The organism is Paenibacillus prosopidis (assembly GCF_003337375.1).
GTDB classification, from domain to species: Bacteria; Bacillota; Bacilli; order Paenibacillales; family Paenibacillaceae; genus Pristimantibacillus; species Pristimantibacillus prosopidis.
On the sequence record NZ_QPJD01000009.1, the window covers coordinates 115,343 to 308,002 of the forward strand.

The following is a 192,660-nucleotide window of genomic DNA, read 5'->3' on the forward strand; positions in this document are numbered from 1 at the left end:
GTTCATTCGCGGATCCGGCTAATATGCGGTGAGGGTTACGGTATCCGCATCCGCAGCAAGGAAGGCAAAGGAACCTGCGTTATCTTCCGATTGCCCTGGAGGGAGGAGACCTTAGAAGCATGAAAGTAATTATTGTTGACGACGAATTGGCCATACATGAACAACTAAACAATCTAATTCCATGGACGGAGCTCGGCTGGGAAATCGTCGGACATGCGTACAATGGGGAAGAGGCGTGTCGGTTGGCGGAGAGTTTTAGGCCGCATTTGGTCCTGACCGATATCCGTATGCCGCTCATGGACGGACTTGGGTTCATGGAATGGCTGAAGGGCTCGGGACATGCCCCCAAAGTGATCGTGCTAAGCGGCTATGGAGATTTTGAATATTCGCGTACCGCGTTTAAGCTGGATGCTTTCGACTATTTGCTCAAGCCCGTCAAGGAAGCGGAGCTGCTGACCGTGCTTGACAAAGCGATGGAGCAGATTCATCAAGAATCGAAGAATCAATCTGATCGAATTAACGAAAAAGCGATCCTGAACCAGGGGCTAATTCTCATGCAGGACGAGTTTTTTACGCAGGCGGCCGGTTCGCCGCAGATTGAGGAAAATGAGCTTTACGTTCGCGCAGAGCAGCTCATGATCGCTCTTCCGGAGGGCAGTTATTCGGCTGTCGCCGTCAAGTTCGTCGATGCGGAGGACAATGTCCACCTCCGCTATGAAGGGGACCGGTCAGTCTTTTTTTTCGCAGCGAGAAATATCATTCAGGAGACAGTGGGCAAGACGGTCCCGGTATTTAGGAAACTGCAGAAAACAGCCGAGTTCGTATTTCTATTTCCGCTTTCTTCCAGGCATGACGGAGCTCTCCTGACTCTGCTCTCCCGGCTTCACCGCTCGCTGGAGCTCTGCTTGCGCACGCAGGCGAGAATCGGGGCGAGCGCACCCAAGCAGCGGATCGGAAAACTGTTCGCGGCTTACACCGAAGCGGTTCATGCGCTGGAGTCGCTTCGGCTCGGCGATGAGGAGGCGATTGCGCTTTACGGGCAGCCGACAGGCGGAGGACGGAAGGACGGCGTACGGGCTACTCCGGCTGGCGGCGGCTGGAAAGAAATCGGGCTGCTGCTTGACATGCTGCTCGAGACGGGCGCTATCCGGGACGGAGAGGTTCTTCTCACCAAGCTGGAGGACGCGTTCCGTGAAGAATCCGTAGCTGCGATGAGCGGCACGGAATGGAAAAAGGCAGCGGCGGACTTGCTCGTCAAACTGGAGAGCCATATCAAGGACGAAGATTCTATTATGCTCATGAATGAAGCGAAGGCCGGAATTTTGGAGCTTCGTACGGGGCAGGTGAAGGAGTCGCTGCGCAGGCTTATCGAGAGCCGCCTTCAATCGGCTGCAGGCGAAACCAAAACCAAGAGCGGCAGGCAGCTGATCGAAGTCGTGAAAAAATATATCGATGTTCACTATAAGACGGTATCGCTCGAAGAAATTTCCCAGCGGTTTTACTTGAACAAAAATTATTTTTGCTCGCTGTTCAAGAGCGTCACGAGCGAAAGCTTTGTTGAATATTTGACGGTGCTCCGCATGGAGCATGCGAAGCGGCTGCTCGCTACGAGCGATTTGAAAACCTATGAGATCGCGGACATGGTCGGTTATTCCGACCAGCGTTATTTTAGCCAGGTGTTCCGCAAGTATACCGGCATGAAGCCGACGGAATACCGGCAATCGAGCGGCCAATCTTAATATTTTAAACATGTTGGTGAATTTGGCGGCATACCGACGGGATGGAACGCGCCTTAGAATAAAGACGTAAACAAATTCTGTCAAATGGAGAGGGGTACACCATGAAAGCAAAAAAGAGACTTTTCGGATTGGCCGCGGTTCTGGTTCTGTCAACGGCTCTAGCAGCATGCGGCGGCAAAAACAACGAGCCGGCCGCATCACCAACCGGTAATGCCGAACCGGCGCAAGAGGCCGTTACGCTCGATTTTTGGGCGGCGCTTGACCCGAGCACGGACGAAGGCAAAACGATTCAGGCGAAAGTAAAAGAATTCGATGACAGCCATGCGGAGATCAACGTCAATCTCCAGGTCATCACGTACGACGTCATGCACGACAAGCTGGTGGCGGCTATCAACGCTGGAGACGCTCCCGATCTGAGCTGGGGTCTGAGCGAATGGTTCGGCGAATTCAACAAGATGGATGCGCTTCAAGACTTGACGCCTTATTTGGATAAATGGGCGGACAAATCGAACATCTATCCGAATGTGCTGGAGGCTTTGACGGTGGAAGGCAAAACAAAAGCGCTCCCGAACTATCTCGGCATCCGCGCCCTGTTGTACCATGAAGATATTCTGAAAGCGGCAGGCATAACCGCCCCTCCAAAAACGTGGGACGAACTTCTTGCAATGGCTCCGGTGATTAAGGAGAAAACGGGTAAGGAAGCGTTCGGCATCGCCGGGGCCGGTGTCCGTTCTCCGCAGGAGCTGATCATGTACCTGGCGCAAAACGATGTGACACTAGCGGATAAGCAAGCAGACGGCAAATATAAAAACACTTGGCAGGACAACCCGGACCAGCTGGCCAAAGCGGCCGAGGTATTCAAGTTTTACCAGGATCTGCTCGCGGCTAAGGCAATCCAAGCGGACGCCAAAACATGGGGCTGGGAAGAAGAGGACCAGAACTTCGTTCTCGCCCAATACGCGATGGTCGTCAACGGTCCGTGGATCGAAGGGCGCAGCAGCGAAAACCCGGATGGCATGAAAGACGTTAAAGTCGCGGCACCGGTATACAAAAATAAACCGGCCACCTTCATGGAAATCGCACCTCTGTACGTGTACAAATCGGAGAATCCGGACCAGGCATGGGAGTTCGCTTCCTATCTGCTCGGCGCCGAATACCAAAAAGCAGTTAACCCCGGCAAAAACCCGCGCAGCGACCTAGTCAACGATAGCGGATGGGGCAAGGATTTCATGGCGTTGGCCTCACAAGGCGTTGTGTTCCCGGCTGTTTCCCTCGGCGGCATCACGAAAGCGATGGAGGATTCTCTTGCCCGTGCCATGCTGAAAAACGATAAGCCGGAAGATGTGGCGAAATGGCTCTCGCAAGCAATTAACGACAGTCTGAGCAAAACCGGCGAACTGAGCGGAAGCTGATTACAAGCTGATTTGAACGGGCAAGCATAGGACGGATACCGTAGCAGGAGTAATAGCGCTCCCAAGCCTATGCTTGCTTTTTTATTTCTATAAAATTCTTGATAAATGTGGTGAATGAGATGAAACCGATCGAACTGGAACGTCCAGCGAAGCGTGCGGGGAAATGGCGCGCTGTTGCGATGACGCTTAGAGAGAAGAGAACAAAACGGCTTGCCTATTTGTTTGTGCTGCCGGCCTTGCTTTTTTTTGTACTCCTCAACGCCTATCCGCTCGTTACCGTCCTATTGGACAGCTTTCAGTTCAAGAACCTGATGAACAAAGCATTAAGCGGATTCGCGGGACTCACGAACTACAAAGAAGTCGTTCAAAACGAATACTTCCGAACGGCGCTCAAGAATACGGCCGTATGGACGATCCTGTCCGTGGCCGGGGAATACGCACTGGGACTTTTATCTGCCCTTGCATTGAACCAGCAGATTAAAGGAAGAACGCTGTTCCGCGCCATTATCATCATTCCTTGGGTCGTCCCGATCGTTATAGCGGGTATGACATGGACGTGGATGCTGACGCCGGATTACGGCATCATCAACTTATGGCTCGTCAAGCTTGGACTGCTCAAGGAGCCTTACTACTGGCTGGGCGAACTGAATACGGCTCTTCTGACCGTCGTGTTCGTCAACGTCTGGCGAAGCTTTCCGTTCTATACGATCAGCTTATTGGCCGGCTTGCAATCGGTATCGCGGGATATCGTAGAAGCGGCCGCTATCGACGGTGCGGGTGTACGCCGCCGCTTCTGGTACATTGTGCTGCCGCAGCTCAAAACCGTATCGCTGACCATCGTGTTCATTCATATCATTTGGACGGCGATCAACTTCGATTTCATTTGGGTTATGACCGAAGGCGGTCCATTGTATTCATCAGAGACACTGCCTATCATGATTTACCGCTATGCTATGCAGGATTATAACTTCGGCAACGCTTCCGCGCTTGCTTCCATGATGCTCGGCTTTATGATCAGCGGATTCATTTTATATTATTTCTTCAGTGTCAGAAAAAACAGGAGGTGATCAAATGCTGATTAGCAGAAGCAAACAAAGGTTTTTAACCTTACTGACCTATGCGGTGCTGATTGGGTTTTCCGTATACTGCCTGTTCCCGTTTCTGTGGATGCTGGCTACGTCGATTAAGCCGGATGCGGAAATCCGGACGGTTAATCCGACATTCTGGATCAGCGCGCCGACTTGGAAGCATTTTGAAAACGTACTTCACGGATCGGCATTTCTGACCTTTTTCAAAAACAGCGTGTTCATCTCGGCAGTGACGACTGGCGCGTCGCTGATCATCTCGATCTTTGCGGGCTATGCGTTAAGCCGGTTCGTCCGGTTCCGCGGGGTGAAGCTGTTCGGCATCGCCATGCTGCTGTCGCAGATGATACCAGGCGTGCTGCTGCTGATCCCGCTTTACTTGGTCATGAAGAACCTGTCTCTAATCAACACGTACTCGTCGTTGATATTGGCTTACACAACGTTCACGGTACCGCTTTGTACGTTTATGATGAAAGGATTTTTCGATTCGGTCCCGTTTGAAATGGAAGAGTCGGCGGAAATCGACGGCTGCTCCCGTGTGGGGATCATCTTCCGTATTTTAATGCCGGTTTCACTTCCAAGTCTCGTTGCCACTTCGCTGTTCGCTTTCCTGAACGCCTGGAACGAATTCATGTTCGGTTTCGTGTTCATTAACGACGAGGAGCATCGGACGCTTACGCCCGGTATCAGCCTGTTCAAAGGGCTGTATCAGACGGACTGGGGCAGCATGATGGCGGCATCCGTCATGAGCGTGCTGCCGGTTGTGATCATTTTCGTATTCTTGCAGAAATTTCTTGTTGAAGGTATGACGGCCGGGGCCGTAAAGGGGTAAACATAGATGAGCGAGTGGATTCGGATTGAGGAAAACGGACTGCATTTGCTGTTTTTAAGTTGATGACAGAGTGCTGCAGTGTTATATTTGATCAATGAATATGCTAATTTTATCCACTAAAATATATATCCCTCCGCTTCGGACTAAAGTGGTATTACGCCCTCGTTTGATTGAGAGGTTGAACGAGGGACTGCACCGCAAACTGACCCTCATCTCAGCCCCAGCCGGCTTTGGTAAAACCACACTGGTCAGCGAATGGATCGCCGGTTGCAGGCGACCGGTCGCCTGGCTGTCACTGGATGAAAGGGATAACGATCCTGCACGCCTTCTTAAATACCTCGTTGCTGCTTTACAGACGATTGCGGCGAATATAGGAGAAGGCGTGCTTACCATGCTCCAATCGCCTCAGCCACTGCCAACCGAATCGATTCTGACGATCCTGCTCAATGAGATTACTACCATCCAAGACAATTTCGTCCTTGTCTTTGATGACTTCCACGTTATCGATGCTAAACCGACTAATCATGCACTCACCTTTCTGCTCGAGCACCTGCCGCCACAGATACACATTGTTATCATAACTCGCGAAGAGCCGAATCTACCCCTGGGTAGGTTACGCGTCCGGGGCCAATTGACCGAACTGCGCGGGACAGACTTGCGGTTTAACTCCTTCGAAGCCGCCGGATTTCTCAACCAGGTGATGGGCCTAAACCTTTCATCGGAAGACATCGCCGCCTTGGAAACCCGCACCGAAGGATGGATTGCCGGCCTACAATTAGCCGCGATATCCATGCATGGACATAAAGACGCCGCCAGCTTTATCCAATCTTTCACCGGCAGCCACCATTTCGTACTGGACTATCTGGTTGAAGAAGTTTTGCAAAATCAGTCCGAAAGCGTTCAGACATTTTTGTTGCGCACGTCTATCCTCGACCGCCTGTGCGGTCCGCTTTGTGATGCCGTTCTGATCGACCCTTCATCTTCCGGGCAAGAAACCCTTAAATATCTCGAACGGACCAATCTGTTCATCGTCCCCTTGGATAACGAGCGGCGTTGGTACCGCTATCACCATCTCTTTGCTGATTTGCTGCGGCAGCGTCTGCACCAGAGTACTGTCTCTTCTACAGAGGGTGTCGAGAGAAGCGTGGCCGAATTACACCAACGAGCCAGCGTGTGGTATGAAGACAATGGTCTGGAGATTGAAGCTTTTCACCATGCTGTTGTTTCCAATGATATTGAACGCGCCGCGCGACTGGTTGAAGGAGAGGGGATGCCCCTGCACCTTCGCGGCGCGGTTGCCCCTGTACTCAATTGGCTGGAGTCGCTGCCGGCTGAGGTAATGGATGCTAGGCCTTCGTTGTGGGTGATGTATGCTTCGGTGTTAGTGGTTGCCGGCAAACCAACCGGCATCGAACAAAAATTGCAGGCTGCTGAAGCTGCCATGCAAGGTGCCGAGCCAGACGATAAGACCAGAGACCGTGTTGGACTTATTGCCGCCACACGAGCCGCATTGGCTGCGTTAATCATTGCCGGCCAACCGACAGCCATCGAACAGAAATTACAAGCTGCTGAGGCAGCCCTGCAAGGCACCGAGCCAGACGACAAGACCAATGACCTTATAGGATATATTGCCCCCATACGGGTTGCGTTAGATTTCCACCAGCACCAGGTAGAAGCCATCATTGCGGAGTCGCGACGCGCCCTGGAGTTTCTGCACCCCGAAAACCTGTCTGTTCGCACTGCCGCTGCCTGGATGCTGGGGGTTGCCTGCCAGCTCCAGGGGGATCGTGCCGCTGCCAGCCAGGCTTATAACGAAGCTTTATTTTACAGCCAGGCGATTGGGGATAACAACATCACCATAATGGCTACAATCGGCTTGGGCAACTTAGCGGAAGCAGAAAACCGGCTCTATATGGCGGATCAGAGCTACCGGCGCGTCCTGCACTTGGCAGGAGATCTGCCTCTGCCGGCTACCTGCGAAGCGCATCTTGGCCTAGCCCGTTTATGCTACGAATGGAACGATCTGGATGACGCTCTACAGCATGTGCAACAGAGCATCCAACTGGCGCGGCAGATAGAGAACACAGAAGGATTCATTGCCTGTGAGGTGTTTCTAGCCCGTCTGAAGCTTGCCCATGGAGATGTGACCGGTGCGGCCGCTACTTTGGCTAAGGCTGCTCAATCCGTGCGCAAGCATAACATCTTGAATCGGATGACTGAGATCGATGCCGCACAAGTGCTTACGCTGCTTCACCAGGGAAATCTGACGGCAGCGGCGCATCTGGCTCAGGCGCATGAACTCCCCATAAGCCAGGCACGGGTCCACTTGGCCCAGGGAGACACGTCCTCAGCACTGGTGGTGCTGGAGCCATTGCGCCAACAGATGTACGCAAAGGGTTGGGTGGATGAACGGTTCAAGGTGATGGTTCTTCAGGCGGTTGCTCTACATTTGCATGGCGCCAAGGACAAGGCTGTGGAGCATATAAATGATGCGCTGACGCTGGCAGAGCCGGGCGGCTTTATACGTATCTTCGTCGATGAAGGTTTGCCGATGGTTAGGCTCTTGTCCGATGCAGCTGCGCATGGGATTAAACCGGACTATGTAGGTAAGCTGATGGCTGTGTTTGAAGAGGAGCAGAAGAGAGACGACAAATTGCCCCCTGTCATACCGCTTATCGAGCCATTGAGCGAGCGTGAGTTACAAGTGCTGAAACTCATTGCCCAAGGACTCTCGAATCATGAGATTAGCGGGCGGCTTTTCCTCGCCTTGAGTTCTGTTAAAGGGCACAATCGGAATATTTTTGGCAAACTTCAGGTCCAAAGGCGCACCGAAGCAGTAGCGCGTGCCCGCGAGTTGGGTCTGTTGTAGCACAACAATACTTTAGTATCTATACGTTAATACCAAATTGTAGATATAATCCTTGTAAATGGAGCAGGTGGCATGGAAAGTTATAACCGGCCCCGTCCAACACAAAGGAGAGAGAAAATGAATTCAAACAAAAAGACTGCAAGAATTGTAGGCGTATTATTTCTAGTTGCCACGGCTGCTTTCATGATAGGTGATGGGGTTTTACAATCGGTTCTAAACCATCCTGAATTTCTTTCCAATCTCTATCCGGACAGAACTAAAGTTATAGCAGGAATATTCTTTGAGCTAATTAACTCCGCAGCAGTTGTGGGCATAGCATTGTTAATGTTTCCAATTTTAAAACAACATAATGAAGCTATAGCACTTGGGTACTTTGGGTCCAGGATAATTGAGTCTGCACTTCTCATAGTGAGTATACTCAGCCCGCTAGTACTAATAACATTAAGTGAAGAATATATAACCGCAGGAGCTGCGGGTGATTCCTATTTTCAAACTATAGGGCGTGCAGCTATTAAAGGACATTATATGGCCTTTGAAATGGCTATGTTGGTTCTTAGCTTGGGTAGTCTGATCTTTTGTTATTTATTATATAAATCGAAACTAATACCACGATTTATATCAGTCATTGGACTTATTGGATATGCAGCTTTGCTAGCAAGCGGCTGTTCAGCGATTTTCGGTTATGATATAGGAATGATCCTGTATATTCCAGGGGCAGTATTTGAAATCATTTTTCCAATATGGTTGATTGTAAAAGGTTTTAATCAGACAATGAAGTCTTGATAAAGGTTCATGCGGTATCCGCAATTGGGGCTGCAGATTCCAATCAAATAAACACCTAGAAAGGTGGTTCTGAGCGATGTCGCATGAACTCCAACGTATAAAAGAAATTCATTTACGAGATTACGATTCCCCGAATATGCAAAGACGATTGTATAAACGTACATTGATTATCGTAGTCATCTCACAAATATTTGGTGGTGCAGGACTTGCTGCAGGAGTTACTGTTGGAGCACTCCTTGCCCAGGATATGTTAGGATCGGAAAGTTTTGCAGGTGTTCCTGCTGCGTTATTAACCCTTGGTTCTGCTGTGGCCGCGCTGCTTGTTGGGCGTATATCTCAACGTTATGGACGTCGTGCGGGGCTCGCAACAGGATTCTTAACAGGAGGTATTGGTGCAATCGGAGTTGTGTTTGCGGCTGTAAGCCATAGTATTGTACTTCTTTTTGCTTCGCTGCTTATCTATGGTGCAGGCACGGCTACAAACTTACAAGCTCGTTATGCAGGTACAGATTTAGCAGCGCCTACACAGCGAGCAACAGCAGTTAGTATTGCAATGGTTTCGACTACATTCGGTGCCGTTGCCGGTCCAAACTTGGTAGATGTTATGGGGCGATTCGCTTTATCGCTTGGTATCCCAGCCCTGGCAGGACCTTTTATATTAGCAGCCGCAGCCTTCATCCTTGCTGGGTTAGTATTTTTAGCTTTCCTCCGCCCGGACCCATTTGTTGTAGCGAAAGCTATTGCCAAAGCCAAGACAAATCAGAGCAGCCCCTCAGACAAGACTACGAAAACAATTACAAGTAACAACCGTGGAATCTTAGTCGGGGCTACCGTTATGATCTTAACCCAGATCGTAATGATCGCAATCATGACAATGACGCCAATACATATGAAGCATCATGGACATGGTTTGGGTGAGATAGGCTTAGTTATAGGAATCCATATTGGCGCGATGTACCTCCCATCCCTCGTGACTGGTATACTTGTTGACAAGGTCGGCCGCACAGCAATGTCGTATGCCTCAGGCGGTGTTCTGCTTGCTGCTGGTATTGTCGCAGCTGTTGCGCCCGCCGACTCTATTTTGGTACTCATCATCGCACTCTCGTTGCTGGGACTTGGTTGGAACTTTGGCTTAATTAGTGGGACGGCTATTATCGTGGATGCGACTAATCCAGCGACCCGCGCCAAAACTCAAGGAACGATTGATGTCATGATTGCTTTAGCTGGGGCGTCGGGTGGAGCGCTTTCTGGTATGGTTGTCGCTCATTCCAGTTACGCAACTCTGTCCCTTGCCGGAGGTTTCCTCTCGCTTTTACTGATACCAGTCGTTATATGGTCCCGAAACAGGCGAAAAGTAGAAGTATCAAGAAATTAGCACTTTCACTTACCCCTGCGTGTCATTTCAGCTAAAGCATCCCATTGCTCAGAGGTAACCTCTGACAGACTATTGAATTGGCCGGCGCCCTGCAGCCATTCTCCTCCGTCAATGGTAACGACTTCACCGTTAATGTAGCCTGCATAGTCGGAGATTAGATAAGCCGCCAGATTAGCGAGTTCTTCTTTATCACCGATCCGCCGCAGAGGAACGCGGCTTATCATTTTCTCTTCTAGTTCCGGCGTTGGCGAGAGGCGTGACCAAGCGCCTGCCGTAGGAAATGGACCCGGTGCAATGGCAACCTGGCGGATGCCATATGGGGCCCACTCTACCGCCACAGACCGGGTTAAGGCTAATACCCCTGCTTTGGCTGCCGCTGATGGTACGACGTATCCCGAGCCATTGGATGCATAAGTCGTAACGATATTGAGCATGGTTCCGCTTCTTCCTTGCTTAATCCATCTTTTCCCGACCTCCAAAGTGGTGTAGAAGGTGCCGTGCAGAACGATATTCAAGACTGCATCTACCGCTCGGGGTGAGAGGCGTTCGGTAGGACTTATGAAATTTCCAGCCGCATTGTTAACCAGCACATCGATATGACCAAAACGGCTTTCCACCGCCTCCATCAGGTCATGAACCTGCGCAGGATCCCGAACGTCGCAGCTTTTGTAGAACACTTGGCTTCCATCTTGGATTAGGCTCATTTCCTCACTGGCTTTTTTCAACGTATCCTCACGGCGGCTTGCAATCGCAAGCTTAGCACCAAGCTCCAGAAACTTTTCCCCCATAGCGCGGCCGAGGCCGGTGGCTCCACCTGTGATGAGAACAACCTTGTCTTTTAATAGGTCTTTCGCAAAAGGTCCCATTTATTCATTCTCCTTTGGATCGAATGTTTGCGCTGAATGACTTTGTTATCTTATTCATATCAAGCAGAGCAAAAGCTTATGTTTCTGAATTAGAAAGATCGACCGGTATCAATCTGGAAAGTATGTACAACTGGGAGAGCTCATAGTCCATCACTAGTGCCATATGTAAGATCATATAAAAAAATGGACCTGCAAGCCTTTGCATGCTTCGGCATACACTGTAAATTATCATTCAACCCCGCAGGGAAGTGACCCCGATTATGCTTGTATTTATCCTAAATACGGATCATCAAGAATTAGCCCTGAGGCTTACGGAACATAGTGTCCGCAAAACGTTCGCGGATGCCCGGATGATTTCCGTACATGCCGATTATGCAGATGTCATAAACAGGGAAATACGGGAAGACTCCAGCTCATTTTTTATAACTCTTTTTGCGGGTGAACGCATCACCGATTTATTTTTTGAAGAATTGAAGGGCTGGCTCCGGAATCTTCCGGGCGATTCAGCAGGAATTATCTTGCCACCAATGAAACAAACACAATCTATTCCAAGAGGGCCTGTCATTTGGCGAAAAGAAGCCATCCTGACAGGAGATAATCCAGGCTTCTTAACAGCACGACACCTGCCGTTCGAGCACTATATACTGCTTGAAATGCAATTTCGCCTTTCCCCAACCTGGCATTGGAACGAAATACGGACGGATTCTTGGAAATGCCGGCAGAACCAAAGCGCCAAATGGAAGAACACCCGGGAGGAATGGGATTGTTTACACCCCGTTTTGGCGGCGAAGCCTTCAGCCGGCAGTTCCAGCGATCATCCATTGATCAGCGTAGTGATTTGCACGTACAACAATGCCGGATATTTAGAATGGGCTATCCGCAGCGTACTTGTTCAAACTTTCCCGGAGTGGGAGCTCCTGATTGTTGATGACGGGTCACAGGATGATACGGCGCGCATATTGGGTGATGTGACCGATAATCCCCGTATCTCCATCTTTCGCAATGAGGTGAACCGCGGGAAAAGCTTTTGTTTAAACCAGGCGCTTTCAAAGGCTGAGGGAAGTTGGCTGGTTGAACTGGATGCGGATGATTGGTTGACACCCGACTGCCTGGCTGTCTTTGCGGATAAAGTGAATAACATGACGAAGCAAGGAGCTTATTACGCCGATCATTACGAATGGTTTGAAAGAGACAATAAACAGCTGATTTTTCGCAAGAGAAAGTCCGCCCTATCCACGTTTTCGCCAGAAATACTGCTCGATCAAGCATATCCGCTTGCTCCGAGGTGTTATCATGTTCAATCGTTGAAGGAATTGGGAGGTTGGTGGGAGTCAGACCCCTTTGGAGGCCGATTATACGAAGATTTTCAAATGCTGATTCGATTATCCTTGAAACAACCTGTTCAGCATATAGACAAAGCATTGTATCATCGGAGACTCCGAAAGGGTAGCATGACAAGCTCTAATCACACCTGCTATGAATCTTGGAAAAGATGGTTTCATTCCATTATAGAACTCGGACAGAGTTTGAAAAAAAGTGAATCCAAAGGCTCCGATTAAAAAAAGTTAGACCGGAAGAATGCGTACGAATTCCGTATTAACTTCCAATACGGTGACTTGCCCCCCAGCCGAATATGCATCTGGAGCTGTCTGTACCGTAAAAAAACCATCGCTAACCCCGGACAATGTTCCTACAATAAATTGTGTGGTCTGAAAAACCTCGACGGAACGACCGATAAATCGTGCCAACGCTTGAGTAAAATCCATGCCAACTTACACCTCGATTCATAAATTTAGACAAATGTATTAATATCAGTAAGCGGGACGAGTACGATCGCGCCGGTAGGTTCGAGAATTGCCACGTAGTCCGTTCCTACTTCAATTAATGTACCTGAAATCGCACCGGCATCGGTCTCGACGACGATAGAGGTATTTAAGCGAGCTAGCAGAACATCTCGGATGCCCGGTGCTGTAGCTAGAGCACTGACCTGAGCCTGTAAAATGTTTACATCGTTGCGAATTTGATTGGTGAAGTCAGTGAGCCGCGAAATTTCTGCGGAAAGTCTGTTAATCCTACTCTGGTACACTCTTGTAATTCTTGCAATTTGCTGTCTCAGTCGCCTTAACTGTTTCAAAAAAGAATTCCCGGTCTTCTTTTTCTTTTTCCGACGACGGCAGAGTTTTAACTTTTTATGCGGAGGACAAGGTAATTTTTTAATTACTTTACATACACTCACTTCTTATTCTCAGCTCCCTTTGGTATGAGTTCCTTGTAATTTATGCAGGACGAATAGGGGGGGAAGCTAGTCTATACGAAGATGATGAAATCACCTAGACAAGCAAAGAACACTTACTTAGAACCTATGCTAAGAACAAACGCCGTGCCCGTCGGATCGCTGCTGACATATTAGTAACAATCGAATTTATCTAATATCAGATCCGGAGAAGGAGGGCCTATCTTTGCGAGTTAAAGCTGTCATTATGGCTGGAGGGAAAGGCACCCGGTTCTGGCCATATAGCCGGTCTCATTTTCCGAAACAATTTTTATCTATCCTTAATGAAGGAACCTTATTGCAAAATACCGTAAAAAGATTGAGATCATTTCTGCCCGTTGAGGATATTTATGTAACTTCCCTTCATAGCTATATTTCGCAAATAAGAAAACAGCTTCCCATGATTCCTGAAAAAAATCTAATAGCTGAACCGGTAGCGAAGGATACTGCCGCCTGTATCGGGTTTTCAGCTCTCAGGCTGACGGAGAAGGAAGATTCGGTTTTAATTACGTTACCTTCTGATCATTATATATCCGATCCGGAAATATACTGTCAGGCTCTGCAAACAGCAGTCCAAAGGGCGGAGCATGAAACCTGCGTCGTTACGATAGGCGTCAAACCGACCCGTCCCGAGACAGAGTATGGTTATATTAGAGTCTCTCAGAAGACGGCCTGCGACGATAATGAATTGGTACCGGTTCAACAATTTATTGAAAAACCGCGAGTTTCCGTAGCGCAAAACATATTTGCAGACGGGCAGCATTATTGGAATACGGGTGCTTTTGTATGGAAAACGTCTACCATATTCCAATTAATGGAGTCCCATTTGCCGGACTTGTATGAAAAACTATTGCAGATCAAGAAATTGATAGGACAAAAAATGGATTACAATCAGTTTTACACTATTTATAGTGAGATCGAAAAACAATCCATAGATTTCGGTATTATTGAAAAATGCCGCTCTATCTATATGGTCCCCGTTCAATGCGGATGGGACGATCTAGGTAAAGGGATGCACTTGAACAAACGGCCGAAAAGGATCATCAACAAAATATCGTATACGGACTCCTGAAGGAATCGACACCAAAAACAATGTGATTTACGGGAAATCCGATCAATTGGTCGCTACCATCGGAATAGAGAATTTGTTAATTGTTTCGACAAAGGACGCACTGCTCGTTTGCCGTAAAGACCGTACGAAGGATATAAAAGAATTATATGAATTATTGGATCAAAAGGGTTACAAAAAATATCTTTAATAGCCTGGAAACATTGTTTGGATATATAATAGATTGGTTAAACATAAGCGCCAAGATAGTCCAAATAAAAGCTCGGGCTTATAGCAAAACCGGCTTTATCTGAGCGGAAGGCCGGATATTCGTCCCGAAGGCGCTCATTTTAGCCGGATAGTGAGCTTTGGGACAAGCTCGGTTGCAATCGTCCGCTGACTTCCGGTAGCGGATTGATCTTCAGTGCGAAATTGTTGCAGAAGAAACTCGTCATCCAGATTGAATTGTCATCAGCAAGCGTTGGTGGTAAGTAGCCCTCGATCGAGATGGTAAATCACCATGAGGGAAGCCGCCTTTCATTTACGAAAAAAGGAAACCTGCCAGATCCAGTTTGGGTAAGTAAAAGGAAAGTCTCATTTTGGGACTTTCCTTTCATCGTCTCTAAATGACGTCAGACCTTTGACAGCGTACACCTTTAATTACCGGATATTATGGGTTAGCAGCAACATAGGCTTATTATTTCATCTCTTCGTCGAAATGAATAAATCCTTGCTGCCGCAAATAAGCGAGCACCTTTAGCGCACTTTTTTCAGAAGTTTCAAATTCAGTATCAATCATTAAGTCCGGATGCTCAGGTTCCTCATATGGATCGGAGATACCTGTAAACTGTACAACTTCCCCGTCAAGAGCGCGCCGGTACAAACCTTTTACATCCCTGTGAATACATTCCTTTAGAGAGCATTTTACGTATACTTCCACAAATGGATCGAGTTCATGTTTCAAATAGTCTCTCATCGCTTTGTAAGGGGTAATAAATGAGGCCAACACAATGATATGATTACGGGAAAGGAGCTTTGCAATAAATGCCGCGCGTTCGATATTTTTAAACCGGTCTTCTTGGGAAAATCCTAACTCTGCACAGAGATGTTTTCTAACTTCATCACCATCTAATATTTCGACCGAAAACCTGACCGCCGACAGCTTATCTTTAACCAATTGACAGATGGTACTTTTCCCTGCACCGGATAAACCGGTAAACCATACCGTAATTCCTTGAAATATTGATAAGTGTGTATTGAATTCTTTTTGCAATCTGTACATATGACGGAAAGTGATACGACTTAGGGAAGCCATGGATGACATAAACGTTGTTTACGGCCTGGAATCAACAGTCTTATCAGGCAGATGAACCGGCATTCGATAAGTTTGATGGACTTTCTCCTCCATTCGGGAGGCCATTGGGAGGTAATAAATTTCTTCAATATCCTGAACAAGATAAAACGGGATGCCTCGACCGCCCCGACTGGGGTCGCAGCTATTTAAAACGATGGACAAGGTCTTCCACCAGTCGCTATTTTTATAGCAACTAAGGCGAAAAGATGAGTATGAAATCCCAGATCAACCAAACTATCTAGATGTTCAACGACATTCTTGAAATCAATCGTACAGAGAACCTGTTTATGTTCAACTTAAGAACGTACTCGATTCTACCCATTACAATCAGGGTATACACCTTTACTATTACTATTATTATCCTTTAAAAAGGAATTCAGCTTTACTTTATCCTCTGTGTTTAATTCTTCAATTTGATTCATTAACTTTTCTTTTACAAAATTGTAGAATTTAATGTCGATTTCATTATTATCTTCAATAAGTTTAATAATCCCACTAGATAATTCATGTATTCTAGGTCTAATCTTTGTAACATTTGTCTTTCTATAATCAATATTTCTCCAACCTAGTTTCTCTTTCATTAAAAAAAAGGATTCAGCAAACATTTCGGTAATACCAGCTACTACAAAATACTTTTGAATATTTTGTTTAGCATTTTCTAACAATTTCATTTTTTCAGAATGGGAATTTCCAGAAATTAGACGGGTTTGTTTGTTCCTATTAGCAGGGTATTTGATATACTCCTCTAAACTAAAATTTAAAAGTTGATGATGCATTGAGTTATTTTTATCCAACCATGGTGGCCATGAAAAACTGTGTATAAAATAATACTCAGAGATTAATCTGTCAATTGGGTTTCTTAATAAGGTAACATACATAAATGGTTGGTTAAAATATTCGTGAATACCAAAAGGAAAATGACCTTGAACACACTGTGGTTGTGGCTTTGTTAATGAAATCTCTTTCAGTTTGTCATTTATTATCCTATCTTCTGTAAGGTAAACATTATATGTTAATTCTTTCGAGTAATTGTTATTAATAACGTGATTAAGAGATTCACCTCCAGTTTTTGCTATATGAAGATGTATTAACATTTTGTTGTTAACCAATTAATAATCACCTCTTAAATGTATTTTATGAACATACTGAGCTAGCTGCCTGTGCTTATAAGGAGGTTCCTAGAGCCTTGTTAAGGAGATGAACCGGAGAAACAATTACGGATGTAACATAAGAGATACAGTTTATCGACCTATTTCAAATCGTATCCCATATATTCAAAAAATGAGCAGCTCCCACTTTAGGTATAACAATATCATCTGGAAAACATCCCCTCATAAGACTATAAATCCATGCGAACCAGCTTATATTGCGTAACATGAAATACTGTCGGTATCGTTGTTTTTTAAGTTCTCCTCTGCCATGCTCATCACTCCCGTAATTATTCGTTTCCCTCTTCTCCCGTCTTAAATCTTCCACCTATTGCTTCCTTTTTTCAGTTCAGAACATCGTATGCTAATGTGAAAAATCCGTAATAAACGAATTCATCAAATTCTCTAATTTAGCCGGATTCTCCCCTATTAAAGGCAATCGCCGTGACGATATGTGTTCAGCTGACATATTGATATTACAGTTAGCCTAATTCGCCAGTATTTAATGGTGGGATTCGTAACATGAAAGCTTTATTACGGGAATCACCTACTTTGCCGGCAGCCATCTGGCCGAGTATTTATTGTCTCGCGGAAACGTTAAAGTGTATGGAACGTATCGGCTAAGAAGCCGAATGGAGCACATCCAGCATCTATGTAGAGCTTGTGGAGTGTGAATTGAAGGATCCCTATTCCGTGAATCGAATGAAATGAAATTCGTCTTGATTTAATTTTTCACCTTGCCGCTCAAAGCTTCGTCCCCACGGATACGCCTAATTAACAATAGTGTCAGCCGGATCAATATCTTTGAGGCTGTCCTAAAATACGACTCTGATTGCAAAATCCAAATCTCTTGCTCTAGCGAGGAATACAGGATGGTCTATCCGGAAAAAATGGCCATCATGGAAACGAATCCGCTGGGTCCGCTGAGTTCTTATGCAGTAAGCAAGGCTCAGGATTTTCTCGGCTATCAATATTATCAAAGCTATGGGATGAAATTCTTCCGTACCCGTACCTTCAATCATACCGGCCCGAGACGGGGGTAACATTTTGTTACTTCTAATTTCGCCAAACAAATTTCCAAAATTGAATTTGGTTTGCAGCAGCAGAAATTGTTAGTTGGCAATCTTCAAGCGAAAAGGGATTATACCGATGTAAGAGACGTTGTGAGGGGTTATTGGTTGTCTCTTGAGAAAGGCGAACCGGGTGAAGTTTATAATATCGTAGCCGGAACGGCAGTTACCATCGAAGAAATGCTTCAAACATTACTTTCGTTTACGGATGCGGAAATTGAGATAGAAGTAGATCCAATTCGTCTTCGTCCATCCAACGCGGAGATCCTATAGGGGGATTCCTCCGTGTTCTCGAGAAGAACCGGTTGGGTGCCGGAGATTCCGTTCGAGAAAAAGATGGAGGATTTGTTGAATTATTGGAGGCACATTCAGCACGAAAGAAAATAGGTACAGGATTATCCCAACCTTGAACATATTGATGGGGGATCCACGGACTCCGGGATCCCGGTTATTACAGCTATTTATTGAAGTGGAACATCTCGCATCTGTCCGAGATTTGGGATCCCCAACGACGCCGTCTACAACGGTTGGGCTTGGGGTCAAATGAAGGAAAAACGGAACTCGAAGGGGTAGTCGTAAGAAGATTCTCTGTAAGAACGAGAAACGAAAATTTATATATAGAGTAATTTTTAAAGTTCCTCAACAACCAACTATTAAATCTGAAGGATCAAATGCTGCTTTTCCAAGATACCATTAAAAGTGATTCAATCTATGGGGTCATAAAGGATCAAGGTTCCGATTATGTATTCATTTTTATGCTATACCAATAGGGAACAGCGATTTTCGAGACGAAGAGCAGACCTGAGCAAAGGTTTTTAATTCTTTGTCTGCATGATGAAAAGTTTGCTTTTGGATAATTTGAATTTGCTGATTGTTATCACGGACGATGTAGTACTGTTTTGTCATAAATCGCGGATGCAGGACATTCGACAGCTCTATTGTTGGATCACAAAGGATTTAAGTAGTTTATTTGACCTGGTGGAAACTTATCTATGAGGTTAACGATTATTGGAGGTATGCCGTATGGAGCGCAGCGATTTAATCGATTCCCTTAACTTTTTTCTAAAACAGAAAACGAACCTTTTTTTAAACAATCCATCTAGTTGTTTGGAACTGCCCGTATTCGAACAATCCATAATATCCATCATTTTGGTTGTATATAACAAAGCTGAATATACTTTTCAATGTTTAGAGACGATCATGGCCTACGCGGACGTACCGTATGAAATCATTCTGATCGACAACGCTTCGACGGACGAAACATCCGTATTGTTAAACAAGATCAAACATGCGGTTGTGATCAAAAATAACGAGAACGTCTGGTTTATAAGGGGCTGCAACCAGGGAGCATTGGCGGCGTCCGGCAAATGGCTGCTTTTTTTGAACAACGACACCCAGATTACTCCGTCCTTGCTATCGAACCTTCTGGAAACCGCTCAATCCACCGATCGCTGCGGTGCTGTAGGGGGCAAACTCGTCTTTCCGAACGGAAAGCTCCAGGAAGCCGGAAGCGTGATCTGGAACGATGGTTCCTGCAGCGGATACGGCAGAGGGGACGATCCGTTGAAACCGGAATACTCCTATACCCGGGAGGTGGATTACTGTTCTGGCGCTTGTTTGTTGGTGAACAAAGAGCTGTTCATGCAGGCGGGAATGTTTGATGAACAGTACATGCCCGCCTATTATGAGGAGACCGATTTATGCATGAAGCTTCGAAGTATGGGATATAAGGTCATGTATGACCCTTCGGCCATCATCATTCATTACGAGTTCGGCAGTTCCGAGTCCGATTCGGAACCGATAAAAATGCAAATTCGAAACCGGGAAAAATTTGTCGGTAAGTGGAAAGAGCATCTGTCTGCTTACTACTCGCATCTGACCGGGAACAGTCTGCTGACGAGGGAGCACGGCAGCGCCAAGAAGCTGCGCTTGCTGTTCGTCGAGGACCGTATACCGAATCCCGAACTCGGATCGGGTTTCCCCCGAAGCTATAAACTTTTGGAGCTTCTCTCCGAATACTGCCAGGTGACGTTGTTTCCCTTACAAATCCCGCAGAAAAGGGAGCAACCCTACACACGGCTCCTTCAGCGTAAAGGAATCGAAGTGTTATTTAATACGAAGGAGGAGAAGCTGGATTTCCGGCAGTTTTTCATCAGCCGCAAACATTATTACCATGCCGTTTGGATCAGCCGCCCGCACAATATGATGGAAATCATCTTTGCGATCCGGATGATCGACCGCAATATAAAAGTTATTTATGATGCGGAAGCCTTGTTTTCGTTCAGAGAAATTCTGAAGCTTGAGCTGCAGGGGAACACCTTGACTAAGGAGGACAAAAATGAGTTAATCCAAAAAGAACTCGATATGATCGGCAGAGCGGATGAAATTGTGACCGTATCCGAAAACGAGAAAGCATTACTTAACCAGTACGGAATCGATCGCGTAAACGTGCTGGGCCATTGCATGGAGAAAATACCGACTTTCAACAGCTTCGAGCAGCGTCAAGATATTTTGTTTGTCGGCGGATTTCTTGAATCCCCATCCCCGAATGAAGACGCGATGTTGTATTTTGTCCGCGAGATATACCCGATGATTCACCAGTTGACGGGAGCCCGGCTTTGGATCGTGGGAACGAACAGGTTACCATCGATCCAGCAATTGTCATCGGATTCCATCACGGTAACCGGCCAGGTGGATCGGTTGTGGGATTATTTTAATCAATGCAGGGTAGCTATCGTTCCCACACGATACGCCGGAGGGATCCCGATCAAACTGCTGGAATGCCTGGCTCACGGACTGCCGCCCGTGGTTACGCCGCTAATCGCGAAGCAATTAAGTCTGGATGAGCAGGTAGTGCTTGTAGGAAACGATCCGGAGCAGTTTGCCCAACAAGTCGTCAGATGCTATACAGATAAACAATTGTGGGAAAATCTTCGAAATAATGGGTTGAACTGGGTCGAACAAAAATACGGGCCGGAACAGTTCAAGGACGTCATAAGGGGAATCGTTGAATCATTCGTTCCATCCGGGAGGGATATAAACGCATGAAACCTTGAAAGCCTTGAAAGCCTTGATCCCATTATCACCGGATTCGCAGGCAGTCATCTCGCCGAATACCTTCTGTCTCGAGGAAGATGTGGATGTTTATGGAACTTAAAGGTTAAGAAGCCGGATGGATTATATGAGCAACCTCACGGGTGAAGTTGGCCTCGTCGAATGCGAATTGCTGCCCAAAGCTTCGTCATGACCTCCTGGAATTCACCACGGACACCCTAATCGGTCGGTCAGATGAACATCTTTTAGAAGACGTACGTAAGCTAGAGATCGAGAACAAAATTCAGATTGCCTGACCAGCGAGAAGTAAGGGGTCGTATACCTGGAAGAATCGCCGATCAAGGAACGAACCCGCTGCGACCGTTAAGCCCGTATGCGGTGAGCAAGCTATCCCAGGACTTCCTAGACTACCAGTATCATCAAACGGGCTAAAGGCCGTTCTGACCCGAACGTTCAATCATACGGGCTAGACAACTCCCGAACTTTCGTACCATTTAATCGGGTTCGATCCGAACCGATGAAGGAAGTGCCCGCAACGGTTTTCACTGCTGAACTTGGATTTCTTGTAGAAGAGAAATATGTATCAATGGATTCCAAATCAACTGCAAAAAAAAGAGAATATGCAGCCAAGGGAGGTTCTGGGAAAGTAACTTTCGCCAAGCGAGACAGCGCTGTTCGATCCCAATGACCCAGAGGAAATCGCTTTGAAGATCCTGGAGGTTCTGAATGATACTCCCCGTTCGGAATTAAGAAGCAAAGCTGTGAAACAAGCTGAGAAGTTTTCTTGGGAGAAATGCGCAAGGTTGACGTTACAGGTTTTTTCCGAAATTGCGGTCCGATGAAGGACTTTCCCCGGTATTCCTCGGAGAGAGTCCTTTCGTTTTTTAAAACCGGTATTTCCTTAATTTTCTTGCAAGCTGCTCAATATGCTCTTCATGAAATACGGCCACATCCTTGATTTCAGGCAATTGTCCCTGATTTTTGTGGGAATAACAAACCCCGTCGACGACAACGAAGCGAGAATGAAGATGACTTCGTATGATGGTTTCGCCGCAATAAAGGATCAAATCAAAATGAGTTTGCGCAAACAGGTCGAGACGGTTTGTGATATAAAATGAGGGTCCGACCTTGCGAATGCCATTTATAAGTCTGCCGTTAAACTTATAAATATGTGCTATAACCAAATAGTCATCTTGAGCAGCCAACGTACTCGTTAGATACTGCCAGCGTTGTTTGATGACGGGCCAATCTTTTTCACCTAATACGAGAATACTCGTTTTATCTGCTGCTTGGACGACCTTTTGGGCTATTGCCTGAGGTTCGAACGTATCGAAAATTGTCGCCGGTGTTTTCAGGTGCCACGTTTTTCCCCATTTTCGCTCAAAGTAAGATTTATTTTTATTCCATAATGAACGGTACTCGTCGTCTTTTAGCTGCTTGATGGTGACACTCCCGTGGTGATAAACGAAAGCATCTTCAATGATGGCCATACCGTATCCGGCTTGTTTAACTCTTTCGCAGTAATCGTTATCCTCAAACATACCGGCCCCATAATTGGCATCAAGGTCTCCCACCTTCTCATACACTTCCCGTTTAATGGCCACGCAGAAAAAGACTAAGAAATCGGTGTAGCGCCAGCGTCCTTTATAAAATTGATCAAAGTCGGCTAACCAATCGGGATCCGCACCTCGTGCAGAATCGCCGATAAAATGGTCGAGCCTCTGGTCGTTTCCGGCATAATTCGTCATGGGGCCAGCCATTCCGAGATCGGGATTATCCATAAGCGGCCCGATTAATCGGGAGATCCATCCTGGCGTAACGATCGTATCGTTATTCAATAGAATTAGGATGTCACCTGTTGCGGCCTTGCATCCAATCGTATTCCCGCGGGAAAAACCTGTATTTACCGGAGAAAAAATAACTTTGATGTTCGAGCTGCTGATTTCAGACAGTCTTTGTTTCGTTTCATCGGATGAGGCGTTATCAACAATAATAATTTCAACATGAGGATAATCGTTATCGTTTAATAAGCTATCTAAGCATTGCTTGGTATACCTCCAACGATTATGCGTAATTACGATAATACTGACTTTTGGAAACAGACCGCTTTCTTCCAAAAAGAACCATCCCCTTCATTTACATGGTATGAGTGAATACAAAGCCGGTTCTATTTATTGAATAGAACCTTTTTACACGAACTACATATTGGGCTGACATTGGGTTTACACTCATCGAATATGCTTGTCCTCGAAGGCAACTTAAAATCGGGGAGTGGACACTTTGAATAAGAACATGGATCGTAAAACGTTTCTTTCTTTTCTAGGAACCGGGGCAGCCGCTTTAGCTGCAGCATCCGCAGGGTTAGGCACTTTGGATGGAAAAGCTTCCGCAATGTCATCAACGGCCGACCACCTGTTTGGTTTCAAAACAAACAAAGTCAGCGGATACTTTAATCCGATTCAACCTTCTAAAGAAGACAAGCTGGTTCTTCCGAAAAACTTCAAATATGATGTTGTCGCGGCTTTTGATGATGTTATAAACAAAGCTGGTGAAAAATTCGGTCAAGGAGCCGACTATAACGCTTACTTTCCTATCAATGGATCAAACACGCGCGGATTGCTTGTAACGAATCATGAATACACAAATATCTTCTCTTTGGGTCCAATTGTTGACGGTAAAATGACAGCAGACCAGATTCAAAAAGATCTCTACTATCAGGGAATGTCCGTAATTGAGGTATACCGTGACGAGAACGGGACTTGGAAAATGGACACATCTTCTAAATATGCCCGCCGAATTAATGGAATGACAAAATTTGATATTACAGGTCCAGCAAAAGGAACTGCTGCGCTTGGTAACGCGACGACTGCTACTGGTACATTTGCAAATTGTTCCGGGGGCGTGACGTTGTGGAACACGGTACTTTCATGCGAAGAGAACTTTGCTGAAACTGCAGCAAACGCTAAATTGCCTGAAACGCATTACGGCTGGGTAGTTGAAGTTGATCCTTTTGACAAGTCTTTCCTTAAAAAGCATACTGCTCTTGGCCGCTTTAATCACGAGAATACCGCAATGGGTATTGCAGCAGATGGCCGCGTTGTCGTGTATATGGGCGACGACAAGAAAGACGCTTGCGTCTATAAATTCGTAAGCAAAGGCAAATATGATAAATTAAAAGGCCGTTCCAACTCCGCTTTGCTTGAAGAAGGAACGCTGTATGTTGCGAACCTGAAATCGGGTAAATGGCTGCCGGTTACTTTAGAAGAAGTGACTAAGGTGCTAAATAACGAGAAATTTAAAAACCCATACGGGGTTTCAGCTAAAAAAGAAGATCTTATTAAGAAGTTCAAGTCACAAGCTGACGTTGTAACTAACTGCCATGAAGCAGCACTGCTCGTGGGAGGAACACCGACTGACCGTCCGGAGGATGTTGAAATCTCTCCATTTGATAATACAGTCTTCATCTGTCATACGAATAACGATATCCATGGCAACATCCATGGTCATATCACTCGCATCTTCGAAGCCGGCAATGATTTGGGCTCGGTTGAGTTTGACTTTGAGATCTTTGCAGCCGGGGGCAGACAGTCCGGATTCAGTTCCCCTGATAACTTGGCGTTCGATTCGAACGGCCATCTGTGGGTAGTGACAGATATTTCTAGCAGCAGCCAGAATAAAGGCGTTCACAAATCTTTCATGAATAATGGCCTGTTCGTTATTCCGACGAGTGGAGCTGACCAAGCGAAGGCACTGCAATTTGCTTCCGGCCCTAACGATAGCGAATTGACCGGCCCGTTCTTTACACCTGATGAGCAGACACTATTCCTGTCCGTTCAGCATCCGGGTGAGAACACAACGGATCTGAACAATCCGACAAGCACTTGGCCACATCGTCCTGGCGATAAAAAAGCACGCTGCGGCGTCGTAGCGATTAGCGGATTTAAACTGGGTAACTAAAACTTATTCTTATTATCAGCCACGGATTATCTCCGTGGCTGAATACTATCCTCTAGGAGATGATGATTATGCCTTTCGGTAACATTGGAATTGGTGGTTTGGTGTTGATTCTTATCATTGCCCTAATTATTTTTGGACCATCTAAGCTGCCGGAACTCGGTAGAGCTTTTGGACGTACGTTAAGTGAATTTAAAGGCGCTACACGCGGTCTTGTAAATGGCGAGGACGAGGAGAAGAAGAAAGAAGCTGAGACGGGACAGGAAAGCGTCCTTCCAAATAAGTAATATGAAAAATCAAAACGAACAAAATTTACTTGGACATTTGGAGGAAATGAGGGCTCGTATCATACGTACCCTCATCGCTTTCTTGGTAGCCATGGTAGCGGCATTCATTTACGTACGTGATATTTATCAGTGGCTGGTAAGAGATATCGATCAAAAACTGGTCGTACTTGGTCCATCGGATGTAATGTGGGTGTATGTTATGATAGCAGGTGTGGTCGCTATCGCGGTAACACTGCCGGTTGCCGCTTATCAAACATGGAAATTTGTTCAGCCCGCAGTGCCGGAACAGGCTCAACGAGCTACTTTGCTTTTTATACCAAGCATCACTTTTTTATTTTTGATTGGCATATTTTTTGGTTACTTTGTTTTATTTCCGATGGTTCTTCATTTTATGAATGAGATGGCTGCGAATGATTTTGCCACCATGTATACAGCCGAAAAATATTTTACCTTTATGATCCATATGACTGTCCCGTTTGGCCTATTGTTTGAAATGCCGGCGGTTGTTATGTTCCTTACGAAACTCGGGATTTTGAACCCGCACCGTTTAGCAAAGGCACGTAAACTGGCTTACTTTCTTCTTGTTATTGTAGCGGTCACAATCACCCCGCCGGATATCCTGTCCGATGTAATTGTAATCATACCGCTTTTCTTGCTATATGAAATTAGCATTACGATTTCGAAAATCGTATACCGCAATCAACTTAAAATGCAAAATGAGCTTAATGCGAATGCTTAATCAGAATGAACTTAAATGAGAAGTAAGGGGGTCACGGAGGTGACCCTCTTTTCTGTTTGGATAGGGGATTAATTTTTTTAGCTATTCATGAATGACCTTCTAAAAAAAAAATCAATAGCGTAACAAATCCTCATTGATTACGTCTAAATAACATTACAAGAACAAATTAAGGAAAAGGAGTTAATACATGAAAAAAATCCTTGTATCAACGTTGTTTTTGAGTTTGTTTTTAATACTGGGCTGTCAGAAAGAGAACAATGAAGTCTTATACACAACATTACCTGAGGAAGCCGAGAATAACATAGAGCAAATACAAGAAGACAATAACGTCGAGCAAACTCAAGTCGACGAATTTACAATAAATTTTAAAGGCAAACTTATTTCACTCCACGATTGGGATAACGAAGTTGATTTAGATCAAGTTTTTGGCAAACCTCTTTCTCAAGATATTGTAGAACTAGCAGATAGTTTTACAGGTTCACTATTAAAAAAAATTAAGTACGATGGACTTGAAATGGAGTTATTCTCCCCCCTGGGTAACGGTAAAAATTTTTGGATAATGACAATGAATATTTCTAAAACAGGCTATACAACCTCAAAGGGAATAGAGTTGGGTAGTACAGATCAAGAGGTTAAAGACGCTTATCCAGATATAAAAATTGCTAAAGATGGAAGAACAGTACCCAATAATTTTGCATACGAAATTAACGACGATCAATATAACTACTTACAATTTGAGATAAAAGATGGCTTAGTAACGCAAATTAAGATTTTTCATTTAATCCCTTAGTTGAACTTCTACTAATGGAGAATTGAAACTTAGATATTATGAATTTACCTGAGGTGAGTGGCAATTATTAAATCATGGTTCTTCATTTTAATATTAATTATTTTGTTTGGTGGACTCCTCGGCTGCAATGCGGTGAAAGAAAAAGAGATATTGAATATTAGATTGGAATGTGCTGATTTGTGCAAACAGATGGAGAAGCCTCCTTTTACAGAAAAAACTTTTGAAGATACTGATGAAATAAAAACCTTTGTTAAGGCGATAAACAAGGCAAAGAAGATGAACGGTGAACTTGATTATGGTGTGTTGTTTCTAATGCATATCTCATTTAAAGACGGCTCGCAAAAGAAATATGTCTTAAACATCACGAAAGAAGAAGGGGGAACTGGTTTACTTGTAGATACAGCAGATAGCGGACAAGGCTACGAGATACCTGAAGGTCTTCATAATGAGTTAAGTAAAATCATTTATACTTCGTAGTTGCTTTTGCGTAAAACAGAAGGCAAGGATTCGCTCGGCAGCCTTTGAACTAACTAGCAGTAATGTTGAATAAAGTGTACTGCCCATTGGATTGAAAGTACTGACAAACATTTCACATTAAGGATATTGTTTAAATAAATAATAAAGAAGCGTTAATAGAATTTAGAGATAAATTGGAGAATTATGTTTCGAGACAGAAGAAGTAAACACTGCCCAACTCAACCAAAGGCTCATATATATCTAAAGTAAATAAATCAAAATAAAAATGCCCACTGATCGTATTCATTACGTTAGCAAGATTCATTACGTAAGCAAGATAATGAACTCGATCAGCGGGCATTAAATGTATGAATTCGTCATTTCTTCAGAAAAATTTCTGAAGTATACGTAGATATACTTGTATTAATTTCTGTAAGTAAGTATTCGCGTGAGAATGTTAGACGCTCCTCATAACCGTGATAATTAATCTGATATGTTACGTAATTGTGGACGCTATTAATCTCATTTACTACGATATTCTGATTGAGCATTTTCCGTCTGGATATCGTGAGATCAGTGTCTATTTTTGCAATAATAAGGTCAGCGGCTCTGACGAAAACGCTGCGTAAAGAACGGGCTTTTTTATCCAATTCACGCTGATTATGTTTGACTACTTTGAGCACCAATGGAAGGATGATATAGTCGTATATCAACCGCAACTCTTCGCGTGATGGGGCAGCGGTCCGATCAAATATTTCCGATAATTTCATAGCCATACGTTAGTCACCTCACGCTTATTATATGCGAACATTTGTTCCCGAGTCAATAACCCCAAATTTGAAGACAGTATGAAAAGGGCAACTTAATTACAGCTCCAAACGTCTGTGAATACGGGGGGTTGTAATGAGAAGAATGGTGATTATTATTTTAGCAATTTGTTTCATTATTACAGGGTGCATGAACAAAGGGAAAACAATTACTTTAACACAAATAAAAGATTCATTTGAAAAGAATGGAGTGTCGATGTCAGAAGTACCAGACTTACATCCAGAGAGTGTATTTTCAAAAGCTTATAATGATGTCACACCTAGACGCTTTGTAATTGATGAAAATCAGAAAATCAGCATTTATGTCTACACCTCCAGCAAAGAGGTTAGAAAGGGTATAAAGGACTTCGAGAATAAGACGGCAGCAGCGGATCTGACACCACACACCATATATCAAATAGCGAATGTATTAATTTTTTATGTGACAGATGAATCCTTTAAAGATGTGAGAGTTGATTTGGCTATCGAGGAGCTGCTGTCTCTCACGAAATAATATTAAAGAAGTTGGAAACGGTCGCCATTTCGATGAGGGGTGATAAAAATGTGGAAGAGCAGAACAATGATTTTACTGAGTTTTTTGTTCATGTTAATTGCGTTGTTCATTGTCGAGCCTGTAACTGTCCATGCATGTTCTTGTGCTGAACCACCAAGCATAGAAGATCAGATGAATCGAAAAACCGCAATTTTTACAGGGAAAGTATTGAGTTTGACAAAACCTGATAAAGGAAAGTTTTGGTCTTCTGCAGATCCAGTCAAAGCCCAATTCGAAGTGAAAACGGTATGGAAAGGAAAATTGGGTTCTCAAACGGCTGTTTACACGGCGTTGAGTTCGGCAAGTTGCGGATATGAGGGATTCGAAGTGAATAAAGAATATATCGTTTTTGCCTACGGCGATCCTGATCGGCTTGAAACAGGTCTTTGTGAAGGGACTAAGACTCTTGCATCCGCGAAAGAAGATCTTAAAGCATTAGGAGCAGGATATGAGCCATCTAAGGAACCTATCTCTGGAGAGGCTTCGTACGAAATGTCTACTTCTAAAGAAGAAACCGATAACCGATTAATAATAATCGGATTATGTGCTGTAATTCTTATAGCTTTTTTATTGTTGGTTTTAGCCTTAAGAAGGCGGCGCTCATGATTCTTTTTTCGTCAAACTTGGTTATGCTGGCATTGGCGTATCAGTAGGGTCTGCATAGCCTTCTTTATAAGTATCATCAATGAAATTCCGGATTTCTTTATCCGACTTACCTTCAGATTTCATTTTGGCAGCAGTAGCCGCGATCTCCAGACATACACCACACCTTGTTCCGTGGTCATCCCATACGATGGAACCGTCCTGGTTGACTTCTTTAATAAAGCAGTTCAAATTGCTCTTATGTCCCGCACTTTCACCGCAACCGCAATAACAGGGTATCCATTGCAGCAAGTCCGCAGCCTGTCCTGCGATTTGGTATACTAAACGGATCCTTTCCATTTGACCGTCCAAGAAGGTCGGCATAATATCTGCGGAAGCTGTTTTCTCCTGTAAGTCTCCATGTGAATGTGACTGATGAGACTCTTCTTTGTGAGTGCCACAAGCGGAAAGAATCAATGCCATAACAATGAATAGGAATAGGCTTTTTGTTCTACGGTTTCACCTCGTTGAAATAGTTGTGATTAATATAACATATTAACTGAACAGTAATAGACCAGCTATGAAATGTTCAATAAATCATTGAAATGAACGATTCTTTTTAAAATATTGTGCAAATAAAAAAGGAAAATTTACAAGCAAAATACGTGTAAACGTTCCTTATTTTTTTATGATATATAGCTTCCAATGCTTTTCGTTACGCGGACTTAATAATCAGTACTGAGCGAATACTTTGACAGCTTCTATCGCTTTTTGAAGCAGCTGTTTGCGGTTCATTGGCTTCGTCTCCGAGAGGCACCATATAAATTTTGTTGATTTTTAAAAACCTTCAGCATTAGCCAACACAACTTATGTTCGGATCGCATCTTCTAAATAAACAACTTTTACAAATACAGATTATAGCATATGCCAAAACCTTGACCTTAGGCAGTTCCAGTACCACCCGCAGTCCAAACATCGGTAAGAAATAGCGTCGATAGATTTGAACATCCGAGGAGGGGTCAAATGGAAATATTCAGGCTTCAACGGGCTGAAGAACTCCAAGCGGCGGAGAAAAAGTATCTGCCTTCACAGGATCGTATTCGGGGTGACCGCTCTTGATCGATATGGGGGCTTTTGGAAGAGAACTTCAAAAGTTAGGGTTTACGTTCTATACCGGGGTTCCGTGCTCCATTTTAAAAGATCTGATTAATTATGCGATCAACGAATATGACTATGTTGCGGCGGCAAACGAGGGAGATGCGGTCGCCATTGCATCGGGAGCAGTACTAGGGGGGAGAAAACCGGTTGTTCTCATGCAAAACTCAGGATTGACTAACGCCGTTTCCCCCTTGGTATCGCTTAATTATCCGTTTCGGATTCCAGTTCTGGGGTTTGTTAGCTTGCGAGGGGAAGAAGGCGTGCCGGATGAACCGCAGCATGAACTGATGGGGCGAATTACTACGCAACTGCTAGATTTGATGCAAGTAAAATGGATGTACCTATCTTATGATTTGGATGAAGCAACCCGTCAACTGTCTCAGGCCAATCAGTTTATTGAGAACAACCGGCCTTTTTTCTTCGTAGTTAAAAAAGGAACGTTTGGAATAGAAACCCTGAAAAAACAACAGCTCTCCTTACGCTTGAATAAGATTAAAATCATGAAAAGCAAAGCGGATCAGCTGCCTCTCCGAAATGAAGCATTGAAGGTCATTAATGCATTGAAGGACAGCAAAACCGTACAACTGGCTACGACAGGAAAAACAGGCCGGGAATTGTATGAAATCGAAGATGCCTGCAACCATTTTTACATGGTCGGCTCCATGGGATGCATAAGTTCTCTAGGGCTCGGTTTGGCGCTAAGTCAAAAAGATACGGAGACCATCGTCATCGACGGAGACGGTTCTGTCTTGATGCGGATGGGGAGCTTGGCTACCAACGGATACTATGGTCCGCAGAACATGCTTCATATTCTTCTGGATAATCAAGCTCATGATTCAACCGGGGGACAGAGTACGGTTTCCCATAATGTAAATTTTGTCGAGATTGCAGCGGCTTGCGGTTACATGAAATCCATTTATATTCACAGCCTGGGGGAGCTTGCTGCCTGCATAAAAGAATGGAAGAAAACGAGGGGATTGACCTTTCTCTATCTCAGAATTTCCAGAAGTCCTGAGAAGAGACAGCTTGCCCGTCCCCTACTAAAACCGTATGAAATGAAAGAACGGCTTCAGAGATTTTTAAGAAGCGGCTCGCGCGGGATTAAAGGAGATGAACCGGATTGCGAAACGTAAAAAGAAATATTTTGCTTACCCCCGGTCCTGCGACAACTACGAACAGTGTTAAATTCTCTCAGGTGGTGCCGGATATTTGCCCCCGCGAAAAGGATTTTGGCAAGCTGATGCAAACCATTTCAGTAGAACTGACCCGATTCGTTGCCGATACGGAATATTATACGACCGTTCTGTTCGGCGGTTCAGGCACCGCAGCGGTTGAGTCTGTTTTAAGTTCCGTTATCGGCGATGAGTCTATCGTTATCATTAATAACGGCGCATATGGAAAACGCATGTGCGAGATCGCGGATGCCTACGGAATGAATTTCCTGGAGTTCAAAAGCTCACCTCATGAGGCCATCGATTTGACTGACTTAGAATCGTTCGTTCACAACTGCAACCGAAAAATAGCTTATCTCGCAGTAGTACATCATGAGACGACAACCGGCCTTTTGAATGATATTAAGTCGATTGGAAAGCTGTGCAGGAAACGTCAGATCGATATGATTGTAGATGCGATGAGCTCCTATGCGACGATACCGATCCGGATGATGGAAATGAATATCAGCTATTTGGCCGCGAGCTCTAATAAAAACCTTCAAGGCATGGCAGGGGTTTCGTTTGTTATCGCCAATAGGAACAAAATGGAAGGATTGCGTCTTAAAAAACCGAGGAATTATTACCTGAATTTGTTTGCTCAATACAAGTACTTTTCAGAAACCGGTCAAATGCGGTTCACCCCGCCGGTACAGACCCTTTATGCGCTAAACCGTGCAATTATGGAAGTAAAACAGGAAGGGATTAAAGAAAGATATGCAAGATACGCCAAGTCCTGGGAAACCTTAATCGATGGTATTGCCACACTCGGATTGAAACATATCGTGGATACAAAACATCATTCCAAAATCGTCACATCCATTATCGAACCCGATTGTGACGGATACGATTTCGATAAAATGCATGATTATTTATATAGCAGAGGGTTCACGATTTATCCCGGCAAACTTGAAGAATTAAAAACGTTCCGAATCGCGAAAATCGGGGATATTTCCTATAAGGACATTAGAGCGTTTTTAATATTGCTTGAAGATTATCTAAAGAGTATTGACTTTTTACGGAAGGCTGATGACCGATGAACACGCCCAATCGACGCAGCAAATGGGTAAAATACAGGGTGATGAAACGATTTGGAGTCTTGAAACATCACATTCCGATAACGCGAAGGCTAACGCCAAAAACGTTTTGGGGTTTTGTTGAAAAGTATAGCGATGTTATCCTTAAACCGGCCTATGGAAGCCGCGGGAAGGGAGTTATACGGGTAACCTCGAGAGGGAACTATCGTTACACTATACACATGGAGAACGAAAGGATAACGAAACAAGGAAAAGAATGGACATATGCTTATATAAGAAAGATCATCGGATCCTATAGTTATATTGTTCAACGTAGAATTCCCCTTAGTACTGTGAATAACCGACCTTTCGATATGCGGGTCATTGTACAGCGCAGAAGAAACACCCATGATTGGGAAATAACCGGAAGAGTTGCTAAAGTAGCAGGCGAAGGTTACATTGTTACTAACATTACCAGAAGCAAAGGAACGATCATGAAGCTGGAAAGCGCCCTTCAAAAATCTTCGCTTAAAGATTATTCTCACCGAATCTTAATGCCCAATATCGATAGAATTGCAATACTTATAGCCAGGAAACTGAGCAGAAACAAATTATATTTAAACCAACACATTTTTGGGTTGGATATGGGGCTTGATACGAATGGGCGAGTATGGGTCATTGAAGTGAATCTCAAACCCGTGCTGTCGCATTTCCGTAAACTGAAGGACCAGACCATGTATCAACGAATTATGGAATATAAGAAAAAAAATATCTGATCGAACGGCTTCCGCCTCGAGACAATTTTAAATATGAAGGGAAGCCTTCCGTGAACAATCCGAAAGGCTCGTCGTATCTTTGGAAATCGCCTCGATGTAGGAGGAACACTGTCCTCCGCATCAGAAGACGGCGGATAATATGAAATAACCGATCGCACCCAATATACCTGCTCCGGGCAAAGTGAGTACCCATGATAAAACAATATCCTTGACCACCGACCAGTTCACGGTTTTTAAACCTTTCGAACCGTTCGACCCGGAGGCAAACCCGGATCCGATGATGCTGGAAGTGGAAACGTGAGTGGTTGATACGGGGAGCCCCATTTTGCTTGCAAACAAAATCAGCGAAGCTGAAGTGACGGCCGCCGCCAAACCGGTGGCCGGTTTCATGTCGGTTACCTTATAGGCCAATGTATGAGTCACCTTTGAACCTTTGATGTAGCTCCCCAAAGCCATCGCAAGGGTAATCAGGATAAAAAACGGGACGGCTTGAGAGAGCGTCAGGCCGTTTAAAGCCGCAAATCCGATTAAAACCGCCATTCCAACAATTTTCGGCGTGTCATTGACCGCTCTGACGAAACAGACCGCTCCGCTGAACAACCAAATCGAATGTTTTTCCAAAGGCTTAAAAAATGTAAACCTGTTGATGATAACGGCCAAAACCCAGGCAACGACGAATCCGACGACAGGGCTTAACAGCAAAGGGATTACAACCAAAGCCAGCAAGTTGGTCCATAATACCCCTTGAATCCCGAAAGAAAGGATGCCCACCAGGATCATGGAGCCCACCAGGGAATGCGTCGTGGATACGGGTAATGAAAATTTGGTCGCAACCGCAACCCACAACGATGCTCCGAATATAATGGCGAGCACCATGATTTGAGTCACATCAAAATCCGTATTCAAGATCCCTTTAGTGAACAGTTTAAATAATTTTACGGAAAAGTATATCGAAAAAACGGATCCCAGCACCGTCATAACAGTTCCAAACAAAAGCCCTGTCCGGATGCTTATATTTTTGGAGGCCACCAAGGGAGCGATTCCCCTCGAGACATCGTTTCCGCCGTTTTCGAAAGCAAGCCAGGTGACCAGGGCCAATCCCAAGAAGACAAGAACGGACTTTTCGCCGGAAGGAAGAAACAGAAAAAACGGCAAAGGCAGCAGCGTGGAAATGATAACCCCGATCCAAGAGGTTTGTATTAATTTCAGCACGTTCGAACCCCTCTCCTATCATTTTTCTAACAAACTTGTTCCCGTCATTTCCTTCGGAATTTCAATGTTCAGCAGCTTCAGAAGGGTTGGAGCCACATCGGCCAGCGACCCGTTTGCACGAAGCGGTAAATGTCCGTGCGGATGAACCAGAATGAGCGGGACCGGATTCGTCGTATGTCCGACGTGCGGACGATTCGAAGAAACATCCCACATAAGTTCCGCGTTGCCGTGGTCCCCGCACACAACCGCCCAATAATGGCTGCTTTGAGCCGCTTCAATGATGATCCCCAGAGCTTGATCCACCGCTTCAACGGCTTTGATCACGGCTTCCATATCGCCGGTATGGCCCAAAATATCGGCATTCACGAGATTGATGATAATGAGTTGAAATTCGTTGCGGCGGATCGCGTCAACCACGGCAAGAGCGATTTCTTCGGCGCTCATGTTCGGGACTGACCGATAATCTTTGACATCGGGACCGGGAATGTGGATGTTTTTTTGATACCGGTAGCCATGCTCCTCTCTTCCATTGATGAAAAAGGTCACATGCGAAAATTTTTCGGTTTCGGATATGCGTAAATTCCAGACATGATGGTGTTCTAGCGTTTCAGCCAACCCGTTCGGCATGGAAACATGTTCCAGGATCGAGGGGACCGGGGGGTTCATATGGTAATCCGTCAGCGTCAAAACCTGCACATTAGGCAGCGATGGGCGGGGAAATTTTTCGAAGCGGCCGGGTGCAAAAGCTTTGACGATTTGCCGCATGCGGTCACCGCGGAAATTGACCGAAAGAATAAGATCGTGATCACGTACTGGCCCGATCGGAGCACCTGCAACGTCCACAAGGATGGAAGGTGGAACGAAGTCGTCCGCTAGCCCGGAATTGTACGCGAACGCGACGGCTTCGGCCGCGCTCCGGAAAGGACGTCCTGTACCGGCGGTTAACAGATCATATACCGCTTTTGTTTTTTCCCACCGGTGATTCCGGTCCATCCCATAATCACGGCCTACGACGGAGGCGATGGTGCCGATTCCTGACGCTTTCAGCATGGTTTCAAGTTCCGATAGGAAATGGAGCGCCGTACCGCTGGGCGCATCTCTGCCGTCGGTAAACAAATGAAGATAAACGTCTGATATGCCCGCTTTTTTGGCCGCTTCGGCCAACGGCACAAAATGATGATAGTGGGCATGGACGTTTCCGTCAGTCAGCAGCCCGATCAAATGGACACAGCCGCCCTTTGTTTTCACTTGTTCCAAGTGCGGCACAAGGACGGGATGCTTCTGCAATTCACCCGACTTTATCGCATTTTGCACACGGGTGCTCTCATAATCCACGACGCGCCCTGCCCCCAGGGTTAGATGCCCCACCTCGGAATTGCCGGGCGTGCCCCTTTCCAAACCTACATGTTCGCCAGATGCCTCTATCAAGGTCCACGGGTATCTGTCAAATAACCGGTCGAACACCGGAGTTCCGGCATTCGCAATGGCGTTATGCTGTTTATTTTTTGAATATCCCCATCCGTCGGCAATGATTAATAACCCTCGACTTCCCATAGCCCTCAACTCAGACCATTCAATATTTCCCAAAAAGTCGGGAATGATTTGGCTGTGCAAGAAGGATTGTTAATCACGACACCCGGCGTTTTCAAGCCGGCAATCGCAAAGGCCATCGCGATTCTATGATCGTCGTAGGTGTCAATGACCGCGCCCGTTGGTTTCCCGCCGTAAACCGTTAATGTGTCCTCCGTCGACTCCGTGTCGATCCCCATTTTGCGAAGTTCGTTCTCGACCGCAGCGATTCGATCGCATTCCTTAATCCGGAGATTGCCGATATTGTAAATATGGGTACGGCCTTCGGCAAAAGCGGCCATGACCGCCAAAGTGGGAACAATGTCCGGCATCCTGTTCATGTCGGCGTCGATTCCCCTCATTTGTTTTCCGCTTACGGCTATATAATCCGTTTCTTTCTCCACACAGCAGCCCATTTGCTCCAACAGGTCGATAAATTTGACATCCCCTTGCAAAGAGGATGTATTGATGCCCGGTATGCAGACCCGCCCTCTGGTAATGGCCGCAGCAGCAAGAAAATAGGACATGTTTGAGGCGTCCGGCTCCACCCGGTAGGTTCCGGACCGATATCTCTGACCGGCACGCACTTTGAACCGGCGATACCCGTCTCTTTCCACCTCGACCCCGAAATCCTTCATGATGCCGACCGTCATATCCACATAAGGTTTGGACGTCAAATCGTCCGTAATTTCCAACTCCACATCCCGTTCCGCATAGGGCGCCGAGATCAGGATGCTCGACGTATATTGACTGCTGACGCTGCCTCGAATTTTCGCCTTACCCCCGCGCAGGCTCGGGCCTTCCACTTGAATGGGAGGACAACCTGTGCCGCGTATGACATGCGCTTTTACACCAAGCTGCACCAAAGCATCGATCAAATCCTGGCAGGGCCGGTGCTGCATCCGTTCGTTCCCGGTGAGTTCGCTTACCCCATTCGCCAGACTGGCCATTGTTATCGCAAATCGAATCGGAGTCCCCGCATTTCCGAAAAAGATCGGCTGCTTGGGAGCAATGGGCGCGGCCGGTTTGCGGTTGACGAGCATCCGTTCCTTTTCAGCGTCTATGTCGATATGGACGTTACCGAAACTTTCCATGCCTTTGGCGATGAACTCGGTGTCTTCCGAAACCAGTGCATGCTCAATGACCGTTTGGCCTTCAGCCAAGGCCGCAATGGCAATTGCGCGGTTGGTGTAACTTTTGGATCCGGGAATCAGAACATCGCCGTTCACAAAGTCACGGGGTTGTATATCGATGCTGTTCGCTTTTGACAATTCCGTTCACCCTTTCCTTCGCAGAATATATTATTATATGAAAGTCAGATAGTTTTGCTTGAGTATTTGTCCACCAAAATGAAAATGGAGCTTATGCAAATAAAAAAGGAACATTTACAGGTAAAATACCATGCAAACGTTCCTTATTTTTTTATGAATATATAGCTTCCAATGCTTTTCGTTGGGCCGGCTTAATATTCAATACTGAGCGAATACTTTGGGCTTGCTGCTCAGCATCTTCAATGGTATCGGCTAAGCCCAGCTCGAGGAGTGTTCCGTAAGCAACCGTTCCTGTACGCCCTTTGCCGCCGCCACAGTGAAACGCGACCTTTTTGCCTTCTTTATAGGCATCTACGACAGCTTCAATCGCATTTTGAAGCAGCTGTTCTTGAGGCTCATTGGCTTCATCTCCCAGTGGTACCTTGATCCACTTCAAGCCTTCACCAGCAGCAGCGCATTGTTCCGATTCTTCTCGCAGATCGACAATAACTTCCACACCTTCGTTATCAACTATAGATTGAACGTCATTTGCACCGCCCATAAATATTTGACCCGGTATTAGTGCGTGATAATTTTTGCTCATAAGATGATTCTCCTTCGGGTTATTTGATTACTTTTTCTTTTTGAACGATGTAAACTCCACTTGAACAGGTGCGGATGGAGGAGCGCAGCACAATGAAAGATCTCGCCCTTCGCCAGCCGATTCAAACTCCGAATCTTCTTTGGTATAGAAAATCTCCCATGCGTTGCCGTCCGGATCGTACACCCATACTTTATCTTGTACAGCATAGCAGCAAGTTGTATTCATTTCATCGATAAGCAGAAGATCCGCCTGTCTTAAACGCTCACCCATAGCCAGAACATCTTCCGTATTATCCACTTGGAAACCAAGGTGATTAAGCACGCCGTTTTTTTCAAAGGGGCGTATATTTAATGAAAAGTGAAGTGCCGGATTATCTAATTCAAACTTAGCATAATTGTCCTTCACTTTCGTTGGTTCTGTTCCGAAAAATTGGCGATAGAAGGTCAGTGACTTTTCCAAGTCAGAACAGTTTACGGCAACATGCATTCTTTTGATGTTAGACATGTACTTGTCTTTCTTTCACAAACTTCTCGATTTGAGCCTTAATGGAATCGCGAACGTTTCGGAATTGACCCATAATTTCATCTTCGGTGCCTGTTGCTTTAGCCGGATCATCAAAACCCCAATGCCATCTCACAGCATTCGGATTGGAGATGGCAGGGCAGTGATCATCAGCATGACCGCAAAGCGTGATCACATAATGAGCGCGATTCAAAATCTCAGGATCAATGACATTTGAAGAGTTTTCACTAATGTCAACGCCTGCTTCCTTCATGACTTGAACCGCTCTTGGATTCAAACCGTGGGCTTCCAGCCCGGCGCTTTTCACTTCATATTGTTCACTGCCAAGAGCGTTTAGAAAGCCATCCGCCATTTGACTCCGGCATGAATTACCCGTACATAAGAAATAAACCAGTTTCTTTTCCATTTTGTTAGTCTCCTTTAAATTCATCTAGTATATGATGCTTAACCACAAGTAAAGTCCAACTAGCGTAATGAACAGAACTGGCAGCGTAAGTATAATGCCAACTTTAAAATAGTAGCCCCATGTAATTTTCACGCCTTTCTTGGACAGCACATGCAGCCAAAGTAGAGTGGCAAGTGATCCGATCGGCGTGATTTTAGGACCTAAATCGGAACCGATGACATTTGCGTAAATAAGCGCCTCTCGAAGTACACCTTCTGTGCTCGTGCCTTGAATGGCCAAGGCGTCAATCATAACGGTAGGCATATTATTCATAAGAGAAGAGAGGATGGCGGCAATGAAACCAGTACCGATCGTTGCTACAAACAATCCTTGATCCGCTGTCCATTGAAACACTGTGCCAAGCTGATCCGTAAGGCCAACGTTACGAAGACCGTACACGACGACATACATCCCGATGGAAAATACGACAACGGACCAAGGGGCACCTTTAACGACATCACCCGTATGGATGGCTGCACTTCTGCGTGCCGCGAAAATAAAGACGATAGCAGCGATACCTGCAACAATGGACACTGGAATATTCACAAACTCGCTTAACAGATAAGCTATCAAGAGTACAGCTAGAACAACCCATGATAGCTTGAACATGCGCATATCTTTGATGGCATCCCGAGGCTGCTTTAGCTGGTTAAGATCATATTGCTTCGGAATACTCCTCCTGAAAAACAGGAACAGTACCAGAAGACTTGCTCCAACTGCGAAGAAGTTCGGTATGATCATCCGGCTTGCATACTCGGCAAAACCGATACCAAAGAAATCGGATGAAACAATATTAACCAAATTGCTCACCACAAGCGGTAAGGAAGCCGTATCCGAGATGAATCCGCTTGCCATAATAAAAGGCAATATCATCCGTTCATCAAATTTTAAGGCTCTTACCATGGCAAGGACAATCGGCGTAAGAATGAGCGCAGCACCATCATTAGCAAAGAAAAATGCGACTGCTGCGCCAAGCAATACGACATAGGAAAACATCAGGTAGCCGTTTCCTTTGGCAAAGCGCGCCATATGGAGCGCAGACCATTCGAAGAAGCCGATTTCGTCCAATATTAACGAAATCAGAATAACAGCGACGAAAGCTAATGTAGCGTTCCAGACAATACCGGTTACATCCCAAACGTCATTAAAATCTACGACGCCAAAGATAAGAGCCAGTATGGCACCGCCGACAGCCGAATAACCAATATTCAAGCCTTTAGGCTGCCAAATAACGAAAATTAAGGTGATAAGAAAAATAATCGATGCGATGACTAACATATTTCCTCCTCAAAGGTTTGTGAAGCAAACCTACTTCGTAAGCATGAGCATTAATTACAGCATTCAAGATTTAATTTGTTTAACTGTTCCTTCATCGAAGGTAGTTGTTCGAGTATTCCGTTCAGATAAGTCTTATCCTCTAGATTTAAAGAATAATAAATCCATTGAGCCCTCCTAGTTTCATTTACCAAGCCGCCAATTTTTAATTTTCTCAAATGCTGGCTCACATTAGGCTGTGTCATTTCGAGAACGGTTACGATGTCGCATACGCACATTTCTTTTTCCTTAAGAAGAGCAAGAATGGTTAGGCGGGTCTTGTCGGACAAAAGCTTCAATGTCTCGGCAAGAGCTTCTATCGGCTGACTCATGCAATCACCCTTTCAAAGTGTTTGGCTGCAACTAGGTTCACACCTTCCATTGTTATTATACACAGCTGATTATATAAGTGAAGTGTTATATGAGTATTAACTTATATAAAAGAAATAGAAAATTATAACTTGTGAAGCATTTAATTCGGAAAAATAAAAGAAGCGGTCTTGGTTAGACCGCCACTCATAACTTTGCTTACCCGCAGCATGTGCTCTTTTCTACAACATGAAAATCCGATATATGTCCTAACCGGTCTGTATCGACATGACAGCAAGCAAGTAATAGTTCCTTGAGCTTTAATCTGCCTCTTTGAACTCTGGATTTTGCACCCGAGAGAGAAATGCCTAATTGCAAGCTTAACTGAGCTTGAGTATAGCCTTGCAGCTCGGTTATCGTAAGAGCTTCTCGGTATTTGACCGGCAATTGATCAATCATCGGTTTCATGCAGGATGCTAGCTCGGAGCTGATTTCGATTTCTTCATCTTCATTTGAAGGAAGGTTAAAGGGAAGTTCTTCGAAAGATCGTTCACGCCTGTAATAATCGATTATAGCATTTCGTGTTATTTGATAAACCCATGGTTTTATCTTTTCGTTATCCTTAAGGGTTTTAATATTTAAATGAATTTTGATAAACGCATCCTGCACGATATCATCAGCAGCAATTGGATCTCCAGTACGATTGATTACAAATTGCTTCAACGGTTGATGAAAAAGCTGCCATAAACGATCTATTTCCATGCTGTGCACCTCTTTATGTTCTTTCTATTACAGACGGTATCTTTTTGTGAAAGGACGCAGAGTATTACAAAAAACATAAATGCGTCTATTCGGTCAAATCGACCGTCACTAAGAGTGTAAACCAAATCGAGGAGGATTAAAATGAAAAATCATTTACCAGTAGCTATTATTGGGGGAGGACCCGTAGCTTTGGCTGCCGCCGCACAGTTAACGAAAAGAGAGATTCCGTTTGTGTTGTTGGAGCAAGGAACATCAGTTGGAGCGTCTGTGCTTGAATGGGGACATATCCAAATGTTTTCGCCATGGGAGTTTAATATGGATTCTGCAGCAATGGAACTTCTTGCTGAAAGTGGATGGATAGCGCCTCCTAAAGAGGAACTGCCCACTGGCAAACAATTATTTGATCAATATTTGCACCCTTTAGCAGAGTTGGATCGTTTAAAAAAACACATTAAGACGGAATCCCGTGTAATAGCGATTCACCGCAAGGGCTTTGATAAAATGAAAACCGCCGGCAGGGAGCAGGCTCCTTTTGAAATTGTCTATGAGCGAAATCATGTGATCCAACGTTTAGAAGCCTCGGCCGTGATTGATGCTACAGGGACATGGAAAACACCAAATCCCATTGGAGCTAGTGGTAATTATGCGGCTCAAGAGTCCGTTTACCAATCCTATATTCATTATGGTATTCCAGATCTCAAAGGAGCCCTCGCAAAACGTTACGCCGGCAAAACAGTAGCTGTCGTCGGAAGTGGACACTCAGCTATCCATGCCATTTTATTGCTGCATGAGTTGAAGCTCCAAAATCCTGAAACAACGATTCATTGGGTTTTAAGAAAACAGACGGTTGAGGATGTTTTCGGAGGCGGCGAGCGCGATGGTCTGCCTGCCAGAGGAGAGCTCGGTACACGAGCTGCTTCTCTTGTGAAAGAAGGTACAGTGAACATCCACACGCCATTTCATATCCATGGCCTCGAACAAGAGGGTGAGCAGTTAAATCTGATTGGAGCAAGCTCAACGATCAAAGGTGTGGATGAGATAATTGCAGCTGCGGGAGCAAGACCGAATTTCTCATTTATAAGAGAACTTCGATATGCGGCGGATTCATCAATTGAGTGCGTGCCGAAGCTGGCAGAGCTCATTGATCCTAACATTCACAGCTGCGGGACAGTTCGGCCGCATGGCGAAGCTGAACTAAGACAGCCCGAGCACCATTTTTACATTGTCGGATCTAAGAGCTACGGACGTGCGCCAACCTTTTTGTTAGCAACAGGCTATGAACAAGTCAGAAGTGTTGCAGCAGCTATAGCCGGCGACTGGAGCTCGGCAAAGGAAGTGAAGCTCCATCTGCCAGAAACCGGAGTCTGCAGCAGCAGCTCGCGGCCTAAAATGGCACTGAAAGCAGCTGGTTCTTGCTGCGGACCATCAGATACGAATTAAACAGCTTGAATAAACGCCCGTTTGACGGACAAACTACCGCCTGAAGGGAGTGTGGAAGATGGATCGTGCGAAAGAGACCGAAAGCGAACGTCCGCTATCGGATAAATCAGAAATTGAGCAAGCAAACATTCGAATGGATCGCGAATTTTACGGGGATACGGACATAGAACATCCGGAAGAAACAACAGCTCCGTTCATTAACCGCAATCAAAGCTGAAATTAGCACGAGAATAAGAATCAAGATAAAAGGAGTGTAAACGTTAGCCGTTTACACTCCTTTTTTATGAGTTAACAGATCGATTATTGCTCTTCATCCTGTAAGAACATGTAGATTTTCCAATTGTTGTCGGGCATTTTCTTCAAATAGTAAATGCCGTCGGATGCAACTGTTTCCTCAATTATTTCGGTGCCTTTAGTCAAGGTTACTTTGTAGCTTCCTCCAGTTGAGTCAATCACGGCGAATCGATCTGTTTTATTCAAGACTGTAAGCGTTTGTGCACTAATGCTCTCCATTGCAATATCATACCCCTGGTCTACAATTGCAGTTAGTTCTTCAGTAGCTGAATGGCTAAGCGCTAAATAATAACCCGTATAAAATTGCGCATGTATAGCACCAAATTGATCGTATTTTTTATCTTTAAATACTTGATTTTCCTGCTCTTCCGATTCTAAAACGGCAGTTGTGAGTATGGAGTCTTCAGGTAAAGCACTATTTTGCAAATCTAACGCACGCTGCAGCATGACGACAGCTTCAGCTCGTTTTGCATTGGCGAAAGGCTTGAATTCCGTTTCACTGACTCCCCGTACAATGCCGGCTTGACTTGCCATTAAAATGGAAGGTGTAGCGTAGTATTCAGGAACATCCGCAAATTGCTTGATTTCGCCTTCAAATTGTACGGATGAAGAAAAAGCTCTCACAACCAATGTGGCGATCTCGCCGCGTTTTATAAGCTGATTCGGACCGAATTTTGTTTCACTAATCCCGTTTACGATCCCTAAGGAGCTGGCAATGCGAATCGGATCGGCATACCATTTTTCTTGTTCGACGTCAGTAAAAGCTGTTCCAGACGCATCGCTTGTCAGACCCAATGCGCGGACCAAAATCGAAACAAATTCCGCACGGCTAATGGAAAGGTTTGGCTTAACCGTTACATTTCCTTCTTGATCCCTATAGCCCCGTAACAGATCCGCATTTAAGAAATTGTCCAGTTCGCCATAAGCCCAGTGTTCTTCTATGTCTGTCGGAAAGTACATATCTAGTGGAGTGGCCTCTTCCGCGTACACTTGTGTGGAATGAATAGGCAAAGCTAGAACCATAGCCAAAAGTAAACAGATAGAACCTCGAATAAATGCTGTTTTCATTAAATGTTAATCCTCTCGTTGCAGAATATTCTTCGACTACGAGAATAGCAAATAAATATGGCTTTTCCTATCACCAAATAATGGAGCGGTTAGCTTGAAATAGACTGAATACAATCCTTCACGGCCTTTATTACAATTTCGGGATCCGTAATTTGAGGAAAGTGGCCGCTGCTTGGGGCAAATACTTGTTTTCCTTGATTGCTTAAGCCGACTAAATCCTTTTGATTTTCCATGCGAATATTATATACTTCTGTTGGCATCAGCCATTTATGCACTTTTTTACCGCCGGTGACGACATACAAAGGAATATCCGGGAAAGGAATTGCCCGATTTATTTGCTCGACCGTTTCTTTGACGTAATTTACCTCTCCTAATTTGTTGTTTTTTGAAAAAGAATCGAACAAGCCCAGCATTTTGTTCATCGTTTGAATGATCTTCCCTTGGTATTGATTGAGCGCCAGGTCATTCGGATGGCTTGCTTCCAACAATACAACGCCGCTAACTTCCTTTACATAATGTCTCGCGAATAAATTGGCATATAAGCCGCCTAATGAATGACCAACCAACAGGTAAGGCGGCTGTATTTGCAGTTCTCTCAACATTTCTCTTAGAGATTCGACGATAGCCATCCCATGCTGAGGCTCCAAAGGCTTATCGCTGCCACCGATTCCGAAACGGTTATAAGCCACAACCGAGCTGCTTTCAGCAAGTTTAGGGATGATTTTATACCAGCCTTCCAGCGGCCCTCCGCTGCCATTGATCAAAATAACGGTAGGTCCGCCATTGCCTGCCGTAAAATACTCTAGATGTCCTTTTTGCACACGAATTTTATTTTTACGCGGTAGTTGTATCATTTTCAATCCTCCTAAAGTTTTGCGAAGCAAAAATATCTTCGTAAGGATTAGCTTTTTTTGCAGGTGGCATTTCTTTACATACGCATTTTAATGGCTTTCGGTTTCTCCAGAACATATTCTCCCAGCGGTGGACGTAGAGATAAGAAAAGCAACTAAGACTCATAATGAAGGTGGAATGCGCCCTTGGAAACGCAGGCTTACCGACCGACATGTCATGTGCGTTTTGTTACGGCTGCTGCCTTATACGATGGTCATGATGCTTCCATTAATATTATGAGACGGATTCTCCAGGCATCCGGTGCGGAAGTCATTCACCTGGGACATAACCGGTCTGTAGAAGAAGTGGTGAATGCGGCGATTCAAGAGGATGTACAGGGAATAGCCATTAGCACTTACCAGGGCGGCCATGTAGAGTATTTGAAATACATGTATGACTTGCTCCAAAAGGAGGGAGCGGGCCATATTCATATCTTTGCCGGCGGCGGAGGTGTAATTGTCCCTGCCGAGATCAAGGAATTGAGCGCATACGGCATCGCCAAGATCTTTTCACCGGACGATGGACGTGCGCTGGGATTGCAGGGCATGATCAACTATATGCTTCGAAAATCTGATTTTCCGACACCTAAGCGGCTTGAGAAAGAGTTGGCCGGTTTACAGGTAAACAACTGGGGCTCTATAGCAAAATTGATTACGCTTGCGGAGGAGGCTGCAAAGAAAGACGGAGCTAATGGATCCGTTAGTGCTGCCTTGAAGCCATTGAAAGCGGACGCGCCGGCAATTCCCGTTTTGGGGGTAACAGGAACGGGCGGAGCGGGCAAAAGCTCGTTGACCGACGAGTTGGTACGCCGTTTTCTCGAACAATTCCCGGACCGTTCTGTTGCTATCATTTCCGTCGATCCTTCCAAGATGAAGACAAGAGGCGCATTGCTCGGTGACCGCATCCGGATGAATGCGATAAATAGTTCCCGCGTTTATCTGCGCAGCATGGCGACCCGGAGCTCCAAATCAGAGCTAAGCGATGCCACCTATGAAGCTGTAGCTATTGTGAAAGCTGCCGGATTTGATTTTGTTATTGTTGAAACAAGCGGGATCGGACAGGGCGACTCCAGAATCGTCGAGCTGTGTGATGTAGCAATGTACGTCATGACAAGCGAATTCGGGGCAGCGACCCAGCTGGAAAAAATCGATATGATCGACTTTGCGGATGTGATCGTCATTAATAAGTTTGAACGCAGGGGATCCGAAGATGCGCTGCGGGACGTACGCAAGCAATTCAAGCGCAGCCGCCAGTTGTTCGAGGTTCCGGACGATGAGCTGCCCGTATTCGGGACGATTGCCAGTCAATTCAATGATCCGGGAATCAACGTTTTGTTTGCCAGCCTTATGAAGATCGTGGAAAAGAAAACCGGCGGCATTTGGCCAACAACGTACAATGACAAAATTCAAAAAGGGACGAAGAAAAACAACATTATTTCACAGGATAGAACCGGATACTTGGGAGAAATCATCCAAACCGTTCGTGAGTACAAGAAATTTCTGGAGGAACAAGTTGCGGTTACTCGAAAGCTGTCCCAGTTAAGGGGAACCAAACAACTGGTGGAAGCCGACCATGGACGAGTCATGACGGAGGTTGAGGCTCAACGTTTTTTAGCAAAGCTGGACGAAATGCTAGTCAATTACGAATCCAAGCTCCATCCGGAATGCAAAAAAATGTTGGAGGAGTGGCCGAAGACCAGAGAAGCGTATAAGCAGGATGAATTGGTCACCAAGGTTCGCAGCAAGGAAATACGCACGGATTTATATACGGAATCGTTGTCTGGCAATAAGATTCCGAGAGTCAGCTTGCCAAAATGGGAGGATGACGGGGAAATACTGCGCTGGCTGCTTTCAGAAAACCTGCCTGGTTATTTTCCGTATACAGCGGGCGTATTCCCGTTCAAACGGACGAATGAAGATCCGAAGCGCCAATTTGCCGGAGAGGGCACGCCGGAGCGCACGAACCGCCGTTTCCATTATTTATGCCAAAATGAAGAGGCCAAGCGATTGTCGACCGCCTTTGACAGCGTCACCCTGTACGGGCAAGACCCTGATTACCGTCCTGACATTTACGGGAAAATCGGGAACAGCGGCGTGAATGTATGCACGTTGGACGATATGAAGAAATTGTTTGACGGCTTTGATTTATGCCATCCTTCCGCCAGCGTTTCGATGACCATCAATGGACCGGCACCGATTATTTTGGCGATGTATATGAACACCGCCATCCATCAGCAGGTTGAAAGGTTTGTGGAAAAGTACCACAGGCAGCCTAGTCAAGAGGAGTATGCAAGTATTAAATCGTTCACCCTGCAAACGGTGCGAGGTACCGTTCAAGCGGATATTTTAAAAGAAGACCAAGGGCAAAACACGTGCATCTTCTCTACCGAGTTTGCATTGAAAATGATGGGCGATATCCAGAAGTACTTTATCGATCATAAAGTGCGCAATTACTATTCCGTGAGCATCAGCGGCTATCATATTGCCGAAGCGGGTGCCAATCCTATTTCCCAATTGGCGTTTACGCTGGCGAATGGTTTTACTTATGTGGAGTACTACTTAAGCCGGGGGATGCATATCGATGATTTTGCGCCAAATCTCTCCTATTTTTTCAGTAATGGTTTAGATGCAGAATATACAGTTATGGGCCGCGTGGCGCGCCGGATTTGGTCTACAGTCATTAAATATAAATACAAAGGAAACGACCGCAGTCAAAAACTGAAGTACCATATCCAAACCTCCGGCCGCTCCCTGCACGCCCAAGAAATGGATTTCAATGATATCCGCACAACTCTGCAAGCGTTGATTGCGATTCATGACAACTGTAACTCGCTGCATACAAACGCCTACGATGAAGCGATTACTACGCCGACTGAGAACTCCGTAAGGCGGGCTATGGCGATCCAAATGATTATTAATAAAGAACTCGGCCTCGCGAAAAACGAAAATCCGCTGCAAGGCTCCTTTATAATAGATGAGCTAACCGAGCTCGTTGAAGAAGCGGTACTGGCTGAATTTCAGCGTATTCACGATCGCGGGGGAGTGCTCGGAGCGATGGAGACCCAATATCAGCGCGGCAAAATTCAAGAGGAATCCCTTCATTATGAGCATATGAAGCATTCGGGACAATTGCCTATTATCGGCGTGAACACATTCATTAATCCGAATGCTGACGAAACTGCCTATGAAATTGAATTAGCCCGTTCGACGGAAGCAGAAAAACAAACCCAGATCGCTAATCTGGCGGCTTTCCGGCTGCGGAACCAAAGCGAGTGTCCTGCGGCTCTTGAACGGCTGAAACAGGTTGCCCTGGAAAACGGGAATATTTTCGAAGAGTTAATGGAAACAGTTAAGGTAGCATCCCTTGGACAGATCACAAACGCTTTATTTGAGGTAGGTGGACAATACCGCAGAAATATGTAGTTGGTTACCTTGAAGAGTATTGGATAATTTAGAAGATACAAGGGACATGGCAAAACAGGCTTCTGCTATTTACATGCGGAAGCCTGTTGAACCTATGCCAGTCTGATTTTGCAATAGGGGGTCAGCTGCACATGGTTGTTGGTTTTACAGCGGCATTGAAAGCGGCGCGATTATCCCATAAAAACGAGATGACACTGTTACGGTCCTCAAAAAACAATTCACTATCGTCTACGTAGTCTTGACCAAGTCCGTGTACGCTGAAACGATTTTCGGGATAGTGCATTAAAGTCCATTGTCCCCCGCGCTTGCGATCTTCAAACACAAGATAAAATTTTTCGCCTGCAGCATCCCATTGCGACAAAGAGGCAAAGTTGTCCAAAATAAACTCAATGTCAATTTTCTTTTTAATTAGCATGGTCCATCACCCTTTTTCTTTTAGATAGAAGTTGGTATATTTCAGCGGTTATTTGCATACGGACAAGAAAAGATTAAATGAAAATGCCGAAAAAGTATGTCAAACGATAGGAAGGGTTTATGGGATTGTTTGTCGAAAATTGCGAATCCGCTTTCTGGAGGTTGAAAAAGCAAAGAAGGAGCAAGCCTCAGCGGCTTGCTCCTTTTGTTACTTCTCTGTGCGAATGGTTTAGGTACCCGTTTTCAGCAAGTTTCGTTCTGCCGTCTTCCGGCGGGAGCGGGATCGGGATATTCCGAAGGATGCGGCGGCTGTACCCGCTGCGATGATTACGCTAAGCGCTCCGATCCAGCTGATGGACGTCAGCGACGTTTTCTCTACGACGACGCCCCCAATTCCCGCACCTGCAGCCATTGCAAGCTGCAGAACCGAAGTGTTCAGGCTTAGCATGATACCGGAAGCTTCCGGAGCAAGAGTAATTAAATGATACTGCTGAGTCGGACCCGACGACCAGGCAGAGAACGCCCATAACATGAGCAGCGGGAACACGACGGCCGGGGATTGGCCTGCAAGTGAAAGCAGGACAAGAGCAATTGCATGGAACAGCATTCCGCTGACCAACGTACGGGGAACTCCCCATTTATCTGTGCTAAAACCTCCTAATTTGGATCCGATCAAGCTGGCGATGCCGAATGCGAACAGCCCTGCACTCACTCCTTGTTCGGTTAATCGCGTTACCGTAAGAAGAAAAGGCGAAATGTAAGTGTAGACGATGGAATATCCGGCGATCCAGAAGAAGGTTACCAACAAGGCTGCGACGATTCTCGGTTTCTTCAGAAGCGCAAGCTGTTTGCTCAGCGGTACCGGTTCCTCGCCCTCCGTTCGAGGAATCGAGAAGAGAATAACGAGCATGGCCGCTAGTCCCAATATGCCGATTCCCGCGAAAATTAGCTTCCAGTCATAAACGGATGCGATAAGTCTTCCAAGAGGCACACCAACGATAAGGGAGGTACTAAAGCCCATTACCAGCGTCGCGATAGCGCTCCCCTGCTTTTCGGGCGGAGCCAGTTTGGAAGCTACGGTCAATGCCGTAACGACGAATACCCCGGTGCTTAGAGCCAAGATGATTCTGGATATGACCAGGAATTCAAATCCTGGCAATGCAACGGCAATTCCATTTCCTATTGCGAATAATCCAAGCGAGTAGAGCAGCAGCTTCCGTCGCTCCATACGTGCCGTTACGGCCATAAGGAATGGGGTACCGAAAGCATAAGCGAGCGAAAAAACGGTAATAAGCTGACCGGCCGCAGAAACCGACACCTCCGTGTCCGCGGCAACTTTATCCAAAATGCCTGCGATAATAAATTCGGACGTTCCAACCAAAAAACTGATGACGGCCAACATGTAGATTTTCCAAGCGTTCGACATGATTGTTGCGCACCTCTCTCTACTCCATTATTTTTATATTTCTAAATATATAGAAGTAAAATCAAAAAAATTACTCCAACAAAAAGGGGGCGTACTTTTGCGCCATATCACGGTTCACACTGTAGAAGATGTACGTTCCATCCTTGCGGAGATTCAACAAACCGCAATCGGTCAATTGCTTCAGGTGATGAGAGAGCGTCGAGCCGGCGACGGATTCCAGCTTGCTTCCGATATCGGAGCAGCACAGATTCCGCTCTTCGGTAAGCAGCAGAGCGATTTTGAGCCGGGTCGGTTCCCCGAGTGCTTTGTATATTTTGACGGCTTGCCGTACTTCCGCGTTATCTTCCACCATCGGAACCTCACCTTTTCCAGTTGTTGTTATTTCTATATCTGTCGAAATTAAAATACCATATCTTATCACGAAAGTAAACAGGCAAGAAAAAAGTTTCAATATTCAGGTTGACGTCGCAGAAGCTTGGTGTTTAATGTAAAAGGATATTATCCTTTGGAGCATCAATTTGTAGGAAGGGAGGAGCATCAGATGTCTGATATGCTCGTAAAGCTCTATCAGCTTCCGGAGCTGGAACCTGTTATTAAACAGCTTGCCGATAATGGCATTGAAATCCGCCGCGCGATAGCACCTGAAAAGCATGTTGTCGTCGACTGGGTCAGACAGCATTTTAACGAAGGCTGGGCTAGCGAATGCGAGGTTGCGTTTGCAAACCAACCGGTATCCTGTTATATAGCCGTTAAGCAAGGCGCTTTGATTGGATTTGGCTGCTACGAGGCGACGTGCAAAAACTTTTTTGGACCGACAGGCGTGTCTGTGAACGAACGTAAGCTTGGTGCAGGAAAAGGGCTGCTGTTAGCTTGCTTGCATGCCATGAGAGCGCTCGGCTACGGCTATGCCGTTATCGGGAGCGCGGGACCAAAGGAATATTACAGCAGAATCGTTGGCGCTACGGTTATTGAAGACTCCACACCTGGTATATATAAAGGCATGCTTAAGCTTTAAACGTAAATGGCAGTTCTTGAGAAAAAGCAGCTCTTCCCAGGAAGAACTGCTTTTTTATTGAATGCTTTAGAATGACGCTTCTACTGTCCGGCTTCGTCTTTTTTTTCTTCTACGAAACCATTAATGCTCGCTCTGCGCCGTTCATTTTTCGCTTCAAGAATTTGCTTTTCATCAGCGGAAATTTCATTTGCGTGTTCATCCAGGTAATCTTCAGTATCCTGCAGATTAGCTATGGTGTGGTCGATATGCTGCTGCAGGTGCACCTCATTATCTGCACGATTGTCGGGCTTAGCCAAAGTATTTCCTCCTTTCCCATTACATAAATACCTCGTTAAGATGACCCAAATTGAGCGATGCTATGCCAAAAAAACGCATGATACGGTTGTAAAAAAACAGGCACGATTTTACTCATAGGATGAATATGGTACACTACCTGTGAAATTGGAAAAAGGAGGTATAGCCGAATGTCCAATTTGTTCAAGGGGGTTTTCAAAAAGCAAGCCCTCTTTGGTCCCAGCATCCAGATCGATCCCTCATTTCCCTATTATCAACAGCGGTCACCGGAAAGTATAGTCGAGGAAATCGAGCTTTCCGGTTACAAAAGCGTTCATTATTTTGTAGTAAATGAACATGTGGTTAATGAAAGGCTCATCGAGTCTTTCCATCATAGAGGAATTCCGGTATGGGCAATGGTTATCGGCAATGGCACTTTTTCTACCGAACGGTTTCCGGAAGAATGGCCTTCGTGGCAGATGAAGCTGTTAAAGGAAACGAATGACGGCTTCTGGCGGTTTTCGCCTTTAAGTGAAGGGTACGTACAGTGGAAAAGAGCGGCAATGGCTAGACTAGTCACGGAATATCCTTTCGACGGGATCGAAATCGCCGAGCCGTATTTTCCGGAGTGGGGCGGTATAAAACGAGGCGTTTACGGTGATGTCGGGCCGCATGCGCAAGCTGCTTTCCGAGAACGATACGGAATTGAAATGCCTGAGTTTGTAAACGCTAAAGCACCAAATTATTACCTTCGGGATCGAGATACGTACCGCAAATGGATAGATTTTCGCGTGGAAGCAGTCAATGGCTTTATAGACGAAATGATTAACGGAAAAGGGGGAGTTCGTGAGTTAAGGCCGGATATTGCTGTATCCACATGGTCTCTTGCCATCAACGCTGGTCCGGATAGCTTAGAACGTCTCAGGGAAGATCAAGGATTGGATGCGCCGTCAATGATCGCCAAAGTGCGGCCGGATATTCATTATTTACAAACGCATTGGCCCGACTGGACCCGGGGCGATCTCCCGGCGGATTACGTAAGGAGCTACCACCCTTTTGTCGACCAAATCCGCAGCCGGTTTCCTGGGCTTCCGCTTGCCGTTCAGGCGGATATCGGATCGGCGCGGCATATGATCAAGGGCGCGAGCTGGCTGCAAGAATTCAGCCGCACGGCCTTCGCGCTAGGTTTGGCAGCATGGACAGCTTATGAGTATCATACCGGCGGATATATGTATGAGGAGAAGCCGATTCCGATACATAGCGAGCGAAAAGGCAGAAGCTTAGTCGTTTTGTCCTTCAACAAACGGATTGACGAACATTCCGCCATGAACAGCGCTAACTATACGGTTTGGAGCAACGGGCGCGCTATCCCGGTTGCATGGGAATCCATCATAGTAGACGGGAACCGGATCATCCTTCGTTCCGGGCAGCTTCCACCACATTCATTTGTGTTAGAGCTGAACCATATTCAGGATACGCCGGATCGGTGGCTGTTTCGGGAGATAGCAGCGAATACCATTCCCGCAGGGACGAAAATGACCATTTTGGGAGTGTGACATTAGGGAGTAGATACTGCATAATAGGACAATGAAGCTAATAGAAAGCCGCAGCTAAGAGGCAGGAGATCGTAGATGTTCTTTACCATCAACATAGTATATACTATGCTCAGGCAGCAGACATCCGGGTGAGATAAGGGGTCAGAGCATGGAGATCGTTGAAGCAACTATAACAGCTGTTCAAGCGGCATTGGATTCGGGGGATATTACGTCCAGGCAGCTTGTATTATTCTATCTCGACAGAATTGCGTCTCATGACAAAAATGGTCTGACAATCAATTCCGTGCTTGAAATTAATCCCGATGCTTTATTCATTGCTTCCGCTTTAGATCATGAGCGGGCTGCGAAAGGGTCTAGAGGACCTCTGCACGGCATTCCGATTTTGCTTAAGGACAATATTAATACTGGCGACAATATGCATACAAGCGCAGGCTCGCTTGCGCTTGCAAACTCCTACGCGGGAGAGGATGCCTTCCTTGTCAGGAAGCTTCGTGAAGCAGGGGCGATTATATTAGGCAAAGCGAATATGACCGAATTTGGTAATTTCATGACAAATGGCATGCCGTCCGGATACAGCTCGCGCGGCGGTCAAGTTCTTAATCCGTATAATATCTCGACGCCAACGGGCGGCTCCAGCGCAGGTTCTGGTGTTGCTGTCGCGTGTAATTTTTGCACGGCTTCAATCGGTACGGAAACGTCCGGCTCCATTCTAAATCCATGCAACTTAAGCTCGACCGTTGGCATAAAGCCGACGGTCGGATTAGTAAGCCGTTCGGGCATTTTGCCGCTCTCAAACAGTCAAGATACGGCGGGTCCTATGGCTAGAACAGTAACGGATGCGGTGCTTGTGCTAAATGCCATCGTAGATAATGATCCAAGTGATGCGGCAATGGGATCAGGTTATTGGAGAACGCATACGGATTATACCTCTTTTCTGGATGCGAACGGTTTGAACGGAGCTAGAATCGGGATTCCGAGAGATTATTTTTTTGAAGAATTAACGGACGAGCAGCTTGCGATATTTAATGAAGCGGTTGAAAAAATGCGGCAGCAGGGAGCCGTCATCGTTGATCCCGCCGATATAAGAACGGCGCGTCAAATCGTATATTCCTCAGTCGTGCTGAATGAGTTCAAATCATCGCTGAATGCATACTTATCGAAACTTCCGCCGAGTGCCAAGATTCGCTCTTTGAAGGATATTATCGCATTCAACAACGAACATCCCATCGAGACGCTGAAGTACGGACAATCGACCTTGCTATCATCGGAGACGACAACCTCGGGTACGTTAACGGAGACAGCGTATCTTCGCGACCGCGCAACTGATTTGAAATTGTGCCAGATTGAAGGAATCGACGCGACGATGGCGGAGCATCAGCTTGACGCGCTGTTATTTCCGGCCGATTTTGGCGCCAGAATCACATCGCGTGCCGGATATCCGTCTATCGTCGTGCCCGCAGGATATACATCGAAGGGCGTTCCCTTCGGCGTCGCGTTCGCAGCGAGAGCGTATGAGGAGCCGACATTAATCAAGCTGGCGTTCTCTTACGAGCAGCACAGCAAGGTTCGCAGGCCGCCTTCTTTAAAAAGCTTTATTTGATTGGACAAAAAATCCTCCCCGCTCTTATAACGGGGAGGATTTCTATTTAACTCTATGAAGCTACTTTTTAGCTTTAAAATGAACAACGGCGCTGTACAGCATTTTTTCTGTTTTCGGGTTGAATACCGCCTGGTGATTAACGGCGAATACGTCAAGCAGAAGCGCTTTATTGTTTTCAATCTGCTGGTCGATTTTAAGCTCCAGCGTTTTCAAGTCGTATGCTTCAAAAAATTCTATTTTGTTTTCTATTAAATCTAATCGGAAATCCATTCATTTGTCTCCTAAGCATAGGTTATAGTATAAACCTATTATACCTTGACTCTGTTGCTCTTACAAAGCATCAAGTTTAGGGACAGCGGAAGTTGTATTCTCTTCTTTAGACGACCATAAGGACTCAATTTCCTCGAGTGACTTGCCCTTCGTCTCGGGTACAATGCGCCATGTGAAAAAGAAGGTAAGCAGGGCCATGCTGCCGTAAAGCCAAAAAGTTGTCGCAGGACCTGCGGAGCTTAGCAGCGGCGGGAACGACTGAGAAACGACGTAATCGGCTGCCCAAAGCGTCATTGCCGCAATTGCAGTAGCTTTTCCGCGAATCCGGTTCGGGAATATTTCCGACATAATAACCCATACGACCGGCCCGAGCGAAATAGCAAAGGAAGCGACATAAATCAAAATAAAAATAAGAACGAGCGGTCCAGCTGTATTTCCGGTTTGGAAAGCGACGCCTATGACAAGCAGACATATCGCCATTGAAGCGGAGCCGACGAGAAGCAGCGCTTTTCGTCCTACTTTATCAATCAGCCACAGGGCTACAATTGTGAATAGAAAATTGATAAAGCCAACGAGAATGGTCTGGACAAGAGAAGCGTTCGTACCAGCACCCGTTGCCTTGAAAATTTCAGGGGCGTAATACATGACGGCATTAATGCCCGTAATTTGCTGGAGTACAGCTAGTCCGACACCGACGATTAATGCGATGCGCAGTCCGGGACTGAACAGCTGACGGATCGAGCCGCTTTCCTGCTCGAACGATTGCTTGATATCGACGACTTCTTTTTTGGCAAGCTCTTCGCCATGAATACGCAATAAAATCGGCAATGCATCAGCAGGTCTTCCTTGCTTGATTAGCCACCTTGGGCTTTCAGGCACGAAGAAAAGCAAGGCAAGAAACAGGACGCCGGGAATGGCGCCGACACCGAACATATACCGCCAAGCGGAAGCAATGCCCCAAGCTTCATCTCCAGATCCGGAAATCCACAAATTAACGAAATAAGTAAGGAAAATACCGGTAACGATTGCAAGCTGATTCAGCGCAACCAGACGGCCGCGGTACTTTGCCGGTGCAATTTCAGCGTTATAAAGCGGACAGAGGGTAGAGGTAATACCGATACCGATACCTCCGATAATCCGGGCAATAATAAATCCGGAAAATGTCTCAGGAATTGCTGAGCCGATCGAGCTGATGATAAACAGAATCGCAGCCGTGATCAGAACTCTTTTACGTCCGAATTTATCGCTTAACAAACCTGACATGGCTGCGCCGATAATACAGCCGATAATTAAACTGGAAACGGCCCAGCCGACTTCGATTTTATTTAAATCAAAGCGCTGCTCCATAAAGCCGATTGCCCCCGACACGACAGCCGTATCGAAACCGAATAATAAACCGCCTAAAGCGGATACCATTGAAACAAGTGTTACAAATTTCATGCTCACTTGTTCACGTTTGTTGTTCATTGTCATTTCCAACTTTTTATCTCCTCTCTGACTTGCACCTGTCCTGCCTTTCAAACGATTTTTATTATATCACGCGATGCTTTCGATCTAGCGCGCAATCACCTTCACTTATCAGTGTTCTTCCCGCATTAATTTCGGGCTATCCGCTTAATGCCGCATGTTTCAGAAAAACTAGCACAATGTTGACCTTTTAACGATAAAAAAGTCCATGTCGTCATGACATGGACTTGGCATTTATTGCTTATTTCGATTGACTTCGGTACTCGGAAGGCGTGACGCCGGTCACTTTTTTGAAAACCCGGCTAAAATAATTCGGGTCATTGTATCCGACCTCGAAGCATACTTCCTTCAGGCTCAGATGTCCTGAAGCCATTAATGCTTTCGCTTTATCAATCCGCAAGCCGGTGACAAAATCAATAAACGTTGTTCCAACCTGCTGTTTAAATATTTTACTGAAGTAGTGAGGATTCAAGTGTACGGAGTCTGCAACTTCCTCGAGAGAGAGATCCTCGGTGTATTTTCCCTCTATATAGCTCTTGGCTCTGTCCAGGACAGTCTGAGTTTGCTGCTCGCGTTGTTCCCGAATCCGCTGCATGGCTGAGATCACGTAGGATTGATGGACGGAATCCGCACTCAATGACTGCTTCTCCGGCTCGTAAAGGGCATGGCCGCTGCCTTGCTTTAGCTCGTCGAAGTGGCACACTTTACCGCATTGCTCGAAATAGGTGGACGCAAATACCGCTTCAAAATAAGATTTGCGCAGCCCGTCTGCGCCGTTTCCAGTCATACCGATGCCGATCGAGACCTCAACCTCAAGCTGTCGCTCCGTTAAAGCGCACAGCTCTGCACCATATGCGATAACTTCCTCTTTCCACATATCATCCTTCGCTTCCGGCGCTTTTTGTAAAAAAACAGCCATATGGCGGTCGATCAAAGAGCTGACGATGCTTGTCGCTTCATAGGTTTTGGCAAAGCTTCGGATAATATCATATATTTTTTGCTTATTTTGTGATTTAACATCTCCCGGGAAAGCGATCACGATTGCACAGCCTTGGTCGAGAGGAAAGTTCAGCCATTCGGAGAGCTGCTCAATATCCGTATCCGTAATATGGTTAACCATAAACATCATCGCAAGCTCATTTTCGGCGAGCGGAAGCAGCTGTGACAGCTTGTGCCTGAGCTCCAGCTCATCCGAACGCTTACGCTTCTCCCGATCGAGTTCCCGGATAAGCTGCTCTAATGTTTTGACCACCTGTTCACGCTTTGCAGGCTTGACGAGATACTCCTTCACGCCTAACGTAAGCGCCTCTTTGGCATATGCAAAATAATCATAGGCTGTCACCAGTACAAATTTCGTGTCCGGCAATCTGTCCTTAATTTCCCGAATGGCTGCCAGACCTTGGATGCCGGGCATATTGACATCCATCATCACAATATGCGGACGGTGCTCCTCGGCCCGTTCAATTGCGACTCGTCCATTTTCAGCATGGATAACCTGAAAGGTATCTGGCATCATTCGCTGAATGATCCATTCCAGTCCTTCACGCTCCAGCGCTTCGTCATCTGCGATTAACAGCCGATACATGCGTCTGTTCTCCTTCCTCTCTGGGGGGAATCCGTATCGTTACCGTCGTTCCTTTTCCCAGCTCGCTTTCTATGTCGACCAGATCGTCTTTTCCGTAAAATAGCTGCAGCCGCTTAAACACATTTTTTGTGCCGAGTCCCGTGGATTGTTTTTTTTCTGTCCCGGCTTCCAGCCGCAGCAATGCCAGACGCTCTTCCTCGCTCATTCCGCTTCCATTGTCCGACAGCGATATGCGTACACCCTCATGAACCCGCGCAATTTCCAGACGAATGACAGCGCCTTTCTCCATACGTTCAATGCCATGGAGGAATGCATTTTCTACGATTGGCTGGAGCGTCAGCGAAGGTATCGTTTGCTGCAGCGCCGACTCGTCGATATCCAGCTCCAGCTTGATCCGGTCGCGGAAACGGGCTTGTTGAATGGTGAAGTATTCCTTCACATGCTCCAGCTCATCCCGAAGCGTTACCGGCTGATCCAGATTGCGTAAATTGTACCGTAACAGATTCGACATCGATATGATCAGGTCACTTGTTTTCTCCGCTCCTTCCAGAAGCGCCAGCTTCGACAGCACATTGAGCGTATTGAATAGAAAGTGTGGATTGATCTGGCTTTGCAGCGCCTGAAGCTCCAGCTCCTTGACTAATCGGTCCTTTTCCAAGCTTTCTTTATCCTTCTCGATCAAAACAAGCAGATCGCTCGACATTTGTTCGAAAGCGCCTGACAATAACCCAAGCTCGTCCTTAGAACGAAGCGGAGGCGGGTCCATAAGCAAATTGCCCTTGGAAATTTGCTTGGCACGAACGACAAGCTGGCTGACCGGACCGGTAATACTACGGGAAATCCACACGGCAAGCATGACGCTCATCAGCGTATTAACGATGAATAAGGCCGCTGCAAGACGGTTCATCCGCTCATTTTCTTTTTGCGTTTGCTTGTAGACGGGTTGATAAAGACTTAATTCCATATCGACGAGCTGCTGTCCTTCCTCGCGAATAAACCCGGCCGTTTTCTCCGCTTCTGCATAATGGCTCTGTGCAGCCCGAGGGGCTTGATCGTTCACTGCTTTGATTGAGGCCTGCTCTTGCTCCGAGAACGTATCCAGCATATGGATGTAGCTCATCAGTGCTTGCGACTGCAGGGAGGAGCCCGGATATTCCTCAAGCAGCACGCGCTGCTCCTGCAATGCTTTTTGTGCTTGTATCAATTGATTGTTGTTAACAATATCGGGGTTAATCAAATAGCTGTAAAGCTTTTTTAAATTGTCATCCACCGCCTGAGCGGATTGCTTGTACACTAAAATACGGTCCATCATTACATTATAGCTCTGCTGCACCATTTTTCCGCTCTGAAACAGAAAGAACGTAACCGAATTGACGAGCAGAACAAGCAAAGGTATAAAAATGAGCAGCTTTGTTCGTATCGTCATCGGTTATTATCCTCGCTCCCGGTACTGATCTTACTGCGGTCCAGTACAGTTGCAGCGGTAAAATGCTGCTTCGGCAGCGTCTTTCCATTTAAATAATCATTTAGCTGAGATACGGCATCAAAACCTATTTCATATGGCTGCTGGATGATGGTCGACTCAATTTTACCTTCACGGATACCTTCTATCGTTTCATCCAAGTCGTCAAATGCAAAAATGTTCAATTCTTGAGGACGGACCCGCTCAGAAGCTTCCAGCGCCCCGATACCATCCAAAGCGCTAAAACCGACCATAAAACGTACTTTGGGGGAATTAATCAGAATGTCTTCTGCAACACCTGCAGCTTGCAGACGAGAAATATTGGATGAACGTACGTCGACGATCGAAAGGTTCGGATGACGTTGGATAACCGAGCGAAACCCCGAGAGCCTGAGTTGTTGATTAGGCGCTAGCTCATTGCCTAGCAGGACGGCAATGCTGCCTCCGTTACCCGCTGCTTTCGCAACAAGCTCACCCATTAGCTTTCCGGCTTCTAAATTGTCTGTGCCAACGTAAGTCAGACGCCGTGTATCCGGCTCGTCCGTATCTACGGTAATGACCGGTATTCCTATGCCGACGGCTTTGTCAATCAACGCCCGATACCGGGGATCATTGATTCCTTGCAATAAAACGGCATCGGCTTTAGCGGCGATTGCTTTCTCCAGCAGCTTGATCTGCTCATTCGGATTAATACGGAATGGTCCGACGTATTCAAGCTGCATCCCGTACTCTCTTGAAGCTTCACGAGCCCCTTGCTCGATTGAACGCCAATAAGGATTGTCCAGCTCCTGTGAAATCAGCACGACATGAAGGGAGGAACCCGGCGACACACTATCGGATAGAATAGGCTGGAGCAGCCCGCGAATACGCATCGTTGAAAACAAAAAGCTTAGCAGCAAGCAGGCAAATATAATAAAAAGGACAATAATCCCTATATTCCATTTTCGATTCGACATGTAACAGCTCCTTAATTCGTCCATATAGTGGCTAATTATACAAGAAGCTTGACGCAAGCAAAAGCAGCCAGCATTTGCCGGCTGCCTCTCATGTACAAACTATTTATCCATCACCTTGAACATTCCAGTCATGCCGGGCGCATGATTGGCGAAGCCGAAACGCTCGTAAAACGAGTCATTGCCCTGTGAGGCGAACAGGCCGACGAAAGCTGCTCCGACACAATGCTCTTCAATGTAGCCCATAAGCCTGCCGATGATTTTTTTGCCTAGTCCTTTGCCTTGATATTCCGGTAGTACAGTAACGTCCTGTATATAATAATACATAGCTCCATCGCCAACGATTCGTCCCATCCCAATTACGGCTTCTTCACAAGTCACTACGACGCCATATACGGAGTTAGCTAAGGAGGGGGCGGAAAGCTTTATATTGACGTTACCCCAACCGACGGCTTCCCATAATGCTTGATGCTCGGAAACGGTTGGGACACGCTCTATTAATTCAAATGTTTGTTTTGTCATTGTTAACCACCTTTCTTAAATGGGTGGTTGCTTGATGAACAACCGCCGTTTATACGTTGATTAAGTTTGATTTATGCTCCATTTCAATCAGCCTCCAGTCATATAGATAAAGTATAATTGGAATGTTACTAATTTGTTAACTGTTTCGGTCAAAATAATCAAATGATTTCATGTAAAATAGACAAAGATGACAAAGGGAGGCACATATTATGAACGTTCCGGTTGGGGTATGGATTTTTGCAGCCATTATCGTTGTATTGCTTACTTGGCTGACTTTATGGATCACGAAGAAGGCGTATTCAAAAAAATGGGATGACTCGGATCAATAGTACATACAAATAAGCATTCATTTCCAGCGAAAAGGAGATACACCAGGTACAGGAAGTCGTGTATAATTTGTGTATTGTTTTTTGAAGGGGATGTGTGGGTTGAATTCGTATAGCTTGGATCCGTCGCTTATTCATAAGAAAGAGAATCGTTATTTTGTACTCGCTCTAGTTTTTAGTGTTTTTATGTACCTTAGCTTGTTTATTTCGATAATCGGGTTATTTATTATTCCAGTACTGGTGCTTCTCCCATTGTTTGCGCAAGCTCTCTTGATGGCCAACATTCGAACCAATGGCGTTCGGATTTCGCCCGGGCAATTTCCCGAGGTATTTGCAACTGTACAGGAGCAATGTGCTAAAATGGGCTTTTCCACCGTTCCGGACGTATACGTGATGGAGTCGAGCGGTATTTTGAACGCTTTCGCCTCGCGTTTCTTTGGCCGTAATATGGTTGTGCTGTATTCGGATTTGTTCGAATTGATTGAATCAGGCGGAAGCAGGGAGCTGACATTTGTTATTACTCATGAGCTTGCACACATTAAACGCAATCATTTGACGAAGCAGCTGCTTATCTTTCCGGCATTATGGTTTCCGTTTATCGGCGAAGCTTATTCCCGGGCTTGTGAATATACGTGCGACCGGATGGCCGCTTATTTTACCAATGATGCGGAAGCGGCAATGAATGGTCTGACGATTCTGGCGATCGGCAAGACGCTGTACAAGCGTGTCGATCGTGAACAATATTTGATACAGAGCAGTCAGGAGAATGGGCTATTCGTTTGGCTGGCTGAGAAGCTTTCGACACACCCGCCGCTGCCAAAACGTATTTATGCCATCCAACAATTTGTTGGGGCGAATACCTCAGCCGTTTTCAAATCATCCAAAATCGGTCTTATTGTTCTTCTTTCCGCAGTCGTTATTTTTATGGGAGCCGTTTCGATCGGTGTCCTATTTTCCGACAGTATCGTCAAACTAACGGAAACGTTAGCTATAACGGCATCCGGCGATGAATTGCTGACAGCAGCCTCAGACGGTGATTTGGAAGGCGTGCAGTCATTGCTTAAATCAGGTTCTGATCCGAATGTAGCAGATGAGGAAGGGTGGACTGCGCTTATGTGGGCCACTCAACTTAATGACACGGAGATGGCTTCAGCATTGCTTGAAGCGGGAGCTGATCCGAATTTGCAGGACAGCTATGGCTGGACACCATTAATGATTGCGGCAGCGAGTGGTAACTATGAAGCAACGCAGCTATTGCTAGATGGTGGAGCAAATCCTGCTATAACAGATGATTCTGAAATGACTGCTGCGGATTATGCGCTCGAGAACGGTTATGATGATATTGCTGCACTGCTTCAAGAGATAGGCGAGCAAATATAAATAAAGAAAAGAAGCTTGATCGCTCAAGCTTCTTTTCTTTATGTATAATAGCTTTAATTGCGTTCACGATGGTCGGGACGACACGATTTGAACATGCGACCCCCTGGTCCCAAACCAGGTGCTCTACCAAGCTGAGCTACGTCCCGTGAAAAAACTGGTGCCGTCGAGAGGACTTGAACCCCCAACCTACTGATTACAAGTCAGTTGCTCTACCAATTGAGCTACAACGGCAAGTGATTTTCGTGAGGCACAAGAAGTATTATTACACAGATGCAAAAAGAAATGCAAGTGTTTTTTAATCAAAAATAATCATAAGCGGAAAATCCAAAGGGTACGATAAGAGGTAGCTTCGCATTGATTCGACCGAACGGCATAAAGGAGGCATTCACCTATGGACACTAAAGAATTGGAAGAGCAGCTCGTACAGAAGTTAACCGAGGGCGAGATGCAACAAGTAGATACTGAAGAGGCAGCCCGTATTCGTTTGCCTATGAAGACGGAGATCCGAATACCGGCGCACATCGACCCAGTGGTGGAGGAAACCAAACAATACCGAAAGATCGCTGAAGAGGTTGATGAGCGTTATTCCCGGTATGACCGATTGGTTGAGGGAGATGTGCCTGAAGGTAAGAAGGATTCATAGTCCCGTTAATGTACGGGCACTTTGATCGTTTTGTCATGGACAAGCAGACTGATACAGAAACAAACCCTGCCTTTTGGTAAGGGTTTGTTATGCTTGGCTCAATGTCCGGTTGGGAACCATGCTTCGCTAAGCAAGCTTATTCCTTCTTCGATCTCCGATTCCTCCAAGCCCCCGAAGCCAAGCATGATATAGCCTGATGGACACTGAACGGGGTCATTCCAATGTTTTTGCGGCGAGTATACCCGGCATTTATTTTGCTCAGCGAGATGGATTAATTCGTCGCTGTTTCTGCCCTTCACATGAAGCAGTAAATGAAGTCCCGACATATCTCCGATCACTTCCACACGCTCTCCCATCCGCTTTGCAATCGAGGAAGTAAGCGTTTTATGCTTAGACTGGTACATGCGCCTCATTCGTCTTATATGTTTTGTGAAATGTCCTCTGCTCATAAAAAGCATGACTGCCTGTTGGATTATTGGAGACACAGGTTGGTTATACGCCATCAGCTCGGGTTGAATCGAATCCATCAAAGACTTTGGAAGTACGATGTAACTAAGTCGGGCTGCGGGAAGAAATGATTTGGACAATGTACCCATGTAAATAACTCGTTCCGTGCTATCTAACGCTTTAAGCGAAGGGATTGGCTGCCCGTAATAACGGAATTCACTGTCATAATCGTCTTCAAAAATGATCGCATCACGTTCTAAGGCCCACTGCAGCAGTCGGATTCGTTTTTGTACGGGAAGCACCATTCCTAATGGAAATTGGTGAGAGGGCGTCACATAAACGGCTTTTGCAGCTGATTCCTGTAAATGATCAATGCTTAGACCGTCATGCTCGAGCGGAATTGGCGTAAAGGTGCAGCCATGATTACGAAAGATCGTCTTGACTCCATCATATCCCGGGTCCTCCATGCCGATCTGAATCTTATTCAGTGGCAGCAACTGACAGAGTAAACTGACAGCTTGCTGCGTCCCGGCACATATAATCATTTGATCAGGCTCACAAATGACGCCCCGTGATTCATATATATATTTGGCTATTTCGTAACGCAAGCGATGATTACCTAGCGGATGACCGTAACCGAGAATTTCATTCGTCTTTTCGGAAACGGCATCGACCAAGCATCCTTTCCATATTTCGTAAGGGAAACGCCTAAGTTCCATATCTCCATAGCGGAAATCGTATTGGACGGGTTGTCCGTTAATATTCGATACAAGATTGTTTGTTAAAGATTCGGCTGCAGTAATAGAGGGGCGAACAAGCTCCTCAACCGGTAAAATGGTAAAGCCGTTGCGCGCTTTGCTCTCCACGTAGCCTTCTGCAAGGAGCTGTTGATAAGCAGCTTCAATTGTGTTTTTACTAAGATCTAAATGGAGTGCAAGCTGTCGAATCGAAGGGAGACATTCGCCTTGCTTCAAAGCTCCGGCTTCAATTTGATCACGGATATATTTGTAAAGCTGCATATAGAGCGGAGTGCTGCTGCGTTTCTCCAATAAAGGCATAATTGCTAGCATAGCGAACACTGACCCCTTCCAAACGGCTGATTCTGTCACTTTTAATAGTGACAACTAACTCATATGATGACATTATCACAATACAAGTCTTATCGAAAGGGGATTGATAATAATGTTTTCCATACGGTATCAAAAGCGGGAATGTACAGACTCCAGTAAAATCGATGCATTTTTATCACATGCAAATGTGGGCTTTCTCGGTCTTTCTGACGGTTCGCAGCCTTATGTTGTCCCATTAAATTTCATCTGGCTGGATGGTGCGTTTTATTTTCACGGTGCCGCAGCTGGAAGAAAGGTGAATATTCTTGAGAAAAATAAGGAGGCATGCTTTACCGTTAGCGAGCAATACGGGACCATTACAAACCCGATCCCGGCACATACGGATACCGCATATATGAGCGTCATGGCATTCGGACATATTGAACTGCTGGACGATCTAGATCAAGCTTTGTATGCCATGCAAAGGATGCTGGACAAATATGTCCCGGGTTATTATGATAAGCCCTTGTCTAAAGCGCATCTAGAAAAGTATAGGTCTTCATTAGGCAGCGCTACACTCGTCTTTAAGCTAATCTGCAGTTCCATGACAGCGAAGGAAAATGAAGAAGTTCCTGAAAGGATGTATGATAGGGCTCATTATTCGAACAATCATGTAGGTGATTAAATGGGAAACGAAATACGTGAAAAAAAAGCAGCCCTCTGCATAAGCAACGGGCTGCTTCCTGTATGTGTACCTTATTAAGCCGTCTCGCCTTCGAGCTCGGCCTCGTTTTGCTGGATGAGCATTTCAACTTTGCGAATTCGGTTTTTGCTCGTTTCTCGAATAATAAACTTATATTGCTCATAAAAGTGCTCTTTACCCGGCTTCGGATCAGGCACTTGGCTGTACAGCCAGCCGCCGACCGTATCGACGTCCTCTTCCTCGAAGTTCATGCCGGTAAGGTCGCTCAGCTCGCTGAGTGACACTTTGCCGTCCAGAAGGTAGCAATTATCTGCAAGCTGCTCGATTTCTTTCCGTTCGTCTGCATCGAATTCATCTCGGATTTCGCCGACGATTTCTTCTAAAATATCTTCAATCGTTATGAGTCCGGACGTCCCGCCGTATTCATCAACGAGAATGGCAATGTGAACGCGTTCCTGCTGCATACGCTTCAGCAGCATTTTAACCGGTGTAACCTCGGATACGCTAAGTACCGGATGTACAAGCTTCTTGAAATCAAGGTCGCGGTCTGTTTCATATTCCAGGAACAACTGCTTCGTATTAATCATACCGACGATATTGTCCTTGCTCTCAAGAGCAACCGGGAAACGTGTATATTGTTCTTTGCGAATAATTTCCATGTTTTCTTTTAATGATTTGTTCGTGTACAAGCATATCATATCGGTGCGGGGCACCATAATTTCTTTGGCCAGCAATTCGTCAAAAGCGAAAATACGGCTTACGTAGCCATATTCTGTATTGTTAATCTTCCCGCTTTGGTAGCTTTCGTTCAGAATGATTTGAATTTCTTCTTCCGAATGTGCATCCTCATGCTCAGTAGCAGGCTTCAGTCCGAATAGCCGGACAAGCGCGTTAGCCGAGCCGTTAAGAACCCAAATGAATGGATACATAAGCTTATGGAAGAAAATGATCGGTTTTGCCGTAAAAAAGCTAATGAACTCGGCTTTTTGAATCGCCCAGGTTTTTGGTGCAAGCTCGCCGACAACGACGTGCAGAAAGGTTATCGAAATAAACGCAATTAAAAAGGATAAAATATGACTGAGGTCATCATTATTTAACTCTAAACGTTCAAACAAGGGTACAAGCATTTTTTCAACTGTAGGTTCTCCCAGCCAGCCAAGCCCGAGTGCTGTAATTGTTATACCTAATTGGCAGGCTGACAAGTAGGCATCCAGATTACTCGTAACCCGTTGAACGGCAAGCGCGTTCTTCCGGCCCTCAAGCACTAACTGATCAATCCGACTGGAGCGAAGTCTAATGATGGCAAACTCCGTTGCGACGAAAAAAGCAGTTAATAAAATAAGAAGAGCAATCATGAATAAATTGAATCCTATACCCATTTTCGTTTCTCACTACCCTTTTATATTTATATTTTTTGTATACTTATGATCTACTATAACGAATGATTACAGGTTATGACAAACGCCATATGCAACGGTAACAGCCTTTTAAACGCTTTATGAGCGATTTAATGAGATGGAAAAGCGTATTCTCATCGATTTTCGAGTCTTTACAAGTCTCTTTCGCAGGCATATGATGAGTTCATATGAACTCGAAAACACGGATAGCGAGGAGGAAGGGATATGGAATCCTTTACGCTTACTCGAAAAGAGATGGCTTGTCTGCTGCTTGCCTTGGACGGAAAGTTTGATCAAAAGCCGCTTCAGGTGCTGCAAACCGCATGGAGCAAAGCGCATCGATATGATTTGGAGAAGGGGGCGGGTCTACCCGCTTTTCTGTCTACTTTGCTGCCTCCTATTATTGAGAAGCTGATCAAAGGCAATGAACTAAAAGGATTTTCGCTGCAAGAGATTGCTGCTCTTGGCCAGCTCATCGAATATTCGAATCTGTCGATCACCTCTATGCAAAACTGGGTGAAGCGGGATTTTAAGCCTTATTTCAATTGCCCGAAGGCCGGAAAAAAGTATTCCTTAAATCAAGCGGCCTTATTATTTATTATTGATGATTTAAAATCCAATCTCGATTTTGAATCTATCCGCAAGCTTTTTGAAATTGTGTTCAAAAAGCCTGAGGATGACTCGGATGATCTTGTCGGTCCTATAGAATTATACGCTTCGTACACCAGTATGTTTGAAGAGCTTGATGAGAATAACGACCAGCTGCTCGACATATCAGGTCATCCGCATCAGGATTTGTTAGCGGAGCATGTCATAAGGTCCTCTGCCAATCAATTTGCAAGCAGACTTCCTAATCTAACGGATAAGCAGTGGGAAGCGGTGCGCAATATTTTGCTCGTTGCAGTGATATCGATCCAAACGTCGTATTTTCATTCGTTATCGAGACGATACTGCAATGCGACTTTATTTCTAAATCCGCAATAGTGAGACTGTTCGGCTCATCGCCGAGCGGTTTTTTTGTGCAATTAACAACAGCTTGCTAATGTGATATGCTCGGTATTAATTGATGATTTCGCTTTCATCCTATTTTATTGGAGGACTCGTACATGAAACTGACTAAAGGGCAAAAGCTTATTTTTATCGGAGATTCGATTACGGATTGCGAACGGAACCGTCCTGCGGGAGAAGGGTTGTTCGGCGCGCTTGGCAAAGGCTATGTCGGTTATGTTGATGCGCTGCTGCAGGCTGTTTATCCGGAGCTCGGCATACGTGTCATCAATATGGGAACAAGCGGCCATACCGTGCGCGACTTAAAGCAGCGCTGGCAGGAGGATGTCATTGAGCGCAAGCCGGATTGGCTAGTCGTTATGATCGGCACGAATGATGTATGGCGGCAATATGATACACCGTTCATACCCGATGGACATGTGTACAAGGAAGAATATGAGCAGACGCTCCAGGCGCTCATTGCACAGACGAAGCCGCTCGCGCAGGGAATTGTTCTGATGACCCCGTTTTATATTGAAAGCAACGCCCAAGATGCGATGCGTGCAACGATGGACGAGTACGGGGATATCGTGAGACGGACTGCGGAGCAGCATGGTTGTTTATTCGTAGACACGCAGGCAGCCTTTAATAAGGTGCTGGAGCAGCTTTATGCGGCTACGCTTGCGTGGGACCGGGTGCACCCGACCGCTGCAGGTCACATGGTGCTGGCGAAAGCCTTTTTGAAGGAAATCGGCTTCGAGTGGGATCGTGCGTAAGTTGAGAGGAAAGAGAAACCTGTAGTGAAGGAGCTGCCTTATGTTGTTCGTTCTTATCGCATTATGGGCTGTAGCGGCCATTATATGGCTCTCGGATCGGCATGCCTCCGTAAATCGATGGTTAGGCGCTGTCGCGTTTAGCGGAGGAGCGGGCGCTCTCGCCGCCGTACTGGACCTGCAATGGCTGCCAGCTGCAGCGGAAGCCGGAATGAACGAAGTAGGGCAGCAGCTTTTTTATCGCCTGCAGGCGGTATCCTCGCTTCTTTCCTATTACGGGCTGCCATACGCCTTCGTTTTGTTCGCTATTGCTTATCGCCCCGTTCGTTTTCCGAAGCGATTGCAGCAGCTTGTGCCTTTTCTGCTTCTTATACCCATTATCGGTAGCATCATCTTAACCCCCTTTTACACGGAAATGTATCCGATCACGTTTAAGGTAGTCGTTTGGTGGGCTGTTCCGTATATTTTGTACGGCACGGTACAGGTGCTGCTAAAGCGGCAGCCATACAGTGCTGTTTCCCGTACACACTGGATCGTTTGCTCGGCGGTACTGCCGCCGGTTATGTTCAGTATGGTCATGAATTATGTGCTTCCAAGCTTTGGTATACTGCGGATGTGGGTGTATAATACATGGATTGTCGGGTTAGGCGTAACCGTATTCGTAGTGGGGCTTTTTACTTATGGCTTTATGGGCGTTCGTGTAATGGTTGACCGCCGCAGATTTGACTCCACCTTGCGCGCGGTCACTTCAGGGACGGCCATACTGAATCATGCGATAAAAAACGATGCAGGCAAAATGAGGCTGTTCTCTGAAAAGATGAAGTCGTATGCCATTGCCACCAACCAGCCAGAACTGCTGGCGGATGTTGAAACCGTGCTGAACGCGTCGCGTCATATGCAAGAAATGCTGCAGAGGGTTCATCGGCGTACGGAGGATTTAGTGCTGAAGTATGAAGCCGTTAATTTGGCGGAACTTATAGAGCAAACCATGAAGCAGTATGAACCTGTTTTAGGACATATTAAGCTGAGCACATCGCTCAGCGAAGGATGGACGTGTCGCATGGATCCCGCGCAAGTTAGCGAGGCTCTCGGAAATATTGTAGCGAATGCGCTGGAAGCGATGAAGGGCGAGGGAGAGCTGATTATCCATTTAAGCGAAACAAAGCGCGAGCTCATCATCGAAGTACGGGATACCGGCCCAGGCATGAACAAGAGTGAGACTGCGAAGGTGCTTGAACCATTTTATACGACAAAGAGCGGCAGTGATACAAATTTCGGACTTGGCTTGCCGTACGCGTATCATGTGATGCGCAAGCATAAAGGAATGCTGCATATTCGCAGCAAGCCAGGCAAGGGAACCTCCGTCTATATGACGTTTCCGAAGCGTTTCATTCGAGCGCAGAAAATAGAGGCAATACATTCTCAGGGGAGAGAAGCGCATGAGCAGCATTAGAGTATGGATTGTCGAGGATGATCCGGATTGGCTTCGAGGTCTGGTAGCCTATTTAGACAAGGAACAGGATATCGATGTCGTATGGACAACTAGTCGGGCGGAGGATGTCCGGCAGGCGCTGCTGGATGAGCTGCAGACATTACCGCCTGCTGACGTTGTGTTGATGGATATCATGCTGGACGGCCGTCCTGAGGGCATTCTGCTAGCCGAGGAGACGGCAGCGTCTACAGGCGCCCGTGTCATCATGCTGACTTCTATGGAGGAGAAGGAGCTCATTTTCCGTTCCTTCCAAGCAGGAGCCATCGATTATCAGATAAAATCGGAATTTGAAAGCTTGCCTGAAGCGGTCAGGTCCGCTTACAAAAGTCAGTCTCCCATTAATGCGGCGGTTGCGGAGCGCATGCGCGAGGAATTCCGCCGGCTGAAGCAGCTTGAACGGGAATTCGAAGTGAAAAAGCTGAATGATCTCATTACCCCCTCGGAGCTGCAGCTGCTGAATTTAATCGATCAAGGCTACACGCAGCCGCAAATTGCCGACAAGCTTGTCGTATCGATTCGAACCGTTAAAAATCATGTTAATCATATTTTGAAAAAGCTGAATTTAACCGGCTCAAGAGAGGCGGCCAACAAAGTGAAAGAAATGGGCTTGTTTAATAAGAAGCAAGAAGGAGATAGTACCAAATAAAGATGGTACTATTTTTTTATTGCTTTTTTTTACAATATGAGTGTAAGCAGGATTAGATAAAGAAAGGCGGGGCGATATTGGATGGCATTCGAAATGTTTTCAGCTGCTCACACCGCTGGCCTAGCTGTCGCATTAATAGTGTTTACCGGAATCATTTTGTTTCGGAAACAGCTGAGGCGGCCAGCGCTGAATCAAGCGTTGAGATACGGATTGGCTGTGCTGCTGTTATGCTGCGAAATTTCCCTTCAGCTATCCTATGTACTGGAGCACAATTGGCGTGTTGGTTCACTACCGTTCCAGCTGTGCAGTCTGATGCTATTGCTCTCTGCCATTTTACTAATAACCAATAATAAAAAACTTTATCATCTTGTGTTTTTTTTAGGCAGTATGGGAGCATTGCAGGCGCTGCTGACTCCTAATTTAGACGAAACGTTTCCTCACTTCAGATATTTTCACTTCTTTATCGCACACATTGGAATTATTGGTGCTGCCTTATTCATAACAGCGGTAGAACGGTATCGGCCGACCTTCCGCTCGGTGTTCAGTACCTTATTTTGGCTGCATGTGCTGGCTATCCCGGCAGCTATTACCAATATCATTTCAGGAAAAACGAACTTTATGTTTTTGGCACGGAAACCGGGAACGGCGTCATTGCTTGATATTCTAGCTCCATGGCCGTGGTATTTGCTGCAGCTGGAGGTCATTGCTTTTGTTATTTGTCTGTTGCTATTTGGCGCTGTTAAGCTGCTCGACCGAATCTTTCGTTCGAAAATGCGCTATAATTAACGTTATTTTAATAAAAGGTCGCATGGGGCTAAAATAGGGGGAGAAGGAATGATCAAGGCTGTGTTTTTTGATCTGGACGATACGTTATACGATCAGCTGCTGCCGTTCCAATTGGCGGTTGAGCATGCAAAATTGAATCATGTAATGACGGATCGTGTAATGATAGAGGATATATACAAAAGTATAAGACGCCACAGCGACCGCCTGTGGGAGCATCATGTCAAAGGCCGTATGACGCTGGACCAGCTGCGCATAGAACGGACGACAGCAGCGTTTGCCGATTTGGGTATTACGGTATCCGAAGTAGAGGCAAAGCGGCTTCAGCAGCAATACGAGTTGGAACAATCGCGCTTGGAGCTTCGTACCGGCGTTGATCAGCTGCTCGAGCATCTTCTTTCATTAGGCATACTCATCGGTGTAATTACGAATGGGCCGGTCGAGCATCAAATGAACAAAATAAGAGCGCTTAAGCTTTTGACGTGGGTCAAGGATCCGTTTCTGTACATTTCGGATGGTATAGGCAAGGCAAAGCCTGATCCAAGCGTATTCCAGTACGTGCAGCAGCAAACGATGCTAGAGCCTGATCAGATGGTGTATATCGGCGATGCTTGGCACAACGATATTGCCCCATCCTTTCAAGCGGGATGGACACCTATATGGTTAAATGCAAGGCAGCAGCAGCCGAATCCTGAGGACAGTCACGTAAAATATTTGGAATGCCAGACTATAATTGAACTTCTTCCGCTATTAAAAAGACTGAAAGAAGCCGGCGCTGGTTGTTTGCTCTAAAAACATGTACAATAAAAACCGATATAATAATTGCATAGTTACATAGCTGGGAGGAAATCATGAGCATCGACCCGCGAATTATAAAAACATTATTGCAGCTTCAGCTTGCGCCAAGTCTCGATTTTCAAGCGACGTCCAGTCCTTTAAATGCGGCAACCGGGAGCGGCTCAGCTTCCTTATTTGATACGCTATTAACTCAATATATGTCCGATAACTCCTCGGATAGCCAATCTTCAGTGCCTGTTCAGACGGCTGAAGCACTGGCGCAGCTGTCATCACTAAGCGGAATGACGAACATATCCTTCAACAGCTCGAGTACGTCTGAGGCCGGTTCAAGCGAATATGCTTCCCTTATAGAGCAGGCGTCCGAAAAATATGGCGTAGACGCTTCATTGATTGAAGCGGTTATTCAAACGGAATCCGGTTTCCGGGCGGACGCGGAGTCTTCAGCAGGTGCTAAGGGATTAATGCAGCTGATGGATGGAACCGCGAGAGGGCTAGGCGTGACGAACTCATTTGACCCGGCACAAAATATTGACGGGGGAACACGTTATTTATCGTTCCTGCTTAAGAAGTATGACGGCAATGAGCAGGTTGCTTTAGCAGCTTATAATGCAGGGCCGGGACGTGTTGATCGTACAGGCATTAAAACGAACGAGCAGCTGATAGCAAATCTCGAAGCGCTTCCTGAAGAAACGCAGCGTTATGTTGCTAAGGTGCTTCAAGCGAGGTAGTATGCGGCAATAAGATCACGGTTTGGTTTTCTGCTGTATAAGCAGAAACAATCGTTGATCTTTTTCTTTTTAGAAAGGAGACAGCATGTAGATGAGTTATTATGATCACTGCGCATCCACTCCTCCCTACGACGAGGTGGTGCAAACGATGATGGAGGTTATGAGGTCGCAGTATGCGAATCCTTCGTCGCTGCATCGCAGCGGAACGGAAGCGGACAAATTAATTGAACGATCGCGTTCCGTTATTGCCGATCAGTTCCAAACACGGCAGGGCAGATGGGTATTTACTTCAGGCGGGACGGAATCCAACAATTTGGCGCTGAAGGGCTCAGCTAAGCAGTATCGGAACAGAGGTAATCATATCGTTACGACACAGATCGAACATGCATCGGTATACGAAACGTTAGTCCAGCTGGAGCAAGAGGGCTTTCGGGTAACGTATCTGCCTGTCAATAAGACTGGCCATGTAGATCTGGAGCAAGTAAAAGAAGCATTGACGGACGAGACTATATTGGTCAGCGTTATGCATGTTAACAATGAAATCGGCACGGTCCAGCCGATTGAACAGATCGGACGCTTCCTGAAGGAGTATCCCAAAATCTTATTTCATGTTGATGCCGTTCAGAGCATCGGCAAGCTGCCGATATCGGTGGAGGAATGGGGAATCGATTTGTTAAGCGGATCTTCGCATAAGCTGCGCGGACCAAAGGGCGTGGGCTATTTGTACGTCCGGGATGGCATTTCGCTATATCCGCTGTTCACGGGCGGCTCGCAGGAAGGCGGTTACCGTCCGGGCACACAAAATGTGCCAGGGATCGTTGCTTCTGCGAAAGCGCTACGCATGTCGTTTGAATCGATGGCAGAGCGGCAGAAGCGGATGACGGCATTGAAGAAGCAGCTTATACAGATTATCGAAGAGATTCCTGAGCTGAAGCTGAACGGCAGTGAGCCGGCGGCATCGCATATCGTTCATTTTTCATACCCGGGCATGAAGCCTGAGGTCATCATTCATATGCTGGAGCAGCATGGTATAATGGCATCAACCAAATCGGCTTGTTCTTCAAAGGATGATAAGCCAAGCCGGGTATTGCTTGCTATAGGTGCAAGCAGGGAACAGGCGACCGGAGGCGTTCGTATCAGCTTCGGCGATGAACACGAGGAACGTGATATTACGAAGCTGGGCGCCGCTCTAAAGCATATCGTCAAACAGTTGAAGCCGCTTGAGAGGAGATTGACATAACATTGCTTTATGATCAGATTGTATTGCGTTACGGAGATTTAACGGTAAAGGGACGGAACCGCAATAGGTTTGAGAAGCGAATGCTTGAGCAAGTGAAGCAGGCTTTAAGTCCGTATACTGGTATTACTTACATGAAATCGTTTGGCCGTCTATACGTCAGGCTGAACGGACTTCCATATGAGCCGATTGCAGACCGGTTGAAGGATTTGTTCGGTATCGTTTCACTCAGCCCGGTTGTAAGCACGGAATCAGATCTGGAGCAAATACGGGCTGCTGCATTAGCGGTCATGCGTTCACTTCCAGAAGAGCCGAAGACATTTAAGGTTAGCGCCAAGCGTGCTTGGAAGAAATTCCCTCACAATTCGCAGGAAATGAACCATTTGGTCGGCGGACATGTGCTTCGTGCCATGCCGAGTCTTAAAGTAAACGTAAACAAGCCAGATGTTGAACTTCGAGTCGATATACAGGAGGAAACGACCTACGTATTTTGCGAGGTTATTCAGGCTGCCGGCGGATTTCCATATGCTTCGAACGGCAAAGCCATGCTGCTGTTATCCGGAGGAATTGACAGCCCGGTGGCAGGCTGGATGGCGCTGCGCAAAGGACTTGAGCTGGAGGCCGTTCATTTTCACAGTTATCCTTTTACGAGCGATAAGGCTAAGGAAAAAGTGATTGAGCTTGCCAAAAGGTTGTCGTATTTCAGCGGCGAGCCGATCAAGCTGCATCTTGTTCCTTTCACGGAAATTCAAACTACACTTATGCAAGCGAATAGCGATAATCTCATTATAACGTTAATGCGTAGAGCGATGCTGCGCATAACGGAGCAGCTTGCGGAGCTTAACGGGGCAAACGGCATCGTTACCGGTGAGAGTCTTGGCCAAGTAGCGAGCCAGACGCTTCCAAGCATGAACGTCATTGGGCGGGCAACCGAGTTGCCATTGTTAAAGCCTTTAATTATGATGGACAAGCATGAAATTATTCGGGTAGCTGAACGAATCGGAACGTTTGAAACGTCGATTTTACCTTACGAGGATTGCTGCACCTTATTTTTGCCGAAGTCACCAAGCACGAATCCGAATCTTAGAATCGTAGAAAAAGTGGAAGCGCTCCTGCCGAATTTGGAAGCGTTGATTTCGGCAGCGGTTGAAGGAACGGAACAGATGCTGCTTTCTCACGGCAGTCAAACTTCTGCTCAAACGGCAGGGGAGGACAGCTGGTTTTAAATGCCATACGAAAAATAAAAAAAGCAGAAATCCCATTAGTGGGATTCTCTGCTTTTTTGTTGCGCTGCTTGCTTCTTACGAATGTTAGTCACTACGCCGGCTACCACTGTAAGGATAATGACTAAAATCAAGAACGACCAATAGATGAGCTGATTATTCTCGAAAAACTCTTTGAACGATTTTTCATGAGTAATCATCTTAGCTGCCGTGTAAGCGAGAACGGCTGAGCCGACATACACGATCCATTCATAGCGGTTGATGAGCTTAATGAATAGTGTGCTTCCCCATACGACGACTGGTACGCTGATGATAAGCCCGAGTACAACAAGCAGCGTATCGCCGTGCGCTGCGCCTGCTACCGCAATGACGTTATCAATCCCCATTGCCGCATCGGCAATAATAATGGTTCGGATCGATTGCCACAGCGTGTTGCCAGCAGTGATCCCATCATGCGCATCTTCCTGCACGAGCAATTTGTACGCAATCCATACTAGCAGCAATCCGCCCACGAGATTAAGCCAAGGCACATTGAGCAGCTGTACGACGAGCAGCGTCGCGATTACGCGAATGCCGACTGCCCCGACTGTTCCCCAAATGACGGCTTTCTTCTGCTGCTCCTTTGGCAAATTGCGTGCTGCAAGCCCTATGACAATGGCGTTGTCCCCAGCCAATATGAGGTCGATGAAAACGATAGTCAACAGCGCGGAGAAAAACTCGACTGAGAATAGTTCCATTTGTATGTTCCCTCCTTCCTGTACAAGCACTTCTTGAAGTCTACAATAAATACGTAAGAACGGAAAGATGGATTCAAATTTTTTTGAACATATTCTCCATAGCTTGTTCATATTGCTGATTAGAGGGGGAATGCAAAGTGGACAGCGTATTTATTTTTATCGAAATCATCTTAATTAATGTATTGCTGAGTGGAGATAACGCGATTGTTATAGCAATGGCCAGTCAGAGGCTCCCGCCAAATCAACGGAAACGCGCGGTATGGTGGGGGGCTTTAGCGGCAGTCGGTCTGCGCTGCTTATTGACGCTTATCGCCATTAAGCTGCTGCAGGTCCCTTATTTACAAGCGATTGGGGCGCTATTATTGTTCTATATCGCTGTCAAACTGCTTGCAGACGCAGGCGGGCAGAATGATATGCATACGATAAAAAAAGCAAATACGATCGGGCAAGCGATATGGACCATTGTCGTTGCCGATTTTATTATGAGCCTCGACAATGTTCTTGCTATTGCGGCAGTTGCAAATGGCGATTCTGTTCTTATCATGCTCGGGATTGCGCTCAGCATACCGATGATTATTTGGGGAAGCCAAATGTTGGGTTCATTATTGCATAAGTTTCCTGCACTTTCCTATATAGGGGCAGCATTGCTTGCATATGCCGCAGGGGAGATGCTGATGCATGATCCCGGGCTTGACAAGCTGTTATTTCACGGCTCCAAAACGCTTGCAGAGGCTGTTCCGCTGCTTTGCGTACCGCTCGTCATCGCATTCGCGATAATGAGAAAAAGGTCTTTTTCGTAACGTTTAGGATGCTTTCCGTTCACGCAAAATATTGCGGAACGGTTTTTTTTGTTCAGACGGACGCTTCGTACTGGTATTTTTGGTTCAGTTCCATTAAACTAGTATAGATAAAAACTGTCGTCTTTCGTCAACATATGCGATTGGCGTTGTAAGGAGCGGAACGCGAATGCCTAATAACAAATATTCCGCTGGAATCATCTTGCTGTTAGCCGGGTTCGTTATTTTGTTGGGCAAGTTAGGTGTATTCAGCTTTTTAGGGGCGATTTTCTGGCCGCTGCTCGTACTAATACCTGGAATACTGCTTCATGTGCTGTATTTTGGCAGATTAGTCCCTGCGGTTGTGCTTGTCCCTGGCGGAATGCTCGTCGTATATGCCCTGCTTTTTGTTTTTTGCAACCTGCTTGGATGGGATAGCTTGAAATATTTGTGGCCGCTGTTTATTTTCGGCGTGGCGGCAGGCCTTTACGAATATTATTTGTTCGGTTCATCCAGACCGCCTGTTGTGCTCACGGCATCGATTGCGCTTGCTGCCGCATCGGCTGTGTTCGTCATTCTTGTATTATTGTGGAGCTGGGGAATTTATGCGATTGCTGTAGCGTTCATAGCGGCAGGTATATGGATGATGCTAAGCAAACGCAGACGTTGGTAAGCAGATTTAACGATTCAAATAAAAAACAAATGGAGTGGATTACTAGTTATGCAAGCAAGAGAGAAATTACGGAATATCGCCATTATTGCCCACGTTGACCACGGCAAAACGACATTGGTCGACAAACTGCTGCAACAATCAGGAACGTTTCGCGAACACGAAGCAGTACAGGAACGCGCAATGGATTCTAACGATCTGGAGCGTGAACGCGGTATTACGATTTTGGCAAAGAATACAGCCATTAACTACAAAGATTATTTGATTAACATTGTGGACACACCAGGACATGCTGACTTCGGCGGCGAGGTTGAGCGTATCATGAAAATGGTTGACGGCGTTCTATTGGTTGTAGATGCTTTTGAAGGCTGCATGCCGCAAACGAAATTCGTTTTGCGCAAAGCGCTTGAATCGAACCAGACCCCAATCGTTGTTGTGAACAAGATTGACCGTCCGAACGCTAGACCTCAAGAGGTTGTTGATGAGGTTCTTGACCTATTTATCGAGCTAGGAGCAAATGACGACCAGCTTGAGTTCCCTGTAGTTTATGCATCTGCGTTAATGGGTACTTCCAGTCTTGATCCTGAGAAACAGGACGAAAACATGGAAGCTCTATATGAAACCATCGTCAGCAACATCCCGTCGCCGACCGAAGATGTTGAACAGCCATTGCAATTCCTCGTTACTTTGCTTGATTACAATGAGTACCTTGGCCGTATTGCGGTCGGCCGTGTTAACCGCGGTATCATTAAGCAAGGTCAAACCGTTGCGGTAATGACACGCGAAGGCGGCACTAAACAAGCAAGAATCGAGAAGCTGTTCGGTTTCGTAGGATTGAAGCGCGTTGAGATCGAGGAAGCAGGCGCGGGCGATATCATCGCGATTGCGGGTATTCGTGAAATTAACATCGGCGAGACGATTGCTGATCCACAGAAGCCGGAAGCTTTGCCGGTTCTAAAAATCGACGAGCCGACACTTCAAATGACATTCCTAGTTAACAACAGCCCGTTTGCAGGCCGTGAAGGGAAATGGGTTACATCCCGCAAGCTTCGGGAGCGTCTATACAAAGAGCTTGAGACCGACGTTGCGCTGCGCGTAGACGAAACAGATAGCCCGGATGCTTTTATCGTTTCCGGTCGTGGTGAGCTTCACCTTGGGATTCTAATCGAGAACATGCGTCGTGAAGGCTTTGAGCTTCAAGTATCCAAGCCTGAAGTTATCATAAAGGAAATTGATGGTTCGAAGAAAGAGCCTTACGAGCGTTTACTAATCGATACGCCTGAGGAAAGCATGGGCGCTGTTATGGAGAGCCTGGGAACGCGCAAAGCCGAAATGCTTAACATGATCAACCACGGTAACGGTCAGGTTCGTTTGGAATTCAGAATTCCTGCTCGCGGTTTGATTGGGTACCGTACACAGTTCTTGACTTTAACGCGTGGATACGGCATTATGAACAATGCATTTGACAGCTATGGTCCACTTGCCGGTACAGGCGTAGGCGGCCGTCATCAAGGCGTTCTAGTCGCTAGTGAGAACGGAACATCGACCTTCTACGGCATGATGGGCGTAGAGGATCGCGGAATACAGTTCTTGGAGCCAGGTACGGAAATCTACGAGGGCATGATCGTCGGGGAGCATACTCGTGAGAATGACATTATCGTCAACATCTGTAAAGTGAAGCAGCTGAACAACATTCGCTCGGCAGGTAAAGACGATACGGTTACTCTGAAAAGTCCTCGTCTGTTCTCGCTTGAGCAAGCGCTTGAGTACTTGAACGATGATGAGTATTGTGAAATTACACCGAAATCCATCCGTCTCCGCAAAAAAATATTGAATAAGAGCGAGCGCGAGCGTGCGGAGAAGCACCGTAAAACCGCTCAAACCACTGTATAAGTCCATTTTTCAAATTAACGTAAGGTTTTGTTCATTCAAAACCTTACGTTTTGTTTATAATGATAGGAGGTATGCAACATGCAAGCGTGGTTAAGCGATCATAAGCTTGTCTCTTATTTGCTCATCCTGGGCTTTACGATATACATATTCAATAAAGTGTTTCGTGCCCAGCAAAGGCTACCGTTGCTGAAAGAGATTCTAGTTTATGCATTGATAGCATTCGGTTCATTTATATTAATGATTTTGCAAGTCGACAAGCTGCCTATTATTCAATGTATGGGGATCGCGGTCCTAATGATGCTCATGCTTCGCGGACGTCAATTGTATGATAAATGGAAGGGCGTCAAGGAAGCTGAACCGTCACCTCAGAAAGCAGAATCAGGTAAATGAAGCTCGAGGACGCTTTATTCAACTGGCTGCAAATTCGAGTTGTCGCAGATGCCCGACCCGATGATCAAGCCGCGCTCGATACACTCGAGTTTTTCGCGCAAATATTGACGGAGGATCACGGACTTACCGGCTTTACAATTATTAAGACCGATGAGACGATGATCCATGTTAAATACGAAAAGGATGGCCGTTCCAAGCTGCAGCTATATCCGCGTGAACCTGGCGAACAGCTGCTGACGGACATCGAGTCCAATCCAAAATACAATTGAGCTTGAAGGTGAATCCTATGAGTCAAGGTTCGACATCATTACCTCCAAGATCGGGTGCTCGTCAACCGGTTAAAGCGAAAAAGCAAAAACCGCCCAAGAAACGTTCGGTAGTAAAAACGTTTTTAGTGTTGTTGTTTGGACTGCTGCTCATTGTAGCGGCAGCTCTTGCTTATGTCGTGTTCAAAACAAACGATGCGCTCGACACTATTGGAACAGACAATAATTCGGTCGTTATACCAGCTGGAGAATCGGTAAAGGAAAAGGCTGTCGCGATCGCGTTACTGGGTCTTGATTCGCGGGCTCATGGCGGAGGTTTGAATACTGATGTCATGATGGTAGCCGTCCTAAATCCGAATACAAAATCGGCAACGGTTGTGTCTATTCCCCGCGACTCCAAAATCGATGTAGATGGTTATAAAGAGAGAAAAGCGAATGAATTCTACGCTGCTTTTTACAACAGTGCAAAAAAAGAAGGTATGGAGACTGAAGCTGCACAAGCGGATGCGAAGCAGCATGTCCGGACCGTCTTAGGCGAGCTTTTTGGTATTGAAGTTAAGTATACTGCAGTTATCAATTTTCAAGGATTTGCAGATGTGGTTAATGCGCTCGGCGGTGTTGAAGTTGATGTCGATATGCGAATGAAATATACAGATTCACAGGATGGTACGAATATTGATCTTCAGGAGGGCGTTCAAGTTCTCGATGGCGACAAGGCGCTCGACTTCGTTCGCTACCGTAAATCCAATGATGGCAAAAACATGTCAAGCGACTTTGACCGGAATAAGCGTCAAAGCGAAGTGATCGGCGCGCTTGTCGATAAGATGAAATCATTAAGCGGTGCAGCGAAGCTAGGCTCTGTTATTGAGGCGGTTGGCAATAACATGAAGATGGATATGCCATCTAATGAAATAAAAAATTTATTGCAGGAATACTTCGGCATCAGCCGCAGTGATGTAACATTTATTCCGCTTGAGGGTAATTGGAGAAGTCCATATGTGTATTTGGACGATGTAAAGCTCGATGAGGCCCGTGCTGCATTGAAAGCAAAAATGGCTGAATAACCGTAGACTGGCGGTAATAATATGGATATAATAATGCTACGGAGACCATTTTGTAATCTCGCCAGAAGGAGGCCATGCGGATGACCGAACCCGTAACATCATTATCCGGGCAAACAATTGAAGCATTGCATGAGCAGCCTTTCGTTCTAATGCATACGATTGGTGCGGAGTCTGCCAGTCCGGCCTCAAGTATGAGGAAGGTTCGAGACGCGGTGGTTAATGGCGTGTGCTTGTCCAAAACCCCGGAATATGAGAAAACATATGACAAACGAGCAGCGGATAAAATGTCCGCTGCCATAAAAAAAGCCTAGTGATGCTTTCACTAGGCTTTTTGTGTCTTTTGGGGGCCTTTACCAAATCTTAAAGCGTTAGTTTTCAAGCATAAAACCAGTTTTTTACAAAGTCTTATTCATTTTTGGGGCTTCCTGCTTCTCTGGCTCCTGCGGTAAGATATCTCGTGGAAGCTGGGGAACAAGACGGCCCATAATATCGGCCATTTCTTCAGCAAAGCCAGCTATTGGTCTGCCGCGTCTGATATCTGCGCCAATCTCGTTTAGCCTTTGGGTTAGATCCATATCTGCCGTTACGAGGGCATCTATACCGTAGGGGTCTTTGCGAAATGCTTCTGCTACAGAATATTTTAGCGTACCTACTTTGGAGCGCTCCATCTTGGCATCAACATCAATACCGACGATTGCGGTGTTTCCGAACACGACGCAATGCGCATTCGTAACGCCGTTAATTCCTTTGGCCAACTGCTCCAAATGTGCCGCGACCTGCTCCGAATTTTTAATTTCCTTCTTCCTTGGTTCGGTTTGCTGGGCCTCAACACGGCCATTATTTTGTGGAGAGGGTGATGTCTCATTACGTGCGACGGTGCTGCAGCCTGTCGCTACAATCGCAATAATGATCGCTGAAGTAAGCCATTTGAACATGTTTACCACCTCTTTTTGATGTTAAAAACGCATAATGTTACCTGTCCGCCATAGTTTACCCGCTGCTACGCAAGGCTATGTATGTTTTTAATCGAATATCCAACGCCGGGAGGGTTCTCATGAAAAAAATATTCGTGCTCGACACTAATGTGCTGCTTCATGATCCGCAAGCGATTTTTGCTTTCGATGATAATGAGGTCATAATTCCCGCGGTTGTGTTGGAGGAAATAGATTCAAAGAAAAGGCTGGCTGATGAATTAGGCCGTAATGCGCGAACCATCTCCCGTTTACTCGATAAGATGCGTGAGAGAGGGCATTTGCATGAGGGCATTGAGCTTCCAAGCGGCGGCCTGCTCAAAGTGGAGCTGAATCACCGCAGCTTTATGCGCGTACAAGAAATGTTTGGAGAAATGTCCAATGATAATCGGATTTTAGCGGTTGCGCTAAATTATCACCTAGAGCAAGAAAATGAGACTGAGAAGCAAAGCATCGTTTTGGTTAGCAAGGATGTGCTCGTTCGAATCAAAGCCGATGTGCTCGGCTTGCAGGCACAGGACTATCTATCTGATCGAGTGGTCGTTTCGTCCGATTTCTACTCGGGCTATATGACGCTTTATGTACACCCTGCCGTAATCGATGAGTTTTACACGTATCGGTTTCTAACTGTGAACAATATGAATCTTAATATACGGTTAAACCCTAATGAGTTTGTCATCCTTCGGGATGAGATGGGTACGTCAAAATCCGCGCTTCTGAAGGTGAGCCAAGACGGCGCGAAGCTTGAACCGCTTTTTCTTAGCAATGATCCGATCTGGGGTATCACGGCGCGCAACGCTCAACAGCGAATGGCGCTTGAACTGCTTCTGAACGACGATATACCGCTTGTAACGCTAACAGGTAAAGCTGGTACGGGTAAGACGCTGCTCGCGCTTGCAGCGGGTCTCCTGAAGGTTGAGGATGAGCATAAATATAAGAAGCTGCTGATTGCTAGGCCAGTCGTGCCAATGGGAAAGGATATCGGCTATCTTCCTGGTGAGAAGGAAGAGAAGCTGCGCCCGTGGATGCAGCCGATTTATGATAATTTGGAATATTTATTCGATACGAAGAAGGCTGGGGATATCGACAAAATATTAATGGGAATGGGCAGCATTCAAGTAGAGGCGCTCACCTATATTCGCGGCAGATCGATCCCGGGGCAGTTCATTATTATTGACGAAGCGCAAAATTTAACGAAGCATGAAGTAAAGACGATCGTTTCACGTGTCGGAGAAGGCAGTAAAATAGTGTTGATGGGTGATCCGGAGCAAATTGACCATCCTTACCTCGATTCCATCAGTAACGGTTTGACTCATATCGTTGAGCGGTTCAAAAACGAGGGCATCAGCGGTCATATGACTCTGGAGAAAGGCGAGCGCTCGAAGCTTGCGCAGCTTGCAGCTGATTTGCTCTAGCCGTTGAATAAATACAGCATAAAGGACGGTTCCCTGAAAGTGGAGCCGTCTTTTTTTGTCATGGCTATGTTCATTTGGACAAATTTTTGATTTATTGCTATCCTATTTTCAGAAGCTACATGGATGAAAGGAAGAATGCTGTGTCTCCCAGAAAATATGTGCCTTTCATTATTGGCGCGTTACTTTTTGCAGCCCTGATGCTTATTCAATTCTCAGGCCATACGAATCCTGCGCGCGTGGACAAGCCTGACGGAAAAACAACCGTTCAGTCCGCACCGGGAGAACATGTCATTGATCAAACATCGGACATTCATGTAAGCGTTTCCTTGCCTTCCGATCAGTTTAGACTGCTGGTAGGACTAAACCGCAATTTTATGATGAAATATCCTCATATTCAGGTACAGCTTGCCAATGAAGAAACAGAGGACAGGGCTTACGCTTTATGGACCGAACAAAGTCAGCAAGGGACGGCTTCTGACGTCATGCTGCTGGATAACGGTTTCGTTATCCCTTTTGCAGTGGAAGGATTTCTGAAGCCGGCAGATAGTATCATGACTGGCGATATGCTCTCTGACCAAATGATGGGATTGCTGGACCCTTTACGATGGAATGGCTATTTATGGGGGGTACCAAAGGACGTTAATCCGTATGTTGTCGTTTGGAACGGTGACCTGTTAACCCAAGCCGGATTAAAGGAGCCGCCGACTGATTGGGCCGCATACCAAACGGCCGCTGCAAAGGTTATGGAATGGAATGCGGAGACGAGTATCGTAAATTGGAGTGCGGGCGATTTGTACCAGCAGCTCGTTTGGCTGGGAACGTTCCAAACGGATCAGTCGGATCATATTAATTTGCGTAAAATAAGTGAAAAGCAGGCGGACCAGCTCAAATGGTTTCAAGCGGTAGAGCGGAATGTTAGCCGCATCAGGATGCAAGCGACGGGCGAATTAAACGAAGCTCTGCTTGGGAACAAGCTGCTTGCAGCGATTTTACCGTGGGATGCATTTGAGAAATTAAGTGAAAAAGTTCGCGGAAAGCTGGTTGTCGACCGCAATCATATTTTGTTTCCGTGGTTAAACGGCCGCAGCTATGTGATCTCTTCAAACAGCAAAGTCGAGGAGGAGGCTATGCTGTGGATCCGGGAAATGACGGACAGCAACAATCAGCAGGTGATCTATGAGCAGTCAGGACAGCTTCCGGCTAGAGCATCCTTGTATGCTTCGAACAGTTCTATACAATCCGGTCAATTACGAATCCCTCCAGCTTGGTGGCTGAAAAGGTTGAATGCAAAGCAGCCCGATGATCAATTGGCGTTTCCTGAGCCGCAGTGGCCGGTAAGATGGCAGCAACGCGAGCGGCAGTGGCAATTATTTTCGCAGCAACCGCTTCAAATCGATGCTTACATCAATGCGCTGACAGCTAGCGAATGAGTGAAAAAAGTGACTGCTTCAGCAAAGGGCGGAAGCAGTCTCTTTCTCTTAAAGCTTGAGGCTCAGCTTAATCATGAGCTCGCCATCTCTCATTTCAACGGATTCAGCTTTAAGGAAGGATACAATTAAATCAGGATAGAACCCGAGATCAAATTCTTCTTCCAATGCATTACGGGTCGTATCCGGCAAAGCAAAGCCGTTGAACAGCAGTTCATCGACATGAAACAGGATACCGTTTTTCGGATCATTCTCGATCGTGTAATGACCGGCTATGCGAATTTCCATATCATCGCGTTTACCTTGAGCTATTACTTTATCATTTGTAAATTGAAACGAAAAATGATTAAAAATTTCATTTTGATCGCGTAAAAAAGTATTTAAATCATTCTCGGGAACCCGGATCGTATATTGAAAGCCTTTAATTTCAAGCAGCTGCTTATTTTCTTGGACCCAGCTTGGAAGCTTCTGCATGGCCTTCGACAGCTCGCGGAAATATTGCTTGACCTCGTTCATGCCGGCTGAGTCCCAAAATGAGGTAAGCTCCTTCATTAATAAACGAAGCCTGTCAGCGTCCGAACGGCCGGCCAGCTGCTCTTCGAGCTGTTTTTCAAGTTCCAACACACGTTCCCGCTGGGTATGCAGCTGTTGTTCAATTGCCGTAAGCTCATCTTGCCTTGTCTCGAGCTGCTTGTAGCCTTCCTGAACCTTCTTGTATTGCTCCATATAGGTATCCAAGGTATGCTTATCGTATGTAAAAATAAATTCGGCATAATCAATCATTTGCAATAGATCGGACAATGAATCAAAGGATAGAAGCGCTGTAAACAAAAAATCCCGTTCTCCCATATAGTAAGCGCGCAGGATGCTTCCCGCTTCGTCTTGCTTGTCCGAAATTTGCTGCTCCTGCAGCTTTAATTGTTTTTCCGTATCTGTCTTTGCGAGCAGAAGCTGTGCTTTTTGCTCCTGGATACGGACGATTTCTTTATCGATCTCCAAGACGGATAAACTTTTCTCAAGCAGCGTGTGTCTATCATCAAGGGCCGGCTGAGGCTCGGCCAATACGGGAAGCCGAATCAGGAGCCATGCAAACAGAAGCATAGCTGTGGCAGCAAAGACGATACGTATGAGCTTAGCGGGTAATATCAACGGCATCCTCCCTCCTCAGCACTCATTTTATGCGGCAATCAAATCTATTATATCTTACATTTGGAAAAGGATGAACGAAACAATGACGGAAAACGCACTTGCCGTTTCTATTGCGAAGCAAATTACCGAATCTTCCTGGACGGGCTGGTATATGGATGCAGGAGGAGTAACGCATACAGTCAAGTGTATTCCGTTCCGTCAGTATATGAGCTGCTGTTTATACGATGCAGAGTATGGCTATTATCGTTCAGGACCTGTCCGAATCGGAAAAAAGGGCGATTTCTATACAAGTTCGGGAATTGGACGCGTTTTAGCGGAAGTTATCGCCGGTTATTCCCTTCAATATGGAAGGGCAATCGGCAAGCCTCTTCGTCTCATTGAATGGGGAGCCGGAACAGGGAGATTATCTGCGCAGATAGCGGCAGCGGGTCAAACGCTAAGCGACCATTGGGAGGAGCGGTTTATTTCTATCCTAATCGAGGATCATCCATCACATGCGCTTGCGTCTCGCGAAGCATTTGCAGCCTTAAAGGGAACGATACATGCTCAACCGCTGTTAGCGACGTCAGATGAAGCGTGGGAAGCGGACTGGCTGCGGCAGCCTGCGTTAGTGCTGGCCAATGAGCTTCTGGACGCTTTTCCCGTGCATCGGGTGCAATGCGTGAATGGGCAATTGGCCGAGCTTGGCGTTGCTGGAACTGCAGAGCATGGGTTTCATGATGTCTACATGCCGCTTACCGATCCGCGAATCAGCGGATGGCTTGTTCGTGACGGCATTCAACTAAAGGAAGGTCAGCAGACGGAGGTGCATGCAGGGGCGGCTGACTTTCTGAAGCGACTTGGAAGCACGATGACCGAAGGGCGGCTCCTTCTTATTGATTACGGGCATGAATCTGCAGAATATACAGCGGAGCACCGCATGTTAGGCACGTTAATGTGCTACTGGCAGCATCAAGCAAGCGACAGTCCTTTCGTACGTATTGGCGAGCAGGATATAACGTCGCATGTACCGTTTACGTTTATTCGTCATTCGGCAGAGGAAAGCGGCTGGCAGGTAAGCAGTTATTCAACTCAGAAGCAATTTTTAATCGATAATGGTGTTTTTGAGCTGCTTCAGAATCATAATAGTACGGATCCCTTCAGTGAGATGGCCCGCATGAATCGGGCGATCAGGCAGCTGCTGCTTAGCGATCAAATGAGCGAGACCTTTAAAGTTATGGTATTGGACAAAAGATAGCGGGACAAACAAAACGGTGTCAGCCCCATAGGAGCTGACACCGTTTCGCTTTTTTGCATTTTGTATAAATGCGCCTTAGAAAGGCAAGTCCAACTTGAAGACCGACCAATACGTGAAACCCACGAATGAAATGATCATATATCCCCAGAACATAACTATGTAAGTTCTCTCGGAGAAATTCAAGTAGCCTAGAAATACGAAAGCAACGGCTTGCGCGAAAAACAACAACGCGAATTCCGTCATATGGCCTGCGAAAGCCATTAGTCCGATTACCAGGGTCCAAAAGCCAAGTACCCGATACATGCGTGCCATGATAACATCCCCCTTTCGCTGCGACCCGATTTTCTAATGATCATTATAACGTTTGGCGAAAAAAGTGTAAACCTGCAACAGTGACGAAATCGCAAACTTTTTATTCACAGCTGTCGGCCCTACATTCAGTTTGCTCAAATATAAGACCTAACATGTATGAGAGGGTGAAAATTTGGTTATACAAATTAGTATCCAATAGATTCTATGAACTCTACCAAGGGCATAGAGATAAAGTAAGCGCCTTTACGTTAGGAGGTTTTCGTTGCATGACAGCAGTTAGACAAGATGCGTGGAGTCCGGACGACGATTTAATTCTCGCCGAGGTTACGCTACGCCATATTCGCGAAGGCAGTACCCAGCTTGCAGCGTTTGAAGAAGTAGGGGAACGTATCGGACGCACATCCGCAGCATGCGGGTTCCGTTGGAACAGCTGCGTTCGCAAGCGCTACGAGGATGCGATACAAATCGCAAAGCAGCAGCGCCAGAAACGAAATTATTTGAAAAAACAAACGATTGTTGCAACGCCCCACGTTTCATCCTTAGCTGTTTTTGAAGCGGACGAACGTGGATTTAAACATGATACGTCTTCGCTTGAGGAAGGATTATCGGTAGATGCCGTTATCCGTTTTCTCCGCGGGTGGAAGTCGACCTATCAAGATTTAACGCGTCAAATCAAACTGTTTGAAAAGGAATTGAAAGACAAAGATGAAGAGCTTTACCGGCTGCGCGATCAGAATGAGAGACTGTCCAAAGAGGTAAACAATGTTCAAACGGATTATCGCGCCGTGAATGACGATTACAAAACGTTGATTCAAATTATGGACCGCGCAAGGCGTTTAACGGTTTTGACGAATGAAGAAGAAGCAAAGCCAAGATTTAAGATGGACGCAAACGGCAATTTGGAACGTATTGAATAAGTTATAAGGATTAACAGGAGAGGCTCGCCTACGATAGGCGAGCCTCTCTTCTGTTGCATTATTTTCAACAGATTTGTTACGATGATTAATATACCGATAATGAAACGATAAGGTAATCAGAGAATTGCTGATTGGATGCGAGTGTTTGTTGCGAGAAAGGGGTAGGACGTGCGGATTGACGTAATAGGCGGAGGCTCGATAGGACTGCTCTACGGTGCTAAGCTGGCAGATGCGGGAGCTGAAGTGACAATATGGACGCGAAGCAAGGAGCAGTCCGAGCTGCTCAGCGCTCAGGGAATTCTGCTGCAAGTGATGGATGGAACCAGTAAACGAATCGAACGGGTGAATAGCAATTGGATCGACTGCTTTTCGGGAAGGTTTGTGGATAAGGCCGGTCAACCTCATAACGGCTTTCGTTGGATTTTGCTAACCGTTAAGCAAACGGATATAAATGATCGGCTGTTAGATCAGCTTAACGCATTTACTGCAAGCTCATCGGATGGGGCTGCTGCTGTCATATGTTTACAAAACGGTATCGGTCACTTGGACCGTATTAAGAAGAAGCTTCCGGATACGCCGTTGTTTGCGGCAGTGACGACGGAGGGGGCGAAGCGAATAGACGGTCGAACGGTTCAGCATACCGGAAAAGGACAGCTATGGCTTGGCGAGTGGAGCGGAAATAAGAGCAATCGAGATGAATCCCTCGAAATCTCGCAAAAAATGTTGATTTCCTTGCTTCAATCGGCAGGATTTACCTCTTTTCTGTCGAATGACATGGAGAATCGTATATTTGCAAAGTTATTGATCAACGCTGTTATCAATCCATTAACCGCAATGTTTGATGTAACCAACGGCGAATTGCCTATGCATCCTACACGCAAATCGTTAATGACAGCGTTATATGCGGAAACTGAGCTAATATTGAGGAAAGCCGGCATGAAATTGCCGCACGACGGGTGGCAGCAGATAATAGAGATATGCAGGCAAACAAGCGGCAATGTCTCTTCGATGTTAAGCGACGTTCGGGCGGGCAGAACTACCGAAATAGACGCAATAAATGGCGGGATTGTAAGGCTCGCAGAGCAATTTGATATACCTGCTCCGATAAATCGAGCAGTGACTGCACTTATACAAGCACTACCTATGGAGCCGGATATGAAGGAGTGAAGGACGATGGCGGTGATTTGGGAAAGCATCAAACATTTATATGCTTATTTGGCGGTCGTTCCAATCCTTCCTTTCGCTATCGTCTTGTTTGGTTACGGCGCATATATTCAAGATCGAAAGAAAGCGTTTCGATTAGCAATGGACATTACAACCGCATTTCTAATCGGCTGCGTAGCCGTTTTGTTCGATAGTTTGTTTAGCAGCCAATTTGGCATTTACGGCATATTGTTATTTATGCTGCTGGGAGGCGGATTGCTCGGAAATGCGCAGTTTCGCAAACGCGGCAGCATCGACGCCAAAAAGATTTTCCGTACCGTTTGGCGGCTAAGCTTTTTTACGATGAGCATATTGTATGTCGTCTTTATGTGCATCGTCATTGGTAAATTGGTGCTCACTGCATAAATTAGATTATTTCGAGAACAACGTCTCTCATAAGCAGAGGCGTTTTTGTTTTGACGGGCGGCTTCACCTTTGTGTACAATTACGATGTTAAGTGAGTTTATCAAAAAGCCGTTTCGGCGGCTGGCAAGCGGGAGGTTACAGGCTGCGCTATGAGAACAGAAACATATGCATTGCCGAGCGCCCAGCCTTTGACGGAGGCTTATATACATCGGACAGATAACCGTATCGAAGCTCTATACGGCTATCATTCGGGAGCGGAGCAGGACTGGGATAGACGCATGAAGCGTCTGGAGAAAAGCAGCGGCGTTAGAGCGGATGCCGCAGCAATTGCGCACGTACTTCGCGCATATAATGAAAAGGTCGGCGCCGCATCTGAAGTATTTGCATCGATTTCATCGATTGCGGAAGGGGCGCCCGTTGTCATTGGCGGCCAGCAAGCTGGTTTATGGACCGGACCGCTGCTCGTCATACATAAGGCAGTATCCATCATTGGAGCGGCCAAATCAGCAAGCGAGCAGCTTGGACGTGAAGTGGTGCCGGTTTTTTGGATTGCCGGAGAGGACCACGATTGGGATGAAGCTAACCATGCTTACGTACTTACGGCAGAACAGGAGCTTCGCAAGCTGGCGGCTGCGCGTCCGGAAGGAGCCCGGACATCCGTTAGCCGGACAGAAATTTCAACTGAAACGTGGGAGCAATTGCTGAATGAGCTGGAGCAGGCGCTGCCGCATTCCGAATTTAAACCGGCATTGCTTGAAGAATTGCGTCAGATGACCCGCAAGTCGGACTCGTTATCGGACCTGTTTGCATTCATTTTGAGTCATTTGTTCGGTAAGGTAGGATTGGTGCTCCTCGATGCGGACGATCCCGACATTCGCCGTTTAGAAGCTCCAATGTTCAGAACAATGATTGAACGGAACGACGATTTGGAGCAAGCTTACAAGGCCTCTGCTGAATTAGTAGCGCAGCTCGGTTATACATTGCAAGCAGATGTAACGCCGGGCAGTGCCAACTTATTTGTTTTCCAACGGGCTAACGGAGATGAACGAACGCTTCTGCATAAGCAGGGCGGATTGTTTCAGGACCGCAAAGGCCAAGTGACCTTTACAGAGGCGCAGCTGCTTCAGCTCGCTGATGAGCAGCCTCAGCAGCTTAGCAACAACGTGCTGACGAGGCCGCTTATGCAGGATTATTTGTTCCCGGTGCTTGCGACGGTTTTAGGTCCTGGAGAGATCGCTTACTGGGCGTTAACCGGGGAAGCGTTCCGGACGCTTGAAATGGAAATGCCTATTATTGTTCCGCGTATGTCTTATACGTTGATCGAAGGAACGGTCGCTAAGCATATGTCGAAGTATGAGCTTTCCTTCGAGGATGTTATGCTTCGCTTCGAGGAGCGGAAGGGGCAGTGGCTGAAGGAGCAGGACGGGTTGTCCATCGAGCAGCAGTTCGCCGAAGCCAGGCAGACTTTCGAGCAGCTATACAAACCGCTGCTTGATCTGGCAGCTTCCGTCCAGCCTGCGCTCTCCAAGCTGGGCGATACGAACTTGCAAAAAATTATAGAGCAAATCAATTATATGGGAGCGAAGACGGTCGACGCCTTTAACAAGCAATTCGAGGCATCGACCCGCCAGCTCGACCGGATTCATCTTTCGATTAAGCCATCAGGGAAGCCGCAGGAACGCGTGCTCAATATGACTGCTTATTGGAACCGTTACAGCTTAACGTGGCTCGAGAAGCTGCTGGAAGCACCTTACAGCCGAACAGGCGGGCACCTTATCGTTTATCTGTAAAAAAAATAGGAGGTATAGCATTAATGAGTACAGCAGACAAAAGCATTATTGCCGATCTGTCATTAGCGCCGGAAGGTCATCTGAAAATCGATTGGGTACGCGCTCATATGCCGGTATTGAACACCATTCGCGAGCAATTTGAAAGGGATCAGCCTTTCAAAGGTCTAAAGGTTACAATCGCGCTTCACCTGGAAGCCAAAACGGCTTATTTGGCTAAGGTTGTCAAAGCAGGCGGAGCGGAAGTAACCATTACGGGCAGCAACCCTTTATCGACGCAAGACGATGTATGCGCGGCTCTCGTAGAGGACGGCATAACCGTTTTTGCAAAATATAATCCGAGCGCGCGGGTGTTTAAAGAGCTTAACATCAAGGCGCTGGAGTGGAAGCCGGATCTTATTATTGATGATGGCGGAGATCTTGCGACTATATTGCATTCAGAGCGTCCTGAGCTTGGTGAAAACCTGCGCGGAGGTGCGGAAGAAACGACGACCGGCATCATCCGCTTGAAGGCGATGGAGAAGGACGGCTCGTTGAAATTCCCGATGGTAGCCGTTAATGATGCCTATTGCAAGCATCTTTTTGATAACCGCTATGGTACCGGGCAGTCCGTGTGGGATGGAATCAACCGGACAACCAACCTGATGGTAGCCGGTAAAACGGTAGTTGTCGTAGGCTACGGCTGGTGCGGTAAAGGCGTGGCGATGCGTGCGAAGGGACTCGGCGCTAACGTTGTCGTAACGGAAATCGATGCTATTAAAGCGGTCGAAGCCTACATGGACGGCTTCGCGGTTATGCCGATGATCGAGGCGGCTAAGATTGGGGAGTTTTTCGTTACCGTAACAGGCAATCGTGACGTTATTCGCGGCGAGCACTACGAGGTAATGAAAGACGGGGCTTTAATATCTAATGCTGGTCACTTTGACGTTGAAGCAAATAAGCCGGAGCTTGCGGAATTGTCAGCGAGCGTTCGTACGGTACGCCGCAACATCGAGGAGTATAAGCTGAAGGACGGACGCAGCATCTATCTGCTTGCGGAAGGACGGCTTGTCAACTTGGCAGCGGGTGATGGTCACCCTGCGGAAATTATGGATATGACTTTCGCGCTCCAGGCGGTAGCTTTGAGATATGTGAACGAGCAGTATAAATCCATCGGCAATCAAGTGGTGGATGTGCCTTACGAGCTGGATGAGCAGGTTGCACGCCTGAAGCTCCAGTCGCTGGGAATCGGAATCGATAAGCTTACCGAGGAGCAAATTGCTTACCTGGACAGCTGGAAAGAAGCATAATACGGCTTTAAGAAATAGATATACCGGAAAACCGCGAGCAATCGCGGTTTTTTTGTTGTGCTTATTTAGGATCAGGTATGTGAAATCGGTGCATCAGAATAAAAAAATCTTGAGAGCGGTAATGGCAAAGCTGTAACCTTTTATTAGCATGAAGCGTCTGAAGATAAAAATAGCAGGGGGGAATTTTCTTGTATAGACGAATGAAGAGTGTATGGTTTTGGGCTGCTATTATTACTATAATGGCGATGCTGGCCGGCTGTTCATCGGGTAACGGCGACATGTCAAAATCCAATAGCGGCTCGGCGGCGAATGAGAGTGCAATGTCGGAACAAATGAGCAATACTGCCGCTACTGCGGCAGACTCCGGCGAGTCAGAGAAAGCGGATGCCGAATCACCTGCGGACTTGAAGGGCGGGACAGATCAGGCTGCAGGCGGCGGATTTGCATCGGAAACAGCGTCCGGAACGGAAGGGTTCAAGCAAAAAATAATTTATACGGCAGCTTTAAGCATGGAGGTCGATGATTTAGCAGCTGCCGCAACCTCGCTTCGTAATGTCATTCATCAGAACGGGGGTTATATTTTACAATTTCAAGATACACGGCATGACGGGGAGATCGGCGCGAGCTACACGATTAAGGTGCCGGCCGCGGGATTTATGTCGTTTATTGATCGCGTAGAGCAAATTGACCATAGAGAGTTTGAACGAAACATCGGAGGCAAAGACGTATCAGAAGAGTACGTCGATCTCGAATCCAGGCTCAAAGCGAGGCTGCTTGTAGAGGAGAGGCTGCTCAGTATGATGGATAAAGCCGTCAAAGCCGACGATTTGCTGAAGTTTTCGCAGCAGCTGTCAGAAGTGCAGGAAGACATTGAACGCATCAAAGGAAGAATTCGTTATTTAGACAACAATGTGTCCTTCTCCACTGTGGAGCTTCGAATGTATCAAACCGATCAATCCATAAAACAGGCTGGCATAGACAATCCGCATTTAGGCGGAAGGATGTCTGATGCGCTGGCAGGAAGCACGAAGGTTGTGTTGGATGGACTGAAGCTTTTGCTTGTTATACTGGCAGGCGCATTACCCGTCGCTGTCCTGCTGGCCGTTATTGCTGTACCGGCTGTCTGGCTTTTACGCCGCAAGAGACGCGTTATTGTAGGGCAGCAAAAGCTGCCTGAAGAGGAGCAGCAGCCTCCAACGTTATAATCTTTAATAGAGTGAAATATTTTTGAAAAATCCTGCTCTTGGAGCAGGATTTTTATTTTAGGTGGCGAACTATTGTATCTAAGTGGGGAAAAGTGGGGCAAAGTGGTGGACAGAGGGGAAGAGGTGGGGCGGACTCATGTTTATGGGTGAATATCAACATAGCATTGATGAGAAGGGCCGCATCATTATACCTTCGAAGTTCCGCGATTCACTCGGTTCCTCTTTTATAGCTACCCGCGGCTTAGACAATTGTTTATTCGTATACCCGATGAGCGAGTGGAGCGTTCTGGAGCAAAAACTTAAATCGCTGCCGCTTATGAAATCAGACGCGCGCGCTTTTACACGTTTTTTCTTTTCCGGCGCTACCGAATGTGAGCTGGACAAACAGGGAAGGGTAAACATACCAAGCCATCTTCGCGAATATGCAAAGCTGGATAAAGATTGTATGGTGCTTGGCGTATCCGGACGCGTAGAAATTTGGAGTAAGCAAACGTGGGACGGCTATTATGAGCAATCGGAGCAAACCTTTAACGAAATTGCCGAGAAGCTCGTCGATTTCGATTTTAACTTCTAGAATGGACAACAAGAATGGGAGGGCTGAAGCGTGTTTCAGCATACTACAGTGCTTTTGGAGGAAGCGGTTGACGGTTTGGCGATTAAGCCGGACGGCATCTACGTCGATTGTACGCTTGGAGGAGCGGGTCATAGCGAGCTAATTGCGTCCCGTCTAGGCGAAGGAGGGCGTTTAATCGCATTCGATCAGGACGACTGGGCGCTGGATAATGCTCGCGTTAGGCTAGCTCCTTATCTGGATAAGGTAACGCTGGTAAGAAGCAATTTCCGTGATTTGGAGCAGGAGCTAAGAGGCTGCAGCGTTCCTCTGCTGGACGGCGTGCCTCAGGTGGACGGTATTTTGTTCGATCTCGGCGTATCCAGCCCGCAGCTTGATGAAGCGGAGCGCGGATTCAGCTACAATCTTGATGCCCCGCTTGATATGCGTATGGACCGCGAGGGCGATCTGACCGCTCACGAAATCGTAAATACATGGGATGAACGAGATATTTCCCGCATATTGGACCGTTATGGCGAGGAGAAATTCGCCCGTTCCATTGCCCGGAATATAGTGAAGGCACGCGAGAAGGCGCCTATTGAGAAAACGGGAGAGCTGGCCGAACTAATTAAATTATCTATACCGGCTGCTACAAGACGGACGGGCGGACATCCGGCCAAACGTTCTTTTCAAGCGCTCCGTATTGCAGTGAACGATGAGCTTGGTGCGGAGGAGGAAGCGCTGGAGCAGGCCATTCGCTGCTTAAAGCCGGGCGGCCGCGCCTCGGTCATAACATTCCATTCCCTAGAGGATCGAATATGCAAGCAGATGTTTGCGAAGTTTGTAGAGAAATGCACTTGTCCAACTGACTTTCCGCTATGCGTATGCGGAAATGAAGGAACATTGAAGCTAATAAACCGCAAGCCGATTGTACCTAGCGAAGAGGAGCTGGAGCTCAATCCTCGCGCAAGATCGGCAAAATTAAGAGTTGCAGAAAAATTGTAAAGAGGGGGATTTGATATGGCGTACGTGAATGGCAATTTAGCGCTGCAGCCAAAGCGAAAGCAGAACCAGCAGCAAGTAATCCGGGAGACAAAAAAAGTTGTAGTAACTCGTAAATCCATACCGGTACAAGAAAAGCTGTTGTATTTATTCACTGTATTGATGTGTGTTGTCGTAGCTGGTGTCATTATTTTTCGCTACGCGCAAATCTATGATATGAACTTGGAAATCAAGCAGCTTAACAATGACTATCAAGCGATGAATGTGGAAATGGAAGAATTGAAGAAACAGGTTGAGATGCTCAGCGATCCGGAACGCATTCGCAAAATGGCGGAGACGCAAGGCATGGTTAGTTCTTTAGAAGGCGGCATAACGGTGAAAACCGGTGACGACGAGATAAAATCAGCTATGCGTGAATAGGGTGAGCGATGATGAAAAAACGAATTAGATTGCGCACATTGTTATTTGGAGGGGTAATGACCCTCCTTTTTCTCATTTTAATAAGCAGAATCTATTATGTTCAGGTTGTACAAGGCGCAGAATGGTATGAAAGAGCGAAGACACGCTGGTCGGCAAACGAAGTGCTGGTCGCAAAGCGCGGAACGATAACGGACAGGAACGGAAATGTGCTTGCAATGGATACGAACGCTTATAACGTCGCGGTCAATCCGCAGGCTATTCATGACGCAGACCTCACGGAAGAGGTCATTGACGGTCTGCACGACATACTAGGCAAGCCGGAGGATGAGCTTCGTAAGCTCGTAACGGCGAAGAAAGAGAATGGACAATATTATAGTCAAAGGGAGGTAAGGCAGGAAGGCTGGAAAATTGACAAAACGTTAGCCGATGAAATTAGAACATTTCGTGAAGAGTTGTCCAAAGAAAAGGAAGTGACTGATGTTGGCATCTATTTGGCAGAGGATTTGAAGCGGTATTATCCTAGAAGTACATTAGCTTCGCAGTTAGTCGGTTACTTAGACAAAGACGGCGCAGCGATGACGGGCATTGAAGCTTTCTTTAATGAACAGCTAAGCGGCGAGAATGGCCATATTACCTATGAGAAGGACGGTAAGCGCGTCCAGCTTGCAGAAGGAGAGGTTGAATATAAGCCTGCACACGACGGACAAGATATCGCGCTGACCATCGATAGCGACATTCAGTATTACGTAGAGGAAGCGCTGCATGAAATTGTGACTAAGTATGCGCCTAAGAGCGCGACGGCAATAGCGGCGGACCCTAATACGATGGAAATTTTGGCGATGGCGAACGTCCCGGAATATAACCCTAACGAGTTTTGGAAAAGCTCATACGCGAACTCTTATAATCATGCCATTAAATCTTTGTACGAGCCGGGCTCCACGTTTAAAATCGTAACGCTCGCTGCGGCGGTGGAGGAAGGAATATTTAATCCAACTGAAATGTACAAGTCGGGCAGCATCAAAATTCCCGGAATACCGAGGGCGATCCGAGATATTAAGCGTGAGGGCTGGGGAACGATTTCCTTCCTGGACGGCTTGAAGTATTCGAGTAACGTCGCTTTCGTCAAGCTTGGTTACGAGAGGCTGGGGGAAAACAAGCTGCGCGATTATATTACCAGATTCGGCTTTGGGCAGAAGACCGGTATTTCACTTAACAATGAGTTGACTGGTTCAATCCGCTTCCAATACGCGAGCGAGGTGGCTAACGCTACGTTTGGTCAAGGTGTTTCGGTTACGCCCATTCAACAGGTGGCGGCTGTCGCTGCGGTTGCGAACGGCGGGAATCTGCTGCAGCCGCAAATCGTGAAGAAGATTACGGATCCTGTAACAAAAACGACAACGGAAATCGAACCAAAGGTCGTCCGGAGAGTCATTACCGAGGAAACCTCCCGTAAGGTAGGCGAATATTTGGAGCAGGTCGTATCGGATCAGGAGAAGGGTACTGGTAAAAATGCTTATATTGAAGGCTACCGCGTGGCGGGGAAAACGGGTACTGCGCAAAAGGTAGTTGACCGTGAATATTCGGATAGCAAATTCGTCGTTTCATTTATCGGTTATGCGCCTGTGGATAATCCGAAAATAGTCGTTTACATCGTGGTAGATGAACCGAATGACTCCTTGGTCGGCGGTGGCACGGTTGCAGCCCCGGCTTTTAAACAAATCGTATTGAAAAGCTTGCGTAAAATGGGTGTGAAGCCTAATTACAAGACGAATTCAGATGCGGCAAAAAATGAAGTAACGGTAGAAGTGCCTGATTTGAGTAAGCTGCAAGTCGCGCAAGCGAAAGCGGAATTGAATGCGAAGGCAATGACGTTTGAATTAGTTGGCAACGGCAAAACGGTATTGCAGCAAATTCCGGCTGCGGGATCAGCCGTTCATCCGACACAGCGTATTTATTTAATTACGGAACAGCGGGAGAAGCTGACCATACCGGATCTGACAGGCAGCTCGCTTCGGGATGCGCTCGAAATAACATCATTAATTGGTATTCGTCTCATTCCAGAGGGGCAGGGCTTCGTCGTTTCCCAGAAGGAAGAAACGTTAAACAATGTGAGAGTATTGAGAGTAGTGCTTGCGCCGCCGCATGGGGCAGGAGCGGAATCGAAGCCGGCTGATGCCGGTTCTAACGATACCGTTGATAAAAAAGGGGCAGATGAGAGGGCAGGGCAGGAGGCGGATGTTCAAGACTCCACTGGTGAATCTGCCGGGTAGAAAAATCTGTTCTTGGTACGAATAATTGTAAATGTCAGTGCGTAAAGCTTGTTCTATCCTCCTCTTGTCCCGAATAATCTGGGAATGAGCGTCAGCGTACGCTCCTTTCGAACAGTTAGGCGGAGGGGGAACAAGTAATGAAGGTATCCAATGTGACAGTTAGACGCCGCTTATTCATCGTGCTTATATTAGCTGGAGTGTCATTCGTGGCATTATGTATCCGGCTTGGATATGTCCAGCTGTGGCTAGGTGAGGAGCTGGCGAACAAAGCAGAGGACTCATGGAGACGCGACATTCCATATATGGCTAAGCGCGGAGAAATCGTGGACCGCAACGGCGTTCAGCTGGCTTATAATGTAAGTGCGCCTACCGTGTATGCTATTCCTGTGCAAATTAAGGATCATCAGGCTACAGCGGCTGCTCTAGCTCCGCTTTTGGACATGTCAGAAGAAACCATCCTAAAAAAAATCAAAACCAAATCAATGATCGTCAAGCTCGGACCAGGCGGACGTAAAATGACGCTTGATAAAGCGGAGCAAATTCGCGGGCTGGGTCTTCAAGGGATCGTTGTCGCAGAAGATAACAAACGTTTTTATCCTTACGGCAATCTTGCAGCGCATGTGCTTGGTTTCACGGGGATTGACAACCAAGGGCTGACAGGTATTGAAGCCAAGTACGATAAAGAGCTAAGCGGCATTAAGGGAAGCGTTTCGTTTTTGGCGGATGCGGCGGGACGTAATATTCCTAATTCGACGGAGACGTATAACGGACCGAAGGACGGGCTGACGATGCAGCTTACGATCGACAAGCAAATTCAGACCGTTATGGAGCGCGAGCTCGACCAGGCGATGATGAAGCTGCAGCCTGACGGCCTTATTGCGATCGCAATGGATCCGAAAACCGGTGAAATTCTCGGAATGGCCAGCCGGCCTACTTATGAGCCGGATAAATACCGCGAGGTCCCTACGGAGGTATATAACCGCAATCTTCCAATATGGATGACTTATGAGCCCGGTTCAACCTTCAAAATTATTACGCTTGCGGCAGCCTTGGAGGAAAATAAGGTTGATTTGAAAAACGAGCGGTTTTTTGATCCGGGAGCGATTGAGGTGGGCGGAGCGCGGCTGCGCTGCTGGAAAAAGGGCGGTCACGGAAGCCAGACCTTTCTGGAGGTCGTGGAAAACTCATGCAATCCAGGCTTCGTGACGCTTGGCAACCGATTAGGGAAAGAGAAGCTGTTCGCATATATTAAAAACTTTGGCTTCGGCACAAAGACCGGCATCGACATTGGCGGCGAGGAGAATGGCATTCTTTTTAAGCTAAATCAGGTAGGTCCGGTAGAGCTCGCTACAACGGCGTTCGGTCAAGGCGTATCGGTAACGCCGATTCAGCAAATAACGGCCGTTTCAGCAGCAATAAATGGAGGCACGTTATATAAGCCGCATGTGGCGAAAGCATGGATTAATCCGGAAACGGGAGCTACGGTTGAGACGGTGGAGCCGGAAGCGGTGCGCAGGGTTATTTCCGAGGAGACGTCGAAGGAAGTGCGGGAGGCGCTTGAAAGCGTCGTTGCTAAAGGAACCGGCCGAAATGCGTTTATCGACGGCTACCGGGTCGGAGGCAAGACAGGTACTGCACAGAAGGTTATTAACGGACGTTATTCTCCGAATGAGCATATCGTTTCGTTTATCGGGTTCGCTCCGGCAGACGATCCGCAAATTATTATTTACGTAGCGGTAGATAATCCGCAAGGGATCCAGTTTGGTGGTGTCGTAGCTGCGCCGATCGTCCGTAACATGATGGAGGATTCGCTGTCGATTTTGGGGATTCCGCAGCGTGAGAAGCAAATTGACCGCATTTACAAATATGGCGAAACCCCGATTGTAACTGTGCCGAATTTGGTCGGTAAGACGGTATCGGACATTTATGAGGACATGAATATGAATTTCAATCTGACTTCAGCAGGCTCGGGCAAAACGGTCATTCGTCAAGCGCCCGCAGCGGGTGCCCGTGTTGAACGGGGATCGACGATCCGGATCTATTTGGGCGATGACGATAATATATCCCACTCACATTGACTATAATGGTAGTTAACGAGAGTGCTGCGGGCGGCATATAGTAAATCCGCCGGCGCTTTAGGGAGGAGTTGAAGCAGATGCGATTAAAGGAAGTTGCAGAGCTGCTATTGACCGCGCGGCTCGTTGGCGATGGGGAAACGGAACTGACCGGCATTGAAACGGATTCACGCATCGTAACCAAAGGCCAGTTATTTATCTGCTTGCGGGGCCATACGGTTGATGGCCATTTGTTTGCGCCTCAAGCAGCCGGGGCTGGTGCCGCGGCTTGCATTACCGAACGTGAGCTTGCAATCAACATCCCGCAATTGATCGTAAAGGATTGCCGGCTGGCAATGGCGGTCATCGCCGATCATTATTATTCGCATCCCAGCCAGAAGCTCAAACTTATCGGCGTCACCGGAACGAATGGCAAGACGACAACAACCTATTTAATTGAGCAAATTTTAAACGATCAGCTCAAACCGACAGGCGTCATCGGCACGATAGAGCTGCGGTATGCCGGGCAATCGTTCCCGATGTCGGGTACGACGCCGCAGTCGCTTCAACTGCAGCGTTATCTCAGTGACATGTGCGATTCCGGCATCCTTTATTGCGCGATGGAAGTATCGTCGCATGCGCTTGAGCAGGGGCGGGTCAAGGGCTGCCGCTTTCGAACCGCAGTGTTTACGAATTTGACACAGGATCATCTTGATTACCACGCCACAATGAGTCGTTATGCCGCAGTGAAGGGGTTGTTTTTTTCTCGCTTGGGCAACGTTTATGCTGCAAAAGAGAGCGACCGTTCTTATGCCGTCCTCAATGCTGATGACGGATTGTCCGCACAATATGCGGAGCTGACCGCTGCTGAGGTCGTGACATACGGCATAGAAAACGACGCTGACGTTCGTGCTTCGAACATCCGCATTACGGCGCGAGGCACATCCTTTCATGTAAGCACCTTCCGGGGCGATGCGGATGTAACACTGCAAATGGCAGGCAAGTTTAACGTATACAATGCGCTTGCAGCGATTAGCGCTGTATTAATAGAAGGGGTGGAGCTGGGCGCGATAACCGCGAGTCTCAGCTCCATTTCGGGTGTCCCCGGACGCGTAGAGGCCGTCAATGCCGGCCAGAGCTTCGCTGTTATCGTTGATTACGCCCATACGCCGGACGGACTTGAAAACGTGCTCCGAGCCGTACAGCAGTTTGCCGAGCAGCGCATCATCTGTGTATTTGGCTGCGGGGGAGACCGGGACCGAACAAAACGTCCCCTGATGGGACAAATCGCTGCAAAGTATGCGGATTATGCCATAATTACGTCTGATAATCCGCGAACGGAGCCGCCGGAACTTATTTTAAAGGATATAGAAGAGGGACTAACGAATAGCAATATTGATACCGGAAAATACGAATTAATTGCCGATCGCAAGGCTGCAATTCAAAAAGCGGTTGAAATGGCAAGCCCAGGCGATGTAGTATTGATTGCGGGGAAAGGCCATGAAACCTATCAAGATATTAATGGAGTCAAGCACCCGTTCGATGACCGAATAGTTGCGAAAGAAGCGATAAGGGGAATCATACATTGATTAAACGTACGATTAAGCAAATTGCCGACATGTGCGGCGCAAACTGGAATGGAAATAATGCAGGGCTTCTTATATCGGGCGTAACGACTGACTCCCGGCGGGCTGAAGCGGGTCAATTGTTCGTGCCGCTTGCCGGAGAGCAGTTCGACGGACACGATTATGCGGAGCAAGCTATTAATAACGGAGCTGTTGCCGCGCTCTGGCAAAAAGGACGCGAGGTTCCTGAGGCACTTGCCGACGTGCCGCTTCTCCTTGTTGGGGATACGCTCGTTGCGCTGCAGAGGCTTGCTGCTGCTTACCGCAGCGAGCTGGTCGTTCGCGTTGTGGGGATTACAGGCAGTAACGGTAAGACGACAACCAAGGATATGACCGCTGCCATACTCGGCACTGTCTACAGCGTCCATAAAACAGAAGGCAACTTGAACAATCATATTGGATTGCCGCTTACAGTGCTTCAGCTTGATGAACAGACGGAAGTGGCCGTGCTGGAGATGGGAATGAGCGGCTACGGCGAAATCGAACTGCTAACGAAAATTGCCCAGCCTGATGCTGCTATTATTACGAATATCGGCGACGCCCATCTGCTGCAGCTTGGCTCGAGAGCGGGAATTGCCAAAGCAAAGCTGGAAATCGCTTTAGGATTAAGCGAGGATGGACTGTTGCTGTATAACGGAGATGAGCCGCTGCTGGAGGCGGAGCTGCACCGCAGTGCGATTCCAAGCGGCATTGTGCGCCGTACCTTCGGTCTCGCCGAGCGGAACGAATGGTCGGCTGCCGATATTGTCATTGAGCCTGAGGCGGCTTCATTTACGGCAATGTTCAATGGAACGCCGAGCGGTCTCGGAACCGTTCGCATCCCGGTACCTGGCCAGCATAATGTAAGCAATGCGCTTGCCGCTGTAGCAGTCGGACGGTTTTTTGGTGTCCCGGCTGCTAAAATAGTCGAAGGCTTGAGCGGCATGAAGCTTACAGGCATGCGTATTCAACCTGTCCGCGCTTTTAACGGAGCCATGCTGTTGAATGATGCCTACAATGCTAATCCTACTGCAGTAAGGGCAGCAATTGACCTTATTGCCCAGTTAGACGGCTACCGCCGCAAGTGGATCGTGCTTGGCGACATGCTCGAGCTTGGACCGGAAGAAAAGGAGCTTCATTTTGAAGTGGGTGCCTATATTACGCCAAGCAAGGCGGATGCCGTGCTTACCTTCGGGCCATTGTCGCAGCATATTGCGGAGGGTGTAAAGTCGCGTTTCCCAAGTGAAGTGGCTGATGGAGCCATTCACCATTTTGACGATAAAGAAAAGCTTGCAAATTGGCTCGGCAGTCAGCTGCAGCCTACAGACATCGTGCTCGTCAAGGGCTCACGCGGCATGCGGATGGAACAGATTGTCCAAGCTTTAGAAGTGGGGTGAGGATTTGGACATGATGGTCATATTATTTTCAATCGGTGCCTCCTTTCTTCTAGCGGTTTTGCTCGGACCATTGTTCATTCCGCTGCTTCGACGTTTGAAGTTCGGTCAGCAAATTCGGACGGAAGGACCGCAAAGTCATTTGAAAAAAAGCGGTACCCCGACTATGGGCGGCATTATTATTATGTTCGCGCTCATGATTGCCTTCTTAAAATTTTCGGATAAAACAGCTGAGTTTTGGGTGCTGCTAACTGCTGCACTCGGTTTTGGACTAGTAGGGTTTCTTGATGATTACATTAAAATAGTGTTTAAACGTTCGCTTGGACTTACAGCGCGTCAAAAGCTTTTCGGGCAGCTGCTTTTTTCCATTATTGTGTGCGCGATGCTCTACAACATGAATCACAGCACCGAAATTACAATTCCGGGGACGGCATGGGGCTTTGATCTTGGCTGGTTTTATTATCCGATGGTCGTTATTATTATGTTCGCTGCAAGCAACTCGGTCAATTTCACGGATGGACTTGACGGCTTGCTGGCAGGGACGAGCGCGATCGCATTCGGTGCGTTTACGGTTGTGGCGCTTCAAACCTCAGCGCATGAGTCGGCCGTTTTCTCTGCGGCCATGGTTGGAGCTGTACTAGGCTTTCTTGTTTTTAACGCCCATCCCGCGAAAGTGTTCATGGGAGACATGGGCTCGCTCGGCATCGGCGGCGGTATTGCGGCGGTGGCGATTTTAACAAAGACGGAGCTGCTGCTCATTATTATTGGCGGTGTTTTCGTAATGGAAATGCTGTCGGTCATTTTGCAGGTGGCCTCCTTTAAGCTTCGCGGCAAGCGGATTTTCAAAATGAGTCCGATCCATCATCATTTCGAGCTGATCGGCTGGTCCGAATGGAAGGTCGTTACCGTATTCTGGCTTGTTGGTCTCGTACTTGCGGCGATTGGACTTTTGTTCGTCATATAAACTACAAAATATAACAGAGGGCGGCTTCTGCAAGAGGGGAGCCGCTTCATGTATCAATAGAAGGGACTGTCAGTCATGAATCATCCGGCATCTTATCTAAATCGCCGAGTTGTAGTGCTAGGCTTGGCAAGAAGCGGAGTAAGCGTAGCGAAGGTATTTCATCAATTAGGCGCGGAGGTTGTAGTCAACGACAAGAAGGAACGTGAATTGTGCCCCGAAGCGGACGAGTTGACTGCTTTGGGCATTTCTGTGCTATGCGGTTATCATCCAGACGATCTTATTACAGCGGATACAGCTTTATTGATTAAAAATCCAGGCATCCCATATTCTGCTCCGCCTGTTCAACAGGCTGAGCAGTTAGGCGTTGAAGTTATTACCGAGGTGGAAGCGGCTTATTGGCTTTCCCCGGCACCCATTATCGGCATTACCGGCTCGAACGGAAAAACAACGACGACAACTTGGATAGGCGAGCTGCTAAGCGCGGCCGGATTAAAGCCGATTGTAGCCGGCAATATCGGACGCCCGCTGTGTGAGGCGGCGCTGGAAGCGACAGCCGATCAATGGATCGTTGCGGAGCTTAGCAGCTTTCAATTGAAGGGAACGAAAGCGTTCCGTCCACGCGTTGCATTATTGCTTAACATCGCAGAAACTCACCTCGACTATCATGGCGGTATGGAGGACTATATCGGCTCCAAAGCGAAGCTGTTTGATAATCAAACGGCTGAGGATATTGCTGTTGTAAACTGGGATGATCCGGTATGCAGAAGCATCTCCGACCGGATTCATGCGAGGCTGCTGCCATTCTCTCTCTATGAGAGGCTGGGTACGGGGGTATTTGTCGAGCCTCCATTTATAGCAGGCCTAGACCAAGCTGACGCTGCTGCCGAAACCCGGAGACAGATTATCTATCGCCAGGCTAATGGAGTACAAACAACAATATTACCTGTTGATGAGCTGGGTATTCCAGGCCGCCACAATGCGGCAAACGCGCTAGCCGCGATTGCGGCATGCCTTGCAGCGGGTGCAGCGCCGGAACAGCTTATAGAGCCATTACAGCAGTTTCGGGGGGTAGAGCATCGACTTGAGTTCGTTCGTGAAGTTAATGGGGTCAAATATTACAATGATTCGAAGGCGACAAATCCGGTTGCAACGACGATGTCGGTGCGTTCGTTAGCAGCGCCTATCGTGCTTATCGCAGGAGGGTTAGACCGTGGGTCAGATTATATGGAGCTGCTTCCGTTATTCCGGGAGCGGTTAAAAGGACTAGTCGCGCTGGGCGAGACGAGGGAGAAGCTAGCCCATGTCGCTGAGCTTGCAGGTTTAGCAAAGGCGGAAATCGTCGAACCTGATGAAGACGCCGAATCGGTCCTTCAGCAGGCGGTAAGGCAAGCAGCAGCTTTGGCGGATCCTGGAGACATCGTATTATTGTCGCCGGCATGCGCCAGCTGGGATATGTTTGCCTCGTATGAGCAAAGAGGGCGCATTTTTAAAGATTCGGCGCATACCTTGTAAGTAGGGGGCATGTCCCTACTTTCCCATGCTAAGAGGTGTGTTCGCTATGGCCAAAGCGCGTTCTGCCCCGGATATTTGGATGCTTGCAGCAATCGGGCTTATTCTCACGATCGGGTTAATTATGGTGTACAGCGCGAGCGCAGTGCTTGCTTTCCATGAGTTCGGCGATCGTTTTTATTATGTAAAGCGGCAGCTTTTATTTGCCGGACTAGGTATCGGTGCGTTAATATTTACAATGAATACGCATTATACCGTATGGAAAAAGTGGGCGCCTACGGCTTTGCTTATCTGCTTCGGGCTGCTCGTACTTGTTCTTATTCCAGGCGTAGGCGTCGTTCGCGGCGGAGCACGCAGCTGGCTGGGGATTAGCTCATTCGGCATTCAGCCGTCGGAGTTTATGAAGCTGGCCATGATTTTGTTTTTGGCGAAGTGGCTTTCCGAGAAGCAGCAGACGATTACCCAATTTACAAAGGGGCTAATGCCGCCGCTTGGATTAGTCGGACTTGCCTTTGGCCTTATTATGCTTCAACCGGATCTCGGCACTGGGGCGGTCATGCTGGGCGCATCATTGATGCTGATCTTCACAGCGGGTGCTAGAATGGCTCACTTGGGCGGTTTAGCGCTTATTGGCGTTGCAGGTTTTATCGGTCTAATTATAGCGGCTCCCTATCGGCTGAAGCGGATAACATCATTTCTTGACCCTTGGGCGGACCCGCTTGACGGCGGCTATCAAATCATTCAATCTTTATTAGCTATTGGACCTGGCGGTTTAGTCGGTCTAGGGCTTGGGATGAGCCGGCAAAAATACAGTTATTTGCCCGAGCCGCAAACCGATTTTATATTCTCGATACTGGCAGAGGAGCTCGGCTTTATTGGCGGCGTAGCCCTCATCTTGTTGTTTCTAGTCGTCGTATGGCGCGGAGTACGTGCGGCAATTGCGGCTCCCGATACCTTCGGAAGCTTGCTTGCTGTCGGAATTACCGGCATTGTCGGTGTACAAGTGCTTATTAATATTGGAGTCGTTATCGGTATGATGCCGGTTACGGGAATCACGCTGCCGCTCGTAAGCTATGGGGGCTCCTCTCTAACGTTGCTGCTTACGGCGCTAGGTATTTTACTTAACATATCCCGTTATTCGAGGTGAGACATCATGCGTATCGTGTTGACCGGAGGGGGAACCGGCGGCCATATTTATCCAGCCATTGCCGTCGGCAAGCATATGAAACAGCAACATCCGGACACACAACTGCTGTACATAGGAACTTCGCGGGGACTCGAAAGCCGGATTGTTCCGGAGCAAGGGATTCCTTTTGAGGCCGTTGAAATTACCGGCTTCCGGCGGAAGCTGTCTTTTGAAAATGTGAAAACGATCGTCCGGTTTCTGAAGGGCGTTCAGCGTTCTAAGCAGCTGCTGCGGCAATTCAAGCCTGACATCGTTGTTGGTACAGGCGGTTATGTATGCGGTCCTGTCGTGTATGCTGCCGCAAAGCTTGGCATTCCAACCTTTATTCACGAGCAAAATGCTATCCCAGGCTTAACCAATCAATTTCTGTCAAAATATGTGAGTGCGGTCGGAGTGAGCTTTAAGGAGTCACAAGCTCATTTTGCTAAAGCTAAGCGATCTGTATATACCGGTAATCCTTGCGCGACTAACGTATTGCGCGCGCCTGCAGGCAAAGGCTGCGAATCTCTCGGCTTGCCGGCGAAATCCAAATTCGTGTTAATGGTTGGAGGCAGCCGTGGGGCGAAAGCGCTAAACGAAGCGATGATTGCGATGGCGCCTTTTCTTTGTCATTTGCCGGATGTTTATTTTGTATTCGTTACAGGCGAGAGCTATTATGAATCCACCTTAAATCGAATTGAACAGGCAGTTCCGGGCGGAACGAAGCAGCTCAAGGTACTGCCTTATTTGCATAATATGGCCGAGGTGCTGGCGGATGCAACGATTGTTGTTAGCCGCTCGGGCGCCTCTTCCCTTGCGGAAATGACGGCCCTCGGCTTGCCGTCAATTCTCATTCCTTCGCCGAACGTAACGAATAATCATCAAGAAGCGAACGCGCGCAGTCTTGTAGAAGCCGGCGCAGCGGAGATGGTGCTTGAGAAGGAGCTAACCGGCGAAAGTCTGCTGACGCGAATCCAAGCCATTGTTTATGACGACACGCGTATGAAGCAAATGAGTCAAGCTTCTAAACGATTATCTGTACCTGATTCAGCCAGCCTTATTGAAGCGGAGTTAAATAGGCTGATTGCAAGCAAATAGGCGCGGTATAGGCTGCTGTCACACAAGAGCCGGCAGGGGCATAAGATACACTATATTCGTGACCGTCGCCCCAAGGGCGGTTGTTGCAACAGAGGTTTCCGAGAGCAAAGCTGCAAAGCGATACAAATCGGAGATGGCGAATCATATAAGACTCATCATTTACAGCTAAGCGCATGCTTGCGAAGCAGGTTTTTCTTCGAAAAACCCAAAGAATAAGCTTACGAAGCAGGTTTTTCTTCGAAAAAACCTAAAGCATAAGCTTACGAAGCAGGTTTTTCTACGAAAAACCTTAAGGAGGATCGACTAATGGAAGCATTTAAAGCGGAATTGGAACAAGCCGGCGTCGGCGAAATTTTGTACAATGAACCGCTCTCCAACTACACAACATGGAAAATCGGCGGTCCTGCCGATATCTTAATCCTCCCTCGAGGCAAAGAAGAATTACTGTCCGCAGTCCGTTTGATGCAAAAGTATCAGGTGGCATGGACAAATTTGGGCCGGGGCTCGAACTTGTTGGTGAGGGATAAAGGGATTCGCGGAGTTGTGATTAAACCGCACAGAGGGTTAGATTACGTGCGCTTCGAAGGATCGCTTGCGATAGCCGGAGCTTCTTATTCGTTTATTAAGCTATCGGTTATGGCGGGGAAGGAAGGGCTTACCGGTTTGGAATTCGCGGGGGGAATTCCGGGAACGGTAGGCGGAGCCGTCTATATGAATGCTGGCGCGCATGGATCGGATGTGTCACGTATTTTTAAGTCAGCTGACATTGTACTGGAAACAGGAGAATTGGTTCGCTACGGACCGGAAGACATGCAATTTTCGTACCGGAACTCCGTTCTGCATGAACAAAAGGGAGTTGTAGTAGAAGCTACCTTCGAACTGGCAGAGGGAAATCGGGAGGAAATTGCTGCCACGTTGGCCTCTTACAAAGAAAGGCGATTGCGGACGCAGCCACTGACGCTTGCTTGCGCTGGCAGTGTATTCCGTAATCCGCCGAATGATTACGCCGCTCGGCTTATCCAAGAGGCGGGATTAAAGGGTGAACGTCTCGGAGGCGCGCAAGTGTCTGAACTGCATGCCAATTTTATTGTAAACACCGGGCAAGCGACAGCTGAAGATGTTCTCGCCCTCATGACTCATATACAGAGCACCGTTCAGGACCGTTTCGGCATCCTGCTGGTGCCGGAAGTATTGGTGGTGGGTGAGCGGTAATTCGGAGGTGATACATTGGACAAATTGGTGATTGAAGGCGGGAAACCTCTCTCAGGAACCATAGTTATCCAAGGAGCGAAAAATGCCGCTTTGCCGATATTGGCTGCCAGTCTGCTGGCCGATGGCACAACAACGATTGATCATGTGCCTGATTTGCTAGATATCGACGTCATGCTGAACATTTTGCGCGAATTAGGATGCCGCGCCGAGCATTCGGGTGGTACAGTTGTGCTGGATACAGAAACCGCACATATCTCCCACGTGCCGGAATCGTTAATGAGACAGATGCGCTCTTCTATTTTTCTAATGGGGCCGTTGCTCGCTCGATTTGGTGAAACGCAGGTATACCAGCCAGGCGGTTGTGCAATTGGCGAACGAAAGATTGATCTCCATCTACAAGGTTTGCAAGCGCTTGGTGCAGAAATAGAAGAATTGGGTAACCGAATCATTTGCCGTGCAGAAAAGCTGCGGGGTGCTGATATTCACTTAAGCTTCCCAAGCGTTGGCGCTACGGAAAACATTATGATGGCAGCTGTTCTTGCTGAAGGCAGAACAACGATCAGCAATGCCGCACGTGAGCCGGAAATTCAAGATTTGCAACGTTTTCTTAATGCGATGGGCGCGAAGATTATGGGTGCCGGAACAGACACGATAACAATTGACGGGGTACAGTCGCTAACGCCATGTCGTTATAAGGTTATTCCGGACCGCATTGTTGCAGGGACGATTATGGTAGCAGCCGCCGCGACGCGCGGACAGGTGACGCTCCAAAACACACAGCCCTCGCACTTATCCTCCTTGATTCATGTTCTGCGCCGCGCAGGTGTTCAAATTGTCGTCGACGGTGATATAATTAAAGTCGGCAGTGCAACCAGACCTAAGGCGGTTGAAAGAATCGTTACTTCGCCGTATCCGGCTTTTCCTACCGATTTGCAGTCTCAGGTTATGGTGCTGCTAACGCTTGCGGATGGTGTTAGCGTTTTGAAAGAAACGATTTTTGAAGGCCGGTTGAAGCATGTCGATGAATTGTCTCGTATGGGCGCTGACATTCGTGTGGATATGAACGCAGCATTTATCCGCGGAGTGCCGCGGCTATACGGAGCCACGGTGGAAGCGACGGATTTGCGGGCTGGTGCTGCGCTTGTCATTGCGGGCTTAGCTGCGCAAGGGAAGACAGTCGTTGAGCAAATTCATCACATTGATCGGGGCTATGACAAAATCGAAACGATGTTGTCAAGGTTGGGTGCGCGAATATCGCGTTACGCCCCAGTGCCTAATAATTAATATTATGCGCATGAGCAGCAAGATAGAAACTGCCGGCTCCCGCCTTAAAGCGAATGCTTTCGAAGACAGCTTAGCTTTACTTTGTAAAGCTAAGCGATTGCTTACGAAGCGAGCTTTACTTCGTAAAGCTAAGCGATTGCTTACGAAGTGAGCTTTACTTCGTAAAGCTAAGCGATTGCTTACGAAGTGAGCTTTACTTCGTAAAGCTTTAAGGGGGCCGGATGTTTTTTTGGAAAGAAGGGACAAGTTATGAGCGCTCAGATGCCCGTACTAAAGGAACCTAGTCGGAAACGCAAAGGCAGCCGAAAGCTGCTCGCCATTGTCTTTCTATTATTTATTTCTCTGCTTGCGGTATTATTTTTTAATTCCTCGATTAGCAAAATATCAGAAATACAAGTTAAAGGCACAAGGTTTGCAACGGCCGAGGAAATCGGACAGGCAGCTGCGGTAGCTGTCGGGGATGCTTTCTTTCGGACGACTTCAGCAACGATAGAAGATCGGGTTCGCACACTGCCGCAAATTAATGAGGTAACCGTTACGAAAGTATTTCCAGGCGTGGTGAAAATTGCGGTAGAGGAATACCCGGTTGTCGCATTTGAGTTGTCAGAACAAGGAGAAATGACAGCGCTTTTGTCGAACGGAACGAGCGTCGACGCGAGGAATGATGAATTGATGCTTGTAGACAAGCCGGTGCTGTCCGGCTGGTCTCCAACGGATCCTATCAAGGCCGAACTGACGAAGCAGCTTGGCAAAATTCCGGTGAAACAGCTATCAGATCTGTCGGAAATTATTCCGATTCCGTCAACTGCTTATCCTGACCGTATCTTGATGTATACGCGAACCAAATTCGAGGTGGTAACCGCAGTATCGGTACTGCCAGACAAAATCGAGGCATTAAACGCTGTCATTGAGACACAGGAGCCGGGTAAAATTACGATGCTTCTCGCCGACACATACGTTCCCTTTAATACGGAAAATTTAGAAAATATAGACTCAGAGCAAAAAGAGACTACTCAATAGCTTGAAAGAATGGTAGAATTTTATTTATCGCATTTATATATGATGAAGCTGGATAACATTAGGATTTATAGGGCTTCGCAAGGATCAGAGCTCGACACATACCGAAAATAACTGTGAAAAATTTGTTGAAAAAAGAGGGAAAATATCAAAAGCGTTGAATATGTAGAAAGACCTTAAGCAAGTGTAATATTAAATTTTTTATTTGAAACGGAGGTGCCGCGAGTTGAGCAGCAACGACATCATCGTCAGTTTGGACATCGGTACATCCAAAGTTCGTGCTATTATTGGTGAAATGAGCAATGGAGCCATTAATATTATTGGAGTTGGATCTGCCGACTCGGAGGGTATTCGCAAAGGAGCAATTGTAGATATTGACCAAACCGTGCAATCGATCCGCAATGCTGTTGAGCATGCGGAGCGCATGGTAGGCATTCAAATATCAGACGTTTACGTAGGTATTCAGGGCAATCATATTGCACTGCAAACTAATCGTGGCGTCGTTGCAGTATCCAACGAGGATCGCGAGATTGGTGAAGAGGATATTGAACGAGTATTGCAAGCAGCTAAAGTAGTCGCACTTCCACCGGAGCGTGAAATAATTAATTTGGTACCAAAGCAGTATTTGGTCGACGGCTTGGAAGGCATTTCTGATCCGCGCGGCATGATTGGCGTCCGCCTCGAGGTAGAGGCGACAATCGTTACGGGAACGAAGACCGCGATACATAATCTGATGCGTTGTGTGGAGAAAGCGGGACTTCGTATTTCCGGTGTCATTTTGTTATCATTAGCTTCTGGCGTTATGTCGCTGACGAAGGATGAGAAGTCTATTGGCACCGTACTGACCGATATCGGCGCAGGCTCCTGCACGATTGCTATCTACGATCAAGGTGGACTGGCTGCTACTTCAACGCTGCCTATCGGCGGAGAATATGTGACGAATGATATTGCTTACGGTTTGCGGACGCAAAGCGATCAAGCGGAGAAAATTAAATTAAAATACGGATGCGCCAATGTCCCGGACGCAGCTGAAGATGTGAAGTTTAAAGTTACCCGCATGGGCAGCAACGTAGAAAAAGAATTTTCACAGCTAGATCTTGCAAGCATTATCGAACCTCGCATGCAAGAAATTTTCCATCTGGTCCGCCAAGAGGTTCGCAGACTGGGCTATGGAGATAAGGTGAACGGTTACGTCCTTACCGGGGGCACGGTTTCAATGCCGGGAACGCTAGCTTTGGCCCAGACAGAGCTGGAAGCTTCCGTGCGAATTGCGCTGCCGGATTATATCGGAGTAAGAGATCCGGCTTTCAGCAGCGGCGTAGGCATGATTCAATACGTGTCGAAATATATGGGAGTTCGTGGAGTCGGAACAGTGAAGAAAACGGCAAGCCGTAAAGCGAGTAGCCCCGCAGCTTCATCTAAACCCGGTATGATCGAGCGATTAAAAAATATGTTTAACGAATTCATTTGAAAAAATAAGATAATATAAGTTTCACCGTTACACGATACTTATATTTCACCGCGAAACGTTACTGCGCCGTTTGTGGCCGGCGTCAGAAGTTTACGCTTGACTGGGGGAAAATGAAGATGTTGGAATTCGATTTTGAGCTTGAGCAGTTAGCTCAAATAAAAGTAATCGGTGTTGGCGGAGGCGGCAGCAATGCGGTCAACCGTATGATAGAGAACGGTGTTAAAGGCGTGGAGTTTATTACGGTGAATACCGATGCACAAGCGCTCCACTTGGCTAAATCAGAGCATAAGCTGCAAATCGGCGATAAGCTGACACGCGGCTTAGGGGCAGGCGCAAATCCTGAGGTAGGCAGCAAGGCAGCTGAGGAATCTCGTGAAATTATTATGAATCAGCTTAAAGGCTCTGACATGGTTTTTGTCACGGCTGGCATGGGGGGGGGAACTGGAACAGGCGCAGCACCGGTTATCGCAGAAATTGCAAGGGAATGCGGTGCGTTGACTGTTGGTGTTGTAACACGTCCGTTTACCTTTGAAGGCCGTAAGCGTGCGGGACAAGCTGAGCTTGGCATCGAAGCGCTCAAAGAAAAAGTAGATACGTTAATCGTTATCCCGAATGACCGGTTGCTTGAGATTGTAGATAAGAAGACTCCGATGCTTGAAGCATTCCGCGAAGCGGATAATGTGCTTCGGCAAGCGGTACAAGGCATTTCCGATCTAATCCAAGTACCTGGTCTGATCAACCTCGACTTTGCGGACGTGAAAACGATCATGACAGAACGTGGATCAGCCCTTATGGGTATCGGTATTGCAACGGGCGAGAATCGTGCTGCCGAAGCTGCAAGAAAAGCGATTATGAGCCCGTTGCTTGAAACGTCAATCGACGGCGCTCGCGGCGTTATTATGAACATCACAGGCGGCAGCAACTTGTCGCTCTATGAAGTGAATGAAGCGGCGGAAATCGTTATTTCAGCATCCGATCCGGATGTAAATATGATTTTCGGTGCGATTATCGACGAGGACCTGAAGGATGAAATCAAAGTTACTGTCATTGCGACAGGATTTGAATACAAATCGTCTGCAGCAATTCGCCGTACGCCTCAACAGCAGCCTGAATCGGCTGATATAAGACAATCCGGAAGCGCATCTGGTGTGAAGCCTTTCGGAGCTAACAATACGTCTAGCGATCAGCTTGAAATTCCGGCATTCCTGCGCAACCGTCCTCGCAGCGACCGTTAATAAGCATGGTGATTCCGCCTCTCCGGCTTGTCCGTGAGGCGGTTTTTTTTATAAGGTGCTCACTCTCCTAAAATAGCTTATCCGCATGACCAGGGCCATCCGCAAGTCTGCGATTCTTCTCTCCTTTTCTTTCTTCGAGATGCTTCTCCAGTCAATTTCCATAGGCTGCTTGAAACGACAAAATAATCACTCTTTTAGTTAAAATAAAAAAAATGCCTCCTCGGATTTGATGCATTTCCGAGTAAGCGATGTGCTTCACAGCTCAACTTAAATGGCTCAAACATACGACGTAAAAGCTCTACGAACAAGCCGCTAGAATTAAGGTTCCAGCGCGGGCTTGGCGGTTTTTATACTCATACTCGACAAAAAAAGATGTGTCATGCCGTCATGAATAGACAGACTTTGAAATAGGATTTTAATATACTAGTCTCAATCGTTCTCCCGGGTACCGGCTGCAAACCCGTTTACCGGAGCAGCAGGAAGGTGGCCGAAGTGGCTGTATATGTGGATATCATGTTTTTGCGAGAGCTGCTCGTTGATGGTGCTATTCTATTAACCTCCGCGTGGGCTCGTCATTTGAAGCCGCGTCCTTGGCGGGTGTTATCGGCGGCCGCTGTCGGAGCATGTTATGTCGTGCTGATGCTGTTTCCGCAATTGTCTTTTTTATTTACGTTGGGTGTAAAAATCGCTTTGTCGCTTTTGATGGTTTGGATTGCGTTCGGCTTTGCGTCGATTCAACATTTTTTGCGAAATGTGGCAGCGTTTTATGCGGTTAATTTTGTTGCGGCCGGTGCAGTGTTAGGGCTTTATTATTTGTTCATGCAAGGCTCAGGCGAGGTTTGGAGGACGATTACGTTCGTGAACGGCAGCATGCGCGTGGAGCTCAAAATGGGACTTTTTTATTTGATTGCTGCGTTTTGTATCGGACTGTATATATACCGTACCGTATTGACGCAAAAACGAGAAAGGGAGCTGGTGCACACTCATTTGGCAGATGTCAAAATAATTATTGGCGAACGCATACAAACCTGCATTGGTCTGATCGATACCGGAAACCAGCTGTATGATCCGCTAACCCGGACGCCGGTGATGGTCATGGAAGCTGCGCTATGGCAGGATGATTTGCCCGAATCGTGGTTGAACAGTATACGCGACGCACAAGTGGATCGTCTTGTGGCGGGAATGGATGAACATGCTTTCGTGTGGCAGGATCGGTTGCGACTTGTACCTTACAGGGGCGTTAACCGTGGATCACAGTTTATGCTGGCGCTTAAACCGGATGCGGTTGAGATTACCCGGGAAGGACAGGTTTTTGAAACGCGGAAGGTGCTTATCGGGCTTGACGGCGGAAAGCTTACGTCTGATGGGGCATATCGAGCGATTATCCATCCGTCAATGGTACAACAGTAAAGAACGTATGCTTATACAATCGGGGAGGGATGGGCCTGATGCTCGTCAAGTATAAATTGATCCTGCAGTTATATTATTACCGTGTTTTGTTTTTATTCGGACTAAAAAGCGAAGAGATTTATTATATCGGCGGCAGTGAAGCGCTCCCGCCTCCTCTGACTCGCGAAGAAGAAGAATATTTACTGGAAAAGCTGCCTTCGGGCGATAGCGCAATCCGGGCGATGCTCATCGAACGTAATTTAAGGCTCGTCGTTTATATTGCGCGGAAATTTGAAAATACCGGTATTCACATTGAAGATCTTGTATCGATTGGCGCTATCGGCCTTATAAAGGCAGTCAACACGTTTGATCCGGAAAAAAAGATCAAGCTTGCGACGTACGCCTCGCGCTGTATCGAAAATGAAATATTGATGTATTTGCGCCGTAACAGCAAGACACGGACAGAGGTATCTTTTGATGAACCGCTTAACATTGATTGGGACGGAAACGAGCTGCTGCTTTCCGATGTATTGGGTACGGAAAATGACACGATTTACCGTAACATTGAAGAGCAGGTAGACCGCAAGCTGCTTCATAAAGCGCTTGATAAGCTGTCCGAGCGGGAACGGATCATTATGGAACTTCGCTTCGGACTTGCGGATGGTGAGGAAAAAACGCAAAAGGATGTTGCCGATCTTCTCGGCATTTCTCAATCGTACATTTCACGTTTGGAGAAGCGAATTATAAAACGTCTTCGTAAAGAATTTAACAAAATGGTTTAAATTCCACGTGCTGCCTGCAGTTGTCGAACGATGTCACTTTAGGAATAAAAAGAGGGCCCAAGGAGATAATGTACAGTAATGTTTCTCCTTGGGAGGTAATCACGTTGACCCGAAATAAAGTCGAGATCTGTGGAGTGGATACCGCGAAACTGCCTGTCCTTACCAATGCTGAGATGAGAGAATTGTTTACGGCATTGCAAACCCGCAACGAGTGGGCAGCAAGAGAGAAATTAGTAAACGGCAACCTGCGGCTAGTACTTAGCGTTATACAACGGTTTAACAATAGGGGAGAGTTTGTAGACGACTTGTTCCAGGTCGGCTGCATCGGACTTATGAAGGCGATAGATAATTTCGACCTTAGCCAGAATGTCAAATTTTCCACCTATGCCGTACCGATGATTATCGGAGAAATACGCCGTTACTTGCGAGATAATAACCCGATACGCGTATCAAGGAGCCTGAGGGATATCGCCTATAAGGCGCTTCAGGTAAGAGACAGCTTAACGAACAAAAACTCGCGCGAGCCGACGATTTTTGAAATATCGGAAGCACTGAACGTGCCGAAGGAAGACGTTGTTTTTGCGCTCGACGCCATCCAGGATCCGGTTTCTTTGTTCGAACCGATCTATCATGACGGCGGTGATCCGATTTACGTTATGGACCAAATTAGCGACGACCGAAACAAGGATGTCTCTTGGATCGAGGAGATCGCGCTTCGCGAAGCGATGCATAAGCTGAATGACCGGGAAAAAATGATTTTGTCGATGCGTTTTTTTGAAGGCAAGACGCAAATGGAGGTTGCCGATGAGATCGGCATCTCGCAGGCTCAAGTATCAAGGCTGGAGAAATCCGCCATCCAGCAAATGCAAAAGCATGTCAAAACATAAAAAACGGTGCCGAGAGGCACCGTTTTTTATGTTTTGGGCTAATAAACATTAAGTAGACCGATATTTATGCCAATCCAATCGTTTTTTTTCAAAGCAGGACATTTTGGGCAAATTGCTCATATAGTTATAGGAGAAGAAAACGGACGATCATCCTACTTGAAAAGTGGTGAGGCAAATGAAAATCTCTGATTTTCAAACGAAGGACGTTATTAATATTGTGGATGGTAAAAAGCTTGGTCAAATAACCGATTTGGAGCTCGATTTGCGGCAAGGGCGCATTGATTCGATTGTAGTTCCTCAATTCACGAAGTATTTTGGCCTGTTCGGCGGAGGAGGCACGGAGGTTGTCATCCCATGGAGAAATATTGTGAAGATAGGCGCGGACGTTGTTCTTGTTCGTATGGATGATACAAAAGCGCTTCGTTCGGACGATGAGGATTTGCATGCCCGCTCTTAACACGTTAAACTGAGCCTATGCATACCTAAGCCTATGCTTACGATGCAGGTTTGCTGCGCAAACCTTGAACAGAGGTGATACCGAATGGAACCTTTTGACCACATGCAATCAGCGAAGGGACCTTCGCTTTTTTTGTTGTCTGAATGGAATGAACGTTATGCCGGGTTGACGGCTGGTTTTACGGGCAGAGATGGCGGAATTAGTGAAGCTCCTTGGGCTTCTTTGAATATGGGCTTACACGTAGGAGATCAAGACGGGCATGTCATCACGAATCGTCAAATCTTGACTGAAACTATAGGTTGGCCCTTCGATACGTGGACATGCGCCGAACAAGTGCACGGGAATCGGGTATTTCAAGTTACGGAGGCTGACCGCGGGAAAGGGAGAGCCTCTTTAGATGACGTCATCGCTGACTGCGACGCAATTATGACCGATGTGCCTAATGTGCTGCTGGCATCCTTTTATGCGGATTGCGTCCCGCTTTATTTCTATGATCCGGAGCATCGGGCGGCAGCGCTAGCTCATGCGGGCTGGAAAGGAACTGTACAGCAAATTGCTGCTGAAACGATTCAGGCGATGGCGCAGGCATACGGGTCGAATCCCCAGACGCTTGTCGCAGCGATAGGCCCATCTATCGGAAGCTGCTGTTATGAGATTGATGGGATTGTTATCGCTAAGGTGGAGCAGCTTATTGATGAGCTGAATCTTAGCGGTGAAACTGCAGAAACGATGATGAAATTATCCGATAACGGTAAAGCGAATTTAAACTTGAAAGAAATAAACCGACAGATTATGATAAAAGCAGGAATTTTGCCGATCCATATCGAAATTACACAGTGGTGCACTGGCTGCAGGCGGGATTTATTTTATTCCCATCGCAAAGAAGGCGGCTTAACCGGCCGAATGGCCAGCTGGATCGGCATTCGGGAGAGGTGAAGCATGTCGAGTATTTTAGAGAACAGAATGCTGCAGGTGGAAGAACGCATTAAGCGGGCATGCGAACGATCTGGACGCAGCAGAGAAGATGTTCAAATTATTGCAGTTACGAAATATGTATCGCTGGATACGACAATAGATGCGTTAGAGCATGGCTTGCGTCATCTGGGGGAAAACCGTTGGCAGGATGCGCAGGCCAAATGGGAAGCGATCAGCAGCAATGAGCAGTTGGCTGCTGAAGGAGGGCAACCTGTCTGGCATTTTATCGGTTCATTGCAAACGAATAAGGTAAAGGACGTCATCGGGAAGTTTACATACATTCATTCGCTGGACAGGCTATCGTTAGCTCAGGCGATCGACAAGCGTGCGTCGCAGCTTGGCATTATTGTTCCTTGCTTTATTCAAGTTAATGTTTCAGGCGAGGACTCGAAGCACGGAATTGAACCGAAGCAGCTATTTTCTTTTGTTGTACAACTACAGCAGTTCAAGTCATTACAACCGATTGGCTTAATGACTATGGCGCCATATGAAGCTGAACCAGAGCAAACACGATTTGTATTTAGAGCTCTGCGCGGACTGCGTGATGAGTTGCAGCAGCGTACGCCGGAGGTGCAAAGCATTACCCAATTGTCTATGGGCATGTCGAATGATTTTGAAGTGGCAATAGAAGAGGGAGCGACATGGATTCGACTCGGTACCACACTAGTAGGGAAAGAGGAGGAATAAAGGATGAGCGTCATGAACCGATTTATGAATTTCCTCGGCTTGCAGGAGGAAGAAGAGGTCGTTGAGCGTGAAAGAGTTACCCAACCGGAAGAACACGAAGCTGAAACTTCTCCGTTTGAGACACGTAAAAATACGAAGAGCAATAACGTCGTCAGCATCCATTCGCAAAAAAATGTTAGGGTCGTGCTTAGCGAGCCGCGTTCTTATGACGAAGCTCAGGAAATTGCCGACCATTTGCGTTCACGCCGTGCTATTATAGTGAATTTGCAGCGTGTCCGGACCGACCTGGCTGTGAGGATTGTTGATTTCCTTAGCGGTACAGTGTACGCTTTAAGCGGCAGCATCTCTAAGCTTGGTCCTAATATTTTTCTATGCACGCCGGATTCTGTAGAGATTCAAGGTTCCATTACGGAAATGCTGGCGGAGGAGAACGACTACAATAAAATGAGGTGACCTTGAGTTGTTGATGGATCAGATTTATAGCATTGTTATGCTGGTACAACGAATTTACACGTTTATGATTATTGGTTATGTGCTGCTTTCTTGGTTGCCGAATGCTCGCGAAAGCTTTATCGGGGTATTTCTCGGTAAGATTGTTGAGCCATACTTAGGTATTTTCAGAAGGTTTATTCCGCCAATCGGGGGGATGCTGGACCTTTCGCCGATATTAGCCGTGTTCGCTCTGCAATTTGTCGCATACGGGTTAATTGCGGTTTTCGATTTTTTTATTTAAGGGAATGACGAACCATGAAACAAGGAATATACGATCATTTCCATCCCGATGAGAAACCTTTCGTCGATCGGGCCATGGAGTGGGTAGAACGGTCCGCACAGCAGCATGAGCTGAAGCGGACCGATTTTTTAGACCCGAGACAAGCGCAAATCGTAACGATGCTTGCTAACAGGAATCCGGACGTAGACGTTCGATTAGATGGCGGATATGAGCAAGCCGAACGGCAGCGCGCCATTATTGGACCTGATTACCGAAGCCTGGATGATGAGGCGATGGGAATTTCCGTTCTTGCGGTTAACGGACCTGGACAAGCGCAGCTGGAGCTTGATCACGGCGATTTTTTGGGCGCATTGCTGGGACTCGGTATAAAACGTGATCGAATCGGCGACATTCATGTGCACGAACAGTTTTGCCATATCATCATTACGGATGAAATTGCCGATTACTTAAATATACACCTGAGGCAAGTGCACCGGATTAACGTACTTACGGATGTGATTCCGCTTGCTGAGCTGCAAACGGTTATACCAAGGTTAGAGGAAATGAGTTTGTCTGTTGCTTCTATGAGGCTGGATGGCATCGCAAGCGACGTTTACCGGATCAGCCGATCCAAAATTGTTGATCCGATTAGAGCTGGAAGATGCAGAGTCAATTGGAAGTCGGAAGAGGATCCTTCAGAGCCGCTGCGGGCTGGAGATGTCGTTTCTTTTAAGGGGTTGGGCCGTTTTAAAGTGCTTGAAGTCGATGGTGTGACAAAAAAAGGCAGGATTCGTGTCAAGATTGGCAAATTTATTTAAATGTTTGCAGGATTTCACTTTCGGTTGTCGAATGTTTTCTCAACATAATGGTGTAATCCGGTTGCCAGAGTCATAAATACCATGAGGAGGTGCGCCAATGCCGTTATCGCCATTGGACATACATAACAAAGAGTTTGGACGAAGATTACGCGGCTACGATGAGGATGAAGTGAACGAATTCCTGGATCAGGTCATTAAAGACTATGAATCGCTCATTCGTGAAAATAAAGAGCTGCAAAATCAGATGCTTGCCTTGCAAGAAAGATTAAATCATTTTACCAACATCGAAGAAACGCTCAGCAAGACGATTATCATTGCGCAGGAAGCTGCGGATGAAGTGAGAAACAACGCGAAGAAGGAAGCGCAGCTCATCATCAAAGAATCGGAAAAAAATGCCGATCGAATCATTAATGATTCTCTTGCTAAATCGCGAAAAGTTTCTCTCGAGGTGGAAGAGCTTAAGAAACAAGCCTCGGTTTACCGAGCACGCTTCCGTACGCTCGTTGAAGCCCAGCTTGAGCTGCTCACCGTTGACGGCTGGGATACGCTTGAGCCGCAGCAGGCAAGACAATCGGAGCACGAGCTGCTGCGCGGCTAACGGGTGACTAATTAGGCGATTTGACATTTGACATTTAGCCTGCACTTAAGCTATAACTAATAGTAATTAATTGATAATGAAACTTCGTTGAAGAGAACGAGTACGTTTTAGGGTCACTCCTCAGAGAGCCGGCGGCAGCTGAAAGTCCGGTGTGTGAGCCATTGCGGAATATCCTCTCTGAGAAGCGGCGCCGAACCTGCGAAAGCAGCAGTAAGTGCTGACGGATGTCCTCCGTTACAGGGAACGCGAACTATATGTTCGCGACTAAGGTGCCGTATGATAAGTGACGTTCAAATGAACGGAATGCTGTCAAAAGCTTGCTGTGATTACGCAGCATGTGCGGAACAAGGGTGGTAACGCGACTAAGCCTCGTCCCTTCTCACAGGGATGAGGCTTTATTTTTGTTTAAACAGGGAGGCTGAAGCGATGCAACGCGTAGACGTAAAGGAACGCGCCCGCAGCCGTGAGCTGCGTGTGCTTGAACAATGGAAGACAGACGAGACATTTAAGAAATCAATTTCGAATCGTGAAGGCAAGCCGAACTTTGTATTTTATGAAGGGCCGCCGACGGCTAATGGTGCGCCGCATATCGGCCACGTGCTTGGGCGGGTCATTAAGGATTTTATTTGCCGCTACAAAACGATGGCAGGCTACCGCGTCGTCCGTAAAGCGGGCTGGGATACACATGGTCTTCCGGTTGAGCTTGGGGTAGAAAAGCAGCTTGGCATTTCAGGCAAACAGGAGATCGAGGAGTACGGCATCGAAAAATTTGTGAAAAAATGTAAAGACAGCGTATTTGAATATGAGAAGCAGTGGCGGGAACTTACCGAAGCGATCGCCTATTGGACTGATTTGGACGATCCTTACATTACGCTTAAAAATGAATATATCGAAAGCGTCTGGCATATTTTGTCAACGATCCACAGCAAAGGGCTGCTTTATCGCGGACACCGCGTAAGTCCTTATTGCCCTTGCTGCCAAACGACACTCAGCTCGCATGAGGTTGCTCAAGGCTACGAGGACGTTAAAGATTTAAGCGCGACAGTCAAATTTAAGCTTGCGGAATCAGGTGAATTCGTGCTGGCATGGACGACTACGCCTTGGACGCTGCCTGCCAACGCGGCTCTTGCTGTCAATCCTGAGCTGGATTATATTCGCGCTTCCAAAAACGGCGAAGTGTATATCGTAGCTCAAAACCTGGCTGAAAGCGTACTGAAGGAAGATTATGAAACGCTGTCCGTCGTTAAGGGTGCAGAGCTTGTGGGACTTAGCTATGAACCCCCTTTCCGTTACGTGCCGATCGAACGAGGACATGTGGTTATTTCGGGCGATTTTGTCAGCGATACGAGCGGTACAGGTATCGTTCATATCGCTCCTGCCCATGGTGAGGACGATTACAAGGTCGCCCGTCAAAATGGCATAAGTATGCTTAGCGTTGTCAATAACGCCGGTCGTTACTTAGACGAGGTAGTCGATCTAGCCGGTCGTTTCGTTAAGGACTGCGACATCGACATCGTGAAAATGCTGAGTGAAAAAGGACTGCTTTTCTCAAAGGAACGTTACGAGCACAGCTATCCTTTCTGTTGGCGCTGCAAATCACCGCTGCTCTATTATGCGACGGAGAGCTGGTTCATTCAAACAACTGCGGTAAAAGACCAGCTGATCGCCAATAATAACGGCGTAGATTGGTATCCTGGCCATATTCGCGAAGGCAGGTTCGGTAAGTTCCTCGAAGATTTGGTCGATTGGAACATAAGCCGCAACCGTTACTGGGGAACACCGCTAAATGTTTGGGTATGCGAAGAGACCGGCAAAGAGTACGCGCCGAGCAGCATCGCTGACTTGCGCGAAAGAGCAGTAGGAGACGTGCCGGCTGATATCGAACTTCACAAGCCGTACGTAGATGAAATTAAATTGAAATCGCCATTCGCAGAAGGCGCAGTAATGACACGCACGCCGGAAGTTATCGACGTATGGTTCGACAGCGGTTCGATGCCATTCGCCCAGCACCATCATCCTTTCGAAAATGAGGAAAAATTCGCCGAGCAGTATCCGGCCGATATCATTTGCGAAGGCATTGACCAGACGCGCGGCTGGTTTTTCAGCTTGCTGGCAGTATCGACGCTTTACAACGGCAAAGCACCTTATAAAGCGGTAATCTCAACCGGTCACATATTGGATGAGAACGGTCAAAAGATGTCCAAGTCGAAAGGGAACGTAATTGACCCTTGGGAAATCATTAACGAATATGGTACGGATGCTTTCCGTTGGGCACTGCTTGCGGACAGCGCGCCGTGGAACAGCAAACGTTTCTCGCGCGGCATTGTAGGCGAAGCTAAATCGAAAGTAATCGATACGATCGTGAACACGCACGCCTTCTATGCGCTGTATGCTTCGATTGACGAATTCGACCAAACTGCACACGGGGAAAGCAAGTCGGATAACAAACTTGACCGCTGGATCGTTTCTCGTTTGAACAGCTTAATTAAGACGGTGAACAAAGGGCTCGAAGTCAATGACTTCCTTAATCCGGCCAAGTCGATTGAAACTTTTGTCGACGAGCTGAGCAACTGGTACATCCGCCGCTCGCGCGATCGCTTCTGGGGCAGCGGGCTTACGGATGATAAATTAGCCGCCTATCAAACTTTGCGCAGCGTTTTGCTAACGTTATCCCGTCTCATCGCGCCTTATGCGCCTTTGCTGGCTGAAGATGTATATCGTAATTTGGGCGGAAAAGGAAGTGTTCATCTTGCTGACTACCCGAAATCGGAAGAAGCTGCAATCGACGAGACGCTTGAACGCGATATGGAGAGTGCGAAGCAGATCGTAGAGCTTGCGCGCAACGTCCGTAACGAAACAGGCATTAAAACGCGTCAACCGTTGTCCGAGCTAATTGTGTCGCTTGACCGCGATTTTGATGTGGCTGGCTACGAGGATATCGTGAAGGATGAGATTAATGTCAAAGCCATTACGGTACAAACGTCCGACAGCGGATTTGTTGATTTTACATTAAAGCTGAATCTTAAGGTTGCCGGTAAAAAGTACGGCAAGCATGTCGGTCCGATCCAGGCGCAGCTGAAGAGTCTGACTGCCGAACAGTCGCGTTCGATAGTAAACGGAGGCAGCTTTGACTTTACAAGCGGGGAGGGCGAACAGCTTACGGTATCAATCGATGAGCTGCTCGTTGAGAAGCAAGCGAAGTCAGGCTTTGCATCCGCATCCGGTAACGGTGTTACAGTAGCGCTTAATACAGATATTACTGCTGAACTTGAGCAAGAGGGTTGGGTTCGCGAAGTCATTCGTGCCGTTCAGGATACCCGTAAAAAGCTCGATCTTCCGATTGAGAAGCGGATCGATCTCGTGCTAGATGTCGACGGAGAGCTCAAAGCAGCGCTTGAAGCGTTCGCGGCAGTGCTTCACGAAAACGTACTTCTTCAAACCGTAGCTTACGAATCGGCTGCGAATATGGAACGGGTAGCGCTTGGTGACAAAGAGATTGGAATTTCCATTCGTGGGTAAAGATATAGTATAAGAAGCGCAAACGGCTGTCGCCGTCCTTTGGAGGCACATTACGTTTCGCGGTGAAATATACAAGCGAAAAACGAGGCCGCCGCCTATCGGCTGCTGCAGCAAGCGACAGTCATTGCCCGCTTGCCCGCAATGACTGACAGGGCTGGCCTCGTTTTGTTGTTTGGCAAAGGGGAGCCTCGTATGAAAGCTAATAATCCGGAAAATCTGAAGGATTTGAACGAGCTGCAATCTTCGTTAAGCAAGCTTGATAAACGACTACAACATATCGCCTCTGAGATGGAAAGAACGCACATTGCCGAATATGTTGATTTATTAAACAAACCAAGATCTCTTATCTGGCGAAACCTTCTTGCAGGCACGGCTAGAGGAGTCGGCATAGCGATCGGCTTTACTTTTTTTGCTGCAACTATCCTTTATGTGCTGCGTATATTAGGAGCATTAAATTTGCCGATCATTGGTGATTATATCGCGGATATTGTTCGAATTGTACAAATTCAACTCGAAGGAAAAACGTATTAACGATCTGTTTCTTCATTACTTTCCAGACCATGATCACCTTCACCGTTGTTCATGTAATCCGTATATTCGCGGTTTCGAATGACAGATACATGCCGGCCGGTGATATCGGTGGCAAGGAAGCTTTCAATCGACTCGACGAAGCCGTCGTTCTCGTATGCTTCGATGCCGACATGATCATAATCCGACACATCCCGGTTTTCGGAATACGCCGGTGAATCTGAATTGCCCCATTGCTCAACGATTTGCCAAGCATCTTCACCGTCAAATCCGTTATAAGAGCTTTGCTGATCCATACTCGATCTGCCGAATGGCGGATCAAGAAATAATTCTTCAACAGGCCGATTGTGTGAAAGCTGTTGGCGAGGCGCATGATCAATACAAAACAATGTATCAGGAACCGCATCGAGCCGCTCGAAGGGGATGGGCTCGCCGCACGTCTTACAAATGCCATACGTACCATTGTCCATCGCTTCCAACGCTGCGGAAATCCGAATTAAATGCAGATCTTCCTGCTCAAGTAGGGCGACGTCCTTCTCGCGATCATAAAGCTCAGTGGCCAGATCGCCAGGATGGTTGTCGATTGGTGAAAGCTCTCCTGTATCGTCCCGCAGTGAACTAGCAAGACCATAATGTTCATTTGATTCTAGCCGCTGTTCAATCTCATGCTGTTCATCGTTCAATCTGCTGCGGAGCAGCGATAGCTGAGCGTTTGATAAGGTTAACATATGGAACACCGTCCTTTGCAGAAAACATATTTGCTTCATTAGCTTTTGCCACAGCGCGTTTTTTCAGTATGGACTTAGATGGAAGAACATACGCCTTGCACTGGCTCTTGCTCAGCTCATTATGCTACAATAATTTGGGTCACAGATACGCTTACGATGGAGTGATAAAGATGCGTTATTATTATTATTTGATTGCAGTTCTCGTTTTCGTGCTCGATTATGTGACGAAAAAAATAATTGCAACACAGCTAAATATTGGAGAGCAAATAAGCGTAATCGGTAATTTTTTTCTCATAACGTCACATCGGAACCGCGGAGCCGCATTTGGAATACTGCAGGGTCAAAGATTGTTTTTTATTATCATTACGATTATTATCTTGATTGGCATTATTTGGTACATACAGGCGGTACGGAAATCGGCTAAACCTTGGCTGTTAGTTGGTTTAGGACTGGTACTTGGCGGGGCGGTCGGCAATTTTCTTGACCGGGCGCGTTTCGGAGAGGTTGTCGATTTCCTGCAATTTAATTTCGGCAGCTACCAGTTCCCGATATTTAACGTAGCTGATTCCGCAATTGTGTGCGGTGTGGCACTAATACTAATTGACACCTTGCTGTCCGCGAAGGATGAGAAGAAGCGGATGCAAAATGGAGAGGACAAGGATCATAACAACCATGAGCAGCAGCCCGTATAATGATGAACCGTTGGAATGGATTGTAGAGGAAGACCAATCCGGCGAACGGCTGGATAAGTTTGTTACCGACAGCATGGACGATACTGCCGTATCACGGACGCAAGTACAGGAATGGATTAAAGCCGGGGCCGTCGAAGTGGACGGAAAAGCAGCAAAGGCGAACTATAAAGTGACCGAGAGCAATCGCGTTGTCTTGCACATTCCGGAGCTGGAAAATGCGGCGATCGAACCTGAAGCGATTCCGCTTGAGGTCATCTATGAGGATTCCGATTTGATTGTCATTAACAAACCGCGGGGGATGGTCGTACATCCGGCCCCGGGACACACTTCCGGAACGCTTGTCAATGCGCTTATGCACCATTGTAAAGATTTGTCCGGCATAAACGGCATGATACGGCCAGGTATCGTCCATCGTATCGATAAAGACACGACCGGCTTGCTGATGGCTGCCAAAAATGATTTAGCTCATATCTCGCTTGCTGAGCAATTGAAGGAACATACGGTAACGCGTAAATACATCGCTCTCGTTCACGGCAATCTGCCGCATGACCAAGGGACGATTGACGCGCCAATTGGACGCGATTTGAAGGATCGCAAGCTGTTTACGGTTACGGAGCGCAACAGCAGGCATGCGGTAACGCATTTTGTTGTCTTGGAGCGTTTAGGGGACTATTCCATTGTAGAGCTGCAGCTTGAGACAGGACGTACGCATCAAATCCGCGTTCATATGAAATATATCGGACATCCGCTTGCAGGCGATCCGGTGTATGGAAGAAATAAGACCGTAGCATTAAAGGGACAGGCCTTGCATGCAGCTGTACTTGGCTTTAAACATCCGCGCAGCGGTGAAAGACTTCAGTTTGAGGTGCCTCTGCCTGCAGATTTCGAGCATGTGTTGAACAGCTTGCGGTTAAGGTAGGATAAAGCGTGCAAAAGTGCAAACTTTTCACTACTTTATTCATTATTTCGAGCAGAAAAGTAAGCTATTCTAATCAATAACAACTGAAAAAAATGAATAATAAGGACAGGTGACCCGAAATGACATCCATTAATCAAAATTACTTGGAGCTGCAAGGCAGCTACCTCTTTTCAGAAATCGCGAAGCGCCGCACAAAATTCATTCAAGAAAATCCGAATGCTGAAATTATTAGTCTAGGCATCGGCGACGTTACGCGCGGCTTGCCTGAAGCAGTGCTCAAAGCAATGCACAGCGCAGTGGACGAGCTTGCAGCTCCAGGCTCATTCCGCGGCTACGGCCCGGAGCAAGGCTATGATTTCCTTATTCAAGCTATTATCGAAAACGATTATAAAGCGCGCGGCATCGAGATTGCATCGAACGAAGTGTTCGTAAGCGACGGCTCGAAATGCGACGTGGGAAATATTCAAGAAATTTTCAGCGAAAACAGCATCGTTGCGGTTCAGGATCCTGTTTACCCGGTGTATGTGGATACCAACGTTATGGCAGGACGCTCCGGCAAATACAATCAAGAAACAAAGCGTTATGAAAATATTGCATATCTGGAGTGCACAGCGGAAAATGACTTCAAACCAAGCTTGCCGGACCGCAAGGTGGACATCATTTACTTGTGCTACCCGAACAACCCGACAGGCATGACGCTGACGAAGGAAGAGCTCAAAGTGTGGGTTGATTACGCAAAAGCGAACAATTGCATCATTTTGTACGATTCGGCTTACGAAGCATTCATCCAAGAGGAAGATGTGCCGCACAGCATTTACGAAATCGAAGGCGCTCGCGAAGTGGCTATTGAATTCCGCAGCTTCTCAAAAACAGCTGGCTTCACAGGCGTTCGCTGCGCGTACACAGTAGTTCCCCGTGAGCTGAAAGGCCTTGATGCGGCAGGCAACGAAGTGCTGATCAACGATCTGTGGAATCGCCGTCATACAACGAAATTCAATGGCGTGTCATACGTTACCCAACGCGGTGCCGCTGCTATTTATTCCCCTGAAGGCAAAGAGCAAATCAAATCTTTGGTTGATTACTACATGACAAACGCAGCGATCATCCGCGATGGGCTTGCATCACTTGGCCTTGAAGTTTATGGCGGCGTTAATGCTCCTTACATTTGGCTGAAAACACCGAACGGGATGGATTCGTGGTCATTCTTCGACAAGCTGCTTTCTGAAGCGAACATCGTAGGTACTCCTGGTGTAGGCTTCGGACAAAGCGGTCAAGGCTATTTCCGCCTAACCGCATTTGGCAGCCGTGAAAACACAGAAAAAGCGGTTGAGCGTATCCGTAAGCTTAGCCTGTAATAACCAACGCTATCCTTGTATAGCCAACGGGAATAAAACCACATTAAGTATAAGCAAAAATGTTCGCTTCTACTTGACATCTTTTGTCGAACGTGGGATAATTCCTATGATATACAGCAGTACCTTTAACTCAGTCCCGTGAGGCTGGCAAGGTAGCGTGAATAACAGGTCTATAGAAGAGAAGTATAGGACATCCTTAAACGCGCTTTCTGTGACGAAAGCTGCGGTGGTGTGCAACCTATCTTTTCGTGACTGATCACAAGCTCCTTGCGAACAACGCAAGGAGCTTTTTTTGTCGCAACCTGGCGAATTGGATGATGAAAGGAGTCAGCGGCAATGACGGAAGAAGAGCATCTGGTCATCATGGATGAAACGGCGATTCGCCGGGCATTAACGCGAATTGCTCACGAAATTGTGGAGAAGAACAAAGGCATCGATAATTGCGTGATTGTCGGAATTCGCACCAGAGGTATTTATTTGGCGCAACGGGTTGCGGAACGCATTCAAGAAATTGAAGGTAAACAAGTCGTTGTGAGTGAGCTAGATATCACGCAATATCGCGATGATCGCAAAGCTGCCATCGCTGCAGATATTGAAGTAGCCGCCGCAATTGGCGATACGGACGGCGTCCCGTTCACGGTTCAGGACAAACGCGTTATTTTGTTCGACGACGTGTTGTATACGGGAAGGACGATCCGTGCGGCTATGGACGCGCTCATGGACTGCGGCCGGCCGCAAAGCATTCAGCTTGCAGTCCTGGTAGACAGAGGACATCGGGAACTGCCCATTCGACCAGATTTTGTCGGTAAAAACGTGCCAACTTCGAAACAGGAGCAAATTGAAGTGGCTCTAGCCGAAATCGACCAAATCGATCAGGTAACGATTATTAATCAGAGGGGGCAAGCCGGATGACTATGACTAAGCTAAAACAGCGGAGTTTGCTCGGATTAAAGGAGCTAAGCAAGGAAGAGATTGAATCGATTCTCGATCGCGCTGCTTATTGGGAAAACCATCCCGTTAAAGTACACACAGCCATGCAAGGTAAATTTGCAGCTAATATGTTTTTTGAAAACAGTACGCGTACAAGGTTTTCCTTCGAGGTTGCTGAGAAGCGTCTAGGCGCAGAGGTGCTGAACTTCTCGGCAGCGGTATCGAGCGTGCAAAAGGGAGAATCGATATATGATACGGTACGAACTTTGGAATCGATGGGGATCGACGTAGGCATCATCCGGTTAAAGCCAATCGGTGTGCTGGCGGAGCTTGCAACGCGGATTAAGGTTCCGCTAATCAATGCGGGAGACGGCAATAATGAGCATCCTACGCAGGCGCTGCTCGACATGTATACGATGCGCAAACACTTTGGACAACTAAAAGGGCTGACGGTTACCATTGTCGGAGATGTTTTGCACAGCCGCGTAGCACGATCAAATTTATGGGCCTTACAAAAATTCGGCGTCAACGTCAACTTCTGCTCTCCGCCTAATATGCAAGCGCCGGAGCTGAACGCATCATATGTCTCCATGAATGATGCTCTGAAATCAGATGTCGTTATGATGCTTCGCGTACAGCTTGAGCGCCATGAGAGCGGCATGCTGAGCTCGGCGGAAAACTACCGGGAGCATTATGGACTTACAGCGGATCGGGCAAGCAAGCTTGCCAAACATGCAATCATCATGCATCCGGCACCAATCAACCGCAATGTCGAAATTGACGACGAGCTGGTGGAGCACCCGCAATCACGCATTTTTCCGCAAATGGAAAATGGTGTTCCAATCCGAATGGCCGTCATCGAACGTGCACTCAGCTAACATTTTCAATAAAGACCGCATAAATCCGGAGGGTGAACAAACAATGTCATTATGGATTATTAACGGAAACGTATGGAACGAAGCTTCGGGCAGCTTAGAAAGCAAGCACATTCGTGTCGAAAATGGCAAAATCGAAGCAATTGTAGACGGCGGGACAACGCCGGATACGGGCGGCGCACAAGTCATTGATGCACAGGGCAAACTTGTATCGCCGGGCTTTATCGATATGCACGTTCATTTACGCGATCCGGGATTCGAATATAAAGAAGATATTGCGACAGGAACCCGTTCCGCAGCCAAAGGCGGCTTTACAACCATTGCTTGCATGCCGAACACGCGCCCGGTAACGGATACGCCGGAAACGGTCAAATATATTACGGATAAAGCAGAGCAAGTCGGCATCGTTAAGGTGCTTCCCTATGCAGCTATTACCAAAAATGAGCTTGGACGGGAACTGACGGATTTCGCCGCACTGAAGGAAGCTGGAGCGATTGGTTTTACGGATGACGGGGTCGGCGTACAGAATGCTCAAATGATGAAGAATGCTATGGCGCTTGCCAAATCGATGGATATGCCAATCATCGCACACTGCGAAGATGATTCACTGGTTGAAGGGGCATGGGCCTCTGAAGGCGAGTTCTCTCGCAAGCATGGCCTGAAGGGTATCCCGAATGAGTCCGAAGCGATTCACGTCGGCAGAGATGTATTGCTCGCTGAAGCGACAGGCGTTCATTACCATGTATGCCATGTAAGCACGGAACAATCGGTCCGGCTCATCCGTCTTGCGAAGCAAATCGGCGTTCGTGTTACTGCTGAAGTTTGCCCGCATCACCTGCTGCTGTCGGATGAGGATATTCCGGGTCTTGACGACGCCAACTGGAAAATGAATCCTCCGCTTCGCACGCCGCGGGATGTTCAAGCGGTCATTGAAGCGCTTGAGGATGGAACGATCGATATGGTCGTAACCGACCACGCGCCGCACAGCGCGGAAGAAAAGGCCCGCGGCGTACAGCTGGCACCTTTCGGAATCGTAGGCTTCGAGACAGCCTTCCCGCTCTTGTACACAAAGTTCGTGCAAACAGGACAATGGACTTTAGGATTCCTTTTGCAGCGTATGACTGCAGATCCTGCCCGCGTCTTCCGTCTTCCGACAGGCCGGTTAACGCAAGGAGCTCCGGCTGACCTAACAATTGTTGATCTGAACAGTGAGCGCACAGTAGACCCAAGCACCTTTGCATCAAAAAGCAACAATACGCCATTCGGCGGCTGGAAGCTTAGCGGCTGGCCGGTAGCGACTATCGTAGACGGCGTTGTAGTCTGGTCTGAATAGTAACTTTTTTAAAATCTTACTTAAGCAAATAGATGGTTAGCAATCAACACCTGAGGAGTGATACGGATGCAAGCAAGATTATTGTTGGAAGACGGTACGTTGTTTACGGGCCTTTCGTTCGGCGCAGATGCGCAAATGATGGGCGAGGTTGTATTTAATACAGGAATTACTGGTTATCAAGAGGTACTTTCGGATCCGTCTTACTGCGGACAGATCGTAACTATGACATACCCGCTTATCGGAAACTACGGCATTACGCGTGATGACTTCGAAGCCGTACGCCCCTACATTCACGGCTTTGTCGTTCGTCGCCATGAAGAGGTACCGAGCAACTGGCGCGCACAATATTCCCTTGGCCAAATGCTTAAGGAATACGGCATTCCGGGCATCAGCGACATTGATACGCGGATGCTGACTCGGAAGCTGCGTCACTACGGTACGATGAAAGGTCTTATCACGACTGGCAACGAGCGCATTGAAGAGCTGGCTGAGCGTCTGAATATTTCGAAGCTAATGACAGATCAAGTGGCTCGCACGTCAACGCAGCATCTGTTCTCAAGCCCAGGAGAAGGCGAGCGAATCGTACTGGTTGATTTTGGCGCAAAAAGCGGTATCCTGCGCGAATTAACAAAACGCGGCTGCGATGTCGTTGTCGTTCCTCACAATACGACTGCAGAAGAAATTCGCCGTCTGGCTCCAGACGGTATACAATTGTCGAACGGCCCTGGGGATCCGAAGGATGTCCCTTACGCGGTAAAAATGATTTCCGAACTGCTGGGCGAATATCCGATCTTCGGCATTTGCCTTGGTCACCAGCTGTTTGCCCTGGCTTGCGGCGCAGATACAACGAAGCTGAAGTTCGGTCACCGCGGCGGTAACCACCCTGTCAAAGAATTGTCGACTAACCGCTGCTACATCACATCGCAAAACCACGGTTATACAGTGCTTGAGGAGTCCGTACCCGATACGCAGCTGTCTGTAACGCATATCAACAACAATGACCGTACAATTGAAGGTTTGAAGCACAATACATTCCCGGCGTTTTCGGTTCAATATCACCCGGAAGCAGCGCCAGGTCCATACGATTCAAGCTATTTGTTTGATGAGTTCCTGCAAATGATCCGTACGCACAAGAAAAATAACCCACAAAAACCTCGTCAGGCTGTGTTATCGGAGACGTTGAAAGGAGAGCTTCAATATGCCCAAAAATAATGAACTCAAAAAAATTCTCGTGATCGGATCCGGTCCGATCGTCATCGGACAAGCGGCTGAATTCGACTATGCAGGCACTCAAGCTTGCCAAGCGCTCAAGGAAGAAGGCTACGAGGTTGTTCTTATAAACAGTAACCCGGCTACAATCATGACCGATACAAACATGGCAGATAAAGTATATATCGAGCCGATTACGCTTGATTTCGTATCGCAAATCATCCGCCAGGAGCGTCCGGACGGATTGCTTCCGACGCTTGGCGGTCAAACGGGCCTTAACATGGCGGTTGAGCTTGCCCGTGCCGGCGTTCTAGAACGCGAGAACGTGAAGCTGCTCGGAACACAGCTGACGGCTATCGAGAAAGCGGAGGATCGCGACTTATTCCGTGAACTTATGCGTGAACTGGAGCAGCCGGTACCAGACAGCGATATCGTAACGACAGTAGAAGATGCAGTAAACTTCGCTAACAAAATCGGTTATCCGATCATCGTTCGTCCTGCTTATACACTTGGCGGAACTGGCGGCGGTATTTGCGCGAACGAAGAAGAGCTTCGTGAAATCGTTGCATCCGGTATTCGTTACAGCCCGATTAACCAATGTTTGATCGAGAAATCGATTGCGGGCATGAAGGAAGTTGAATATGAAGTTATGCGTGATGCGAACGACAACTGTATCGTCGTTTGCAACATGGAGAACTTCGACCCGGTTGGCGTACATACTGGGGACAGTATCGTTGTTGCGCCCAGCCAAACGTTGTCCGACCGTGAGTATCAAATGCTGCGCTCGGCATCGCTCAAAATCATTCGCGCTCTAAATATTGAGGGCGGCTGCAACGTACAATTCGCACTAGATCCGCAAAGCTACCAATACTATGTAATCGAAGTAAATCCGCGTGTAAGCCGTTCATCGGCACTTGCTTCGAAAGCAACAGGCTATCCAATTGCTAAAATGGCTGCTAAAATCGCTATCGGCTATACGCTTGATGAGCTTGTAAACCCGGTTACGGGGCAAACGTACGCTTGCTTCGAGCCAACGCTCGATTACATCGTTTCGAAAATTCCGCGCTGGCCTTTCGACAAATTCGTTAACGCGAACCGTAAGCTGGGGACACAAATGAAAGCGACCGGCGAGGTAATGGCCATAGGCCGTACATTCGAGGAATCCATTCATAAAGCGGTTCGCTCACTCGAAATCGGTGCACACCGCATTCATTTGAAGGATGCATCTTCCCTTGAGGACGCCGTGCTCCGCACCCGCCTTGAGAAACCGGACGATGAGCGTATGTTCCTTGTAGCGGAAGCGTTCCGCCGCGGCTATAAGCTGCAAGAAATTCAAGATATCACGAATATCGACTGGTGGTTCCTTGATAAAATCCAATCGATCGTCGCTTTCGAGGATCGTCTGCGCAGCGAATCGACATTGTCGCAGCAATCGCTGTATGAAGCGAAGCGTAAAGGCTTCTCCGACCGCTCTATTGCTGAAATTCGCCGAGAAGGCTACCCGAATGGCAGTCATACGACGGAAGCGGACGTACGTGCCCTTCGTGTACAGCTTAACCTGAAGCCCGTTTACAAAATGGTTGATACCTGCGCTGCGGAATTTGAAGCGTCGACACCTTACTACTATTCAACATACGAAGTAGAAAATGAAGTTATCGAGACAGACAAACAAAAGGTTCTCGTTCTCGGCTCCGGTCCGATCCGTATCGGTCAAGGTATTGAATTTGACTATTCGACGGTTCATGCGGTTTGGGCCATCCAAAACGCCGGCTACGAAGCCGTTATCATCAACAACAATCCGGAGACCGTATCGACAGACTTCAGCACATCCGACCGTCTGTATTTTGAACCGTTGTTCTTCGAGGATGTAATGAATGTGATCGAACAAGAGAAGCCGCTTGGCGTTATCGTGCAATTCGGCGGTCAAACCGCGATCAACCTTGCAGCTCCGCTTGCACAAGCCGGCGTCCGTATTCTTGGCTCCAGCCTCGAGAGCATCGATATGGCGGAAGACCGCAAAAAGTTCGAGGCTTTGTTACGCAGCTTAAACATTGCGCAGCCGGAAGGCAGCACGGTTACCTCGGTTGACGATGCGGTTAAGACTGCTCAAGGGCTTGGTTATCCGGTACTCGTTCGTCCGTCTTACGTACTTGGCGGCCGGGCAATGGAGATTGTATATTCGGACGAAGAATTGCTCAGCTATATGGAAGTAGCTGTTAAGATCAACCCGGAGCATCCCGTATTGATCGACCGTTACATGCTCGGCAAAGAGGCTGAGGTTGATGCGATCTGCGATGGCGAAACGGTTCTTATTCCAGGTATTATGGAGCATGTAGAGCGCGCAGGGGTTCACTCCGGCGACTCCATCGCGGTATACCCGCCGCAATCATTGTCTGATGATATTAAGCAGCAAATTATCGATATTACGATCAAAATTTCCAAAGCGCTGCAAGTAATCGGCCTTGTAAATATCCAGTTTGTCATTCACCAAGATAAAGTGTATGTAATCGAAGTGAATCCGCGTTCGTCGCGTACGGTTCCTTTCTTGAGCAAAGTAACAAACCTGCCAATGGCAAACCTTGCAACGAAAGCGATTCTTGGCACGAAGCTTGCCGAGCTGGGCTATACAGACGGCTTGTGGCCGGAAGATGAATATGTATCGGTTAAGGTTCCTGTGTTCTCCTTCGCGAAGCTGCGCCGAGTTGACCCTACCCTAACGCCTGAGATGAAATCGACGGGCGAGGTTATGGGACGCGATGTGAAATACGCTAAGGCGCTATTCAAAGGTCTTATCGGAGCAGGAATGAAGATCCCTACTACCGGTGCAATTATTGCAACTGTAGCGGATAAAGATAAAGAAGAAGCGACAGAATTGCTTCGCGGCTTCTACAATCTCGGTTACAAAATTATCGCAACGGGCGGAACAGCAGCAGCGCTTCAAGCTGCCGGCTTGCATGTGACTACAGTGAATAAGCTGAGCGAAGGCTCGCCGAACATTCTCGATCTCGTACGCGAAGGTCAAGCTCATTTCGTAGTCAACACGCTTACGAAGGGCAAGACACCAGAGCGCGACGGCTTCCGTATTCGCCGTGAAGCGGTTGAGAACGGCGTTGTTTGTATGACGTCGCTTGATACAGTACGCGCCCTGCTTGTTATGCTTGAAACCATCAACTTCTCCTCGCGTTCGATGCCTGTGCTGCAGAAGAAGTAATCTAAATAAGCTCACCGCAGCTTAAAAGTACGGCCAGCGTCAGATGCTTCGCGTAGTTCCGTCATGGATACGAAAATCCAGGGGCTGCCCGCGAAGCGGACGTATGGCCGTTTATTATGCAAATGAACAGAGAAAAGGGGAAATTTCGAATGAAGCTGACTACCGAGCAGGCGGCTGGACGAATTATGGTTGCGCTGGATTATCCGGATGCAGCGGCGGCGGAACGTTTAATCGCCGAGCTGCAGGGGATTCCTTGTTATATGAAGGTTGGGATGCAATTATTTTATGCAGCAGGTCCTTCCTTCGTGGAAAGCTTGAAAAAACGAGGCTACTACGTTTTTCTCGATGTGAAGATGCATGATATCCCGAATACGGTAAAAGGCGGAGCAAACAGCGTGACCAAGCTTGGCGTCGATATGTTTAACGTTCATGCCGCAGGCGGCAGCGCAATGCTTGAAGCAGCGCTTGAAGGTGTTGATGCTGCGGTTACCGGCAGCGGATTACTTAAGCCAACAGTAATTGCCGTCACCCACCTGACAAGCACGAGCCAATCGATGCTTAATGAGCAAATTGGAATTAACGGAACGGTAGAAGCTGCGGTGCTTCGATATGCCGAGTTGACTAAAGCAGCCGGACTTGATGGTGTTGTAGCATCGCCATCTGAGGTGGAAGCCATTAAAGCAGCATGCGGAGCTTCTTTTAAAACAGTAACACCTGGCATCAGGCCAAAGGGTGCAGACGTAAATGATCAATCCCGTATTATGACGCCTAGCGAAGCGCTTCGGCAGGGTACGGATTACATGGTTATCGGCCGGCCGATTACAGCCGCGCCGCAGCCGCGCGCAGCGTTAGAATCTATTATTAAGGAGCTGATTTCCTATGAGTAAATTGACTTTATCGGAATTGCCGACAGAAATTGCCAAGAGCCTGCTTGAAATCGAAGCGGTTGCGCTTCGGCCGAACGAGCCCTTTACATGGACTTCAGGAATTAAATCGCCTATCTATTGCGACAATCGCCTTACAATGACTTATCCAGCTATTCGTGATCTTGTAGCAGAAGGCTTCGCAACGATCATTCGGGAGCGTTACCCTGATGCAGAAGTCATAGCAGGAACATCAACGGCCGGTATTCCCCATGCGGCATGGGTTGCCCAAAAGCTGAACCTGCCAATGGCTTACATTCGCGACAAAGCAAAGGGCCACGGCAAACAAAATCAGATTGAGGGCCGTGTGCTCCCGGGTCAAAAGGTAGTCGTAATCGAGGATTTGATCTCTACAGGCGGCAGTTCATTGAAGGCGGCGTTAGCTGTTCGTGAAGCTGGCGCAGAGGTTTGTGCGGTACTGGCTATTTTCACTTATGAATTCGATCAAGCCGTACAAGCGTTTGCTGCGGAGAAAATGCAGCTTGAAACTTTATCCAACTACAGCGCGCTTATTCAAACAGCAGTGGAGCTTGGCAAGGTGGCTGCCGGGGATGTTGCGGCGCTGCAGGCTTGGAGAAACGATCCGCAATCGTTTGGAAAATAAGCATTTTAGTGTAAAATTATGTAAGCATGTTCTCCTTGTGAAGGAGGGCATGCTTTTTTTTGATATCATAAGTCATAATTCGACACAAAAATATTAAAAAATCGTCTCAACCCTTTCATTTGATTGTGTTTCTATCCGATAAATAACTATATAGAATATAAATAATCTGAGGGGCGGTTTTTTATGAAATTACCTTTACGTTTGAGACTTTCGTTGTTAGCTGTCATTCCACTCTTCTTTTTCGTTTTTACCGGATTTTATTTGCTCAGTGAGCAGCGATCGATGTTAGATGAGATGTCTGACCAAATTTATCAGACAACGAATAAGGTTGATTCACTTATATTAAATGCGGATCGAGATATGTATCAGGCTTTTCAAGCTTATTTGAAGATTGAATCGGGGACGTTGGATCAAGCAGGTGCCGATGCTGCCCTGGAGGAAATGGCTGAGAATATTAAGCAGGTCGAGGAGCGGGTGAGGGAAGCGAAGACCATTCTTTTCGAAAAAGAACTGCAAGGTCTAGCCTATGGTGAATCCAAGCGGACAGCCGATCAAATATTGCTTGAGTTTAAAGGTAATTTTAATTATTGGACATCCGCTGCCGTTACAGCAGCTTCAGATGGGGTAAACCAGTTTCAAAATAAAGAAATCAATGACAGCTTCCTAATTAGCCGTTCGGGCATAGATGAAATAGGAGGAAGCGTCGACATTCATGCTGAAATGACGATTGCTAAAATTAGTGACCAAATGCAAAAAAACCAGCTTACTTTACTCATTGGCATTATCATTGTTACTGTTTCATTATTTGTCGCCGTATTTTTTACAATCCGCCATATTATGAAAACGATTACAAGCGTAGTTAATAAAACACAGCGTGTTACTGAAGGTGATTTGACGGTTTTGCCTGATCGGAAGTACAGCAAAGACGAGCTGGGCAACATTTCCAGGTCGGTCGATCATATGATAGGAACAATGAAGCAGCTCATATCAGGGATTGCTGACAATGCAAGCGAAGTAAGCAAATCGTCCGCTCAGCTGACAACAGCATCGAAGGAATCCGCCGCGGCAGCAGAGCATGTAGCGATTAACATTCAAGAAGTGGCTAACGGCTCGGAAGTTCAAGCAAGAGGAGCGGTAGAAACGTCAAGAGCGATTGAGGAGATGACAATCGGCATCCAACGAATTGCTGAAAATACTTCTATGCTAGCTGATCAATCGGCCTCTACTTCGCATCAAGCAGACCAAGGACAAGCAGCACTTATACGCTTAATTGAGCAAATGCTCGAAGTAAAGTCCTTTATCAGCAAGCTGGCAGATACAATCGGTATGCTCGAACATCGCTCGCAGCAAATTGGCGCCATCGCCGAAAACATTACTTCCTTTTCGAATCAGACGAACATTCTCTCTCTTAACGCTTCGATTGAAGCGGCACGTGCGGGTGAGCACGGCAGAGGGTTTGCAGTTGTTGCGGGAGAAATCCGCAAGCTGGCGGCAAGCTCGCTTGAATCAGCAGACGGCATCCATCAGCTGGTTGATGTCACACGGAGAGAAATAGCAGGAGCTTCGGCTTGTATGACTCAAACGATGCAAGAGGTTGAACGGGGCGATGAAAGGGTAAGAGAAGTGAGGCAAAATCTTGATATTATCGTATCTGCCATTATACAGATGACCGAGCAGCTCCAAGAAAACTCCGCGATTACGGAACAAATGTCTGCCAGCTCGCAGCAGGTAAGCGCTTCAATGGAGCAGACCGCTTCCACTGCGGCACTAAACCTGGAAAAGACAGAAAGCGTTGCAGCGGCAACGGAGGAACAGCTGGCGTTGATGGAAAATATTTTGTCGTCGGCAGGACACTTAGATGCAATTGTACGTGAGCTTGATCTTGCAATTTCGCAATTTAAAGTGAAGTAGAAGCAGGCTGAAAGCTGTTTTTAGCACAATGCGCAAGCATAGGCTGAAAGCAGCTTTTTTTATTAAACCTTATGCGATGAAAATGTTTATAAAAGTTGTTTAAAATCGTCGTAACTTTTTGAGCTTGTCCTTCGTCTATCATGTAAGATGAGAATTATGAAAGTTGAAATAGCAATAAATAATGGTTTTTTTATTAAAACATGGTTAAGGAGGGATCGGGAGCGCTCATGGCCATTCCGCAGGAAGCAGAACAACTTACAGAGCAGCAGCTTGAACCCGCTGACGAACAGCGTAATCTACTCACCGTTACGAATGTAGAGCGTATATTTCAGGTTGGAGGTTCACAGCTGCACGTGTTAAAAGGCATTCGTTTAGAGCTCAAGGAGCGCCAGCTTGTTATGCTGAGAGGCAGATCAGGCTCAGGCAAGACGACGCTGCTAAATTGCTTAGGCGGCCTCGACACACCAAGCAAGGGGGAAATTTGGTTTAACGGGTTATCTTTTCACAGCATGAGCGATGACGAACGAACGTTGGTAAGACGCAAGGACATGGGATTTATATTCCAGGCATTTGCGCTTATGCCTTTGCTGTCCGCCTGGGAAAATGTTGAGCTTTCGCTCCGTATGGCAGGCAAGCCGCGCTCCCAATGGAAGGAAAGGGTTGCTCATTGTCTGGAGCTGGTCGGACTGGAGAAGCGGATGCATCACCGGCCATTCGAGCTCTCGGGCGGTGAACAGCAGCGTGTCGCAATAGCGAAGGCGATTGCGCATGAGCCGATGCTGCTGCTCGCGGATGAGCCAACGGCCGAGCTTGATTCGGGCATGTCGGCTCAAATAATGGCAGTCTTTCAAAATATCATTCGCACTGAACACGTTACTATCTGTATGACTACACATGATCCTACGATTTTGGAGGTTGCCGACCATGTTTATGAAATGGTGGACGGGAAATTTATTTAAACGTTCAATTGTTGCTGCTATGAGTGTTTCCTTACTATTTGCAAGCGGGTGCTCGCTGCTCCCGGCGGAAGAAGAAGAAGAGGTATTGCCGGAAATCGCACCGCCGCAAATTTCCAAAAAGCCGGAATACGAGGTGACAACAGCGACTCTCGAAACGAAGGTTCAGGTTATCGGCAAGCTTATTTCATTAGAGGAAGAAACCTTGTTCTTTACATTAGACGGTAAACATCTGAAGGAGCTTTATGTTAAAGCGGGTGAAACGGTCAAGGCAGGCCAGGTCATTGGCGAGCTGGATGTAGATGAGCTAATCAAAGCGTTGCGTTTGGAGCGGCTTGCCTTTAAGAAAGAAGAAATCGCGATGAAGGAAACGCTTCGTCAGCGTGATGAGATGGACCCGATTGAGTTTGAAGAGAAGTCTATTGCCTTCGAGGAGCGGAAGCAGAAGCTGGTCGACATGGAGGAAGAAATTGCGAAGGCTAGCTTGAAGGCTCCTTTCAGCGGAACGATTGTTACATTAAATGTGCAAAAGGGAGACTTGATCAAAGCCTACGCGCCTATTGCGATCGTAGCGGATACAAGTCAAATGACGCCTGCTGCTAAGCTATCTAAGACTGAGCTCGAGAAAGTTGCCGTTGGCATGGAGGCTGTCGTCAATATTAGCAACGCAGGAAATCTCAATGGCAAGGTAAAGCAGCTTCCGACTAAAGCCGAGGAACAAGACAACGGAGGCGGTATAGGCGGGCAGCCCGGAGAAACGAAGCCGGAGCGTCCTGAGGATTTTCTCATCGTAGACATTAAAGATTTGCCAAAGGGATTAAACCGCGGCACACCGTTATCCATAAGCATTATCACAAAGCGTACAGAAAATGCCATTGTTATTCCTCCTTCAACGCTTCGTTCAATCGGCTCCCGCACGTACGTGCAGGTTATTGATGCGGATGGCAAGCGCGAGGTGGATGTAGAGATCGGTCAGCAAACCGCGACGCAGGTTGAAATCCTCAAGGGGCTTCAGCCAGGGCAGAAAGTTGTAGGTCGATAGCCGATGGGAATTCCGCTGTTTCGTTTTTTGTTCCGCAAAATGTGGAACACGCGCTGGCTCACATTAAGCACGCTGGCGGGACTGACCTTAGCGGTAGCTTTTGCAACAAGCATACCGATGTACGCGGACGGCGCATTGAAAAGGGTCGTAGCCGAATCGTTACAGCAGAAGAGCGCCGGGCTCCCGGCCGGATCGCTGCTTATGCGGTATCAATCACCTGCAGGCGGGAAGACGGATTTACCGGCGTTAACCGAGCTTGAACGTTACATCTCTGAGAATGTGCCGAAGGAGATTGGATTTCGGTTTGACACGTTTGTTAACAGCTATGCCATCCGCAGCTCTGAAGTTGTGCCGGAGGATTCATCGAAGGTGGATGCGGGGCGCAACCGGCAGCTTACCCTTATGACAATGTCCGAACTGGAAACAAATACGGAGCTTACGCAGGGGAGATGGTTTGTAGACGCCGAGGGAGACGGGGAGCTGCTCGAAGCGGTAATGTTCGAGGAAGCGATGTACCGTAATGATGTACATATCGGGGATATATTCGAATATCCGGTATACGGCGGACTTGACCTTACGCTTCGGGTCAAAATCGTCGGAGCGGTAAAGCCGCTTAACGATACGAGTTCATATTGGTATCAAGGCATGGAGGGCATGCTGAACACATTCCAAATTAGCGAAGAAGCTTTTACGAAGGTACTGCTCGATAAGAACAGTATTCCGCTCCATAATGCAAGCTGGTATTATGCATTTGATTTATCGGAAATTCAAACGAGCCAATTAACGCCGCTTGGGCGGACGCTGGAGCGATTGAACATTGAACTTTATCAGCGCCTTAAAGACACCCGGGTGGAAATATCCTTCGCTTCCACGCTGACCGAATTTAAGAAGCAAAGCTTGCAGCTGCAAACGCTGCTATTCACGCTAGCCGCCCCAATGCTCGCGATGGTGTTTTATTTCATCGCCATGAATGCCCGTCAGTCACTCGACAAACAGCGCAGCGATATTGCGGTGCTGCGCAGCCGGGGAGCGGGTACAAGGCAAATTATTTGGATTTATTTGCTGGAAGGGCTGCTGCTCGGCGGCAGCGCACTCGCTTTGGGCCCTTTTATCGGTTGGTTCATGGCCAAAAGCATCGGTTCCGCAAACGGTTTTCTCTCATTCGTCAACCGTAAGTCGATACCTGTCGGCTTCTCGACAGAAGCGATCATCGCCGGTGGAGCGGCTGTATTACTTGCTATACTGGCAACCGTTATTCCAGCCGTAATCTATGCCAGATCTTCGATCGTCAGCTACAAGCAGCAGCTTGCCCGTTCCGACCGCAAGCCAGGATGGCAGCGATGGTATCTTGATGTACTGCTGATAGCAGCAGCCGGCTATGGCTGGTACATGTTCAACGAACGGCAAATGCTTACGTTCCAGACCGGAATGACGACGGATCAGCTAAACGTTCAACCGTTTCTCTTTTTCGTTCCGGCACTTTCTATTTTCGCGTTAGGCTTATTTTTCTTAAGATTGTTCCCATGGCTGTTAAAATTGTTTAATTGGCTCGGGCGCAAATTTTTACCTGTTCCGCTTTATTTGACACTTACGCAGCTGTCGCGTTCGTCCAAAGGCTATTATCCACTTATGATTTTATTGGTTTTGACGCTTGGACTAGGCGTATACAATGCTTCGGCAGCCAGAACGATCGATTTGAATTCGACGGAACGGACGCTTTATAAATACGGCTCGGACGTCACCATTCAAACGGTATGGGAAGGCTCGGCAGAAATTGTAACGACGCCACGCGGCGGAGCCGGAGGAGACTCCGGCAACGGGGGCGGCTCTGGAGGAGGCAACGGCGGCAATGGCGGCGGACCTGGAGGCGGCGGCAATGGCGGAGGCAGTGGAGGTAACGGCGGCGGCAGCGGCGGCGGTCAAACGGTGCCGACACGCATTTTGTATAGTGAACCGCCTTTCGAAATATTCCGCTCCCTAGAAGGGGTAGAAGCGGCAGCTCGGGTGCTGCAGACAAAGGGCAATGTCGTTATATCTGGCAAATCAATTGGTCAAGGCACAATAATGGGCATTGATAATGTTGATTTTGCGAAAGTAGCTTGGTTTCGCGACGATTTGTATCCGGCGCATCCTTATCATTATTTAAATAATTTAGGATTATATGAGCATGCGGCTGTCATCCCTTCAGGAGTTGCTGAGAAATACCAGCTGAAGCTGGGAGATTTGGTCTCGGTCGGATTCCCGGAAGGTATGCTCGAATTTACGGTAGTAGGCATATTGCCTTATTGGCCTAGTCAATATCCGGACAAATCACCATTTGTCATTACGAACTTGGATTATATTTATGACCAATTGCCGCTCATTCCTTATGAGGTTTGGCTAAAGATGGAGCCGGATGCGAAGGTTGCTCCGATTATAGAAAAGCTGCAGAAGGCAGGCGTAGAGCTGGCGTCTGTAAAGGATGTAAGAAGCGAGCTCATCTCACAATCAAAGCATCCGACAAGGGGCGGCGTATTCGGTATATTGAGCCTTGGCTTTCTTGTATCGGTGTTCATCACTCTTGCAGGGTATGTGCTGTATTGGTTCTTTAACCTTTCTGGCCGGGTTGTTCAATTTGGCGTGCTGCGCGCGATGGGATTATCACGTAAGCAATTGACTGGAATGTTATTGCTGGAGCAGCTGTTTACAGCAGGATTGTCAATCGGTCTTGGCGTGCTGATTGGTAAAGCGGTTAGCTTGCTCTTCCTTCCCTTCCTGCAAACAACGGAAAACGTCGCAGAAACGGTGCCGCCATTCCGGGTCGTCTTTGACTCCAATGACACGAACCAGCTTTATTTCGTTGTCGGGTTTATGATGGTGACTGGCGCGTTGCTGCTCTTCCTGCACATTCGCAGGCTGCGCGTGCATCAAGCGGTCAAAATGGGAGAGGAGCGTTAACGGCTATGATCGATTGCGAAGGACTTGTCAAAATTTACAAAACAGACGATCTCGAGGTCGTTGCGCTTCAAGGCTTGAATTTGAAGGTGGAGGATGGCGAGCTCATGGCCATCATCGGCAATAGCGGCAGCGGCAAATCGACGCTTCTGAACATTTTGGGAGGTCTTGACCGTCCTTCAGCGGGGCAGGTACGGGTAGGTCCTTGGGATTTGCTCAAAATTTCAGAAGAGGAGCTTGTTCAGTACAAGCGCGAAACAGTAGGCTTCATTTGGCAAAATAACGCCCGTAATCTGCTCCCGTACTTATCGGCGCTAGAGAATGTGGAAATGCCGATGATGCTCTCCGGCAAGGTGGATCGCGCATATGCGAAGCAGCTGCTGGAATGGGTAGGGCTTAAGGAGCGGATGCACAACAAGCTGCACCAGCTGTCCGGAGGAGAGCAGCAGCGGGTCGCTATCGCCATTTCGCTGTCAAACCGTCCGAAGCTGCTGCTAGCGGATGAACCGACGGGCTCTGTAGATACAACTACTTCAGATTTGATTATGGGTATATTCCGTCAGCTTAACCGTGAAATCGGCATAACGGTCGTTATCGTTACACATGACTTGACGCTTGCTGGCAAGGTTGACCGTGTCGTCGCGATTCGGGATGGCCTGACGAGTACCGAATTTATTAAGCGAAATCCGAATATTACTCTAGATGGAGGTGAGGCAGAGCTTCCGCAGGCAAGCGGACTGCAGGCTGTACATGAAGCCTATGTCGTAGTAGACCGCGTCGGACGCTTGCAAGTGCCTAAGGAATATTTATCAGCTCTTCAAATTAAAGACAAAGCAACGATGGAGTTTGACGGTGAGCGGATTATTATTACTCCGCCTAAATCATTGGGGGGTTAAATCGGATGAATAACAAATGGTTGTCAGGATTACGTATTCGCAAATTTACAATGCTTAGCTTAACGTTAGCCATGCTCATCAGCTTGCTCGCTGCATGCAGTGGAGGCTCGAACGAATCAGCGGAGAAACGCGTGCTCCGAATCGGAGTATTGTACGGCGGTTCGGATAATGAGCCATATTTCCGTCAGCAGTATACGGACATGTACGAAATGATGCATCCAAATATTGAATTTGAAATCGTTGGCGCCCTTAACTATGACGATCAACGCTTTGAACAAACGGATCCGTCCAAACCGACGACACAACCGGATCCTTACGAGAAAATGAAAGAAATGTTGAACGGCCAAAACCCGGTTGATGTCGTTGTGCTCGACTACAATATGCTGCGCCGTATGACGCAGGACAATTTGCTGCAGCAGCTTGATCCGAAAGTGACGCAGGACAAATTTGATTTGAGCGATTATGTGCCTACCGTTATTGAAGGAATTAAAGCCGCAGGCGACGGTAATCTGTACGCGTTAACGCCAACATTTAGTTCTTCTGCGCTCTATTACAATAAAAAGTTGTTTGCGGATGCAGGAGTAGCGCCTCCAACTGACAAAATGCCATGGTCCGAAGTTCTAAACCTCGCACGTCAAGTCGCGAAAGGAGAAGGGGAGGACCGCAAGTTCGGCTTCACCTTTAGCCGCTGGCAGTCTGACGGCTTCAACGATACGCAAGTATACAGCCAAGCGCTGCAATTGAAAATGTGGGACGAAAAAGGCGAAAAAATGCTTGTGAACAGCGATCAATGGGAAGAGGTATGGAAAACCGTTTCCTCTCTCTACAAAGAAGAGGTTGTTCCTACGCAGGAATTTTTCAATAAGATGTATGAAAAGCAAAGTCAAAGTGAACCCGGAGTGAATGATCCATTCTACGGCGATTTGTTTATTAAAGGAAAAGTTGCCATGACAATCGGGGATTATGGATATATTAACGAGCTCAAAAGAGCGCAGGACAACGCTGCGAAAATGAAAGATTTCGAGCCGGTTGACTGGGATGTCGTTACGGTTCCGACACATCCGAATGATCCTGAGGTTGGCGGTAATATATACCTTAGTCAGCTAATGGGGATTAATGCTAAAGCGCAAAATGATAAAGACGCATGGGAATTTATTAAATTTACAAACGGCAAAGAATGGGCGAAGCTCAAATCGAGAAGCGTTTACGAAATGGTAGCGCGTAAAGAATTTTTGAAGCCGATCGGCGGATTGCAGTACAACATGGATGCATTTACTTCCCTTAAGCCGCTGCCTCCAACAAGTACAGATGCCGATAAACTTTTCCGCGAGAAGCCTGGTATTTGGGAAGCGCAGCAGCCTGGCTACGAATTGTTCCAGGAGGTGCTGAACGGTAAGAAAACGCCACGTGAGGCGCTTACAGAGTGGGAAACCCGCGGCAACGCGGTTCTGGAACGTTTGAAAACGAATCCTAATGGTGGCGAAGGCGAAGGAGTAGGCGGAAAACCTATGCCGCTAGACTAACAGAATAATTCCCCGAGAGCCCGCATACGACTTAAAACTCGTTTGCGGGCTTTTTTCATTTTCCTTTAATTAAGAGCGTCCTTAACCACGCAGCACAAACGATTGATAAGCAGTCCATGAGCCGTTTTCGGTCTGATAAAGCAAATGCAGCCGATCAATTACGGAGGTTAGGTTGAATGAATTCATCCGCAAATTGCCATAGAGATCATGAAGCTCGTCTGCCGACATATTTTGCCCGATCGTGACGTGCGGTGTGTAAACATACTTTGGTTCGTGATTCGTTAATGGACCGCTGCATACTGCCTCGTGGAGCTTCTGCATAGGTGTTGTATCCTGAAGCGCTAAATAGAGCACATGATTTACAGGGTAGAAGGTGGACACGCGGTTGAATAAAACGGAAAACGGCGGCAATGAGGTCGTTACCTGCTCCAAATGAGCAATTGCAATCTGCAGCTGCTCATCTGACCATTCTTCCTGCTCTCGGACTGTCATATGAGCAGGGATGAAGCAGAAGTGAGGATCATGGCGCAAGCGCCAGCTGCCTGCGATATCCTGCACGTGCTTCTCCGGGAAAACGGCGATACCGTATAACATAGTCTTCAGCTCCTTTGAAATGACCTAATTTGAGTATACCCGATTTGTTTGAAATATAAGAAACTAGAATGTCTAGCTATGCTTGTATTATCCGATTTTGGGTATTCTAATGGGTACAAGCTTTGCTGATGCGGCATTACAGCTGCTGTGCACATACATCAGGAGGGATTCGAATGAGATGGGTGTACTGGGTCCGACTTTACGAAACGAAATTTCAAGCCGGGTGCCTTGTAAGACGGATGGAAAACGATTGGTGGGTTTATGGCTATGATAGTCCGCGTGAAGTTGAGGTTTTCCGGTCGCGCAAAGGCCGTTATGGCGTGCGATTTGTTCCTTAACGATACGAAATATTTACTAATTTGAATATTTTGCTTGACTTAAAACATCCACATATAGTATATTAATTCATGTCGCCATTTCAAGAAGCTTTTGATCAAATGGACAAACGTCGCGGGGTGGAGCAGCCCGGTAGCTCGTCGGGCTCATAACCCGAAGGCCGCAGGTTCAAATCCTGCCCCCGCAACCAACCTTTCGATGATTACGTTGAAATATACGTTTTTCGAGGGCCCTTAGCTCAGTTGGTTAGAGCGGTCGGCTCATAACCGATTGGTCGGGGGTTCGAGTCCCTCAGGGCCCACCATTTGCAAAGCTCTTATCACATGCCGGGGTGGCGGAACTGGCAGACGCACAGGACTTAAAATCCTGCGGTGGGTGACCACCGTACGGGTTCGATTCCCGTCCTCGGCATACCTTGTATTATATGATTTCATAATCAATGAATCGTAATACATATGAACCAAAAAACTCCCATACAACACTTGCCGTAAACAAGTGATTAAGGGAGTTTTTTTATGGAAAGAATTTATGGAAATAAAAAGCGGCGAAAAAGGCGATAAAAGTTAAAATCTAACTCCATTTCCTATATCTCAATAAAGAATTAGATTATTTTTTAAGGTATTATGATGTAGTTCATACTAACTTTCAATTGGGGGAACTGGAGTTGGAAAGAAGTTCTAAATCATTTGTAGCAGCATTGCTCCTATGTATCTTCTTCGGTGGCTTGGGGATTCATCGCTTTTACGCAGGTAAAATCGGTACAGGTATTTTGCAATTGCTTACGTTAGGCGGATTAGGGATCTGGGCATTGATAGATCTCATCTTAATCATTGTCAGCAAATTTACGGATAGTGAAGGCAGAAGAATTACCCCATAAATGAATTGTCATGTTATATAGAAATGTCAAAAAAGATCCTTACTTTGCGCTATCTGCAGATCTTGACAGATAGAGGCGAAGGAGGATCTTTTTTCTATTCGCAAATTCGGAACAGTTTGTTATTCTTATAAAAATGACTTCGTTCCATTGTATAGCTATTGATTATCTCTTAGAATGTTAGAGAAAACGCTTACTCGCGAAATCTTATATTGTTCCCAAATTTATGATAGTAGCTCTCTTATCTGAAGGAGTGTAAATATGAAGAAAAATTGGTATCGCCGAATGCTGCTTTCGTATTTCCCTGTCTTTTTGTTTACCGTGACGATGTTAATATTTTTGTCGTTTATCGTCGTCAATGAAATTTCTCATAAGGAAACTGTGAAAGCGGATCGGATTTCAACCGGTTATATTATTGATACGGTATCCCGTTCGCTTAAAGGGATTGAGCGCAACGTGCTTGAGGAAATGGAAAAAAATGAACGATACCGCGATTTTCTCAATATCGAGCTTACAAGGGAAAAACGCCAGGTTCTCTTCGATGTTGTCGATAGTATGCGTACGCTGATTGCAAACGATAGTTTGATCGATTCGATATATGTATACCGGAACGAGGACAAACAGGTGCTGACGCGGAGCGGTCTCGTCGAATGGGACGAATTTGCAGACAGGGCATTCATTGAGCAGGCACTTGCTAATCCGGAATATCAAGGCTGGTCACCGATCCGTACCTATCATGAATTGAGTATGGAAAATGACCGGCGCGTCATTTCCATGTACAAGAGAGAGCCGTTGCCTTTCGGTACAGAAGGGTTCGTTGTTATTAATGTAAATATGTATGCCGTCGAGCGAATGATTCATTCGATGAATAATGATGATTTGTCGTTTCTAGACATTCGCGACGATGCAGGAAATTTACTTTTCTCGACACTTACAACCACTATTAATGATGAAGGACAAGAAGATGGAAAGGTGCTAAACCGGATTAGATCGGATTTGCTGGGATGGACATTTGAGAGCGGTATTGCAGCAGGTCAGCTGTTTGTCTGGGTCTCGGTCATTTCTTATGTTTGGATTGTGATTGGCTTACTAACCGTAGTGTTTGCCATTTTTTATATTATTTACATCACCAGAAAAAACTACAAGCCGATTCGGGTGATGATGAACCGGATCGAATCGATTCAGCTGCGTAACGACGGCTTTGGCATCAAGATGGATGAGCTGTCCATTATCGATCAAACGCTGGATAGCTTAATTCAACAGACAGCGGATTATGAAAAGCAGCAGCGTGAAAACTTGCTTGTTAGCAGGCGGCAGCTGTTTCTTGATATTGTTCAAGGAGAAAGATTGGATGATTTGGAAGAACGTCTGCTGAATTTGAAGCTGCTGCCGGATAACACTTCGTTTGGCCAATTCGCCTTCATTGTGGTGGAAATTGGTCACTACGGCGATTTCCGGAGCGGGTATTCCGTACATGACCAAAATACGTTGAAATTCGCGTTGACGAACGTCTTGCAGGAGCTGGCACGGGACGACGGGATGCATGGATGGGCGGAATGGATCGGTGAGAGCAGAATGGGCATCATCGTTGGTATAGGAGGGGAGGATCAATCCGCGAAAGAACGGATTCGTCTGTTTGCGGACAAAGGCCGTACTTGGGTATCCGAGCATCTCCGGATGTCATTGCAATTTGGAGTTGGCCCAGTCAAGCAGGGCTGGAATCGGATAGAGCTTTCCTATAAGGCGGCAGTCGAGGCCATGCAGCATAAATTGTCGCTTGGCAAAGAATCCGTCATCATGAGCGATGATCTGCCTGGGGACGCGGGGCGGAGATGGTATAAGTATTTGCAGATGGCGGCTGAGCTGGTCAGGGAGTTCAGGCTGTCTACCGGCGAATGGCGCGTTCACTTGGAGAGAATGTTTGAAAGTCTGGAGTCGGATTGCTTGAAGGACGAAGATATTCGGATGCTGCTGCAAACGATGATGGATATGCTCGGCAGCGAGCTTGGTGAAATATCGGACGACTTATTGGATTATTTTAGAGGAGATAAAGCTGACGTTAGGAAGAAAACGGTGGAAGAGACCGTCTCGCTGGAACAAATGAAAGCTCTTTTCTTTGAACATTTAACAGATATATACCGGGCTTATGTCGCTTTTTGTGAAACCAAAAATCATCGGGCTATGATCAATGAAATGAAAGCCTATATAGAAGAGAATTTTGTAGACCCGGATTTGTCATTGAAGCATTTGAGTGACCGTTTTCATATTTCAGGGAAGTATGCCAGCTATTTGTTTAAAGAAGAGTTTAATATGAAGTTCGTTGATTTTATAGTCAAGCTGCGGATGGAGCGGGCGGAAGAGCTCCTGGCGGAAACCGAGGAGCCGGTACAAAACATTGCCCTCCAGGTCGGATATGCGAATTCGATTACATTTGGACGTGTGTTCAAAAGAGTGATCGGCGTAACGCCTGGAGATTACAGAAAGCTTAAGCTAAAGCCCGGAAAAGCCCGTCAATCCGCCAGTTTCTGAAAAATGTTTATTGCACGACAATGGTTAACTTATACAAATATTGGATATTTAACTTCAGGTTTATTGGTTTGAAACTAGTTTATTGCGACTTAATCGGGTGACGTGTAATACTTTGGTCATTCCGGTTCGGGTTGCAATAACGGATATGAAAGCGCTATCTCAATAAGATCGTGCAACCTGAACAGAATAATATACGATACGAAGAAGGGGTTGGAACGATGTTTAGAAACATGAAAAGAAAACGGTACACGGGTACAAAGAGATCTTTGCTGTTGCTAGTCCTAATATGTTCATTGCTCTTCACTGCTTGTTCCTCGAAAAATGAGCCGAATGCTGCTGAAGGAGCAAACGGCGGTACATCAGAGAAGCCGGTTACCCTTAAAATTGAAGTATTCGATCGGGGTAATTCTCCGGCGGGCTACACCATCACAGATAACTATTGGACGAAGTGGATCGGGGAAAATTTCGGAAAGCCGAACAACATTGATGTCAAATACGTTCCTGTACCTCGCTCAGAAGAAGTGGAGAAGTTAAATGTATTGATGGCAAGCGGAAGTGACGTGCCGGACATCGTATTTACGTATGACCCAAATACCTTTAATCGGTATGCGAAGCAAGGAGGTCTCACCGACCTTGGTCCGCTGCTCGACGAGCATGGTCCTAACTTAAAGCAGTTTTTGGGGGAAGATGTTCTTAGCTACGGTCAATTCGAAGGTACGCAATACGCCATTCCGGCGAAACGTTCAAATTTAGGCAAGTACGCGTCTTTCATTCGTAAAGATTGGCTGGATAAACTAAGTCTGCCGGTTCCTCAAACGACAGATGAGCTTTATGAAACGTTAAAAGCGTTTAAAGAAAAGGATCCGGGTGAATTGGGCGGCCAAGTGATTCCGCTAGGCATGACAATCGCTTCGGCTCAATATGAGCCGCTTATCTGGTCATTCATAAAGTCCGTTTCTGAAGAAGAGAGATATACTTTGACTCAACAGCTGGGCTCCAACGATTATCCAATACTGCTGCCAGGATTTAAAGATGCGCTTCAATTTATGAACAAGCTTTACAATGAAGGCTTGATCAGCAAAGATTTCGGGCTCGATAAAGACAAGAAAAAATTAGGTGAAGACATATCGAATGGTAAAGTCGGTTTCTTCAGCGAAGATGACATCAACATTTACTATGAAAACGGTAGTTATGACCTGCTGCAAAAAAATGTAAAGGGTGCGGAGATAGCTGCAGTAGATGTATATACGAACGACGAAGGCAAACATGCGAAGCCGAAGTACGCTCCGAACGGTCTTTACATTATGATTCCAAAATCAAGCGAACGAGCGGTCGAAGCCATTAAATACTTGGACTGGATGGCTTCGGGCGATAACCTGTTCACCATTCAGAACGGTATCGAGGGCGAAAATTACACGTTGGTAGACGACATTCCGGTTGCTGTGGAAAACCAAACGGAAGAAGCTTTAAACCGGATGTACAACGCAGGCGATATGGCGATTATTTCGAATGGAAAACAGCTAGGGAGCTTGGAAAAAAATCTGAAGGCTAGAGCGCTCCAAATGCCGAAGCAGTTCCATGAACAAGTCGCTGTTGCGCAGCAAATCGCAAATGCGGACACGATAGATCCAGTACTTATGGACAGACCGATTGAAGCGCAAACGAAATACGCAACGACGCTGCTCGATAAATTTAATGAAATCATCGTCAAGATGACGATGGCGAAACCGGACCAATTCGAGAGCATTTATGAAACGATGATTAAAGATTATATGGCGAGCGGCGGACAGGCGATTCTCGACGAACGTACAGAAGTTTATAAAGAGATGCAATCGAAATAATTTGCATTAAGCCCGGCTAGTGCACAGGGGCGGGGCTTTGCCTCGTCTCCTTGCATGAACCGGTCGCATAAAGGAGGGACCGCTGTGAGCGCGATCGCATATTTACGCAGATATTGGCAGCTGTATGCGCTGCTTGTTTTACCGCTGACCTACTTCATTATTTTCAAATACGGTCCAATGTACGGCATTCAGATCGCTTTCAAGGATTTTAATTTTTTTCAGGGGATTCACAGAAGCGAATGGATTGGTTTTGAGGCTTTTAGAGAAGTATTCGGGATGCGCGATTTTTACCTTACGCTTCGCAATACGCTGATGCTTAATTTTCTTGATCTGCTTGTTTCATTTCCAGCGCCGCTAATTCTAGCTATTCTGCTGTATGAGTTGAAAGCGGTTTGGTTTAAGAAGCTGTCACAAACGATTTTGTATATCCCGCACTTTATTTCTTGGGTTATTATTGGCGGTATTGTCTATCAAGTGTTCGGTACCGAGTCTGGTATGGTCAATAATTTGTTGATGTCATTAGGATTTGAAGCGGTTCCGTTTCTGACCGACAAAAGCGATTGGCTGATAACCTATCTTCTTGTCGGAGTCTGGCAAAGTGCAGGCTGGGGGACGATCATTTATTTGGCCGCGCTCACCGGTATTAATAAAGAGTTATTTGAAGCTGCAGGAATTGATGGAGCGGGAAGGCTCAAACGAATTTGGCATATTACGCTTCCGGGCTTGAAGCCGACAATCGTCGTGCTGCTCATCATTAATTTAGGTCATATGATATCAATCGGTTTCGAACGACCTTATGTAATCGGCAATTTAGCGGTAAGGGAATATTCAGACGTGCTCAGTACTTTCGTTTATCGCATCGGAATCGAATCAGGCCAGTATACGCTTGCAACTGTGGTCGGCTTATTCCAAGCGGTTGTCGGGCTTATCTTTGTCCTCGGTGCCAACTATACTTCCAAAAAGCTGACAGATGAAAGCATCTTGTAGAGGGCAATAAAATTATGTCTTCATCTTGATCGTGAATATTTGAAAGGAGCGGACGACATGAAAGAACAAACCGCTAACCGGGTTTTCGATACCGTCAACTTTATCATTTTATTAGTTTGCACGCTAATTTGTCTGGCTCCATTTCTTCATATACTGGCCATTTCTTTAAGCTCGGTTCGGCCTATAGTGTCTGGGGAAGTGAGCTTGTTTCCAGTTGAATTGAATTTTGAAGCCTATTTTAAAGTGTTTTCCGATCCGTCGATGATTCGTTCCCTCGGATTCACAGTGCTGCTAACCTGTTTGTTTACCGTGCTGTGTATGGTCATGTCGATTGCGATGGGTTATCCATTATCCAAAAAGAAACTGAAGGGCCGCAAAGTTTTCATGTTTATTGTAGTCATCACGATGTTTTTCAGCGGCGGCATTATCCCCGAATATATTCTGGTCCGGAATTTAAATTTGCTCGATTCGATTTGGGCGCTCGTGTTACCTGGATTAATTAACCCTTTTTATTTGATCATCTTAATTTCGTTTTTTAACAATATTCCGGAAAGCTTGGAAGAATCGGCCGAAATCGATGGAAGCAGTCATTTTCGGACGCTTATTAGCATCATGCTTCCGTTGTCGCTCCCGGTAATTACAACGCTCAGTCTGTTTTATGCGGTGGGTCGTTGGAACGGTTTCTCCGATACGCTGATGTACATTAATACTCCTGAACTTTATCCGCTGCAGTTGAAGCTGTATCAGCTTATTCAAAACAATATGATCAGTGAGCTGATGCAAATGGAAGGGGCGCAGATGGCGACAGTCGTGCCGGAAAGCTTGAAGGCAGCCAGCGTAATATTTGCTACCGTACCAATTTTGATCGTTTATCCGTGGCTGCAGCGTTATTTTGTAAGCGGCGTTATGCTTGGAGCGGTGAAAGGGTAAGTTGCTGTTTCTGGGAAAGGGATAAGGAGCCGGTGGAGTTATGGGAAAGTCAAAAGGAGAATATTCATTCTCGACGTGCTGGAACATTAAACGACACACCGTCGGAAGCGAGATGATAGAGGAAATTCGCGCACTTGGCTTTCAACGCGTGGAGCTGAATTATAACGTAACGAATGAGCTGCTCGCTACGATCGAACCAATGATCGAAGGTGGGGAAATCGGCGTCTCCAGCGTGCATAGTACGTTTCCTTACAACGCCGATCCCGATTACGGCACCGATTCCGTCCTGCTCGGTTTCGACGATGAGGAGAAGCGGAAGCGGGCGATCGATTTGCTATTGTTAACTGCGGAATATGCCAATCGATACGGGGCTCAGGCGGTTGTCGTTCATCCGGGTGAGGTACCGTTCGATTATAATATCGATAATGAACTAAAAGGCATTTATAAGGAGCAGGGCCGTGATTCAGAGGCGTACATGAAGCTGTGGAATGAAATGCTGGAGCGCCGCGAGTCGCTCAGCGACCATTATTTGCGGCGCATTCAGCACAGTCTGGAAGAAGCGTGCGACCGGATCGCCGCCAAAGGCTGGGACATCGCAATCGGCATCGAAACGCGTTCGAGATGTTATCAAATGCCTACGCTGCTGGAGGCGAAAACGGTTATTGACCGGATGAAAGGCGCGCCGGTCGGATTATGGTACGATTTTGGCCATGGCATGATGATGGAACGGATGGGTCTATACGACAACATGCTGGAAATGGATTCGATCAAGGAAAACGTCGTAGGCGTTCATATTCATGAAACAATCGGACTATCCGACCATTGGTGCCCATACGTGCATAGCGGAGACATGACCTATTTCGACCGTTTCCTTCCGATTATTGCGGCGGCTGAGGTTAAGGTCTATGAGCTGAAAGCGGCCTGCAAGCCGGAGGAGATTGAGGCGAGCCATGATTTGTTGATCTCAAAGCTTGCATCAATCAAGGAGTAGCTGTTTATGGAAAGAGAGATGATGATGATGTACGAGAAGCTGGTTTCGGTTAACGATTATTGGGTGAAAGACGGTATGGATAATCAGGTGCTCGACAGCAGCAGCATGTTTTACGGTGGGGTTGCCGATCCTGTGAACGGGATCGCTTGGCCGACTCATGGCGGAACGCCGATGGTGATGGCGTTATGGACGGCAGCTTTAATTAATGAAGATTCACAGTTTTACCACAATGAAGAACTGCTGTCTCGATTGGAACTGGGGGCGCAGTTCTTGTTGCGATTCCAGCATGCCGACGGTACGATTTCGCCCGGATGGACGAATATGCACTCCCCGCCGGATACCGCTTTCGTTGTGGGTGGTCTGGCGCAGGTGTACGAGCTGCTGGCCGCTCATGAATGGAAAGCTTTACGAAATGCAGTAGCGGATATCCGGCTGTTCCTGGAGAGAACGATCCCGGCACTGCTGACCGGCGGCTGCCACACTCCGAATCACCGCTGGGTTATCACTGCGGCGCTTGGATTTTTGTACAAGATGACAGGGCAACCCGAATTGAAGGAACGGGCGGATGAGTGGCTGGCGGAAGGAATAGACTGCACGGAAGATGGAGAGTGGACGGAGCGGAGCAACGGCATATATAACGGAGTCAGCGATATCGTCCTGTTTTACGCGGCGGAGCTGTTCGACCGTCCTGAATTGCTGGAGCCGATTCGCCGTAACTTACGGATGATGGTCTATTTGATTCATCCGGACGGCGAAGTGGTAACGGATTATTCCGGCCGCCAGGATTTCGGCAGCAAATATGATATGGGGGGCTATTTCCTCGTTACGAAGCTGATGGAGAACCGCGACCGGGATCCGCTGTTTGCCGCGTTAGCAGAACTCGCGGGCCAGGCGCTGGCTCATCCCGGCTGGCTGCCCAATAATGCGTTGATCGGCTTTTTACGTTACCCGGAGCTTCGCGAACGTACGGTCGAACCTGGCGAGCTGCCGGACCGGTACCGGGTGTTAATAAACCGCGACTTTCCGAGAGAGCGCTTCTTGGGTGGCATGGAGGCGGCAGGGCACGGCGGCCGGATTTATCACAGCCGGCTGCATCCTGATTTCGGCGCTCCGGTCGCCCGCCAGCGGGACGGGGCGACAAGCGTCACCGTCATGACCGAGACGAACTCCTTCTTCGCACTGCGGCATGGCGCTGCGCGGCTGCTCGCCGTCCAAATCGGCACGTCGTTTGAGCCCGGCTTCGTCAAGCTAAAGCACATGGAACAGCTGGAGCAAGGATACCGGTTAACGGCAACCGAAAAGAAAGGTTATTACGGTCCAGTCCCGGGCACGCATTTGCCGGAAACGGCAGGCGGACCGGTTAGCCCTTGGTATTTGCTGCCGCATCATCTTCGGGAAATAACACACGAGCAGCACCATCTTGTCGAAGTTGAATTAACGGAATACGAACAAGGCTGGAGGATCCATATTCACTGCGAGCAGCCGGAAGTATTGATGACGCAAATCTCCTTTGTGTTCAGCAGCGAAGGAGAGTTATCCGGGAAAGGCCTTGAGCCGGCGGCGGCAGGAACCCTTTTCTGGAAAGAAGGTACAGCTCGTTTTACTTCTGGAAGTGATTGTATTGAACTGGACAGCGGAGCGCACGAGCACTGGGCGAAGGCGCTCAACAATATAAGCTATCCGGCAGATTGCCAAACACTGGTCGTCAATCTGATGACGCCGTATAACAGAACGTTCGACATCCGGCTTTCTCGGCTTGAAATAAACGAAGGAGAAACTGGATTGGTCTCATCAAATGGAAACGGGGAGATGATTCGATGACCGTCTATATGGAGCCCCGCGAAAGCGTACGCTATTGGTTCGGCGACGATGATCGCCGCATATTGGAGGTATTGTCCGGCCGTTATATCGGCGCGAACCCACCAGTTCCCTTTGCGCTCCGCGCTTTTGCCAAATCGGGCGTGCTGCAAAATAGGGAAGGGCTGTACGATATGAATATGTCGGGCAAACTGCCGTATGCGAAGAATGGCGATTTCGCATACGTGTTCGGTCTCGTTTGGAGCGACGACGAGCGCTCGATAGACGGCATCATGGAGCCGTTCGGGCCGGTACGGCTGTATGTCAATGAAGAGCAGGTTTACCGGTCGAATGCGGTGGATGAGATGAAGCCTGACGCGAGAGTTGTTATTCCGCTGCTCTTCCGCAAAGGCTGGAATGCTGTCCTAATCGAAGCTCGCAAGACGGAAGCCGGCTTCGGGTGCCGATTCGGCGCTGAGGAGGCGAAGGTCCGCATCCTGCAGGTCCTTGCTCCTTTTGCCGGCCGAGCGGGAAGTGCGGGTTGGGTTTATGCAGGGCCAGTGAAAGCATCGGTGTTTGGCAGCGAAGGAATGTTTCCCGACTACTCTCTGCCGGAAGAGTTAAGCGGATTGACGTGGCAGCCCCGAACGAGTTGGACTACGAAAGAAGCGGTGCTGCCTAACTTCGAGCGGCTTTTCGGTCGTCCTGCGCAACCGGCTGCAGCATTAGGCTGGACCGGACTGTCCGTGCCGGCCGAAGAAGAAACAGTAGTTCTGGAGGGGAATGCCTTTGGGCCGACGACAATTTGGCTGAACGGCCAACCGGTTGTGGATCTTGAGGAGTCGGGCTCATTCCGGACAGCAGTTCCCGTTAGTCCCGGGATCCGCCAGCTGCTGGTTCGCAGCGTCAGCGGTCCGAGCGGTTGGGGCTTTGAACTAGGCGCTTTTGCGGGAGCGGAACCGCTTTCATTCGAATTGCCTGTTGCCGTACATGGAAGTGGTGGGGCATGGTTGTATGCGGGTCCGCTGGATTCTGCTGATAAGCACGACCCTTCGTCTGTCTGTACGACAGCTGCGTTGTTTCCTGCCGTAGACCTCGAAGGCCGCTCCGCCGGCAGCGCATATTGGTCGCTGGACGCACCGGAGACGCGGGTTCGGCCTTACTACGAGAATGCGATGCTGAGCAACAAATGGACGACCGGCACCGCCACGAACTACGGGCGATGGGATTATCCGCTCGGCGTTACGATGTACGGACTGCTGCGAACCGCTCGCGAGCTGAACCGGCAAGACGTGTCCGATTATGCGATCGGTCACATCCGCAGCTGCACGGATATGTACGATTATTCCTTATGGGACCGGGAAGAATACGGATTTCCGTCCGTTAACCACCAGCTTGTTTTAATCCGGATGCTGGATAACTGTGGCTCGTTCGGTTCGGCGATGCTTGAGGCTTATTTGCAAACGAAGGAGAAGAGTTACCTCCGTATTGCAGATGTAATTGCTGATTTTATGCTCCATAAGCTGGAACGCAGAGAAGACGGCGCATTCTATAGGCTGTGCGTAGGCGAGTATGCGGCAGATACGATGTGGGCGGACGATCTGTACATGAGCGCGCCTTTCCTGACGAGGTATGCTGCGGCGACAGGAAAACGCGAAGCGCTCGATGAAGCGGCGAGACAATTTCTGTTGTTCAAACGTTATTTGTTTATGGAGTCGGAAGGCGTTATGTCGCATGTATTTGACTTTAAATATAGCAAGGCGACGCGCGTGCCGTGGGGACGCGGCAACGGCTGGAGTCTGTTCTCGTTGTCGGAGCTGCTTGAGAAGCTGCCTGACGATCATAAAGATCGGGAAGCGCTTCTGGCCATGTTCCGTGACATGTGCGCGGGGGTGGCTGCTTTGCAGGGAGAATCAGGATTATGGCATCAAGTGCTTAATCAATCGGAGGCGTATGAGGAAGCATCCTGCACCGCCATGTTCGTTTACGCATTCGCAAGAGGGGTGCGTTTTGGTTGGTTGGACAGCAAGGACACCTATGCAGCAGCGGCGCTTAAAGCTTGGCGGGGACTGACCGGCGGGGCAATTGATCGTCAAGGCAACGTGCACGGCGTATGTAGCGGGTCACGTTACTCGTTCTCGCCTGACTATTACATGTACGATCTACGGACCGTCGTTAACGATAATCACGGTATCGGCATAATGATGCTTGCAGGTGTGGAAATAAGCCGGTTGAAATCTTTCATTGACAGGCCGGAGCACCCCTCTGTACCGGAAATGGCACTGCAGCGGCAGGATTCATAATGGACGAAATTTAGAATTGTCGAGGACGATCTCACGTTCGCAAGGACTATGATTGTGTTCTAATTTTGCCTATGCTAAGATTATTATAGAAGCACAGAAAAATACCGAGTACGTGGGCTTCCTTCGTCTTTATCTGAGTGTTCAGGTAAAGTCGGGGGAGGTTTTTATTTAAATATAGATTTACTCTTGTATAAGGGTGTAAAGGAGATAACTGCAATGACGATAGCATTAAGCAATGATTGGTCAATTCAGTTAGAGAGTGAGATGTCAGCTCCTTATATGCGAGAGCTTCTGTCTTTGCTTGAGCATAAATATAATACGATGAACGTTTATCCGAGCAAAGGGGATATTTTAAAAGCGCTTCATTATACATCATACGAACAAACGAAGGTTGTTATTTTGGGACAAGATCCTTACCATGGTCCCCGGCAAGCGCAGGGTCTTAGCTTCTCGGTAATGCCTGGCGAGAAGGTACCGCCTTCGCTTCAAAACATATATAAAGAGCTTGAGGCGGACCTGGGTTGTCCGATTCCTGATCATGGCAGCTTGGAAGCATGGGCGAAGCAGGGCGTATTGCTCTTAAATACGGTGCTTACCGTAGAGGAGGGTAACCCTAATTCGCATCAAGGCATGGGATGGGAACGGTTTACCGATTCAATTATTGAAGCTTTAAACAAAAGAGAGCGTCCTATCGTATTTATTCTTTGGGGCAAGCATGCGCAAAAGAAAGCAGCGAACATTGATGGGGACAAGCATCATATCATCGTCTCGCCTCACCCAAGCCCTTTTGCGGCAAGAAAGGGTTTCTTTGGAAGCAAACCTTTTTCGAGGGCTAATTCATTTCTGGAGAGCATGGGGGCTGCCGCCATTGATTGGCGTATACCATTGCTTTCAGAACTCAATAAAATATAAGTGTTGTTTGAAGTGAAAAGAGGCTTCTCCGCTGTCTGATACGCTGATCAGACATGTGGAGAAGCCTTATTGATTTATTCTGCTGCTGAACCGCTGCTAGACACAGATTCATCAGCGCTAGTCTTTGATGGCAGCACCGGTTTGAACACCGCGTCTACATAGGTGGAAACTTGCACGTCGGTCATGACCTGAGGATACATCTTATCCGGATCTGGCAATACGGTTTCGACATTAATCACAGCTTTATCACCTTCAAAGCCGATGGATGAGATACGTATGCTGTAACCAGGGTGCGGCACTTGTGTGCTGACCGTTACTTTATTGATATCAGAGTTAACAGCAGTTACCGATAGTTTCAAGTCTAAGGCAGGCTGCTCTGGAAGTTCAGGGATAGGCGTCGTCTCCTTTACAAATTTAATCGCGTCATGGAGCCATCCTGCAGCATCACTGCGCGTAATCGCTTGCTTTGGATAAAATTTGTTCGAGCTGTCTAGTGTAACAACTTTGCTAATGATCAGCTTTTGGATGCTATCCATGTAGGCGCTATTCACATCAGCCTCATCCTCAAGCGTCATGAAAATTTCGATAAACGCAAAGTCACCCTTCGTTAGAATCGCTTTAAATAAATGATGGGCGAATTGCTCGCGAGTCATGGTGTCGTTAGCCTTAACTGTCTTCGGAATTTCAAGCCCGTTCAGGTTGGCAATAATGAAGGCTTTGGAATACCAAGCATCATCCTTCAGGTTAGGAAAATAATCGCTCGCCTTCGGTTCTTTAATGAAACGAATGTGGTCAATATTGAGATCTAAGCCTTTTACGATCATGGAAATGCCGGCTGCATAACTCACTTTGCCCTTAGGATTGAATTTATCCTCTTTTTGATCGCCACTTAATACCCCTAGTTTTTTAAGCTCAATAATCTTTTGTTCATTCGGATCATTTTTAATGTCCTTAAATGCCCAGACGGTTTGTCCGAGTGTGAAAAGCATCATAGCAACTAGCGCCAATACAATAAATGAACGTTTCTTCATTCTGTCACCTCTTCTTCAATTTGCTGCAGCACTTACATGACGCAGCGAGAAGAAAAATTGTTGCATATCGTATGAACATATTATTTTTTTATACCGTTAGCTGGATTTGATTTATTGGGAGGTAACGTTAACCATATACTTTCATTATGTACTATTCTGACCGTGCGGAAACGATAAACCAGGTATAAAAAGAGAAAAAAGTGATTGACTTCAGTTTTTAATCCTGATATATTATTACTTGTCACTAACGTGATCTGATAGCTCAGCTGGGAGAGCACTATCTTGACAGGGTAGGGGTCACAGGTTCGAACCCTGTTCAGATCACCATAACTTAAACGTCGAAAGCCTTGATAATCAAGGCTTTTTTTGTTTTTAAGGTCAGTTTACATATGATGAAACATGTATGTCCAAGCTAATGGCAAGAAGTAATAGCATAAATATGTTCAGCATTAATTGTTGCGAAAGTGGTTCCAACTAAAAATGCTACAGCGATAATTATAAAAGCAACGGCTTTTTTCATCGTGATTACCTCCCCTTCTGTGTAGTGTTTACAGGAAGAATATATCACGTGAGGTATTCCCATTTGTAGGGTAAAACCCGGGAAGTTTTCGGGAAGTTTTTCGGGTGTATCAAAATGAATATTGAGGATCATGCGAGAGGTATTATCTAAAAGTTATTTAAGGTGCAAATGGAAAAGTACGAATGATAAACCATAATCCAATAAGATATGCAAAACACAAAGCGATCAAAATACCAAATAAAATTATTATTACTTTCATTATTTTCTGCATTTTGAATCACTCCTTTTCATTCTGATGATACAACAGTTACCTGTTCGGAGTGAGTACCAACTTTATCTAGTATCATGAAGTAAAAATTGAATTGGGAGCTAAGAGACCTGGAAGTCTGTGACGGATCACCTAACCCTGAAGGCGAGAAGTGGCACGGGAAGTTCCCGAAAGTGGAGTGTGATGGCAAGCGAGAAGTTTATGAACCGCTGATTATAGGAGGATTAAAGGATTAAAGCAGTGTTCTGATAATCGCGTATCACTTAGGTATGGTTTTATCCTGTTCAGCATCGATCTCACCTGTATCTGCTTTCTCGAAGCTTTCAGTAAAAGCCTCTACATTTTCGAAACCCTGTTCAGGTCAACATAATTTTAAAACGTTCAGAACCCTTGCTGTCCAGCAAGGCTTTTTTTATTGTGATCAACCTCAGCAGTGTCAACATAGGCCCTTTCTTCCTTTTATCCGTTGCGTTTATTGTGGAAAAGAATTTAAAGGTATTTATAAAGCTTAAGCTCGTAATATTTCCGTCATGACAATGATCTTATATAATCACTTTAAAATGAAATCGCTTTCAAAGGAGGGGGATTAATCATGAATCACCTACGTACATGTGGAGTATGCGAAAACGAGATGAACGAAGCCAATGTAGATGTGCCAATGTGGAAGAAATGAAATTGGAGGTTTAACGTATGTTATCGATTCTTGGTTTTCTTATGATTGCTGTTTTTATGTTTCTGATTATGTCAAAGCGGCTGTCTGCTATCGTTGCACTCATCTTAATTCCTGTCTTATTCGCTCTGATTGCCGGATTTGGTACGGATATCGGACCCATGATGATGGAAGGTGTTAAAACGATCGCCCCAACAGGCGTTATGCTCATATTCGGTATTTTATATTTCGGAATTATGATTGATACCGGCTTGTTTGGTCCGCTTGTAAATCGAACATTAAAGGCGGTTAAAGGAGACCCCGTTAAAATCGTTGTCGGAACTGCAGTGCTGGCACTGCTTTTATCGCTTGACGGTGACGGTTCGACAACGTATATGATTGTCGTTGCAGTCATGCTGCCCTTATATAAGAGACTCGATATGAACCCGCTTATACTAACAGCTGTAACCATGCTTGCCAGCGGCGTTATGAATATTACACCTTGGGAGGACCGACTGCGAGAGCCATGAGTGCACTGCATTTGGATGCCTCCCAGTTGTTCACTCCTATTATATTCCTCTTTAAATGAAATTGAACCCGATGTTACAGCGGGATGGCGGCTGCGCTTGAGGAGACGGACTATAAACGGCCGCGCCTCATTTGGCTAAACTGCAGGGATTTTTACAGGAATTTTAACGGGTACAAAGATGGTGGATGCTATGGCTCTTACCCTAGTGGATATGATACCGGACGCACTTGGTCCGCATTTGCCGGTCATTGCGGCTATTACCAGTATGCCCCTAACATTCTTTATGTCAAATGATGCCTATTATTTCGGGATTTTACCTCTTATTACTGAAGCGGCGAATACGTACGGGATCGATCCTGCAGAAATGGGAAGAGCCTCGCTGCTTGGTCAGCCGGTTCACTATTAAGCCCATTGGTGCCGTCAACTTATTTGCTTGTCGGATTGGCCGGAGTTAATTTTGGCGATCATCAGCGGTTTACGCTCAAATGGGCGATCGGCTCAACGCTAGTTATGCTGGTAACGGCTTTGATTATAGGAGTTGTGAACTTTTAGAGAACAATTAGTGCGTCACTTATGAACAATATGACCAAAATAGCACAACATATAAATTATATATTGTGTATTATATATCGATATGTTATATCTTAATTAAGGAAAAATTATCTTTTACTTTGAAAGGAGAACTCAATGACTGCAGGACTAGGAATTAGTGGCATGGGGAGAATTGGTAGATTACTGGTTAGAAAGATGTTGTCTGGCGGTACGAGTCAAATCGAATTGAAAGCGATTAATTCCGTCTATCCTGCTGAAACGGTAGCTCATTTACTAAAGTATGATACGGTGCATGGAACATGGGATGCTGCTATTACAGTAAAGGATGGGATGCTCGTTATTAATAGTCATCCTGTGCAGGTAACTTATCAACGTGAACCTGAAAATATTGGATGGGGTCAGATGGATGTAGACGTTGTAATTGATGCTACGGGCAAGTTTAATCATCGGCAGGGTGCACTGAAACATTTGAAAACCGGGGCATCCACCGTAATCGTCACAGCGCCTGGAACGCAAATGGATCTTACTGTGATCATGGGAGTTAATGATCATTTGCTTGATTTGTCGCAGCATTCGATTCTTTCAGCGGCTTCTTGTACAACAAACTGCGTTGCACCTTTGCTAAGTATTTTGGATGATTCTTTTCAAGTTAAGAATGGCTGGATGACAACCGTTCACTCCTTTACTTCGGACCAAAATCATTTGGATAATCCGCATAAAGATTTGCGGAGAGCCCGTGCTTGCACGCAATCCATCATTCCCACTACAACAGGCGTAGGGAAGGCGCTTGCGGATGTCCTTCCTCATCTTGCTTCCAATATTGAAGGCATTTCAATCCGTGTACCTGTCCAAGACGTTTCATTAGTTGATCTCACCGTTCAAGTTAAACGTGAAGTCTCTTTGGAAGAGGTTAAATCGGCATTTATAACGGCGGCAAACGGGTCATTATCCCATTATGTCGGGTTTACGGAAGAGCCTTTAGTATCATCGGATTTTATAGGGTGCGATAAATCAGCTGTTATTGATTCACTTTCTATCATGGTGATGGGAAATCAAATCAAAGTACTTGCTTGGTATGATAATGAATGGGCATACGCTAGCAGAGTTATTGAGCTGGCTCAAACCGTAAGCGAAAGGATGGGGCAAAAATGGCAAACTTCGTTGGCTCTATAAATTTGGGATCGGTCTTGTGTAAACACTGTGGAAATCTCATCGATACCGTAGATACAGAAAAAGTTATTATCTATTACTCCGATTGCTTGCAATGTAATAAGGAAAGCTCGGAGAAGGAGGAGGAGAAAACGTATGAATACTAGACAAGCATACAAAATGGAATTAGCGGAAATTTTGCAGCAGGATAAAGTTCATTACAATCTGGCTGTCCCGAATTTGGTTGAAGCGGCTTTGATGCGCAAGGAAGGTACAATCACTTCAACAGGAGCGTTTCAAGTGACTACGGGGAAATTTACAGGTCGTTCACCAAAAGATAAGTTTGTTGTCAAAGAAACCCGTGTTGATCAACATATTGCCTGGGGGAATGTGAACCAACCCCTGTCTTCAGCACAATTTGAAAAAATTTATGATAAAGTGTTGAATTACTTGCAAGATCATGAACTGTATGTGTTTGACGGATTTGCTGGAGCAGACGGAAATTACCGGCTTCCTATCCGAATCATAAACGAATATGCCTGGCATAACCTGTTCGTTCACCAATTATTTATTCGCCCGACGCAAGAAGAACTTGTTTCTCATCAACCGGAGTTTACCGTCATTACGGTACCGGGACTAAAGGCGGATCCGCTTGAAGACGGGACGAATTCAGAAACATTTGTTGTTGTCTCATTCGAAAGAAAGCTAATTTTGATCGGTGGCACGGAATACGCGGGAGAGATGAAAAAATCGATATTTACTGTACTTAATTTTCTCTTGCCTTTTAAAAACGTTTTTCCGATGCACTGCTCAGCGAACGTTGGGGATAAAGGTGATGTGGCGCTCTTTTTTGGTCTATCCGGCACAGGAAAAACGACACTCTCAGCCGATAATAACCGGCAATTGATTGGAGACGATGAGCATGGCTGGTCGGATCAGGGAGTGTTTAATTTTGAAGGCGGCTGCTATGCAAAATGTATAGATCTATCCCTGGAAAAGGAACCGCAAATATGGAATGCTATTCAATTCGGCGCTGTCTTAGAGAATGTTGTAATTGATCCTATAACCCATCTTGCCGATTATAGTAATAAGTCTCTGACTGAAAACACGCGCGCAGCGTACCCGGTCAACAGTATACCAAATGCGGTCATTCCGGGAGTAGCCGGACATCCGCAAGTAGTGATTTTTTTAACAGCAGATGCTTTCGGTGTGCTGCCTCCCATTTCTAAATTGACAAAAGAACAGGCCATGTATCACTTCTTGTCGGGGTATACTTCGAAGCTGGCGGGCACGGAGCGTGGGGTAACAAAACCTGAGGCGACCTTCTCGGCAGGTTTCGGAGCGCCGTTTCTTCCGCTGCAACCAACGTTTTACGCCCGGATGCTAGGGGAGAAGATTGAGGAACATGAAGTAAAGGTCTATTTAGTGAATACGGGCTGGACCGGCGGTCCGTTCGGGGTAGGAAAACGAATGAATTTATCCTATACCCGGGCTATGGTTACGGCTGCCTTAAATGGAACGATAGAGCAGGCAAATTTTACGGCCGATCCGATTTTTGGTCTACAAATCCCCGATTTTGTGGAGGATGTGCCAAGTGAAATGCTGCACCCAAGAAATACATGGCAGGATAAAGCGGCGTATGAAAAAGCAGCAAATGAACTTTCGGACCGTTTCATCCGGAATTTTGCGCAATTTTCAGATGTAAACGAAGAGATCCTGAAAGCCGGGCAGCAAAACAAAGACAGATAAAATCAAAATGAGTTTGTGAATCACGGGATTAAAATTGCTTTAAGGGGCTGTCTCAAAAGGTCTAAAAACCTGAGAGACAGCCCCTTTTAAGCATTTTTCACACAAATAACGAATTTGATGTCAGTGTTATTGTTTCTTCATACAATATAGTTTTTGAGGACGGCCAATCGTACCATATTGAAGAAATTCATCGATCATATTTTCTCTTAAGAGGTATTTTAAATAATTACGCACAGTCGATAAGCTGACCCCGGCCATCCGCGTAATTTCTTCGGTTGTAACCAGATCAGTAGCATGTTGAATACAGGATTGAATGAGTTTAAGCGTTTTCTCGTCGATCCCCTTATTGAACTGGTGAGAAGATGATTCTTTTGGGGCGCGAAGCTTCATCAAATCGTTTAGCAGGTCTTGATTTAATTCGGCAGATGAAGTTAGACGTCTTTTGAACTGGGCATATTTCGCCAGTGTATTCTGCAAATGATCCAAATCAAACGGTTTGATCAAGTAACCGAATACACCAAGACGTAAACCTTCCTCTACGATATCGCTTTCATTGGAGGCAGTAATTAAAATGGTGTCGGAGGGAACGCCCAGACTGCGAAGCGTCCGCAATAATTCAATCCCTGAGCGGTCGGGTAAGTAGATGTCCAGCAAGAGCAGATCCGGGGCTTGTCCGTTGATTAGGTCAAACGCCTCAGCATAATTCTGAGCAATTCCTGTCAATACAAAGTCCTTATTCATTTCGATATATTTACCATGCATTCTTGTAATTCGAAAATCATCCTCTATAATGAGCACACGAAGGGGAGAGCTGTTCAATTTTTAATCATATCCTTTGGCAATATGGCCCGTAATGTTGCGCCTGCAGGTGAACTGTCCATCAACAGCAAAAGTAGGACTATAACCATATTTAAAACGACTAATAAATTGATTTTGGTTCGAAGCTGTAGAGGTTTCTGTCTGAGCAAAGATAAGCTGGTAACTGCGTATTGTCCTCCGATATTTTTTATTCCTCTAATTAACCTATTATTAATTGCAGATGTTTCAATTAATAACTCAAACGGAGCAGTAAAGAATTTGGCTTGAAAGTTATATTTATGAATGAATATGTAAGAGCGCTTGAATGACCAAGCGCTCCACAAAATTAGTAGTAATAAGGTTTACATGTCCGGCGTTTCTTGAGATGCTTATCCTTCTTGCCGACAACAAGAACTTTTTCACCTGGTTTAACAAAAATAACTTTAACCTCTTTCTCTTTTTCTTTCTCTTTGCGATTACAGTTGCAGTAACCCATTCAAATCATCTCCTCTTTTTCAAGATAGTATAGTATATTCATAGATTAATAGGTTCGATTGGACAAATGATAGATTGGATAAAATTGGGTTTTTGCAAAACGTATGAATCCACATGAATATTGAATAATAGCAGCCTGTTATTTCATTTTCTCAAAGGGAACATCAAACCATATAATAAGGAACCCTATGTAAAACAGCGACAAAATTAACGCGATAAGCGGCTTACGGTAGTGAATACGCAGTATTATGAACATCACAATATCAAAAAACAATGACCAAAGGAGATTCCAGCCGTTATGGTAGGTAATTGATCCGCATTTCACTGATATGTATTCGAGCAGAACAAAAATGGCTGTAAACAGGAGAATGTAACCAGCTCGTGCGAGAAGCCCTCTTCCCGTTGGATACCATGACAGATAAACCCATGTTAAAATGGGCATTCCAATCATAATGAGAAGCAGCATCGGAATCAAAGCGAGCGGAAGGCCGTTAGGTTCCATCTGCCAAAGTTGATATTCATAACAGATAAGTTCATATAATAAATTTCCAATTGCAGCAAAGAGCATTGTCGGATAATAGCGTTGCCATTTACGATCAGCAAGCTTGACAGCAACGAGAATCCAAAGGATGGAATAGATTATTGCAACCAAGAACCGCACTCCTCACATTATTAATATAAAGGTCCGGGGAGTTTTCCGCCGAACCTTGAATTAGACCAAAAAATTATTTTAATTGTTCTGCGGAGCTCCTGGCGGATAGTAATAAGGCGGGATTTTTAGCCATCCCCGCTCTCTCATCATGTTTTTTATATTGGCTCCAAGTATCATTTTCTCTGCTTGAAATTGAGCAAACATCATGCCGACGTCATCCCTAACCGATTGCGAGGATGCCGTTGCAGCTGTAATAATAAGCGAAACTATTTTTAGTGATAGTCCGTTTGCCAATTCATCATCCGTTTGTTTTACTCCAAGTGGGATGCTATTCGGAGCCGAAAATGGCTTTGATTCAGAAGATGGGGGTAAGGTGATGCCTTCGTTCAACATAAATTGTGTAAGACGTTTCCGCTGAGCTCCACCAAGCTTTTGATCCTCTTCTAAAGCATGTTTTAACTGATCGTCTATCGTGGTGTTTAAACCTGCTTCGACAAGAATTTTAGCTTCTTCAAGCCCGCCCAAATAAATCCAGCATGACATAACCTCGCCGACATGAAGCGGTCCCTTCGGGTCATCATCGATCATTTTTTTAATGGTTTCAATTGCTGCTTCTATAACATTTGCCATTTTGAGAACCTCACATTTTTTTGCTTAATATTAGCAACTGGAATTTTAATTATTCTATAATACGACATGGCATTGATAATTAACGCCATAAATAAAACCCCCGTGATCCCTATAACCGCGGGGGTTCATTTTTATTGGCTACGATTCATGAGGAATATCGCATTTGTTTCGGATAAAATGGATTTGGTTACGGATCCGATTTAATTGCTGCTGCTGCTCGTCGGATTGTCCGTCTGCTGCGGCTAGCTCAAGCTGGTTCAATTCCTGCAGCAGGTTAGGTAAATCGGTAGATGCGTTTGCACAGTTATAGTTACTTTCAACTTGATCAAGCATGGTTATTCCTCCTCATCATTGGTTAGGTTGTAATGCCCTAGAAACGTGACCACCTTTTAATATGATCCGTTCACTGGCGGATATGCATGATGAAAATGAATACTAAATGACAGATTTTATGCATACCTATATAGAAAGCGCTCAGGAGGCGGTTTCTGTTGGCTGCACAGTTTGCCTATTTAATCATCTGGTTATTAGGGATGTTTGGAATCATTGGCATTGTCGTTGGAAGTGTCGCAAGGTTTGTTATAAAGGACTCCCTATCGTATGATGAGCGATTCGTATGGGGCAGGAAGCTCCCTGCAGATGCTGTGAAAAGAAAATAGCTCAGAAATCCGGCGTTCGCAGCCAGTGCGGGAGCGCCGGATTTTTTTATTTACCAAAAGGTATAAAAACAGCATGAATAGGGCATTATAAAAGTTGGCTTTACATTCAGCAACATGAAAGGAGCTAACGAAGATGAGTGATTCAATCGGTGCGCAAGATGCTAGAGAACAGATTGTAGCGGTACAGAAAAACGGAGACGGTGATCTAACCGCATTCAAAACGTCAAGCGGTCGCGTGCTTGATTATGCTACAGCACTCCAAGAGGTGCAGGGTGGTCATATCGCAGGCGTTAACGCTTTCAAGGGCAGGGATGGAGAAACCTACATTCGCGGCGACGCGGACGGCGATCCTACAAACAATTTGGACGAGCTTCCAAACTTTTAATCAGAAACGAATATGAGAGGTCATTCCCATAAATAAAGAAAAGCGCCGCATACAAATGCAGGCGCTTTTCTTTATGTCCTAAACTTCATAGCTCGCATACTGCTCAACGATACGCATATGACCCGTACGGCCTTCATATTGCTCTATTGCGTCGCCATAATGCATGAGCCATGTTTTCCTTTGAATGTCCTCAGGAAGCGTTAACAGCTCCTCTAAGCTCGCGTGAACGACACCAGGCGATTCAAGCTGGCAGTCATGGTAAATGGTGCTTACGCCTTGATCGACTAATTTTCGAAGCAGCCCCCCGTCAAACCGCATGTCGGCAGAATAAAAGAAGCGCCGGTTAAATAGGAAGGAATAGCTCGGCTTATTCAAAATATGTTTCGTTTGCACCAGCTCGATAATCAAACCGGGGTGGAGCTCTATTTCCTTATTTGCTTCGAGCGGACGCACGTCAAAAAAGTCATCGAGTTTATTTAACGGTTCCTGCGTTAACCCGCCGCGAAGCGTATGCTCCCACAACGGTTCAATGAGCGTTTCCGCAATAAATAGGACAGGCTTGCGACTATATTTAAACATCATTTGAAAAGCGAACTCTTCTAATCCGCCTACATGATCCCCATGAATATGGCTTATAAGCACCGCGTCAATCTCCGGGAAGGAAAGCCCCATTTGATGCAACGCCTTCGGCAGTGTAATTCCGCAATCAACGAGCAGACGAAAGCCATTCGTTTCAATTAAGGCATTGTTATTATCGTATTTTTTCGCAAAAGCACTGCCGGTTCCAACCATTCGAATATGCATGCAATACCTCCTTAATGTTCCATTTATTTAATGTACCAAAAGTTAAGTATATATGACAATTGCAGATGCACATTCGTTTGTCTAGGCATACAATGCTGTAGCGATACGCATAGTGGAGGGGAACGACGGATGAGCAAAGGAAAAGGTAAAACGGCAAAGAAAAAAAAGCCAGCGAGTGATCGAAAACAATATTCTTACAAACTTGTCCTTTCGGATACGTGCGCGGTGTGCAAAACGCCTTGTGCCAGAGGCATGAATTATTTGGCGCGTATGAGGCAGCCGGGCGCAGTGGGTAAAGGCGTTCCGTGTATCTTAACGAGAACGTACGGGTAATAGTTTTTATTTCCCAGGCAAGCGCAGGTTTCAACATCATTTGACAGTGTCAGTCGAATATCACAGTGCTGCAAAAAAATTTAGACCGAGGCGCAACTTTACATGGATAGGTGAGTATAACCATACATCCAGGCAATCGGATGGAGGTTTACTAACATGAAGTTCAGAAAAGTGATCATTCTACTGCTGCTGTTGTCCCTTTGGGGCGGAACGATGCTGTTCGCGGACTCTGCATCGCAGAAGGTACGAGTCATCATTAACGGGATTGAACAGGACGAGGGCGGCTTAGTCGCTGACGGCAGAACGTATTTGCCGCTCCGTGAATTAGCAACTTCCATGCAAGCCATCGTCGAATGGGACAATCCAAACAAACGGGCAACCGTTTATAAGCCAAATGTGCATATGTTTCTGTTTCGAAATAATACCGTATTCGGAAACGTGACGAAGGGCTATCAAGGTAGTTTTAAAGTGTTTGCCCAGATCGACAATTTGAAGACTGATATTGTAGCTGTAAAGGTATCCATCTTCGATCCTGGCGGCAAAGAGAAAGTGATTCAAACGGGAAATGTTAATCCGACGAATGACAACTTCTGGTACGCAACGGAGGATATCGAATATAAATTCGAATCCAGCGGGAAATATCCAATCCGTTTCTTTATTAAGAGGACAGCATCTGATGATTGGACTCCGGTATCGGAGAAAATTATTTCCTCCTTGTAGCTGCCGCTCTAAACGAAACGCCCCTCCTTAAGGTGGGGCGTTTCGTTTGACCGCCCATAGAGTGTCATGGTACGATACGATTGTGTGTACATATAACTGAAATGGGGTAATATCATGAGCGAGCATCAGCATGGAGACGATTGCGGCTGTGGGCATGACCACGAGCAGGAAGAGCACGTCTTTATCGTAACAGACGACGAGGGCCAGGAACGCGAGATGGTCATGGTGTATACGTTTGAATCCGAAAACAATGTGTACGCGGTTTTGCTGGATCGTAACGATCCGGAAGCGGACGGCGTCATTTTCCGTATTGAAGAAGAGAATGACGAATCCTTCCTGGTAGGCATTGAAGACGATGCCGAGTGGGATCGCGTAACTGCTATTTATGAGGAAATTGCCCGTAAGGAAAGCGAAGACAAGTAGTTCCCCGAATTCGTTGAAAAATAAAAAAGATCTGCGGCATTATGTCGCTGATCTTTTTTATTTGTGTATCATTTTCGCGGATTATAGTAAATGGTTCGGCCGTTAAACATCGTCAGCTCCGCTTGAAGCTGCTTAGCCATATATTTGCAAAGCTCGTTTGCCTTTGCTTTATCGCCATGCGTAGCTCCGTCAGGCAGGACAACCTGCACGCACGGCACTTTCTTTCCGTCGACGCTCGTCGTCTCACCAGGACCAAAAATAATGTACTTGTATAAGGGATTAATTCCTTTCAAATAAAACCAGCGTTCATCCTGCTTTGATTCAAATGTGTAGGGGAATGCAGCCTCTGCGTAATCCCAGCCTAACTGCGATCCGGTCAGAGCGGTTTGCTCCCGGTAATGCATGAGCTTGCTTTGCACCTCTTCTAACGTCAGCGTCTCTACGGATGATCCTTGCACGAATTTTATGTAAGCGCTTTGACTCATCGCATTCACCTCTTTCAACATCATAGCACGCTCTAAAAAGGTTGACAATATGTGGGCATTCTGTGAAGCAGGCAAATAAAAATACCGACTACAATAGCCAATATAGGGATCCGTAGCCGGCATTTGCCAGTGGATTAAGATATCGCTGTTTCTTCAACAATGACCTTGACGAACTCGATGCTGCGGTCTTCAGGTCCTTTAACCGGCAAACCGACTTCAACGTGATCGACGATGTAATCGATATTTTTTTGAGTGATAACTTCGCCTGGCAACAGGATTGGAATGCCTGGCGGATACACATAAATGAATTCCGCTATAATACGGCCGGCCGACTCTTTGAACGGAAGCACTTCCGTTTGGCCATAGAAAGCATCACGCGGTGTTAAGGAGAGTTGAGGAATATCCGGTATTTTGACAACTAATTCACGTGCTTCAGCGCCTTCATGGAACCGGTCTGACAGGCCGCGCAATGCAATTAACAATTTAGTCACGGAATCGTAGGTATCTCCTGGCGTAACTAGGCAAAGAATGTTATACATATCGCTCATTTCGATTTCCACATTATAGTTATCGCGCAGCCAATTTTCCGTTTCATAGCCCGTGATGCCAAGGTGACGTACATGAATCGATACTTTGGTCGGGTCATAATCGTAAGTCGCTTCATCACCGAGAATATCTTCTCCAAAGCAGTAAAGACCTGGAATTTCGTTAATTTGCTGACGGGCATATTGTCCGAGCTCGATGGCTTGTTCAGCGAGAGCGTGCCCGTTCAACGCAAGATTACGTCTTGACGTATCAAGCGAAGCAAGCAATATATAGGAAGTCGACGTTGTAGTCAACATACTGATAACCGTTTGGATCCGGTGAGGATTGACCCGGCCTTTACGAACATTCAGCACGGAGCTTTGCGTCATAGATCCTCCCAGCTTATGTACGCTGGTTGCAGCCATATCTGCGCCTGCTTGCATGGCGGACATTGGAAGCTTTTCGTGAAAGTGAGTAAGCACGCCGTGGGCCTCGTCTACGAGCACCGGAATGTCGTAGCTATGGACAAGATCGACGATCTCCTTCAAGTTGGCGCAAATGCCAAAATACGTCGGGTTGATAACGAGTACTGCTTTCGCATCAGGATGACGTTCTAATGCTTTGCGCACAGAACGAGTCGTGATGCCATGATCGATTCCTAAATTTTTGTCTCGCGCAGGCGAGATGAATACAGGTCTTGCACCGGCGAAAATAATAGCAGACATAATTGATTTGTGGACATTACGAGGTACAATGATTTTGTCACCTGGTGCACATACCGTTAAAATCATCGTCATAATCGCGCCGCTCGTTCCTTGTACGGAGAAATACGTATAGTCGGCTCCGAAGGCATCAGCGGCTAGCTTTTGAGCTTCTTCGATAACTCCGATTGGCTGATGCAGGTCATCGAGCGGTGCAATATTGATTAAATCGATCGACAATGCGTTGTCGCCGATAAATTCGCGAAATTCCGAATCGCTGCCTAGTCCTTTTTTGTGTCCGGGTATATGAAACTGAACGGGATCCTGCTCCGCATGTCGGCGAAGCGCGCTGAAGAGCGGGGTTTTGTTATGATCCATCGCTTTCATCCCTGCCTTTCATCTTAGGTTACAAACAAAGTTGAGTATAGCAAATACAGGGGGGAATGCAAGCTTCATTTTTGAGATCCGAATTGGGCTGTCCGATTTGTTCTTCAATTGTTCATATATGCTCGTTAATTGGTTATGGTAACATAGGTTGGTGGAGGGGTTGCAGCATGAAAGATAAACGCATGATTATTGTAATGGCTATTTTAATGACAACATTTATAGGGTTCGGCATTATCATTCCGGTTATGCCGGAAATTATACAAGCCACAGATCCTGTTAACGCGACCATACATACCGGACGGATGCTTGCTGTCTATTCCGCCGTTTCATTTTTCCTGTCGCCGCTGTGGGGGAATTTGTCCGATCGCATCGGGAGAAGACCGATTATTTTAATTGGTGTCCTTGGATTCGCTGCGAGCTTTTTGTTGTTTGGTATGTCGTCAGGCAGCTTGACGTTGATGTACTTGTCCCGCGTTCTGGGGGGCCTATTCTCGGGTGCGGTTGCTTCCGTTATTGTCGCATACGTAGCAGACATAACGCCGCCGGAGCAGCGGACGAAGGGAATGGGGCTCGTCGGAATGTCTATCGGTCTCGGGTTCACGATTGGGCCGGGCTTCGGCGGTCTGCTAAGCATCATATCGCTTGAGACGCCGTTCTACGCGGCATCTGGATTAGCACTATTTACATTTATTCTGGCAGCAGCAAAGCTGAAGGAGTCACTAACTCCGGAAAAACGGCTAACGAGGATGGAGAAGCGGGTTTCACGTTGGGCTGCATTCAAAGGGCCGCTTAAATATTTATATGTTCTTGCTTTTTTCGTGACCTTTACGCTGGCAGGCATGGAAGCGACGCTGCAATTTTTTGGGATGCGGCGCTTTGATGTGACACCGCTTGAGGTCGGTATATTGTTTTTTGTATGCGGCCTTGTCGGAGCGCTTGTCCAAGGCGGCATCGTTCGCCGCCTAATCAAGAAGGGCGAGGAGCCGAAATACATTGCGATCGGCCTCGTTATTTCGGCAATAGGCTTCTTCCTTTTGTTAGCGGCTCATTCGTTGGTGTGGGCGACTATGTCGCTAGCCGTGTTCGGTATCGGTAATGCTTTGATTCGTCCGTGCGTCACATCGCTCATTACACAGAAGACGACGGTCGGACAAGGCGTAGCATCGGGACTAAGCTCGTCCATGGACAGCCTCGGGCGTATCGCAGGTCCACTGCTCGGATCATTTTTCTTCACCATCGAGATGGGGCTTCCATATTTGCTCGGCGGCATATTATGCTTATCAGCACTGCTACTGCTTGTTCGTTTCCGCCAATTGGACAAGCACGTTGTGCCAGCGGCTGCAGCGGATAATGCTTCTTAAAAATAAGACAAGCCGATTGTTCATAGCAGGATGAGCAAACCGGCTTGTTTTTTTGTTTGAGCTTATGGTGCTAGCCCTTTCATTATAAAGGTGATTGTCGCTTCCCGTTCCTTCTCGTCATCCCATTGGCTGCCTTCACGCCCACCGAGGAATGTTCGGGTTAGTACGTAACCCATTAAGGAGGACGCGGTTAAACGAATGACGGTGATTGGAGACCAATCGACGATCGCGCCCTGCTGCTGGAACTTTGTGATGTTGACGCTGAATTTTTCCAGCACCTTCGACAATATGAGCTTTTGGAATTGCTCTTGGAGATCGGGATGAAACGGTATTTCTTGTATGAAAATTTTAAATACCTGCATATGCCGTTCCAGAAATTCGATCCGATTCTCAATGACGGCGCGAAGCAGCTGATCGAAGCTATCGAAGCTGCTATCCAGTACCTTGTAGAAATCACGCAGAACGAAGGGCGCTACCAGCTTTGCCATGACAGGCGCGACGATCGAGAGCAGCAGATCCTTCTTCGTTTTGTAATGCCGGAATATCGTTCCTTCGGCTACGCCGGCCCGCTGCGCGATTTCACTCGTTGAAGATGCGGCGTACCCTTTTTGTGCAAATACTTCCGAGGCTGCCTGGACGATTTTCATTTGCTTATCCGTCATCTTCTGTTCTTCGTCATCCAGCTTTAACAGCTCCTGCAGCCAATGCTCTATTGGTTCTTGCATCGTAAGACACCCCTTCATCTGTTCCCAGTTCTCTCATTATATCAAAAGCACATGCCTTTCTACATGCTGCGGTGCTTCTTGAGTGCGAGCACGTTCAAGAGGGCGAATAGTAAGGAGAAGCCGATTAGCACATAGACATCGATTTGAAAATCACCCCAGCTCTCGCCGCGTATCATGATCCCTTGCATGGCGTCTGCCCCATAGTACAAAGGCATGATGCTGCTCAGCTTCTGCAGCCACGGATTCATCGCATCCAGATTAAATAATCCGGAGAAAAAGGCTTGCGGAACAATGACAAGCGGAATGAACTGTATAATCTGAAACTCGCTGCTTGCAAAGGATGAGAGCAATGTGCCGAGTGTTAAAGCCGTTAATGACAAGAGTAAGTTTATGAGGAGCATATAGCCGATGCTTCCAGCCATATATAGGCCAAGCACATCGACCGAAAACCAGGCGATCAAAGAGGCTTGCAGCAAGGTGAAAATACCGAAGCCGGCCAAATAGCCTATGACGATTTCATACCGCTTGATTGGTGTTGCGAGCAGCCGCTCCAGCGTGCCGCTAGTCCGTTCGCGCAGGAAGGAGACACCTGCCAGCAGGAAGACGAAGAAAAAGGAAAAAAATCCGATGAGCACCGGTCCAAATGAATCGAAAGCAGCCATATCAGGTCCGCCGTGCAAATAAGTGATCGCAGGAGCCGCGCTTCCGCTACCTGTTTGCATAGCCGTTTGCAAGAGAAGCAAAACCGCCCGGTTTATTGAAGGATCGCTTCCTTCAAGCATAAGCTCCGGCTTGCCGCCGCTTAATTGAAGGATAGCGTCGAGCTCACCAGCTTGAAGCGCTGCGTGAGCCGAATCCGGCGATTCGTAAACCGTAATAGCCGCATTCAAATGTTCGAATTTTTCTGTAAAGACAGCTGGAATGTCAACCATCCCAATAGCAGGTGAGACCGATTGTCCGTCAAAAACGAGCTTCATCAAGCTTAATATAAGAAGCGGCGCCAGAAATAATAGGGCAAGCGTTCGTTTATCGCGAAGAAATTGTCTTATAATCCGTATGGAAAGCGCACGTATTCTCATTTCTCCCCACCTCCGCCGCTTCCAAGCGCAATGAATGCTTCTTCAATCGTGCTGCAGCCAGCCTTTTGCATGATCGCCTCAGGCGTGTCGGCCGCTATCAGCTTTCCGTCCCGAATAAGGCCAAGCCGGTCGCATTTTTCCGCTTCATCCATCACATGCGTCGTTACGATTATGGTGATGCCTTGCCTGCTTAAAGCCGAGAGCTCCTTCCAAATCGATTGCCGCAAAACAGGATCGATCCCGACCGTAGGCTCGTCGAGTACAAGGAGCCGGGGCTCATGCAATAGTGCGATCGCGAGCGACAACCGGCGCTTCATGCCCCCGGAATAAGCAGCGGTCTGCTTGTTTAAGTGGTCGGTCAAATCAACTAATGAGGCTGCAGCATGAATACGATTTTTGAGCAATTGACCTGTTAATCCAAACAATGCGCCAAAAAACTCGAGATTTTGCTTGCCTGTCAATTCGTTATAGAGGGCATCAGATTGTGCCATGTACCCGAACACCTGCAGCATTTTTAACTGCGGCATTGGCTCTCCGAGCATGCTGACTGAGCCGGCATCAGGACGGTCAATGCCTGTCATAAGCTTAATAAGTGTCGTTTTACCCGAACCGGAAGGTCCTAGAAGTCCAAAAAGCTCGCCTCGCGGGATAGTTAGCGATATGCCGTCAATGACGGTACGGCCGCCAAACATGCGAACAATTCCTTGTAATTCCACGGCAATAGCTTCTGCAGAAGAATACGGATGCGTTTTTTCCACGGTTAATCACGCTCCTTCAAAAGATAAAGATGAGTGAATACTCACTTTTAACTATACGCTCTCTAACTGAAATTGTGAAGTGAGTACTTACTTATTTTTTTTAGATGCCCGTCTGAGGTCGTAGATGATTTACGACTTAGGGCGAGATTGAAATACCGACTTGGGACGTTTTTACAAAAGATTTCCTCCCATTATGATTAGAAAAGACAAAACACAAGAAAAACCGTAAAGGGAAAAGGAGTCGGAAAAAAGATGAGTAAATTGACGGAGTGGTCGTTCCGCAACAAGGCGGCCATTATACTGATTGTCACCATGGCATTGGTGATGGGGGTAATCAGCTACTTTAGGCTGCCGATGGAGTTTTTGCCGGCAGCCGATAATCCGCAAGTTATGATAACCGCAATCGGACCGGGAAACGATGCGAAGTCAATGGAACAGCAGGTTACGAATCCATTGGAAGAGGCAGTAACCTTTATTAAAGGGAAAACGGATATGTTCTCTACTTCCGGAGATGGATATGCGCAGGTAAATTTGAACTTTGAATCAAAGACGGATATGAAAGAAGCGAAGGCGGAAATTGAGCGGGCCGTTGGACAGGTGCAGCTTCCCGAAAATGTCATGAAGCCGTTCATCGTCCAATTTAATACATCGATGATCCCGATTGCTTGGGTGACCTTAACCTTTGATGACGGAATGAGCGAACAGGAAAGAGAAGCGAAGCTCAAAGAGGTAACAACGGAGCTGCAGAAGACAGAGGGTGCGGGCGAGGTCACCGTAAGCGGCAAGTCGTCTCCTATTGTCAACATCACGCCGCTTAGCGATAAGCTGTCAGAGGCGGGAATCCCGGCGCAAGCTATTATGGGTGTGCTGCAGGGAAGAGGCGCATCCGCCTCGATTGGCGAGCGCACAGTAGACGGCGCTGCGGGCAATATTAATATTTATGATGAAGTGTCGGACTTGGACACGCTGCGCAAGCTGCCTGTGGCCGCGGGCGTCAAGCTGGGAGATGTAGCGAAGGTCGAGCTTGCGAAGGACCAAGAGAGTATTAGCCGAATGAATGGCAAGGACGCCATTATGTTCACCATTTCCAAAGCGGCGGATGCCAATGCGGTTACGGTTGGTAAAGGTATCGAAAAAACGGTAGAACGGTTAAATGAAGACGTTAAGGGAATAGATGCTTCCATCATCTTAAGTACATCGGATTCTGTTGTATCTTCCGTTAACAGCATGCTGCGTGAAGTATTGCTTGGTGCTTTGTTCGCTACGGTCGTCATTTTATTATTTATGCGCAATATTAAGGCAACCATTGTGACGATCGTTTCGATCCCGTTGTCACTGGGTATTACCTTGTACCTTTTACAGCTTTCAGGCGTATCGCTCAACATCATAACGCTTGGAGGCGTTGCCGTCGCAGTCGGTCGTCTCGTTGACGACAGTATCGTAGTCATTGAGAACATCTACAGAAGGCTGCAAAAGGAGTCTTTCTCCGTCAAACTGATTACCGATTCGACGAAGGAAGTGGCTTCGGCCATTACATCGTCTACGCTTGTCACCGTCGCGGTATTTTTACCGATGGGGCTGCTGCGCGGATCTTTACAAGCCTTCTTACTGCCATTCGCTCTAACGGTTGCGTATTCACTGCTGGCATCCCTGTTAGTTGCATTGACCGTCGTCCCGCTTCTGAGTGCAATTCTGCTGCGTGGAACAAAGGAAAAGGAGCACAAAGGATCGCCGAAATTCGCTCATTTCATTCGTTGGAACCTGCAGCATAAAATAGTACCGATAATCATTGCCGTTGTGCTGTTTGCCGGTTCGATAAGCGCATATGTGCTAATGCCGAAGGGTGCGCTCGACTCCTCCAGCGCAGAGAACGTTAACGTTTCCCTGCAATATCCAAGTGAAACACCTGCGGATGACGTTCTGGAAGCGGGCAAGAAGCTGGAATCCTTTTTGACAGCTGATGACAATGTGGAGTGGGTGATGATGTCGCTCGGCAATAGCGCCGATGCGGCCAAATACGGTGCGGTATCTTCGCCTACACTGGTAACGTTTATGATCGATTTAAAAGAAGGTGTCAATGCAGAGTCGTTTATGGACAATGTGAAAACGCAGAAGGATAACTATAAAGACGCATCGCTTACGGCTAACGCATCGAATTTAATGATGGGCGGCGGTTCATCGCAAATATTTATCGATGTAACCGGCGACGATCCGGAGCAGCTGAGTCAAACCGCGGAGCAGCTTATTGCGGCCATTAAGCCGATTGAAGGCGTGCTCAAGGTGGAAAGCAATCAAGAGGAGAAGAAACCGGTATACTCCTTCAAGGTTGATCCTGCCCTAGCCAAAGGACAGGAAGTGGCGATGCAGCTGCAAAGCATGCTTAATCCTCTTCCGATCGGTACGATTCGATTAGAGGAAAGCGACACCCCGGTTATGCTTCAGCCTATCGTAAATCCGGATTCAGAAGCTGAACTGAAGCAATTAACGATTATGACGGAGGCAGGTGCTGTTCCCGTTTCAACGGTAGCTGAACTGGTTCGTACGGAAGAGCCTAGCCTGTACTACCATAAGGATGGCAAAACCTATATTCGGGTGACTGCTAATGCTGAGCCCAGCGAGCTTTCGGTCATTGGAACCGAAATTACGAAAGCAACAAAAGCCCTTAAGCTTCCGGATGGTGTAAGCTTAGCCGTTGGCGGGGCATCAGCCGATCAATCAAGCGATTTTGCTGATTTAGGTTTAACTGCGCTCATTTCCATCGGTATCGTGTATCTCATCATGGTGCTTACGTTCAAAACATTACGCGCGCCGCTCGCCATCATGATATCACTGCCGCTTGCAGCAATCGGAGCGGTTACAGGCTTGCTGGTGTCCGGCGTAACGCCAGATTTCACAGCCATGTTCGGAGCTCTGATGCTTATCGGAATCGTCGTAACGAATGCAATCGTATTAATTGACCGTGTGAAGCAAAATGAATTGACGATGCCGATTCGCGAGGCACTCATTGAAGCGGCTACGACGCGTATGCGTCCGATCGTGATGACAGCAGTAGCGACGATTTCCGCTATGCTGCCCCTCATATTCGGCTCGCACGAGTCGGGTAGCATCGTATCGCAAAGTCTTGCGGTCGTCGTAATCGGCGGCTTGACCGCCGCAACGCTGCTCACGCTCATCATCGTGCCTTGCGTATATGAATTGCTCTTCTTCCGCACTTCGCGCAAGCAGCGCCGTGCAAGCGCAGCGGCTCCATCTGCTGAAGCAGCAGCACAGCAGGTATAAAATAAAGAGGCTGTCCCAAGTAAAATCTACTTGAAGGGCAGCCTCCATTCAAAATATAAGAATTTATAAGTTGCACATTATAAATAAGCTTATATTTCACCGCGAAACGAGCCTTTGCCGCCAAAGGACGGCGTCAGTCGTTTACGCTTGTTAAGAGCTATATAATTGCCATACGATAAAGGGGCATAAGCGTTTCATAAGTGGTAGAGGCAAATTGCAGGAGCGCATCGCCGTCTCGGAGGAGCGCGTCATTAGCCTTAATGTGACGCCCTATCAGCAGCTCCGCCTTCTTTACGTCGCGGAAGCGGACCAGTGCGTTAGTCCAATCCTGCCGGGACATATCGCCGATTACAGTGCTTTCTTTCTTCATATGGTCCTGTGACAGCACGTAGTCCTTTGGTACGGCTGCGATGACATCATCGAGCTGGTTCAAGTAAGCTGCTGCAATATTGGATTTGTTCGGTACCTCGTAAATAAGCGCGAGCCATAAAAACAAATGGTCGTCAAACAGTCCAAGCTGAAAATGCGGATGCGCTTTGTAGCCGCGTTTGTTGCTGCAGATGGCGAGCCAAGTGTCCTTTGGCGGGTTTACTTTGCGGCGCGCATGTCTGGCAACATGCAAATACATTTCATTGCCGGCATGTACGGCTGCGTCTACGCTCAGCTGTTCGCCGATCGCGCGAAATTTAGGCTGTATTAGATTTTGGATGGCGGCCATTCGTTCTTCGAGTCCTTCCAGGCCAAAAACATCAAAATCCGCTTGCGTAAAGCCGGGCAAACCGGCGGAAGTCGTCTGTGTGGTCATCGTTAAAATCTCTCCTCGTCAGATGAATCATTGATGTATCAGCTTGGATCATTATAGCATAAGCATCTGGGGGTAGACGAGCTAATTTATAATTATTCTAAACAAGAGAAAGCGGATGGTGCTGACTTTTTAAAGGCTAAGCTCGTTTCAAAACGCAAATCTTCTTGACTTGAACATCGTTGTATTGTAAATTTGTCAAAAGTTAACGACATTACAATAGCGTAGAACAAGGCTATGATATTCAGCTGCCGTTTATATCAGAGAGGAAGCCCGCAGGCTGCAAGGCTTCTATGAACGATTGAATATTCCCTACCTTGCGAGCTGCAGCGGTGAAGCTTTAAAGTAACCTCTGCCGGAATTTTCATTCCGTTATCCATTGAGAGCTGTCCTTTATTTTCGGCGGCTATATGAGGGTGGTACCACGAACGCATTCGTCCCTTACGAATGCGTTCTTTTTGTTTTTATCTACTGACAACACAACGATCGGGGGATGGGGTAATGAGACAAAGCCAACTATTAATGCCTACATTACGCGAGGTACCGTCTGAAGCGGAAGCAGCCAGCCATCAGTTAATGCTGCGGGCAGGACTGATTAGACAGCTTGCTGCAGGCATCTATACGTATTTGCCGCTTGGACGGCGGGTACTCCGAAAGCTTGAACAAATCGTAAGGGAAGAAATGGACCGGGCAGGAGCTCAGGAGATTTTGATGCCTGCCATGCAGCCTGCAGAGCTGTGGCAGCAGTCCGGCCGTTATGGCGAGTATGGACCTGAGCTTATTCGTTTGCGTGACCGTCATGAACGGGAGTTTGCACTCGGCCCGACTCACGAAGAGGTTATTACCGCTCTGGTACGGGACGAGGTAAGCTCCTACCGGCAGCTGCCTGTTATGTTGTATCAAATACAGACGAAGTTCCGCGATGAGAAGCGTCCCCGTTACGGCTTGCTGCGCGGCAGAGAGTTTCTGATGAAGGACGCCTATTCGTTTGATGAAGATTGGGAAGGCCTTCATCGCAGCTATAAGAGTATGTATGAGGCCTACAATCGAATTTTTACGCGCTGCGGTCTTTATTACCGTGCGGTAGAAGCGGATGCCGGCTCAATTGGCGGCGAGGGCGGAACGCATGAATTTATGGCACTTGCCGATATCGGAGAGGATACAATCGCTTCGTGTGACAGCTGCGATTACGCGGCCAATCTCGAAAAAGCCGAATACGGCACCGAGCTGGCCGCGCATTATGAGCAGGGGCAGAAGCAAGATGAGCTGGAACGGCTCCATACGCCGGCTATAAGGAAAATCGAACAGCTGGTACAAGCACTGGGCGTTAGCGCGGATCTTTTGATGAAGACATTGATTTATGTTGCCGATGGAAGCCCGATAGCCGTAGTTGTTCGGGGAGACCATGAGGTCAATGAAATCAAGGTGAAAAATATGCTTTCCGCTGCTTCCCTTGAGCTTGCTGATCAAGAGACAACCGAGCGCATAACGGGTGCGCCTGTCGGTTTTGCCGGCCCGGTAGGGCTATCAATTCCCATCCTCGCAGACTTTGCGGTTATGGCGCTGGAAGCGGGGATAGCGGGCGCTAACGAGAAAGACTATCATCTTGGAAATGTGAAGCCGGGCGTACATTTGACGAATGCTCAGGTAGGAGACTACCGCAATGCCGCTGCAGGTGACAAGTGCCCGCGCTGCGGGCAAGGCCGCTTAACGTTCCATCGAGGCATTGAAGTGGGGCATGTATTTAAACTGGGTACGAAATACAGTGAAGCATTGAACGCCAGGTTTCTGACTGCAGCAGGGATTGAACAGCCGCTTATTATGGGCTGCTATGGTATTGGCGTGTCGAGGCTGCTCTCTGCCGTGCTTGAGCAGCATTCAGACAGCAATGGTATTGTATGGCCGGAGTCGATCGCGCCTTACCGCGTTCACGTCGTTCCCGTATCTTCTAAGGATCAAGTGCAGATGGACTTAGCCATGCATATCGCAGCACGCTTAAGCGATGCCGGCATTGAAACGCTGCTTGATGACCGCGATGAACGCCCGGGCGTTAAATTCAAGGATTCCGACCTTATCGGCATTCCCATCCGTATCGTCGTAGGCAAGCATGCTGCGGAAGGCATCGTGGAGCTGAAGCGCAGAAATGAAACACAAGTTCAAGCAATAGGTTTAGAGGAAGCTATATCGATTGCTAGCGGAATTGAAAATTGAAATTCCGCTCCTGTCTATGGAATAACGGACGAAATAGGGAACAAGCTGTCTATAATATTAGATAGCTGAGCCCTTTTTTCATTTTAGTGGTTTGAAAGCGTAAAATTAGTCAATAATCCAAGTTGCCATAACATAAGATGGAGTATAAGATAAAGATAAGAACAAATTATCAGAACATTTCGTCAACTAAACTGAAGTAAGGGAGGGATTGCCGTGAACAAGAGCTATGAAGTCGAATATTGCAATTTGGAGCTGCGATTTGACCGCCGGCAAATCCAAAATCTCATCCGTGATCTTATTCAGGAAGGGTACTCCTTGTATTGGAGCGAGACGGAAGGACAGTTTCTAGTTTCCATCCGAACTGGCCGAAAGCTCGTCAAACTTCAATTCCAGCGAATGAAGAACCGTTACAAAATTGTTGGAGATTACATTATTAAAGACGAGAAGTTATCGGAATTGATTGAAAAGCTGATTAATGACACACGTGGACATGCGGTAGTGAAGCGCATTAAAGATCGTCAAATCGTCATTGAGAGTATTATGTTCGGTGAGATTATACGACTCGTGGAGGTGTCCGGTATGGAACATCGGATTATTTATCAGAAGAAGCCTTTCGTTACGATAGAGGAAATGATCAAGGCGTTTCAGTCGAAGCGTGCAGAGGAACGTGCGGTAGTGCTGCGCTATGAGCTTGATTACGAGCTTTCGATGCTGTTTGATGCCATACAGGATAACGATGAGGAAGCTGTTAACGCATCGAAGGAGAAGCTGACTGCACTTCGCTCGGAAATGCTGCAACTGGAACTCTGATGATGGATGTCTGTCCCTATATGCGAACATAAAACGATCGAATGCTGTATGAATGCCTGCAGCCTTTGGTCGTTTTTATGTTGTTTTAATAGAACAAAGGCAGGCGGGGATCAGCCTGATAGTTTTGGATTTTGGTCGTTTTATAAGGTAAACTTTCTAAAGCGGTCAATAATTCTAATGTGACATTGCGACATTTTTCCATGCAAATAGTTTTCTTCTTGTCTTAAAAAGAGTAAAATAAAACTATTGTGACCCAAAATTAAATATGAAGGATGGAAGAACCAGATGTCAAAACAGCAAATTGGTGTAATCGGTTTGGCAGTAATGGGCAAAAATTTGGCCCTTAATATTGAGAGCAGAGGCTTCACGGTGTCCGTATTTAACCGTTCCCGCGAGAAGACGGATGATCTGATCCAAGAAGCTTCCGGCAAAAATCTTGTACCGACCTATTCGATTGAAGAGTTCGTACAGTCTCTGGAAGTACCGCGCAAAATTTTGATCATGGTTCAAGCAGGCGCAGGAACAGACGCTACGATCGATTCGCTTGTCCCGCACTTGTCCGAAGGCGACATCATCATTGACGGCGGCAACGCCTATTTCCCTGATACACAACGGCGCAGCAAAGACTTGGAAGCAAAAGGCTTCCGCTTCATCGGTACTGGCGTTTCCGGCGGCGAAGAAGGCGCTTTGAAAGGACCGTCCATTATGCCGGGCGGCCAAAAATCCGCGTATGAGCTCGTTGAGCCAATCCTGACTGCAATTTCTGCAAAAGTTGGCGAAGATGCTTGCTGCACATATATTGGACCAGACGGTGCCGGTCATTATGTAAAAATGGTACATAACGGAATCGAGTATGGCGACATGCAATTGATTTGCGAAGCTTATGACCTGCTCAAAAACGTGCTCGGGGTAAGCACGGAAGAGCTTCATGAAATTTTCTCCGAATGGAACAAAGGCGAGCTGGACAGCTACTTGATCGAAATTACGAGAGACATTTTCTCGAAATACGATCCAGAGACAGGCAAGCCGATGGTAGATGTCATTCTTGATTCCGCTGGTCAAAAGGGTACCGGCAAATGGACAAGCCAAAGCTCGCTTGATCTTGGCGTGCCTCTTTCAATCATTACGGAATCCGTATTTACTCGTTTCTTGTCCGCAATGAAGGAAGAACGCGTTGCAGCAAGCAAAGTGCTGAACGGTCCTGCGAAAGTGCCTTTCCAAGGCGACAAAGCTGCATTCATTGAAGCCGTGCGCAAAGCCTTATTCGCAAGTAAAATTTGCTCGTATGCGCAAGGCTTCGCTCAAATGCGCGCTGCATCCGAAGAATACAACTGGGATCTTCGTTATGGCGATATCGCGATGATTTTCCGCGGCGGCTGCATCATCCGTGCCCGCTTCCTGCAAAACATCAAAGACGCTTACGATCGTGATCCTAACCTGCGCAACCTGCTGCTGGATCCTTACTTCCAAAACATCGTCGAGTCTTATCAAGGCGCATGGCGCGAAGTTATTTCTGTTGCCGTTACAAACGGCGTACCGGTACCGGCTTTCGCAAGTGCAATCGCCTATTTCGACAGCTACCGTACAGAGCGTTTGCCAGCAAACCTGCTTCAAGCGCAGCGTGACTATTTCGGCGCTCATACATTCAAACGCTTGGACAAAGAAGGCAGCTTCCACTTTAACTGGATGCAATCTTAATCCAGCAGCCTGTCACCGATTCGGTTCGCCGGGATTGGCATCGTTCAGCCCGAAAGCTGCTTGCCGCAGCCAGTCGCGCAACCGATCGGCCTCTTGATCGCAGTAATGCCTGCGATGGATGAGAGACATGGCCGCTTCGGCAAAGAAATGAAAGTTTTGCAATAAACGTGGCTGCGTTAGATCCATTAGTGCCGGATCTCCGTCAGCCACCTTTTTTTTTATATACTCAAGCATCCAGACGACGTCTTCCCGGGTAAGCGGATGAACCGGATCGAGTATTCTATTAATTCGTTTCTGTGTTTGGTGGAGAGCGGACAAATGAAGATCACTGGTCATCGCTAACGTCACTCCTATCCTTGAATATGCATCATTATCATCCATACGGCATTAGTAACTTTTTTATACCCTTGTCTTACAAAAAAATGATATGATGTTGATGAAAAAACGTTAGTGACGTATACATCATCGCTTTGTACAGCCCATTGCCTATTGAAGCGTAGAATTGATTATAAAAGGAGATCATACAACTATGGACGTTATCGTAACACCAACGCCAAGACTTGAAGGTCAGCTTCAAGCCCTTTCTTCCAAAAATTACACGACCCGTTACCTGCTGGTTGCTGCACTTGCAGAAGGTACGAGTACCATCTACTATCCTGCCCACAGTGAGGATAGCGATGCAATGCGCCGCTGTATCCGCGATTTAGGAGCTATTGTAGAAGAGGATGATGAGAAAATCGTCATTACCGGCTTTGGCCGAAATCCTAATCCAGTCGAGCAGCTTGATGTTGGCAATGCCGGGGCCGTATTGCGGTTTCTTATGGCAATTGCCGCTTTATGTCCGGATGTAACGTTCATTAACCGTTACCCTGATTCACTTGGAAAGCGTCCGCATAGCGATTTGATTGAATCGCTAGTTTCGATGGGCGTATCCATTGAGCATAATGACGGAAAGCTTCCTATTACGATCCGCGGCGGGGCACCCAAAGGCGGCAAAATTCAAGTGTCCGGCAACATCAGCTCGCAATTTCTGAGTGCGCTGCTATTCTTGACTCCATTGCTTGAGGAGGACAGCGAGATCGAAGTGCTGCACGACTTGAAATCTAAAGTTGTTGTCGGGCAAACATTAGAGGTTCTTGAGCAAGCAGGCATCATCATCCATGCTGATGAGGATTATATGCGTTTCCGCGTGCCTGGACGTCAAAGCTATGCTGCCAAAACATACGCTGTGCAAGGAGATTATCCTGGCTCTGCCGCTATACTCGCAGCAGCAGCTGTAACGGAATCGGATGTCATCGTTCACCGCTTAGAGGAGAAAAGTAAGCAGGGGGAACGTGCCGTCGTCGATGTATTGAAGATGATGGAGGTTCCGCTTACGCATGAGAACGGCATCGTTCATATTAAAGGAAACGGAAAACTCAAGGCGGTTGAATTTGATGGCGACCATGCGACGGATGCGGTGCTGGCCATGGTGGCAGCTGCTGTTTTCGCTGAAGGCACTTCCCGGTTCTATAATGTAGAAAACTTACGCTACAAAGAGTGCGACCGTATTACCGACTATTTGAACGAGCTGCGCAAAGCCGGCGCTAACGTTGAAGAGCGTCAAGCAGAAATAATTGTGCATGGTCGTCCTGAAGGTGTTGAAGGCGGCGTCGAAATTAACGCTCACTACGACCACCGTGTAATTATGGCATTAACCGTTGTCGGTTTGCGTGCGAAACAGCCGATCCGAATTCGTGATGCGCATCACGTAGCAAAGTCGTATCCGATTTATTTCGACCATTTGCAAGCTTTAGGCGCAAACGTCGAGTGGATTGAAGGTTAACAGGAAATCGTTCGGCGAGAAAGCTTTACGTTTTGTTTAAAATAACGAATCGAGGTGTTTGGATGGCCTTTCAAAATCCTACGCGTGAGCAAATTAAGGACATTTTGCAAAACAGCACGACTGTTGCAGTAGTTGGTTTATCTGACAATCCGGAGCGTGTTTCGTATATGGTCTCTGAAGCTATGCAAGCGAAAGGCTATACGATAATTCCTGTTAATCCTAATGCCGATACGATTTTGGGACATAAGAGTTATGCTTCTCTCAAAGATATTCCTGATCAGGTGGACATCGTTAACGTTTTTCGAAGAAGCGAGCATACCCCTCCAGTTGCGGAGGAAGCCGTTGCCATCGGCGCCAAGACCTTATGGCTGCAGCTTGGGATTGCAAGCGAGGAGGCGGCTGACATTGCCGTTAAAGGCGGTTTGCAAGTCATTATGGATCGCTGCATTAAGGTAGAGGATTCTATCCTGTTGCCTGACGGAAAATCCAAAACATAACTGTAATAAAAAAAGGGTCTATCCTACACAATAAGAAAGGCTTCAAGAGAGAGTGCCGAACTTGCATTTAGAGAGAGGCAGTCATTTGAAGACTTTCTGATTGTAATCCAAGGAGGACACGACGTGAATCAATGGTCGCAGCAACCGGGTAGTAATTTCCAAGGTCAGCAAGGCTTTCAAAATCAAGGGCCAGTAGGTTTCGTGCAATCGAACTATCAAGGTCAGCTAAGCTATCCGACTTTTGGCAGACAATCAAGCTCAATTGTTGCGAATCCGCAGGGCGGTTTCCAAGGACAAGGTGCTCAGCAATTTGGGGCAGCGAACTATTCATCCCAACCGTCGGGATACATTTCGCAACAACCTGTTCAAAGTTACGCACAATCGCCTGCAACAGCTTTTGGAAGCTTTGGTCCGGTTATCTCGCATGTTGGTTTTCAAGCTGGTCCAGACCGTCAACAAGGTTTTCAAGGTGGTCAACAAGGCATGCAACAATCTTTTAATCAGCCTTCCGCAGCGAACTATGGAGCACAAAATGCCCAGTTTTCTAATTTCGGCGGTTTCGCGCAGTCGAATGTACAAAGCGGGTTTGGCCCGACTCCGGTCCAATCTTACACAACATCTCAAAGCCCTGTGCTTGAGGCAACTAATGCTTACCAACAAGCAGGTCCGGTCATATCTCATTTAGGCGGCTGGCAAGCTACAAACGCACAAAACTCGCCTTACTCTGGTGGCTCGCGCTAACAACGTAATTAACTAGAAGGAAAGAATCATCAACATGGGGCTGTCCCAAAAGTCATAAAGACTTAGGGGCAGCCCCTTCATTGTTTTAAAAGTTGTAAAAAACAAAGAAACCATCCTTTGGTAAAATGGAG

At 47.0% G+C, this 192,660-nt stretch carries 176 protein-coding genes, 6 tRNA genes, 2 pseudogenes and 1 other annotated feature (1 of these 185 running past the window's edge); of the genes and pseudogenes, 131 read left to right on the forward strand and 53 right to left on the reverse strand.

The window, feature by feature from the left end:
• The 8 genes from DFP97_RS15430 to DFP97_RS15465 form a co-directional block, all read left to right on the forward strand.
• Window positions 1-123, forward strand: the 3' end of a protein-coding gene (locus DFP97_RS15430; protein ID WP_114381085.1) for a cache domain-containing sensor histidine kinase. It extends 1,641 nt beyond the left edge of the window; the window shows 123 of its 1,764 coding nt (coding positions 1,642-1,764); its start codon lies beyond the left edge, outside the window; its stop codon occupies window positions 121-123.
• The gene (locus DFP97_RS15435) at window positions 120-1,739 is read left to right on the forward strand and encodes a response regulator (protein ID WP_114381086.1); all 1,620 of its coding nucleotides are present in this window, start codon (window positions 120-122) and stop codon (window positions 1,737-1,739) included. Before DFP97_RS15430 ends, DFP97_RS15435 begins: the two co-directional genes overlap by 4 nt.
• Window positions 1,740-1,840: 101 nt before the next feature.
• Window positions 1,841-3,151 carry an ABC transporter substrate-binding protein gene (locus DFP97_RS15440; protein WP_114381087.1) on the forward strand — a complete coding sequence of 437 codons (1,311 nt, stop codon included), beginning with the start codon at window positions 1,841-1,843 and terminating at the stop codon, window positions 3,149-3,151.
• Between the two features lie 119 nt (window positions 3,152-3,270).
• Window positions 3,271-4,218: a carbohydrate ABC transporter permease gene (locus tag DFP97_RS15445; RefSeq protein WP_114381088.1), complete on the forward strand. Its 948-nt coding sequence runs from the start codon at window positions 3,271-3,273 to the stop codon at window positions 4,216-4,218.
• A 4-nt stretch (window positions 4,219-4,222) separates the two neighbouring features.
• Window positions 4,223-5,068, forward strand: coding sequence for a carbohydrate ABC transporter permease (locus tag DFP97_RS15450; protein WP_114381089.1), 846 nt, complete (start codon window positions 4,223-4,225; stop codon window positions 5,066-5,068).
• A 94-nt stretch (window positions 5,069-5,162) separates the two neighbouring features.
• Window positions 5,163-7,937: a winged helix-turn-helix domain-containing protein gene (locus tag DFP97_RS15455; protein ID WP_114381090.1), complete on the forward strand. Its 2,775-nt coding sequence runs from the start codon at window positions 5,163-5,165 to the stop codon at window positions 7,935-7,937.
• Window positions 7,938-8,054: 117 nt separating this feature from the next.
• On the forward strand, window positions 8,055-8,720 hold the full coding sequence (locus tag DFP97_RS15460; RefSeq protein ID WP_114381091.1) for a DUF4386 domain-containing protein: 666 nt from the start codon (window positions 8,055-8,057) through the stop codon (window positions 8,718-8,720).
• Between the two features lie 76 nt (window positions 8,721-8,796).
• Window positions 8,797-10,095, forward strand: a complete 1,299-nt coding sequence (locus DFP97_RS15465; protein WP_114381092.1) for an MFS transporter — start codon at window positions 8,797-8,799, stop codon at window positions 10,093-10,095.
• Between the two features lie 5 nt (window positions 10,096-10,100).
• Here DFP97_RS15465 and DFP97_RS15470 read toward each other — a convergent pair whose 3' ends face one another.
• Window positions 10,101-10,961 (reverse strand): SDR family oxidoreductase, encoded by an 861-nt coding sequence (locus DFP97_RS15470; protein WP_114381093.1) that lies wholly within the window; start codon window positions 10,959-10,961, stop codon window positions 10,101-10,103.
• Between the two features lie 260 nt (window positions 10,962-11,221).
• On the opposite strand from DFP97_RS15470, the gene DFP97_RS15475 reads away from it, so the two are divergent.
• The gene (locus tag DFP97_RS15475) at window positions 11,222-12,520 is read left to right on the forward strand and encodes a glycosyltransferase family 2 protein (RefSeq protein WP_114381094.1); all 1,299 of its coding nucleotides are present in this window, start codon (window positions 11,222-11,224) and stop codon (window positions 12,518-12,520) included.
• 6 nt (window positions 12,521-12,526) lie between these two features.
• Here DFP97_RS15475 and DFP97_RS15480 read toward each other — a convergent pair whose 3' ends face one another.
• Entirely contained in the window at window positions 12,527-12,727 is a 201-nt protein-coding gene (locus DFP97_RS15480) for a hypothetical protein (RefSeq protein ID WP_114381095.1), read from the reverse strand.
• 26 nt (window positions 12,728-12,753) lie between these two features.
• The gene (locus tag DFP97_RS15485; protein WP_181873541.1) at window positions 12,754-13,047 is read right to left on the reverse strand and encodes a DUF2642 domain-containing protein; all 294 of its coding nucleotides are present in this window, start codon (window positions 13,045-13,047) and stop codon (window positions 12,754-12,756) included.
• Window positions 13,048-13,420: 373 nt separating this feature from the next.
• Between DFP97_RS15485 and DFP97_RS15490 the strand changes: the two genes are divergently transcribed.
• Together DFP97_RS15490 and DFP97_RS31565 are read left to right on the forward strand one after the other, a co-directional pair.
• Complete coding sequence (locus DFP97_RS15490; protein WP_245976287.1) at window positions 13,421-14,305, forward strand: mannose-1-phosphate guanylyltransferase; 885 nt, start codon at window positions 13,421-13,423, stop codon at window positions 14,303-14,305.
• 22 nt (window positions 14,306-14,327) lie between these two features.
• Entirely contained in the window at window positions 14,328-14,492 is a 165-nt protein-coding gene (locus tag DFP97_RS31565) for a hypothetical protein (protein ID WP_245976289.1), read from the forward strand.
• Window positions 14,493-14,978: 486 nt separating this feature from the next.
• Here DFP97_RS31565 and cysC read toward each other — a convergent pair whose 3' ends face one another.
• Both cysC and DFP97_RS15500 read right to left on the reverse strand, forming a co-directional pair.
• Complete coding sequence (cysC, locus tag DFP97_RS15495) at window positions 14,979-15,605, reverse strand: adenylyl-sulfate kinase (RefSeq protein WP_245976290.1); 627 nt, start codon at window positions 15,603-15,605, stop codon at window positions 14,979-14,981.
• A gap of 344 nt (window positions 15,606-15,949) precedes the next feature.
• Entirely contained in the window at window positions 15,950-16,744 is a 795-nt protein-coding gene (locus DFP97_RS15500) for a sulfotransferase family 2 domain-containing protein (protein WP_114381097.1), read from the reverse strand.
• Window positions 16,745-17,364: 620 nt separating this feature from the next.
• Here DFP97_RS15500 and DFP97_RS15510 point away from each other — a divergent pair.
• Window positions 17,365-18,126: pseudogene (locus DFP97_RS15510) on the forward strand (GDP-mannose 4,6-dehydratase).
• A 750-nt stretch (window positions 18,127-18,876) separates the two neighbouring features.
• Window positions 18,877-20,901: a glycosyltransferase gene (locus tag DFP97_RS15515; RefSeq protein ID WP_114381099.1), complete on the forward strand. Its 2,025-nt coding sequence runs from the start codon at window positions 18,877-18,879 to the stop codon at window positions 20,899-20,901.
• Window positions 20,902-21,791: 890 nt separating this feature from the next.
• Here DFP97_RS15515 and DFP97_RS15520 read toward each other — a convergent pair.
• Complete coding sequence (locus DFP97_RS15520) at window positions 21,792-23,024, reverse strand: glycosyltransferase family 2 protein (RefSeq protein WP_114381100.1); 1,233 nt, start codon at window positions 23,022-23,024, stop codon at window positions 21,792-21,794.
• A gap of 175 nt (window positions 23,025-23,199) precedes the next feature.
• On the opposite strand from DFP97_RS15520, the gene DFP97_RS15525 reads away from it, so the two are divergent.
• From DFP97_RS15525 to DFP97_RS15545, 5 genes are all read left to right on the forward strand, one after another.
• Complete coding sequence (locus DFP97_RS15525; protein WP_114381255.1) at window positions 23,200-24,864, forward strand: PhoX family protein; 1,665 nt, start codon at window positions 23,200-23,202, stop codon at window positions 24,862-24,864.
• Between the two features lie 68 nt (window positions 24,865-24,932).
• On the forward strand, window positions 24,933-25,148 hold the full coding sequence (tatA, locus tag DFP97_RS15530) for a twin-arginine translocase TatA/TatE family subunit (RefSeq protein ID WP_114381101.1): 216 nt from the start codon (window positions 24,933-24,935) through the stop codon (window positions 25,146-25,148).
• Window position 25,149: 1 nt separating this feature from the next.
• Complete coding sequence (gene tatC / locus DFP97_RS15535) at window positions 25,150-25,887, forward strand: twin-arginine translocase subunit TatC (protein WP_114381102.1); 738 nt, start codon at window positions 25,150-25,152, stop codon at window positions 25,885-25,887.
• 187 nt (window positions 25,888-26,074) lie between these two features.
• The gene (locus DFP97_RS15540; RefSeq protein ID WP_114381103.1) at window positions 26,075-26,677 is read left to right on the forward strand and encodes a hypothetical protein; all 603 of its coding nucleotides are present in this window, start codon (window positions 26,075-26,077) and stop codon (window positions 26,675-26,677) included.
• A 57-nt stretch (window positions 26,678-26,734) separates the two neighbouring features.
• Entirely contained in the window at window positions 26,735-27,154 is a 420-nt protein-coding gene (locus tag DFP97_RS15545) for a YhfM domain-containing protein (protein WP_114381104.1), read from the forward strand.
• A 356-nt stretch (window positions 27,155-27,510) separates the two neighbouring features.
• Here the strand turns inward: DFP97_RS15545 and DFP97_RS15550 are convergent, their stop codons facing one another.
• Window positions 27,511-27,909 (reverse strand): YhjD family protein, encoded by a 399-nt coding sequence (locus DFP97_RS15550; protein WP_114381105.1) that lies wholly within the window; start codon window positions 27,907-27,909, stop codon window positions 27,511-27,513.
• A gap of 127 nt (window positions 27,910-28,036) precedes the next feature.
• On the opposite strand from DFP97_RS15550, the gene DFP97_RS31570 reads away from it, so the two are divergent.
• Together DFP97_RS31570 and DFP97_RS15560 are read left to right on the forward strand one after the other, a co-directional pair.
• The gene (locus DFP97_RS31570) at window positions 28,037-28,453 is read left to right on the forward strand and encodes a hypothetical protein (RefSeq protein WP_245976292.1); all 417 of its coding nucleotides are present in this window, start codon (window positions 28,037-28,039) and stop codon (window positions 28,451-28,453) included.
• Between the two features lie 48 nt (window positions 28,454-28,501).
• Entirely contained in the window at window positions 28,502-29,098 is a 597-nt protein-coding gene (locus DFP97_RS15560; protein WP_114381106.1) for a hypothetical protein, read from the forward strand.
• A gap of 21 nt (window positions 29,099-29,119) precedes the next feature.
• Here DFP97_RS15560 and DFP97_RS15565 read toward each other — a convergent pair whose 3' ends face one another.
• Entirely contained in the window at window positions 29,120-29,557 is a 438-nt protein-coding gene (locus DFP97_RS15565; RefSeq protein ID WP_114381107.1) for a PCYCGC motif-containing (lipo)protein, read from the reverse strand.
• A gap of 635 nt (window positions 29,558-30,192) precedes the next feature.
• Here DFP97_RS15565 and aepY point away from each other — a divergent pair.
• From aepY to DFP97_RS15585, 3 genes are read left to right on the forward strand one after another with little or no spacing between them, the layout of a single operon-like run.
• On the forward strand, window positions 30,193-31,365 hold the full coding sequence (aepY, locus tag DFP97_RS15575) for a phosphonopyruvate decarboxylase (RefSeq protein ID WP_425453535.1): 1,173 nt from the start codon (window positions 30,193-30,195) through the stop codon (window positions 31,363-31,365).
• Window positions 31,353-32,480, forward strand: coding sequence for a 2-aminoethylphosphonate aminotransferase (locus tag DFP97_RS15580; protein ID WP_114381108.1), 1,128 nt, complete (start codon window positions 31,353-31,355; stop codon window positions 32,478-32,480). Before aepY ends, DFP97_RS15580 begins: the two co-directional genes overlap by 13 nt.
• The gene (locus DFP97_RS15585) at window positions 32,477-33,232 is read left to right on the forward strand and encodes a YheC/YheD family protein (protein ID WP_114381109.1); all 756 of its coding nucleotides are present in this window, start codon (window positions 32,477-32,479) and stop codon (window positions 33,230-33,232) included. The genes DFP97_RS15580 and DFP97_RS15585 overlap by 4 nt, the downstream gene beginning before the upstream one ends.
• 120 nt (window positions 33,233-33,352) lie before the next feature.
• Here DFP97_RS15585 and DFP97_RS15590 read toward each other — a convergent pair whose 3' ends face one another.
• From DFP97_RS15590 to sigZ, 9 genes are all read right to left on the reverse strand, one after another.
• Entirely contained in the window at window positions 33,353-34,444 is a 1,092-nt protein-coding gene (locus DFP97_RS15590; protein ID WP_114381110.1) for an inorganic phosphate transporter, read from the reverse strand.
• Window positions 34,445-34,462: 18 nt separating this feature from the next.
• Window positions 34,463-35,998, reverse strand: a complete 1,536-nt coding sequence (gene gpmI / locus DFP97_RS15595; protein WP_114381111.1) for a 2,3-bisphosphoglycerate-independent phosphoglycerate mutase — start codon at window positions 35,996-35,998, stop codon at window positions 34,463-34,465.
• A 5-nt stretch (window positions 35,999-36,003) separates the two neighbouring features.
• Window positions 36,004-37,284: a 3-phosphoshikimate 1-carboxyvinyltransferase gene (gene aroA / locus DFP97_RS15600; RefSeq protein ID WP_114381112.1), complete on the reverse strand. Its 1,281-nt coding sequence runs from the start codon at window positions 37,282-37,284 to the stop codon at window positions 36,004-36,006.
• A 151-nt stretch (window positions 37,285-37,435) separates the two neighbouring features.
• The gene (locus DFP97_RS15605) at window positions 37,436-37,867 is read right to left on the reverse strand and encodes a protein-tyrosine phosphatase family protein (RefSeq protein WP_114381113.1); all 432 of its coding nucleotides are present in this window, start codon (window positions 37,865-37,867) and stop codon (window positions 37,436-37,438) included.
• Window positions 37,868-37,894: 27 nt separating this feature from the next.
• The gene (locus tag DFP97_RS15610) at window positions 37,895-38,371 is read right to left on the reverse strand and encodes an ArsI/CadI family heavy metal resistance metalloenzyme (RefSeq protein WP_114381114.1); all 477 of its coding nucleotides are present in this window, start codon (window positions 38,369-38,371) and stop codon (window positions 37,895-37,897) included.
• Entirely contained in the window at window positions 38,364-38,795 is a 432-nt protein-coding gene (gene arsC, locus DFP97_RS15615) for an arsenate reductase (thioredoxin) (protein WP_114381115.1), read from the reverse strand. Before arsC ends, DFP97_RS15610 begins: the two co-directional genes overlap by 8 nt.
• A 24-nt stretch (window positions 38,796-38,819) precedes the next feature.
• Window positions 38,820-40,112 (reverse strand): arsenic transporter, encoded by a 1,293-nt coding sequence (locus DFP97_RS15620; RefSeq protein ID WP_114381116.1) that lies wholly within the window; start codon window positions 40,110-40,112, stop codon window positions 38,820-38,822.
• A gap of 50 nt (window positions 40,113-40,162) precedes the next feature.
• Complete coding sequence (locus DFP97_RS15625) at window positions 40,163-40,480, reverse strand: ArsR/SmtB family transcription factor (protein WP_114381117.1); 318 nt, start codon at window positions 40,478-40,480, stop codon at window positions 40,163-40,165.
• Window positions 40,481-40,676: 196 nt separating this feature from the next.
• Window positions 40,677-41,219 carry an RNA polymerase sigma factor SigZ gene (sigZ, locus tag DFP97_RS15630; protein ID WP_114381118.1) on the reverse strand — a complete coding sequence of 181 codons (543 nt, stop codon included), beginning with the start codon at window positions 41,217-41,219 and terminating at the stop codon, window positions 40,677-40,679.
• A gap of 141 nt (window positions 41,220-41,360) precedes the next feature.
• On the opposite strand from sigZ, the gene DFP97_RS15635 reads away from it, so the two are divergent.
• Both DFP97_RS15635 and DFP97_RS30770 read left to right on the forward strand, forming a co-directional pair.
• Window positions 41,361-42,659 carry an NAD(P)-binding domain-containing protein gene (locus tag DFP97_RS15635; protein WP_114381119.1) on the forward strand — a complete coding sequence of 433 codons (1,299 nt, stop codon included), beginning with the start codon at window positions 41,361-41,363 and terminating at the stop codon, window positions 42,657-42,659.
• A 58-nt stretch (window positions 42,660-42,717) separates the two neighbouring features.
• The gene (locus DFP97_RS30770; RefSeq protein WP_181873542.1) at window positions 42,718-42,876 is read left to right on the forward strand and encodes a hypothetical protein; all 159 of its coding nucleotides are present in this window, start codon (window positions 42,718-42,720) and stop codon (window positions 42,874-42,876) included.
• A gap of 83 nt (window positions 42,877-42,959) precedes the next feature.
• Here the strand turns inward: DFP97_RS30770 and DFP97_RS15640 are convergent, their stop codons facing one another.
• Together DFP97_RS15640 and DFP97_RS15645 are read right to left on the reverse strand one after the other, a co-directional pair.
• Window positions 42,960-44,021, reverse strand: a complete 1,062-nt coding sequence (locus tag DFP97_RS15640; protein ID WP_114381120.1) for an S-layer homology domain-containing protein — start codon at window positions 44,019-44,021, stop codon at window positions 42,960-42,962.
• An 89-nt stretch (window positions 44,022-44,110) separates the two neighbouring features.
• The gene (locus tag DFP97_RS15645; RefSeq protein WP_114381121.1) at window positions 44,111-44,875 is read right to left on the reverse strand and encodes an alpha/beta fold hydrolase; all 765 of its coding nucleotides are present in this window, start codon (window positions 44,873-44,875) and stop codon (window positions 44,111-44,113) included.
• 183 nt (window positions 44,876-45,058) lie between these two features.
• Between DFP97_RS15645 and icmF the strand changes: the two genes are divergently transcribed.
• Window positions 45,059-48,334: a fused isobutyryl-CoA mutase/GTPase IcmF gene (gene icmF, locus DFP97_RS15650; RefSeq protein WP_114381122.1), complete on the forward strand. Its 3,276-nt coding sequence runs from the start codon at window positions 45,059-45,061 to the stop codon at window positions 48,332-48,334.
• A 121-nt stretch (window positions 48,335-48,455) separates the two neighbouring features.
• Here the strand turns inward: icmF and DFP97_RS15655 are convergent, their stop codons facing one another.
• The 3 genes from DFP97_RS15655 to DFP97_RS15665 all read right to left on the reverse strand — a co-directional run bounded on the left by DFP97_RS15655 (window position 48,456) and on the right by DFP97_RS15665 (window position 50,526).
• On the reverse strand, window positions 48,456-48,749 hold the full coding sequence (locus tag DFP97_RS15655) for a hypothetical protein (RefSeq protein WP_114381123.1): 294 nt from the start codon (window positions 48,747-48,749) through the stop codon (window positions 48,456-48,458).
• Between the two features lie 228 nt (window positions 48,750-48,977).
• Window positions 48,978-50,174 (reverse strand): MFS transporter, encoded by a 1,197-nt coding sequence (locus DFP97_RS15660; protein ID WP_114381124.1) that lies wholly within the window; start codon window positions 50,172-50,174, stop codon window positions 48,978-48,980.
• A 70-nt stretch (window positions 50,175-50,244) separates the two neighbouring features.
• Complete coding sequence (locus tag DFP97_RS15665) at window positions 50,245-50,526, reverse strand: ArsR/SmtB family transcription factor (protein WP_114381125.1); 282 nt, start codon at window positions 50,524-50,526, stop codon at window positions 50,245-50,247.
• A gap of 189 nt (window positions 50,527-50,715) precedes the next feature.
• Here DFP97_RS15665 and DFP97_RS15670 point away from each other — a divergent pair, with 189 nt between their 5' ends.
• Entirely contained in the window at window positions 50,716-51,189 is a 474-nt protein-coding gene (locus DFP97_RS15670) for a GNAT family N-acetyltransferase (RefSeq protein ID WP_114381126.1), read from the forward strand.
• A gap of 80 nt (window positions 51,190-51,269) precedes the next feature.
• Here DFP97_RS15670 and tlp read toward each other — a convergent pair whose 3' ends face one another.
• On the reverse strand, window positions 51,270-51,485 hold the full coding sequence (tlp, locus tag DFP97_RS15675) for a small acid-soluble spore protein Tlp (protein ID WP_114381127.1): 216 nt from the start codon (window positions 51,483-51,485) through the stop codon (window positions 51,270-51,272).
• 168 nt (window positions 51,486-51,653) lie between these two features.
• On the opposite strand from tlp, the gene DFP97_RS15680 reads away from it, so the two are divergent.
• Both DFP97_RS15680 and DFP97_RS15685 read left to right on the forward strand, forming a co-directional pair.
• Complete coding sequence (locus DFP97_RS15680; RefSeq protein ID WP_114381128.1) at window positions 51,654-53,018, forward strand: N-acyl-D-glucosamine 2-epimerase; 1,365 nt, start codon at window positions 51,654-51,656, stop codon at window positions 53,016-53,018.
• A 148-nt stretch (window positions 53,019-53,166) separates the two neighbouring features.
• The gene (locus DFP97_RS15685; RefSeq protein WP_114381129.1) at window positions 53,167-54,618 is read left to right on the forward strand and encodes an amidase family protein; all 1,452 of its coding nucleotides are present in this window, start codon (window positions 53,167-53,169) and stop codon (window positions 54,616-54,618) included.
• Window positions 54,619-54,678: 60 nt separating this feature from the next.
• Here the strand turns inward: DFP97_RS15685 and DFP97_RS15690 are convergent, their stop codons facing one another.
• From DFP97_RS15690 to DFP97_RS15715, 6 genes are all read right to left on the reverse strand, one after another.
• Window positions 54,679-54,888, reverse strand: coding sequence for a YrzA family protein (locus DFP97_RS15690; protein ID WP_114381130.1), 210 nt, complete (start codon window positions 54,886-54,888; stop codon window positions 54,679-54,681).
• A 60-nt stretch (window positions 54,889-54,948) separates the two neighbouring features.
• On the reverse strand, window positions 54,949-56,361 hold the full coding sequence (locus DFP97_RS15695; protein WP_114381258.1) for a sugar porter family MFS transporter: 1,413 nt from the start codon (window positions 56,359-56,361) through the stop codon (window positions 54,949-54,951).
• A 235-nt stretch (window positions 56,362-56,596) separates the two neighbouring features.
• Window positions 56,597-57,940 carry a response regulator transcription factor gene (locus DFP97_RS15700; RefSeq protein ID WP_114381131.1) on the reverse strand — a complete coding sequence of 448 codons (1,344 nt, stop codon included), beginning with the start codon at window positions 57,938-57,940 and terminating at the stop codon, window positions 56,597-56,599.
• Entirely contained in the window at window positions 57,915-59,366 is a 1,452-nt protein-coding gene (locus tag DFP97_RS15705; protein ID WP_114381132.1) for a sensor histidine kinase, read from the reverse strand. The genes DFP97_RS15700 and DFP97_RS15705 overlap by 26 nt, the downstream gene beginning before the upstream one ends.
• Entirely contained in the window at window positions 59,363-60,358 is a 996-nt protein-coding gene (locus tag DFP97_RS15710) for a sugar-binding protein (protein ID WP_114381133.1), read from the reverse strand. Before DFP97_RS15710 ends, DFP97_RS15705 begins: the two co-directional genes overlap by 4 nt.
• 99 nt (window positions 60,359-60,457) lie before the next feature.
• The gene (locus DFP97_RS15715; protein WP_114381134.1) at window positions 60,458-60,877 is read right to left on the reverse strand and encodes a GNAT family N-acetyltransferase; all 420 of its coding nucleotides are present in this window, start codon (window positions 60,875-60,877) and stop codon (window positions 60,458-60,460) included.
• A 428-nt stretch (window positions 60,878-61,305) separates the two neighbouring features.
• Here DFP97_RS15715 and DFP97_RS15720 point away from each other — a divergent pair, with 428 nt between their 5' ends.
• Window positions 61,306-62,583 (forward strand): M48 family metallopeptidase, encoded by a 1,278-nt coding sequence (locus tag DFP97_RS15720; RefSeq protein ID WP_181873543.1) that lies wholly within the window; start codon window positions 61,306-61,308, stop codon window positions 62,581-62,583.
• Window positions 62,584-62,652: 69 nt separating this feature from the next.
• Here DFP97_RS15720 and DFP97_RS15725 read toward each other — a convergent pair.
• Together DFP97_RS15725 and DFP97_RS15730 are read right to left on the reverse strand one after the other, a co-directional pair.
• Window positions 62,653-62,729, reverse strand: a tRNA-Pro gene (locus DFP97_RS15725).
• 9 nt (window positions 62,730-62,738) lie between these two features.
• Window positions 62,739-62,814 (reverse strand) — tRNA-Thr (locus DFP97_RS15730).
• Window positions 62,815-62,974: 160 nt separating this feature from the next.
• Between DFP97_RS15730 and DFP97_RS15735 the strand changes: the two genes are divergently transcribed.
• A complete protein-coding gene (locus tag DFP97_RS15735; RefSeq protein WP_114381136.1) occupies window positions 62,975-63,226 on the forward strand; it encodes a hypothetical protein in 252 nt (83 codons plus the stop codon).
• A 98-nt stretch (window positions 63,227-63,324) separates the two neighbouring features.
• On the opposite strand, the gene pdxR is transcribed toward DFP97_RS15735, so the two are convergent.
• A complete protein-coding gene (gene pdxR / locus DFP97_RS15740) occupies window positions 63,325-64,743 on the reverse strand; it encodes a MocR-like pyridoxine biosynthesis transcription factor PdxR (protein WP_114381137.1) in 1,419 nt (472 codons plus the stop codon).
• Between the two features lie 112 nt (window positions 64,744-64,855).
• Between pdxR and DFP97_RS15745 the strand changes: the two genes are divergently transcribed.
• Complete coding sequence (locus DFP97_RS15745; RefSeq protein WP_114381138.1) at window positions 64,856-65,407, forward strand: pyridoxamine 5'-phosphate oxidase family protein; 552 nt, start codon at window positions 64,856-64,858, stop codon at window positions 65,405-65,407.
• Between the two features lie 74 nt (window positions 65,408-65,481).
• On the opposite strand, the gene DFP97_RS15750 is transcribed toward DFP97_RS15745, so the two are convergent.
• Window positions 65,482-66,804: a hemolysin family protein gene (locus DFP97_RS15750; protein WP_114381139.1), complete on the reverse strand. Its 1,323-nt coding sequence runs from the start codon at window positions 66,802-66,804 to the stop codon at window positions 65,482-65,484.
• 243 nt (window positions 66,805-67,047) lie between these two features.
• Between DFP97_RS15750 and DFP97_RS15755 the strand changes: the two genes are divergently transcribed.
• The 9 genes from DFP97_RS15755 to thiI all read left to right on the forward strand — a co-directional run bounded on the left by DFP97_RS15755 (window position 67,048) and on the right by thiI (window position 75,492).
• Window positions 67,048-67,806 carry a DUF1836 domain-containing protein gene (locus tag DFP97_RS15755; protein WP_114381140.1) on the forward strand — a complete coding sequence of 253 codons (759 nt, stop codon included), beginning with the start codon at window positions 67,048-67,050 and terminating at the stop codon, window positions 67,804-67,806.
• Between the two features lie 122 nt (window positions 67,807-67,928).
• The gene (locus DFP97_RS15760) at window positions 67,929-68,585 is read left to right on the forward strand and encodes an SGNH/GDSL hydrolase family protein (protein ID WP_114381141.1); all 657 of its coding nucleotides are present in this window, start codon (window positions 67,929-67,931) and stop codon (window positions 68,583-68,585) included.
• Between the two features lie 40 nt (window positions 68,586-68,625).
• Entirely contained in the window at window positions 68,626-70,035 is a 1,410-nt protein-coding gene (locus tag DFP97_RS15765) for a sensor histidine kinase (RefSeq protein ID WP_114381142.1), read from the forward strand.
• Window positions 70,022-70,720, forward strand: a complete 699-nt coding sequence (locus tag DFP97_RS15770) for a response regulator transcription factor (protein ID WP_114381143.1) — start codon at window positions 70,022-70,024, stop codon at window positions 70,718-70,720. The genes DFP97_RS15765 and DFP97_RS15770 overlap by 14 nt, the downstream gene beginning before the upstream one ends.
• An 81-nt stretch (window positions 70,721-70,801) precedes the next feature.
• Complete coding sequence (locus DFP97_RS15775) at window positions 70,802-71,506, forward strand: YwaF family protein (RefSeq protein ID WP_114381144.1); 705 nt, start codon at window positions 70,802-70,804, stop codon at window positions 71,504-71,506.
• A gap of 48 nt (window positions 71,507-71,554) precedes the next feature.
• Window positions 71,555-72,295 (forward strand): HAD family hydrolase, encoded by a 741-nt coding sequence (locus tag DFP97_RS15780; protein WP_114381145.1) that lies wholly within the window; start codon window positions 71,555-71,557, stop codon window positions 72,293-72,295.
• Between the two features lie 59 nt (window positions 72,296-72,354).
• The gene (locus DFP97_RS15785) at window positions 72,355-73,029 is read left to right on the forward strand and encodes a lytic transglycosylase domain-containing protein (protein ID WP_114381146.1); all 675 of its coding nucleotides are present in this window, start codon (window positions 72,355-72,357) and stop codon (window positions 73,027-73,029) included.
• Between the two features lie 91 nt (window positions 73,030-73,120).
• Complete coding sequence (locus tag DFP97_RS15790; protein WP_114381147.1) at window positions 73,121-74,269, forward strand: cysteine desulfurase family protein; 1,149 nt, start codon at window positions 73,121-73,123, stop codon at window positions 74,267-74,269.
• Between the two features lie 2 nt (window positions 74,270-74,271).
• Window positions 74,272-75,492 (forward strand): tRNA uracil 4-sulfurtransferase ThiI, encoded by a 1,221-nt coding sequence (thiI, locus tag DFP97_RS15795; protein WP_114381148.1) that lies wholly within the window; start codon window positions 74,272-74,274, stop codon window positions 75,490-75,492.
• A 35-nt stretch (window positions 75,493-75,527) separates the two neighbouring features.
• Here the strand turns inward: thiI and DFP97_RS15800 are convergent, their stop codons facing one another.
• Window positions 75,528-76,226, reverse strand: a complete 699-nt coding sequence (locus DFP97_RS15800; protein ID WP_114381149.1) for a TerC family protein — start codon at window positions 76,224-76,226, stop codon at window positions 75,528-75,530.
• 137 nt (window positions 76,227-76,363) lie between these two features.
• On the opposite strand from DFP97_RS15800, the gene DFP97_RS15805 reads away from it, so the two are divergent.
• The 7 genes from DFP97_RS15805 (at window position 76,364) to DFP97_RS15835 (ending at window position 81,596) form a co-directional block, all read left to right on the forward strand.
• Window positions 76,364-77,026 (forward strand): TerC family protein, encoded by a 663-nt coding sequence (locus DFP97_RS15805; protein ID WP_114381150.1) that lies wholly within the window; start codon window positions 76,364-76,366, stop codon window positions 77,024-77,026.
• A 166-nt stretch (window positions 77,027-77,192) separates the two neighbouring features.
• Window positions 77,193-77,675 (forward strand): hypothetical protein, encoded by a 483-nt coding sequence (locus tag DFP97_RS15810; RefSeq protein ID WP_114381151.1) that lies wholly within the window; start codon window positions 77,193-77,195, stop codon window positions 77,673-77,675.
• 48 nt (window positions 77,676-77,723) lie between these two features.
• Complete coding sequence (typA, locus tag DFP97_RS15815) at window positions 77,724-79,565, forward strand: translational GTPase TypA (protein WP_114381152.1); 1,842 nt, start codon at window positions 77,724-77,726, stop codon at window positions 79,563-79,565.
• Window positions 79,566-79,643: 78 nt separating this feature from the next.
• On the forward strand, window positions 79,644-79,955 hold the full coding sequence (locus DFP97_RS15820) for a YlaH-like family protein (protein ID WP_114381153.1): 312 nt from the start codon (window positions 79,644-79,646) through the stop codon (window positions 79,953-79,955).
• The gene (locus DFP97_RS15825) at window positions 79,952-80,224 is read left to right on the forward strand and encodes a hypothetical protein (RefSeq protein ID WP_114381154.1); all 273 of its coding nucleotides are present in this window, start codon (window positions 79,952-79,954) and stop codon (window positions 80,222-80,224) included. Before DFP97_RS15820 ends, DFP97_RS15825 begins: the two co-directional genes overlap by 4 nt.
• A gap of 17 nt (window positions 80,225-80,241) precedes the next feature.
• Window positions 80,242-81,285 carry an LCP family protein gene (locus DFP97_RS15830; protein ID WP_114381155.1) on the forward strand — a complete coding sequence of 348 codons (1,044 nt, stop codon included), beginning with the start codon at window positions 80,242-80,244 and terminating at the stop codon, window positions 81,283-81,285.
• Window positions 81,286-81,365: 80 nt separating this feature from the next.
• Window positions 81,366-81,596, forward strand: a complete 231-nt coding sequence (locus DFP97_RS15835) for a PNPOx family protein (RefSeq protein ID WP_114381156.1) — start codon at window positions 81,366-81,368, stop codon at window positions 81,594-81,596.
• A gap of 84 nt (window positions 81,597-81,680) precedes the next feature.
• On the opposite strand, the gene DFP97_RS15840 is transcribed toward DFP97_RS15835, so the two are convergent.
• Window positions 81,681-82,220, reverse strand: coding sequence for a YhcN/YlaJ family sporulation lipoprotein (locus tag DFP97_RS15840; protein WP_114381157.1), 540 nt, complete (start codon window positions 82,218-82,220; stop codon window positions 81,681-81,683).
• 119 nt (window positions 82,221-82,339) lie between these two features.
• Between DFP97_RS15840 and DFP97_RS15845 the strand changes: the two genes are divergently transcribed.
• On the forward strand, window positions 82,340-83,671 hold the full coding sequence (locus DFP97_RS15845; RefSeq protein WP_114381158.1) for a PhoH family protein: 1,332 nt from the start codon (window positions 82,340-82,342) through the stop codon (window positions 83,669-83,671).
• A 140-nt stretch (window positions 83,672-83,811) separates the two neighbouring features.
• Window positions 83,812-85,101 (forward strand): extracellular solute-binding protein, encoded by a 1,290-nt coding sequence (locus tag DFP97_RS15850; RefSeq protein WP_181873544.1) that lies wholly within the window; start codon window positions 83,812-83,814, stop codon window positions 85,099-85,101.
• A gap of 48 nt (window positions 85,102-85,149) precedes the next feature.
• Here the strand turns inward: DFP97_RS15850 and DFP97_RS15855 are convergent, their stop codons facing one another.
• On the reverse strand, window positions 85,150-86,253 hold the full coding sequence (locus tag DFP97_RS15855) for a coiled-coil domain-containing protein (RefSeq protein ID WP_147275064.1): 1,104 nt from the start codon (window positions 86,251-86,253) through the stop codon (window positions 85,150-85,152).
• A 76-nt stretch (window positions 86,254-86,329) separates the two neighbouring features.
• Here DFP97_RS15855 and DFP97_RS15860 point away from each other — a divergent pair, with 76 nt between their 5' ends.
• Entirely contained in the window at window positions 86,330-87,484 is a 1,155-nt protein-coding gene (locus tag DFP97_RS15860) for a class I SAM-dependent methyltransferase (RefSeq protein ID WP_181873545.1), read from the forward strand.
• A 75-nt stretch (window positions 87,485-87,559) separates the two neighbouring features.
• Here the strand turns inward: DFP97_RS15860 and DFP97_RS15865 are convergent, their stop codons facing one another.
• Complete coding sequence (locus DFP97_RS15865; protein ID WP_114381162.1) at window positions 87,560-87,796, reverse strand: DUF2626 domain-containing protein; 237 nt, start codon at window positions 87,794-87,796, stop codon at window positions 87,560-87,562.
• A gap of 266 nt (window positions 87,797-88,062) precedes the next feature.
• Between DFP97_RS15865 and DFP97_RS15870 the strand changes: the two genes are divergently transcribed.
• From DFP97_RS15870 to DFP97_RS16035, 34 genes are all read left to right on the forward strand, one after another.
• Entirely contained in the window at window positions 88,063-88,713 is a 651-nt protein-coding gene (locus tag DFP97_RS15870) for an RsfA family transcriptional regulator (RefSeq protein WP_114381163.1), read from the forward strand.
• 168 nt (window positions 88,714-88,881) lie between these two features.
• Window positions 88,882-89,880 (forward strand): ketopantoate reductase family protein, encoded by a 999-nt coding sequence (locus DFP97_RS15875; protein WP_114381164.1) that lies wholly within the window; start codon window positions 88,882-88,884, stop codon window positions 89,878-89,880.
• Between the two features lie 6 nt (window positions 89,881-89,886).
• Complete coding sequence (locus tag DFP97_RS15880; protein ID WP_114381165.1) at window positions 89,887-90,282, forward strand: DUF3397 domain-containing protein; 396 nt, start codon at window positions 89,887-89,889, stop codon at window positions 90,280-90,282.
• A gap of 149 nt (window positions 90,283-90,431) precedes the next feature.
• A complete protein-coding gene (bshC, locus tag DFP97_RS15885) occupies window positions 90,432-92,072 on the forward strand; it encodes a bacillithiol biosynthesis cysteine-adding enzyme BshC (RefSeq protein WP_114381166.1) in 1,641 nt (546 codons plus the stop codon).
• A gap of 23 nt (window positions 92,073-92,095) precedes the next feature.
• A complete protein-coding gene (locus DFP97_RS15890) occupies window positions 92,096-93,358 on the forward strand; it encodes an adenosylhomocysteinase (protein WP_114381167.1) in 1,263 nt (420 codons plus the stop codon).
• Window positions 93,359-93,546: 188 nt separating this feature from the next.
• Window positions 93,547-94,563, forward strand: coding sequence for a DUF4349 domain-containing protein (locus DFP97_RS15895; RefSeq protein ID WP_114381168.1), 1,017 nt, complete (start codon window positions 93,547-93,549; stop codon window positions 94,561-94,563).
• Between the two features lie 136 nt (window positions 94,564-94,699).
• Window positions 94,700-95,137 carry a division/cell wall cluster transcriptional repressor MraZ gene (gene mraZ / locus DFP97_RS15900; protein ID WP_114381169.1) on the forward strand — a complete coding sequence of 146 codons (438 nt, stop codon included), beginning with the start codon at window positions 94,700-94,702 and terminating at the stop codon, window positions 95,135-95,137.
• Window positions 95,138-95,167: 30 nt separating this feature from the next.
• Complete coding sequence (rsmH, locus tag DFP97_RS15905) at window positions 95,168-96,118, forward strand: 16S rRNA (cytosine(1402)-N(4))-methyltransferase RsmH (protein WP_114381170.1); 951 nt, start codon at window positions 95,168-95,170, stop codon at window positions 96,116-96,118.
• Window positions 96,119-96,133: 15 nt separating this feature from the next.
• Window positions 96,134-96,535 carry a cell division protein FtsL gene (gene ftsL, locus DFP97_RS15910; protein WP_114381171.1) on the forward strand — a complete coding sequence of 134 codons (402 nt, stop codon included), beginning with the start codon at window positions 96,134-96,136 and terminating at the stop codon, window positions 96,533-96,535.
• A gap of 56 nt (window positions 96,536-96,591) precedes the next feature.
• Window positions 96,592-98,805: a penicillin-binding transpeptidase domain-containing protein gene (locus DFP97_RS15915; protein ID WP_245976295.1), complete on the forward strand. Its 2,214-nt coding sequence runs from the start codon at window positions 96,592-96,594 to the stop codon at window positions 98,803-98,805.
• Window positions 98,806-98,942: 137 nt separating this feature from the next.
• Window positions 98,943-100,883 (forward strand): stage V sporulation protein D, encoded by a 1,941-nt coding sequence (locus DFP97_RS15920; protein WP_114381173.1) that lies wholly within the window; start codon window positions 98,943-98,945, stop codon window positions 100,881-100,883.
• 77 nt (window positions 100,884-100,960) lie between these two features.
• Window positions 100,961-102,448, forward strand: coding sequence for a UDP-N-acetylmuramoyl-L-alanyl-D-glutamate--2,6-diaminopimelate ligase (locus DFP97_RS15925; protein ID WP_114381174.1), 1,488 nt, complete (start codon window positions 100,961-100,963; stop codon window positions 102,446-102,448).
• A complete protein-coding gene (locus tag DFP97_RS15930; RefSeq protein ID WP_147275065.1) occupies window positions 102,445-103,860 on the forward strand; it encodes a UDP-N-acetylmuramoyl-tripeptide--D-alanyl-D-alanine ligase in 1,416 nt (471 codons plus the stop codon). The genes DFP97_RS15925 and DFP97_RS15930 overlap by 4 nt, the downstream gene beginning before the upstream one ends.
• A 4-nt stretch (window positions 103,861-103,864) precedes the next feature.
• On the forward strand, window positions 103,865-104,821 hold the full coding sequence (gene mraY, locus DFP97_RS15935; protein ID WP_114381175.1) for a phospho-N-acetylmuramoyl-pentapeptide-transferase: 957 nt from the start codon (window positions 103,865-103,867) through the stop codon (window positions 104,819-104,821).
• A gap of 75 nt (window positions 104,822-104,896) precedes the next feature.
• Window positions 104,897-106,333 (forward strand): UDP-N-acetylmuramoyl-L-alanine--D-glutamate ligase, encoded by a 1,437-nt coding sequence (murD, locus tag DFP97_RS15940; protein WP_114381176.1) that lies wholly within the window; start codon window positions 104,897-104,899, stop codon window positions 106,331-106,333.
• A gap of 46 nt (window positions 106,334-106,379) precedes the next feature.
• On the forward strand, window positions 106,380-107,477 hold the full coding sequence (gene spoVE / locus DFP97_RS15945) for a stage V sporulation protein E (RefSeq protein WP_114381177.1): 1,098 nt from the start codon (window positions 106,380-106,382) through the stop codon (window positions 107,475-107,477).
• A 6-nt stretch (window positions 107,478-107,483) separates the two neighbouring features.
• Window positions 107,484-108,593, forward strand: coding sequence for an undecaprenyldiphospho-muramoylpentapeptide beta-N-acetylglucosaminyltransferase (murG, locus tag DFP97_RS15950; protein WP_114381178.1), 1,110 nt, complete (start codon window positions 107,484-107,486; stop codon window positions 108,591-108,593).
• A gap of 306 nt (window positions 108,594-108,899) precedes the next feature.
• Window positions 108,900-109,805: a UDP-N-acetylmuramate dehydrogenase gene (gene murB, locus DFP97_RS15955; protein ID WP_114381179.1), complete on the forward strand. Its 906-nt coding sequence runs from the start codon at window positions 108,900-108,902 to the stop codon at window positions 109,803-109,805.
• Window positions 109,806-109,820: 15 nt separating this feature from the next.
• On the forward strand, window positions 109,821-111,089 hold the full coding sequence (gene murA, locus DFP97_RS15960; RefSeq protein ID WP_114381180.1) for a UDP-N-acetylglucosamine 1-carboxyvinyltransferase: 1,269 nt from the start codon (window positions 109,821-109,823) through the stop codon (window positions 111,087-111,089).
• Window positions 111,090-111,338: 249 nt separating this feature from the next.
• The gene (locus DFP97_RS15965) at window positions 111,339-112,109 is read left to right on the forward strand and encodes a cell division protein FtsQ/DivIB (protein ID WP_114381181.1); all 771 of its coding nucleotides are present in this window, start codon (window positions 111,339-111,341) and stop codon (window positions 112,107-112,109) included.
• A 223-nt stretch (window positions 112,110-112,332) separates the two neighbouring features.
• The gene (gene ftsA / locus DFP97_RS15970) at window positions 112,333-113,577 is read left to right on the forward strand and encodes a cell division protein FtsA (RefSeq protein ID WP_114381182.1); all 1,245 of its coding nucleotides are present in this window, start codon (window positions 112,333-112,335) and stop codon (window positions 113,575-113,577) included.
• Window positions 113,578-113,693: 116 nt separating this feature from the next.
• On the forward strand, window positions 113,694-114,812 hold the full coding sequence (ftsZ, locus tag DFP97_RS15975) for a cell division protein FtsZ (RefSeq protein ID WP_114381183.1): 1,119 nt from the start codon (window positions 113,694-113,696) through the stop codon (window positions 114,810-114,812).
• A 492-nt stretch (window positions 114,813-115,304) separates the two neighbouring features.
• Window positions 115,305-116,222 carry a sigma-E processing peptidase SpoIIGA gene (gene spoIIGA / locus DFP97_RS15980; RefSeq protein ID WP_114381184.1) on the forward strand — a complete coding sequence of 306 codons (918 nt, stop codon included), beginning with the start codon at window positions 115,305-115,307 and terminating at the stop codon, window positions 116,220-116,222.
• A 38-nt stretch (window positions 116,223-116,260) separates the two neighbouring features.
• Window positions 116,261-116,983, forward strand: a complete 723-nt coding sequence (gene sigE / locus DFP97_RS15985; protein ID WP_114381185.1) for an RNA polymerase sporulation sigma factor SigE — start codon at window positions 116,261-116,263, stop codon at window positions 116,981-116,983.
• Between the two features lie 104 nt (window positions 116,984-117,087).
• Window positions 117,088-117,870, forward strand: coding sequence for an RNA polymerase sporulation sigma factor SigG (gene sigG / locus DFP97_RS15990; protein ID WP_114381186.1), 783 nt, complete (start codon window positions 117,088-117,090; stop codon window positions 117,868-117,870).
• Between the two features lie 175 nt (window positions 117,871-118,045).
• On the forward strand, window positions 118,046-118,327 hold the full coding sequence (locus tag DFP97_RS15995) for a YlmC/YmxH family sporulation protein (RefSeq protein WP_114381187.1): 282 nt from the start codon (window positions 118,046-118,048) through the stop codon (window positions 118,325-118,327).
• 84 nt (window positions 118,328-118,411) lie between these two features.
• A complete protein-coding gene (gene pgeF / locus DFP97_RS16000) occupies window positions 118,412-119,263 on the forward strand; it encodes a peptidoglycan editing factor PgeF (RefSeq protein WP_114381188.1) in 852 nt (283 codons plus the stop codon).
• A 3-nt stretch (window positions 119,264-119,266) separates the two neighbouring features.
• Window positions 119,267-119,989: a YggS family pyridoxal phosphate-dependent enzyme gene (locus tag DFP97_RS16005; protein WP_114381189.1), complete on the forward strand. Its 723-nt coding sequence runs from the start codon at window positions 119,267-119,269 to the stop codon at window positions 119,987-119,989.
• Between the two features lie 3 nt (window positions 119,990-119,992).
• Complete coding sequence (locus DFP97_RS16010) at window positions 119,993-120,442, forward strand: cell division protein SepF (protein ID WP_114381190.1); 450 nt, start codon at window positions 119,993-119,995, stop codon at window positions 120,440-120,442.
• A gap of 13 nt (window positions 120,443-120,455) precedes the next feature.
• Entirely contained in the window at window positions 120,456-120,722 is a 267-nt protein-coding gene (locus DFP97_RS16015) for a YggT family protein (protein WP_114381260.1), read from the forward strand.
• A gap of 14 nt (window positions 120,723-120,736) precedes the next feature.
• Entirely contained in the window at window positions 120,737-121,519 is a 783-nt protein-coding gene (locus DFP97_RS16020; protein WP_114381191.1) for a YlmH family RNA-binding protein, read from the forward strand.
• 97 nt (window positions 121,520-121,616) lie between these two features.
• The gene (locus DFP97_RS16025; protein WP_114381192.1) at window positions 121,617-122,117 is read left to right on the forward strand and encodes a DivIVA domain-containing protein; all 501 of its coding nucleotides are present in this window, start codon (window positions 121,617-121,619) and stop codon (window positions 122,115-122,117) included.
• A gap of 78 nt (window positions 122,118-122,195) precedes the next feature.
• Window positions 122,196-122,497: a binding site (T-box leader), on the forward strand.
• A gap of 46 nt (window positions 122,498-122,543) precedes the next feature.
• Entirely contained in the window at window positions 122,544-125,636 is a 3,093-nt protein-coding gene (gene ileS / locus DFP97_RS16030; protein ID WP_114381193.1) for an isoleucine--tRNA ligase, read from the forward strand.
• Window positions 125,637-125,828: 192 nt separating this feature from the next.
• The gene (locus DFP97_RS16035) at window positions 125,829-126,167 is read left to right on the forward strand and encodes a DUF5665 domain-containing protein (RefSeq protein ID WP_114381194.1); all 339 of its coding nucleotides are present in this window, start codon (window positions 125,829-125,831) and stop codon (window positions 126,165-126,167) included.
• Here the strand turns inward: DFP97_RS16035 and DFP97_RS16040 are convergent.
• Window positions 126,164-126,892: a TraR/DksA C4-type zinc finger protein gene (locus DFP97_RS16040; RefSeq protein WP_114381195.1), complete on the reverse strand. Its 729-nt coding sequence runs from the start codon at window positions 126,890-126,892 to the stop codon at window positions 126,164-126,166. The two genes, DFP97_RS16035 and DFP97_RS16040, sit on opposite strands and share 4 nt — an antisense overlap.
• Window positions 126,893-127,062: 170 nt before the next feature.
• Here DFP97_RS16040 and lspA point away from each other — a divergent pair, with 170 nt between their 5' ends.
• The 16 genes from lspA to DFP97_RS16120 all read left to right on the forward strand — a co-directional run bounded on the left by lspA (window position 127,063) and on the right by DFP97_RS16120 (window position 148,205).
• Complete coding sequence (gene lspA, locus DFP97_RS16045) at window positions 127,063-127,584, forward strand: signal peptidase II (protein WP_114381196.1); 522 nt, start codon at window positions 127,063-127,065, stop codon at window positions 127,582-127,584.
• Window positions 127,565-128,503: an RluA family pseudouridine synthase gene (locus DFP97_RS16050; protein WP_114381197.1), complete on the forward strand. Its 939-nt coding sequence runs from the start codon at window positions 127,565-127,567 to the stop codon at window positions 128,501-128,503. Before lspA ends, DFP97_RS16050 begins: the two co-directional genes overlap by 20 nt.
• Before the next feature lie 119 nt (window positions 128,504-128,622).
• Window positions 128,623-129,858 (forward strand): LL-diaminopimelate aminotransferase, encoded by a 1,236-nt coding sequence (locus tag DFP97_RS16055; protein ID WP_114381198.1) that lies wholly within the window; start codon window positions 128,623-128,625, stop codon window positions 129,856-129,858.
• A 336-nt stretch (window positions 129,859-130,194) separates the two neighbouring features.
• Entirely contained in the window at window positions 130,195-130,770 is a 576-nt protein-coding gene (pyrR, locus tag DFP97_RS16060; protein ID WP_114381199.1) for a bifunctional pyr operon transcriptional regulator/uracil phosphoribosyltransferase PyrR, read from the forward strand.
• Entirely contained in the window at window positions 130,767-131,666 is a 900-nt protein-coding gene (locus tag DFP97_RS16065) for an aspartate carbamoyltransferase catalytic subunit (protein ID WP_114381200.1), read from the forward strand. The genes pyrR and DFP97_RS16065 overlap by 4 nt, the downstream gene beginning before the upstream one ends.
• A 43-nt stretch (window positions 131,667-131,709) precedes the next feature.
• Window positions 131,710-132,996, forward strand: coding sequence for a dihydroorotase (locus tag DFP97_RS16070; protein WP_114381201.1), 1,287 nt, complete (start codon window positions 131,710-131,712; stop codon window positions 132,994-132,996).
• 66 nt (window positions 132,997-133,062) lie between these two features.
• Complete coding sequence (locus DFP97_RS16075; protein ID WP_114381202.1) at window positions 133,063-134,208, forward strand: carbamoyl phosphate synthase small subunit; 1,146 nt, start codon at window positions 133,063-133,065, stop codon at window positions 134,206-134,208.
• Entirely contained in the window at window positions 134,195-137,416 is a 3,222-nt protein-coding gene (carB, locus tag DFP97_RS16080; RefSeq protein WP_114381203.1) for a carbamoyl-phosphate synthase large subunit, read from the forward strand. The genes DFP97_RS16075 and carB overlap by 14 nt, the downstream gene beginning before the upstream one ends.
• 149 nt (window positions 137,417-137,565) lie before the next feature.
• Window positions 137,566-138,303, forward strand: coding sequence for an orotidine-5'-phosphate decarboxylase (gene pyrF, locus DFP97_RS16085; protein WP_114381204.1), 738 nt, complete (start codon window positions 137,566-137,568; stop codon window positions 138,301-138,303).
• Window positions 138,296-138,943, forward strand: a complete 648-nt coding sequence (gene pyrE, locus DFP97_RS16090; protein ID WP_114381205.1) for an orotate phosphoribosyltransferase — start codon at window positions 138,296-138,298, stop codon at window positions 138,941-138,943. The genes pyrF and pyrE overlap by 8 nt, the downstream gene beginning before the upstream one ends.
• A gap of 183 nt (window positions 138,944-139,126) precedes the next feature.
• Window positions 139,127-140,854 carry a methyl-accepting chemotaxis protein gene (locus tag DFP97_RS16095; RefSeq protein ID WP_114381206.1) on the forward strand — a complete coding sequence of 576 codons (1,728 nt, stop codon included), beginning with the start codon at window positions 139,127-139,129 and terminating at the stop codon, window positions 140,852-140,854.
• A 227-nt stretch (window positions 140,855-141,081) separates the two neighbouring features.
• Window positions 141,082-141,813, forward strand: a complete 732-nt coding sequence (locus DFP97_RS16100) for an ABC transporter ATP-binding protein (protein WP_114381207.1) — start codon at window positions 141,082-141,084, stop codon at window positions 141,811-141,813.
• Window positions 141,779-142,852, forward strand: coding sequence for an efflux RND transporter periplasmic adaptor subunit (locus DFP97_RS16105; RefSeq protein ID WP_114381208.1), 1,074 nt, complete (start codon window positions 141,779-141,781; stop codon window positions 142,850-142,852). Before DFP97_RS16100 ends, DFP97_RS16105 begins: the two co-directional genes overlap by 35 nt.
• Before the next feature lie 3 nt (window positions 142,853-142,855).
• A complete protein-coding gene (locus tag DFP97_RS16110) occupies window positions 142,856-145,789 on the forward strand; it encodes an ABC transporter permease (RefSeq protein WP_114381209.1) in 2,934 nt (977 codons plus the stop codon).
• A gap of 5 nt (window positions 145,790-145,794) precedes the next feature.
• On the forward strand, window positions 145,795-146,682 hold the full coding sequence (locus DFP97_RS16115; protein WP_114381210.1) for an ABC transporter ATP-binding protein: 888 nt from the start codon (window positions 145,795-145,797) through the stop codon (window positions 146,680-146,682).
• Between the two features lie 5 nt (window positions 146,683-146,687).
• Window positions 146,688-148,205, forward strand: coding sequence for an ABC transporter substrate-binding protein (locus DFP97_RS16120; RefSeq protein ID WP_114381211.1), 1,518 nt, complete (start codon window positions 146,688-146,690; stop codon window positions 148,203-148,205).
• An 81-nt stretch (window positions 148,206-148,286) separates the two neighbouring features.
• Here DFP97_RS16120 and DFP97_RS16125 read toward each other — a convergent pair whose 3' ends face one another.
• A complete protein-coding gene (locus tag DFP97_RS16125) occupies window positions 148,287-148,799 on the reverse strand; it encodes a 2'-5' RNA ligase family protein (protein WP_114381212.1) in 513 nt (170 codons plus the stop codon).
• Between the two features lie 173 nt (window positions 148,800-148,972).
• On the opposite strand from DFP97_RS16125, the gene DFP97_RS30775 reads away from it, so the two are divergent.
• The 13 genes from DFP97_RS30775 to DFP97_RS16185 all read left to right on the forward strand — a co-directional run bounded on the left by DFP97_RS30775 (window position 148,973) and on the right by DFP97_RS16185 (window position 162,299).
• The gene (locus DFP97_RS30775; protein ID WP_181873548.1) at window positions 148,973-149,137 is read left to right on the forward strand and encodes a hypothetical protein; all 165 of its coding nucleotides are present in this window, start codon (window positions 148,973-148,975) and stop codon (window positions 149,135-149,137) included.
• Window positions 149,138-149,248: 111 nt separating this feature from the next.
• Window positions 149,249-149,325: transfer RNA gene (locus DFP97_RS16130), tRNA-Met, on the forward strand.
• Between the two features lie 37 nt (window positions 149,326-149,362).
• Window positions 149,363-149,439: transfer RNA gene (locus DFP97_RS16135), tRNA-Ile, on the forward strand.
• Window positions 149,440-149,460: 21 nt separating this feature from the next.
• A tRNA-Leu gene (locus DFP97_RS16140) sits at window positions 149,461-149,546 on the forward strand.
• Between the two features lie 253 nt (window positions 149,547-149,799).
• Entirely contained in the window at window positions 149,800-150,012 is a 213-nt protein-coding gene (locus DFP97_RS16145) for a TM2 domain-containing protein (protein WP_114381213.1), read from the forward strand.
• Between the two features lie 258 nt (window positions 150,013-150,270).
• A complete protein-coding gene (locus DFP97_RS16150; RefSeq protein WP_114381214.1) occupies window positions 150,271-152,538 on the forward strand; it encodes a helix-turn-helix domain-containing protein in 2,268 nt (755 codons plus the stop codon).
• Window positions 152,539-152,756: 218 nt separating this feature from the next.
• On the forward strand, window positions 152,757-154,379 hold the full coding sequence (locus DFP97_RS16155; protein WP_114381215.1) for an extracellular solute-binding protein: 1,623 nt from the start codon (window positions 152,757-152,759) through the stop codon (window positions 154,377-154,379).
• A gap of 54 nt (window positions 154,380-154,433) precedes the next feature.
• Complete coding sequence (locus tag DFP97_RS16160; protein ID WP_114381216.1) at window positions 154,434-155,366, forward strand: ABC transporter permease; 933 nt, start codon at window positions 154,434-154,436, stop codon at window positions 155,364-155,366.
• 57 nt (window positions 155,367-155,423) lie between these two features.
• Window positions 155,424-156,296 (forward strand): carbohydrate ABC transporter permease, encoded by an 873-nt coding sequence (locus DFP97_RS16165; protein ID WP_114381217.1) that lies wholly within the window; start codon window positions 155,424-155,426, stop codon window positions 156,294-156,296.
• 40 nt (window positions 156,297-156,336) lie between these two features.
• The gene (locus DFP97_RS16170) at window positions 156,337-157,287 is read left to right on the forward strand and encodes a sugar phosphate isomerase/epimerase family protein (protein ID WP_114381218.1); all 951 of its coding nucleotides are present in this window, start codon (window positions 156,337-156,339) and stop codon (window positions 157,285-157,287) included.
• Between the two features lie 6 nt (window positions 157,288-157,293).
• Window positions 157,294-159,108 carry a prenyltransferase/squalene oxidase repeat-containing protein gene (locus DFP97_RS16175; RefSeq protein ID WP_245976298.1) on the forward strand — a complete coding sequence of 605 codons (1,815 nt, stop codon included), beginning with the start codon at window positions 157,294-157,296 and terminating at the stop codon, window positions 159,106-159,108.
• On the forward strand, window positions 159,105-161,387 hold the full coding sequence (locus DFP97_RS16180; protein WP_114381219.1) for a glycoside hydrolase family 88/105 protein: 2,283 nt from the start codon (window positions 159,105-159,107) through the stop codon (window positions 161,385-161,387). Before DFP97_RS16175 ends, DFP97_RS16180 begins: the two co-directional genes overlap by 4 nt.
• A 216-nt stretch (window positions 161,388-161,603) precedes the next feature.
• On the forward strand, window positions 161,604-162,299 hold the full coding sequence (locus DFP97_RS16185) for a uracil-DNA glycosylase (RefSeq protein ID WP_114381220.1): 696 nt from the start codon (window positions 161,604-161,606) through the stop codon (window positions 162,297-162,299).
• 74 nt (window positions 162,300-162,373) lie between these two features.
• Here the strand turns inward: DFP97_RS16185 and DFP97_RS16190 are convergent, their stop codons facing one another.
• Window positions 162,374-163,330 carry a protease complex subunit PrcB family protein gene (locus DFP97_RS16190; protein WP_114381221.1) on the reverse strand — a complete coding sequence of 319 codons (957 nt, stop codon included), beginning with the start codon at window positions 163,328-163,330 and terminating at the stop codon, window positions 162,374-162,376.
• A gap of 251 nt (window positions 163,331-163,581) precedes the next feature.
• Here DFP97_RS16190 and DFP97_RS16195 point away from each other — a divergent pair.
• The 4 genes and pseudogenes from DFP97_RS16195 to pckA all read left to right on the forward strand — a co-directional run bounded on the left by DFP97_RS16195 (window position 163,582) and on the right by pckA (window position 168,746).
• Window positions 163,582-163,657, forward strand: a tRNA-Val gene (locus DFP97_RS16195).
• 1,151 nt (window positions 163,658-164,808) lie between these two features.
• Window positions 164,809-165,848: pseudogene (locus DFP97_RS31575) on the forward strand (CitMHS family transporter).
• 135 nt (window positions 165,849-165,983) lie between these two features.
• On the forward strand, window positions 165,984-167,021 hold the full coding sequence (gene gap, locus DFP97_RS16210) for a type I glyceraldehyde-3-phosphate dehydrogenase (protein ID WP_114381222.1): 1,038 nt from the start codon (window positions 165,984-165,986) through the stop codon (window positions 167,019-167,021).
• Window positions 167,022-167,153: 132 nt separating this feature from the next.
• Window positions 167,154-168,746, forward strand: a complete 1,593-nt coding sequence (pckA, locus tag DFP97_RS16220; protein WP_114381224.1) for a phosphoenolpyruvate carboxykinase (ATP) — start codon at window positions 167,154-167,156, stop codon at window positions 168,744-168,746.
• A gap of 126 nt (window positions 168,747-168,872) precedes the next feature.
• Here the strand turns inward: pckA and DFP97_RS16225 are convergent, their stop codons facing one another.
• The 5 genes from DFP97_RS16225 to DFP97_RS16240 all read right to left on the reverse strand — a co-directional run bounded on the left by DFP97_RS16225 (window position 168,873) and on the right by DFP97_RS16240 (window position 171,654).
• Window positions 168,873-169,565, reverse strand: a complete 693-nt coding sequence (locus DFP97_RS16225) for a response regulator (protein WP_147275066.1) — start codon at window positions 169,563-169,565, stop codon at window positions 168,873-168,875.
• Window positions 169,566-169,890: 325 nt separating this feature from the next.
• On the reverse strand, window positions 169,891-170,040 hold the full coding sequence (locus DFP97_RS30780) for a hypothetical protein (RefSeq protein WP_181873549.1): 150 nt from the start codon (window positions 170,038-170,040) through the stop codon (window positions 169,891-169,893).
• Between the two features lie 138 nt (window positions 170,041-170,178).
• Window positions 170,179-170,691, reverse strand: coding sequence for a CBO0543 family protein (locus DFP97_RS16230; RefSeq protein ID WP_114381226.1), 513 nt, complete (start codon window positions 170,689-170,691; stop codon window positions 170,179-170,181).
• Window positions 170,692-170,769: 78 nt separating this feature from the next.
• Window positions 170,770-171,321 carry a DUF3231 family protein gene (locus DFP97_RS16235; protein ID WP_114381227.1) on the reverse strand — a complete coding sequence of 184 codons (552 nt, stop codon included), beginning with the start codon at window positions 171,319-171,321 and terminating at the stop codon, window positions 170,770-170,772.
• A gap of 138 nt (window positions 171,322-171,459) precedes the next feature.
• Window positions 171,460-171,654, reverse strand: coding sequence for a DUF2524 domain-containing protein (locus tag DFP97_RS16240; protein ID WP_114381228.1), 195 nt, complete (start codon window positions 171,652-171,654; stop codon window positions 171,460-171,462).
• A 158-nt stretch (window positions 171,655-171,812) separates the two neighbouring features.
• Between DFP97_RS16240 and DFP97_RS30785 the strand changes: the two genes are divergently transcribed.
• Window positions 171,813-171,980: a hypothetical protein gene (locus tag DFP97_RS30785; protein WP_181873550.1), complete on the forward strand. Its 168-nt coding sequence runs from the start codon at window positions 171,813-171,815 to the stop codon at window positions 171,978-171,980.
• 133 nt (window positions 171,981-172,113) lie between these two features.
• On the forward strand, window positions 172,114-172,365 hold the full coding sequence (locus DFP97_RS16245; RefSeq protein WP_114381229.1) for a DUF3892 domain-containing protein: 252 nt from the start codon (window positions 172,114-172,116) through the stop codon (window positions 172,363-172,365).
• Window positions 172,366-172,443: 78 nt separating this feature from the next.
• Here DFP97_RS16245 and DFP97_RS16250 read toward each other — a convergent pair whose 3' ends face one another.
• Window positions 172,444-173,169: an MBL fold metallo-hydrolase gene (locus DFP97_RS16250; protein WP_114381230.1), complete on the reverse strand. Its 726-nt coding sequence runs from the start codon at window positions 173,167-173,169 to the stop codon at window positions 172,444-172,446.
• Between the two features lie 129 nt (window positions 173,170-173,298).
• Here DFP97_RS16250 and DFP97_RS16255 point away from each other — a divergent pair, with 129 nt between their 5' ends.
• From DFP97_RS16255 to DFP97_RS16265, 3 genes are all read left to right on the forward strand, one after another.
• Entirely contained in the window at window positions 173,299-173,502 is a 204-nt protein-coding gene (locus tag DFP97_RS16255) for a hypothetical protein (protein WP_114381231.1), read from the forward strand.
• 156 nt (window positions 173,503-173,658) lie between these two features.
• The gene (locus DFP97_RS16260; RefSeq protein WP_114381232.1) at window positions 173,659-174,222 is read left to right on the forward strand and encodes a stalk domain-containing protein; all 564 of its coding nucleotides are present in this window, start codon (window positions 173,659-173,661) and stop codon (window positions 174,220-174,222) included.
• A gap of 114 nt (window positions 174,223-174,336) precedes the next feature.
• Complete coding sequence (locus tag DFP97_RS16265; RefSeq protein ID WP_114381233.1) at window positions 174,337-174,645, forward strand: DUF1292 domain-containing protein; 309 nt, start codon at window positions 174,337-174,339, stop codon at window positions 174,643-174,645.
• 68 nt (window positions 174,646-174,713) lie between these two features.
• Here the strand turns inward: DFP97_RS16265 and DFP97_RS16270 are convergent, their stop codons facing one another.
• Entirely contained in the window at window positions 174,714-175,130 is a 417-nt protein-coding gene (locus DFP97_RS16270; protein WP_114381234.1) for a DUF1885 family protein, read from the reverse strand.
• 134 nt (window positions 175,131-175,264) lie between these two features.
• The gene (locus tag DFP97_RS16275) at window positions 175,265-176,734 is read right to left on the reverse strand and encodes an aminotransferase class I/II-fold pyridoxal phosphate-dependent enzyme (protein WP_114381262.1); all 1,470 of its coding nucleotides are present in this window, start codon (window positions 176,732-176,734) and stop codon (window positions 175,265-175,267) included.
• 176 nt (window positions 176,735-176,910) lie between these two features.
• Here DFP97_RS16275 and DFP97_RS16280 point away from each other — a divergent pair, with 176 nt between their 5' ends.
• The gene (locus DFP97_RS16280) at window positions 176,911-178,104 is read left to right on the forward strand and encodes an MFS transporter (RefSeq protein ID WP_114381235.1); all 1,194 of its coding nucleotides are present in this window, start codon (window positions 176,911-176,913) and stop codon (window positions 178,102-178,104) included.
• Between the two features lie 62 nt (window positions 178,105-178,166).
• Here the strand turns inward: DFP97_RS16280 and DFP97_RS16285 are convergent, their stop codons facing one another.
• Genes DFP97_RS16285 through DFP97_RS16295 form a run of 3 tightly spaced genes read right to left on the reverse strand, consistent with a single transcriptional unit; the run spans window position 178,167 to window position 180,600 of the window.
• The gene (locus tag DFP97_RS16285; RefSeq protein ID WP_114381236.1) at window positions 178,167-178,829 is read right to left on the reverse strand and encodes a TetR/AcrR family transcriptional regulator; all 663 of its coding nucleotides are present in this window, start codon (window positions 178,827-178,829) and stop codon (window positions 178,167-178,169) included.
• 59 nt (window positions 178,830-178,888) lie between these two features.
• Window positions 178,889-179,908, reverse strand: a complete 1,020-nt coding sequence (locus DFP97_RS16290) for an ABC transporter permease (RefSeq protein WP_114381237.1) — start codon at window positions 179,906-179,908, stop codon at window positions 178,889-178,891.
• A complete protein-coding gene (locus DFP97_RS16295; protein WP_114381263.1) occupies window positions 179,905-180,600 on the reverse strand; it encodes an ABC transporter ATP-binding protein in 696 nt (231 codons plus the stop codon). The genes DFP97_RS16290 and DFP97_RS16295 overlap by 4 nt, the downstream gene beginning before the upstream one ends.
• A 318-nt stretch (window positions 180,601-180,918) precedes the next feature.
• Here DFP97_RS16295 and DFP97_RS16300 point away from each other — a divergent pair, with 318 nt between their 5' ends.
• A complete protein-coding gene (locus DFP97_RS16300) occupies window positions 180,919-183,945 on the forward strand; it encodes an efflux RND transporter permease subunit (protein WP_114381238.1) in 3,027 nt (1,008 codons plus the stop codon).
• A gap of 157 nt (window positions 183,946-184,102) precedes the next feature.
• Here DFP97_RS16300 and DFP97_RS16305 read toward each other — a convergent pair whose 3' ends face one another.
• Complete coding sequence (locus DFP97_RS16305) at window positions 184,103-184,750, reverse strand: YktB family protein (RefSeq protein WP_114381239.1); 648 nt, start codon at window positions 184,748-184,750, stop codon at window positions 184,103-184,105.
• Between the two features lie 498 nt (window positions 184,751-185,248).
• On the opposite strand from DFP97_RS16305, the gene DFP97_RS16310 reads away from it, so the two are divergent.
• The 3 genes from DFP97_RS16310 to gndA all read left to right on the forward strand — a co-directional run bounded on the left by DFP97_RS16310 (window position 185,249) and on the right by gndA (window position 189,466).
• Window positions 185,249-186,958: a proline--tRNA ligase gene (locus DFP97_RS16310; RefSeq protein ID WP_114381240.1), complete on the forward strand. Its 1,710-nt coding sequence runs from the start codon at window positions 185,249-185,251 to the stop codon at window positions 186,956-186,958.
• Between the two features lie 213 nt (window positions 186,959-187,171).
• Complete coding sequence (locus tag DFP97_RS16315; protein ID WP_114381241.1) at window positions 187,172-187,768, forward strand: hypothetical protein; 597 nt, start codon at window positions 187,172-187,174, stop codon at window positions 187,766-187,768.
• Window positions 187,769-188,053: 285 nt separating this feature from the next.
• Complete coding sequence (gene gndA, locus DFP97_RS16320) at window positions 188,054-189,466, forward strand: NADP-dependent phosphogluconate dehydrogenase (RefSeq protein WP_114381242.1); 1,413 nt, start codon at window positions 188,054-188,056, stop codon at window positions 189,464-189,466.
• 12 nt (window positions 189,467-189,478) lie between these two features.
• On the opposite strand, the gene DFP97_RS16325 is transcribed toward gndA, so the two are convergent.
• Window positions 189,479-189,802, reverse strand: a complete 324-nt coding sequence (locus tag DFP97_RS16325; protein ID WP_114381243.1) for a hypothetical protein — start codon at window positions 189,800-189,802, stop codon at window positions 189,479-189,481.
• A gap of 193 nt (window positions 189,803-189,995) precedes the next feature.
• On the opposite strand from DFP97_RS16325, the gene aroA (DFP97_RS16330) reads away from it, so the two are divergent.
• The 3 genes from aroA (DFP97_RS16330) to DFP97_RS16340 all read left to right on the forward strand — a co-directional run bounded on the left by aroA (DFP97_RS16330) (window position 189,996) and on the right by DFP97_RS16340 (window position 192,529).
• Complete coding sequence (gene aroA, locus DFP97_RS16330) at window positions 189,996-191,291, forward strand: 3-phosphoshikimate 1-carboxyvinyltransferase (protein ID WP_114381244.1); 1,296 nt, start codon at window positions 189,996-189,998, stop codon at window positions 191,289-191,291.
• Window positions 191,292-191,353: 62 nt separating this feature from the next.
• A complete protein-coding gene (locus tag DFP97_RS16335) occupies window positions 191,354-191,788 on the forward strand; it encodes a CoA-binding protein (protein WP_114381245.1) in 435 nt (144 codons plus the stop codon).
• Window positions 191,789-191,911: 123 nt separating this feature from the next.
• The gene (locus DFP97_RS16340; protein ID WP_114381246.1) at window positions 191,912-192,529 is read left to right on the forward strand and encodes a hypothetical protein; all 618 of its coding nucleotides are present in this window, start codon (window positions 191,912-191,914) and stop codon (window positions 192,527-192,529) included.
• Window positions 192,530-192,660: the final 131 nt, after the last annotated feature.

What these genes read in the sequence shown, in the direction of transcription:
- DFP97_RS15440 (WP_114381087.1), top strand. Translation starts at nt 1,841, where the DNA reads ATGAAAGCAAAAAAGAGACTTTTCGGATTGGCCGCGGTTCTGGTTCTG.
- DFP97_RS15435 (WP_114381086.1), top strand. Translation starts at nt 120, where the DNA reads ATGAAAGTAATTATTGTTGACGACGAATTGGCCATACATGAACAACTA.
- DFP97_RS15480 (WP_114381095.1), bottom strand. Translation starts at nt 12,727, where the DNA reads ATGGATTTTACTCAAGCGTTGGCACGATTTATCGGTCGTTCCGTCGAG.
- DFP97_RS15800 (WP_114381149.1), bottom strand. Translation starts at nt 76,226, where the DNA reads ATGGAACTATTCTCAGTCGAGTTTTTCTCCGCGCTGTTGACTATCGTT.
- DFP97_RS15700 (WP_114381131.1), bottom strand. Translation starts at nt 57,940, where the DNA reads ATGTATCGGCTGTTAATCGCAGATGACGAAGCGCTGGAGCGTGAAGGA.
- DFP97_RS16190 (WP_114381221.1), bottom strand. Translation starts at nt 163,330, where the DNA reads ATGAAGAAACGTTCATTTATTGTATTGGCGCTAGTTGCTATGATGCTT.
- DFP97_RS15710 (WP_114381133.1), bottom strand. Translation starts at nt 60,358, where the DNA reads ATGTCGAATCGAAAATGGAATATAGGGATTATTGTCCTTTTTATTATA.
- DFP97_RS15705 (WP_114381132.1), bottom strand. Translation starts at nt 59,366, where the DNA reads ATGACGATACGAACAAAGCTGCTCATTTTTATACCTTTGCTTGTTCTG.
- DFP97_RS16150 (WP_114381214.1), top strand. Translation starts at nt 150,271, where the DNA reads ATGAAGAAAAATTGGTATCGCCGAATGCTGCTTTCGTATTTCCCTGTC.
- DFP97_RS15665 (WP_114381125.1), bottom strand. Translation starts at nt 50,526, where the DNA reads ATGGTGGAAGATAACGCGGAAGTACGGCAAGCCGTCAAAATATACAAA.
- DFP97_RS16250 (WP_114381230.1), bottom strand. Translation starts at nt 173,169, where the DNA reads ATGCATATTCGAATGGTTGGAACCGGCAGTGCTTTTGCGAAAAAATAC.
- DFP97_RS16050 (WP_114381197.1), top strand. Translation starts at nt 127,565, where the DNA reads ATGAGCAGCAGCCCGTATAATGATGAACCGTTGGAATGGATTGTAGAG.
- DFP97_RS16310 (WP_114381240.1), top strand. Translation starts at nt 185,249, where the DNA reads ATGAGACAAAGCCAACTATTAATGCCTACATTACGCGAGGTACCGTCT.
- aroA (WP_114381244.1), top strand. Translation starts at nt 189,996, where the DNA reads ATGGACGTTATCGTAACACCAACGCCAAGACTTGAAGGTCAGCTTCAA.
- pckA (WP_114381224.1), top strand. Translation starts at nt 167,154, where the DNA reads ATGAATACTAGACAAGCATACAAAATGGAATTAGCGGAAATTTTGCAG.
- DFP97_RS16335 (WP_114381245.1), top strand. Translation starts at nt 191,354, where the DNA reads ATGGCCTTTCAAAATCCTACGCGTGAGCAAATTAAGGACATTTTGCAA.
- DFP97_RS16040 (WP_114381195.1), bottom strand. Translation starts at nt 126,892, where the DNA reads ATGTTAACCTTATCAAACGCTCAGCTATCGCTGCTCCGCAGCAGATTG.
- DFP97_RS15920 (WP_114381173.1), top strand. Translation starts at nt 98,943, where the DNA reads ATGAAGGTATCCAATGTGACAGTTAGACGCCGCTTATTCATCGTGCTT.
- DFP97_RS15690 (WP_114381130.1), bottom strand. Translation starts at nt 54,888, where the DNA reads ATGGATTTCCGATTAGATTTAATAGAAAACAAAATAGAATTTTTTGAA.
- DFP97_RS31570 (WP_245976292.1), top strand. Translation starts at nt 28,037, where the DNA reads ATGAGAAGAATGGTGATTATTATTTTAGCAATTTGTTTCATTATTACA.
- DFP97_RS15785 (WP_114381146.1), top strand. Translation starts at nt 72,355, where the DNA reads ATGAGCATCGACCCGCGAATTATAAAAACATTATTGCAGCTTCAGCTT.
- DFP97_RS16100 (WP_114381207.1), top strand. Translation starts at nt 141,082, where the DNA reads ATGGCCATTCCGCAGGAAGCAGAACAACTTACAGAGCAGCAGCTTGAA.
- DFP97_RS15515 (WP_114381099.1), top strand. Translation starts at nt 18,877, where the DNA reads ATGGAGCGCAGCGATTTAATCGATTCCCTTAACTTTTTTCTAAAACAG.
- DFP97_RS15680 (WP_114381128.1), top strand. Translation starts at nt 51,654, where the DNA reads ATGTCCAATTTGTTCAAGGGGGTTTTCAAAAAGCAAGCCCTCTTTGGT.
- DFP97_RS15860 (WP_181873545.1), top strand. Translation starts at nt 86,330, where the DNA reads ATGACGGAAAACGCACTTGCCGTTTCTATTGCGAAGCAAATTACCGAA.
- DFP97_RS15585 (WP_114381109.1), top strand. Translation starts at nt 32,477, where the DNA reads ATGAACACGCCCAATCGACGCAGCAAATGGGTAAAATACAGGGTGATG.
- DFP97_RS15565 (WP_114381107.1), bottom strand. Translation starts at nt 29,557, where the DNA reads ATGGCATTGATTCTTTCCGCTTGTGGCACTCACAAAGAAGAGTCTCAT.
- DFP97_RS16095 (WP_114381206.1), top strand. Translation starts at nt 139,127, where the DNA reads ATGAAATTACCTTTACGTTTGAGACTTTCGTTGTTAGCTGTCATTCCA.
- DFP97_RS15460 (WP_114381091.1), top strand. Translation starts at nt 8,055, where the DNA reads ATGAATTCAAACAAAAAGACTGCAAGAATTGTAGGCGTATTATTTCTA.
- DFP97_RS16295 (WP_114381263.1), bottom strand. Translation starts at nt 180,600, where the DNA reads ATGTTTGGCGGCCGTACCGTCATTGACGGCATATCGCTAACTATCCCG.
- DFP97_RS16285 (WP_114381236.1), bottom strand. Translation starts at nt 178,829, where the DNA reads ATGCAAGAACCAATAGAGCATTGGCTGCAGGAGCTGTTAAAGCTGGAT.
- DFP97_RS16035 (WP_114381194.1), top strand. Translation starts at nt 125,829, where the DNA reads ATGAAAGCTAATAATCCGGAAAATCTGAAGGATTTGAACGAGCTGCAA.
- DFP97_RS15605 (WP_114381113.1), bottom strand. Translation starts at nt 37,867, where the DNA reads ATGAGCAAAAATTATCACGCACTAATACCGGGTCAAATATTTATGGGC.
- DFP97_RS15745 (WP_114381138.1), top strand. Translation starts at nt 64,856, where the DNA reads ATGTTTTCCATACGGTATCAAAAGCGGGAATGTACAGACTCCAGTAAA.
- DFP97_RS16065 (WP_114381200.1), top strand. Translation starts at nt 130,767, where the DNA reads ATGACTATGACTAAGCTAAAACAGCGGAGTTTGCTCGGATTAAAGGAG.
- pyrF (WP_114381204.1), top strand. Translation starts at nt 137,566, where the DNA reads ATGAAGCTGACTACCGAGCAGGCGGCTGGACGAATTATGGTTGCGCTG.
- DFP97_RS15540 (WP_114381103.1), top strand. Translation starts at nt 26,075, where the DNA reads ATGAAAAAAATCCTTGTATCAACGTTGTTTTTGAGTTTGTTTTTAATA.
- murD (WP_114381176.1), top strand. Translation starts at nt 104,897, where the DNA reads ATGAATCATCCGGCATCTTATCTAAATCGCCGAGTTGTAGTGCTAGGC.
- DFP97_RS15845 (WP_114381158.1), top strand. Translation starts at nt 82,340, where the DNA reads ATGAAAAAAATATTCGTGCTCGACACTAATGTGCTGCTTCATGATCCG.
- DFP97_RS15450 (WP_114381089.1), top strand. Translation starts at nt 4,223, where the DNA reads ATGCTGATTAGCAGAAGCAAACAAAGGTTTTTAACCTTACTGACCTAT.
- DFP97_RS16325 (WP_114381243.1), bottom strand. Translation starts at nt 189,802, where the DNA reads ATGACCAGTGATCTTCATTTGTCCGCTCTCCACCAAACACAGAAACGA.
- DFP97_RS16280 (WP_114381235.1), top strand. Translation starts at nt 176,911, where the DNA reads ATGAAAGATAAACGCATGATTATTGTAATGGCTATTTTAATGACAACA.
- DFP97_RS15455 (WP_114381090.1), top strand. Translation starts at nt 5,163, where the DNA reads ATGAATATGCTAATTTTATCCACTAAAATATATATCCCTCCGCTTCGG.
- DFP97_RS30770 (WP_181873542.1), top strand. Translation starts at nt 42,718, where the DNA reads ATGGATCGTGCGAAAGAGACCGAAAGCGAACGTCCGCTATCGGATAAA.
- DFP97_RS15655 (WP_114381123.1), bottom strand. Translation starts at nt 48,749, where the DNA reads ATGCTAATTAAAAAGAAAATTGACATTGAGTTTATTTTGGACAACTTT.
- DFP97_RS15835 (WP_114381156.1), top strand. Translation starts at nt 81,366, where the DNA reads ATGACCGAACCCGTAACATCATTATCCGGGCAAACAATTGAAGCATTG.
- DFP97_RS15645 (WP_114381121.1), bottom strand. Translation starts at nt 44,875, where the DNA reads ATGATACAACTACCGCGTAAAAATAAAATTCGTGTGCAAAAAGGACAT.
- DFP97_RS15465 (WP_114381092.1), top strand. Translation starts at nt 8,797, where the DNA reads ATGTCGCATGAACTCCAACGTATAAAAGAAATTCATTTACGAGATTAC.
- gndA (WP_114381242.1), top strand. Translation starts at nt 188,054, where the DNA reads ATGTCAAAACAGCAAATTGGTGTAATCGGTTTGGCAGTAATGGGCAAA.
- cysC (WP_245976290.1), bottom strand. Translation starts at nt 15,605, where the DNA reads ATGTCATCCATGGCTTCCCTAAGTCGTATCACTTTCCGTCATATGTAC.
- pyrR (WP_114381199.1), top strand. Translation starts at nt 130,195, where the DNA reads ATGACGGAAGAAGAGCATCTGGTCATCATGGATGAAACGGCGATTCGC.
- DFP97_RS15760 (WP_114381141.1), top strand. Translation starts at nt 67,929, where the DNA reads ATGAAACTGACTAAAGGGCAAAAGCTTATTTTTATCGGAGATTCGATT.
- DFP97_RS16055 (WP_114381198.1), top strand. Translation starts at nt 128,623, where the DNA reads ATGACATCCATTAATCAAAATTACTTGGAGCTGCAAGGCAGCTACCTC.
- DFP97_RS16235 (WP_114381227.1), bottom strand. Translation starts at nt 171,321, where the DNA reads ATGGCAAATGTTATAGAAGCAGCAATTGAAACCATTAAAAAAATGATC.
- DFP97_RS15640 (WP_114381120.1), bottom strand. Translation starts at nt 44,021, where the DNA reads ATGAAAACAGCATTTATTCGAGGTTCTATCTGTTTACTTTTGGCTATG.
- DFP97_RS15475 (WP_114381094.1), top strand. Translation starts at nt 11,222, where the DNA reads ATGCTTGTATTTATCCTAAATACGGATCATCAAGAATTAGCCCTGAGG.
- ftsL (WP_114381171.1), top strand. Translation starts at nt 96,134, where the DNA reads ATGGCGTACGTGAATGGCAATTTAGCGCTGCAGCCAAAGCGAAAGCAG.
- gpmI (WP_114381111.1), bottom strand. Translation starts at nt 35,998, where the DNA reads ATGGGAAGTCGAGGGTTATTAATCATTGCCGACGGATGGGGATATTCA.
- DFP97_RS15470 (WP_114381093.1), bottom strand. Translation starts at nt 10,961, where the DNA reads ATGGGACCTTTTGCGAAAGACCTATTAAAAGACAAGGTTGTTCTCATC.
- DFP97_RS16170 (WP_114381218.1), top strand. Translation starts at nt 156,337, where the DNA reads ATGGGAAAGTCAAAAGGAGAATATTCATTCTCGACGTGCTGGAACATT.
- DFP97_RS16305 (WP_114381239.1), bottom strand. Translation starts at nt 184,750, where the DNA reads ATGACCACACAGACGACTTCCGCCGGTTTGCCCGGCTTTACGCAAGCG.
- DFP97_RS15695 (WP_114381258.1), bottom strand. Translation starts at nt 56,361, where the DNA reads ATGACAATGAACAACAAACGTGAACAAGTGAGCATGAAATTTGTAACA.
- ftsZ (WP_114381183.1), top strand. Translation starts at nt 113,694, where the DNA reads ATGTTGGAATTCGATTTTGAGCTTGAGCAGTTAGCTCAAATAAAAGTA.
- DFP97_RS16070 (WP_114381201.1), top strand. Translation starts at nt 131,710, where the DNA reads ATGTCATTATGGATTATTAACGGAAACGTATGGAACGAAGCTTCGGGC.
- arsC (WP_114381115.1), bottom strand. Translation starts at nt 38,795, where the DNA reads ATGGAAAAGAAACTGGTTTATTTCTTATGTACGGGTAATTCATGCCGG.
- DFP97_RS15610 (WP_114381114.1), bottom strand. Translation starts at nt 38,371, where the DNA reads ATGTCTAACATCAAAAGAATGCATGTTGCCGTAAACTGTTCTGACTTG.
- DFP97_RS16155 (WP_114381215.1), top strand. Translation starts at nt 152,757, where the DNA reads ATGTTTAGAAACATGAAAAGAAAACGGTACACGGGTACAAAGAGATCT.
- DFP97_RS16015 (WP_114381260.1), top strand. Translation starts at nt 120,456, where the DNA reads ATGGATCAGATTTATAGCATTGTTATGCTGGTACAACGAATTTACACG.
- DFP97_RS15560 (WP_114381106.1), top strand. Translation starts at nt 28,502, where the DNA reads ATGTGGAAGAGCAGAACAATGATTTTACTGAGTTTTTTGTTCATGTTA.
- DFP97_RS16260 (WP_114381232.1), top strand. Translation starts at nt 173,659, where the DNA reads ATGAAGTTCAGAAAAGTGATCATTCTACTGCTGCTGTTGTCCCTTTGG.
- DFP97_RS15780 (WP_114381145.1), top strand. Translation starts at nt 71,555, where the DNA reads ATGATCAAGGCTGTGTTTTTTGATCTGGACGATACGTTATACGATCAG.
- DFP97_RS15670 (WP_114381126.1), top strand. Translation starts at nt 50,716, where the DNA reads ATGTCTGATATGCTCGTAAAGCTCTATCAGCTTCCGGAGCTGGAACCT.
- ileS (WP_114381193.1), top strand. Translation starts at nt 122,544, where the DNA reads ATGCAACGCGTAGACGTAAAGGAACGCGCCCGCAGCCGTGAGCTGCGT.
- DFP97_RS15865 (WP_114381162.1), bottom strand. Translation starts at nt 87,796, where the DNA reads ATGGCACGCATGTATCGGGTACTTGGCTTTTGGACCCTGGTAATCGGA.
- DFP97_RS16105 (WP_114381208.1), top strand. Translation starts at nt 141,779, where the DNA reads ATGTTTATGAAATGGTGGACGGGAAATTTATTTAAACGTTCAATTGTT.
- DFP97_RS16255 (WP_114381231.1), top strand. Translation starts at nt 173,299, where the DNA reads ATGAGCAAAGGAAAAGGTAAAACGGCAAAGAAAAAAAAGCCAGCGAGT.
- DFP97_RS15525 (WP_114381255.1), top strand. Translation starts at nt 23,200, where the DNA reads ATGGATCGTAAAACGTTTCTTTCTTTTCTAGGAACCGGGGCAGCCGCT.
- DFP97_RS16240 (WP_114381228.1), bottom strand. Translation starts at nt 171,654, where the DNA reads ATGCTTGATCAAGTTGAAAGTAACTATAACTGTGCAAACGCATCTACC.
- pyrE (WP_114381205.1), top strand. Translation starts at nt 138,296, where the DNA reads ATGAGTAAATTGACTTTATCGGAATTGCCGACAGAAATTGCCAAGAGC.
- DFP97_RS15890 (WP_114381167.1), top strand. Translation starts at nt 92,096, where the DNA reads ATGAGTACAGCAGACAAAAGCATTATTGCCGATCTGTCATTAGCGCCG.
- bshC (WP_114381166.1), top strand. Translation starts at nt 90,432, where the DNA reads ATGAGAACAGAAACATATGCATTGCCGAGCGCCCAGCCTTTGACGGAG.
- mraZ (WP_114381169.1), top strand. Translation starts at nt 94,700, where the DNA reads ATGTTTATGGGTGAATATCAACATAGCATTGATGAGAAGGGCCGCATC.
- sigE (WP_114381185.1), top strand. Translation starts at nt 116,261, where the DNA reads ATGCTCGTCAAGTATAAATTGATCCTGCAGTTATATTATTACCGTGTT.
- DFP97_RS16290 (WP_114381237.1), bottom strand. Translation starts at nt 179,908, where the DNA reads ATGAGAATACGTGCGCTTTCCATACGGATTATAAGACAATTTCTTCGC.
- DFP97_RS16010 (WP_114381190.1), top strand. Translation starts at nt 119,993, where the DNA reads ATGAGCGTCATGAACCGATTTATGAATTTCCTCGGCTTGCAGGAGGAA.
- tatC (WP_114381102.1), top strand. Translation starts at nt 25,150, where the DNA reads ATGAAAAATCAAAACGAACAAAATTTACTTGGACATTTGGAGGAAATG.
- lspA (WP_114381196.1), top strand. Translation starts at nt 127,063, where the DNA reads ATGCGTTATTATTATTATTTGATTGCAGTTCTCGTTTTCGTGCTCGAT.
- DFP97_RS16160 (WP_114381216.1), top strand. Translation starts at nt 154,434, where the DNA reads ATGAACCGGTCGCATAAAGGAGGGACCGCTGTGAGCGCGATCGCATAT.
- DFP97_RS16300 (WP_114381238.1), top strand. Translation starts at nt 180,919, where the DNA reads ATGAGTAAATTGACGGAGTGGTCGTTCCGCAACAAGGCGGCCATTATA.
- DFP97_RS16175 (WP_245976298.1), top strand. Translation starts at nt 157,294, where the DNA reads ATGGAAAGAGAGATGATGATGATGTACGAGAAGCTGGTTTCGGTTAAC.
- typA (WP_114381152.1), top strand. Translation starts at nt 77,724, where the DNA reads ATGCAAGCAAGAGAGAAATTACGGAATATCGCCATTATTGCCCACGTT.
- DFP97_RS15825 (WP_114381154.1), top strand. Translation starts at nt 79,952, where the DNA reads ATGAAGCTCGAGGACGCTTTATTCAACTGGCTGCAAATTCGAGTTGTC.
- DFP97_RS30780 (WP_181873549.1), bottom strand. Translation starts at nt 170,040, where the DNA reads ATGGGTTACTGCAACTGTAATCGCAAAGAGAAAGAAAAAGAGAAAGAG.
- spoVE (WP_114381177.1), top strand. Translation starts at nt 106,380, where the DNA reads ATGGCCAAAGCGCGTTCTGCCCCGGATATTTGGATGCTTGCAGCAATC.
- DFP97_RS15750 (WP_114381139.1), bottom strand. Translation starts at nt 66,804, where the DNA reads ATGGGTATAGGATTCAATTTATTCATGATTGCTCTTCTTATTTTATTA.
- DFP97_RS15995 (WP_114381187.1), top strand. Translation starts at nt 118,046, where the DNA reads ATGAAAATCTCTGATTTTCAAACGAAGGACGTTATTAATATTGTGGAT.
- DFP97_RS15775 (WP_114381144.1), top strand. Translation starts at nt 70,802, where the DNA reads ATGGCATTCGAAATGTTTTCAGCTGCTCACACCGCTGGCCTAGCTGTC.
- DFP97_RS15880 (WP_114381165.1), top strand. Translation starts at nt 89,887, where the DNA reads ATGGCGGTGATTTGGGAAAGCATCAAACATTTATATGCTTATTTGGCG.
- DFP97_RS16115 (WP_114381210.1), top strand. Translation starts at nt 145,795, where the DNA reads ATGATCGATTGCGAAGGACTTGTCAAAATTTACAAAACAGACGATCTC.
- DFP97_RS15770 (WP_114381143.1), top strand. Translation starts at nt 70,022, where the DNA reads ATGAGCAGCATTAGAGTATGGATTGTCGAGGATGATCCGGATTGGCTT.
- DFP97_RS15855 (WP_147275064.1), bottom strand. Translation starts at nt 86,253, where the DNA reads ATGCCGTTGATATTACCCGCTAAGCTCATACGTATCGTCTTTGCTGCC.
- DFP97_RS15755 (WP_114381140.1), top strand. Translation starts at nt 67,048, where the DNA reads ATGGAATCCTTTACGCTTACTCGAAAAGAGATGGCTTGTCTGCTGCTT.
- DFP97_RS15635 (WP_114381119.1), top strand. Translation starts at nt 41,361, where the DNA reads ATGAAAAATCATTTACCAGTAGCTATTATTGGGGGAGGACCCGTAGCT.
- DFP97_RS15915 (WP_245976295.1), top strand. Translation starts at nt 96,592, where the DNA reads ATGACCCTCCTTTTTCTCATTTTAATAAGCAGAATCTATTATGTTCAG.
- DFP97_RS15830 (WP_114381155.1), top strand. Translation starts at nt 80,242, where the DNA reads ATGAGTCAAGGTTCGACATCATTACCTCCAAGATCGGGTGCTCGTCAA.
- DFP97_RS16180 (WP_114381219.1), top strand. Translation starts at nt 159,105, where the DNA reads ATGACCGTCTATATGGAGCCCCGCGAAAGCGTACGCTATTGGTTCGGC.
- DFP97_RS15820 (WP_114381153.1), top strand. Translation starts at nt 79,644, where the DNA reads ATGCAAGCGTGGTTAAGCGATCATAAGCTTGTCTCTTATTTGCTCATC.
- DFP97_RS16125 (WP_114381212.1), bottom strand. Translation starts at nt 148,799, where the DNA reads ATGTTATACGGTATCGCCGTTTTCCCGGAGAAGCACGTGCAGGATATC.
- pgeF (WP_114381188.1), top strand. Translation starts at nt 118,412, where the DNA reads ATGGAACCTTTTGACCACATGCAATCAGCGAAGGGACCTTCGCTTTTT.
- DFP97_RS16075 (WP_114381202.1), top strand. Translation starts at nt 133,063, where the DNA reads ATGCAAGCAAGATTATTGTTGGAAGACGGTACGTTGTTTACGGGCCTT.
- murB (WP_114381179.1), top strand. Translation starts at nt 108,900, where the DNA reads ATGGAAGCATTTAAAGCGGAATTGGAACAAGCCGGCGTCGGCGAAATT.
- DFP97_RS16165 (WP_114381217.1), top strand. Translation starts at nt 155,424, where the DNA reads ATGAAAGAACAAACCGCTAACCGGGTTTTCGATACCGTCAACTTTATC.
- DFP97_RS15715 (WP_114381134.1), bottom strand. Translation starts at nt 60,877, where the DNA reads ATGACAAAACAAACATTTGAATTAATAGAGCGTGTCCCAACCGTTTCC.
- DFP97_RS15685 (WP_114381129.1), top strand. Translation starts at nt 53,167, where the DNA reads ATGGAGATCGTTGAAGCAACTATAACAGCTGTTCAAGCGGCATTGGAT.
- DFP97_RS15965 (WP_114381181.1), top strand. Translation starts at nt 111,339, where the DNA reads ATGAGCGCTCAGATGCCCGTACTAAAGGAACCTAGTCGGAAACGCAAA.
- DFP97_RS15870 (WP_114381163.1), top strand. Translation starts at nt 88,063, where the DNA reads ATGACAGCAGTTAGACAAGATGCGTGGAGTCCGGACGACGATTTAATT.
- DFP97_RS16120 (WP_114381211.1), top strand. Translation starts at nt 146,688, where the DNA reads ATGAATAACAAATGGTTGTCAGGATTACGTATTCGCAAATTTACAATG.
- sigZ (WP_114381118.1), bottom strand. Translation starts at nt 41,219, where the DNA reads ATGGAAATAGATCGTTTATGGCAGCTTTTTCATCAACCGTTGAAGCAA.
- carB (WP_114381203.1), top strand. Translation starts at nt 134,195, where the DNA reads ATGCCCAAAAATAATGAACTCAAAAAAATTCTCGTGATCGGATCCGGT.
- DFP97_RS16020 (WP_114381191.1), top strand. Translation starts at nt 120,737, where the DNA reads ATGAAACAAGGAATATACGATCATTTCCATCCCGATGAGAAACCTTTC.
- DFP97_RS16245 (WP_114381229.1), top strand. Translation starts at nt 172,114, where the DNA reads ATGAGTGATTCAATCGGTGCGCAAGATGCTAGAGAACAGATTGTAGCG.
- DFP97_RS15550 (WP_114381105.1), bottom strand. Translation starts at nt 27,909, where the DNA reads ATGGCTATGAAATTATCGGAAATATTTGATCGGACCGCTGCCCCATCA.
- DFP97_RS16270 (WP_114381234.1), bottom strand. Translation starts at nt 175,130, where the DNA reads ATGAGTCAAAGCGCTTACATAAAATTCGTGCAAGGATCATCCGTAGAG.
- tatA (WP_114381101.1), top strand. Translation starts at nt 24,933, where the DNA reads ATGCCTTTCGGTAACATTGGAATTGGTGGTTTGGTGTTGATTCTTATC.
- DFP97_RS15660 (WP_114381124.1), bottom strand. Translation starts at nt 50,174, where the DNA reads ATGTCGAACGCTTGGAAAATCTACATGTTGGCCGTCATCAGTTTTTTG.
- DFP97_RS15620 (WP_114381116.1), bottom strand. Translation starts at nt 40,112, where the DNA reads ATGTTAGTCATCGCATCGATTATTTTTCTTATCACCTTAATTTTCGTT.
- DFP97_RS15790 (WP_114381147.1), top strand. Translation starts at nt 73,121, where the DNA reads ATGAGTTATTATGATCACTGCGCATCCACTCCTCCCTACGACGAGGTG.
- pdxR (WP_114381137.1), bottom strand. Translation starts at nt 64,743, where the DNA reads ATGCTAGCAATTATGCCTTTATTGGAGAAACGCAGCAGCACTCCGCTC.
- DFP97_RS16185 (WP_114381220.1), top strand. Translation starts at nt 161,604, where the DNA reads ATGACGATAGCATTAAGCAATGATTGGTCAATTCAGTTAGAGAGTGAG.
- DFP97_RS15765 (WP_114381142.1), top strand. Translation starts at nt 68,626, where the DNA reads ATGTTGTTCGTTCTTATCGCATTATGGGCTGTAGCGGCCATTATATGG.
- DFP97_RS15735 (WP_114381136.1), top strand. Translation starts at nt 62,975, where the DNA reads ATGGACACTAAAGAATTGGAAGAGCAGCTCGTACAGAAGTTAACCGAG.
- DFP97_RS16265 (WP_114381233.1), top strand. Translation starts at nt 174,337, where the DNA reads ATGAGCGAGCATCAGCATGGAGACGATTGCGGCTGTGGGCATGACCAC.
- DFP97_RS15625 (WP_114381117.1), bottom strand. Translation starts at nt 40,480, where the DNA reads ATGAGTCAGCCGATAGAAGCTCTTGCCGAGACATTGAAGCTTTTGTCC.
- DFP97_RS16110 (WP_114381209.1), top strand. Translation starts at nt 142,856, where the DNA reads ATGGGAATTCCGCTGTTTCGTTTTTTGTTCCGCAAAATGTGGAACACG.
- DFP97_RS16025 (WP_114381192.1), top strand. Translation starts at nt 121,617, where the DNA reads ATGCCGTTATCGCCATTGGACATACATAACAAAGAGTTTGGACGAAGA.
- DFP97_RS15840 (WP_114381157.1), bottom strand. Translation starts at nt 82,220, where the DNA reads ATGTTCAAATGGCTTACTTCAGCGATCATTATTGCGATTGTAGCGACA.
- DFP97_RS30775 (WP_181873548.1), top strand. Translation starts at nt 148,973, where the DNA reads ATGAGATGGGTGTACTGGGTCCGACTTTACGAAACGAAATTTCAAGCC.
- DFP97_RS15810 (WP_114381151.1), top strand. Translation starts at nt 77,193, where the DNA reads ATGCCTAATAACAAATATTCCGCTGGAATCATCTTGCTGTTAGCCGGG.
- DFP97_RS16275 (WP_114381262.1), bottom strand. Translation starts at nt 176,734, where the DNA reads ATGGATCATAACAAAACCCCGCTCTTCAGCGCGCTTCGCCGACATGCG.
- gap (WP_114381222.1), top strand. Translation starts at nt 165,984, where the DNA reads ATGACTGCAGGACTAGGAATTAGTGGCATGGGGAGAATTGGTAGATTA.
- DFP97_RS16005 (WP_114381189.1), top strand. Translation starts at nt 119,267, where the DNA reads ATGTCGAGTATTTTAGAGAACAGAATGCTGCAGGTGGAAGAACGCATT.
- murG (WP_114381178.1), top strand. Translation starts at nt 107,484, where the DNA reads ATGCGTATCGTGTTGACCGGAGGGGGAACCGGCGGCCATATTTATCCA.
- DFP97_RS15925 (WP_114381174.1), top strand. Translation starts at nt 100,961, where the DNA reads ATGCGATTAAAGGAAGTTGCAGAGCTGCTATTGACCGCGCGGCTCGTT.
- DFP97_RS15445 (WP_114381088.1), top strand. Translation starts at nt 3,271, where the DNA reads ATGAAACCGATCGAACTGGAACGTCCAGCGAAGCGTGCGGGGAAATGG.